We start from the raw sequence: 230,686 nt of genomic DNA on the forward strand, positions 1-230,686 counted from the left end.
GCGGGAGGCCGGCCTCGTGGTCGGCCGCACCTTGGAGGCGCTGCGTGCGGCTGTCGCCCCCGGGGTGACGACCGCCGACCTCGACGCGCTGGCGGAGGAGCGGATCCGGGCCAGCGGGGCGGTGCCGTCGTTCAAGGGCTACCTCGGCTATCCCGCCTCGATCTGCGCGTCGGTCAACGACGAGGTGGTGCACGGGATCCCGGGCAGCCGAACGCTGCGCGAGGGTGAACTGATCTCCATCGACTGCGGCGCCATCGTCGAAGGCTGGCACGGCGACGCGGCGATCACCGTCCACGTGGGCGAGGTCGATCCGGTCCTCGCGGAGCTCGCCCGGGTGTGCGAGGAGGCGATGTGGCGTGGTCTGGCCGCGGTGCGTCTCGGCGGCCGGCTCAGCGACGTGTCGGCGGCGGTCGAGTCCTACGTCCGCAGCCAGGGCGACTACGGCATCGTCGAGGACTACGTGGGCCACGGCATCGGCACGGAGATGCACCAGCCGCCCAACGTGCCCAACCTCGGTAAGCCCGGCAAGGGTCCGAAGCTCCAGCCCGGACTCGCGATCGCGGTGGAACCCATGATCACCCTGGGGTCCCAGCAGACCGACGTCCTGGACGACGAGTGGACGGTCGTCACCCGCGACGGCGGCGCGTCGGCGCACGTCGAACACACGGTCGCGCTCACGGCGAACGGCCCGTGGGTGCTCACCGCGTTGGACGGGGGAGCGGCGAAGTTCGCCGAGCTCGGTGTCGCGATGGGTGGGCCGGCGACGGTCTCCTGACGGTCAGGGACTTTCCCTGACCAGGTCCCCGCTGTGGATTAGGGGCCATCCCGGATGCGCGACCGGCGAAGGACAGGCAGACTTAGCGCGTGCCGTACGGACCGGATATGCGAGCATCGGACGGTGATCGGGAGAAGATCGCCTCCCGGCTCCGCGATGCGCACGCAGAGGGAAGACTCTCCATCCAGGAGTTCCAGGATCGTCTCGACGCGCTGTACTCAGCGCAGACCTACGGGGAGTTGGAGCCCCTAGTCCGAGACATCCCCGTGATGCGCAACAAGACACCGGCGATCGTGCGATCCGATCCCGCGCCGCGACCCGTTCCGGCCGCGAAACGGAGCGGCGGCGACAAGGCCATGCTCGTCCTGTGGACCATCTGGGCCTGCTTGGTCAGCGTCAACCTCGTGATCTGGGTGCTGGCCTCGATCACCAACCAGGAACTGCTCTACTTCTGGCCGATCTGGGTGGCCGGCCCGTCCGGGGCGGTACTCGGCGCGATCAGCGTGGCCCGGCGCCAGTTCAAGGAGCACGCCTGACCTCGGCCGCGTCCCCGGTCCGAATACTGGACATTTCCGACAAAGGGGCAAGCCTGCGCGGCCGCTGGTCCCGCAAGCGACGGCCAGGTAGCCTGATCCTGCGGTGCTCTCGACGCCCGGTTTCACATCCTGCCCGCAGGTGACGTAGACTCTGACGTCGGTCTTTCCCTGCCCAGCTGCTGGTCGCTTTGTGCACGGGCGGGTATCGATTGCGGGTGGTTCTGACACGGATACCCGTGACGTTTCACATAAGCCAGGCGAAGTGCGGAGGACATGCCGAAAAAGGAAGGTGTCATCGAGATCGAGGGCACGGTGGTCGAGGCGCTCCCCAACGCGATGTTTCGCGTGGAGCTCCAGAACGGCCACAAGGTCCTCGCGCACATCAGCGGCAAGATGCGGCAGCACTACATCCGGATCCTTCCCGAAGACCGTGTGGTTGTGGAGCTGTCCCCCTACGACCTGACTCGTGGGCGGATCGTCTACCGCTACCGCTAGCAGCAACGGGGCCTGCCCCGTCCAGTCCGACATTCCAGTAGGCGGGGCCAGCCCGCTGAGTGGGTAGGCGGGAGCGGCGCTCCCGTCCGGAGAAGGGTCATGAAGGTCCAACCCAGCGTCAAGAAGATCTGTGACAAGTGCAAGGTGATCCGGCGGCACGGCCGGGTCATGGTGATCTGCGAGAACCCGCGCCACAAGCAGCGCCAGGGCTGACCGCCCCGGTACGGCCAGCGCGGCCGATCACCGAACACAACAGAACGCACCGCTCACCAGCGCACGTCGGCTGGTGCCACCCCCGGACGGAGGCCGGGGCCCTGTCGGATCACCGGGTCGAGACCCGAAGCTCCAGGGCGGACAGGGACGCGGCGCGTGAGCAGACCTCCGCTTAGCGAAAGGAAAACTGCCCCAGATGGCACGACTCGTCGGCGTCGACCTCCCGCGCGACAAGCGCATCGAGGTGGCGCTCACCTATATCTTCGGAATCGGCCGGACTCGCGCGCTCGAGACACTGGAGGCGACCGGGGTCAACCCCGACCTCCGGGTGCACGAGCTCGGCGACGAAGAGATCATCAAGCTCCGCGACTGGATCGAGGCCACCTACCGGGTCGAGGGTGACCTCCGTCGTGAGGTCTCCGCCGACATCCGGCGCAAGATCGAGATCGGTTGCTACGAGGGTCTGCGGCACCGTCGCGGCCTTCCTGTGCATGGTCAGCGCACGAGGACCAACGCGCGCACCCGTAAGGGACCCAAGAAGACCGTCGCCGGGAAGAAGAAGCCGGGCCGCAAGTAGCCCCGGGCCCGCCACCGGCCAAGGCCAGCCAACCGAATCGGGACGTCGTTCCCACCTCGATTTCAGGAGTTTCTCGAGCTCATGCCTCCCAAGACCAGGACCGCGGGCGCCAAGAAGGTGCGCCGCAAGGAAAAGAAGAACGTCGCCTTCGGGCACGCGCACGTGAAGAGCACGTTCAACAACACGATCGTGACGGTCACCGACCCGACGGGTGCGGTGATCGCCTGGGCCAGCGCCGGCACGGTCGGCTTCAAGGGCTCGCGCAAGTCGACGCCTTTCGCCGCCCAGATGGCCGCGGAAGCGGCCGCCCGCCGGGCGATGGAGCACGGCATGAAGAAGGTCGACGTCTACGTCCGTGGTCCGGGCTCCGGCCGCGAGACCGCGATCCGCTCCCTCACGGCCACCGGCCTCGAGGTGGGCACCATCCAGGACGTCACCCCCGTGCCCCACAACGGATGCCGCCCGCCGAAGCGGCGTCGCGTCTGACGCGCTGTCCCCTAGAAGGAGATCGACTACATCATGGCCCGTTACACCGGTCCTATGACCAAGAAGTCGCGCCGACTCGGTACGGACATCGTCGGCGGCGACAAGGCGTTCGAGCGCCGTCCCTACCCGCCCGGCCAGCACGGCCGCGGGCGCCCGAAGGAGAGCGAGTATCTCCTGCAGCTGCGGGAGAAGCAGAAGGCTCGCTACTCCTACGGCATCCTCGAGAAGCAGTTCAGCCGCTACTACCAGACGGCGCACCGTCGTCCGGGCAAGACCGGTGACAACCTGCTGCAGCTGCTCGAGTGCCGGCTCGACAACGTGATCTACCGCTCGGGAATCGCGCGGACCCGCCGTCAGGCCCGGCAGCTCGTCGTGCACGGGCACTTCCAGGTCAACGGCCAGAAGGTCAACGTGCCGAGCTTCCAGGTGAGTGCACACGACGTGATCGACGTCCGCACGAAGTCGCGTGAGACGACGCCGTTCATCATCGCGCGGGAAACCCACGGCGAGCGTCCGATTCCGGGTTGGCTGGAAGTCATTCCGGGCACCCTGCGGGTTCTCGTCCACCAGCTCCCGGTCCGGTCCCAGATCGACATCCCGGTCCAGGAGCAGCTGATCGTCGAGTACTACTCGAAGGTCTGATCCACCTCCCGGGGTCACTCCCGGGGGTCCTCTCATTCGCGACGTCATATGGCGGTCGTCGCGGAAAGGAAAGAAACATGCTCATCGCACAGCGCCCCTCGCTCACCGAAGAGGTCGTCGACGAGTTCCGTTCGCGGTTCGTGCTCGAGCCGCTGGAGCCGGGCTTCGGCTACACGCTCGGCAACTCGCTCCGGCGCACGCTGCTGTCCTCGATCCCCGGCGCCGCTGTCACCAGCGTCAAGATCGACGGAGTTCTCCACGAGTTCTCCACGATCCCGGGCGTCAAGGAGGACGTGACAGAGGTCATCCTGAACCTCAAGGAGCTGGTCGTCTCCAGCGAGCACGACGAGCCGGTGACGATGTACCTCCGCAAGCAGGGACCGGGCGACGTCACCGCCGCCGACATCGCGCCTCCGGCCGGTGTCGAGGTGCACAACCCGCAACTGCCGATCGCGACGCTGAACAGCAAGGGCAAGCTCGAGATGGAGCTGGTCGTCGAGCGTGGCCGCGGCTACGTCTCGGCCGTCCAGAACAAGCGGGCGGACGCGGAGATCGGCCGGATCCCGGTCGACTCGATCTACTCGCCGGTGCTCAAGGTCACCTACAAGGTCGAGGCGACCCGCGTCGAGCAGCGGACCGACTTCGACCGCCTGATCGTCGACGTCGAGACCAAGCCGAGCATGCGGCCGCGTGACGCGGTGGCGAGCGCCGGCAAGACCCTGGTCGAGCTGTTCGGGCTCGCCCGGGAGCTCAACGTCGACGCCGAGGGCATCGACATCGGCCCCTCGCCGGTCGACGCGCAACTCGCTGCCGACCTGGCACTGCCGGTCGAGGACCTCAACCTCACGGTCCGGTCCTACAACTGCCTCAAGCGCGAGGGCATCCACACCGTGGGCGAGCTGATCTCGCGCAGCGAGCAGGACCTGCTCGACATCCGCAACTTCGGTGCGAAGTCCATCGACGAGGTGAAGCAGAAGCTCGTCGGGATGGGGCTGTCCCTCAAGGACAGTGCGCCCGGCTTCGACCCCACCGCCGCTGTCGACTCCTTCGACGAGGAAGACGAGAGCTACGCGGAGACCGAGCAGTACTGATGACCGGAAGGGCGCCGTGAGGCGCCCGCCCGGCAGCAGCAGAACCAGAAGTACACCGATCCCCCGAGAGCGGGGGGCTACACCACCCGCCCCCGCGGGTGGGGACGAGTGTTCCCACCCGCACTGACACCGGTACCTGATCCGGCCGGTGCAGGAAGGAGTCCTGTTCGATGCCTACCCCCACCAAGGGCCCGCGTCTCGGCGGCAGCCCGGCGCACGAGCGGCTGATGCTCGCCAACCTCGCGACGGCGCTGTTCCAACACGGCCGGATCACGACGACGGAGACCAAGGCCCGTCGCCTGCGGCCGTTCGCGGAGCGGCTGGTCACCAAGGCCAAGCGTGGCGACCTGCACGCACGTCGACAGGTGCACGCGGTGATCCGGGACAAGGACGTCGTGCACGTGCTGTTCGCGGAGATCGGTCCGCAGTACGCCACCCGTCCCGGCGGCTACACCCGCATCACCAAGATCGGTCCGCGCAAGGGCGACAACGCGCCCATGGCCGTGATCGAGCTGGTCGAGGGTGCGCCGAGCGTCACGACGAGCAGCGCCCCCGCGGCGCAGGAGCAGCCGGCCGCCGCTTCGGCAGCCGAGTCCACTCCGGCCGAGGAGACCGCCCCGGCCGCGTCGGAGGAGGCCGCTGAGGCCAAGGCCGACGACGACAAGGACGGTAAGTCCTGACGGCTGGTCGCCCATCCGCTCACGAGCCCGCTGACCCTTCCCTCGGGGAGGACAGCGGGCTCGCGTGCCTTCCCCCTGAGCGGCTGGATCCTCTATTGCGCCTTCGGTTGGGCGTGGCCTACGACGGGACCAGGTTCGCCGGGTGGGCCGCCCAACCCGGCCAGCGCACCGTCGAGGGCGAGCTGGAGGAGGCGCTGGTCCGGGTCCTGCGGCTCGACGGTCCCGTCGCGGTGACGTGTGCGGGACGTACGGACGCCGGTGTCCACGCCCGGGGGCAGGTCTGTCATGTCGACGTACCCACGACGGCGTTCGCGGCGACCTCGGGGCGCTCGTCCCGTTCGCCCGAGCTCGCACTGACCACCCGCCTGCTCGGTACGCTTCCGCCGGACATCCGGGTGCGTCGGGTCGTGGTGGCGCCCGACGGGTTCGACGCGCGCTTCTCGGCGCTGTGGCGGCGGTACGCCTACCGCATCTGCGACGACCCCGCGGCCGAGGACCCGCTCCGGCGTTTCGAGATCCTCGAGCATCACCGGCGTCCCCTCGACGTCTCCGCCATGAACGCCGCCGCCGGCCGGATGCTCGGCGAGCACGACTTCGCGGCCTTCTGCCGTCGCCGCGAGGGCGCGACCACGATCCGGCGGCTGCTGGAGCTGTCCTGGGAGCGCGAGTCGTCCGGGCTGCTCGTGTGCCGCGTGGTGGCGGACGCGTTCTGCCACTCGATGGTGCGCGCCCTGGTGGGCGCGCTGTTGCGGGTCGGCGAGGGTGCCCGTCCCGACGACTGGCCGGCGCGCGTCCTGTCGGGGAAGGTCCGAGACTCGGGCGTGAACGTCGTACCCGCTCGAGGTCTCACCCTGGAAGAGGTCGGATACCCGCCCGCCGACGCGCTCGCGGCACGGGCGGACGAAGCACGCCGGAAGAGGACCCTCGCGTCGTGAGCGACCACTACTTCTCCGTCGAGCCAGGTTCGAAGGCGACGCCGCGGACGGTCGAGTTCACCGTCCACGGCCGGGCCTACTCGCTCTCCTCGTCCACGGGGATCTTCTCCGGGGACCGGCTCGACCTGGGCACGTCGGTGCTGCTGCGCGAGGCGCCGTTGCCATCAGGGCCGGGCACCTTCCTCGACCTCGGCTGCGGGTACGGCCCGATCGCGAGCGTTCTCGCCACCCAGGTGCCCGGCTCGACCGTGTGGGCGGTCGACGTGAACACCCGGGCGCTCGACCTGACGAGGGAGAACGCCGCCCGCCTCCAGGTCGCCGACCGGGTGCGGGTCGCGCCGCCCGAGGGCGTACCCGACGATCTGCGCTTCGACGAGATCTGGTCCAACCCACCGATCCGGATCGGCAAGCCCGCCCTGCACGGACTGCTCGAGCAGTGGCTACGCAGGCTCAGCCCGAACGGCGTGGCCTGGCTGGTCGTCGGCAGGAACCTCGGCGCCGACTCCCTGCAGCGCTGGCTCGTGGAGCAGGGCTGGCGGTGCGACCGACAGGCGAGCGCGAAGGGCTTCCGGGTGCTCGCCGTGCGCCGGGGCCAGGACTGACGCGGCGGAGGGACGCGTCAGCGGACGCCCGGTGCGGCGGGGATCGCGGGTGTGGCGGTGGGCCCCGGGACGTCAGGGGTGGCCGTTGGCTGGGGCGGGATCGCGGGTGTGGCGGTGGGCTCCTGAACGTCAGGGGTGGCCGTTGGCTGGGGCGGGATCGCGGGTGTGGCGGTCGGCTCCGGGGCGGTGGGAGTGCCGCTCGGCACCGGGACAGCGGTGGGTACCGGGGGTGCGGGCACATACGGGCTCGGGGACACGGGCGTCGGGGTCTCGCCGACCCCGCTGCGGCCCGGCGTACCGTCCGCCGGTGCGAAGGTGCGCTGGAGGCCGTGCAGCCCCACCGGAGCGCACACCGCCCCGACCAGGGCGGCGGCCGCACCGCCGGCGACCGCGGCACGCCGGGCGTACTGCCGGCGGTGGGCGCGCCGCAGGGCGAGGTCGGCGAGCCCGGGCCTGGGCCGGACGGCGTGGGCGAGGTCACTCATGGCCTCGCGGATCAACTGCTCGTTCATGGGGAGACCTCCGATCGATGGTTGCGGAGCGAGCCCGCGTCGGCGAGTTCGGGCGCGAGGGCCCGGAGCCGGGCGAGTGCCCGGGCGGTCTGGCTGCGGACCGTGCCGACGGAGCAGCCGAGGATGTGTGCCACCTCGGCCTCGGGCAGGTCCTCGAAGTAGCGCAGGGCGAGGACGGCCCGCTGGCGGGGGCCGAGGCGGGCCAGTGCCTGCCGGACGTCGAGCCTGCGGTCGACCCGGCCCGCGTGGTCCGTGGCGAACCCGGCCTCGCTGTCGGGTGCGTGCTCGACGAGTTCCTCGCGGATCCGTCCTCGCCGTCGCCACCAGCTCACCTGGTCGTGGTAGACCACCCGCCGCACGTACGCCTCGGGGTCGTCCACCTTCCGCCATCGCGCCGCCAGTTTGGCGAGTGCGCCCTGGACGAGGTCCTCGGCGTGGTGCTGGTCGCCGCTCAGCACGTACGCCGTCCGCAGCAGTGCGAGCGACCGCGCTTCCACGAACTGCCGGAACTCCGCCTCGGTTCGTGCGTCCACCTGGGCTCCCTCCGCCGGCCCTCCACCCAGGTAGACGCGTGGACCGGGCCGCCACTATGCACGGGGTGACGAATCCGCTGGACTTTCTCGGGCACCGCCCGAGGGCGGTCCACGCGTTCACCGGTGGGATCGTGCCGTCGACGACGGCCCGCACGAAGTCGTCGGCGAGGAAGTGGTGGGATCCCTCGTGGCCGTCCCGGTCAGTGGTCGACGCGCAGGACGATCTTGCCCTCGACCTCGCCGCGTTCCAGGCGCCCGTGCGCCTCGGCCGCCTGGTCCAGGGGGAGCGTTCCGCCCAACAGGACCTCGATCCGGCCCTCGTCGACGAGCGAGGCGAGCGTGGCGAGGGCGGGGCGCCGTCCGGCTCGACCAGGAAGTCGTGGACGCGCAGGCCGCGCTGCCGGCCGTTCTCGACCAGGTCGGGGGAGACGCCGGAGGGGACGGCGACCAGGAGGCCGCCGGGCCGGAGGACGTCGAGCGAGCGGGTGCTGGTCCGGTCGATCTCGTCGCCGACCAGATCGAGGACGACGTCCACGTCGTGCAGTACGTCCTCGAACCGGGTGGTGCGGTAGTCGACCATCTCGTCCGCGCCGAGCCGGCGGGCGGCGTCGAACTTGTCGCCTCGGCCCGTCCCCATGACGTAGGCACCGAGGTACTTCGCGATCTGGACGGCGAAATGCCCGACACCCCGCGGTGGCCGCCTGGATCAGCACCCGCTGGCCGCCCTGGACACCCGCGGTGTCGACCAGCGCCTGCCAGGCCGTGAGCGCGGCGAGGGGGACGGCGGCCGCCTGATCCTGGTCGAGCCGGGTGGGCCTGCGGACGAACTGGCGGGACGGCGCGGTGACGTACTCGGCGTACGCGCCCGCCTGGCGCGGGAACCACGGCATGCCGAAGACCTCGTCGCCGACCCGCAGGGTGTGGACGCCGAACCCGCGCTCCACGACGACGCCTGCCACGTCCCACCCGAGGATGAACGGCGGGTCGCCGAGGACGGCGGCCATACCGGCGCCCGACCGGGTCTTCAGGTCGACCGGGTTGACTCCGGCGGAGTGCACCTGGACGAGCACCTCCGTCGGTAGGGGGCTCGGCCGGGGTACCTCGACCGGACGCAGGACCTCCGGCGACCCGAACTCGTCCTGGCTGATGGCGCGCATCCTCGGCGTACCCATGTGTTCAATCCTGCGCGGGCCGGTCCAGCGCGCAGCCGACGTCTACCAGCTCTGCCCTTGCCGGCCCGAACGACAACGGGACCGGAACGGGACGAATCCTCGGCAAGGGTGCCAATCGGAGCACCGGGCAGGAAAAGGAGTTCGTGGATCCGCGCCCGACCCCCACACTTGGTTCTCGTGGGACATGTGGATGTGGCCGGGATCAGGTACGAGCTTCCCGACGGACGGGTGCTGCTCGACGACGTGTCGTTCCGGGTCGGCGAGGGCGCGAAGGTCGCCGTGGTCGGCGCGAACGGTTCCGGCAAGACGACGCTGCTGCGGATCGTGACCGGTGACGTCGACCCGCACGGCGGCGCGGTGACCCGCAGTGGCGGGCTGGGTGTCATGCGGCAGTTCGTCGGCAGCGTGCGTGACGACACGACGGTCGCGGAGCTGCTGCTGTCCGTGGCGCCGCCGCGGGTGCGGGGGGCCGCCGCCGCCGTCGAGCAGGCGGAGCTCGCGATGATGGAGCGCGACGACGAGCGCACCCAGCTGCGTTACGCGCAGGCGCTCGCCGACTGGGCGGACGCCGGTGGGTACGACGCGGAGGTCCTGTGGGACGTCTGCTGCACCACCGCGATCGGCCTCGCCTACGACCGGGCCCGCTACCGCGAGGTGCGCACCCTCTCCGGCGGTGAGCAGAAGCGGCTGGTGCTCGAGGCACTGCTGCGGGGACCTGACGAGGTACTCCTCCTGGACGAGCCCGACAACTACCTCGACGTCCCCGCCAAGCGCTGGCTCGAGGAGCGCCTGAACGAGTCCCAGAAGACGGTTCTGTACGTCTCCCACGACCGCGAGCTGCTGGCCAACACTGCGACCCGGGTGGTCTCGGTCGAGTTGGGTGCGGCGGGCAACACGGTCTGGACGCACCCGCAGGGCTACGCGACCTACCACCAGGCGCGTCGCGACCGGTTCGCCCGGTTGGAGGAGCTTCGCCGACGCTGGGACGAGGAGCACCAGAAGCTGAAGGACCTCGTCGCGCTGTACAAGCTGAAGGCGACGCTGAACGACGGCATGGCCGCGGCGTACAAGGCCGCGCAGACCCGGCTGCGGAAGTTCGAGGAGAAGGGCCCACCGCAGGCCGTTCCGCGCGAGCAGAGTGTCAAGGTGCGCCTGCGCGGCGGCCGTACCGGCAAGCGAGCCGTGGTGTGCACCGACACCGAGCTCACCGATCTGATGAAGCCGTTCGACCTCGAGGTCTGGTACGGCGAGCGGGTGGCCGTGCTCGGCTCCAACGGGTCGGGCAAGTCGCACTTCCTGCGGCTGCTCGCCTCCGGCGGTTCCCTCCCCGAACGCGAGCACCTTCCGGTCGGCGACGTCGTGATCGATCCGGTGCGGCACACGGGTCGGGCCAAGCTCGGCGCCCGGGTCCGGCCGGGCTGGTTCGCGCAGACGCACGAGCATCCCGAGCTCATCGGCCGGACCCTGCTGGAGATCCTGCACCGCGGCGACGAGCACCGGGCCGGGATGCCGCGCGAGGAGGCGGCCCGGGCGCTGGACCGCTACGAGCTGGCGGAGGCGAGCGAGCAGACCTTCGAGACCCTGTCCGGTGGACAGCAGGCCCGGCTGCAGATCCTCCTGCTGGAGCTGTCCGGCGCGACCCTGCTGCTGCTGGACGAGCCGACGGACAACCTCGACATCGCGTCCGCGGACGCGCTGGAGGAGGGGCTCGCGTCCTACGACGGAACGGTGCTCGCGGTGACCCACGACCGGTGGTTCGCGCGGGGCTTCGACCGCTTCCTCGTCTTCGGTGCCGACGGCGAGGTGTACGAGTCCGACACGCCCGTCTGGGACGAGGGGCGGGTCCGCCGCGCCCGCTGAGCGGTCGAGTGCTCAGCGGGGGACCTGCCCGCTCAGGCCGGCTGGACGCTCTCGACGAGCAGGTCGGAGACGCAGAACCCGGCGGGGGAGAAGTCGTTGGTCCAGCCGAAGCGCAGCAGCGTGTGCCGCAGCACCTCCGCCGTGGCCCGGTAGTCGACCGCGACGGTGGAGGCGAGCGGCACCAGGATGAGCTGGGGCAGCAACTCGCGAAGCGCCCAGACCAGGCCGGGCGTGACGAAGGAGAGTGGGAACAACGCGGAGGTGATCGCGGCCGCCTCGCCGTTGCGTACGACGATCCATTCCTCGTCCGGCGGCTCGTAGGCCGTGAGGCTGAGTCGGTGGGAGCACACCAGCGACTGGAGCGCCGAGCCGACACAACTTCGGTCCCAGCCGGGCAGTGGGGTGTCCCACGGTGTGGTGCCCAGCCAGCGGCTGAGCACGGGATCAAGGTCGATCATCGGGGCGATGATTCCCCGTAGCAGCGGGAGAAAACGGTCGAGTCCATCTTTGTCGCCCGTGCCCGACACGACCCGGCTCGTCAGGGCACCGCGTACGGTCCGCGGCGTCGGCCGGCGGCCCGCGGCGACCGGACGCCACGGCCCTCACCGGGGCGTGGGAGTGGAACTCGACGCCTTCGTGCCCCGCAACGTGAGCCGGATGAGGCGGTCGTCGGAGGCGACCGGCTGGTTGCGACCGTCCCGGTTGGACGTGGTGAGCCAGATGCTGCCGTCCGGGGCGACGGTGGCGTCGCGGATGCGCCCGAACTTCCCGACCAGGGCGTCCACCGGGCGACCCGTGACGCCCGCTCCGGGCCGCCACTGGATGCTCGCCTCACCGGTGCCCGAGCTCTGGATCCGTTCGCTGGCGATGTTGATCGGACCGCCGAGTCCCATGAGGTAGATCCGCTGGCCACGCAGGCAGGTGACCACCGCGGTGTGGCCGATGATGGCGATGCCGTTCGTCACGCCGATCTCGGGGCGCCAGACCGCGATCGGGTTGGTCAGGCCGGCGATGTGGCTCATGCCCTGGACCTTCGGCCAGCCGTAGTTCTTGCCCGGCTGGATGAGGTTGACCTCGTCCCACACGGCTTCGCCGATCTCCGCGACGTACATGCGCCCGCTCGCGTCCCAGGCCATGCCCTCCGGGTTGCGGTGCCCGTAGGACCAGACCAGGGAGCCCCGGAACGGGTTTCCGGGCGCGGGCTTGCCCGCGGTGGTCATCCGCAGGATCTTGCCGCCGAGGTCGTTGATGCTCTGCGCGCCGCCGGCACGGGAGGCGTCTCCGGTGCTGGCGTAGAGGTACCCGTCGGGACCGAACGCGAGCCGCCCGCCGTTGTGCACACCGGCCTGGGGGATTCCGGTGACGATGGCCTCCGGACGGGGCCTGCTGCCGACCAGGCGGACCTTGGCGATCCGGTTGTCGACCTTCGTCGTGTAGTAGACGAAGATCGTCTTGTCCCGCGAGTAGCGCGGCGACACCGCGATGCCGAGCAGCCCGCCCTCGTTGTTGGCGTACACACCCTCGATCGAGGTGAGCGTGGAGACGGTGAGCTTGCCGTTCGCGTCGCGGCGCGGGCCGACCTTCAGGATGCGGCGTTTGTGTCGCTCGGTCACGAGTGCGCTGCCGTCGGGGAGGAAGGCGATGCCCCAGGGGATGTCCAGATGGGTGAGCAGCGTCTCGGTCGTGACCTGGCCGTTGCCCCGCCCACTCGCCTCCGGCCCGCGCCGGAAGCTGGTGGGGGTCGGAATGTCCGTCGGGGACGGTGCCGGAGGTGGTGCCGAGGTGCAGGAGGCGACCAAACCGACCACTGTCAGCGCCGCCAGCACGCGAACGCGGCGCCGGGCTCGGGTGGAGGGCGACCGCAGGCGCCGCAGGGCGAGCACCCGACCATGTTAGTTGCTCTAAGCCATCGGTCAGTGACGATTCGTGGTTGCATTGCGTCCGTCCGAGGATGCGTCGAGCCGGGCGGTATGCTCCCTCTTGAGGCGCGTGACCACGTCGAAGCCCTGGATCTTAGGGCCCCTTTTGACCTCTCCGCCGCGCCGCGAGTATTCTGGGCGATCGTTGCGCCTGCTGGCTTGCATTCAAGCGTCGGGCGCACGCTCCGTCACGGAGCATCCTCGACACAAGACCAGCCGTGTCAGCATGGCACGGCTCACCACGACGAGCAGCGAAGGCCGACGACTGTGCGCACCTACAGCCCCAAGCCCGGCGACGTCCCACGCGAGTGGCATGTCATCGACGCCCGCGACGTCGTCCTCGGCCGGCTCGCGAGCCAGACGGCGACGCTGTTGCGCGGCAAGCACAAGCCGACCTACGCGCCGCACGTCGACACCGGTGACTTCGTCATCATCATCAACGCCGAGAAGGTCGCGCTGTCCGGCAACAAGCGCGAAACCAAGTTCGCCTACCGGCACTCCGGCTACCCGGGTGGGCTCAGCGCGGTTCCTTATGGCGAACTCCTGGACAAGGACCCCCGTAAGGCGATTGAGCGAGCGGTCTGGGGCATGCTCCCCAAGAACCGCCTCAGCCGGAAGCTGCTGAAGAAGCTGAAGGTCTACGCGGGCCCGAACCACCCGCACCAGGCACAGAAGCCGCAGACGTACGCCATCACCCAGATCTCGCAGTGACCGCTGCGCCAAAGTGAGGAATCTCGTGGCTGAGTCCACCACTACTCCTGTCGAGACCGAGGACGTCATCGACGACGCCCTGCCTGGCGCTGGCCAGTCGGGTGAGGGTGACGCGACCGTCGCCTACAGCTCTGAGAGCGCTCCCGCCCCCTCGACGACCGCGCCCCGGCCGGTCGCGATCGGTCCGGCCGCCGCGACCGGGCGCCGCAAGGAGGCCGTGGCGCGGGTGCGAGTCGTCCCCGGCAGCGGTCAGTGGCGGATCAACGGCAAGGGCCTTGACCAGTACTTCCCCAACAAGGTCCACCAGCAGCACGTCAACGAGCCGTTCGTGCTGCTCGACCTTGACGGGCAGTACGACGTCATCGCCCGGATCGACGGTGGCGGCGTCACCGGCCAGGCCGGCGCGCTGCGCCTCGGCATCTCCCGGGCGCTCAACGAGGTCGACGTCGAGACCAACCGGCCGCCGCTGAAGCGGGCCGGCATGCTGACGCGTGACCCGCGGGCGAAGGAGCGCCGCAAGGCCGGGCTCAAGAAGGCCCGCAAGGCTCCGCAGTACTCCAAGCGGTAAGCCCGCACGGTCGTGGGTCGCCTCTTCGGCACCGACGGTGTTCGTGGGCTCGCCAATGGCGAGCTCACAGCCGAACTCGCACTCGACCTGTCTGTCGCGGCCGCGCACGTCCTCGGTGAGGCGGGCGCGTTCGAGGGACACCGCCCGACCGCTGTGGTCGGGCGGGACCCCCGCGCCTCCGGTGAGTTCCTGGAGGCGGCCGTGGTGGCCGGCCTGGCCGGAGCCGGGGTCGACGTCCTACGCCTCGGCGTTCTGCCGACTCCCGCCGTGGCGCACCTGACCGACAGCATGGGCGCCGACGTCGGTGTGATGCTGTCGGCCTCACACAACCCGATGCCCGACAACGGCGTGAAGTTCTTCTCTCGTGGCGGGCACAAGCTCGACGACGCGATCGAGGACCTCATCGAGGCCCGGTTGCGGGAACCCTGGCAACGACCCACCGGCCCCGGCGTCGGTCGGGTCCGTGACGACGAGGCCGGGTTCGAGACCTACGTCGCACACCTCGTCGAGTCGGTGCCGCACCGGCTCGACGGCCTCCGAGTGGTGGTCGACTGCGCCAACGGCGCGGCCTACCGCACCGCACCGGAGACCCTGCGCCGGCTGGGCGCGACGGTCATCGCGATCCATGCCGAGCCCGACGGCCTCAACATCAACGATCACTGCGGCTCGACCCACCTGGAGTCGCTCACCGCGGCGGTCGTCGAGCACGGCGCCGACGTCGGTATCGCCCACGACGGCGACGCCGACCGCTGTCTCGCGGTCGACCGGCACGGCAACGTCGTCGACGGCGACCAGATCCTCGCGATCCTCGCCGTCGGGATGAAGGAGGCGGGCACGCTCGCCAACGACACCGTGGTGGTCACCGTCCTGAGCAACCTGGGCTTCTCCCTCGCGATGCAGCGGGAAGGCATCAAGGTCGAGCAGACCAAGGTGGGCGACCGTTACGTCCTGGAGGCGATGAAGGCCGGCAAGCTCACCCTCGGCGGCGAGCAGTCCGGTCACATCCTGTTGCTCGACCACGCGACCACGGGGGACGGGGTGCTCGCGGCGGCTCATCTGCTGTCCCGGATGGCGGTGACCGGTCGTTCGCTGGACGATCTGGCCGGGGTGATGACCCGGATGCCGCAGGTACAGATCAACGTCCGCAACGTCGACAAGGCCAGGGCCGACGCCGACCCGACCGTGCTCGCGGCCGTCCAGTCGGCCGCGGAGGAGCTGGGGGAGACCGGTCGGGTCATTCTCCGCCCGTCCGGGACCGAGCCGGTCGTACGGGTGATGGTCGAGGCGCCGACGTTCGAGCAGGCGCAGCTCGTGGCCGACGACCTTGCCTCGGTGGTCGAACACTCTCTTGCCCTCTGAACTCCTCTGCACAGAGTGACGTCGAGTCGGCCGGGCGGCAGCTGCCGCCCGGCCGACCGCGTCCTGGCGCCCGGATCTGACCCGACGAAGAGAGGTCTGAACTCATGCGGCTCACCAAGCTCCTCCACGCGTGCGTACGGCTGGAGAAGGACGGCTCGACGCTGGTCATCGATCCGGGCGTCTGGTCCGGCCCGGAGGCCCTGGCGGGCGCGAATGCCGTTCTGGTCACGCACGAGCACTACGACCACGTGGACGTCGACGGCCTGAAGGCCGCGCTGGCCCGCGATCCCGAACTTCAGGTGTGGACCCACGCCGGGGTCGCCGGAGCGCTGGCCGGCGAGGGGACCGACGGTCGGGTGCACGCGGTGAGCAGGGGCGAGCGGTTCGACGCCGCCGGCTTCGACGTCCTGGTCCAGGGCGAGAAGCACGCTCTGCTGCACCCGGAGATCCCGGTCGTCCCGAACGTCGGCTTCGTGGTCGACGGCGAGATCTTCCACCCGGGTGACGCGCTCACCGTGCCGGACCAGCGGGTGTCCACCCTCCTGCTGCCCGTCAACGCCCCCTGGCTGAAGGTCGGCGAGGTGCTCGACTACGCACGCGAGGTGGCTCCGGCCCGCGCGTTCGCCATCCACGACGCCTTGGTCCACGACCGCGGGGTCGCGGGCATCGACAACTGGCTCGGGCTCGCGGCATGCCCGCTCGGCGCGACCTTCACCCGGCTGGAGCCAGGAACCTCGGTCGACCTGTAACCGAACCAAAATCGTTGGCGCGGGTGTAGGGAGCGTGGCAGGCTCCCCGCGTGGAGAGTCAGGGACTGAAGGTCGTCGCGGTCGACCCGCACGACGCCACGGCGTTTCGTGCGTGGCACGACGCCGCCACGGCCGGCGCGGGCGCGGACCGGCCGGACCCGCCGGTGTGGAGCTACGCGGAGGCGGCCGTCAGCTACCAGCGGCCGAACTCGAGCTACCGGCGTGAGGTGTTCGTCGCCCTCGACGACGGGGTGGTCGTGGGAGCCGGTGAGCTCGGTCTGCCGTTGCGCGAGAACCCCCAGCTGGCGATGTTCGAGATCGACGTGCCGCCGGAGCGGCGCAACCGTGGCGTGGGTTCGGTGTTGTTCACCTATGTCACCGAGCGTGTACGCGCCGAGGGACGGTCGAGCCTGCTGACCGAGGTCAGCGTCCCGGACGGCATCGACCCCGCCGACTGGCCGGGCGTGCGTTTCGCGACGCGGCACGGCCTCACGCTGCGCAACACCGAGTTGCGGCGTCAACTGCGCCTTCCGGTCGACTCTCTGCACCTCGACACGCTGGCCTCGAAGGCCGCGCAGCACGCCTCCGACTACCGCCTGACGTCGTGGGCCGGCCCCTGTCCGGACGAGTACGCCGAGCAGTACGCCCAGCTCAAGGCTCGCCTCTCCACCGACGCGCCGTTGGGCGAGGTCGAGTACGAAGCGGAGGTCTGGGACGTCGCGCGGCTCCGCGAGAGCGAGGAGCAGACGATCGCCCAGGGCCGCACGCTGTACACGACGATCGCGCTGGCGCCGGACGGCGTGGTGGCCGGTCACACCCAGCTCGCGGTGCCGAACGACGACTCCGCCCGGGCGTTCCAGTGGGACACCCTGGTGCTTCCAGAGCACCGTGGGCACCGCCTGGGGCTCGCCCTGAAGGTCGCGAACACCCGCGAACTCTCCGCCGCGCACCCGGAGGTCGAGCGCATCGACACCTGGAACGCCGTCCAGAACGGACCCATGGTGGCGGTCAACGTCGAGTTGGGCTACCGCATCCTCGAGGCCAGCCAGGAGTGGCAGCGGGACCTCTGAGCCCTGTGCGAGCCAGTAGCGGTGTCCTCTTGGCGACGACGACAACGCCGCCAGCGTGGATGCGGGACCCGCTGCGGGGCTAGCGGTGTATCCGCGCCGCGATGGCAAGGCGGAGGAGGAGCCAATAGCGGTGTCCTCTTGGCGACGACGACAACGCCGCCAGCGTGGATGCGGGACCCGCTAGATCTTGCGGAGGCGGACGCGGGTGACTGAGTGGTCCGCGCCCTTGTGCAGAACGAGCCTGGCGCGGCCTCGGGTCGGCTGGACGTTCTGTTCGAGGTTCGGGCCGTTGATGGTGTCCCAGAGCCAGCCGGCCCGTGCGACCGCCTCGGCCTGGCTGAGGTCGGCGTACCGCCGGAAGAACGACGCCTCGTCCCGGAACGCCGTCTCGCGCAGCGCCAGGAACCTGCGGACGTACCACTCGCGTACGTCGGCCGGTGAGGCGTCGAGGTAGATCGAGAAGTCGAAGTAGTCGCTCACCGCGAGACCGCGTCGGCCGTCCTCGCGGACCCGGGCGGGCTGCAGCACGTTGAGGCCCTCGATGAGCAGTATGTCCGGAGCGTGTACCTCGAGCTGTTCGTCCGGAATGATGTCGTACTTCAGGTGGGAGTACACCGGCGCGGTCACCACGGGTGCGCCGGACTTCACCGAGACCACGAAGCGCAGCAACGCCCGCTGGTCGTAGGACTCGGGGAAGCCCTTCCGGTGCAGGATGCCGCGGCGTTCGAGTTCGGCGTTCGGGAAGAGGAACCCGTCGGTCGTGACCAGCGACACCCGCGGGTGGTCCGGCCAGCGAGCCAGGAGTTCGCGGAGTAGTCGGGCCACCGTGCTCTTACCGACGGCGACCGAGCCGGCGATGCCGATGACAAACGGTGTCCGAGTCGCCGCGGACAGGTCGTGCCCGGCGCTTGCCTGCCGCTCGGGCGCCGGGTCGCTCGTCAGGAAGGTCTGGGTGGCCTGGTGCAGTGCGCTGGTGGCCCGTACGTAGAGGTTGAGCAGGCGCGTCAGCGGCAGGTAGACCTCGCGGACCTCGGTGAGGTCGATCTCGTCAGAGAGGCCACGGAGCCGGTCCAGCTCGGTGGCGCTCAGGGGGAGCGGGGTGGAGGCGGCCAGTCGCGCCCACGCGGCCCGGTCGAGTTCGACGTACGGCGTTGTGCTGCCGTTCACATGTCGGGCGTCCCGGGTACGCTGCATGGCTCGATTCTTCCCTGAGGCTGTCGGCGCGGTCACCGCCCGGGGTCGAAGGGCCCCACTTGCCGGATGGTCGCTTGACGTTCACACCAGGTGGCTACCCTGATTCCCCATGTGCGGAATCGTCGGTTACGTAGGCGCGTCGAGCGCGGTCGACATCGTTGTCGACGGGCTGCGGCGCCTGGAGTATCGCGGGTACGACTCGGCCGGAGTCGCCGTCCCTGAGGGGGGAGGGGTCCGGGTCCGAAAGCGCGCGGGCAAGCTCGCCAACCTGCAGTCAGCGCTCGGGGAGGATCCGCTCCCGACCAGCGGCTCGGCCATGGGCCACACCCGCTGGGCCACCCACGGGGCACCAACGGACCCCAACGCCCATCCGCACATCGACTGTGACGGACGACTGGCGGTCGTCCACAACGGGATCATCGAGAACTTCGCGGCACTTCGTGCCGAACTGGAAGCCAACGGTCACCACCTCACCTCCGAGACCGACACCGAGGCAGTCGCCCACCTGCTGGAGGAGGCCTGGGAACCCAGTGGCCGCGACCTGGCCGAGGCCATGCGTCGTGTCTGCCGGCGGCTCGACGGAGCCTTCACCCTGGTGGCCGTCCACGCGGACGCCCCGGACGTCGTGGTGGGCGCCCGGCGCAACTCCCCGTTGGTCGTCGGCCGGGGCACGGGCGAGAACTTCCTCGCCTCCGACGTGGCCGCGTTCATCGAGCACACCAGGGACGCGATCGAGCTCGGCCAGGACCAGGTGGTGGCGATCACGGCGGCCGACGTGACGATCACCGACTTCGACGGCAAACCGGCACAGACCCGCGAGTACCACGTCGACTGGGACATCTCCGCCGCCGAGAAGGGCGGCCACGACTACTTCATGCTGAAGGAGATCGCCGAGCAGCCACAGGCGGTCGCCGACACGTTGCTCGGTCGGCTCACGCCGCGCGGCCAGCTCCGCCTGGACGAGATGCGGCTCTCCGACGACGAGCTGCGGGAGATCGACAAGATCATCATCATCGCGTGCGGGTCGGCGTTCTACGCCGGACTCACCGCGAAGTACGCCATCGAGCACTGGACCCGCATCCCCTGCGAGGTCGAGCTGTCCAGCGAGTTCCGCTACCGCGACCCGATCCTCAACCGTTCGACGCTGGTGATCGCGATCTCCCAGTCCGGGGAGACGATGGACACCCTGATGGCGTTGCGGCACGCCCGGGAGCAGCGGGCCCGGGTGCTGGCGATCTGCAACACCAACGGTTCCACGATCCCGCGCGAGTCCGACGCGGTGCTCTACACCCACGCCGGGCCCGAGGTCGGTGTCGCCGCGACCAAGACGTTCCTCACCCAGGTCGTCGCGTGCTACCTCATCGGCCTGTATCTCGCCCAGGTCCGGGAGTCGAAGTTCGGTGACGAGGTGGCCGCGGAGGTCGACCAGCTCGACCGGATGCCGCAGGCCGTCGAGCAGGCGCTCGGCACCATGGAGCAGATCCGGAGCCTCGCCCGCGAACTCGCCACCGCCAAGTCGGTGCTGTTCATCGGCCGGCACGTCGGGTACCCCGTCGCGCTCGAGGGTGCGCTCAAGCTCAAGGAGCTCGCCTACATGCACGCGGAGGCGTTCGCGGCCGGTGAGCTGAAGCACGGCCCGATCGCGCTGATCGAGGAGGACCTGCCGGTCGTCGTGGTCGTACCTCCGCGTGGACGTGACGTCCTCCACGACAAGATCGTCAGCAACGTCCAGGAGATCCGAGCGCGAGGCGCGCGCACGATCGTGCTGGCCGAGGAGGGCGACGAGTCGGTCACGCCGTACGCCGACGTCCTGATCAGCCTGCCGAAGGTGCCGACGCTGCTGCAGCCGCTGGTCGCGACGGTCCCGCTGCAGATCTTTGCCTGCGAGCTCGCGATGGCGCGCGGGAACGACGTCGACCAGCCGCGCAACCTCGCGAAGTCCGTGACCGTCGAGTAGCGCCGGGAGCGAAACCGCCAGGTCGGCGTCGCCCAGTGGCGGCGCCGACCTTGTCGTGTCACGCGACCCGGAAACCTAGAACGAGATGCCGCCGAGCAGGTGGCCGATGACGTACGTCACGAGCATCGCCAACGCGCCACCGACGACGGTCCGGATCGCCGCGGGGCGGGCCTTCGCGCCGCCCAGCCGGGCGCTCACCGCGCCGGTGAGGAGCAGGGCGACGATCACGGCGGCGAAGGTGACCGGCACGCGAGCCTGGGCCGGCGGGAACAGAATCGCCACCATCGGCAGCAGGGCGCCGACCGTGAACGCGACGAACGACGCGATCGCGGCGTTCCAGGGGCTGGTGAGTTCGTCGGGGTCGATGCCGAGCTCGGTCTCCGCGTGTGCGCGCAGCGCGTCGTGCTCGGTGAGCTCCTCGGCGACCTTGCGGGCGAGGTCGGGGGAGATGCCCTTCGCCTCGTACATCGCGGCGAGCTCCTCCAGCTCCTGGTCGGGCATCTGGTTGAGCTCCCAGCGCTCCTTGTCCAGAAGCGCCTTCTCGCTGTCACGCTGCGTGCTCACCGAGACGTACTCGCCGGCAGCCATGGAGAACGCGCCGGCGAGCAGGCCGGCGAGTCCCGCGATCAGGAGCGCGGAGCGTTCGACGTTGGCCGCGGCGACCCCGACGACGATGCCCGCGACCGAGACGATGCCGTCATTGGCGCCGAGCACACCGGCACGCAGCCAGTTCAGGCGACCCGTCACGCTTCCGATGTGCTGGTCCGGCTCGCTCGCGTGCGTTCCCTCGGATTCCTGCTCGGCCTCTACGTCGCTCATGAGGGGCACGTTAGCCGGGCACTGGCTACGTTCGGTAGCGAGGGGAGGCTAATCGAACCGCGGCTCGAGCCACGGTTCTGTCGCTCCCGCGACCGGGCTCCGGCGAGTGTCCCGGGCACTGGATCCGTGCTGGTCAACGGCCACGGCGCGCTAGCGTCGTCCGCAGCGCGAGCACCCGTCGGACCGGCCCCGCGGAGTGGGACTTTCCTCGTACGACGGGAGAAAGAGCACAACGCGGATCCTCACGCTGTGCGCCCGACGCGAGGAGATCTCGCACATGAGCGGCTCCGGCACGCCGACGATCGCGGCCACGAGGCCGCGGCCGCGCCGACTGGCCGCGAGCTTCATGGCCCTCATGCTCGCCATGCTGCTGGCAGCCCTGGACCAGACGATCGTCTCCACTGCGTTGCCCACCATCGTCAGTGACCTCGGCGGCCTGTCCCATCTGGCCTGGGTGGTGACCGCGTACCTGCTCGCCTCGACGGTCTCGACGCCGGTGTGGGGGAAGCTCGGCGACCAGTACGGTCGCAAGCGCCTCTACCAGACCGCGATCGTCGTCTTCCTGATCGGCTCCGTCCTGTGCGGGATCGCGCGTTCGATGGGTGAGCTCATCGCGTTCCGCGCACTGCAGGGCCTGGGTGGCGGCGGCCTGATCGTGCTCACCATGTCGGTCGTCGGGGACCTGGTCAGCCCCCGCGAGCGCGGCCGCTACCAGGGCATCTTCGGCGCGGTGTTCGGGGTCGCGAGCGTCGCGGGACCGCTGCTCGGCGGGTTCTTCGTCGAGCACCTGTCCTGGCGCTGGGCCTTCTACATCAACGTGCCGCTGGGGATGGTCGCGCTGACGGTGATCGCGATCGTCCTGCCCGCACGCGGCGTGCGCCGGTCGCACCGGATCGACTACCTGGGCGCGCTGGTCCTCGCGGCCGCGGCGACCTGCCTGGTCCTTGGCACCTCCTGGGGAGGCACGCGGTACCCGTGGGCGTCGCCGGTGATCATCGGGCTCTTCGCGGTCGCGGTCGCGCTCATCGTCGGGTGGGTGGCGATCGAACGCCGGGCCGCCGAACCGGTCCTGCCGCTCAGCCTGTTCGCGATACCGGTGTTCCGGATCAGCGCGGCCATCGGCTTCGTGGTGGGCTTCGTGATGTTCGGCGCCCTGGCGTACCTCCCGCTGTTCCTGCAGGTCGTGCACGGGGTGACGCCCGCGATGTCTGGCATCCACCTGCTGCCGATGGTGCTGGGGCTGCTGTGCACGTCGGTGGCGAGCGGGCAGGTGATCAGCCGAACCGGCCGCGACAAGGTGTTCCCGATCGTGGGTACGGCGACCATCACGGCGGGGCTGTTCCTGTGTTCCCGGCTCGACGAGCACTCGAGCACCCTGGCGACGAGCCTGTCGTTTCTTGTGCTCGGCGCCGGGCTCGGCATGGTGATGCAGGTGCTGATCACGATCGTGCAGAACGCCGTGGCGTACGCGGACCTCGGCGCGGCCACCTCGGGTGCGACGTTCTCCCGGTCGATGGGGGGAGCCTTCGGTACGTCGGTGTTCGGCGCTGTCTTCTCCAACCAACTCGTCGCCAACGTCACCGCCCTGCGGTCCGGTCCGCTGCCGTCGAGCTTCGATCCCGCCGCAGTCCAGCGCGACCCGGGTGCGCTCGGTGCCCTGCCGCCCGGAACGCGGGAGGCGGTCATCCACGCGTACGCCGCCTCGATCCAGAGCGTCTTCGTGTGGGCGACGCCGGTCGCGGTGCTGGCGTTCGTCCTCGCGTGGTTCGTCCGGGAGCTTCCGCTGCGCCAGACCGCGACCGCGGCTGATCCCAGCGAGGGTCTCCCGGGGCGGTGTGAGGTCCGCAGTTCGCGGGACGAGATCGAACGTGCACTGTGCCTGCTGATCCGGCGCGACGACCGGGCCAGGGACCTGTACCAGGAGTTGGGCCGGGCCGCGGGGGTCGCGCTGCCGGCCGGCTCGTTGTGGGCGTTGTGCAAGATCGCCAGGGAGGGACCGGTCGCCGAGGGGGAGTTCGCCGACCTCACCGGCGTGCGCGCGGAACGCGGCCGGCCCACTCTCGACCGGCTGGTGCAGGCGGGCTACGTCCACCGGGCCGACGGAGCGCTCACGATCAGCACGTCCGGCCGTGCCGCTGTTGACCAGTTGGTCGCGACGCGTCGGGCGGCGCTCGCCAGGCGACTAGAGGGCTGGTCGCCCGAGCAGCACCCCGAACTTGCGGACCTGCTGAGTCGGCTCGCCTCGACCTCCCTCGGTGACGACACCGACAGCGCGGTGTTCGGACGCCGCCACGAGGCGGTCTGATGCGAAAACGGGAGAGCCATGCGCGAGGATGGTCCGGTGATCGTCGGCCTGGGAATCGATGTCGTGGACGTCGCGCGCTTCGAGGAGACGCTCGAACGGACGCCCGGACTGCGGGCCCGGCTGTTCACCACCTCCGAGCAGGATCGCCCGATCGCGTCGCTCGCGGCGCGCTTCGCGGCCAAGGAAGCCCTGGCCAAGGCGCTGGGCGCCCCGGTCGGCCTGCACTGGCAGGACGCGGAGGTGGTCACCGACCAGGACGGCCGCCCCTGGCTCGAGGTGCGCGGCACGGTCGCCCGCCAGACCGACCGGCTCGGCGTCACCGGCATGCACCTGTCCATCTCGCACGACGCCGGCATCGCGTCGGCGGTCGTCGTCTTGGAGAAGGACTGATCATCGATGCGTACGGCACACACCGTCACCCAGATCCGGGCCGCCGAGGCCGCGCTGATGGCGACGCTGCCGGAGGGCACGCTGATGGAGCGCGCCGCGACCGGTCTCGCCGTCGCCTGCGCCGACTATCTCGGCGGCACCTACGGCGCCGGCATCCTGATCATCGCCGGCTCCGGTGACAACGGCGGCGACGCGTTGTACGCCGGTGCCCGGCTCGCCCGGCGTGGCGCCCGGGTGGACGCGATCCTGCTCGACCCCGCCAGGGCCCACGCCGGGGGCCTCGCCGCGCTGCGCGACGCGGGCGGTCAGGTCGTACCCGAGAAGTCTCGGGCGGACGCGGTTGCCCGAGCCGACCTGGTGCTCGACGGCATCGTCGGGATCGGCGGCAAGCCCGGCCTGCGACCGGCGGCCGCGGAGGTCGTCGCGTTGGTCGAACGCCACGGCGTGCCCGTGGTCGCGGTCGACGTGCCCAGCGGCATCGACGTCGACACCGGCGAGACCCCCGAACCCCACGTGCGGGCGACGGTGACCGTCACCTTCGGCACCCACAAGATCGGGCTGCTGGTGGACCCGGGCGCCACCGCGGCCGGTGCGGTCCACCTCGTCGACATCGGGCTCAGCCCCTACCTGCCCGAGCCGGCGCTCTCGGCCCTGCAGGCCGAGGACGTCGCGGAGCGGCTACCCGCGCCCGAACGTACGTCCCAGAAGTACTCCCGCGGCGTCCTCGGCGTGATGGCCGGGTCGACGCAGTACACCGGGGCCGCTGTGCTCGCGGTCGGCGGCGCGCTCGCCGGACCGGCCGGGATGGTCCGCTACGTCGGTCCCGAACAACCCGCGAACTTCGTCCGCGCCCGCTGGCCCGAGGTCGTCGTCGGCGAGGGGCGGGTGCAGGCCTGGGTCGTCGGCTCCGGCCTTGGCACCGAGCCCCACCGCGCCGAGGACGTCTCCCGCGTGCTCGGTAGCGGCCTGCCCGTCCTGGTCGACGCCGACGGGCTGCGCCATGTGCTCGGCCGGCTCGAGGGGCAGGTCCTGCTGACCCCGCACGAGGGCGAACTCGCGCGGATGCTCGACGTCGAGCGCGAGGAGGTGGCGACGCACCGGCTCCGCTCGGCCCGTGAGGCCGCGCGACGCTGGAACGCCACGGTCCTGCTCAAGGGTGCGACGACCCTCGTCGTCACCCCCGAGGGCGAGGCCCGCGTCAACACGACCGGAACGCCGTGGGTGGGCACGGCCGGCTCCGGCGACGTGCTGTCCGGCATCTGCGGTTCCCTGCTCGCGGCCGGGCTGTCGCCCCTGGACGCCGGGAGCGTCGGCAGTTACCTGCACGGGATGGCCGGCGTTCTCGCGTCACGCGGGGGACCGATCGCGGCCGAGGACATCGCTCGCACCGTTCCCGAGGCCTACCGCCGGATCCGGGCCGTCGCGACCTGAGCCGGGCCGCGACCCGGCCCTGGACGCGGGCAGGTCCTGCTCAGTGGCGCGGGCGTGGGTAGCCGATCGGCCGGGCGGAGGGATGGCGGTCGAGGTAGGAGCGCAGTTCGATGGCCGGCGTCCGGACGCTGGTCGCGGCGAGGATCGCGTCGACGACCGCGAGCGAGACGGCGTCTGCGGCGGCCGCCTGGACGGCCGCGATGCCGCCGATCTCGGCGGCGCCCGGCCAGGATCCGAGCGCACCGAGCGCGGGATCGATCTGGCCGGTGGCGAGGCCGAAGACCGCGTCCCCGTCGACGAGGGTGTGCGCCGGGCGGATCGCCCGGGCGATCCCGTCATGCCCGGCGGTGGCCATCCGGTGGGTCTGGGAGTGGCTCAGCCGGGCGTTGGTGGCGACGACGGCGAGGGTGGTGTTCAGCGGACCTCCGGCCGGCGCGGTGCCGGAGCCGGGCTCCCCGGCCGGGACCGCGCGGGCCAGGTCACGCGGGTCGGGCGTACGGGGACGGAGTGCCTCGTCCTCGACGAGGTTCGCGGCGAGCAACGAGCCCGACGCGGGTGCGCACGGGGAGCCGTACGCGTTGGCCACGACGAGCGCGGCGACCACGATCCCGCCCTCGAGCCGAATGCTCGCGGTGCCGACCCCGCCCTTGAGCGCGGGAAGGCTGAAACTCGCGCCGGTCCCCGCTCCGACGCAACCGGTCTGGACCGGACCGGCGCTCGCGGCGGCCGCGGCGGCGTAGCCGAGTTCGGCGTCGGGTCGCTTGCCGGGATCACCGCCCTTGCCGAGGTCGAAGACGACGGCGGCGGGTACGACGGGCACCACGGTGTCGGGTCCGACCCGCACACCCCTGCCCCGCTCCTCGCACCAGCGCTGCACCCCGGCCGACGCGACCAGGCCGAACGCGCTGCCACCGGTGAGCGTCACCGCGTCGACGGTGTCGACCAGCGTCCCGGGCGCGAGCGCGTCGGTCTCGTGCGTACCGGGGCCGCCCCCGCGCACGTCGACCGCTCCGAGCGTGCCGGGCGGAGGCACGACCACGGTGACGCCGGTGAGCCAGCCGTCACCGACGCGCTGGGCCTGTCCGACCAGAACCTCGGGTACGTCGGTCAGAGCGCCGTACGGGTTGGTGTCCTCCACGTTCTCCGAGCTTAGAGCGTGTCCGTCGACGGCGACCTCGCGCGGTCACGGGAGAGGGTTCGCCCCAAGAGTGCCTTTGGTCGTCCTCGTCCCGAGTCGTCCGGTCCCAGAGCCCGACAACCCCGCCCGCGCCCGGTCGGTCCCCCGCCGAGCGGGGAAGCATCGGTGAGCACCGTGCTCGGACGACTCCGGTCGGCGTTCTCACCTGGTTCGCGGCCTGCCTGGTCCGGCGGTGGGAGTGGGGCCTGGGAGACTGGAGCGGTCATGGATACAGCAGTTCGCGCCGAAGCGCTGATCGACCTCGCGGCCATCCGCGACAACGTCGCGGCGATCCGGCGCCGAGTCGGCACCGCCGCCGTCATGGCCGTCGTCAAGGCCGACGGCTACGGCCACGGGCTCGTCCCGGCGGCCCGCGCGGCACTCGCCGGCGGGGCCAGTTGGCTCGGCGTCGCCAACGTCGAGGAGGCGCTGACCCTCCGCGCGGTCGGCCTCGAAAGCCCCCGCATCCTGTCCTGGCTCGCCGCGCCGGGTGAGCGGTGGAAGGCCGCGCTCGACGCCAACATCGACGTCGCCGCGTACTCCCTCTGGCAGCTCGCGGAGATCGTCGAGGCGGCCGAACACTGTGACAAACGAGCCCGGGTCCATCTCAAGATCGACAGTGGCCTCAACCGCGGTGGAGCCGGGCCGAGTGACTGGCCCGCCCTCGTCGACGCGGCCCTGTCCGCGGAGGCGGACGGGGCCATCCGGGTCGTCGGGTTGTGGTCCCACCTGGCCTGCGCCGACGAACTCGGCCACCCCTCCATCGTCCGGCAGCTCAAGGCGTTCCAGGAGGCCGTGGAGTTCGCCGAGCGGGTAGGGATCCGGCCGGAGGTGCGCCATCTCGCCAACTCCGCCGCGACGCTCACCCTGCCCGAGACCCACTTCGACCTGGTACGCCCGGGCCTCGCGGTCTATGGCCTCTCACCCATCCCCGACGCCACGCCGGAACAGCTGGGGCTGACGCCGGCGATGACGGTCCGGGCGAGGTTCGCGCTGGTCAAGCGCGTCCCGGAGGGCGAGGGCGTGTCCTACGGTCACCGCTACGTCACCTCACGTGAGACCACGCTCGGTCTCGTCCCGCTCGGCTACGCCGACGGCGTGCCGAGGGCGGCGAGCAACGTCGGCCCCGTCTGGGCCGCCGGCCGGCGACGTACCATCGCAGGCACTGTGTGCATGGACCAGTTCGTCCTGGACCTGGACGACGACTCCATCGCCGCCGGCGACGAGGTCGTGCTGTTCGGCCCCGGTACGTCGGGTGAGCCAACGGCACAGGACTGGGCGGACGCGACCGGCACCATCTCCTGGGAGATCATCTCCCGGATCGGACCCCGCGTCCCCCGCCACTACGTCGGTGGAGGCACGTGATGGGCAAGGGCGGAAACCTGCTGGGCAGGCGGACCGGCCTGATCGGAGCGGCGACGGGCGTGCTCGCCGCCGGCGCGGCGGCCGGGGCGGCCGCCGGGATCGCGGTGGAGCGTTACGTCGTCGCCCGCCGCCGGGACCGAGACCTGCAGATCGAGGAGCCGCTCGGTACCCGCCGCGGTGAGCCGGTAATCGTCAAGACGTTGGACGGCATCGAGCTGTACGCCGAGGTCGACGGCCCGCGCCGGCAGCCGCCGCCGAGCCCGGTGACCGTCGTCTTCTGCCACGGGTACGCCCTCAACCTCGACTGCTGGCACTTCCAGCGCGCCGCTCTCGCCGACGAGGCGCGGCTGGTGCTCTACGACCACCGCTCCCACGGCCGCTCCGGCCGGTCGCCGCGGGAGCTGTGCAACGTCGACCAACTCGGCAAGGACCTCGCCCAGGTGCTCGAGACGGTCGCTCCCGAGGGGCCCCTGATGCTGGTCGGACACTCGATGGGTGGGATGACCATCCTGGCGCTCGCCGACCAGCATCCGGAGATCTTCGCGGAGCGGGTCGTCGGTGTGGCCCTGCTCGCCAGCAGCGCGGGCGGGCTGGACCAGGTGACGCTGGGCGTGCCCGGACCGGTCGGTCGGCTCGTCCACCGCGTCACGCCGGCCGTCGTCGCCGCGTTGTCGCGGGCGCCGGCCCTGGTCGAGCGTGGACGCAAGGCCGGCAGCGACGTCGGCTACCTCGTCACCAAGCACTACTCCTTCGGTTCGAAGGTGCCCTCGGCGCGGATCGAGTTCGTCGCGGAGATGCTCGCGGGGACGCCGATCGAGGTGGTCGCGGACTTCTATCCCGGCTTCGCCACGCACGACAAGTACCACGCGCTCCGGGCGTTGGACGGCGTGGAGACCCTGGTCATCGGTGGCCGAAACGACCTCATCACCCCGGTCGAGCACAGCCGGGAGATCGCCGAGCGGCACCCCGCGGCCGAGTACCTCGAGCTGTCCGACAGCGGGCACATGTTCCTGATCGAGCATCCTGAGGTGGTCAACGCCGCCCTCCAGGACCTCCTCGGCCGGGCCACGGAGTGCGCGCACGCGACGGCAGGTGAGCGCTCGCCGAGCGAGTCGAGCCAGGTACGTTCGACCGACTGACGATCATCCCAGTGGACCAACCGAAGCGGAGCGAGAGACCGTGATCGACCTGCACGTCGCCGAGGCGAAACCCACCGACGCGGCTGCCCTGGTAGGAGTCATCCACGCGGCGTTCGGCGCCCGGCCGCCGTTGAACCCACCCGGCACGGCGCTGCAGGAGACCACCGAGAGTGTCGAGGCCGCGCTGAGCGCGGTCGGCGGGCTGCTCGCCCAGGTGGACGGCGAGCCCGCGGGGGCCATCCTGCTCGCGGAGATCGACGGCGCTGACCACGGCGGCTCGACGCCCGAGCTCACGCGGTGGCTCGATCTGCGCCGCGTCTCGGTTCACCCGAAGTTCCAGAACCGCGGTGTGGCGACCGCCATGGTCGGCTGTGCCGAGGAGGTCGCGGCCGCCCGTGGGCTGGACGGCGTACGGCTGGTCGCTCGGGCCGAACTCCCCGCCACCCTGGCGTTCTGGGGGCACCGCGGCTACGTCGAGGTCGGGCGAGAAGGTACGACCGTCCACCTGGCGAAGCGGCTTCCCGTCGAGCTGGACGCCCCGGCTGCGCAGGACATGCGCGACGTCGGTCGACGCCTCGCCGCCGTGCTACGGGCGGGTGACCTCGTCCTGTTGGCGGGTGAGCTCGGTGCCGGCAAGACCACCTTGACGCAGGGCATCGGAGCGGGTCTGTCGGTGCGCGGCCAGGTGACCTCGCCGACGTTCGTCATCGCCCGGGTGCATCCCTCGACCGTGCAGGGACCCGCGCTGGTACACGTCGACGCCTACCGGCTCGGCGGTGTCGCCGAACTCGACGACCTCGACCTCGACGCCTCCCTCGACGAGACGGTCACCGTCGTCGAATGGGGCGAGGGCCTCGCGGAGGGGCTGGCCGGCGACCGGCTCGAGGTCGTGCTGAGTCGAAGCGTGGGTGCGGCGGGCGCGACCGCCGAGGACCAGGAGGACCTCCGGCAGGTCCGGATCGTCCCGGTCGGACCGCGCTGGCTCGACGTGCCCCTGCGCGTCGTCCTGGGCGCGGGCCCGGAGGAGGGCGTACGCGGGCCCGCCGTAGCGGCGGACTAGCCTGGCGACGTGCTGTTGCTCGCGTTCGACACCGCTACACCGGCGATCACGGTGGCGCTCCACGACGGGGCGTCGGTCCTGGCGACCTCGACCGTGGTCGACGCCATGCGCCATGGTGAGTTGCTCGCTCCCGGTATCGCCGCCGTGCTGGACGAGGCCGGCGCCCACCGCGGCGACCTGACCGAAATCGCCGTCGGTGTCGGCCCGGGGCCCTTCACCGGGCTGCGGGTCGGGCTCACCACGGCCCGGACGCTCGGGCACGTCCTGGACATTCCGGTCCGTGGGGTCTGCACGCTCGACGTGCTGGCCGCCGCGGCCGAGGTAGACGGGCCCTTCCTGGTGGCGACCGACGCGCGCCGCAAGGAGGTCTACTGGGCGAGGTACGCCGACCGGCACACCCGCGTCGACGGCCCGCACGTCGACCGGCCGGCTGACGTCGCCACGGCGGACGCCGTGGTCGGCCGTGGCGCGCTCCTCTACCCGGACGCCTTCCCGAAGTCGGTCGGCCCGGAGAACCCCTCCGCGGCCGACCTCGCCACCCTCGCGGTCTCCGGTGGCGTCTCGCTGCTCCCGCCCGAGCCGCTCTACCTCCGCCGTCCGGACGCGATCGAGCCCGGCGCCCGTAAGAGCGTCCTGACCGCACGGTGAGCGGGTGCCCTCATGATCAGGATCCGTCCGGCCAGCTCTGAGGACCTGGCCGTGCTGCGCGCCTTGGAGACGGCCTGCTTCGGCCGTGACGCCTGGGGCGAGGAGGCGATCGAGGGTGAGCTCGCCGGCGTACCCGCGACCCGCTGCGTCCTGACCGCCGAGGACCCCGAGGCGGCGGGTGATCCGTGCGACGTGATCGTCGGGTACGCCTCGCTGCTCGCCGTGGACGCGACCGCGGACGTCCAGCGGATCGCCGTACGCCCCGATCGTCGTCGCGAAGGAATCGGCCAACTGCTGCTGGACGCGCTCCTGGAGACGGCACGCGAGCGTGGCTGCGCGGAGGCGCTGCTCGAGGTGCGTGACGACAACACCGCGGCGATCGCGATGTATGAGGCGGTGGGCTTCGCCGAGATCGCTCGACGCCGTGGCTACTACCACGGCTGCGTCGACGCGCGGGTCCTCCGCCTCGCACCCGTCTGAGCCGCCGTTCGAGGATCCGCCGGCGTGTCGCCGTGGGCGTTCCGTGGGTGTCGGGCAACTCCTCGACGGAGCCGACATTGCCGAAGTCGGACGCGGTTCGAAGATCGCTTGACAGCGTGTCAGAGCCCACTTAGCTTCTACCGGAAATCGATTGCTCGCGAGTCTGGCGCGCAATGAACCACAGCTCTGGCAGTGCGGCGGAGCCGGCCACCCAGTGACGTCGATGCGCAGGTCCCGGGGCGGCTGTGGAGTAGGGCGCGGTGGACGCGCACCGCCTTCCGTCGCACCGTCGATCGGAAGGACGACATGGACAACCGAATCGGGATCAGCCGGCGTAGGGTTCTGCATCTTTCCGCTGTCGCCGCTGGCAGCGTGGTCCTGGCCGGTTGCTCCGGCGCCGGTGACGGGGCCACCCAGGGCGGCGGAGGCGGCAAAGCGACGAACTCCGCCTCGCCGGCAGCTAAGGGATCGAACACCAAGGCGCTTCCGGTTCCCGCACAGCTCAAGGAGGCCCCTGAGCTGACCAAGCTGGTGGACGCGGGCACGCTGCCACCGCTCAAGGAGCGGCTGCCGAAGAACCCCTACGTCGTACCCCACAACTGGCTGCGGCCAGGGAAGTACGGCGGCGCCATCAACACCGTCACTCCGGCGGGCGACTCGACGACGCACGCGGAGTTCATGTACGGCCACTCCCTCCTGCGGTACGTCAACGACGGCCAGGACATCGTCCCCGGCCTGGTGGAGTCGTGGGAGTCCAACGCCGACGCGACCGAGTGGACCCTGCACTTCCGCGAGGGGGTGAAGTGGTCCGACGGGCAACCCTGGTCGACCGAGGACATCATGTTCTGGTGGGAGGACATGGTCCTCAACGAGGACCACGCCGAGGTTCCGCCCGACGAGGCGCGGTCCGGCAAGGGCACGTTGATGAAGATGACCGCGCCCGACGCCCTGACCATCCTAATGAAGTTCGACGCGCCCGCGCCGCTGACGGCCGACCGGCTCGCCATGTGGGTCAAGCGTGGCAACGGACCCACCTGGATGGAGCCGAAGCACTACCTCAAGCAGTGGCACCCGAGGTACAACAAGTCGGTCCCGAAGGACTGGGCGACCGACAAGGGGGCCTTCGACCAGAAGCGCGCGTGGCTTCGTAATCCCGACTGCCCGGTCCTCACCGGCTGGAAGTGCAAGTCCTACAGCGAGGGACGTCGGGTCGTCTACGAACGCAACCCCTACTACTGGTGCATCTCCCCGGACGGCGCCCAGCTGCCCTATCTCGACACCCTGAACTTCAACGTCGTGCAGAACGCGGAAGTACAGAAGCTGCAGGCCGCCGAGGGCAAGATGAACTTCCTGTTCGGCGGCTTCACCTCGATCTTCCTCAACGACATCTCCGGGCTCAAGCAGGCCGAGGCGAAGACGAAGCTCAAGGTCCTGCTCTGGGACGCCGGCGACGGCAGCGGATCGCTGGTGTTCTTCAACCAGGACTACTACGAGCCAAAGATGCGGGCCCTCATCCGCAACGCGAAGTTCCGGCAGGCCCTGTCCTACGCCTACAACCGCGCCGACGTCCAGAAGGCGGTCTACTTCAACACCGGCGAGCTGACCACCGGGACGATGAGCCCGAAGGCGATCGAGTTCCACGTCAACGACGAGGGCAAGCAGCTCTACAAGCAGTGGCGCGACAGCTATGCGAAGTACGACCCCGAACTCGCCAAGAAGATGCTCGACGAGATCGGCGTGGTCGACAAGAACGGTGACGGCAAGCGGGAGATGCCGGACGGTACCCGGCTCCTCGTCCGTCTCGACTACCAGGCCGACACGGCGCCCGAACACCTCCAGAAGAACAACCTGCTGAAGCGGGATTGGGACGCCATCGGCATCGACACCCGGCTCAACCCCGTCCCGCCGGACGGTTACGGCGACCAGTGGCGGTTCGGGAAGCTGATGACCAACACCACCTGGGAGACCGGAGACGGGCCGAACTGCCTCGTCTACCCGCAGTGGCTGGTGCCGATCGAGTCCTCGCGGTGGGCGCCGTTGCAGGGTGAGTTCTACAACGTGCGGGGCACTCCGGCGGAGAAGACCGAGCAGGACGTCGACCCCTACAAGCGGACGCCGCCACGGGTGGCGCCCGAGCCCGACGGCCCGGTCGCGAAGCTGTGGAAGCTGTACGACCAGACCAAGATCGAGCCGGACGCGATGAAGCGGAACCAGCTGGTCTGGGAGATGGCCAAGATCCACATCTCCGACGGGCCGTACCTGCTCGGCGTCGTCGCCAACACGCCCTACGTCCTGCTGGTCCACGCGGACATGGGCAACGTCCCGACGAAGGAACAACTGGCCATGGGCGGCTTCGCCGCGCCGTGGATCCACCCGACGCCGGCGGTGTACGACCCCGAGACCTGGTTCTGGACCAACCCAGAGGAGCACCAGGTCTAGTCGTCCGACCCCGAGCTCCCGCCTCCCGGCCGGCGGCGTTGTCGTCGGCCAGGTGGCGGGGGCCGTTCACCCCTTGGTCCTGGTCGGCTGGACAGGCCATAGGCTCGGTCGGGTGAGGAGAGCGTTCTTGATGGTGGGGCCGGCGTTCGCGTCGGCCCGCCGATCCGAGGTGGCCCGGTGAGCGACGACCCCTTGGTGCTCGGCATCGAAACGTCCTGTGACGAGACAGGTGTCGGCATTGTCCGCGGCGGCACGTTGCTCGCCGACGCGATCGCTTCCAGCCTGGAGGAACACGCCCGGTTCGGCGGTGTGGTCCCCGAGGTCGCCAGCCGCGCCCACCTGGAGGCGATGGTCCCGTCGCTGGAGCGGGCCTGCGCCGAAGCGGGCGTCCGCCTCGCCGACGTCGACGCTGTCGCGGTCACCAGCGGACCAGGCCTCGCCGGAGCCCTGCTCGTCGGCGTCGCGGCCGCGAAGGCGCTGGCCATCGGGCTCGGCCGGCCCCTCTACGGCGTCAACCACCTGGCCGCTCACGTGGCGGTCGACACGCTCGAACACGGGCCGCTGCCCGAACCCTGCGTCTCCCTCCTGGTCTCCGGCGGGCACTCCTCCCTGCTGCTGGTCGAGGACGTGACCGGGACCGTCGATCCGCTCGGCTCGACCATCGACGACGCCGCGGGGGAGGCGTTCGACAAGGTCGCCCGACTGCTCGGACTCCCGTTCCCCGGCGGGCCCTACGTCGACCGGGAGGCGAAGGCCGGTGACCCGGCGTACGTCGTCTTCCCGCGCGGCCTCACCGGCCAGCGCGACCTCGCCCGGCACCGGTTCGACTTCTCCTTCTCCGGCCTGAAGACCGCTGTGGCCCGCTGGGTGGAGACCCGCGAGCAGCAAGGACAGCCGGTCCCGGTGGCCGACGTCGCCGCGTCCTTCCAGGAGGCGGTCTGCGACGTCCTGACCCGCAAGGCCGTGGACGCCTGCCGGACCCGCGGTGTCGACGACCTCCTGATCGGTGGCGGTGTCGCCGCCAACTCGAGGTTGCGGGCGATGGCGGAGGAACGCTGCTCCGCGGCCGGCATCCGGCTGCGGGTGCCCCGGCCGAAGCTGTGCACCGACAACGGCGCGATGGTCGCCGCCCTCGGCGCGCAGATGCTGGCGCGGGGGCGCACGCCCTCCAGCCTGGACCTGGTCGCGGACTCCTCGCTGCCGGTCACCACCATCGCGAGCTGACTCCGGTTCACCCCGCCCGGGTGGTGCCCCGGCGCCCCCGGTCCGACGAATATCGGGCTACGGCTTCCCCCGAGACGGTGGACCCGACGAGACGTCTCGGCGGCGGCCCCACCGTGCGACCGCGAAGTGGTCCCCACGATGCGGTCGCGACGGTTGACAGGCTGGGAACAGGAAAAGGAACCACACAGGCCCTGTTCCGGGCTCGGTCCCGACGTGTCCCCAGGAGCCGCCATGTCCTCGACCCACACCACGACGGAGCCGGTGGCCCTTCCCGGCTCCAGGCCTGGCAAGAAGATGGTGTGGGTACCCGGCGGCACCTTCGCGATGGGCTCGCAGGACTTCTATCCCGAGGAACGCCCCGTCCGGCAGGTGGACGTCGACGGCTTCTGGGTGGACGAGCACCCGGTCACCATCGCGGAGTACCGGCGTTTCGTCCGGGCGACGGGATACGTCACGGTCGCCGAACGCTCGCTCGACCCGTCGCGCCATCCGGATCTCGACCCGCGGTTGCTCGCGCAGGGATCGTTGGTCTTCCACAAGACCCCCGGACCCGTCGATCTGTCCGACCACCGCAGCTGGTGGTCGTACGTGCCCGGCGCGTGCTGGCGGCGGCCGGAAGGGCCCGGGAGCAGCGTGCACGGACGCGAGCGCCACCCGGTCACCCACGTCGCCTACGAGGATGCCGAGGCCTACGCGATCTGGTCCGGTAAGGAACTCCCGACCGAGGCGGAGTGGGAGTACGCCGCGCGGGGCGGTCTGGACGGTGCGATCTACGCGTGGGGTGACGACTTCAGTCCGCAGGGGCGGCTGATGGCCAACACCTGGCAGGGTGAGTTCCCCTGGCGCAACGCCAGACTCGACAGGTTCGAGCGGACGTCCCCGACCGGGATGTTCCCGGCCAACGGCTACGGGCTGCTGGACATGACCGGCAACGTGTGGGAGTGGACGTGCGATCTCTACCACGCCCGCCCGGGCGATCGGGGCGCGAAGGCCACCTGCGTTCCGCACACAAAGCGGCTGAGCCTGCCGCGGCAACGCGCCGCGGAGGACGCGCCGCGCGACTCCCCGGGCGGCGCACCCGGTGGCTCGGCTGGCGGCTCGACCGGTGACTCGGCTGGCGGCTCGGCTGGTGACGGGGGAGCGGACGAGGCGTTCGAGCATGCCGTCGTCCGAGTGATCAAGGGTGGCTCGTACTTGTGCTCCGCGACGTTCTGCTTGCGGTACCGGCCGGCGGCGCGGCAGGCGAAGGACAGCGACACCGCCACCTGCCACCTCGGTTTCCGCTGCGTGGTCCGTCCGCGCTGAGCCCCTGCGGTCCGCCCGCGCTGAGCCGCCGAGCGGTCCACCCGGCTCGGTTGGTTAGCGTGTGCCGGTGGACGAAACCACGACATACCTCGAGATGACGGCACCCAGTGACCTGCGTCCGTCCCGTCCCGTCCCCGCCGTCACGGTGGAGCCGACCGAGCCCGGTTCGCCGCTGATCGTGCCGGTGCAGGTACGGATCGGGGAGCCCTACGCCTGGCCGAGTGTGTTTCGTACGGCGCAGGAGTGGGCGGAGCGGTTGGCCGACCCGCTGCGTCAGTACTGGCTCATCCGGTACGACTCCGAACTCGCCGGGGCGCTCGACGTGCTGCGGCGCCCGGAGGGTGAGGTCGAGATCACGACCTTCGGGCTGGTTCCGGAGTACGTCGGACGAGGTGTCGGCGGCTACGCGTTGACCGTGGCCGTGCGGGAGGCGTGGAACGTCGAACCGCTGGGCGCGGACACGGTACGACGGGTGTGGCTGCACACCTCCTCCCTGGACCATCCCAACGCGCTGGGCAACTACCAGCGCCGGGGGTTCCGGGCGTACCGGCGAGTGACCGGTCCCTCGGCCCGGCCACCGGTGACGCCGCCGGCGCACTGACCCGGCGAGGGTCGACCGACGGGATCCGTGCTCATCGTCCCCAGCCGATGAACGACCTGCGCCAGCGCCGCCACCACGGCCTCGCCCGCCGCGGCCCGGGCTCGGCACCCGTGCGGATCGGGAGCCCGGCCGCAGCCCACGCCTTGGTGCCACCGCGCAGCGACAACGCCGGACGGCCGAGGTGGGCAAGGCGCTCGGCGCCCCGGCGGGAACGGTTGCCGAGCGAGCACACGGTCAGCACCTGACCCGGTGGCAGGGAGTCCAGCCGGAACGCCAGCGTGTCCAGCGGGACGTTGATCGCCCCCGAGATGTGGCCGGCGGCGTACTCCTCCGGGGTCCGGACGTCGAGCACCGGGTCTCCCGCGGCCCACAGCGCCCGGGCGACCTCGAGGTCGACGTCCTCCGGCTCCGGTGGCAACAGGTCGGCCATGGTCCAAGGCTCCCACCGCGGGAGCGGCGGTTCGCGCCGACGGCCGGACGAGGCCCGGCGCCCTCGGGAGGCGTCAGCACATGTTGACGCTCACCGCTCGTCAGCATATGCTGACGAGCATGGATGTCGCGCAGCTTGGTGAGGCGGCGACCGGGACCGACCCCGACTCCGGCCTGCGGGCCGTGGCCGCGCTCCGCACCCTGGTCGAGCGTCTCGAGGCCGCCCAGATCGACTCCGCTCGGGCGCAGGGGTGGTCCTGGCAGGACATCGCCGCCCGGCTCGGTGTGACGAAACAGACCGTGCACCGGAAGTACCGGTCGAGAAAGGGCTGAGCATGTTCGGAGGGGACCTGGCCGAGGTGGGGGAGGCACTCGGCGACGCGTACCGGACCGCGCGGTCGGTCGGCAGCCGGTGGGTCGGCAGCGAGCACCTGCTCCTGGCCCTGAGCCGTCGCGACGACGACCTCGGTGGCCTGCTGCGAGCCGCGGGAGTGACGCCCGAGCGGATCGAGGGCGTACTGGCCCGGCCCGGCATCCGGCCCGCGGCGATCGAGGCCGAGCGCGCCGCACTGGCCGTCCTCGGCGTTGAACTCGATGAGTTGCGGCGCCGCGCGGAGGCCGGACTGGGTGCCGGCGTCCTCGATCCCAGGCCCGGGCGGCCGCCGCTGCTTCCGTTCGGCGGTCGACGTGCCCGGGAGTGGGCGGCCCGCCGCCGGCCCCCGATCGGACCCGACGTCCAGGCGATCTACGAGGCGTCCCTGCGACTCGCCCTCGCCCGCCGCGAAACCCACCACCGGATCGAGCACCTCGCCCTCAGCATGCTCACCCTCGACCAAGGGACGGCCTGGCTCCTCGACCAGGTGGGCGCCGACCGGACGCGCCTCGAGGCCGCCGTTCATCGCCGCTACCCGCTTCCGGTACGCAACGTCGTCCTCCGGCTCGACCGCCGGCTCGGGTGGCGGTCGCGGCGGCGGGACATCATCCGCAGGTTCGCCACCACCTCGGGCGCACCCGCGCTGGGGCCGATGTCGCTGACACTGGGTGATGGCCTGACGGCCTGACGGTCATCGGACGGTGTGGCCGTGGTGCGCCGTCTGGTCCGGTTTGGCACCATGGGCGGATGCCGGTCCGCAGCAGACGACTCGTGACGGCGCGGGCCTGGTCGCTCGCGGTCCTCCTGTCACTGTCCACCGCGTGCGGGGTGAGTTCCGGCTCCTCCACCGACGAACCCGCTTCCGGCTCGACGAAACCGGGCCCCACCGCCTCCACTCCCGTGCCCACGGCGACACCCACGGCAAAGCCCACCGGCACCGCCTCCGCGGCGCTCCCGTGGGGTCCGACCCACGCCGAATGGCAGCGGGCCCAGGAGATCGTCGCCGGGATGAGCACGGAGGAGAAGGCTGGCCAGGTGATCGTCGCCGGCTACCAGGGCACCGAGGCTCCGCTCGCGTCGTTGCGGCGACACCACGTCGGCGGCGTCATCGTCATGGGCTACAACGTCACCTCCGCCGATCAGGTCCGCTCCGTCAACGCGGCCTTGCACAAGGAGGCCGCGAGCCAGGGCCGGACCTGGCCGCTGCTGATCGGTGTCGATCAGGAAGGCGGCACGGTCGCGCGCGTCAAGGGGCCTTTGACGGAGTTCCCGACATACATGACTCTCGGCGCGGCGCGCGATCCCGAGGTGGCGAGGAAGGTCGCGCGCGCGAGCGGGCAGGAGTTGCGCGCACTGGGATTCACGATGGTGTTCGCGCCCGACGCCGACGTGACGGCCGGACCGAGCGATCCGACCATCGGCAGCCGGTCGGCCGGTGGCGACCCCGCCCTGGTCACGAGCATCGTCAAGGGATCCTTGCGGGGATACACCGACGCCGGCATTCTCGCCGTACCCAAGCACTTTCCCGGCCACGGGAGCGTGCCTGCCGACAGTCATCTCAGCCTGCCGGTCCAGCACGCCTCGCTGTCGGAGTTGAAACAGCGTGACCTGGTGCCCTTCGCCGAGGCGGTCGAGTCGGGAGTGTCCGCGCTGATGGTCGCCCACATCGACGTCCGCGACGTCGATCCGGGCACTCCGTCCTCGGTGTCGGCGAGGATGATCCAGGATGTCCTGCGCGGGCAACTCGGTTTCCAGGGCGCGGTCGTCACCGACGCCCTGGAGATGGCCGGGGTCGCGGAGAAGTACGGCAGCGCCGAGGCCGGGGTTCGCGCGCTGCTGGCCGGGGCGGACATCCTGTTGATGCCGGCCATCGCCGCCGACACTCACGCGGCGATCCTGACGGCCCTGCGCACGGGTCGGCTGCCGGAGGCGCGCCTCGACGACGCGGCCGCGCGCTCGATCGCCCTGATGCTGCACGAGCAGGACGCGGGTGCCGCACCCTCGACCACGGTGCTCGGTGCGGCTGAGGCGACGTCGAACGCCGCGTCGCTGCGCGGGCTCACCGTGGTCTCCGGCGCCTGCGAGGGTGCCCTGGTGGGAAAGCGCATCACGATCGCGGGCGGGCGGACGCAGGACCGGGAGCGTCTCACCGAGGCGGCCCGCAAGGCCGGCCTCACCGTCGGAGCCGACGGCGACGTCGTGCGCCTGCTCAGCGCGGGTTCGAGCAGTGGTTCGGGTGACGTGGTGGTCGCGCTCGACACGCCGTACGGCCTGGCGCGAAGCTCGGCGAGCACGGCGCGGATCGCGTTGTTCGGCCGGACCCAGGGTGCCTTCGCCGCGCTGGTCGACGTCCTCACCGGCAAGGCGCGTGGTGCTGGACGCCTTCCGGTGCACGTCGAGGGCCTCCCGTCGACACCGCACTGCGACTAGGGATCGAGTTCGCCTCGATGACGTCCGACCTCGGGTCGTCGGAGCCGGATCAGGCAGCGACCATACGACTCGACCCGGCGGTACTCGACGACTGGTGGAGCCAGGTCAGACCGTTCAGCGTGGTGATCGCCTCGCTCGACCTCCGGCGGGCGACGCTCGTCTCCGTCGACGAGTTCGCCCTCGTCGCGGGTTCGAGTGCTTTCGTCGAGCGGGCGGGCGGCAAACCGCTGCCGGAGGCGCGTGCTTCGTTCGCCGCGTACGCCGAGGACATGAAACGGGCGTCGCGGCATCTTCCCGAGGTCGCCGCGAAGTACGGCTGCGGGTGACCTTCCCCCGACGTTCCCCCGGACCTCGCGGAGGTGGAGGGCGTCCGACGAACAACCTCGACCTCCTGGGCTGGTGTCCGCGGGGCGAGGCCTTGGCCCCTCCCCGCGGACACGCGTCGCCGCTCAGGAGCGGAGCGCCGCCACGACGTCGATCTCGACGAGGATGTTGTTGAGCGCCGAGCCGACCGTGGTGCGCACGGGGTAGGGCTGCTCGAGGAAGGACTCGTAGACCCGGTTGAACTCCGCGAAGTCGCCCAGGTCGGCGAGGTGCACGGTGGCCTTCACGACGTCGGCGAAGGTGAGGCCGCGCTCCGCGAGGACGGCCGCGACGTTGCGCATGACCTGTGCGGTCTGCTCCGCGACGCCACCCTCGACGAGCAGACCGGTGCTCGGGTCGGCCGGGCCGAAGCCCGCGGTGTAGAGGAAGCCGTTGGCGACGATGCCCTGGGAGTAGGCGCCTGCCGGCCGGGGTGCCTTGTCGGTCTGGATAACTTCCTTGGCCATCTGTGGGCCCCTTCCGCGACGTCCGGACACAAGTGCTGACACGAGTGCTATCGGTCTGTGACCCTAACCGGTCCGGTGGGCCCGGCCGCGAGTGAGTCTCCGCCCTGATCGGTCGGGCCGGCCGGCATCGGCTGGACGAGAAGGGCGAGGGTGGAGTCCGCCGTACGGGTGACGACCAGGGTCGCCGCGGCGCGCCCCCGCGGCGCGAGTCGCTTGCGGAGGACCTCGGGTTCGACCTCGACGCCGCGCTTCTTCACCGTCAGGATGCCGACGTCACGCGCCCGGAGGGCCCGCTTGAGCGCCTTGACGTCGTAGGGGAGTACCTCCTCCACGCGGTACGCCGTCGCGAACGGCGTCGCGACCCACCGGTCGGAGGTGAGGTAGGCGATCTTCGGATGCAGCAGCGCACCCTCGACCAGCGGTGCGACCGCGGTGACCAGGCCGGCCCGGATCACCGCGCCGTCGGGCTCGTACAGGTAGCCCAGCGGAGGGCCGACCGGTGCCTCGCCCGGGTCGTCGGCGTCGGTCAGGCTGGCCCCGGAGGGCAGGACCGTCGCCCGCCGGCGTACTCCGTGCCCACCCGCTCCGGTATTGGTCCGCAGGTCACCCGACCACAGGGCGGCCTCCTTCACCTCGCGCCCCTCGCTGATCCACTCGGCCTCGACCTGCGGGGGTAGGAACCGGTGGGGGATGATCGGCGCCGTCTTGACGCACGCGGTACCGGTGAGGAGTTCCTCGACGAAGGACCAGGGCGGGGAGTAGTCGGCGGGATCGAAGACGCGGCCGCGGCCGGAACGGCGCGCCGGGTCGGCGACCGCCACGGCGTACGGCGTCCGGTCGAAGGTGGTCACGTCGGCCACCTCGATCCGCGCAGGCCCGACCTGCCCGTCGTCGCCGGACCCGAGCAAGGCGAGGTTGGCCCGGGCGATCTCCGCCGTCAACGGGTCCTTGTCGACGCCGGTGACGGCGAGGCCGGCGCGGGCGAGGGCACGCAGGTCGCCGCCGATCCCACAGCACAGATCACAGCACAGGGCGGTCGCCGCCCGCCGGGACTCCTCGCCGGTGTCGAGGGTGTCCCGGACACGTTGGGCCCGGTACGCCGCGACCGCGGCGGTCGTGGCCTGCTCGAGCCCGTCCCGGGTGAAGAACATCTGGTCGGCCTCGGCGCCGAACTTGGCCCGTGCGCGCTGCCGCAGCGCCGCCTGGGTGAGAGCAGCGGTGACGAGGTCGCCCGGATGCCGCCGCCGCAGCCTGGTCGCGAGCGCGATCGCGTCCCGCTCGGCGTAGACCGCGCTGACCTCGGCGAGCAGTTCGAGACCGGCGGGGCTGCGCAGTGCCCGAAACTCCTCGACGTCCATCGCGCGGGCTCTCCTTCCGCCGCCGGAGCGGTCCAGGCGTTGATCCTTGGCGACAGCGTCAAGATCGTCTTTCGCCACTGGGCACATTCTGGCCGACCCGCCTGGCACTCGGGTTGACCGAGTGCTAAGCAACCGCCTAGATTCGTCACTGGCACTCTCGACCTTAGGGTGCCAGCGCAACAGCCCGCGACGAGGCGGCCGGCACCGCGACGACGGCGCGCCCGAGTCGCACCACAGGTGAGCACATCACCGCGACATCCCGTGAAGGGGGAGGTCAGGAAGTGTCGGTCTCCATCAAGCCGCTCGAGGACCGCATCGTCATCAAGCCGCTCGACGCCGAAGAGACAACGGCGTCGGGGCTGGTGATTCCCGACACCGCGAAGGAGAAGCCCCAGGAGGGCGAAGTCGTCGCGGTCGGGCCGGGTCGCATCGACGACAACGGCAACCGGGTCCCGCTCGACGTGAGCGTCGGCAACAAGGTGATCTTCAGCAAGTACGGCGGCACCGAGGTGAAGTACAGCGGCGAGGACTACCTCATCCTCTCCGCCCGCGACGTCCTCGCCGTCGTCGAGAAGTAAGAGCCATCCGGCAGGAGGGTGTTCGTTGCGCGCGGAACGTGCGCGCAGGAGCACTCTGCGTAGGTGCGCCCGGAAACCCTCCTGCCGTCCGCTCACGATGCTCCCGGTCCGATCCCGGAGCCTCACGCAGCCATTGATCTGACGACTGGCACCACCCCGGTGGCCACCACCTTGGCCTGGGCTCCGGGTGGCGTCGTGGAAGGACATTTACACCTATGCCGAAGATCCTGGAGTTCGACGAGAACGCCCGGCGCGCGCTGGAGCGCGGCGTCGACGCTCTCGCGAACACCGTGAAGGTCACGCTGGGCCCGAAGGGCCGCAACGTCGTCATCGACAAGAAGTGGGGCGCCCCCACCATCACCAACGATGGTGTGACGGTGGCCCGCGAGGTCGAGCTCGACGACCCGTTCGAGAACCTCGGCGCCCAGCTCGTGAAGGAAGTCGCCACCAAGACCAACGACATCGCCGGTGACGGCACCACCACGGCGACGGTGCTCGCCCAGGCGATGGTGCACGTCGGTCTGCGCGCGGTCGCCGCTGGCGCCAACCCGATGTCCCTGAAGAAGGGCATCGACGCGGCTGTCGAGGCCATCAACGCGACCCTGCTCGCGCAGGCGAAGGCCGTCGACACCCGGGACGAGATGGCCCACGTGGCCACGATCTCGGCCCAGGACGCCCAGATCGGCCAGCTGATCGCCGAGGCGTTCGACAAGGTCGGCAAGGACGGTGTCATCACCGTCGAGGAGTCCAACACTCTCGGCACCGAGCTCGAGCTCACCGAGGGCATGCAGTTCGACAAGGGCTTCATCTCGCCGAACTTCGTGACCGACGTCGAGCGGCAGGAAGCGGTCCTCGACGACCCCTACATCCTGATCCACCAGGGCAAGATCTCCTCGATGGCCGACCTGCTCCCGCTGCTGGAGAAGGTCGTCCAGGCGAGCAAGCCGCTGGTGATCATCGCCGAGGACGTCGAGGGTGAGGCGCTCGCCACCCTCGTCGTGAACAAGATCCGCGGCATCTTCAACTCGGTGGCCGTCAAGGCTCCCGGGTTCGGTGACCGCCGCAAGTCCATGCTCGAGGACCTCGCCGCCCTGACCGGTGGCCAGGTCGTCGCGCCCGAGGTCGGCCTCAAGCTCGACCAGGTGGGCCTGGAGGTCCTCGGTACCGCTCGCCGCGTCACCGTCACCAAGGACGACACCACCGTCATCGACGGTGGCGGCTCCGCGGACGACGTTGCGGCTCGCGTCTCGCAGATCAAGACCGAGATCGAGAACACCGACTCCGACTGGGACCGCGAGAAGCTGCAGGAGCGGCTCGCGAAGCTCGCCGGCGGCGTCTGCGTGATCAAGGTCGGCGCGGCCACCGAGGTCGAGCTCAAGGAGAAGAAGCACCGCATCGAGGACGCCGTTTCGGCGACTCGCGCGGCGATCGAGGAGGGCATCGTCACCGGTGGTGGCGCCGCTCTCGTGCACGCCGCCGCTGGCCTCGACTCCTCGTCGGTGACCGGTGACGAGAAGGTCGGCTACGAGCTGGTCGGTCTCGCCGTCCGCGAGCCGCTGCGCTGGATCGCCGAGAACGCCGGCGCCCAGGGCTACGTCGTCGTGGAGAAGGTCCGCGAGAACGGCCCGGGCAAGGGCTACAACGCCGCCACCGGCGAGTACGGCGACCTGGCCGCCCAGGGCGTCATCGACCCGGTGAAGGTGACCCGCTCCGCGCTGTCCAACGCGGCGTCGATCGCGGCGATGCTTCTCACCACCGAGACGCTCGTCGTCGACAAGCCGGAGGAGGCCGAGGAGCCCGCCGGTCAGGGCCACGGCCACGGCCACGGTCACTGAGCGACACCCTCGTGCGTCCGCGTGACGCGCAGGCATGACGAAGGGCTCGGATCCTCCTTCGAGGAGCCGAGCCCTTCGGCCTTTCGTGTGACCGGTCAGGTCGTTGCTGGTGTCATGGGTGCGTGTCCGCGCGGCCCTACCGCGGGTACACGCCGGGCAGGGTGAGGGGCGGACCCGGGTCGTCGTTCGGGTGGATGTCGCTGGCGCGTTCGCAGCGTCCGTTCAGCCCGCACCTGACCAGCGTCCTCGCCTGGTCCTCGCCGCCGCTCTCGACGAAGAGCAACGCCCCGTCCGGTTCGACCGCGTACAGCGTCATCCCGCTCGACCGGTCGCCCAGGATGACCACGGTCTGTCCGGTCCCCGCGTCCAGGATCTCCTCGCGGTTCTTGCTGGCGTTTCGTCCGCTCACGTAACGCCCCTCGTAGGAGAACGCCCAGGGATCCACGGCGCAGTTCTCCCAGGCGAGACGGCCTCTGTCGGTGTCGAACATGGCCATACATCCCTTTCCGGGGCCGTCGGGTCTGGTCCGCTGGAGGATCCGGCGGGTGCCGTCGGTGCCCTCCGGTCGCGACGTCCCCGACTCGCTGGTGAGCGTGTTGTTCCGGACGTTCCAGCGCAGCGTCCTACTTGGTTCGCTCCAGACCGTGCTCTCGGACAGGACCACCGCGTCGCCGATGAAGCCCACCGCTATCGGGTAGACGACATCGATCTGCCGGCGGTTCAGCTCCCGTCCGGTCGCGGCGTCCACGACCACGGCGGAGAGTGGATCGTCCTCGGTGGCGCCCTCCTCCGTCCAGGCGACCATGCGGCCGTCCGCCGAGACGACGGGGACGTCGACGATGTCCGCCTTCAGGGTCCGGATCACCATGCCGTCGGACCGGATGAGGTGGTTCGCATACGTTTGTGGCCCGATCGCACAGCACGCGACGTTGACGACGTATCCGCTCGACGTCTCGACGAAGTAGACGAACGACGCGTCGGTGAGCCCCGGGACCGGAACCTCGCGGTCACCGTCGTGGATCACGCCGTCCGCGAACCACGGAACCTTCGGGTCGGCGCCTCGCGGCAGTTTGGTGTAGTCGACGTCGATCACGACCGGGAGCTTCGGCGCCGGGGGTGCCGGTGGGCTCGCCGTGTGGCTCGGTGTGTTGGGCGGGGTCGTCCGGGCGGGCGGATGTGGGCTCTTCTGCGGGACCGTCGTCGTCGCCCGCGGAGTCGGGGTCGTCGTGGGGGTCGGTGTGGGGCTCTCGGTCCGGGCCGGAGCGGTGCCGGCGGGTTCTACCGGCGTGTGCCGGCCGTCCGCGCCGATCTGCTGGACGCCCAACGGAACCCCCACGGCCAGGGCGGCCGCGCAGGCGACGGCGGCGGTGACCCGGCGGATGGTCCGAACCTTGCGGCCCCGCCTGTACGCCTCCTCGGCGAGGCGGCGGCTGGTGTCGACCTGGCCAGCCTGGCGGTGCAGTGAGGTCGTGATGAGTTCTTCGAAGTCAGGCATCGTCAGGCGCCCCTCTCAGCGTTCCCGTGTCCGGATCCGGCGCGACGGCGGGTGGCCTCCGAGGCGTCGGGGGACTGCTCGTACCGCGCCCGCAGGGCGGCGAGCGCGCGGCTGGTCTGGCTGCCGACGGTCCCGACGGAGCAGCCCAGCGCGGCGGCGATCTCGGTGGGGCTCAGGTCCTCGTAGAAGCGGAGCACGACCACCGCGCGTTGCCGTGGCGGCAGGGTCTGGACGAGCTCCCACATCTCGTCGCGTTCCTCGAACCGTGAGTCGGCCGCGCCGGGCCGCTCGGGCAGGGTGTCGGTGCTGCGTTCGGCGCGGCGCCAGGCGCGGCGCCACCAGCTGTGGTGTTCGTTGATCAGGACTCGGCGCACGTAGGCGTCCACGGAGTTCCGGTCGCGGATGCGGTGCCACGCGAGGTAGGTGCGGGTCAGCGCGGACTGCACGAGGTCCTCCGCCTCGTGCAGATCGCCAGTCAGCAGGTACGCGGTCCGAACCAGTGCGCGCTGGCGGGACGCCACGTACGCCGCGAACTCCTCCGCGACGTCGGTCACCGGCCAACCCCCGTTCTGTTCATGCCGGATGGATGCGGCGGTCATGGCTGGTAGACGCACCGAGTCCCGCATCCCTTGCATGGAACGCGTTTCGGACCTCCCGGCGGACCGCGTCCGACCCTGGTAGGTGACAATAGGTCTGATGTCAGAACAGGTCACCCTCCGTTCCCTTGGCGTACGGGTGTACCTGCCGTCCCTTCTGTACGGGGTCGGCCAGGGTGCGATCGCCCCGATCGTCGCGTTGTCCGCTCGCGATCTCGGTGCCTCCGTGGGCGTCGCCAGCCTGGTGGTCGCCTCCGCCGGCGTCGGCCAGCTGATCGGCGACCTACCGGCGGGTGCGTTGGCCGGACGGATCGGCGAACGCCGCGCGATGCTGGCGGCGACCGCGCTCGTGATCGCCGCACTGGCCGCGTGCATGCTCGCCGGGCACGAGCTGGTCCTCGTCGCGGGCATCTTCTGCACCGGACTCGCCGGCGCCGTCTGGGGTCTCGCGAGGCAGGCCTATCTCGCCGAGGTCGTGCCGTACCAGCTGCGGGCCAGGGCCATGTCGACCCTCGGCGGCGTCCAGCGGATCGGCATGTTCATCGGGCCGTTCCTCGGTGCCGCGACGGTCCAGCTCTGGGGCACCGACGGTGCGTACGGCCTGCACGTGGTGGCCGCCCTGGTCGCCGGCATCGTGTTGGTGGCGTTCCCCGAACCACCGCACCAGGCCGCGGTCTCGAAGACCGGGCCGGTGCGCACCATCGACGTCGCCCGCAGCCATGCCGCCGTCCTGCGCACCCTCGGCATGGGCGCCCTCCTGGTCGGCGCGGTGCGCGCCTCGCGGCAGGTCGTCATCCCCCTGTGGGCCGACTCGATCGGCCTGGACGCCGCGACCACGAGCATCATCTTCGGCATCGCGGGGTCGGTCGACATGCTGCTCTTCTATCCGGCCGGCAAGGTGATGGACCGGATCGGCCGGGCGTTCGTGGCCGTCCCGTCGATGATCATCCTGGGCATCGCCCATCTGCTCCTACCGCTCACCCACACCGCGGTGACGCTCGCGATCGTCGCGGTGATCATGGGCTTCGGCAACGGCATCGGCAGCGGGATCATCATGACGCTCGGAGCCGACGTGTCGCCGGCGGTCGGCCGGACGGCGTTCCTCGGTGCCTGGCGGCTGTGCGCGGACGCGGGCAACAGCGCCGGTCCGCTCGTGATCGGCGCCGTCAGCGCGACCGTCGCCCTCGGCCCGGCCGTGATCCTGATGGGTGGCGTCGGGTTGGTGAGCGCCTTCCTGATGGGGCGCTGGATCCCGCGACATCCGCCCACGCCCCAACGGGCGTGAGCCGCGGCGGGCCGGTTCGCCGGACGTCCTGAGCTGTCCGCCAGACGGCCCGTTTGGGGTGATATGGGAACGTTACGGGTGATCTCACCCCCGCACGGGTTGGCCGACACCGGTCACCGCTAGCATGAGGAGACGCTCGCGACCGGAGGAAGCATGGACCTCAATCCCCGGCAGGAAGACGGCGACGTCACCGGCCCCCTCACCACCCTTGGCCTGACCTACGACGATGTCCTGCTGCTCCCTGGTGAGTCGGACGTCATCCCCAACCAGATCGACACGACCAGCCGCATCTCGCGCCGGATCAGTGTGCGGATCCCGCTGCTGTCCAGTCCGATGGACACCGTCACCGAGGCCAGGATGGCCATCTCGATGGCCCGGCAGGGTGGCATCGGCGTCCTTCACCGCAACCTCTCCATCGAGGAGCAGGCCCAGCAGGTCGACCTGGTCAAGCGGTCCGAGGCCGGCATGGTCGCCCAGCCGATCACGATCGGCCCCGACGCGACGATCGGCGAGGCCGACGCCCTCTGCGCCCAATACCGCATCTCCGGCGTTCCCGTGGTCGGCGCCGACCGGCAGTTGCTCGGCATCGTGACCAACCGGGACATGCGTTTCGAGACCGATCTCACCCGGCTCGTCCGCGACATCATGACCCCGGCGCCGCTCGTCACCGGCCGGGTCGGGATCTCCGCCGAGGACGCGATGGGTCTGCTGCGTGAGCACAAGATCGAGAAGCTCCCGCTGGTGGACGACTCCGGTCGGCTGGAGGGGTTGATCACCCTCAAGGACTTCGTGAAGCGCGACCAGTTCCCGTTCGCCACCAAGGACGACACCGGACGGCTGCGCGTCGCCGCCGCCGTCGGCTTCTTCGGAGACGGCTGGAAGCGTGCGATGACCCTGGTCGAGGCCGGTGTCGACCTGCTGATCGTCGACACCGCGCACGGTCACACCAGCGGCGTCCTCGACATGATCCGCCAGCTCAAGGCCGACCCCGCGGCGCGCGACGTCGACGTCGTGGGCGGCAACGTCGCGACCCGGGCGGGCGCGCAGGCGATCGTCGACGCGGGCGCCGACGGCGTACGCGTGGGCGTCGGACCCGGATCGATCTGTACGACGCGGGTCGTCGCGGGAGTGGGTGCGCCGCAGGTCACCGCGATCTACGAAGCCGCCCAGGCCGCGAAGAAGGCCGGCGTTCCCATCATCGGCGACGGCGGCCTGCAGTACTCCGGCGACATCGCGAAGGCGATCGTCGCGGGCGCCGACTCGGTCATGCTGGGCTCGCTGCTCGCCGGCTGCGAGGAGAGCCCGGGTGACCTGGTGTTCATCAACGGCAAGCAGTACAAGTCCTACCGCGGCATGGGGTCACTCGCCGCGATGAGCTCGCGGGGCAAGGATCGCTCCTACTCCAAGGACCGCTACTTCCAGGGCGACGTCCCCTCCGACGACAAGCTGGTCCCCGAAGGCATCGAGGGTCAGGTGCCCTTCCGCGGTCCGTTGAGCGCGGTGGCCCACCAGCTGATCGGCGGGCTGCGGCAGTCGATGTTCTACGTCGGGGCGCGAACCGTCCCCGAGCTCCAGCAGCGCGGGCAGTTCGTCCGGATCACCTCGGCCGGACTCAAGGAGAGCCACCCGCACGACATTCAGATGACCGTCGAGGCGCCCAACTACTGGGGGCGCTGACAGGGCGGGCCGGCGCGGGCGCGGGACCCAACCGGGGGAGGGCCCGCCCGCGGGCCGGCAGGCGTACGGAAGAATCGGCTCGTGACCGAAATCGAGATCGGCCGTGGCAAGCGCGGTCGCCGGGCGTACTCCTTCGACGACATCGCGATCGTGCCCAGCCGGCGCACCCGCGACCCCGAGGAGGTGTCGACGGCCTGGCAGATCGACGCCTACCGCTTCGACATGCCCGTCATCGCCGCCCCGATGGATTCGGTGACGTCCCCGCAGACGGTGATCGAACTCGGCCGACGCGGCGGGCTCGGTGTGCTGAACCTCGAGGGTCTGTGGACCCGCTACGACGATCCCGAGCCGTTGCTCGCCGAGATCGCCAGCCTGGACGCCGAGAGCGCCACCGGCCGGATGCAGGAGATCTACGCCGAGCCGATCAAGCCTGACCTGATCACCGCGCGCCTGGCGGAGATCCGTGCGGCCGGGATCACGGTCGCGGCGTCGCTCTCCCCGCCGCGCACCAAGCAGCACTGGAAGACCGTGGTCGACGCGGGCGTCGACCTGTTCGTGATCCGGGGCACCACGGTCTCCGCGGAGCACGTGTCGCACCAGACCGAGCCGCTCAACCTCAAGCAGTTCATCTACGAGCTGGACGTTCCGGTGATCGTCGGTGGCTGCGCGACGTACCAGGCGGCGCTGCACCTCATGCGCACCGGCGCCGCCGGGGTGCTGGTCGGCTTCGGTGGTGGCGCCGCGCACACGACGCGGAGCGTCCTCGGAGTCGCCGTACCGATGGCGTCGGCCGTCGCTGACGTCGCGGCCGCGCGGCGCGACTACCTCGACGAGTCCGGCGGCCGGTACGTCCACGTGATCGCCGACGGATCGGTCGGACGTTCCGGTGACATCGCGAAGGCGATCGCCTGCGGCGCCGACGCGGTGATGCTGGGCTCGCCGCTCGCCCGGGCCAAGGAGGCGCCGGGCCGCGGGTTCCACTGGGGCATGGAGGCGCACCACGGTGAGCTGCCGCGGGGCGCCCGGGTCGAGGTGGGCACGATCGGCAGCCTGGAGGAGATCCTCTTCGGGCCTTCCCGCGCCTCGGACGGCACCATGAACCTCGTCGGCGCTCTGCGCCGCGCCATGGCGACCACCGGCTACACCGAACTCAAGGAGTTCCAGCGCATCGAGGTCGTCGTCCAGTAGCCGCATCCACGTAGCCGCCCCGTCAGCGGTGCTCCAGCGGTGTCTGCCAGATTGCTCCGATGAGATCATTTTCTCGGCTAGCAGCGCGCTCCAAGGGGCCCGCTGCCGTGGTCGCCGGGTTGGCCCTGCTGGCCGTGGCGAACTGGTCGCCGGGCTGGAGCAGGGGGACCGTCATCCAGGCCGGCTCGACGTACCTCGTCACGTCGGGGCTGGAGGTGCGGGCCTTCGCCCAGGACGGCAAGGAACGCTGGCACCGTACGTTTCCCGACGTCGAAGCCGGTCTCGAAAAGGGCAACGGCAGCGTCACCGTGCGGGAGAGCGGTGGTGTGGTGGTCGCGACGTACAGCCATCCGACCGACGACCACTGGCCCCATCCCGAGGTCGTCGAAGCGGTGGACCCCGTGACGGGTCACCCGCTGTGGAAGCAGACCGCGTCGCCGTACATCGCCGTCACCGACCAGACGGTGTTCACGCCGGTGTGCCGAGGGAAGCAGACCGGCCGATCCGACGACTGCCGACTCAGTGCGCGGGATCCGCGTACCGGGCGCGCTCGGTGGACGGTGGACGCCGAGCACGTGGCGCAGGTCGTGGCCGCGTCGCCGCGCGTGGTGGTGCTGTCGACCAAGCCGACGGGTCTGGGCGGGAAGTCGTGGATCACCACGCTGGACGCGTCGACCGGACGGCGTCTGGGTGTGCGGGTGGAGACAGCGAAGTTCGGCGGCGGCCTGTACCCCGCGAGTGCCGAGCGGATCGTGAAGTTCAACGACCTGGCCGGGGACACCCTCGTTCTGGGGAGTACGGACCAGCAGGGTGACAAGGCGTGCACGGTCGACCTGGAGGGCCGCGACCCCCGGTCCGGGAGCCGCCGGTGGAAGACCACGCTGCGCCTGGCGGTGCCGGTGGAGGGTGCGAGCTGCCGATACGGCCTGCCCGATGGCAGCGGTACGACGCTGTTCGCGACGACGTCCGACGGGCGCCCGCAGGTGTTCGACCTTCGGCAGGGACGAACCCTCTGGCGCGGGCCGCGGGCCGGGACCATCGTGGCCGGTGACGAGCGCGTGGTGATGGTCCGCGACGACCAGACCGCTCGGCTCACGCTGTACGACCTCCGGACCGGCAGGGCACGTTGGAGCATCGAGGGCCCGGCGGGCGCCCGCAACGACGTCACCGCTGCGCTGACCGGTGAGCGGCTCCTCCTGTGGGAGAGCGGGTACGACGGTTGCGCCTCGGTGCCGGCCGGCCCGCACGGCTGTGTGGACGTCTTCGACCTGTCGGACGGCACCAAGACACTCACCACGGATGGCGCGGCCGCGGGTTACGGTGCGGGCTGGATCGCCGCCCGAGCGCGCTCCGACAACGGCGCCACCTTCTCCCTCTACGACACCGCCTGATCACCCGCCCCGCCGGTCGCGGCCCGTGGCTCAGCCCGCCGACTGGTCGAGTGCGTGACATGGTCTCGGCGACACACCTGCGCCCCCGCGGGCCAGCCGTGTCGCCGAGATCCTGGGCGGGTGGGAGGTCAGCCCTCGTTCGGACGCCTGGTCGGTGCGTCGGGGTCGCTCGGAGCGGTGCGTACGACGACCTCCACCTGAACCCGTACGGGCTCTCCCGAACCAGCCACCTCCGTCACGGTGACCGGTGCGTCGGACCGGGAGTGTGCGCCGTTGCCGTACTGGACCAGCGAGTGCGCACCGTTGGTGTGCTCGTCGGTGTGGACGACAACCCCGTCGACGACGCGGGCGTGCTCTGGCACGGCTCCGTCGCGACGCGGTGCGCCCTGGCCCGCGGCTGACGGCGCACCGACCGGAGTGGACCAGCCGTCCGCTGCGGCCGGAGCCGGTTCGGTGGCGTCGGCGAGATCCTCCTCGCGGACCTGCTCGCGGAACTCGCGGTCGGCGGCCCGCTCGTTGACCGGCCCTCCACGGCGGTGCCGCCGGCGCTCCTTGAACTCCTCGACGAGGGTGTAGAGCGTGGGTACCAGGACCAGCGTGAGCAGCGTCGAGGTGATCAGACCACCGATCACCACGATCGCCAACGGCTTGGAGATGAACACCCCGCCGCCGGTCAGGCCGAGCGACATCGGGATGAGCGCGAAGATCGTCGCGAGGGCCGTCATCAGGATCGGTCGCAGCCGCCGTCGGCCGCCCTCGATCACCGCCTCGCGCACACCCATGCCACGTTCGCGGTACTGGTTGATCAGGTCGATCAGGACGATCGCGTTGGTGACCACGATGCCGACCAGCATCAACAGGCCGATCAGCGCGGGAACGCCGAGCGCGGTGTCGGTCGCGAGCAGCAGCCCGAGCGCGCCGGTCGCCGCGAACGGCACGGAGACCAGCAGGATCAGTGGCTGCACGATGCTGCGGAACGTCGCCACCATGACCAGGAAGACGATCGCGATCGCGGCGAGCATCGCGAGGCCCAACTGGGCGAAGGCGTCGTTCTGCTGGGAGCTGACGCCGCCGAGCCGGTAGGCGGCTCCGTCGGTGAGGTTCAGCTTGTCCAATGCGGCCTGCAGGTCGGAGGTGACCTTGCCCACGTCGGAGGAGTCCGGGGTGGCCGAGATGGTGGCCGTGCGCTCGCCGTCGATGCGGGACAGCTGGGCGGGCCGCTGCACCTCGGACACGGTGGCCACCGAACTCAGCCGCACCGTCGTGCCGAGGGGGGTGGTGAGGGGGAGCGCGCGGACCTGGGCGAGGCTCGTCGGTTTGGTGCCGTTGTAGAGCATCACGTCGCGCTGGGCGGAGTCCAGCACCACGCTCGCCGCCCGCTGTCCCTCGAACGCCTGGCGTACGGCCTGTCCGATCTGGGCGTCGGACAGCCCGACCTGGGCGGCCTTGGCCCGGTCGACGGAGACCCGGACGGTCGGCATCTCGGTGCTGAGGTTGTTGCTGACGTCGGTGGTTCCGGGTACGTCGCGAACCGCGTCCTCGACCTGGTTGGCGGCCTTGCTCAGCGCGGCCGTGGTCGGTGCGGTGACGATCACCTCGAGGCCACCGGACCCGGGCGGGCCTGACTCGACGCCCTGCACGGCGATCGTCCCGGCGTCCTTGACCTTGTCGAGATCCGTACGCAACCGGTCGCGGAACGCCGCCTGGTCGATGCCTTCCTTGGTGGTCAGCGAGAACCTGGCCTCGTTCGAGCCGCCGCCCGCGGAGAAGCCGCCGAAGCTGCTCGAACCGACGGTCGTCTGGTAGGACTCCACGTCGTCGAGGTCGCCGATCACCGCCTCGACCTTCTTGGCCGCGGCGTCCGTGGCGGCCAGCGAGGTGGAGGTCGGCAGCTCCTGGCTGACGGTGACGGTGTTCTGCTCGCTGTCGTCGAGGAAGTTGGTCTTCAGCAGCGGCGCGGCGCCGATCGTTCCGGCGAAGACGAGCACACCGACCAGCAGCGTGATCAGCTTGTGCCGCGTCGTCCACCGGATCAGCGGGACGTAGGCGCGCTGCAGCGGGCTGCGCTGCTCCTTGGCGATCGCGGCCGCACGGATCCGCTCCTCCTCACCGGGAGCGATGACCGGCCGGCGCAGGAACCAGTACGCCAGCACCGGGATGATCGTGAGGGAGACCAGCAGGGACGCGGCGAGCGCGATACTCACGGTCACACCGAACGGCCGGAACAGCTCGCCGACCTGTCCGCCCACGAACGCGATCGGTAGGAAGACCCCGACCGTGGTGACGGTGGACGCGGTGACCGCACCGGCGACCTCGCGGACGCCGGCCAGGATCGCGCGCTGTTTGTCCTCGCCGTAGGCCAGATGTCGTTTGATGTTCTCGAGGACGACGATGGAGTCGTCGACCACCCGGCCGACCGCCACCGTGAGCGCGCCGAGGGTGAGGATGTTGAGCGAGTAACCGCCGGCGTACAGACCGATCATGGCGACCAGCAGCGAGAACGGGATCGACACGGCGGTGACCAGCGTCGAGCGCAGCGACAGCAGGAAGAGGAGGATCACGAGGACGGCGAACAGCAGGCCGATCGCGCCCTCGGTGGTGAGGCCCTCGATGGACTGCTCGATGAACGGCGCCTGGTCGAACACCACGGTCAGGGCCGCGTTGGAGCCGATCGAGGTCCGGAGGTCCTGCAGCCGGTCCTGGACCTCGTGCGACACCTTGACCGTGTTGCCGTCGGCGGTCTTGGTGACGGAGATACCGAGCGTCGGCTTGCCGTTGGTGCGGGTGATCGAACTCGACTTCGCCAGGGTCTCCTTGACGGTCGCGACGTCGCCAAGCTGGACCGGGCTCGGAACAACCGGGGGCGCGGCCCGTCGGGCCGTGTTCGCCCCGCTGGTCGCGTCGGAGTCGCCGGTCTGGGAGTCGCTCGAGCCACCGGTCTGGGAGTCGCCCGTCTGGGCGTCCCCGGCCTGGCCACCGCCGCCGACCTGGCCACCGCCGCCGGCCTGGCTACCGCCGCCGGCACCGCCACCCGCGGCCCCCGCGCTCGGCAGGATCGGTACGGCGCGGATCGCGGCCACGGAGTCGAACGGCGCGCCGACGTCGACCGTCAACGACCGGTTTCCGGCGTCGAACTGACCGCCTGGGACGCTCACACCGTTGGCCTGCAGGGCGGTCACCACGCTCTGCAGGGTCACTCCGCGACTCGCGAGCTTCTTGTCGTCGACGGTGACCGACACCTGGACGTCGCGCGTACCGGTGACCTGCACCTGGCGTACGTCGGCGAGCTTCTCCAGCTCGGGCACGACCCGCTCGTCGAGGCGCTTGGCCAGCTCCTGCTCGTTGACGTTGGCGCTCACGGCCAGCAGGACCACGGGAAAGTCGTTGAAGCTGCCCGCCTGGACGGTTGGGTCGACGTCGTCGGGGAACTGACTACTGAGCCTGTTGATCGACTGCTGGACGTTCTGGACGGCCCGGCCGATGTCGGTGCCGTAGGTGAACTCGGCCTGCACGACGGAGAACCCGTTGCTGGATGTCGCCGTCGTCTTGTCCAGGCCCTCGACCCCGGCGATCGCGGACTCGATCGGGCGGGTGACCTCGCGCTCGACGATCTCGGGAGAGGCGCCGGGGTAGGCCGTCGTGATGAAGGCGCCGGGCAGCTCGAGGCTGGGGATCAGCTCCTGCTTGAGCGATCCGGTCGAGATGAGCCCGAACCCCAGGATGGCGATCGAGACGAGAGCGACGAGGCTCCGGTTGGCGAGACTCAGTCGGGCCAGTCTGGACATACGGGGTTCTCCTCGGATTGCTGCCCCGGCTGGGCGCTGCCTCACGGCCGGCCCTGGACGTGGACGAGGATACTTCGCTTCGTACGGATTATCGTCGTCAGGCTACCTTTTCCGGGGGTATTCCGGGGGATGATCCTCCCTGAGGAGGAGTGAGGAGTAGGCGGCGTGGATGACAGAGCCGAGTTGATCGCCCGGATAGAGAGCGCTGAGAGTGACTTCCGTCGCTATGTCATACGGCAGGGTGCGACCGACTTCTTCTCAGTGGACCTCACGATGCAGCAGTTGCGGGCGCTTTTCGTGCTCGGCGCCTCGGGGGCCCTGTCGGCGCACGAGCTGGCCGAGACCCTCGGCATCGGACCGACCACGCTGACCGGGATCGTCGACCGGCTGCAGGCACGGGGTCTGGTGCACCGGCTGCCCGACGGACAGGACCGGCGAGTCCGGCGAATCGTCCTCACCGAGGCGGGTCGGGATCTTCTCCGCAATCTGCACGAGATCAAGCGCGAACACCAACGCCGGCTGCTCGGCCGCCTCGACCTGGACGTCCTCGCCGGACTGGCGCGGGCGGTCGAGGCGATGGCCCGCATCTGCGCGGAGGAGGCTGACTCGCTGCTGGAGGGCTCCGACAGCGCGAAGGACGCCGAGTCGAGTGTGCTGAAGGGGGGGTCGGGCGGGATTAGGCTGAAGCCATGACGGCGCGTACCAAGGAGCTGACCGAAGCCGGCCTCGCGCCGGGTCGGGTCGCGGCACTCACCAGCCGGGTCTTCGCGACCACGGGAGGGTCGGTGCCGGCCGTGTCGCCCCTGACCGGGGAGACGCTCGCCCAGGTGCCCGTCTCCAGCGTGGAGGACGTCCCGGCGGCTTTCGCCCGGGCCCGCAAGGCCCAGGTCGAGTGGGCGCGCGTACCCCTGCGCGAACGCGCCGACCTGCTCCTGCGCCTGCACGACCTCGTCCTCGAGCGCCAGCGCGACATCCTCGACGTCATCCAGTGGGAGTCGGGCAAGGCGCGTCGACACGCGTTCGAGGAACTGTGCGACGTGGCGGTCAACGCCCGCTACTACGCCCAGGTGGCCCAGCAGCACCTGCTGCCGACCCGCCGGGCGGGGCTGTTCCCGCTGCTCACCCGCACGACGGAAGTACGCCATCCCAAGGGTGTGGTCGGGGTCATCGCGCCGTGGAACTACCCCTTCACGATGGCGATCTCCGATGCCCTGCCCGCCCTGCTCGCCGGCAACGCCGTCGTCACCAAGCCCTCCACCCAGACCGCCCTGTCAGGACTCCTCGGCGCCGAACTCCTCGCCGACGCCGGTCTGCCCGCCGACGTGTGGCAGGTGGTGGTGGGGGAGGGGCGCAAGGTCGGTACGGCACTGATCGACGAAGCCGACTTCGTCTGCTTCACAGGTTCGACGGAGACCGGTCGCATGGTGGCCGCCCGTTGCGGCGAGCGCCTGATCGGCTGCACCCTCGAACTCGGCGGCAAGAACCCGATGGTCATCCTCGACGACGCCGACCTTGACGTCGCGGCCGAGGGGGCTGTCCGCGGCTGCTTCTCCAACGCGGGCCAGCTGTGCATCTCGATCGAGCGTCTCTACGTCGCCGCGCCGATCCACGACCAGTTCCTGGAACGCTTCCTCGCCCGGGTCCGCGCGATGCGGGTCGGCACGTCCTTCGACTACGGCGCCGACATGGGGTCGCTGGTGTCCCGCCAGCAGTTGGAGACGGTGGCCGCGCACGTCGACGACGCGGTACGCAAGGGTGCCCAGCTGCTGGCCGGTGGTTCCGCCCGTCCCGACCTCGGGCCCTGCTACTTCGAGCCCACGGTGCTGTCCGGCGTGACCCCCGACATGGACTGCCACTCCGCGGAGACGTTCGGCCCGTTGGTGTCGGTCTACCGGGTGGCCGACGAGGACGAGGCGGTCGCGCTCGCCAACGACTCGCGGTTCGGCCTGAACGCCTCGGTCTACGGCCGCGACGTACGCCGAGCGAGCCGGGTCGCCCAGCGCCTGCGGGCCGGCACGGTCAACATCAACGAGGCCTACGCAGCGGCGTGGGGCAGCATCGACTCCCCGATGGGCGGTGTGGGCGACTCGGGTCTTGGTCGCCGACACGGCGCCGACGGCCTGCTGAAATACACCGAGCCGCAGACCATCGCCGTGCAGCGGGTGCCGGTCGCGCCTCCGCGCGGGCTCTCCTACGGCACGTTCGCCCGCGGACTCACCACCGCGCTCAAGGCCATGCGGAAGGTCGGCCACAAGTGAGACGTCGTCGTCGCGCCCAGGCCGTTCCGCGCTACGACGTCGTGATCATCGGCTCCGGATTCGGCGGTAGCGTCGCGGCGCTTCGGCTGACCGAGAAGGGTTACCGCGTCGGGGTTCTCGAGGCCGGCGCGAGGTTCGTCGAGAAGGCCGACGGGTCGGGGCCGGAGTCGGGCGTGGTGCCCTTCCCGCGTACGTCGTGGGAGCTGCGCAGGTTCCTGTTCGCGCCCAGGTTGGGATGCCTCGGAATCCAGCGCATCACGTTGCTGCGCGACGTGCTGGTGCTCTCCGGTGCCGGCGTCGGCGGCGGGTCGCTGGTCTACGCCAACACGTTGTACGAGCCGCTCACGGAGTTCTACGACGACCCACAGTGGCGCCACCTCACCGACTGGCGGGCCGAACTCGCGCCGCACTACGACCAGGCCAAGCGGATGCTCGGGGTGACCCCCAACCCGACCATGACGCCCTCGGACCTCGCGATGCGGACCGTGGCCGAGGAGATGGGCGTCGGCGCGACGTTCCGCCCCACGCCGGTCGGTGTCTTCTTCGGCGCACCGGGAACACCGCCCGGCACCGACGTCGACGACCCCTACTTCGGCGGAGCCGGACCGCGCCGACGGACCTGCATCGAGTGCGGGGAGTGCATGACCGGCTGCCGGCACAACGCCAAGAACAGCTTGACGAAGAACTACCTCCACCTCGCGGAGCGGGCCGGTGCCACGGTGCACCCGCTCACGACGGTGACCGCCGTACGTCCCCTGGCCAAGGGCGGCTACGCCGTCGACACCGAGTCGACGCCCAACCTGGGGGAGCGTGGGCACGGCGCCCCCTCCCCGCGGGCCTTCGAGGCCGACCAGGTGGTCTTCGCCGCCGGCTCGCTGGGTACCCAGCGGCTGCTGCACCAGATGAAGGCTGACGGCTGGCTCCCGAACCTGTCCGCGAAGCTCGGCGTCCTGACCCGGACCAACTCCGAGTCGATCGTGGGCGCGGTGGCCCGCGGGCGGGCGACGGACTACTCCCGGGGCGTGGCGATCACCTCGTCGTTCCACCCCGATCCCCAGACCCACGTCGAGCCGGTCCGCTACGGCAAGGGCAGCAACGCGATGGGCATGCTGCAGACCCTGTTGACCGACGGCGGCGGGCCACGGCCCAGGTGGGCGAAGTGGCTCGGCGCCGCGGCCCGTCATCCGGTCGACCTCGCCCGGACGCTCGACCTCCGGCACTGGTCGGAGCGGACCGTCATCGCGCTCGTCATGCAGTCGCTGGACAACTCCCTGACCGTGAGCCTGCGGCGTCGTCGCTTCGGGCGGGACGGCCTCACCTCACGACAGGGACACGGCGAACCCAATCCCGTCTGGATTCCCGCGGCCAACCGCGTCGTCCGCCGACTCGCCGAGATCATCGGCGGCTCGCCGGGAGGGACGATCGGCGAGGTCGCCAACATTCCCTTGACGGCGCACATCATCGGCGGTTGCGCGATCGGGGCCGATCCCGAACACGGTGTGATCGATCCGTACCAGCGGGTGTTCGGACATCCCGGTCTGCACGTCCTGGACGGAGCGGCGGTGTCTGCCAACCTTGGCGTCAATCCGTCCTTGACAATCACCGCGCAGGCTGAGCGGGCGATGTCGTTCTGGCCCAACAACGGCGAGGGGGACACCCGCCCGGCCCTGGGTGCCGACTACCAGCGGATCGAGCCGGTGCTCCCGCGGCATCCGGTCGTCCCGACCGGGGCGCCTGGCGAGCTTCGCTACACCCGCGGAGCCCGCGCGGCCGCTCGTGCGGATGGGTGAGGGGCGCCCGAGACGCCTGGCCAACGGCGCTCCGCCACCTCGCCTCGGTGACGAGCGCTCCGCCGTGCTCGTCGAGGGTAAACCTTCGAAAGAAGGACGGCCGAACGCGACCGGGGACGAAGGACCGCCGAAGGCGACCGGTGAACGCACATCGGCGAAGACGGGCCGGCGAATGGAAACCTGTGCAGAGAAGCCGGTGAATAGAGAAGCGGGCGGTCCCACATCGGGAACCGCCCGCCGCAAACCCCCACCTGTTCCACGCCCAGGTCGCTTCCGGACGTCACTCCGTGCAGGCAGCGCCGCCGTCGGTGACGACGTTCTGGCCCTTGCGCAGGGCGGACGCCGAAGCGAGCACGTCGTTCATCAACTGGAAGACGTCGCGGTAGCTGTCGTCACGGTCCTCGAGGTCCTGGTAACGAATCCGCTCGTCGTCAATCGTCAAGTACAAGTGGATAGCGTCAGGCGTCGCGGTCGGAAACTTCTTCGTGTCCTGCGACTTGGGCCTGCGCGACTTGGACGCCGCGTCGGCCGCGACCGCGAGCTGCGACATCACTCGTGGTGTGACCGTGCAGGTGAAGGGTTTCTTGCCCCGGCTGGAAAGCGTGGCTTTCCCGTCGGAGTCGACGACCAAGGTGTCGTTGAAGCCGGCGATGCCACCGGTGCGTTGCAGGGTCACTCGATCTGGCGACATGGTGGGTCCAGGCGTTGGTTGCTGACTGGCGGTGGGGTTGGGCTGTGCCTCCGTGGTCGTCGCTCGCTCAGACCCGCAAGCTGCCATGGTGAGAACGAGGACCCCCGTGAGCGCAGCAAGTGGAGCACCGCGTCGAAGTACGGAAAGCATCATGCGATTCGGACGCTCCGGCAGTAATGGTGGTTCCGCATCTGGGTGGGCGACATCAGGTGCTCATCATCGCAGGGGCCCGGCTCCAGCAGGCGAGGAGCCGGGCCCCACACACGAGGTGGTCACCGCGAGGCCGCGAGCGGGACCGTCGTGCGGGCGGTGACGTACCGGTCTGGCCGGAACGACACCGTCTCTCCACCAACGACCGAACCCGGGCGTGGTTACGTCTCTCGCGGCAGATGAGCCGGTGAGCGGTCAGGATCAGGTCAGTGCGAACGTCTCGGCGTACTGCGCCAGGCCCAGGCGACGGGTCACCGCCTGCGAACTAACGTTGTCGTACGACGTGCTGTAGAGCGGGGTCCGGCCGGAGCGGGCGATGGCGAGGCGCCACGCGTTGACGGCCGCCGCGGCGAGTCCCTGGCCCCGGTGGGCGACGTCGGTCATCACACCGGCCTCGGCTGCCTTGGTGGTGATCCGGGCGCTGAAACAGCCGGAGACGACCGCTCCCGCACGGATGATCCCGAAGAACGGCGCCATGGCGGGAAGATCCTGGTGGAAGCACTCGAACTCGCCCGCGAGGGCGCTGTGCCCAGCCGTGATCTCCGCGACGTCGGGGTCCAGCGGACCTGGTTCGGCGGCGAAATGGTAGGCGGGGCCGTGCCAGACGTGTTCGACGGCGCCGGCCTCCTCCACCGCCTCACGAAGGTCGTCGTACGCCCTCACCTCCGCGCGACGCTCGGGCAGTGGTGGCAGGGCGGCCGCGATCTGCCGGAGCCTGGTCGCGAGGGGTGCCGGCACGTCGTGGCGGAGTCGGCAGATGACACCCTGTGACGTCCGTGCGACGAAGACCCGGGGAGCGGTCCCGGGACTGGGCTCGTTCGTCTCGAGGAGTGCACCGTCGGGCGTGGTGCGGAAGAGCGCGTCGACGTGCAGGCCAGCCAACCTGCCCGGTGCCGGCACGGTGGACTCCACCCGACCCGGCTCGGTCTCGCCGTCCACGGCGGTGGCTCCTTCAGGGTAGGGAACGTGGGGAAGGTCGAGAACGCCCGACCTCGGCGCCACCCGTCCGGCGGCCATTGAACACGTCGAACCACCGTGCCGGCACCTGCTTTTGCGCGACCGCGGACCTGGGCTCCGTCCCCCTGGCTGGCCGTCGACGTGCCTTGTCGGTTTGCTCCTGTCCAGCCCGGTCGGCTAGGAAGCTCGCATGCTAAGGGGCAGCAAGGTCGGGCTCAGAGCCCGGCACGAGGATGACATCCCGATCCTGCGAGCCGAGCTCTACGACGACGTGGTCAACTCCTCGCGGGCCGACAGCCGGCCGTGGCGGCCGATCACGCCCGGCTCGAAGGACCCGCGGCTCGTGGTGGACGACAGTGAGCAGGGGCGCGTCCCGTTCTCCGTGGTGGAGTTGGACGGCGGCGCGCTGGTCGGCACCGCGACGCTGTGGGGCATCGACAACCACAACCGGTCCGCGCACATCGGCCTCGGACTGCTCCCGTCCTCCCGCGGAAAGGGCTACGGCACCGACGTGGTCGCTGTGCTGTGCCACTACGGCTTCGTCGTGCGCGGCCTGCAGCGGCTGCAGATCGAGACGCTGTCGGACAACGCCGCGATGCTGCGCTCCGCCGAGCGGAACGGCTTCGTCCGCGAGGGCGTGCTGCGCTCCTCGGCCTGGGTGATGGGCGAGTTCCTGGACGAGGTGCTGCTCGGGCTCCTCGTCCAGGACTGGAAGCCGGACGTGAACCAAAGAGACACGACCCAGGTCGTGTCCTAGTCGGGGCGGGGCGAGGGGTTGGTGGTGACCGCGCGCAGCAGCGGCCGGCTGAGCTCGCTCGCTCCGACCACGGCAGCCAGCCCTCCGACCACCGTGGCGGCAAGCGTCACGAGCGCCGTGGGTTCGAGTGGGTTGGCCAGGGCGAACGGCGCGGCCATCACGACCCCGGTGAGGAGGGAGCCGCCGCCCATCACGACGAGCGGCACCAGCGTCTCGCGGCGGCGGGCGGCGTCCAGGACCCTCAAAGGAGTGCCCGCCAGCCGCAGCAGAGCGAAGGTCTGCCGACGGTCGAGGACCGAGGAGACGCCGCTGATGCCGGCGCTGACCGTCCCGATGAGGAACGACGCGATGAGGACCGTGAGCGCGCCCGTCCGGATGTCGAGGAGCACCTGCATGCCGCTCCGGTCGGCGTCGGCCGGGGACGTGAAGTGTCGCCCGGGTACGAGTCCGGCGAGCGCCGTACGGGCCTGGTCGACCCGCTCCGCTCCACCGTGCACGGTCACGGTGACCATGACGAGCCGGTCGTGGCCGGCGTCGCCGCTGTCGTTCGCGCCGTCGCCACCGCGCTCGTCCGGCGGTTGGAGCGCGGCTCCGGGAACGTCCCGCAGTCGCTGGCGCGCCTCCGCGCTGACGGCCTGCACCTGCTGAGCTGGCACGGCGGCACTCAACTGTTCGATGGGGGAGTCGGCGACGACGCTCGCCGCCGGACTGAGCAGGACGGTGAACCCGGCGACGAATCCGGTCAGTGCCACGCCGCTCACGGTCCGCCAGGCCGACCGGGGATCGTCGACGAGCCGGCGACCCGCGAGGAGACCGGCCGGTCGGCGGGCGGCCGCCGCGGTCAACCTGCCGATGAGGGCGACCACCCAGGGGCCGACCAGGTTGATCGTCCAGAAGCCGAGTCCCAGCAGGGCGATGATGACTGCCTTCCCGGTCGACCCCCAGCCCAGGACCACCTTGCTCGCGACGAGGAAGGCCACGATCGCGGCGGCGAACGCGAGCAGCCGCACCATGCGCAGGCCGGGCGGAGTTTCGCGGCGAGCGACACCCAACGGGCTCACCACCACCCGACGCAGCCCGACGATCGCACTGACGCCGACCAGCAGGGCGACGGCGACCACGGTCGCGAGGACGATGGGGAACCCGACCCAGAGGTCGGAGAACGCCCAGGTGCCGCCCTCGATCCGGATCTGGGCGAGGCCGGGAATCATGGCCAGATAGAGAAGGACACCCGCGACGGCCCCGCCGAGCGCGGTCAGAACCGATTCCGTCACCGTCATCGCGACCACCTGACCCGGTGTGGCGCCGACCAGTCGGAGGGCGGCCAACCGCTGGTCGCGCCGCGCCACGGTGAGTCGGGCGGCGGCACCACCGAAGACCAGCAGCGGTACTCCGAGGAGAATGGTCGCGATGACGGTGAAGACCTTGTAGGTCCCGGCAATCGCGGAGGGTTCGCCCTCCTGGAACGACGCGATGGGAGTCGGGTCGGACGAGCGCTCGACCGCGGTCTGTTTGGGGGCCCACATGGCCGGGTCGGTCGATGCCCACCCGACCACGGCGACGAGTTCACCGTCGTGCACGAGCGCGGCTTGGCCCAGGAGGCCGGTGGGGTGAGCCCGAGTGGTCCGTTGGGCGTCCGGTGACGCGGACGCGGAGCCGAAGCGGTTGGCGAGTTGGTTCGCGGGCAGGCTCGCGGCCAGCCGGGCGAGCGCCGGCGACATCCAGACCTCGCCCGGTTTGGGGAATCGCGGCATACCCGGCGGAGTGGGCAGTGCCTGGTGGTTTCTCGCGGCGCCGGCCGGACGGTCGAGTGCCGCCAGGTCGATCACGTTGATCTGCTTGCCCCGTACGTAGTCGACCGAGGCGGCCTCGATCGCCACGGCGTCCCCGGACGCGGCGGGGGTGCCCGGATGGCGCCAGGTTTCGCGGTCCGCCCGGTGGTCGAACGCGACGTTCGCCGCCGCGGCGGCGAGCAGCAACGCGGTCGACAGCGCGACAGCGGCCGCCATCAACCCGGCGCCGAGCAGACCACGCGCACCGCCCGCACGAAGGAGGCGCAAGGTGAGGTTGACACTGGTCATCGACGGCCCCCCGGCACGGCCATCGGCCCGTCGCCGGTCGCGAGCAGCCGGCCGTCGCGGACCTCGACCGTGCGGTCGCAGGCCCGGGCGACCTGCGGATCGTGGGTCACCACCACCAGTGCCGCGCCGTTGCGCCTGGTCGCCGACACCAACAACCCCATGGTCTCCTCACCGGTCGCCTGGTCGAGGGCACCGGTGGGCTCGTCCGCGAACACGACCGAGGGTTCGGTGACGAGCGCGCGGGCGAGAGCGACACGCTGGGCCTGGCCGCCGGAGAGTTCACCGGGACGGCGTTTCTGCAGGCCCGCGAGCCCGAGTGGTGCCAGCCAGCGCTGGGCCTGCTCCACCGCCGTACGCCGAGCCACCCCACCGAGCATCAGCGGCAGCGCGATGTTCTCCTCCGCCGGAAGCTCCGGCAGCAACTGCGCGAACTGGAAGACGAACCCGAACCGGCTCCGCCGCAGGTGACTGCGAGCGCGTTCGCTCATGGTGTCGACGCGCTGGTCCGTGCCGCCCTGGTCACCGGCGTGGAGGACGACTTCACCGGTGTCCGGGCGCATGATCCCGGCCAGGCAGTGCAGCAAGGTCGACTTGCCCGATCCGCTCGGTCCCATGATCGCGACCGACTCGCCGCGCGTCACGGTGAGGCTCACGCCGTCGAGTGCGACCGTCGTTCCGAACCGTTTGACCAGTGCGTGCCCGGACAGTGCCGGACCGGACAGTGCGTGCCCGGACAGCGCCGGACCTGAGTGCGCCCAACCGGACTGTTCCGCCCCCGGTCGCGTCGGGACGGGTCCGCCCTGGACGGGACGGGGGAGGGGAGGGAACTGGTGCGGTGACTGGTGCGGTGACGGGTACGGCGCCGGGCCGCTCGCCTGGAGGTTGGGGTCCATGCCGGCGAGTCTTCCGGCGGGAGCGGGCCCTCCGCGTCGCCGGCAAGGCGCGTCTGCGCGCGCCTCCGTCGGCGTCGGGTCGCCTGGGCGGTCATACCTGAGACGTACGGGACCCCGGGCCCTTCCTGCGGATCTTGGTCGGCCGCGGGCGCGGATCACCCGCTCACCCATCGACCCTGATCGGCAGGGCAGGCCCTAGACTCGCCAGGGTCAGGTGCAGCGCCCGTCGGAAGGCCATCGTGACCGATCACGATCTCGTTCTCATCGTCGACTACGGCGCCCAGTACGCCCAGCTCATCGCCCGCCGGGTTCGCGAGGCGCACGTCTACTCCGAGATCGTCCCGCACACCATGCCGGTGGCGGAGATGCTGGCCCGTGGGCCGAAGGCGATCATCCTGTCCGGTGGACCCCAGTCCGTCTACGCCGAAGGCGCACCGCAGGTCGACGCCGCGCTGTTCGAGGCCGGAGTTCCGGCGTTCGGCATCTGCTATGGCTTCATGGCGATGGCCCAGGCCCTCGGCGGTGAGGTGCTGCGCACGGGCCAGTCGGAGTTCGGCCGCACCGTGGTCACCGTCGACGGGGCGGGCTCGACGCTGCTGGGCGACCTGCCCGGGCAGTTCCGGGCCTGGATGTCCCACGGCGACGAGGTGACGAAGGGGCCGATCGGCTTCGCCGTCACCGCCAGTTCCGAAGGAGCCCGGGTGGCGGCCTTCGAGGACGTCGACCGCGGGCTGGCCGGAGTGCAGTGGCACCCGGAGGTGCTCCACTCCGAACACGGCAAAAAGGTGCTGGAACGCTTCCTCTACGACATCGCGGGCGCACGTCCCACCTGGACGATGGTCAACATCGTCGAGGAGACCGTGACGGCCGTCCGCGCCCAGATCGGCGACCGGCACGCCATCTGCGGCCTGTCCGGCGGGGTCGACTCCGCTGTGGCCGGCGCGCTCGTCCAGCGCGCCATCGGTGACCAGCTGACCTGTGTCTTCGTCGACCACGGCCTGTTGCGGGAGGGCGAGGCCGAGCAGGTCGAGCGCGACTTCGTCGAGGCCACCGGGGTGAGCCTGCGGGTCGTCGACGCCTCCGACCAGTTCCTCGGGGCGCTGGCCGGTGTCGAGGACCCGGAGACCAAGCGGAAGATCATCGGCCGGGAGTTCATCCGGGTCTTCGAGAAGGCCGCCCGCGAGATCGTCGAGGACGCCGGCACCCACGGTGAGTCCGTCGACTTCCTGGTGCAGGGCACGCTCTACCCCGACGTCGTGGAGTCCGGCGGTGGTGAGGGCGCGGCGACGATCAAGTCCCACCACAACGTGGGCGGACTTCCGGACGACCTGGAGTTCTCCCTCGTCGAGCCGCTGCGGGCGTTGTTCAAGGACGAGGTACGCCAGGTCGGCGAACAGCTCGGGCTCCCGGCCGACATCGTCTGGCGCCAGCCGTTCCCTGGTCCGGGTCTCGCGATCCGGATCGTCGGTGCGGTCGACTCCGACCGCCTGCGCATCCTGCGGGCGGCCGACGCGATCGCGCGGGAGGAACTCACCGCCGCGGGTCTCGACCTCGACATCTGGCAGTTCCCGGTCGTGCTGCTCGCCGACGTCCGTTCGGTCGGCGTCCAGGGCGACATGCGCACCTACGGGCACCCCGTCGTGCTCCGGCCGGTGACGAGCGAGGACGCCATGACCGCCGACTGGGCCCGACTGCCCTACGACCTGCTGGAGAAGATCTCCACGCGCATCACCAACGAGGTCCGCGAGGTCAACCGGGTGGTGCTCGACGTGACCAGCAAGCCGCCGGGCACCATCGAGTGGGAGTGACGCGGCCCGCGGAACGCCTTCCCCTACGATGATCCCGTGCGGGCCATCGTCTACGACAACTTCGGCGAACGTCCCCGGATCCGTGCGGTGCCCGAGCCGAAGATCGCTCCGCATGCCGCGCTGATCGAGGTGACTGCGACGGGTGTGTGCCGCAGTGACTGGCATGCCTGGCAGGGCCATGACCCCGATGTCAGCCTGCCCAACGTCGGCGGGCACGAGTTCGCCGGCGTGGTGGTGGAGGTCGGTGCGCAGGTTCGAGGATGGCGGCCCGGCCAGCGGGTGACCGCCTCGTTCATCGGCTCGTGCGGGCAGTGTCCGCAGTGTGCCGCCGGCGCGCGGCAGGTCTGTGAAAACCAACGGCAGCCCGGATTCACCTACTGGGGTTCGTTCGCCGACCTCGTCGTCGTCGACCAGGCCGACGTCAATCTCGTCCTGCTCCCGGACTCGCTGGACTTCGCGACCGCCGCGACCCTCGGATGTCGGTTCGCCACGGCCTTTCGTGCGGTGCTCCGTCAAGGACGGGTTGCGGCGGGCGACTGGGTGGCGGTCCACGGTTGCGGCGGAGCCGGCCTGTCCGCCGTGATGATCGCGGTCGCTGCCGGTGCACGGGTGATCGCGGTCGACGTCTCACCGGCCGCGCTCGAACTCGCCCGCGAGCTCGGCGCCGAGGAGGTCGTCGACGCCTCGATCGCCCAGACGACGGCGAAGGAGGACCCAGGAGCGATCGGGACCGTCGTCAGCGACCTCGCCGGAGGCGGCGTAAGGCTCTCGCTGGACTGTCTCGGCTCACCGCAGACCTGTGCGGCGTCCGTCCTCAGCCTCGCGCGCCGGGGGCGCCACGTCCAGGTCGGGCTCCTCCCCGCCGGGCCCACGCCGATCCCCATGGACCGGGTGGTCGCCTTCGAACTCCAGATCCTCGGCAGCCACGGCCTCGCCGCGCACGACTATCCCGCGATGCTCGGGCTGATCGAGGCCGGAAGGCTGCGTCCGCAGGAACTGATCCGGCGGCGGATCGGCTTGGACGGCATCCCCGACGCGTTGGCCGAGATGAGTTCGGCCACGCCCGCGACGCCCGGCGTGACCGTGGCCCTCCCGCGCTGACCGTCACTTCTGCTCTGACCGTGGCCCGTCCGCGCCGACCGGCGACGGTTGGCGCGGATCTGCGCGGCGCGGAACACTGGGCGCATGCCTGAGTCGACAGCCCAGTCCACGCAGACCACGAGCCCCTCGTCGTCCGGCACCGCCCAGTTCCGCCGGGAGACCAGTGCGAAGGGTGAGTTCGTCCGGCAGGCCAACAGGTTCACCGAGCGGATCACCGCCGACGGATCGTCGGGCCGGAAGGTCGAGCCGGGCCGATACCGACTGATCTGGTCGCGGGCCTGCCCGTGGGCACACCGGGCGGCCATCGTGCGGCGGCTGCTCGGCCTGGAGGACGTGATCTCGCTCGGGACGGTCGATCCGATCCGGGACGAACGCGGTTGGCGGTTCAGCCTCGACCCAGACGGCCGCGATCCGGTGCTCGGCGTGGAGTTTCTCTCCGAGAGCTACCTCGCGACCGACCCCGGCTACGAGGGACGGGTGACGGTTCCCAGCCTGGTCGACGAGCGGTCCGGCCTGGTGGTGACCAACGACTACCCGAGGATCACGCTCGACCTGTCCACCGAGTGGAAGGCGTTCCACAAGCCGGGCGCTCCCGACCTGTATCCCGAGGACCTGCGCGCGGAGATCGACGAGGTCGCCGACCTGATCTTCCACGACGTCAACAACGGCGTCTACAAGTGCGGATTCGCCACCACGCAGGACGCCTACGAATCGGCGTACGACGCGCTCTTCGCCCGGCTCGACTGGCTCGAGGACCGGCTGCGTGGTCAGCGGTACCTGCTCGGTGACCGGTTGACCGAGGCCGACGTCAGGTTGTTCACGACGTTGGTGCGCTTCGACGCGGTCTACCACGGCCACTTCAAGTGCAACCGCAACAAGATCACCGAGATGCCGGTGCTGTGGGCCTACGCGCGCGACCTCTTCCAGACACCTGGCATCGGAGAGACTGTCGACTTCGACCAGATCAAGCGGCATTACTACGGGACGCATCACATGATCAACCCGACGGGCGTCGTCCCCAAGGGGCCGGACACCTCGGGTTGGACCACGCCGCACGGGCGCGGCTAGGCTCAGGCGCCCTGGCGCGCGCGGACGAGGTCCTCGACGGCCTTCGGGATGGTGGTCTCGAAGTCCAGCAACTTCGCCCAGTCCGGCTCGACCGTGATGCGGACCATCTGGTCGTAGAGCGCGCGGACACCGGACTCCCAGTCGGCGAACTGGTCCGGCTCCAGGACCTTCCTGGACGCAGCGACGTACTCGTCCGGAACGCCGTCGACGAGTTCGAGGCTCGCGGCTCCGCGGACCAGCAGCACCCGCGGGGGGAAGCCCTGGGTGTCGATCGTGATCGCCACCCGCGGGTTCTGCCGCAGTGCGCGCACCTTCGCCGACTTCGGCACGGTGAACATGAGGAACCGCAGGCCGTCCCAGACGAAGCCGATCGGGATCACCCGTGGATCCCCGTCGACTCCGACGTAGGCGAACCTCGCCGGAATCGCGGACTCCAGAAGCTCCTGGGAGATCGGCGCGCTCATGACGTCGGCGACCGTCCGCGGATCCATGCTCGTCCTCCCCGTGCTGGCGTTCGTCACGTTGTCCCTTTTCATGTCAGGTCCTTCTCGTCTCGGCGGCTTTCTTCGGGCCGCCCTCGAGGGAGGGACGGAGCCGCCGCCGCGATTTCGACAGCCAGGGCCACCGAGAGCGCGAAGTATTTTCGAGAGCCTTTTTCTGCCCGGTGACGGAGTGGTTCGGCGGAACGCGAAAGCGCGGGTTCCACGTATGGAACCCGCGCTTTCGAAGGTCAGGTCGGACTGCCGCCGTCCGCCGACTCAAGACTAGGCCGTTCCCTCTTCGGGGATGATGATCCAGGCGGCGATGTAGACCAGGATTCCGGTGCCGCCGAGGACGGTGAGGGCGGCGAGAGCCAGTCGGACGATCACCGGGTCGACCCCGGCGTACTGCGCCACGCCGCCGCAGACACCGGCGATCATGCGCTCGTTCTTGGTGCGGACGATCTTCTTGTAGGACGCTGTTTCGCTCATGTCTTAATTCTCATTGGTTCGGGTCACCGCGACGATCCGGAAACGTCCCGATGCCTCCCTGACCTGACCCCTGCCGTGGTAGGGGCATCCCTGGTACGGCGGGCCGGGGGCAGGCGCCGTCAGGTGCGCCGGCGCTGGTTCCGGCTGCGCTGCACCGAGACGGCCACGCCGATCAGGCCGGCGCCGATCAGGATCGTCGGCAGCAGCCAGCCCAGGTCGGCGAGTCGAAGCTGGCGCGACTCCACGAGGAGCCAGCCGAGTGCGATCCCGCAGCACACGATCCCGGCCACGAGGGACGAGACGTTCGCGCTGCGCCGGTGAGCCTTCTGCCTAGCCACGATTCACTTCCACCTCTCCCACGCCGAGATCGATCGTGAGGTCGAGTCGACCGCCACCCTGGCCGTCGGAGCCGAGGTCGGTGACAACCAGCGAGTTGTCCATCCCACCGGAGGACTGGCCGAGGAGCCGAAGGTCGCCCACACCGACGTCGCCGCTCGCATGCACGTCGACGTCGGGGGGCACCAGCACGGTCACGTCACCCGTGCCCATGTCGATCGACGACGACCGCACGGGCTGACCGTCCCGGAACGGCACCTTCCGCAGGTCGAGCAGGATCCGGCCGGCGGAGAACTCGTAGGAGGGTTCGATCTGCCCGACCGAGGTCGGCCGGTGGACGATGTTGGCGCTCGTGCCCATCCACTTCTCCGCGGCGCTGAGCGGGACCAGCGCGAGGGCGAGTACCACCCCGATGGCGACGAGCGCGCGCGAGCGACCGAACCACGTACCCACGATGAGTCCGAGGCCGACCACGGCCAGCGCGGCGGCGACGTACCCGGCCGCGGGGATGTCGATCATGGGAGCACTTCGCCCCGGAACCGTGGTGCTCTCCTCGACCGCTGCCATGGCCCCACAGACGATGGCCGCCGCGCTGATCGTCGTGGCGAACAGCCAGAAACGCCGACGCTTCAGCTCCGGCAGCGCCGGCGGTGGGACCGGCGGAGGCTCGCCTTCGTCTCCGGTCGGGTTCGGCACGGCGTTCAGACCGAGCGGGTCGGTCTGGTCCCAGAACGCGGGAGGAGCGGGAGGCGCGTTTCGCCACGAACCCAACTGGACGACTGGCTGGGTCGGGTCGGTCGGCGCTCCGATCGGGCTGGAGACCGTCGTCGGCTCATGGCCGGACGGGGCGCCGGTCGGTGCGTCGGTCGCCCGGACGTCGATCGGCTTCGTGTCCTCCGGCCTGGTGTCGTCCGACGTGGCGTCGGAGGGCGTGGTCTCGGAGGGCGCGGTCGGCCCAGCCTTGATCGGCTGGGTGTCGTCGGCCGCGGCGTTCTCGGCCGAGGAGGTGTCCACGGGCCGGGTGGCGATCGGCCGGGTGTCCGACATCGCGTCGGCCACGGACCTGGACACGTAAGCCGGGCTGGTCGTGGCGAGAGGCCGGGTGGCGGCGGTCTGATCGCCGGCTGCGGAGGAAGCGTCCGACGGCGGAGCAGTTGACGGGGAAGCAGCTGACGGGGGAGTGGACGGCGCGTCGGCCGAATTTGGGGTGTCGGCGTGCTGCGTTCGGTCGGCGGGATCCGAGCCGGCGCGGCGCAGGAGAGCGAGCAGGCCGAGGACGCTCAGGACCAGGAGCGCGGGGACGTGCCAGGGCAGGCCCCACCACGGGATGCTCACGGCGACGAGGCCGAGAACGACCACGGCGCCCACAAAGATGGCGTTGTCCGGGCTGCCGTTGCGGCGCCGCCCGAGCTGTTGTTCGAGGATCGACTCCTCGCCGCGGTCCTGCGGCATCAGCAACCAGCCGGTGCCGTACAGAATGATGCCAACTCCGCCGAACGGCGCGAGAACGGCGAGAACGACCCGGAGGACGACCGGGTCGATTCCGAGCTGGCGGCCGAGACCGGCGCACACGCCGCCGAGGACATGTCCCTCGTCGATACGGCGCAGCCGGCGAACCTCACCGAGCAGGCCGTCGTGCCGCCCCGACCCTCCGCCGTCCGGAGCGGTGTGGTCGGCGGGCGGCGCGTCGTCGCTGGTGGCGCCCTCCGGGCCGGGGTCGTCCCGACCCGCGGACTCACTCCGATCGGCAGGCGGAGTCATGTCTGGCATTCCACGATCCTTCGTCCTCCCGCCCGGCGGCGCCATCGGGGATGTCCCTGGGGTTCACCCCGCCGTGTTCGGGATCGCCTCCGGGAGCGTCCCGGTGGCTCGCCGGCCGATCTCATGTGACCATCAGGAGACGACATCTGGCGAGGAGGCTCCCATCTTCACCGATCCGAGTGCCGGGACCCTCGGCACGCCGACGGCCGCGGACGTGCGGGGTGCGACTGCGCGTTGCGTTCGGCGTACCGATGGTAAGGCGCTGGGTGGAGTGGCGTCCGGGCTCGCGGATCACCTCGGGCTGGTCCCCCTCCACGTGCGTCTCGCCTTCATCGGACTGTCCTGCATGGGTGGGTTCGGTCTGATGCTGTACGCCGCGCTGTGGGTGGTGCTGCCCCAGGACACGGCGATTCACGCCACCTCCCAGCCCGCCGGTGTGGCCGCGGCGACCCGGCAGGGACTGCGCAGTGAGCGGCCGCGGCGCAAGGGGAAGAAGGACACCGGTCAGATCGTGTCGATCGCGGTCCTCGCGATCGGCGTTCTGACCATATTTCCGCATTTCGGCGGGGTGTCGGCCCGGGCGTTCTGGCCGCTCATCCTGGGTGGCGGTGGGCTGGCACTGCTCTGGCGCCAGGCCGACGAGTCCCAGCGGGTCCGCTGGACCTCCTCCGCACCGACCCGCTTCAAGTGGTTGTGGCCCCTGTTCACGACCGGCGGATGGGTGACGGTCCTCCGCACGGTGGTCGGGCTCGCGCTCGTCACGGTCGCCCTGTCGTGGGGGCTCGCCTCGGTGGGCGGCCTGGACGCGATCAAGGCGGGTCTGCCGGTCGTCCTCGGGGCGGCTGTCGGCGTGGCGCTCATCGCTGGTCCCTGGGTGTGGCGGCTGGTCGGTGACCTCTCCGAGGAACGGCGGGAGCGGATCCGCTCGCAGGAACGCGCCGACATGGCGGCCCATCTGCACGACTCCGTGCTCCAGACGCTGGCGCTGATCCAGAAGCAGGCGCACGACCAGCGTGCCGTGGTCCGCCTGGCCCGTGCCCAGGAACGCGACCTGCGCCAGTGGCTGTACGCCGACAAGGAGGACTCCGACGCCACCCTTCGCACCGAACTGCGCAGAGTGGCGGCCGACGTGGAGGACCACCACGGGATCCCCGTGGAGGTCGTGATGGTCGGTGACGCACAGATCGACACGGTGCTCACCGCAGTCGTGCGCGCGGCCGGGGAGGCGATGGTCAACGCGGCCAAGCACTCCGGCGCACCTAGGATCGACGTCTACGCCGAGGTCGAACAGGACCGGGTGGAGGTTTTCGTCCGCGACCGTGGGGTGGGCTTCGACACCGACCGGGTGGGCGAGGACCGTCTCGGTGTACGCCGCAGCATCTACGAACGCATGGAACGCCACGGTGGCAAGGCCGACGTCCGGAGCAGCCCGGGGGAGGGTACGGAGGTTCGCCTCATCGTCGACCGGAGCGGCTCGGGGACGAGCGAGGAACGAGCGAGGAGCCGAACGCGACCATGAACACCGGAGCGGCTCGGGGACGAGCGAGGAACGAGCGAGGAGCCGAACGCGACCGTGAGCAGCAGGACTGACAGCCGTGGCTGGTGAGAGGAAGAACCCGTGAGCACTAACCCCGACAACCGCCGCCGGATCGTGCTGGTCGACGACCACGCGATGTTCCGGACCGGCGTACGCACCGAGATCGGCGCCGCGGTGGACATCGTGGGGGAGGCGGGCGATGTCGACGAGGCGGTGAAGGTGATCCTCGAGACGAAGCCCGACGTCGTCCTGCTCGACGTTCACCTGCCTGGTGGCGGTGGGGCCGAGGTGGCCCGGCGCGTTCTCGCGACGGACTCCGAGGTCCGGTTCCTCGCGTTGAGCGTGTCCGACGCTCCCGAGGACGTGATCGGCGTGATCAGGGCGGGTGCCCGTGGTTACGTGACGAAGACCATCACCGGCGACGAGATCGTCGATGGCGTGCGCCGGATCGCCGATGGTGACGCGGTGTTCTCGCCGCGGCTGGCGGGCTTCGTGCTCGACGCGTTCGCCGGTGCGGTCGACCCGGGCAGCATCGACGAGGAGCTCGACCGGTTGACGCAGCGGGAGCGGGAGGTGCTTCGGCTGATCGCTCGCGGCTACGCCTACAAGGAGGTCGCGAAGGAGCTGTTCATCTCGGTGAAGACGGTGGAGACCCACGTGTCGTCGGTTCTGCGCAAGCTGCAGTTGTCGAACCGCTACGAGCTGACCCGGTGGGCGACCGACCGTCGCCTGGTCTGAGTCGCCTGGTCTTCTGCCGCCTGATCCGGCTCGACCGGCGCGCACGGACCAGGTTCGACGTGCGCGTCCGGTTGCCGAGTGTTCCCAGGTGGTCGCTATGATCGTCACGCCGTCTTACTACTGCTCGTAGTAAGACGGCGCGGCGGGAGCCTGCCGATGGTGCCTGCTGCCAGTCAGCTGCTGTCACCGAAGGAAGGCGGGCGCGGTCGCCGTGGAGTTTCTACGCCATCTGCTGCTGTTCATCCACTTTGTCGGACTCGCGAGCCTGCTCGGCGGGCTGCTGGTGCAGATGAAGGGTCCCGAACGCCGGATCCAGCCGGCGATCCTGCACGGATCGCTGACCCAGCTGGTGTCCGGCGTTCTGCTCGTCGGCGTCATCCAGGGCGGTCTCGACGAGTCCGTCGACAACGCCAAGATCGGCGTGAAGCTCGTGGTCGTTCTGGTCATCACGGTGCTCGCGTGGATCAACCGTAAGAAACCGACCATCCCGCCCATGCTGTACTTCGGCCTGGTCGCGCTGACGTTGCTCAACGTCCTGGTGGCGGTCTTCTGGCGCTGACCACTCAGCCGGTCGAGACGACGAAGTACCCCTCGGCGAGGTGGCCGGGCGGCAGGCCCGCGGAGGTCGCCACCCGTCCGAACGCCTCGCGCAGGCGAGGCTCTAGCTCGCCGGGAGCCGGGTGCTGGCTCTCGTGCGCGTACAACGCGTCCATCTTCTGGTCGAACGTCTCGGTGATGTCCACCACATGGTTGGTGGTCGGGTGACCGGAGAGCCAGACCTCGCGGACGGTCCACGGCTTCAGCCCGGCGTCGGCGAGTTCGGGGAACGCGTACGGGTTGCGGGCCGCCGGGTAGACCGCGCGGACCACGGCCTCGCCCGCCGCCAGGTGGTCGGGATGGCTGCGGGCGAGGAAGGTCCAGTCGCGTTCGGGACTCTGGGTCAGTAGCCGGTCCGGGCGCACCTCCCGGATCACCCGGGTGATCTCGCGTACCAGGACGAGATCGGGTTCGAGTTCACCGTCGACGAGTCCGAGGAAACGGACGTCGTGTACACCGACCCGGGCGGCGGCCGATCGTTGCTCGGCACGTCGGATAGGGCCGATCTCCGAGCGAGGAACACTATCCTCGAAGCCGCCGGCCTGACCGTCGGTGCAGATGCAGTAGACCACGTCGATTCCGGCGCGGGTGAACTGTGCGATCGTGCCGGCCGCGCCGAAGTCGACGTCGTCGGGATGGGCGGTGATGACGAGGACTCGGGCGATCTCCGAGTCAGAGAGTACGAGCGTCACCGCAGGAACCTACCAAGCTCATGCAGTCGCGCCTCTGGGCGTAGCCGTGTGGAGAGGCGTGGGCAGCAGTGCGAGCCGGTAGCCGACCCCCCGAACAGAGGCGACGGTGAGCTCGCCGGTGACGAGGTTGAGACGGCGACGGAGGCGTTTGACGGCCGAGGCAACCGCGTCGAGGTCGCCGACGTAGGGGCGTTGCCAGACCGTCTCGGTGAGTTCGGCGAAGCTCCACACTCGGTCACCGGCGCGGGCGAGGGTCGCGAGCAGGTCGAACTGCCTGGCGGACAGTTCGATCGGCCGCGCGTGCCAGGACGCCTCGCGCAGACTTTCGTCGAGTCGTAGTGGTCCGAACTCCACGAGGGACCGGGTGCTGACCGCCGCCGGTGGCGGAGGTGGGTCGTGGGCGAGGACTCGAAGCGCGCTCTCCGCGTTGGCGACGACCAGGACGGCTGTGTCGTCGCCCACGCTTCGGATGACCGCTGACCGCAGGTCGGCCCCGAGGCCGACGCACAGGACGAGCCCTGTCGTGGGTGCTGCCTTGAGGACCTTGTCGATGGCGAAGTCGTGCAATCGCTTTCCACCCCCCCAGGTGCCCGCCGCCCCACGGGGGGAAGCGAGCCGAAGAATCTCCGGGTACCGCGCCGCGCCCGGAGAATTCTGACACGTTCCGACGCAGGTTGTAAGAGAGGAGACGCACTCTGTCACATCGCTGAACATTCTTGTTACATCCGGGACGCTTCGCACTGATCGTCCCAAAGGCCACGTCCGCGACGGATCAAGAGCGTCTGAGCGCTTCGTCCGGCGCCGAGGAAAGGCGCTTCGCCACGCGACGCGACGTCAGCTTTCGGCCGGAGTACGGCCACGTCTTCCGGCCGTAGTGCGGCCGCGTCGGCCCTGAAGTGCCCGTCGAACGCCCCTACTCCGCCCTGTCCCGCCTCCGTGATCACGAGTTGGCTGCGCAGGAACCTTGTCGTCCGCGACCCGTGATCCGGGGCGCGGGCGCATCCAGGTCCCATGAGGAGGGGTACGTGTTCAGACGCAGGGATCGAGGTCGGGCGGCCTTCGGGGCGCCGTCCCGGCCCGCCAGAGGAAGGTCGTTGGCGCTCGTCGCCACCGCCTCCCTGGCCATGGTGGCAGGCCTGCTGTCACCAGCCGCGGCGCTCGCCGCGCCCGAGCCGGTGGCCAAGCCGGCACCAGTCGACAAGGCCGTGCAGAAGAAGCTCGACGCGAAGGGCGCGTCGGACCTGTGGCTGGTCTTTGACGGGAAGGCGGACCTCACGAAGGCCTCCTCCGTCAAGGACTGGACGGCGCGCGGTGAAGCGGTCGTCAAGGCACTGAAGGAGACCGCGAACAAGAGCCAGGCCGGTGCCAGAGAGGCGCTGAAGGTGGCCAAGGCCACCTACACGCCGTACTGGATCTCCAACCGGATCCTGGTCCGTAACTCGACCGAGTCGCTCACCCAGAAGCTCGCCGGGCTGCCCGGTGTCGCACGGGTGACCGAGACCCGGACGTTCCAGGTCCCCAAGCCGATCAAGAAGCCGGCGGGCAAGAGCGTCAACGCCGTCGAGTGGGGCATCGCCGAGATCAACGCGGACGACGTCTGGAGCCAGTACGGCGTCCGTGGTGAGGGCATCACCGTCGCCAGCATCGACACCGGCGTGCAGTACGACCACCCGGCACTCGTCGGGAAGTACCGCGGAAACCAGGGCAACGGCACGTTCGACCACAACTACAACTGGTTCGACCCGTCGAACACCTGCGGCAGCCCGTCCGTGGCTCCCTGCGACAACGCCGGGCACGGTACCCACACGATGGGGACCATGATCGGCGACGACGCCACCGGCAACCAGATCGGTGTCGCGCCGGGCGCACGCTGGATCGCGGCCAAGGGTTGTGAGGACCTCGGCTGCTCCGACATGTCCCTGCTGTCCTCGGGGCAGTGGATGCTGGCGCCGACCGACCTGAACGGTGACAACCCGCGGCCGGACCTGCGTCCGAACATCGTCAACAACTCCTGGGGCGCGGGCAACCTGTCCGACATCGACCCCTGGTACGACGACATCGTCTCGGGCTGGACCGCCTCCGGCATCTTCGGTGTCTTCTCCAACGGCAACGAGGGCGAGTTCGGTTGTGACACGACCGGTTCGCCGGCGGACTCCCCGTTCGCCTACGGTGTCGGCGCGTACAGCCAGAACGGGCAGATCGCGTACTTCTCCAGCCGTGGCCCTGGTGCCAACGGCGAGATCCGCCCGAACATCTCGGCACCTGGCGACAACATCCGTTCGTCGATCCCGGGTAACGGCTACGGCAACAACAGCGGTACGTCGATGGCCGCTCCCCACGTGTCCGGTTCGGTCGCCCTGATCTGGTCGGCCGCGCCCGCGCTGGTCGGCGACATCGAGGGCACCCGGACGCTGCTCAACGAGACGGCGCGGGACACCGAAGACCTGACCTGTGGTGGAACGCCGGAGAACAACAACGTCTGGGGCGAGGGCAAGCTCGACGTCCTGGCCGCGGTCGACGCCGCACCGCGCGGCGACACCGGCGTCCTCACCGGCACCGTCACCGCCGCGGACGGCGGCACGCCGGTCGCCGGTGCGCGGGTCGAGGTCGAGGGTCCGCTGGAGCGGAGCACCACGACCGGTCCGGACGGCACCTACCGCTTCACCCTCTCGACCGGTTCGTACACGATCGACGTCAGTGCCTTCGGGCTCGCGTCGGAGTCCGCGACCGCGACCGTCAGCAAGGACGCCACCACGACGAGAGACTTCGCTCTCGACGCGGCGCCGTCGTTCGGGGTGCAGGGCACCGTCGTGGACGCGCGCGGCCAGCCCGTTGTCGGGGTGACCGTGAGTGTGGACGGTACGCCGATCCCGCCGGCCACGACCGACGCCGAGGGCGCGTACGCCTTCGACTCGGTGCCGGCCGGTAACTACAGCATCACCGTGGCGGGCACGGGCTGTCTGACGTCGACGTCCAAGGACGTCGTGGTCGACTCGGCGGAGGTCGTCGACTTCGAGGTCGCCGACCGCACCGACGACTACGGCTACCGCTGTGTGGTGGAGGCTTCGGAGTACGTCCAGGCCGACGCCAAGCAGGCGATCAGCGGTGACGACGCGTCCGGTGTCGTCAACCTGCCGTTCCCCGTGTACTTCTACGGGAGCGGCTACAAGCAGCTCAACGCCTCCACGAACGGCCACCTGAGCTTCACCGCGCCGTCGACCAGCTTCGTCAACGGCTCGATCCCGAACGCGACCGCTCCGAACGCGGCGATCTACGCGTTCTGGGACGACCTCAACATCGACGCGGACGCCGGCATCTACACCAAGACCGTCGGCACGTCGCCGAACCGGTCGTTCATCGTCGAGTGGCGCAACGCCCAGATCCTCGCCAGCGACAACGCGCGGATCGACGCGGAGATCGTGCTCCACGAGAACGGCGACATCACCCTCGCCTACGGCAACCTCGACGCGGCCGTCCCCGATGAGCAGGGACTGTCCGCGACCGTGGGTATCGAGAACGCCACCGGCACCGACGGTCTGCAGTACAGCAACGAGGCCGCCGTTCTCTCCAACGAGAAGTCGGTGCGTTACACCCTGCCGCCGAACGGCTTCGTCACCGGCACGGTGACCAACAAGAACGACGGCGAGCCGGTCGCGGGCGCCACGGTCTCCGTCCTCGACGGTGACACGGTCGTCCGCGAGATGAAGACCGGTGCCGACGGTGTGTACGCCGGCCAGGTCTGGGTGGGCTCCTACACCCTGAAGGCGACCGCCTCCAACTACACCGCGGCGCAGGCGGCCGTGACGGTTGCCGAGGGCCAGACGGTGACGAAGAACTTCGTGCTGAAGACCGCCCGCGCGGAGATCGACGCCCCCGAGCTGACCTGGCTGCTGCCGCAGGGCAACAACCAGTCGGCGACGATCACCCTCACCAACACCGGCTCCGCGGCGCTGAAGTTCGAGGCGTCCGAGGCTGGTGGCGGCAAGGTCAACGCCCAGGCGGCCAAGGTCTCCAAGACCATGGCGGCCAAGGCCGACCCGAAGGCGCGGACCGCGGCGAGTCGTTACACCAAGGCCGAGGTGCAGCAGGCGCGTCCGTACGCCGTGGGTGACGTGCTCGACTCCTGGCCGACCCAGGGCGTGAGCGTTGCCTGGGGCGTCGGTTACACCGGCTCCAACCTGTGGATCTCCAACCCGGAGGCCATCCAGAACACCGAGTTCACCACGGCCGGTGCACCGACCGGTCGCGCGTGGGGTGCTCCGTGGTCTGGCACCTGGGCCGGTGACATGGCCTTCGACACCCAGCGTGGCCTGATGTGTCAGGTCGCTGTGGGCGCCGACAACGGCATCCACTGCTGGGACCAGGCCACCGGCGAGGTGACCTACAGCCTCACCGGCTCGCCGTGGAGTGGTATCTCCCAGCGTGGCCTCGCCTACCGGCCCGACGATGACAGCTTCTACATCGGCGGCTGGAACGAGGATGTCGTCTACCACGTGGCAGGTCAGTCGGCGGCGGAGCCTGGCGCGCTTCTCGGCCAGTGCTCGATGCCGGGTGCCAGCATCTCCGGTCTCGCGTACAACACGACCGCGAACGTCTTGTGGGTGACGACGAGCACCGCGACGAACGACATCCACCAGATCAACCCGGACAACTGCGAGATCATCTCCTCGATGGCGCTGCCGGAGACGGAGGAGTTCGCCGGCGCCGGCGCTGAGCTCGACTCGGCCGGAAACCTGTGGGCGACCTCGCAGCTCAGCAACACCGCCTACCTGCTGGAGACCGGCGTTCCGCAGTCCTCCGACATCCCGTGGCTCACCGTGAAGCCGGCCAAGGGTTCGGTTGCCGTCGGGGCGTCGAAGGAGATCAAGGTCAGCGTGGACACCACTGGCCTGGAGGCCGGTGTCTACCGCGGCACCCTGATCCTCGACACCAGCGACGGTCGGCAGCCGACGGTCCAGCTGCCGGTGCAGCTGGTCGTGGCGGGCTACTGGAAGGGCGTCAACTCCGGTGGTGCGGCCTACACCGACACGGCGAACCTTCCGTGGGTCGCTGACCAGGCCTACAAGGCTGGCCAGTTCGGTTGGGTCGGTACTTCCACGGTGAACACGGCGAACGGCACGGTCGACTTCGCCGGCACCGAGGACGACACGCTCTACCGCGACCAGCGACAGGGCATGGACGCCTACAAGTTCGACCGTCTGCCCGCTGGCAAGTACGAGGTGACGCTCGACTTCGCCGAGATGGCCCGGTCACCCCGGGTCGACTGGCGCAGGTTCGACGTCGACGTCAACGGCCAGTACGTCCTGGTCGGCTACGACATCGCCGACGAGGTGGGCGGCCGCCACGCCGACGAGCGTTCGTTCGTCGTCGACGTTCCGGCCAACGGCAACCTGCAGGTGTCGTTCCACGACCGACGGGGTTACCAGCCCTCCGTGGTCAACGCGATTCGGGTCGTTCACCGTCCCGACCTGTAGGTGACAGAAAAGCAGTTCCAGAAATAGCGCAGGACAATTAGTTGGGGGCGGCGCGGTGAACCCGTGCCGCCCCCGACGCGGTCATTTCTCTCAGACCCAGTTTCAGCGTTGCCGGTAGTCCCAATCCTTAGGGACTAGGGAATCTGGCCGACGCACGCTCTCGCCGTTCAGTCTTGATGAGGACGCGCGGGGGACTCGAAAGTGGTGCTGAGAGTGCGAGATTTTGTCGGGGTCAAGAAGCTGAGTTTTGTCGTCTGCATTGTTGTTGTCGGCTTCTCTTTCATCAGTTGCGCGCCGCGGACCGAGGGGAACACCCGGCCGGCGCAGACGTCTTCGATGTCGCCGAGTTCGTTGGCGAGGCCGACACCACCGGGTGAGCCTACGCCGCGAAATCCGGCGCGAGGTGGCGGTGGCTCCTCTCCGGGAGCGCCGGACGACGGGCTCGGCACTCCGGACGACGGTCCGACCTCGGGCACCTATCCCGGTGACAGCACCACATCGCCGAGCGCGTCGCCGTCGGCCAGCCCGGGCGGGACCGCGTCTCCTGATCCGACGGACGGCCCGAAGGTCCTCTATCTCACCTTCGACGACGGGCCGACGAAGTACACGCCGGAGATCCTCGGCGTCCTCGCCAAGCACAACGCGAAGGCGACGTTCTTCCAACTCGGCGAGGAGATCGACCTCTACCCGCAGTACGCCGCGGACGTTCGCCAGGCGGGCCACACGATCGGCAACCACACCGAGGACCACAAGTCCCTCCCGTCGCTCTCGTCGTCCGACATCCGTGCCGAGATCAGCGGTGGGCCCTCCTCGAAGTGCCTGCGGCCGCCGTACGGCTCCGTCAACTCCACCTTGCGATCCATCGCCGACGACCTCGGCCTGAAGCTCGTCCTCTGGGACGTCGACACGCTGGACTGGACCCGTCCCGGAGTCGACAAGATCGAGTCGGCGATCGTGGACAACGCGAAGTCGGGCCGCGTCATCCTGATGCACGACGGCGGCGGAAACCGTTCACAGACCGTCACGGCGCTCGACCGGGCCCTGACCACACTGTCCGCGCGCGGGTACGTATTCCATTCGCTCGACTGCTGAATCCACGCAGACGTCCAAGTCCTGAAGCCGCCGGCGGTGACCGCTCCTGGTCACGGCCGGCGGCTCGACTGTCCGCCATTGTGGCCGTTCACTGGGGATGATGGCCTTCCGAAACTGGCCGTCCAGTGACGTTTCCAACGCACTTTCGGTCGTGCCAGGCTGCGGAATCCCGATTTCGGGCTTGACCCGCGAGGAAGGTGCTGTATCGATGGTGAACAGTGACGGCGTCAGCAGGCGTGGCTTCCTGTACGGCTCGGCGGTCGCCGCAGGCTCGCTCATGCTGGCCGCGTGTTCAGGAAATGAAGGCACCGGCTCGCCCGGTGGGAACGCGGGCAAGGCCACCGGCACGGCCAGCACGGCGAAGGGTTCGGTGGCCAAACCGATCACACCCCCAGCGAGCTTCCAGGAGGCGCCGTCCCTGAGCGCCCTGGTGAAGTCCGGTGAGCTTCCGGCGGTGGACAAGCGCTTGCCGGCCTCTCCGTACGTCATTCCGCACCGCTGGGTGGAGTCCGGAAAGTACGGCGGCCGGCTCGGGATGGTGATGGCAGAGAGCTACTCCTCGGCCATCAAGGAGTACATGTACGGCAACTCCTTCCTGCGCTACCTCAACGACGGTCTCGACATCGGACCCGGCCTGGTCGAGAGCTGGGAGTCCAACGCCGATGCCACGGAATGGACGTTCCATTTCCGCAAGGGCCTGAAGTGGTCGGACGGGCAGCCGTGGTCGACGGCCGACATCATGTACTGGTGGGACGACATGGTGCAGAACGACGCCTACGTCGGTCTGAACCCACCGGACGACGTGCGCTCGGGCCGCGACACCGTGGCGAAGGTGACGGCGCCTGACGAGACCACGCTCACGCTGACGTTCGACGCGCCGGCGCCGATCACTCCGGAGCGGCTCGCGGCGTGGGTCAACAGCGCGGCCCAGGAAGGCAGCGTCGGGCCGCTGTGGATGATGCCCAAGCACTACATGACGCAGTTCCACCCGAAGTACAACAAGCAGATCACGAAGAAGGACTGGTACCTCGAGCACGACAACAAGGGCGACTTCGGCCGGAACACCGCCTGCCCCACGATGACCGGCTGGAAGCTGAAGTCCTACAGCGAGGGCCGCAGCGTCCTGCTGGAGCGCAACCCTTACTACTACGTCGTCGACAAGGAAGGCAAGCAGCTTCCCTACCTCGACGAGGTCCAGTTCAACATCGTGGTCGACGACCAGGTCCAGAAGCTGCAGATGCTCGAGGGCAAGGTCGACTACGTTCACGGTGGCCACCACAACCTCGTGCTCAGCGACATCTCCGGCTTCAAGCAGGCCGAGTCGCGCACCGGCGTGCGGGTGTTCCTGTGGGACAGCGGGTCCGGCACGGGATCCATCTGCTTCCTGAACTACGACTATCCCGAGCCGAAGATGCGGGCCATGATCCGGGAGCCGAAGTTCCGGCAGGCACTGTCCCACGCCATCAACCGGCCCGACGCCCGCAAGGCGATCTACTTCGAGACCGGTGAGGCGACCACCGGGACGCTCAGCCCCAAGGGCTCGATGTTCACCATCAACGACGAGGCCAAGAAGAAGTACGTCGAATGGCGTGACGCCTACGTGAAGTACGACGTGGCCAAGGCGAAGTCGATGCTCGACGAACTCGGTGTCGTCGACAAGAACGGCGACGGGATGCGGGAGCTTCCCGACGGCTCGAAGCTGGAGATCTTCCTCGACTATCCCGCCGACGCCAGCCAGGAGCACGTCCAGAAGAACAACCACCTCAAGCGCGACTGGGAGGCGGTCGGCATCACCGCCAAGATCAACCCGGTGCCGCCGGAGGGGTTCGGCGACCGGTGGGGTCGCGGCGAGCTGATGACGACCACCGCCTGGGAGGTGGGCGACAACAGCCCGCTCGTCTATCCCGGTTGGGTCATCCCGGTCGAGACGGCGCACTGGGCGCCGTTGCACGGCCAGGCCTACCAGCTGCAGACCGGCGACCCGAACAAGCTCAAGCAGCAGCTGAACGTCTCGCCGTGGAAGCGCACGCCCCCGTGGGTCCTTCCCGAGAAGGACGACCCGATCGACCAGCTGTGGAAGCTGTACGCCCAGGCGAGGGTCGAGCCGGACAACATGAAGCGGATCGAGCTGATGTGGCAGGTCCAGAAGATCCACATCGACCACGGTCCGTTCTTCTACGGCATCGTCGCCGACTACCCGCGCATCGTGCTGGTCCGCGACGGGCTGAAGAACGTCCCGCGCCGGGAGAACCTCGCCCTCGGTGGCTGGGTGAACCCCTGGATCCTGCCCTCGCCCGCGGTCTACGACCCGGAGACGTACTTCTGGGACAACCCCGACGAGCACACCGGCTGACCCGCCGGGTCGGACCGGCCCGCGGACCTGCTCGGTCCGCGGGCCGGACCTGGTCGCGACCTGCCCGCGACCTGGCCGTTCGTGGCGGGATCGGCGTCCGATCGGCCTCCGATCGGCGTCGATCCTGGTGCGATGACCCCCTTCGCCGGGGCTGTCCGGAGTGGGCATGGTTCGGCCACGGCCCGGTCGGGGGCGGGTTGTCGGCGGACGATCGTAGGCTGAGTGACGATGAGCGCACTGTCTTCGCATCGCCCGGTCGCGATGTCCACCGATGAAGAGTCCGGCGACGCGGCCCCGCGGCGGCGTCGCCGAAGCGACCCCGAAACCCTGCTGGAGGGGCTCAACCCGTCCCAGCGGGCCGCGGTCATGCACGAAGGGCACCCGCTGCTGGTCGTGGCGGGCGCGGGATCGGGCAAGACCAGGGTGCTCACCCGCCGGATCGCGTGGCTGCTCGGCGAGCGGGACGCCCGGCCGAGTTCGATCCTCGCGATCACGTTCACCAACAAGGCCGCCGGCGAGATGCGCGAGCGTGTCGCCGACCTGGTCGGTCCCAGGGCGGCGGAGGTCATGTGGGTCTCCACGTTCCACGCCGCCTGCGTGCGCATCCTGCGCCGGGAGATCAAGCGGTTCGGCATGTCCTCGTCGTTCTCGATCTACGACGACGCCGACTCCCGCCGGCTGATGACCCTCGTCTGCCGTGATCTCGACCTGGACTCCAAGCGCTACAACCCGCGCGCGATCCTCAACTGGGTCTCCAACCTCAAGAACGAGCTGATCGACCACGAGGAGGCCGCGCGGCGGGCCGAGAACCACCTCGAGCGCACGTTCGCGGAGTGCTACGCCCTCTACCAGCAGCGGCTACGGGAGTCGAGTGCACTCGACTTCGACGACATCATCATGACCACGGTGCACCTGCTGCAGGCGTTCCCCGAGGCGCGCGACCACTACCGCGAGCGGTTCGCCCACGTGCTCGTCGACGAGTACCAGGACACCAACCACGCGCAGTACGTCCTGGTGCGCGAGCTCACCAGCGCGGACGGCGGTGGGCCGCACGGTGAGCTGATGGTGGTGGGTGACGCCGACCAGTCGATCTACGGCTTCCGCGGCGCGACGATCCGCAACATCCTGCAGTTCGAGGAGGACTTCCCCGACGCGCGGGTCATCCTGCTCGAACAGAACTACCGCTCGACCCAGACGATCCTGTCCGCTGCCAACGCCGTCATCAGCCGCAACGCCGGGCGCAAGCCGAAGAACCTCTGGTCCGACGCGGGCGCCGGGGAGACCATCGTCGGTTACGTCGCGGAGGACGAGCACGACGAGGCGCAGTTCATCGCGGAGGAGATCGACCGGCTCGGCGACGCCAAGGCCGCCCAGCCCAAGGACGTCGCCGTCTTCTACCGCACCAACGCGCAGAGCCGGGTGTTCGAGGAGATCTTCATCCGGGTCGGACTGCCCTACAAGGTCGTGGGTGGGGTGCGCTTCTACGAACGCCGCGAGGTCCGGGACGCACTCGCCTACCTCCGGTTGCTCGCCAACCCCGAGGACACGGTCTCGCTGCGACGCATCCTCAACGTGCCGAAGCGGGGGATCGGTGACCGCGCGGAGGCCTGCGTCGAGGCGTTCGCCCAGCGCGAGCGGATCACCTTCTGGCAGGCCCTGCGGCGCCCCGACGAGGTGCTCGGGCTCGCCACCCGGTCCGCCAACAGCATCCGCGGGTTCGTCACGATGATCGACGAACTGCTCGCGGCGGTGGCCGACGGCCTGCCGCCCGCCGAACTCCTCGATCAGGTGCTCGCCCGGACCGGCTACCTCCACGAGCTCGAGACCTCCGCCGACCCGCAGGACGAGACCCGGATCGAGAACCTCTCCGAGCTGGTCGCGGTGGCCCGGGAGTTCACCGAGAACGCCGCGGCGGAGGGCACCCCGGCGACCCTCGCCGACTTCCTCGAGCGGGTCGCCCTGGTCGCCGACTCCGACCAGATCCCCGACGGGGAGGACAACGGCGGGGTGGTGACGCTGATGACCCTGCACACGGCCAAGGGGCTGGAGTTCCCGGTGGTCTTCCTGACCGGCCTGGAGGACGGTGTGTTCCCGCACCAGCGTTCACAGACCGACGCCAAGGAGCTGGAGGAGGAACGCCGCCTCGCCTACGTCGGCATCACCCGTGCGCAGCAGCGGCTCTACGTCTCCCGCGCGGTGGTGCGCAGTGCCTGGGGCGCCCCCCAGCACAACCCGGAGTCACGCTTCCTCGACGAGATCCCGGCCGAGCTGGTCGACTGGCGGCGTACGGAGGCTGACCACACGTCGTGGACCTCCCAGTCCGCCACTTCGCGGCGTGCCGAGCGGCAGGGCACCCGACCGGGGCAGCGGCCGATCGTGGCGCTGTCGCCCGGCGACCGGGTGGTGCACGACTCGTTCGGGATGGGATCGGTGGTGGCGACCGCCGGACAGGGGGACAACGCCGAGGCGACCGTCGACTTCGGGTCGGAGGGCGTCAAGCGCTTCCTGCTCCGCTACGCACCGCTGGAGAAGCTGTAGGGGCGGCTCGCCGCCCGCCGGTGATCATGATCTGACCCGGGAAGGATTCCGGGCTTCGTACGCCTGGAGTCCTTCAGGGTCACGACCCGGGCTGCGCCGCGATCAGAGCAGGCCGCGCTCGCGCAGCCAGGGGAGCGGGTCGATCGCGTCGCCATCCGACGGGTGCACCTCGAAGTGCAGGTGAGGCCCGGTCGAGTTGCCGGTGCTACCGACATAGCCGATCACTGTGCCCGCTTCGACGTAGCCGGTCCTGAGCTTGTAGGCCGACAGGTGGCAGTACCACGTCACCGTGCCGTCCTTCAGCTGAACCTTGATCCGGTTGCCGTAGGGGCCGTCGTAGGAAGCGTCGATGATCCTGCCCTCGCCGACCGAGCGGACAGGCGTGCCCATGGGCGAGGCGAAGTCCTGTCCGGTGTGCAGGTTGGACCACATGGAGCCCGACCGCCCGAAGCCGGCCGACAGGCGGAACTTCTCCACCGGGAGGACCCACTCGATGTGACGTTCGAACACCTGCGTGTCGGTCGCACCGGCCGCGGTGCGTTCGAGTGCCTGCGCCTGCTTGCTCTGTGCCTCGGCCCAGGCCGCGCGCTCCTTCTCGACCGCGATCCGTGCCTCCCGCGCCGCGGCCGCCTTCGCGTCGCTCACGGCCTTGGCGTCTCGCTTGGAGCGGTCTGCCCGGGCGGCCGCCTCGGCACGCGCCTGCTGGACCTGGTTGACGCTGAGGGCGATCTCGGCGGGCATCGGGCTGTGCGCGGTCGTCTCGCCCGCGGCGGCCGTGATCACGCCAGACTGCAGGGTGAGGGCGCCGGCTCCGGCGGCGACCAGGGTCGCGACGCCGGCCACGGCCGGGATGGTCGGGAAGCTCTTGTTGGACGCGGCCTTGCGGTGTCCGCCGGGCTTCTTGCGTTGCCCCGCCGTCGTCGCCTCGCGGCTGGAAGGTGCAGGGCTGGGGGAGGCGGCGGCCTCGGTGGCCTCAACGCTGTCGAGAACCTCGCGACGGACGCTCTGCGCGCGGGCGCCGTCGGGGATGCGAAGGGTGTCGGAGAATCCGGCCACCCGCCTGCCCGGTGACGAGCCTGCTAACCCCCGGAGAGGTCGAGCGCGGTCGGCGGACGCGGCGCGGCGGTGCTTCGCTGGGTCGGCCACTACCGCGAACCCCCCTTAACCGGGTCAGACGTTCAGGAGTCGTAGGTCGCCCGAGACGATAACGGATCGGCCTACTCGTGCCAAATGTTCCCGCACGGAACGTGCCGAAACTGGCCCCCGCAATGCGGCCCAACCCGGCATATCGGACATCGCCGGGGGCGCAGAGTCACGGAAAGCGGTCGAACCGTTACACCTTTGGGCGCATCGCTTCGATCCCGCTCCCGGGCGGGGTCCAGATGTCATAGGTTCGAGGCGTCGGGCGGGGTAGCTGCCGAGCCGGATCGGCTTCGGGCGCGGTCCGGACGCTCGTCGAAGACTCATCGAACGCCGGTCGAGAACGCAACGCCGGTTGAGAACGAGAGGTGCGAAGCGCCGTGGAGGCACAGGAAGCGCGGTCCACGATCCGGGTGATAGTCGCCAAGCCCGGCCTCGACGGCCACGACCGCGGGGCGAAGGTCGTCGCACGCGCGCTGCGCGATGCCGGCATGGAGGTCATCTATACCGGCCTGCACCAGACCCCTGAGCAGATCGTCGAGACGGCGATCCAGGAGGACGCGGACGGCATCGGACTCTCCGTGCTCTCCGGGGCCCACATGACGCTGTTCCAGCGCCTGATGACGTTGCTCCGGGAGCGGGACGCGGACGACATCCTCGTCTTCGGAGGCGGAATCGTCCCCGAGGCCGACATCGCGGCGCTGCGGGAGTTGGGTGTCGCGAAGATCTTCACGCCCGGTGCCTCCACCCACGAGATCGTGAGCTGGGTCCGGGCCAACCTGGGTGAGTGTGCCGAGCCCGGCGAGCCGGCCGAGACGGGTTCTGGGGCCGGGTCCGCCGGCTGAGTCGGGTTCTGGGCCTGGGCGGTCCGCCGGCTGAGCGGATTCGTATCGCATGGCGAGATGTCCCGGTTCGCGAAGGTGACTCCGCCGCTGCTCACCCGGTGCGTACAGGCGTGCGGGAACGCGGACTGAGTGTGACCCGCTCGCGGGGCGCGTACCCGGCGGGTTTAGGCTCGCCGCCGGGCTTCGGAGCACAGCTCGCGGCCGCCAGGCGTATGCGAACCGATCAGGAAGAGCGCGCTCGTGGACTTGATGGAATATCAGGCGAAGGAACTCTTCGCCAAGCACGGCGTACCGGTCACACTCGGCCGGGTCGTGGAATCACCCGATGACGCGCGAGCCGCCGCCGAGGAACTCGGTGGGCGAGTCGTCGTCAAGGCGCAGGTCAAGACCGGAGGCCGAGGCAAGGCGGGCGGCGTCAAACTCGCCGCCGATCCGGACGAGGCGGTCGTGCACGCGCGGGCCATCCTCGGGATGGACATCAAGGGCCACGTGGTGCGTCGCGTGTTGATCGCACCCGCCGCGGCGATCGCCGAGGAGTACTACTTCTCCTTCCTCCTGGACCGGTCGAACCGCTCGTACCTCTGCATCGCCAGCGCCCAGGGCGGCGTGGAGATCGAAGAGGTCGCGCACACCAACCCCGAAGCGGTCGCGCAGATCTCGATCGACCCGGTGACCGGCGTCGACGAGGCCAAGGCCCGGGAGATCGTGACGGCCGCCGGCTTCCCCGCCGACGTCGCGGACGCGGCCCTCCCGGCCGTCCTGCGCCTGTGGGACGCCTTCGTCGCCGAGGACGCGACGCTGGTCGAGGTCAATCCACTGGTCAAGCTCGCGGACGGCACCGTCGAGGCCCTCGACGGCAAGGTCACCCTCGACGACAACGCCGCGTTCCGGCACCCGGAGCACGCGGAGTTCGAGGACAAGGCCGCGGCCGACCCGCTGGAGCGCCGGGCCAAGGAGAAGCACCTCAACTACGTCAAGCTGCAGGGCCAGGTCGGAATCATCGGCAACGGTGCCGGCCTGGTGATGAGCACGCTGGACGTCGTGGCCTACGCCGGTGAGGAGTTCAACGGCGTCAAGCCGGCCAACTTCCTCGACATCGGCGGCGGCGCGTCCGCCGAGGTGATGGCGAACGGTCTGGAGATCGTGCTGTCGGACGCCGACGTCAAGGCCGTCTTCGTCAACGTCTTCGGCGGCATCACCGCCTGCGACGCGGTGGCGAACGGCATCGTCTCGGCGTTCAAGCTGCTCGAGGAGCGCGGTGAGGCAGTCGCCAAGCCGCTCGTCGTACGCCTCGACGGCAACAACGCCGAACTGGGCCGGCAGATCCTCGCCGACGCCGCCCTGCCCGGTGTCGAGCAGGTCGACACGATGGATGGCGCCGCGCGTCGCGCGGCCGAGTTGGCCGCGGCGCGGTAAGGAGCGACTGGACCATGGCGATCTTCCTCACCGAGAACAGCAAGGTCATCGTCCAGGGGATGACCGGTTCCGAGGGCAGCATCCACACCCGGAAGATGCTGCGTGCCGGCACCAACATCGTCGGTGGCACCAACCCGCGCAAGGCCGGCCAGAAGGTCGAGGTCGAGGGGCGTTCGCTCCCGATCTTCGCCACGGTCGGCGAGGCGATGGCGCAGACCGGTGCCGACGTCAGCGTGGTGTTCGTGCCTCCGGCGTTCACCAAGGACGCGGTCAACGAGGCCATCGACGCCGGCATGCCGCTGGTGGTGGTCATCACCGAGGGCGTGCCCGTGCACGACACCGCGGACTTCTTCACCCGGGCCCAGCAGTCGGGCCGCACCCGCATCGTCGGGCCCAACTGCCCGGGTGTCGCCTCACCGGGCAAGTCGTTCGCCGGCATCATCCCGGCCGACATCACCGGCCCGGGCAAGATCGGGCTCGTCTCCAAGTCGGGGACGCTGACCTACCAGATGATGTACGAGCTGCGCGACATCGGCTTCTCGACGGCCGTCGGTATCGGCGGTGACCCGATCATCGGTACGACGCACATCGACGCGCTCGAGGCGTTCGAGGCCGACCCCGAGACCGAGGTCATCGTGATGATCGGCGAGATCGGTGGGGACGCCGAGGAACGCGCGGCCGAGTTCATCAAGGCGCACGTGACCAAGCCGGTCGTCGGGTACGTCGCGGGCTTCACCGCGCCCGAGGGCAAGACGATGGGTCACGCGGGCGCGATCGTCTCCGGCTCCTCCGGTACGGCGCAGGCGAAGAAGGAAGCGCTCGAGGCGTGCGGGGTCAAGGTCGGCAAGACGCCGAGCGAGACCGCCCAGCTGGTGCGTGAGCTCGTGGAGGGGCGCCGCTAGGCCCTCACTTCGGTCGAGGGCTGCCTGTCGGTTCGGATCTGCCGGCCATCTACGGTCGGCGGATCCAGCCTGCCCGCCATCTGGCCTGCCCTCGTCATATCTGTCGGCGAGCCGCACCAGGCCGCCGGACATCGGGCGGCCATTCCACAGATCGGCCACCTATTGCCGCGAGGCCGGTCGTGACCCACCTGGTCACGACCGGCCTCGCGTCGTTCGGCTCGGCGGTTCGGGACCGCCTTCGAGGGCGGCGTCCGGCAGCAGCCGGGGCGCCGCCGTTCAGCTTTCCGGGGGCGCGGTCTTCCGCGGCGAGTCCGGGGTGGTTCCGGGTACGGGGGTGCCCTCGGTCGACGGCATCGGGTCGACCGGCGGGGGCTCGACCGGCGGTGTGTCGTCCGGCGGGGGCTCGACCGGCGGTGGGCTGTCCGCGGGCACGGCGCCACCGTCGCCGGGATCCTTGAGACGGGCAGCGGCGGCCGCGAGCGGATCGGCCATCGGGTCAGCCTCGTAGCTGAGGTCCTGGCCACCCTCGCGCCAGACGACGATCGAGAGCCCGGTGCCGCTACGAGCGAGCCCGACGACCTCGATCTCGCCGGAGCCGTCGGCGGTCTCACGCCCGAACCACCACCAGGCGGCCGCGTCGCCGACGCCGCCCACCTCCGTCGGTCCGTGTGGCGTACCCCAGCCGCAGCCGTCGAGCCAGCCACGGAAGGAGGCGTGGGCGGCGGCCGCGTCCTCGGCCGAGTCGAACTGGCCGACCAGGTTGGTCCCGGTGACCGTGCCTTCGGTCCCCCAGGTGTAGTCGCGGCGGACGGCCGCGATCGCGCCCAGCCCGACGAGGCTGTCGGCCTGACAGGCCGACGCGTTGCCGCCCTCGCTCTCACTCGTCCCGGCCGAGGACCAACTGGTGCCCGAATCGTTCACCCGCGGCATCTCGGCCGCGACCAACAGGGCGTCGGTCGTCAGGGTGGCCGGCGTGGACGGAGGCGTGCTGGGGGTGCCCGGGGGTGGGGTGGGCGCCTCGGGAGTGTCCGCTGGCGAGCCCGAGGAGGTGCCTGTCGGCGGTGGCACCGCTGTGCCGCCCCTGGTGTGCTGGGGGTTCGGCTTTCCGGTCTTGTGCGTCGACGGTGAGCCGGATCTGGGCTTGTCGCCGCCCGGAGTGTGCGGGGTCGCCGTGGAACTCGTCCCGGAAGGACTGCCGGGCGCGGTCGGCGTGGACTGCCGCGCCGCGCCGGACGTCGAGGCCACCGGTTGCTCGCCCGCGGGAGTGATCTGTTGGGTGCCCGGGATACCAGCCACGGCGCTGTAGCCGAGCAGGCCGACACCGGCGACGACCGCGAGGCCGGTGGTCGCGGCCCGGTGGACCTGGCGACGGGAGCCACGCCGGCGGACCGCGGCGCTCTCGGCCCACCTCACCTGGTCGACCTCGGAGCGCAACTGCGACAGGTGCTCGTTGACCTGGCGCTCGAAGTCAGCGGACATGCTCGGTCTCCTCTGTCGTGCTCTCGTCGTGTGGCCCGCCCTCGCGCAGAAGCACTGCGAGGGCCGCGCGGCCTCGGGAGAGCCGGGCCTTGATGGTGCCGCTCGGGACGCTCATCTCCCGGGCGACCTCCTCCACCGACAGACCGACGAGATGATGGAGCACGATGGCACGGCGCTGCGCCTCAGGGATCTCCTTGAGCGCGGCGACCAAAGCGACGTTGTCGGGGCTTGGCTCCGGCGAGTGTGCCGGGGGACCATGCCGCGCCATCGCGGCGATGCCGTTCTTGATCTTGCGCCATCGGCTGGCCGCGATGCGCCATGCGACAGTCCGAAGCCAGGCTTCGGGGTTCGCGTGTTCGGCGACGTGTGTCCAGTGCTGCCATGCTCGGGCGTACGCCTCTTGAACGCAGTCTTGTGCATCGGCCAGGTTTCCAGTCATCGCGTACATCTGGTGGAGGAGTCTTTGTCGGGTGGCTTGATAGAAGGCATCGAACTCGTCGGCATTCGACATGAGCCCTCCGCCACTCGGCCGACTCTCACCCAGATGACACCGCACCATGGCCCTTGGTTGCAGCGATCACAGACATTGACGCCAGGCGCGCGATGACATCGTCACAGCGCGCAGGCGTACGGGATAAACCTATCCATAACGGTGCAGCGATGGCGGGTCTGTCCCGACATCGAGAAACATCTGTGACATTTGTTCGAGGATCTTCCCATGAGCCGGCCGCCTCCGGCGGCGTGTCACGACGACCCGAACCGGGACGTGGCTGGGACCATGTCGACGATGACCGACCTGCTGGCGCGCTCTGCAGCGCGCGTTCCAGGACGCCTGCCCGGTGGTGGGCATCCCCGACCGGTGGCCGTGGGCGCCCTGCTGGCGGCCGGGTGGGCTCTTCTCGCCGGTGCGTTGCCGTGTGCGGCCCTCGCGGTCATCGGCTGGTTCGCGACGACCGGAGGTACGGCGTCGTGGGCACTCCGCGTCGGGGCCGACGCCTGGCTGCTCGCCCACTGGATTCCGGTCGACCTGACCTCGGGCAGGTTCAGCCTTCCTCCGCTGGGGCTTTCGCTGTTGCCGATCGTCCTGCTGTGGCGGGCGGGAGGCTGGGTCGCCCGGTCCTGCGCGGTGAAGAGTCGAGCTGACGTCTGCGTGGGTGTGGTGACGCTCGCCGTCGTCTACGCCGGCCTGGTCACGCTGGTCGCGGTGCTCGCCCGCGCCGACCAGGCGGCCCCTGACATCCTGCGGGCGGTTGTGCACGGCGGCGTGCTGGCCGTCGTCGCGGGTGGAGCGGGCGTCCTCTGGGTGAGCGGGCAGGGGATACGGCTCTGGCGGCGGCTGCCGGAGGAGGTGCGCGCCGTGCTCTACGGCGGGGCCATCGGCGCGTTCGCGCTGGTGATCGGCGGCATCCTGCTGGTCGCCGCCTCGTTGCTGGTCCACGCGGGCCGGATTGTCGAGCTCGCGCGCGGGCTCGGCCCGGGCGTTGTCGGACTGATCCTGCTTCTCCTGCTGTGCGTGTGTTATCTCCCCAGCGCCGCGGTGTTCGCGGGCGCGTTCGCCCTGGGGCCGGGTTTCGCCGTCGGGACGGGCACGCTCGTCGCTCCGACCGGGGTGAGTCTCGGACCGGTGCCGGCGTTCCCGCTGCTCGCCGCGCTTCCCGTCTCGCCGCATCCGCCCGGGTGGGTGATGGGCGTGCTGGCGATGCCGATGGCGGCCGGCGTCCTGGCCGGGGTGGTGGCGCTCCGCCGCTCCCCGGCCTTCAGCCCCGAGGCCACGGCCCTGCGTGGCGGGCTGGCCGGCGTGGTCGGTGGCCTGGGATTCACCGTGGCCACGGTCCTGGCCGGTGGATCGGCGGGCGCGGGTCGGCTCGCCGACGTCGGCGTGCCGCTGCTCCCGGCGGCACTGATCTCGGTCAGCACGTTCGGCATCGCCGGCGCCGTCGGGGTCCTGGCCCTGCGCGGAGGGCGGTGGGTGTGGTCGCGCGTACGGCACGACCCCGACCCAGCCGGTGACCCGTTCGCGCGACTCCGGTCGCTGGTCCCTCGCGACGGCGGTCCGGCGGGCTCCGGCGAGCCGGGGCTCCCCGTGCAGCGCCGCGGGCGGACGGAGCCCGGTCGCACCGACCCTGGTCACACCAACCCTGGTCACACCAACCCTGGTCACCCCGAACCCGGGGCGGCCCGCGACGAACCTCCGACGCCGTAGGGCACGGAGGGCGCCGGCGGCGCGAGCGTCAGCGCGGCGGCGGTGCCGGTGCCACCCGGTCCATGATCTGCTCCTCGAGGTGCCGCTGGCAGCCTTCCCGCGCCGTCTGGGTGTTGGCCCCGGAGTAGCAGTCCTGGTAGTCGATGATCTCGGTCCAGAACACCGCCGCCATCACGCCGAGTACACAGGCGAAGACGCTGGCGACGATGCCGAGCACCATGCCGGGCGTGGCGCCGGCGATCTGCTGCCGGCCACGCTTGCCGTCACGGCGGGCGAGGGCACCGAGCACGATGGCCGCGACGCCGAGGATGAGACCGAGCGGGAACGCGAAGATGCTCGTCGCGAGACCGGCGATTCCGAGCAGCAGGGCGAAGCGGCCCCGGTTGCGAGCCCGGCGCAGTTGGTCCTCCGTGACCTCCCTCGGGTCGGGGCCGCCACCCGGCGGCGGCGCCGGGGGGTGAGATCCACCGCGGGAGGGGTCGGGGGTCGTCGCCGCGACGATCCGGGCGTACGGCGAGGAGGCCTCCGGCCGGCCGAACACGCGCTCGCTGTCCGGTGGCGCGTCGGTGCCCTCCGGAGGAATGGGCGCGAGACGCGGGTCGCCCGATTCGTCCGGTCCGATGGGGCCGCCGGTACCGGACGGGCGGGTGGTCACTGGCTGATCGTCGTGGTGACGGTCGCCCGCGGGTTTCTCGGCGCTGCTCACAGGGGCTTCTCCTGTCGTTTTCTGACCTACCGCTATCGTGACGGAACGTCGTACTCGAAGCGAACGTGCCCCGGGCAGGCCGCTGGTGTCGTCCCGTTTCACCCCCCGCGGCCCCGCACCGACCAACGAGGAGCTCATCCTGTCCGCCCGCCTCGTCGTCCTGCTCTCCGGTTCGGGCACCCTCCTGCAGGCCCTGCTCGACGCGGCCAGCGAACCGTCCTTCGGTGCCACCATCGTCGGTGTCGGCTCGGATCGTGAAGGCGTCGAGGGCCTCGCCCGCGCACAGCGCGCCGGCGTTCCGACATTCACCCTCAAGGTCCGGGACTTCCCGTCCCGGGAGGATTGGGACGCCGCCCTCACCGAGCGGGTGGCCTCCTTCGAGCCCGACCTCGTGGTGTCGGCCGGCTTCCTCAAGCTGGTCGGAGCGTCGTTTCTGAAGGCCTTCGGCGGGCGCTACCTCAACAGCCACAACTCGTTGCTCCCGGCGTTCCCGGGCATGCACGGGCCGCGTGATGCGCTGGCCTACGGCGTCCGCGTCGCCGGCGCCACGTTGTTCGTCGTCGACGAGGGTGTCGACGCCGGGCCGATCATCGCGCAGACCACGGTCCCGGTGGAGGACGACGACACCGAAGAGACGCTGACCGAACGCATCAAGGTCGCCGAACGCCGCCAACTCGTCGACGTGGTCGGCGCGATGGTGCGACAGGGCTACACCGTGCAGGGCAGAAAGGTCACCATCCCGTGAACGACTCCACCAGCCAGGCCACGTCCGGCGACGGCCGCCGGTCCGTCCGCCGTGCCCTCCTCAGCGTCTATGACAAGCAGGGCCTGACAGACCTTGCCCGTGGGCTCGCCCAGGCCGGCGTCCAGATCGTGTCCACCGGTTCGACCGCGTCGACCATCGAGGCCGCCGGCGTACCCGTCACCCGGGTCGAGGAGCTGACCGGCTTCCCCGAGTGCCTGGACGGGCGGGTCAAGACCCTGCACCCCAAGGTGCACGCCGGACTGCTCGCAGACGTTCGCAACCCCGACCACCGTCGCCAGCTCGAGGAACTCGACATCGAGGCGTTCGACCTGCTGGTGTCGAACCTCTATCCGTTCGCCGCGACCGTCGCCTCCGGCGCCGGACCGGACGACGTGATCGAGCAGATCGACATCGGCGGCCCGGCGATGACGCGGGCGGCGGCGAAGAACCACGCGAACCTCGCGGTCGTCACCTCACCGGACCGCTACACCGACGTCCTGGCGGCGGTGGCGGCGGGCGGCTTCACGCTCGAGCAGCGGCAGCGGCTGGCCGCGGAGGCGTTCGTGCACACCGCGACCTACGACGTGCAGGTGGCGTCGTGGATGTCCAACGTGCTCGCGCCGAGCGACGAGGGCACCGGCTTCCCGGCCTGGGTCGGGGGAGCCTGGAAGCGTGAGGCCGTGCTGCGGTACGGCGAGAACCCGCACCAGAAGGCGGCGCTGTACGCCGGCGCCTCGGCGGCCGCCCCGGGCCTCGCCCAGGCGGAGCAGCTGCACGGCAAGGAGATGTCGTACAACAACTACGTCGACGCGGACGCCGCGCGGCGGGCGGCGTACGACTTCGAGGCTCCTGCTGTGGCCATCATCAAGCACGCCAACCCGTGCGGGATCGCGGTCGGCACCGACATCGCGGACGCACACGCGAAGGCACACGCCTGCGACCCGGTCTCGGCGTTCGGCGGAGTGATCGCGACCAACGGGCCGGTGACGGTCGCGATGGCCGAACAGGTCGCCGACGTCTTCACCGAGGTCGTCGTCGCCCCCGACTTCGAGCCCGGGGCGCTGGAGATCCTGACCGGGAAGAAGAACATCCGGCTGCTCCGTTGCCCGTCCCCGGTGCGCGGTGGCGTCGAGATGCGGCAGGTCTCCGGCGGGCTGCTGCTGCAGAGCGTCGACACGATCGACGCGCCCGGGGACGACCCGACCGCCTGGCAGCTGGCCACGGGGGAGCCGGTCGACGAGGCGACCCTCGCCGATCTGGCGTTCGCGTGGCGCGCGGTGCGTTCGGTGAAGTCCAACGCGATCCTGCTCGCGAGCGGCGGTGCGACCGTCGGAGTCGGCATGGGGCAGGTCAACCGGGTCGACTCGGCGCGGCTCGCCGTGACGCGCGCGGGCGACCGGGCGGCCGGGTCCGTCGCGGCCTCCGACGCCTTCTTCCCGTTCGCCGACGGCCTGCAGGTCCTGCTGGACGCGGGCGTCCGCGCCGTGGTCGAGCCCGGCGGCTCGGTCCGCGACAAGGAGGTCGTCGCGGCGGCCGAGGCGGCCGGCATACCCCTCTACTTCACCGGTACGCGGCACTTCTTCCACTGATTTCCACCCGGGACCGGGCGGGGTGGCCCCGGCATCGGCGCGTGGGCCCGGGCGCGGCACCATGACCCGCGTGAGGACGCTGCTGTTGCTCCACGGTGGGCTCTGGGCCGAAGGCATGAACGCCGACCGTTTCTGGCGCGTACCCGGGATCGTCGCGGAGCTGGAGGACGCGGGCTTCGAGGTGCTGGCACCGGACCGGCCCGTCCGGGCGCCGAGTTGGCAGGCGGAGGTCGACGACGCCGAACCTGCCCGCCGGCCCGGTCACCGTGGTGGCCGGCTCGAACGGCTGCTCGACGGCCGCGCTCCTCGCCTCGACCGCACCCGACCGGGTGGAGCGGCTCCTGCTCGCCTGGCCCGCCACCGCGGGCGACCCAACCATGGACGCGTTGGCCCGCCGCGGGTTGACCGACCGCGGGGCGCCGCCGAGGAGCGTCGACGCACTGCTGTCGGGCGCGACGCTGCGGGGACTGTCGGACGCCGAGATCGCCCGGTTGTCGATGCCGGTCGGCGTCCTGCCCGCGTTGCCGGCGAACCCCGTCCACCAGCGGCGTACGGTCGAGGCCCTGCGCGACCTGCTTCCCCACGCCATCGAACTGCCCGGCTGCCCGGAGCCCCCGCGCCGGGACTTCGCGCCGCACCTCGAGATCTTCGTCGAGGCGGTCGCCGCCTTCGCCGCCTGAACGGACGGTTCGGCGCCAACCAGCCTCATTCGGTCGGATCGGACGACCCGAGCCGTCGAGCCCAGGGTTCGGGTCGAGCGGCACGCGAGTTCGGGTCCGCCTGGTACGTCCGCTCCCGTGCCCGGGCGGGTAGCCTGCCGTTCTGCGAGGTAGCACCGACATCGCCGGACGACACCCGACAGGCGACACCCCGAAGTGATCCGAGAGCGGAAGGGCCACCCCATGGTCGACCAGCCGGGCGACGACGCGGTACGTGAGCGCGCCGATGTTTCCCCGGCCCCGGTCGAGGCCGGTGGGGGAACGCCGGGTGACAGGCGGGCGTTCTGGAAACGTTGGAGTCGAAACCGAGGGCGCCCGCTCCCACCGATCCGTCCGTGGCCGAGACGGCAGTGGCCGCTCCTGGTCGTCCTCGCCTGCGTGGTCGGTTCGCTCGTCGTCGTGGTGGTCGTCGACTTCCGGCCGGGTACGGCGCTGTTCGCCGCCTCGGTGCTGTTGGCGGCGGCGTTCCGGCTTGTGCTCACGACGAGGCGGGCAGGGTTGCTCGTACTACGCAGTCGGATGGTCGACGTCACCACCCTCGCGATCATGGGTGGAGCGACGCTCCTGCTGGCTCTGGCCGTGCCGGACATCCGATGACCCCGAACGGCGGCGCAGGCGGCCGCTCGGCTAGGCTCACCAACAGGTATCTCGACGCCAAGACATCTCCGAGACCGCTGAGTCCGAAGGCCGCGCGACAGCGGCACACCCAGGAGGCGAGCACACATGGCGCGTAACGGCAAGGTCGCTGTCATCGGGGCCGGTTTCTACGGGTCCACGACCGCCCAGCGACTCGCCGAGTACGACATCTTCGACGAAGTCGTCCTCACCGACATCATCGAAGGTCGGCCCGAGGGGCTGGCTCTCGACATGAACCAGTCGCGGCCGATCGAGGGCTTCGAGACCAAGGTCACCGGCGCGACCACCGGCAGGTCCGGCGAGGGTTACGAAGCGATCGCCGGGTCCGACATCGTGATCATCACCGCTGGTCTGCCGCGCAAGCCCGGCATGAGCCGGATGGACCTGATCGAGACGAACGCCAAGATTGTCCGGCAGGTCGCGGAGAACGTCGCCAAGCACGCCCCGAACGCCGTCGTCATCGTGGTCTCCAACCCGCTCGACGAGATGACCGCGCTGGCCCAGCTCGCCACGGCGTTCCCGAAGAACCGTGTTCTCGGCCAGGCCGGCATGCTCGACACCGCCCGGTTCACCAACAGCGTCGCCGAGAAGCTCGGCGTGCCCGTCGCGGCGGTGACCACCCTCACCCTCGGGTCGCACGGCGACACGATGGTGCCCGTCCCGAGCAAGTGCACCGTCGAGGTCGACGGCAAGCGCCAGCCGCTCACCGATCTCCTCTCCGCGGAGGACATCGAGGCGCTGGTCGAGCGCACCCGTAACGGCGGTGCCGAGGTCGTCGCGCTGCTGAAGACCGGCTCCGCCTTCTACGCGCCGGCCGCTGCCGCCGCCCGGATGGCCAAGGCCGTCATCGAGGACTCCGGCGCTGTCATGCCGGTGTGCGCCTGGGTCGAGGGCGAGTACGGCATCGACGGCGTCTACCTCGGCGTGGTCGCCGAGCTCGGCCGCGAAGGCGTCCGCAAGGTCGTCGAGACCGACCTGACCGACTCCGAGCTGGCCGCCCTGAAGGAAGCCGCGGAAGCCGTTCGCGCCAAGCAGGCCGACGTCCAGAACCTCTGAACCCCACACCTCGACGTGTGACGAGGCCGTCCGGGAAGCCACCCGCACACCCGTCCACGATCCGGCCGGAGGAGCCCCCCTTGTCCAAGATCACCGTGAAGAACCCGGTCGTCGAGCTTGACGGCGACGAGATGACCAGGGTCATCTGGAAGGAGATCAAGGAGCAGCTGGTGCTGCCCTATCTCGACCTCCAGCTCGACTACTACGACCTCGGCATCGAGCACCGGGACGCGACCGACGACCAGGTCACCGTCGATGCCGCCAACGCCATCAAGCGGCACGGCGTCGGCGTCAAGTGCGCCACGATCACGCCGGACGAGGCGCGCGTCGAGGAGTTCGGCCTGAAGAAGATGTGGCGGTCGCCGAACGGCACGATCCGCAACATCCTCGGCGGTGTGGTCTTCCGCGAGCCGATCATCATCAGCAACGTGCCTCGCCTGGTGCCTGGCTGGACGAAGCCGATCATCATCGGCCGTCACGCGCACGGCGACCAGTACAAGGCGACCGACTTCGTGGTTCCCGGCCCGGGCAAGCTCACCGTCACCTACACCCCCACCGACGGCAGCGCCCCGATGGAGTTCGAGGTCGCGGAGTACCCCGCCGGCGGCGTCGCGATGGCGATGTACAACTTCGACGACTCGATCCGGGACTTCGCCCGCGCCTCGCTCAACTACGGTCTGCAGCGCGGCTACCCGGTCTACCTCTCGACGAAGAACACCATCCTCAAGGCCTACGACGGTCGCTTCAAGGACCTGTTCGCCGAGGTGTTCGAGTCGGAGTTCAAGGGCAAGTTCGAAGAGGCCGGCATCACCTACGAGCACCGGCTGATCGACGACATGGTGGCCCAGGCCCTGAAGTGGGAGGGCGGCTTCGTCTGGGCGGCCAAGAACTACGACGGTGACGTCCAGTCCGACACCGTGGCCCAGGGCTTCGGCTCGCTCGGCCTGATGACGAGCGTGCTGCTGACGCCGGACGGCCAGACCGTCGAGGCCGAGGCGGCGCACGGCACCGTGACGCGGCACTACCGGCAGTGGCAGAAGGGCCAGAAGACCTCCACCAACCCGATCGCGTCGATCTTCGCCTGGACGCGGGGGCTGGCACACCGGGGTCACCTGGACGGCACGCCGGAGGTGACGGCGTTCGCGCAGACGCTGGAGCAGGCCTGCATCGACACCGTCGAGAGCGGCAAGATGACCAAGGACCTCGCGCTCCTGGTCGGCGGCGACACCGAGTGGCTCACGACCGACGAGTTCTTGGGCGCCCTCGCGGAGACCCTCGCCGCGAAGGTGAAGGCGGCCAACTGAGGCACCGCCCAGGGGCGCCGACGTAGCCGCGCCTCCGTTCCACTCTCACGTCACCCACCTGGTTCTCCGGACCAGGTGGGTGACGCCGTTTCGGGCGCCAGCCTCAGCGGGGGAGGAGGGTGAGTGGCGGCTGGGCGGGTACCAGCAGGCCGTTCTTGACGTACCCCTCGGGTCGCCCGCGCAGTTCCTCGACGAGGGTCCGCCGCCAGCGGTGGAGATCGTCGGCGTACGACGGGTCGTCGGATCGGTCGCGCAACTCCTGCGGGTCCACGGCCAGGTCGAACAACTGCTCCCGGCCCGGACCGGACTGCCAGACGTACTTCTGCCGGCCGTCGGTGAGCCACTGCAGGGACTGGCCGAGCAGCGCGTGCTCGCCGTGCAGGTACGGACGCCAGTCGGTCGGCCGCTCGTCCCGCGCCAGGCCGAGCAGGCTGCGGCCCTCCACCGTGTCCGGGATGTCCAGGCCGGCGCAGTCGAGCAGCGTCGGCATCACGTCGCGGAGTTCGACGACCTCCTCCCGGCGGACGCCCCGTCCGGTCCCTGGCCCGGCGAGCAGGAAGGGGATGCGCGCCGACCCCTCGTACGGGAAGCCCTTCCGGAAGAGGTGGTGGTCGCCGAGCATCTCGCCGTGGTCGGAGACGAAGCAGACGTAGGTGTCCTTGTCGAGTTCGAACTCCGCGAGCGCCTCGAGGAAGCGGTTGATCTGCAGGTCGATGTGCGCCATGTGCCCGTAGTAGCCGGCCCTGGCCCGTTGCAGGACGTGCGGCGGGAACTGGGCGACGAAGGCGTCGTGGCGGTGGTCCTCGCGGTGGTCGGCGTACTGCTCCCACCAGTCGCCCACCGGCGGCTCGTACGGCGGCGCGTGGAGGTACTGCTCGAACGCCCAAGCCGGCGGGTCGAACGGCGGGTGCGGCCGGTGGAACGACAGGTAGAGGAAGAACGGCGCGGTCGGGTCGCGCCGGTACAGCCAGGAGATCGCCTGGGTGCCGATCCACGTGGTCGGGTGCAGGGCCTCGTCCTTGTCCCAGGGCCGGGCGACGTAGGAGTTGCAGTTGACGCCGTGGTCGAAGTAGTCCGAGACCGCGCTCTGGCCGGCCTGCTCCCGTAGCCAGGGAACGTAGTCGTCGTAGCTCTCGACCGGGCGGGACCGGCGCCGGCCGTAGTGCATGTAGCCGTCGTGCAGGATCACGTCGTCGAACCCGAGCCGGGCCCGGGTCGGCGTGTAGTGCATCTTGCCGATCGCCTGCGTCTGGTACCCGTTGCGGCGGAACTCGCCGGGCAGGGTCGTGTCGACGTCGAACTCCACCCCGTCCTGGTAGCCGACCCGGCGATGGGTCCGCTGGGACAGGCCGGTCATCAGCGCCATCCGGGCGGGCACACAGGTCGGGGTCGCGGAGTACGCGCGGGGAAAACGCGCGCCACGCAGCGCGAGTGCGTCGAGGTGTGGGGTGTGCAGAACGGGATGCCCCTCGATCGACAGGCAGTCACCGCGCCACTGGTCGACGCAGATCAGAACGACGTTGGGTCGATCGCTCATGCGGGTCTCCTCGCGAAGGTACGGCGGGTACAGCGAACGCGGCGAACGCGGCGAACGCGGCGAACGCGGCCGACCTCGACGGACTCCACACCGCGGCACGCGGGCCGCGGGGGCGTCCCGCGCTCCCCACGGGGAGTCCGTCGAGGTCTCTGCTGCTCAGCCGACGGTCGAGACCTCGCGGTGGGCGTCGCGGAGGAACTCCGGCGTGATCTCGACTCCCCAGCCAGGCGCCTGGGAGACGCGGACGCCGCCGTCCACGACCCGGAGTTCGGGCTCGAAGACACCGTGGGTCCACGGCGTGTCCTCGATGCTCCACTCGTGGTACTGGTGGCAGGCCGGCATCGACGCGGCGAGGTGCAGGGTGAACAGCTGCAGCATCGAGACGTTCGCGCAGTGCGGCGTACACGGGATGCCGGCGTCCTCGGCCATCCGCGCGACCCGGCGGGCACGGGCGACGCCACCCAGGTAGCCGATGTCGGGCTGGACGATGTCGACGGCGTGCATCTCGATCATCCGGCGGAACTGCGGCAGCGAGTTGTCCTGCTCACCGCCCGCGACCGGGATGTCGAGCGCGGCCGCGACCTGCGCGGTGTTCTCGATCAGCGGGTAGGGGCAGGGCTCCTCGAAGTGGGAGTAGCGGTTGTCCTCGAGGATCCGGCCCACCCGGATCGCCCGCGAGACCGTGAACCCGCTGTTGGCGTCGGCGTGGATGTCGAACTCGTCACCCATGGCGGAGCGGAGGTACGGGATGATCTTCTCGGTCCGTCCCGGCCAGGCGTCCCGGTCACGTGCCATCACGTCACCGATCCGGATCTTCGCGCAGCGGAACCCGTGCTCCTCCCGAAGCCGCTGCAGGCGCTCCGCCTCGTCCTCGGGGGTGATCTTGCGGCTCATGCTCGACGCGTACATCGGAACGAAGTCGCGCACCTGGCCGCCGAGCAGCTTGTAGACCGGCTGCCCGGTCGCCTTGCCGAGCAGGTCCCACAGCGCGGTGTCGATCCCACAGAGCGCGCGGTAGAGGAACGAGCTCGGGAACTTGTACTCCCCGCGCTCGCAGCGCTCGACCAGGGCCTCGAGGTCCCAGGGGTCCTGGCCGAGGAAGTAGGGCGCCGCCATCTCGTGCAGGGCGCGAACGGCGAGTCCAGCTCGGTAGGGCGCGGTCTGGCCGATCCCCTCCACACCGTCGTCGGTCCGGATCCGTACGATCGCGAACTGGTCGGCGAGGAACGTTTCGATGCTTTCGATCTTCATCGGTGGTTCGGCCTCTCCTTTGGCACTCGTTGTGGGCAGGCCGTGGCACGTCCGTGGCCTGCCGGACCCGTCCATTCGAGCGGTACGCCGGGGCCACCGGGAAGGGTGACGTCCCCTTCAGGACGGCCAACCCCGGCGTCGGGTGGCGCACGGCGGCTCGGCCCTCAGTGCTGCCCGGGCTCCGCGTCGAACGGGCAGCCGGCGAGCTCCCAGCCTGGGTCGAGGGCGATGCCGAGCGTGGCCAGGACGTGCGGGTGGATGTCGGGCCTGTGCTGGCCAGGCGGGCGGGTCGGTCGGCACGGTACTCCGGCCGGCGCCGGGTTCGTGGGCGACGATGTCGGGTCCGCCGAAGTAGACGAACGCGGCGGCCACGTCCTCCCGCGCCAGCACCTTCACGGCGTCGGCGGTGATCAGCTCCTCGGCGTTCTCCCACGCGCCCAGGTCGTGGTCCGGGTCCCGGAGCGGGACGTACCCACCGCCGAGGAAGACGGGCGCGCCCGTCCGGCATGGGTGCTCCCTGGTGGCCTCGGTCAGGGGAGGTCGGCGGCGCAGCGGAAGCCGAGGTTGCCGCTGGCGCTGTCCGGTGTGTTGCTGGTGCGGGCGGCGACGCGGTAGCGGTTGCAGTAGGACTCGTGGCACAGGTAGCTCCCGCCCCGCATGACCCGGGTGTCGCCGTCGGGAGGTCCGAGCGGGTCGACCCGCGTCTCCGGCCGGTCGGCCGCGTGCCAGGTGGTGCTCCACCGGTCGGCGCACCACTCCCACACGTTGCCCGCCACCTCGTACAGTCCGAACCCGTTGGGCGCGAAGGACTTCACCGGTGCCGTTCCGATGTGGCCGTCCTCGGTGGTGTTGACGCGCGGGAACTGTCCCTGCCAGATGTTGCAGCGCCAACGTCCGCGCGGGGTGAGGTCGTCGCCCCAGGCGTACTTCGCCCGAGCCAGGCCACCACGCGCGGCTCGTTCCCACTCGGCCTCGGTCGGCAGGCGCTTGCCGGCCCAGCGGGCGTAGGCGTAGGCGTCCCGCCAGGACACGTGGACGACCGGGTGCTGCGGTCGGGTGCTGATGTCGCTGCCCGGGCCTTCCGGCGTACGCCAGGTCGCGCCGGTGACGGCGAGCCACCACGGCGCACCCGGCACGCTCGCGTCCATGACGTGGCGGCGTTGCCGCGGCCCGACGAACAGGTGGAAGACGAACGACCAGTCGAAGCGCTCGGCGTCGGTGACGTACCCGGTGGCCTTGACGAACGCCCCGAACTGCCGGTTGGTGACGGCTGTCTCGTCGAGGAGGTAACCCGAGACCCGGACCGGGCGGACCGGGCCCTCACCGTCGTCGGGGAAGGCGTCGGGGTCGGCGCCCCCCATGAGGAACTCACCCGCGGGGATGGCGACCATGCCGCGGGCGACCTGACGAGGGTCACCCGCGGGCACCTGGAACGCCAGCGCCGCGTCGAGGTCGGCGGTCGGGTCGGGGTTCGGCTCCGTCCCGGACGTCGAGGACGTGGACGTGTCCTGGCCGGCGGAGGGGCTGCAGCAGCTCGACATGGGCGAATCGCGGCCTCAGGTGATCCGACGGGCGCCGGCGGAGGGCTGGGCGACGAAGGCGGCGGGTGCGCCGAACCCGGCGCCCGCGAACGCCTCGGCCACGCGGCGGGCGACCACTTCGCCCGCGTCGGCCTGGACGAGGGCGATCACGCAACCCCCGAAGCCGCCACCGGTCATCCGAGCTCCGAGCGCGCCGGCGTCCAACGCCGCTTCGACAGCCTTGTCGAGTTCGGGCACCGTCACCTCGAAGTCGTCGCGCAACGACTCGTGGGACGCCGTGAGCAGCGGCCCGATGGTGTCGGGGCTGCCGCCGCGCAGCCGGGCCACCGTCTCCAGGACGCGGGCGTCCTCGGTCACGACGTGCCGGACACGCTTGCGGCTCACCTCGTCGTCGAGGCGCGCCAACGCCTCCTCGAGACCGTCGGGCTCGATGTCGCGCAGCGCGGTGATGCCGAGGGCCGCGGCCGCCTCCTCGCAGGCACGCCGGCGCGCGGCGTACTCACCGTCGACGAGCTGGTGCGGTGCGCGGGTGTCGACGACGAGCAGGGCGAGGCCGTGGGTACCGAGGTCGAACGGCACCTGCTCGGTCACCAGCGTCCGGGTGTCGAGGAAGAGGACGTGCTCCCGCTCACACAGCAGCGAGGCGGACTGGTCCATGATCCCGCAGGGCATCCCGACGAAGTCGTTCTCGGCCCGCTGGGCCAGCCGGGCCATCGCGGCCGGCTCCACGTCGAGGTCGTAGAGGTCCTTGATCGCGAGCGCCGTGGCGCACTCCAGCGCGGCGGAGGAGGACAGCCCGGCCCCCGGCGGCACGTCGCCGTCCACGAGGATGTCCAGCCCACCGACCTCGTGGCCCGCCTCCCGCAGGGACCACACCACGCCGGCGACGTAGGCGGCCCAGCCGGTCACGGACCCGGGCGCGAGTGTGTCTACCCGCGTCTCGACCCGGCCGTCGGCCTGGCGCGAGGCCATCCGGAGCAGGCCGTCCGATCGCTTCGCCACCGCCGCCACCACGCCCTGGGGCAGGGCGAGGGGGAGCACGAAGCCGTCGTTGTAGTCGGTGTGCTCGCCGATCAGATTGACCCGGCCGGGCGCGGCCCAGGTGCCGTCGGCCCGCCCGCCGAGTGTCGACTCGAACGCCGAAAGGAGACTCACCGTGCCGTCCCTCCATGCTGCTGTCGATAGGCCCAGGCATCCGCGACCATCGTGGTGAGGTCGCGGCCGGGCACCCAGCCGAGTTCGGCCGCGGCCCGGTCGTACGACGCGACGAGCGAGGGTGGATCGCCCGCCCGCCGGGGCGACTCCACCACGGGGACCGGGTGGCCGGTCACCTTGCGGACGGCCTCCAGCACCTCCTGGACCGTCGACCCCGTACCGGTGCCCAGGTTGCAGACGAGGTGCCGCCCCGGCGTCGCCTTCGCCAGGGCCCGCAGGTGGGCGTCGGCGAGGTCGACCACGTGGAGGTAGTCGCGGACGGCGGTGCCGTCGCGGGTCGGGTAGTCGGTGCCGAACACCTGCGCGTGCGGGCGCTCACCGGCCGCGACCGCGAGGAGGTTCGGGATCAGATGCGTCTCGGGGTCGTGGCGCTCGCCGTGACCCCGGTAGGCGCCTGCCACGTTGAAGTAGCGCAGGCTGACCGCGGCGAGGCCGTAGGCGCGTGCCTCACCCTCCAGCATCCGGTCGACGGACAGCTTGGAGGCGCCGTAGGGGTTCGTCGGCACCGGCGGGGTGTCCTCGGTGATCGGCATCCGGGCGGGTGCGCCGTAGGTCGCCGCAGTCGAGGAGAAGACGATCCGGCGGACCTCCGCCGCGCGCATCGCGTCGAGCAGGGCGAGCGTGCCGCCGACGTTCGTCCGCCAGTACAGGTCCGGCTTTTCCACCGACTCGCCGACGACCGACTTCGCGGCGAAGTGGAGGACGCCGTCGTAGGAGGGGTCGAGGACGTCGCCCGCCTCGTCGATCCGGCCCTCATGGAACGTCGCACCCTCCGGAACGCCGTCCCGGTGCCCCGTGGACAGGTCGTCGAGGACCGTGACCTCGTGGCCGGCCTCGAGCAGCAGAGTCGCGACGATGCCGCCGATGTAGCCGGCGCCACCGGTGACCAGGAGCTTCATCGTGCACCTTCCTCGACCGGGCCGACCTCGTCCATCAGTCCCCGCAGCCGGGCGGCGATGTCCTCGGGTCGTACGTCGTTGATCCAGACCCCCATCGCGGACTCCGAGCTCGCGAGGTACTTGAGCTTGTTCGCGGCACGTCGGATCGAGAACACCTGCAGGTGCAGCGCGGCGAGGTCGCGGTCGAGGTGCACAGGCGCCTGGTGCCAGGAGGAGATGTAGGGGAGCGGTACGCCGGCCGGGGCGGGCGTACCGGTCGACGCCGGCGCCGGTCCGCCGGGCGGCGGAGTCGGGGCGGCTCCCTCGGGGACGAAGTAGCGGTCGAGTGCCCGCAGCACGCGGAGGTAGAGCGGGCCGAAGTCGTCCCGTTCGGCGTCGTTGAGCGCGGGCAGGTCAGGCACCCGGCGGTGCGGGTAGAAGTGCACCTCGACCGGCCAGCGGGCCGCGGCGGGGACGAACGCCGTCCAGTGGGCGGTCTGGGCGACCACCCGGACCTGGGCGGAGCGCTCGGCGGCGAGGACGTCCTCGAAGAGGTTGCGGGACGTGCGGTAGGCGTAGGCCCGAGCGGAGTCCAGCATCCGCCGCGTCCGTGGGGTCACGAACGGGTAGGCGTAGATCTGCCCGTGCGGATGGTGCAGGGTGACACCGATCTCCTCGCCGCGGTTCTCGAAGCAGAAGACCTGCTCCACACCCGGCACGGCGCTGAGCTCGGAGGTCCGGTCGACCCAGGCCTCCATGACGGTCCGGACCCGGGACGGGGTGAGCGACCCGAACGCCAGGCCGTGGTCGGAGGTGAAGCAGACCACCTCGCACCGTCCCACACCGGGCCGGCGGGCGAACAGGTCACCGTCGGGGCCCCCGGCGGCCGAGCCGTTCGCGCTCGCGACCCCGGTGACGGCGGCCTCCATGGCGAAGGAGGGGAAGCGGTTCTCGAAGACCACCACGTCGTAGGCGCTGTCGGGGATCTCCGAAGGGTGACCCGGCCTGGACGGGCACAGCGGGCACTGGTCGGCCGGGGGCAGGAAGGTGCGGGACTGGCGGTGCGCGGCCACCGCGACCCACTCGTCGAGGAGGGCGTCGTAGCGCAGCTCCGAGCCGGGCGAGCGGGGCCCGAGGTCTCGCTGGTCGACGGCGTCGCGGGCGAGGCCGTCGGACTCGTCGAAGTAGATCAGTTCCCGCCCGTCGGCCAACCGGGTCGTCGTCTTCTTCATCCCTGCCCGTCTCCACCTACGCCGTCGGCCTGGTCGACGTAGGCACGAAACCGGAGCGGTCGCGCGTACGTCGGAGAAACCCTAGCGTCGTGCCCAGGAGGCCGGCGCCGTGCGGGTGCGGTGTGCGGATGCTCCTGAAGGGAGTCGTTAGTGTTGTTCGCATGGCGAAAACCTGCGGTCCGGCCTGCCATACCCGGCGACCGCGTAACCTCTGAGTCCGCGGTGACGTGCCCATGAACGGCGTTCTGGCCAACATCGCGCTCGCGCTCGTGTTTGTCCTGATCGGTGGCGTTTTCGCCGCCGCGGAGATGGCCCTCGTCTCGTTGCGTGAGGGTCAGGTCAAGTCACTCGCCCAACGCGGCCGGCGCGGCGAGGTGATCGCCCGCCTCACCAGCGACCCCAACCAGTTCCTGTCCGCCGTCCAGATCGGCGTCACGCTCTCGGGCTTCCTGGCGTCGGCGTTCGCGGGTGCCAACCTCTCCTCCGACCTCGCCCCGGTCCTGCAGCGGATCGGGGTGCCGAAGGGCGCCTCGGAGCCGGTGGCCCTGGTCCTGATCACGATCGCGGTGTCCTACGTCTCGATCGTGCTCGGCGAGCTCGCGGCCAAGCGGCTCGCGCTGCAGCGGGCAGAGTCGGTGGCCTCGGCCCTGGCGCCGATGATCGCCCGGATCGCCGTCCTGGCCCGGCCGGTCATCTGGTTCCTGTCCAAGTCGACCAACGTCGTCGTCCGCCTGCTCGGCGGAGACCCCAACGTCGGCCGCGAGCAGATGAGTGACGAGGAGCTTCGCGAACTCGTCTCGGCGCACGAGACGCTCGGTGAGGAGGAGCGGGCGATCGTCGACGAGGTGTTCGCCGCGGGCACCCGCCAGCTCCGCGAGGTGATGCTGCCGCGTACCGAGACCGACTTCCTGGACGCGTCGACGCCCGTCTACAAGACGGTCAAGCTGGTGATCGAACGGCCGCACTCCCGCTACCCGGTGGTGCGTGGCTCGGCCGACGACGTCGTGGGTTTCGTCCACGTCCGTGACCTGCTCAACCCGGAGGTCGCCACCCGGTCGGTCCGGGTCGGTGACCTCGCCCGTGACGTGCTGTTCCTGCCCGGTACCAAGCGGGTGCTCCCGGCGATGTCGGAGATGCGCGCGACGAGCAACCACCTCGCGATCGTGCTCGACGAGTACGGCGGTACGGCCGGCATCGTGACGCTCGAGGACCTCGTGGAGGAGCTCGTCGGGGACATTCGGGACGAGTACGACACGGTGGAGGAGGCGCATTCCCGCCGCCTGCTGTCCGGTGACGTCGAGGTCGACGGCCGACTGAGCCTGGACGACTTCGCCGACGAGACCGGGGTCACCATCCCGGACGGGCCCTACGAGACGGTCGCGGGCTTCGCGGTCTCCCTCCTCGGCCACGTGCCGCAGGCCGGCGAGGAGGTCGAGTTCGACGGACACCGGTTCCGGGTCGTCGAGATGGACGGTCGGCGGGTGGCACGACTGCGCTTGACGCTGCAGGCGGGTCCGTCGGACCACCACGACGGCGACCAGCCCGGCGACCAACCCGGCGAACCCGGCGAACCTCGCGAGTCGGACGACGGCGAGGCGTCGGCGGAGCGGGCGGGGGAGCGGAGGGGGCCCGACCCGGGATCCTCCGGCTCTCAGAACGGCGGTGAGCCGGCGAGGACCGCGGACGCGAAGGGCGGCACCTGAGGGTCCGCGACACTGCGTGGCGGTGCGGTCCCGGAATCTCAGGGTGGGGAGTAAGTAACCGCAGGTCACGGGGTGGAGTGAGGGCGCGTCGACGCGGGCGTTCACGCGGTCGAGCAGGCCCGGATCGGCGTCGGAACCGCGCCGGACAGTGATCATCCAGTATGCAGTACGCCCCGGCCGGGCCGGGTGTGGACTGGTCGCCCGCTCCGCCGAGGAGGGCTGGCACAATTCAGTGCATGTCGCGACCGCGCGTGTTCTCGGGCATCCAGCCCACCGCCGACTCCTTCCACCTGGGCAACTACCTGGGGGCCGTTCGGCAGTGGGTCGGTATGCAGGACGATCACGACGCGTTCTACTGCGTGGTCGACCTGCACGCGATCACCGTGGGGCATGACCCGGCCCTGCTGCGGGAGCGGAGCCTGCGCTCCGTCGCCCAGCTGCTCGCGGCCGGTCTCGACCCTGACCGGTGCACGCTGTTCGTCCAGAGCCACGTCGCCGAGCACACCCAGCTGGCCTGGATCCTCGGCTGCCTGACCGGCTTCGGCGAAGCCAGCCGGATGACGCAGTTCAAGGACAAGACCCAGCGTCAGGGCACCGAGGGCGCCACCGTCGGGCTGTTCACCTACCCGGTGCTGATGGCCGCCGACATCCTGCTCTACCAGACCGACCAGGTCCCGGTCGGTGAGGACCAGCGCCAGCACCTCGAGCTGAGCCGTGATCTCGCCCAGCGCTTCAACAGCAGGTACGGCGACACCTTCCGAATCCCCGAGGCCTACATCCTCAAGGAGACGGCCAAGATCTACGACCTGCAGGACCCGACAGCCAAGATGAGCAAGTCCGCCTCGACACCGGGCGGCATCATCGAGCTGCTGGACGACCCGAAGGTCTCCGCCAAGCGCATCCGCAGCGCCGTCACCGACTCCGGCCGCGAGATCCGGTTCGACCACGACCAGAAGCCTGGCGTCTCCAACCTCCTCACCATCCTGTCCGCGCTCACCGAGCAGTCGGTGCCCGCGCTCGAGGAGCACTACGTCGGCGGTCGCGGCTACGGCGACCTCAAGCGCGACGTCGCTGACGCGGTGGTGGAGTTCGTGACGCCGTTCCGGGAGCGCACGCTCGCGCTGCTGGAGGACCCGGAGAGTCTCGACAACATCCTCGCGCGGGGAGCCGAGCGCGCACGCGCGGTGGCCGCGGAGACCCTTCGCGAGGCCGAGGACCGGCTCGGCTTCATCGTGGCGAAGCGTTAGGCGTCGCCCGTGCGCACGATTGGCGTAGCCGTCGCGATTCCCGAGCCATACGGCGGCGAGCTGCAGCGCTGGCGCGCGGCACTGGGCGACCCGCTGGCCGAGGGCATTCCCACCCACGTGACCCTGCTGCCGCCGACCGAGGTCGACGACGACCTGATGGACGGGATCGAACGCCATCTGCTGGCGGTGGCCGAGACCTCCCGTCCGTTCGCGATGCGCCTGCACGGCACCGCGACGTTCCGGCCGGTGTCCCCGGTTGTCTTCGTCGCGGTCGCGGAGGGCATCTCCTCCTGCGAACGCCTCGCCAACGGCGTCCGCAGCGGGCCCCTCGAGCGCGAGCTCGCCTTCCCTTACCACCCGCACGTCACCATCGCCCATGACCTGCCCGAGCACGTGCTCGACAAGGCCTACGAGGCGTTGGACGGCTACGCGTGCGCCTTCAACGTGCAGGCGTTCAGCCTCTTCGAGCACGGCAACGACTCGGTGTGGCGGCCCCAGCGCGACTTCGCCCTCGGCGGACCGTTGCCGGGTCCGATGCCGTCCGAGGCCGCCGGCTGACCTCGCGAAGCCGACGTTCCGGCCGCGGTACTCAGTGCGGCGTGACGAATCCCGACTCGTACGCCGCGATCACGGCCTGGGTGCGGTCCCGCGCCCCGAGCTTGCTCAGGATGTTGCCCATGTGCGTCTTCACCGTCTCGGTGCTGACGTACAACTTCGCGGCGATCTCGGCGTTCGACAGGCCGGTCGCGACCAGGCGCAGCGTCTCCGCCTCGCGCTCGGTGAGGGGGAGCGGAGCCCGCGAGGAACCGTGCCGCGCCGCCAGGCCGCGGATCGCGGCGGGAAAGAGCAGCGAGTCACCCTCGGCGACCAGCCGGATCGCCCGCAGCATCTCCACCGGCCGGGTGCGCTTGAGCAGGAACCCGGAGGTGCCCGCTCGCAGCGCCTCGTAGACGTACTCGTCGTTCTCGAACGTCGTCACGACCAGGATCTTCGGTGGTTCGGCGACGGTGGTGAGCAGATGCCGGGTGGCCTGTAGGCCGTCGACGCCTGGCATGCGTACGTCCATCAGCACGATGTCGGGGCGCAGCCGGCGGACGAGCGGCACGACCTCCGCGCCGTCCGCCGCCTCGCCGACCACGGTCAGGTCGTCCTCGGCGTCGAGGATCGCGCGCAGGCCACCCCGCACGAGGTCCTCGTCGTCGGCGATCAGGATGGCGATGGTCACAGGGGAACCTCCACGGCGACTCGCCAGCGTGCCCCGTCGACGCCGGCGCTGACCTGCCCACCGAGGCTCTCGACCCGTTCGGCGATTCCGGCCAGTCCGCGCCCGCCGCCGGGGGCGGGCGAGCGATCGGTGACGAGGGAGTTGGTGAGTTCGAGGGACAGGATGGACGGTCGTACGTCGATGCGTAGGCGGACCGGCACGGCGCCCGCGTGGCGGAGGGCGTTGGTGAGGCCCTCCTGCACGACCCGGTAGGCCTCCCGCGACACCACGGCCGGGAGGAGCGCCGGGTCGCCCGCGACCTCGGTGTCGACCACCAGGCCGCCGAGGCGGGCCTGGTCGAGCAGCCGGTCCAGGCCGGCCAGGTCAGGGGTCGGGGCGGTGCCCGAGGACTCCTCGCGGAGCAGCCCGAGTACGTGGTCGAGGTCGGCGAGGGCGGACCGCGCGGTCTCCTCGATGGCGCCGAGGGCCCGGGCGGCGAACGCGGGGTCGGTCTCGATCACTCGCCCGGCCGCCCCGGCCTGGATGGTCACCACGCTCAGCGCATGGCCGACCGAGTCGTGGAGCTCCCGCGCCAGCCGGTTGCGCTCCGCCAAGCGGGCGGTGCGGCGTTCCAGCTCGGCGAGCCGGTCCCTCGGCGACGGACCGAGGAGAGCCGGAGCCAGCCGGGCCAGACCACCGCCCGTGGCACGCGCCACCCCGACCAGGACGGCGAGCAGGACCAGCCCGAGCAGAGGGGGGAGCCAGGCAGGCAGGGACAGCGGCCAGGCGTCGCGAAACGCGCCCGGCCGCAGGTCGACGAACGGGCTCGCGACCAGTACGACGGTGGCGGGCGGCAGCGCGAGGGTCAGGGCGCTCACGACGGCGCCGGCGGCGAGGTGGACGACGTACCAGACCGCGGCCCGGGCCCGTCCACCGCGCGAGATCGGCGGACCTGGTGTGAGGGACGCCGCCCGCTCGCCGAGCAACAGCCGGGCGGCGCTGACCTCGAAGGTGCGCACTATCGAGAAGAACGCCGTCACCGCGACGAGCAGCAGGGACAGGCCGAAGGCGCGGAACTGGACGAGCAACCCGGCAGCGCTCGGCCCGCCGTTCGCGGCCTCGACGACGGTGAGCGCGACGAGGAAGTACGGCATGAGGACGGCGCCGCCGAGGACGAGGTGGAGCCAGCGCAGCCGGGCAGCGCGTCCGAGGTAGGGCCTGGCGACCCGGCTCAGCGCCTCCCACATGAGGAGATGGTGGCAGAGTTCGCGGCGAGGTGTTCGAAGCCACCGCGTCCGCGGCCGGCGTGAGGTCTCTCGACTCGCGTGAAGGCGAGCTTCCGGCGAAGCTGATCTTTGCCGTCGGCGCGAGGGGGGTAGCGGGAGACCATGAACGCTTCGCAGCTCAAGGAGCGCGGGAAGGACGTCTCGCGACTCAAGGAGCGCGGTCAGGCAGTCGTCGCGGGTGCCCGGGCCCGGTGGCCCTTCGTGGACCACTTCGCGCGGGCGCTGCTCCACTACAACTCCGTGATGGGGAGCCAGCTCGCCGCCGCCGCGACGTACTTCGCCTTCCTGTCGTTCTTTCCCCTGGTGGCGCTGCTGTTCGCCGCCGTCGGCTACGTCGTCGACTACGTGCCGAACGCGGAGGCGGCCGTCACGAGGGCGCTCGCCTCGGTCCTGCCCGGCATGATCGGCAGTGGCCCGGACCAGATCAACGTCAAGGGAATCGCGAGCCACAAGGCCGGCGTCGGTGTGATCGGCCTGTTGGTGCTGCTCTACTCCGGGCTGGGCTGGATCTCGGCGTTGCGGACGTCACTGCAGGCGGTGTTCGCCGTCGTGGCGGAGGAGAAGCGCAACTTCTTCCTGAACAAGCTCTTCGATCTGCTCGTCCTGGTCGTCGTGGGAATCGTGCTGATCGTCTCGGTCGGCCTGGGTACGTCGGTCACCGGTTTCACCGACACCGTGCTCCGCCTGCTCGGGCTCTCGCACATGCCCGGCATCGGGGTGGTGCTGCTGATCGCCGCCCTCCTGGTCGGTGTGGGGGCCAACACCGTGCTCTTCTTCACGCTCTACCGGCTGCTGCCCAAGCACGAGGTGCCGACCGGCTCCCTCTGGAAGGGGGCGCTGCTCGCCGGCATCGGCTTCGAGGTCCTCAAGCAGCTGGCGAGCCTGGTCATCAGCAGCGTCACGCAGAACCCGTTGTACGGCGCGTTCGCCATCATGATCGCCCTGTTGGTCTGGATCAACTACTTCGACCGGCTGGCCGTCCTCGGCGCAGCCTGGGCGGTGAGTGCGGTCGCGACCAAGGACCGCTCGGAGGTTTCGAGCCAGGACGGGCCGGGGGCGACGGCCGGGAGGCGTCCCACCGCGCGGCCCGGCGCCGGCCGTCGTGGTGCGCGGTCGGGGCAGGTCGTGTCGGCGGTGGTCGGTGCGCTCGCGGGCGCGGCGGCGATGGGATGGTGGAGCCGCCGAAGCCGCGACAGCGACTAGGACACGACCTAGTGTTGCGTGATTCTGGTCGCGTTATTTCGCGTTGTTGTCGACGAGTTTCTTGACGTTGGTCTGGACGAGGCGGACCTTCGCGAGGATCTCTTCGCTGGTAGCGGTCCAGGCGAACGGCTTCGCGTCGACGTTCCAGGTGTCGATGTAGTCCTTGATCTGCCTGATCAGCACGTTCACCGAGGTGAAGGTGCCGCGGCGGATCGCCTGGCGGGTCAGGATCCCGAACCACGTCTCGACCTGGTTGATCCAGCTCGATCCGACCGGGGTGAAGTGGAACTTGACGTGCGGATTCTCCTCCAGCCAGGCCTCCACCTCCGGCGTGGTGTGAGTGGACAGGTTGTCCAACACCACATGGACCTCTTTGCCCGCATGGGGTTTGACGGCCTTCTTCAAGAAGGCCAGGAAGTTCACCCCGTCCCGGGTCGGCCTGCACTCCCCGACGACCTGGCCGGTGCCCACATCCAGGGCTGCGAACAGGTTCGTGACACCGTGCCGCACGTAGTCGTGGGTGCGTTTCTCGGTGACCCCGAAGTCCAACGGCAGTAGCGGCTGGGTGCGGTCCAACGCCTGGATCTGTGTCTTCTCATCGATGGAGAGCACCACCGCACCACCGGGCGGGTCCAGATACAACCCGACCACGTCGGCGACCTTCTCCGCGAACGCGGGATCCTTGGACAACTTGAACGTGCCATGCCGGTGCGGCGCAAGCCCCTCCTCCCGCCACACCCGAGCCACATAGCCCCACGACACACAGATCCCCTCGACCCGCTTCAGATACCCAGCCAACCCACGGGTCGACCAGTGCGACAGCCCCGTCCCAGCCGGCGGAGAAGTCCTGGTCAACGCCACCACCCGAGCCCGCACCCGCGCAGGAACCTGCACCCGCGGCGCAGCCCGATCACGATCATCCAACCCGGCCACACCATGCTCGGCGTAGCGGCGGACCCACCGATCCACCGTCGGCAACGACACCCCCGCCAACTCCGCGATGTCCTTACGACGCCGCCCTTCCCCATGCCACAACACGATCCGCGCCCGAGTCGCCAGCACAGCCGACACATCCCGACTGTTCACCAACGCCCGCAACTCAGCGTCCTGCTCCACCGAAAGCTCCACACCGAGTCAACGAGCCACAACACGAAAAGTAACGCAACCAGAATCACGCAACACTAGTACTACAGCCGTAATTCGTGATCTCGGCTGGTCGGCGGAGTTTTGATGCTCGGCGTGTTGCTGTGACAGCGCGCGGCCGCCGCGACATTGTCTGCGTTTGTGAAGACGATAGACATTGAGGCGGCGGCCGCTGCTCTCAGCGTAGAGGTCGCTGGGTGGGAGCGGGAGTTGGACGCGCTGATGCGTCGGGTTGGGTCGTGCTTTGTCCGGCCGGAGACCGCTCGGACGGCGCGGGACGTGGTCGACGGTCTGCTTGCGGGCCTGCCCAGGGCTAACTGCTGGACGCTGGCTGAGCATGCCGGGCACCGCAGCCCGGATCGGATCCAGTATCTGCTCGGCCGGGCGGTCTGGGACGACGCGGCGGTGCGAAGTGAGTTGGCCGAGTACGTGGCGGCGAACCTGACCGACGGCGTGGATCCGGATCGGGTGGTGCTGGTGTTCGATGAGACAGGGGATCAGAAGAAGGGCAGCCACACGGTGGGGGTGCAGCGGCAGTACTCAGGCACGTGTGGTCGGATCGAGAACTGCCAGGTCGCGGTGTTCGCCACCCTGGCCAGCCCGCGCGGGCACGCGTTCATCGACGTCGGCCTGTACCTGCCCCAGTCCTGGACAACCGATCCGGGCCGGCTGGCGGAGGCCGGCGTGCCTGAAGATGTGGAGTTTCAGACCAAACCGCAGCTGGCGCTGGCCATGACCGACCGGGCGTTGGCCGCCGGCATCCTGCCCGGGTGGGTCAGCGCCGATGAGGCCTACGGCGACAATCCCCGACTGCGACAAGCCTTCGAGGAACGACACCTGAACTACGTCATGGCAGTCTCATGCGACACCCAGATCCCCACTCCAGCAGACACGAGCACCGGCACAGGCACCGGCAGAATGCGAGCCGATGAGTTCGCCGCGCAGTTACCGGCAACCGACTGGCACCTGGCCTCGGCCGGCAAAGGCAGCAAAGGCGAACGGCTCTACCACTGGGCCCTCACCCGTCTGGCAAACCTCAGCCGAGCTGGCTACCGGTGGCTGCTGGTCCGCCGCCATCCGGCCACCGGCGAACAGGCCTACTTCCTGTGCCATGCCACCACCGACGTCAGCCTGGCAAGACTGGCCACGGTCGCTGGAACTCGCTGGCGAATCGAGGAGAACATCCAAGTCGGCAAAGGGTGCGCCGCACTGGACGAGCACCAAGTCCGTACCTGGACCTCCTGGCACCGCTGGACCACCCTGGCCATGCTCGCCCACGCCTTCCTCGCCGTCCAAGCAGGCCCAGACAGCCATCCCGACCCCAGCAGAGCAATGGTTCCCCTAACCTGCAACGAGATCCGGCACCTCAGAGCCACCATCACCCACCCAAGCCACCCCCTAACCCACACCATCCGATGGAGCCGATTCCGCCGCCACCACCAACACCACGCCCGACTCTGCCACTACCGACGACGAAACCAAGATTACGAATTACGGCTGTACTAGGACACGACCTTGGGCACGACCTTGGACACGACCCGGGTGTGCCGGTGCTACGCGGGGCCACCCCGCCGCGAACGCACGTGGCTGTAGACGCGCATGCTCGCGAGGGCGACGAAGACGAAGCCGACCAGCCACAGCCAGATCGGCATCCGCTGGAGTTGTTCGGGGATCACCGCGGCGGAGGGCCGCATGTCCGAGGGCGCGGTCGCGGTGGCCGGCGACAGGGCCGGGTCTGGTGCGGTGGTGGCCTTCGGGCTGTCGGCGAGGCCGGGCTGGTGCGCAGGCGCTGTGGGCGTCGCACGTGCGGCGGCCTCGCGGGCGACGTCGTCGGCGCTGACGAGAGTGCCGACCGGCTTCACCTTGGCGCCGGCCGTGAAGCCCCAGTCGAGCAGGGTCGCGGCGCGTTGCCACGAGGGTGCTCCGGTGCTCATCAGTGTCACCACGAGGCGGCGGCCGTTCTGTTCGGCCGCGCCGACGAGGGTGTTCCGCGCCTTGGTCGTGTAGCCGTTCTTCACGCCGATCGCGCCGGGGTAGTGGCCGAGCAGTTTGTTGAGGTTCTGGATCTGGTACGTCTTGCCGTTTCGGCCCGGGAAGTTGTAGCGCAGCGTCGTGGCGTAGCGCCGGAAGTCCGACCGGGCCATGCCGGTACGGGCGATCAGGGCGAGGTCGTAGGCGGAGGACACCTGCCCGGGCTCGTCGAGGCCGCTGGTGTTGACGACGTGGGTGTCGAAGGCGCCGAGCCGGCGTGCCTCGTCGTTCATCATGCGTACGGCGGTCGGCACGCCACCGGCGGCGTTGCCGAGTGCGTTCGCGGCGTCGTTGCCGGAGGGCAGGAACAGGCCGTAGAAGAGTTGGTCGATCGTGTAGGCGCTGCCGGCTTCGATGCCCACCCGGCTCCCGATCATGTTGGCATCGGCCTGGGTCGCGGTGTAGCGAGCCCGCTTGTCGAGGCGGGGCAGGAGCGTGACCGCGGTGAGAGTCTTGAGGGTGCTCGCCGGCGGCCGGGCCAGGTGGGCGTTCTTGGCCGCGAGCACCTCGCCGGTGTCGAGGTCGGCCAGGACGTAGGAGGAGGCGTCCACGGCCGGAGGAACCTGCGCCGCCTTCGGGTCGACCACGACGCCCTTCGTGCCCAGTGCCAGGCCGCCGACGGGTCCGGTGAACGGGTTGTCGGGAGCGCGCCTGGTGGTGCTGGGTGAGGGGGCACCGGTGGGCGTCGGGGTGGGGGTCGGCGCCGTCTCGGCGTTGGCCGTGGTGACAGCGGGACCGAGAACCATGACCACGCCGAGGGCCATCGCGCCGAGGGCCCGTGCGGCTCTGATAGGACTGGAACGAAGATCCAGAGGCATGGTGCCGGACAGACTAGTACGTCCGGCCAAGAATCAGCTGAGTGATCACCAGTTGTGAATATCCCTTGGAGCGTTGTGAAATCGCCCGATTCCGTTGAGTTACCAGATGCCTCGCAGCTCCACCAGGCCGCCACGAGACTTCGCGGGCAGATCCGCCGCACGCCGGTCCTGGAACTCGACCCCTCGGAGGTCGGAGTCGGCGCGCGGGTCATCGTCAAGGCGGAGTTGCTTCAGCACACGGGCTCCTTCAAGGTTCGCGGCGCGCTCAACACCCTCCTCATGCATCCCGCGCCCCCCGAGGGCGTCGTAGCCGCGTCGGGCGGCAACCACGGCGCCGCGGTGGCGTGGGCGGCCGCTCGGGTGGGAGTCCCGGCGCGCGTCTTCGTCCCGGCCAGCTCGCCGCGGGTGAAGGCCGAACGCATCGCCTCCTACGGCGCGCAGGTGATCGTCGTGGAGGGTTACTACCCGGAGGCATTCGAGGCGAGCGAGAGGTGGGCCGCCGGACGGGACGTCGCCCGGGTGCACGCCTACGACGCGCCGGACGTGGTGGCCGGACAGGGCACCCTCGGACTCGAGACCATCGAGCAGGTGCCGGACGCGACGACGCTCCTGGTTTCCTGCGGCGGCGGAGGTTTGTACGCGGGCACCAGCCTGGCGCTCACCGGCCGGTGCACCGTGGTGCCGGTGGAGCCGGAGCGGTGCCCTTCCCTGTTCGCCGCGGTGGAGGCTGGTGCGCCCGTCCCGGCGCCCGTCGGCGGCGTGGCGGCGGACAGCATGGGCGCCTCGACCACCGGCCGGATCGCCCACTCAGTGGCGACGCGGGCCGGCATCCGGCCGCTCCTGGTGTCCGACGAGGCCATCCTGACCGCGCGGTCGTTCCTGTGGGAGCGATGCCGGATCCTGGCCGAGCCGGGCGGAGCGACGGCGTTCGCGGCCCTGCTGTCGGGCGTCTACCGACCGGCCGACGACGAGACGGTCGTGGTCGTGGTCTCCGGTGGCAACACGACCGAACTCCCGGAGTCCCCGTCGGCCCGGGCGTAGACCCGAGCCGCGTCAGCTTCGTCGACTCGGCTCGTGGCCGAACTCGGCTGTCCGTCGACCTCAGTTCGTCGTCGACGAGGTGCCGACACCGACCTGGTCGCGGTGCTCGTGGTTCTTCCGCTCGGCACGCAGGGCCTTCCACCCGATTGTTGCGAGTACGCCCGCGATGACGAGGTTGACGACGATCAGCACCGTATGGGCGACGTAGAAACCGGTCGGACGGCCCTCCGTCTTGGCGAGGTTGCGGATGAACACCGCGTAGGTGACGACGTTCCAGGCGGCCACGCCGAGCAGGAGGGCGGAGATCTTCTTGGTGATGCGCACGATTTCCAGTATGAACGTGCGCCGCGCGGGTGCGCTCACGCCGCTCCGACCGCTCGGCGGGCCCGAATATGACGGGCCTGGTTATGACGGGCCGGGATAAACGGCCGGGTTACTGACGTGCCGGGATATGGCGCGGCCGGGATGGTCCGAGTGGCCTGGGGTGGGGCCAGTGTCGCCAGTGTCCCGGGGGAGTGGTGGTGGGGCGCGGTTTCGTGGTTGCCGAGGTCAGGTACGCGGACCGAACGGCGGTTCGACGAGGTCCTTGACCCATCCGATCAGGGTCTCGAGGTCGTCCGCGTCGGCGACGGGACGGCACCCGGTCTGCCGGAAGACCCACCGCCCGTCCCAGCGATCGCAGCGCAGAATCACCGAGAGTTCGGGTAACGACGGGTACGGGATTTCGATCGCGTACTGCTTTCCGCCCATACCAACACGTGGAAATGCTCGATAACCCGCTGATTTCAAGGCGATCCGAGCGCTTTCGATCAGCTGCTCCCGGTCCTGTTCGTCCGCGTGCAGCCCCTCTGCTGCCATCGGTGGATGCCTCCTCTTCACGATCGGTGGCCCAGGCGCCGGCAGGGAAACTCACGACTTCCTCACCGCGTCTGGTACCAATGTCGGCCTGCCCGACACCGGCGACCGTGCGATCTTCCGCAGTCGCCGTGTTACCGATTCAGTTACCGACTTCGGGCAGGGCTTAAGCATTCGGCGAACCGTTGTGACCACGCGAGGGCCCGCGGCTGACGTCGTCCTGACCTCGCCCGGACCTCGTCCGGACCTGAGGTGGACCTGAGTGGACCTGACCTGGACCCGACCTGGACCTGACGCGGACCTGAGCCGGATCACCGCTGCGGGCGTCGGTCCGAACCAGTACAAACGTTCCAGCCACGAAGGAGGGCGGCGATGACAGGTCGAAGGTCCAACGCGCCTCGTACCGTGCTGGAGCACCTGATCTGGCAACGAGACCAGACCTACGACGAGGTCGCCGCGGAGTTCGAGGTGATCGCGCGTCAGGCGGGTGAGCGTGGTGCGAGCATGTCCGCGCGCCACCTGCGCCGACTCGCCTCGGGCCAGCGCACCGGGATGACCCCGGTCACCCGACGCGTCCTGCTGCGAATGTTCGGGCGCGCCGCCACCGAACTCGTCGCGCCGTTCGAGCAGGCGCTCGCGGGGGCGGGCGCCGCCTGCCGCGTCGAGCCGCCGGACCGACCCGACGGCGAGACTCCCACCGACGGAGGGACCCGCGGTGAGTCACCGGGCCCGGCGCAGGAGCGGGAGCGGTTCGAGGTCCGCCCGGCGGGCACGTTCGAGCCCCTGTGCGACACCGAGCTTCTCGACCGCTCGGCCCGGACGGCTCGCCGGTTCGGCATGGCGCTCGCGCGCGCGACCCTTGCCGAGGACAACCTCGAGCGGGTCTACGCCGCCGTACGGCAGCTGACCCACGCCTACCAGCAACGCCCGCTGCCGGAGGATGCTCGGCGCGCTCGTGGACACCCAGGAGCTGGTGTTCGACCTGCTCGATCGCCGGCAGCGCCCCGCACACGCCCGGCGGCTGCACTTCGCGGCGGCCATGGTGTCCGGGATGTTGGCGAAGGTCGCGCACGACCGGTTCGACGCCCCGACGGCGACAGCGCACGCACACGCCGCCTTTCTCTGCGCCGACCAGGCCGACCACAACGGCCTGCGCGCGTGGGCGCGTGGTCTGCAGTCCGTCGTGGCGTACTGGACGGGCCGACCCTACGAAGCCATCCGCTACGCCAGGCCGGCGCCGACTTCGCCACGACCGACAGCACGGAGGTCTGGCTGCACGCGAGTGAGGCCCGGGCGCTGGCCGCCCTCGCGAAGGACCGGCAGGCGATCGCGGCGATTCGCCAGGCGGGCCCGGCCGCCGGTGCCAACGGGGTCGACCGGCTCGACGGCCTCGGCCGGCTGGAGGACCTGGGCGACCTGGATCGGATGAGTGCGCGGCTCGCGGCCGGGCGGCCGCGGTACCACTTCGCCGCCGACGCGATCTCGTGGCTCCCGTGCGACCTGCGGGCGGAGGTCGAGGTGCTGACCCGGCTGGATCCGTGGCCGGCGGACGGGTCACCGGTTGCCGATCTTTGGGGCTGACCGGCTCAGCTAGGTTCGCCCGGCGTTTGCGTCCGCGCCGGAATGGGGCAAGAGGGACTCTACGGCGATGGCGCCCCACCCCCGGCCGCTATTCTCGTCGCGGAGGCGAACGCAATGAATGACCGCGCAGAGTCCGCACGTACCCCCTCGCCTCGGCGGGTGGGGGAGTCTGGCCTCCCGATCGAGCCGGTCTACGGCCCGGAGCAGCTGGCGGGGTGGACCCCGGCCAGCCAGCTCGGTGCACCTGGCTCCTACCCCTTCACCCGCGGCGTCTACCCGACGATGTACACCGGGCGCCCGTGGACGATGCGTCAGTACGCCGGCTTCGGGACCGCCGCCGAGTCCAACCGGCGCTACCACCAGCTGATCGAGGCCGGGACCACCGGCCTGTCGGTGGCGTTCGACCTGCCGACTCAGATGGGGTACGACTCCGACGCCGTGGTGTCGCACGGCGAGGTGGGCAAGGTCGGTGTGGCGATCGACTCCATCGACGACATGCGCCTGCTCTTCGACGGGATCCCGCTCGAGCGCGTCTCCACCTCGATGACGATCAACGCTCCCGCGGCCCTGCTGTTGTTGCTCTACCAACTCGTCGGTGAGGAGCACGGCGTCGCGCCCGGGCAGCTGAGCGGAACGATCCAGAACGACGTACTCAAGGAATACATCGCGCGGGGTACCTACATCTATCCGCCCAAAGCGTCCCTGCGCCTGGTCTCCGACATCTTCGCCTACTGTCAAGCCGAGCTTGCGAGGTTCAACACGATCTCGATCTCCGGCTACCACATGGCCGAGGCCGGAGCTACGCCCGCGCAGGAGATCGCGTTCACGCTGGCGGACGGGATCGAGTACGTCCGGGCGGCGCTCGCCGCGGGTCTGGACGTGGACGAGTTCGCGCCGCGGCTGTCGTTCTTCTTCGTCGCGCGCACCACGCTGCTGGAGGAGGTCGCGAAGTTCCGGGCGGCCCGGCGGGTCTGGGCGCAGGTGATGCGGGACCAGTTCGGCGCGCGCAACCCGAAGTCGCAGATGCTGCGGTTCCACACCCAGACCGCCGGCGTGCAGTTGACCGCCCAGCAGCCCGAGGTCAACCTCGTGCGCGTCGCGGTCCAGGGACTCGCCGCCGTGCTCGGCGGGACCCAGTCGCTGCACACCAACGCCTACGACGAGGCGATCGCCCTGCCGAGTGAGAAGGCCGCCCGGCTGGCTCTGCGGACGCAGCAGGTGCTGGCGTACGAGACCGACGTGACGGCGACCGTCGACCCGTTCGCCGGCTCCTACGCCGTGGAGTCGATGACCGACGCGGTCGAGGAGGCCGCCCGCGCGTTGATGGACACGGTCGAGGACCTCGGCGGTGCGGTCGCGGCGATCGAGAAGGGCTACCAGAAGTCGGAGATCGAGCAGTCGGCCTATCGGATCGCCCGGCAGATCGACGACTCCGAACGGGTCGTCGTCGGTGTGAACAGGTTCGCCGTTCCTGACGACGAGATCTACGAACCGCTGCGCGTCGACCCGGCCATCGAGGAGGCGCAGCGTGAGCGGCTGGCCAGGTTGCGGGCCGAACGATCCAACGACGACGTCCAGCGGCACCTGGAGGCGTTGCGCAAGGCGGCCTCCGGCTCGGACAACGTGTTGTACCCGATGAAGGACGCGCTCGCCGCCCGGGCGACGGTCGGCGAGGTGTGCGACGCCCTCCGCGAGGTCTGGGGCGTTTACACCCCCGCCGACGCCTTCTGACCCGTCCGGGTGTTCGGCCCGGCCCGCAGAACCCGCTCGGCCGTACCAACCGTGATCATCGCGACGGATCGGCGGGTATGCACCGAGAACCCTTCATGATCGCGCTCCTGGTCGCGGGGAGGGTGAGGTTGGCCGGATCGTACGCCGAGGGGTTCGACAGCGCGCCACACTGATCGGTGACGATGCGAGCGCGGAAAGTAAGGCAGGGTAGCGTGCGTCACAAAACGGGCGGGGTAGACAATCGAACGGTGCCCCTCGATTCAGATGTCGCTGCCGAGGTGGACCGGCTCGCCAAGTCCTACGCCGACGAGCTGATCGCATTCCGGCGCGATCTCCACACGCATCCCGAGCCAGGCCGCGAGGAGTTCCGGACGACCAGGGCGGTCACCGACCGGCTCCAGGCGGCCGGCCTCTCACCGGTGGGTCTCCCCATCGGCACCGGCCTGCTGTGCGACATCGACCAGCCTGGCCTGCGTCCGGGCAGGGTGGCCCTACGCGCCGACCTCGACGCGCTGCGCGTCGTCGACGAGAAGGACGTTCCCTACCGCTCGACCCGGCCAGGTGTCTGCCACGCGTGCGGACATGACGCGCACACCGCCATCGTGCTCGGGGCCGGACTGGTGCTCGCGGAACTCGCCGCGGCCCGAATGCTGCGCCAGGGCGTGCGCCTCGTCTTCCAGCCCGCCGAGGAGATCATCCCCGGTGGCGCGCTGGACGTCATCGCCGCCGACGGGCTGGACGGCGTGGAGCAGATCTTCGGCCTGCACTGCGACCCCCGGCTCGAGGTCGGCACGGTCGGCCTGCGAGCTGGCCCCATCACCTCCGCCGCCGACAGCGTGCACGTACGCCTGACCGGCCCCGGAGGTCACACCGCCCGTCCCCATCTGTCCGCCGACCTCGTGCACGCCCTGTCGACGTTGGTGAGCCAACTGCCGCTCGCGTTGTCCCGCCGCGTCGACCCGCGCGCGGGCCTGACGCTGGTGTGGGGGCGCATCCACGCCGGTGCGGCCGCCAACGCGATCCCCATGGAGGGTGAGGCGGAAGGTACGCTGCGCTGCCTCGACGCGTCGGTGTGGGAGTCCGCCGCCGAACTCGTTCCCGGCCTGGCGCACCAGATCGTCGCCCCGTACGGCGTGACGGTCCAGGCCGAGGTGCACCGGGGCGTACCCCCTGTCGTCAACGACCCGTCAGCTGTCGCGGTGCTCCGCGATGCCGTGGAGTCGACGATGGGCCGCGGTGCCGTCGGCACCACCGAGCAGAGCCTCGGCGGCGAGGACTTCGCGTGGTACCTCACCAAGGCTCGAGGCGCGCTCGCGCGGTTGGGCGTCCGCCCAGCCGGCAATACCCAGCCCTACGACATTCACCAGGGGACCTTCGACATCGACGAGCACGCGATTCCGGTCGGTGTGCGAACCCTCGTGGCGGCCGCGTTGCTGGCGGGCGAAAGGGACGAGTCGATACAGGTCCTTTCTTAAGGTCGCGTTACACGGAAGATCCACGGACGCCCGGGCAAGGTCACGGGACGGTCTCACGTGGGATCATGCGACCTCCAGGTGTCTTCACTTCGACGTGGTGCGCCTTATAGTCACCCATGCGCATTGCTCGGCGCCGGCTCCGGCGCCTATCAGCGTGCGCGGGTATCCACCCGAAGGTCACGCTGAGGAGGGCGTCTTGCCGAAGTACCTGAAGGGCCTCGCAGTGCTTGGCGTTGTGGCGCTTGCCGTCACCGCCTGTGGGAGCAGGCCAACCGAAAGCAATCAAACGGGGTCGAGCAACGGTGCCTCGAGTCCGAAGCCGGGAGCCTCCGACTTCCGCGCGTGTATGGTCTCCGACTCCGGCGGATTCGACGACAAGTCCTTCAACCAGACGTCCTACAAGGGATTCGTCGACGCCAAGAAGGAAATCGGCATCGAGGAATCCACTGCCGAGTCGAAGTCCGACGGCGACTATGCCAAGAATGTCGGCGGCATGGTTGACGCGAAGTGCAACGTGATCGTCACGGTCGGCTTCAAGCTCGGTGACCAGACGGCCAAATCCGCGAGCGAGAATCCCGACATCAAGTTCGGCATCGTCGACTACGACATCGCGGCCACCGATCTGAAGAAGACCGGCCTCACCGAGGTTCCGTCGAACGTCAAGTCACTGCTCTTCGACACCGCGCAGTCGAGTTTCCTCGCCGGATACCTCGCCGCCGGTATGACCAAGAGCGGGAAGGTCGGCACCTTCGGCGGCCTGCCCATCCCGACCGTCACGATCTTCATGGACGGCTTCTGGGAGGGCGTGCAGTACTACAACACCGCCAAGAAGAAGAACGTCTCGGTGCTCGGGTGGAACGAGCAGACCCAGAAGGGCCTGTTCACCAACGACTTCGAGAACAAGGCGCAGGGCAAGAACTCCGCCAGCAACCTGATCAGCCAGGGCGCCGACATCATCTTCCCCGTCGCCGGCCCCTCCGGGCTCGGGGGCCTGGAGGCCGCGAAGGCGACCGGCGGCAGGGTCAACGCCATCTGGGTCGACACCGACGGATGCGTCAGCGCGGCGGAGTACTGCAGCGTGCTGCTGAGCAGCGTCTACAAGGGCATGGACGTCGCGGTGAAGGACCTGGTGGTCTCGACCGCGGACGGCAAGTTCGACAAAACGCCCTACGTCGGAACGCTGGAGAACGACGGCACCGGGCTCTCGCCCTACCACGACTGGGACAGCAAGATCCCGGCCGACCTGAAGAGCGAGATCACCCAGCTCAAGCAGGACATCATCGACGGCAAGATCACGATCAAGTCGAAGGCCCAGCCGCAGGTCCAGTAACCGGGCCGTCCCAGCCATTTCCACCATCACGGTCGATCCTCGGGGGAGGACGGGCACCCGCCCGTCCTCCCCTGTCCGCGCCGGAACGCAGACGGGAGCAGGAGTAGCGCCATGAAGCTCGAACTGCGCGGGCTCACCAAACGGTTTGGGTCGCTCGTCGCCAACGACCACATCGACCTCACCTTCGAACCGGGCGAGATCCACTGCCTGCTCGGGGAGAACGGCGCGGGCAAGAGCACCCTGATGAACATGCTGTACGGCCTGCTCCGGCCCGACGAGGGGGAGATCCTCCTCGACGGGCGGCCGATGACCTACGGCTCGCCCGGGCAGGCGATCGCGGCGGGCATCGGCATGGTCCACCAGCACTTCATGCTGGTCCCCGTCTTCACCGTCGCCGAGAACGTCGTTCTCGGCCGTGAACGCACCCGGGGACTCGGCCTGCTCGACCAACGCGCCGCCCGGCGCCTGGTGCGGGAGCTCTCCGATCGCTACGGCCTCGCGGTCGACCCGGACGCGAAGGTCGAGGACATCCCGGTGGGTGTCCAGCAGCGGGTGGAGATTCTCAAGGCCCTCGCCAACGAGGCGAAGATCCTCATCCTCGACGAGCCGACGGCGGTCCTCACGCCCCAGGAGATCGACGAGCTGATCGAGGTGATGCGGGCCCTGAAGGCGGCCGGCACCACCGTGGTGTTCATCACCCACAAGCTCAAGGAAGTCAGGGCGATCGCCGACCGGATCACCGTCATCCGGCGCGGCGCGGTCGTCGGCACGGTGAGCCCGCAGGCGTCGGAGTCCGAGCTCGCCGAGCTGATGGTCGGTCGTCCGGTGCAACTTCGGGTTGACAAGGATCCGGCGACACCGACCGATCCGAAGCTCGTCGTCGACGGCCTCAACGTCGTCGACAGCCAGGGCTTCCTCGCGGTGGACGACGTGTCGTTCCAGGTCCGGGGTGGCGAGGTGCTCGGGATCGCCGGCGTGCAGGGCAACGGGCAGACCGAGCTCGTGCAGGCACTGCTCGGCCTGGTGGACGTGGCCTCCGGCTCGGTCCGGCTCGCCGGGCGCGAGCTCGCGGGCGCGACGCCACGGGAGCACCTGGACGCCGGCATCGGCTACATCCCTGAGGACCGCTCACACGACGGCTTCGTCGGCTCGTTCTCCGTCGCGGAGAACCTCATCCTCGACCTGTTCCAACGCGAGCCCTTCGCCCGGCACGGATCGCTCTCGCCGGCCGCCATCCGCGCGAACGCCGACCATCGGGTCGAGGAGTTCGACGTTCGCACCCAGTCGGTGGACACTCCGGTGAGCTCCCTGTCCGGAGGAAACCAGCAGAAGGTCGTCCTCGCGCGAGAGCTCTCCCGACCGCTGGAGCTGCTCATCGCCGCCCAGCCCACCCGCGGTCTCGACGTCGGGTCGATCGAGTTCGTCCACCGTCGGATCGTGGCCGAACGCGACCAGGGCACCGCTGTGGTCATCGTCTCGACCGAACTCGAGGAGGTCGTCGCGCTCTCCGACCGGATCGCGGTGATGTATCGCGGTCGACTGGTCGGCATCGTGGACCCGGACACCTCCTGGGACCAGCTCGGACTGATGATGGCCGGTGTTCCCCTGGAGCAGGCGGCACACGAGGCCGAGGAGAACCCCACCACCCTCGGCGCCCTGGAGGACGCGTCATGACGGCCGGACCGGCGCAACCAACACCCGCGGCGCCACCGCCCGCGGAGCCACCGCCCGCGGAGCCACCGCGGCCGGCGGGGAACGACTCCGGCCAGGCAGCAGGAGGCCGTCGGCACACCTGGGCGCGCGAGCTCCTCGTCAGCGCCGCCGCGCTCGTCCTGGCCCTGCTGGTCGGGGCCGTGCTGATCATCGTGAGTGACCCGGACGTCGCGTCCACCTGGGGCTACTTCTTCGCCTATCCGCCGGACGCCCTCTCCGCCTCGTGGACCGCGGTCTCGGACGCGTACGGTGCGTTGTTCCTCGGCGCGTTGGGCGGCTGGAAGCCGATCACCGAGACCCTCGTCCAGGCGAGTCCGCTGATCTGCGCCGGCCTCGGCGTCTCGCTGGCGTTCCGCGCCGGGCTGTTCAACATCGGCGCACAGGGCCAGCTCATCGTCGGCGCGCTGTGCGCGGGCTGGGTCGGCTTCACGCTCCACCTCCCGGTCGGCCTGCACCTGCTGGTCGCGGTCGTCGCGGGTGTGATCGGCGGTGCCCTGTGGGGTGGCCTGGTCGGCCTGTTGAAGGCTCGTACGGGCGCGCACGAGGTGATCCTCACGATCATGCTCAACTACGTCGCGCTCTACCTCCTGCAGTGGCTGCTCACGACGAACGCGTTCCAGCGGCCCGGCCGCAACGACCCGATCAGCCCCACGGTGGACGCGTCGGCGCGGCTCCCGCAGTGGGGCGACACCCGACTGCACCTCGGCTTCGCGGTGGCGATCGTGGCGGCCGCCGTGGTCTGGTGGCTGCTCACCCGGTCGACCTCCGGCTTCCAGCTGCGGGCGGTCGGCGCCAACCCGGACGCCGCCCGCACCGCGGGGATGAGCGTCGGTCGCGCCTACATCGTGGCCATGCTCGCCGCCGGTGCGCTGGCCGGGCTGGCCGGCGTCCAGCAGGTGCTCGGCACCGGTGACCCGCTCACCGACGGCATCGCCGGGTCCCTCGGCTTCGACTCGATCACGGTCGCACTGCTCGGGCGGGCCTCGCCGATCGGTACGGTCGTCGCGGGTCTGGTGTTCGGCGCGTTGAACGCCGGCGGGCTGCAGATGCAGCTGACCACGCAGACGCCGCTGACCCTCACGACGGTGCTGCAGGCGACCATCGTCTTGTTCATCGCCGCGCCCGCTCTGGTCCGCGCGGTCTTCCGGATCCGGGCCGAGGGCGCCCGGACCGTCCTGGCCAAGGGCTGGAACTCGTGAGCGACGAGGGAGCCGACACGATGACGACGACGATCACGCAGCCCCGGTCCGAGGCGCCGGCGACGGTCGAGGCGCCGGACGAACGCAGACGCCGCCTGCGGACCGGCATCCTCGTCCTGGTCCTCGCCGTCGTCGCGGTGCTGTTGGCGGCCTTCACCGCGCCGGAGACGGTGCGGTTCGCCCTGTCCAGCCAGTTCGCCGAGAACCAGCTTCCGGCGATCGCGCTGCCGGCGCTCCCGGTCGCCCTCGCCCTCGCCGCCTACACACTCGTGGTGGCGCTGGCCCAGGTCTGGCGCGGCGTCCGCGGGCGCTGGTCGGGTCTGTTGTGGGCCGGCTTCGGGCTGGCGTTCGTGGTCACCTTCCTGTGCTGGGCGGCGGCGGGCGAGACGTTCCCGCTCACCAACCAGCTCCAGGGCACGCTCAACACCGCGACGCCGCTCATCCTCGGCGCGCTCGCCGGCGTCCTGTGCGAGCGGGCCGGCGTGGTCAACGTCGCGATCGAGGGGCAGTTCCTCGCCGGGGCGTTCGCGGCGGCGATCCTCACCACGCTCACCAAGAGCTTCCTGGCCGGTCTCGTCGCCGCGGTCCTCGCCGGCGTCCTGATCGCCGCGATGCTCGCGGTGTTCGCGATCCGCTACCGCGTCAACCAGGTCGTGTTGGGCGTGGTCCTGGTGGTGTTCGCGTCCGGGATCACCGGCTTCCTCTTCGACCAGATTCCCGAGGGTGGGGCGGGCCGCTTCAACAACCCGGGCGTGATGCCGAACCTGCCCGTTCCGGTGCTGTCGGACATTCCCGTGCTGGGGCAGACGCTGTTCGAACAGACGGCGCTGGTGTACGCGATGTACGCCGCCGTCGTGATCGTGACGTTCGTCCTGTTCAAGACGCGCTGGGGGCTGCGGGTCCGGTCGGTCGGCGAGCATCCTCGCGCCGCCGACACCGTGGGGATCAACGTGCTCCGCGTCCGGTGCCAGGCGGTGCTCGCCGGTGGCGTCCTCGCCGGCCTCGGCGGGGCGTTCTTCACCATCGGGTTCACCGGCAGCTTCGACAAGGACCTCACGGCCGGCCAGGGATTCATCGCGCTCGCCGCCCTCATCATGGGGCGCTGGCATCCGCTCGGCGCGACGGTCGCAGCCCTGTTCTTCGGGTTCACCCAACAGCTGCAGGGGCAGTTGCAGATCATCCAGACACCGATCCCCGGTGAGCTGCTCGTGATGGCCCCCTACATCGCGACCGTGGTCGCGGTGGCGGGACTGGTCGGGCGGGTACGCGCGCCGAAGGCGGACGGCGAACCGTACGTGAAGGACTAGCGTGGGAGCACAGCAGGTGGGAACGCGGGACGTGGACTGGGAGGCGCTGCGGTCGGCCGCGCGCGACATCATGGCGCGGGCCTACGCGCCGTACTCCCGTTACCCGGTCGGCGCGGCCGCGCTCACCGACGACGGCCGGACGGTGGTGGGCTGCAACGTCGAGAACGCGTCGTACGGCGTGACCCTGTGCGCGGAGTGCGGCCTGGTGTCCGCGTTGCACGCGAGTGGCGGGGGCAGACTGGTGGCGTTCACCTGTTGCGACGGGAAGGGCGAGCTGTTGATGCCGTGCGGGCGCTGTCGGCAGCTGCTGTGGGAGCACGGCGGAGCGGACCTGCTGGTCGACACGGCGCGAGGAGTCCTCCCCATGAGCGAGGTTCTCCCGGACGCGTTCGGGCCCGACCACCTCACCACCGGAGGGCCGGACCGTGGCTGAAGCCTTCGACGCGGTCGACGTCATCCGGGCCAAGCGGGACGGCGCGGTCCTCACCGACGCCCAGATCGACTGGGTGGTCGACGCCTACACCCGCGGCACGGTGGCCGACGAGCAGATGTCGGCGCTGCTGATGGCCATCCTGATCCGGGGAATGGACACCCCCGAGATCGCGCGCTGGACCGAGGCGATGATCAGGTCCGGCGAGCGGCTCGACTTCGCCGGCGTGGGCAGGCCGACCGCCGACAAGCACTCGACCGGGGGAGTGGGCGACAAGATCACCCTGCCGCTCGCGCCCGTGGTCGCGGCCTGTGGGGTGGCGGTCCCGCAGCTGTCGGGTCGCGGGCTGGGGCACACCGGCGGCACCCTGGACAAGCTGGAGTCGATCCCGGGCTGGCGGGCGTCGCTGGCCTACGACGAGATCGTCACGCAACTGCGCGACGTCGGCGCGGTCGTCTGCGCGCCGACCGACACCCTCGCGCCGGCCGACCGGAAGCTGTACGCCCTGCGCGACGTCACGGGCACCGTCGAGTCGATCCCGCTGATCGCGAGCTCCATCATGAGCAAGAAGATCGCGGAGGGGACGCAGGCGCTGGTCCTCGACGTGAAGGTCGGCTCGGGGGCGTTCATGAAGAACGCCGGGGACGCCCGCCGGCTGGCCACGACGATGGTCGAACTGGGGGCGGCGGCCGGAGTCCGCACTGTCGCCCTGCTCACCAACATGGACACCCCCCTTGGTCGTACGGCCGGCAACGCGCTGGAGGTCCGCGAGTCCCTGGACGTCCTGGCCGGCGGTGGCCCCGCGGACGTCGTCGAGCTGACGGTGGCGCTGGCCCAGGAGATGCTCCTGGCCGCGGGTGCCACCGGTGCGCCGGACCCGTCCGACGTGCTGAAGGACGGTACGGCGATGGACGTGTGGCGTCGGATGATCCGCGCGCAGGGCGGAGATCCGGACGCCCCGCTGCCCCGGGCGGCCGAGACCCAGGACGTGCTCGCCCCCGCGGAGGGCGTCCTGGTGCGACTCGACGCCTACCAGGTCGGGCTCGCCGCCTGGCGCCTCGGCGCCGGTCGCTCTCGCAAGGAGGACCCGGTCTCCGCCAGGGCCGGTGTGGAGCTGCACGCGAAGCCGGGCATGCACGTCCGGGCCGGTCAGCCGCTGCTCACCCTGCACACCGACGACCCGGCGAGGTTCGCCCGGGCGCTCTCGGCGCTCGAGGATGCCGTCGAGATCGCCCCGGCCGGGTCGCGCCCCGACCAGGCCCTGATCCTCGACCGGATCGGCTGACCCGACAAAGCGGCTCCCGCCCGGGGTGGTCCGGCGTACGGTCGTTCCCAACCCGCGGGTCGGGGGCCCGTCGCTGGTCGGGCCGACGGAGCGGGGGAGAACGAGAGGAAGGTCCAGGCACATGGCGCTCACCGACCACGAGATCGCCCGGGCACCCAAGGTCCTGCTGCACGATCACCTGGATGGCGGGCTGCGTCCAGGGACCGTGGTCGAGTTGGCGGCGGAGGTCGGCCACGAGCTGCCCACGGAACCAGAGCGGCTCGGCCAGTGGTTTCGGGACTCCGCCGACTCCGGCTCGCTGGAGCGCTACCTCGAGACCTTCGTCCACACCGTCGGGGTGATGCAGACGCCGGCGGCGCTCACCCGGGTGGCATCGGAGTGCGCGGAGGACCTCGCCCGCGACGGCGTCGTCTACGCCGAGGTGCGCTACGCGCCCGAGCAGCACCTCGACGCGGGGATGACGCTGAACGAGGTTGTCATGGCGGTCCAGGCCGGCTTCGCCGAAGGGGAGAAGCGCGCCGCCGAGGCCGGCCGGCCGATCGTCGTACGCCAGATCCTCACCGCGATGCGGCATGCCGCCCGGTCGATGGAGATCGCCGAGCTCGCGGTCCGCTACCGCGACGCGGGCGTGGTCGGGTTCGACATCGCGGGCGCCGAGGCCGGCTACCCGCCGACCCGACACCTGGACGCGTTCGAGTACCTCCAGCGGGAGAACGCGCACTTCACCATCCACGCGGGTGAGGGGTTCGGCCTGCCGTCGATCTGGCAGGCGATCCAGTGGTGCGGCGCGGACCGGCTCGGACACGGCGTTCGCATCGTCGACGACATCTCCGTCGCGCCCGGCGGAGAGGTGCGGCTCGGGCGGCTCGCGAACTATGTCCGGGACAAGCGGATTCCGCTGGAGCTGTGCCCCTCCTCCAACGTCCAGACCGGCGCGGCACCCTCGCTCGCCGAGCACCCCTTCGGCCTGCTGACCCGGCTGCGTTTCCGTGTCACGGTCAACACCGACAACCGCCTGATGAGCGGTACGTCGATGTCGCAGGAGTTCGCCGGCCTCGCAGAGGCGTTCGGCTACGACCTCACTGACTTTCAGTGGTTCACCGTCAACGCGATGAAGAGCGCGTTCCTGCCCTTCGACCAGCGCCTCGCCCTGATCAACAACGTGATCAAGCCCGGATACGCGGCGCTCGGCGCCGAACGGGCCTTCGCGCAGATGCAGCACGGGACCTTCTGACCTCCCGCGACCGCTATCCAACCCGGAAAGGTTGAAGGATCCTGTATTCACAGGCGGATGCTGCGGGGGAGGTCGTGGCGTGGCTACCGCGCGAGGTTCGGGCTGGTTTACGCAGGTCACGGAGTTCCTGCGCAGATGCGTGGGTCCGCGCCGGGATGTGGCCTCGCGTGAGCCTGCCGACCCTGGCCGGACCCTCGTCCCCGACCCGAGCGGACCGCCGGGTCCCGGTGGGCGGGCCGACCTGACGGTGAGCCCGCCGGAGGAGCGCGGCGAACGCCCCGGGCGGGTGGAGCGTTGGCGGCAGGTTCTTCAGCGCTGGTGGGAGGGCAGTGACAGCTGGCGTGATCCGCTCGACCGTTGGTGGGACGGTGTGGACACCGGCCGGGCGCCGAGCGGACCGCCGATCGAACGCCTCGCCGCCGACCTGCACCGGTTGTCCGCCGAAAGTGTCCGGCTCCACGCCGACAGCCGGATGTCGGCTCGCGCCTTCCATCTGCACGCCGCCGAGTTGGCCTACGACGAGACGCTGCTCCTCGCCTGTGAGGCGCTCGGGGTCGACACCGGTGGCGCGACCGCGCCCCTGCCCAGCATCCGGCGGCTCGAGATCGAGGTCGAACTCACCCGCTGCGGCCTGGTCTGGTGACCCCGGGCGGGACTCTCCCTCAGCGGCGTGCGCCTCTGGCCGAGGCCCACTCGTCGCGCTCGGCCTTCGGCATCAGGATCCACAGCACGATGTAGACGATCACCTGCGTGCCGGGCAGGATCAACGACAGGACGAACAGTAGCCGGACGAACCCGGTCGGTACGCCGAACCGTTGGGCGAGGCCGGCACAGACTCCGGCGATCATCGCGCCTTCCCGCGGGCGAACCAGGCGAGCCATCAAACGTCTCCTCTCGAAGTACCTTGCTCCTTCACCGGTCGGACGTACGGGCCCCCGCGAAACGCTCCCGCCCACGGCCATGACCGGGGATCTCTCCGGGACGACCCGGGCCTGTCCCGGAGACCTCCCACAGGGAGCGGACCCGGCACTTTCGGGCGACGATGCGGCTGAAAGACAGCGGGTCCTCCTCCGTGGTGAGGAGGAGGACCCGAAGTGCCGAGGTGAGCCGTCCTGAGCGAGCCGCCCAGGACGCGAGCCGTCAGGTTCGCTGGTCGAGGTGCGCGGTGAGCGCGGGTACGACTGCCCGCCAGCCGGCGGCCGCCGCGGCCACGTCGGCGCTGGCGAGCGCCTCCGCCGCGCCGGGCCGGTCCTGGGCCAGGTCGAGTGCGCAGGAGACCATGAACGCGCCGGCCGGGGAGTTGGGCTGGAGCAGGTCGGAGACGTCGGTCCAGCCGCCCCACGCGGCGAGCCGGACGATCTCCGTCCAGGCGCTGACCAGACGGTCCGCCGCGTCCTGGTCCATGGTGGCGGTGAGTGAGTCGGCGAGTTCGACCAGGTCGAAGATGTTGTCGTCGTGCGGGGTGAAGCTGACATCCTCTCGCGCCGCGACCGCGGCGAGGTCGACGCCTGGGAGCTGACCACCCTTACCGTCGGCGACGTCGGCCTGAAGCCGGTCGACGTCGTCCCAGACGTAGAGGCGGGCGGCACCGAGTTCGCCGGGCTCACCGAGATAGGCGGGCTGACCGGCGGTGAGCGCGGTGCTGCGGACGGCGTAGACACCCTCCTCGGCGAGGCCGAACCAGACGGTGACCGCGGAGGCCACCTCCTCCAGCGGCGTCGTGTCGTCGGACCCCTCACCGTCGGCTCCACCGAGGCCACCGGCGAGTGCGGCACCGGGACCGGCCGAACCGTTTCGGGGGCGTGCCGCCGAGTCGTCGGGGAGCTTCGGGGTCGTCACTCGCCCCGAGACCTCGTTCAGGCACGCGTCCCAGTGGTTGTTCAGCAGGTCGACCACGTGCTGGCGGTGGTGGGCCGCTCGGAAGACCGACAGCAGTTCGTCGCCGGAGGCGAGCTTGCTGATGTCCTCGTCGTCGTGCAGCGCCTGGGAGTGCTCGTTCTCGATCTCGAGGTAGTCGAGCAGGTCGAGCATCAGGGCGAGCGTCGAACCGAGTCCGGCCTGCTCCTCGGAGTCCAGCTCCCCGTCGGCGAGTTCGGGCAGGTGGGTGAGGTCATAGGTGCACAGGCGCCGGGCGTACTGGTCCGTCGGCCAGATCCGCAGCGGCTTCATGTGCGGGCTCGGCGTGAGGTCGCTCGGCGTACCGGAGTCGACGAAGCTGACCAGGTCCTCGAGGGTGGTGAAGCCGTAGACCTTGCCCTTCGAACCCAGGAAGGCTCCCGAGCCGTCGTCGGCGGTGTACCAGCCGGGCTGGTAGAGCGTGAAGCGTCGTCCGATCGTGAGCGTGAGCTCAAGGGGGACGAGCGGGTCGGCGATGAATTCAGTGGTCATGGTCTCTACATCCCGATCGGGTGCCAGACGGTTTTGGTGTCGAGGAACGCGGCGATCCGCTCGATGCCCGGGTCTGCGGTCCAGTCCGGCTCCACCTCGGGCCGCCGGATCAGCCGTTTGAGGTTGTCGGCGGCGGAGCGCTCGAGTTCGGTCGCGAGCGGGGGGTCGTCGACGCCGGTCAGGTCGAGGGCGTTGACGTCCATGTGGCTCGCCAGCCAGGGGGCCACCTCGGCCACCTGTCCGGTGAGCAGGTTGACGACCCCGCCGGGCAGATCGCTCGTGGCGAGCACCTCGGCAAGAGTGATCGCCGGCAACGGTCGGTCGGTGCTCGCGAGCACGACGCAGGTGTTGCCGGTGGTGATGGCCGGCGCGATGACGCTGACCAGGCCGAGCAGGCTCGAGTCCGGCGGCGCGAGGACGGCGACCACGCCGGTGGGCTCGGGGACGGAGAAGTCGAAGTAGGGCCCGGCCACCGGGTTGGCGGAGCCGAGCACCTGGGTCACCTTGTCGGCCCAGCCGGCGTACCAGACCCAGCGGTCAATGCTCTCCTCGACGGCCGTCTCCGCGTCGGTGCGGGAGAGCCCTTCACTGGCCGCGACCTCGTCGACGAACTGCGAACGACGACCTTCCAGCATCTCCGCGACCCGGTAGAGGACCTGGCCGCGGTTGTAGGCGGTGCGGCCCGACCAGCCGGGGAACGCCTTGCGGGCGGCGACGACGGCGTCGCGGGCGTCCTTGCGGGACGCGAGCGCGGCGTTGGCGAGGAAGCTGCCTTCGGCGTCGTTCACGACGTAGCTCCGACCGGACTCGCTGCGCGGGAAGGCCCCGCCGATGAAGAGCTTGTAGGTCTTGCGGACGGCAAGTCGCTGCGCCGGACTCATCGTCGTGCCCACCTCTCGATGGTGCCGGAAGGCCGCTGCCACCTCATGCCGACGCCCCCTCGAGATAGGCGGCCAGGCCGTGCAGGCCGCCCTCGCGACCATAGCCGGACTCCTTGAAGCCGCCGAACGGCGACGCGGGGTCGAAGCGGTTGAAGGTGTTGGCCCACACCACCCCGGCACGGAGCTGGTCGGCCATCCACAGGATCCGTGAGCCCTTGTCGGTCCAGACCCCGGCGGACAGGCCGTAGGGCGTGTTGTTGGCCTTCTCGACGGCCTCCGCGGGCGTGCGGAAGGTGAGGATCGACAGCACCGGCCCGAAGATCTCCTCGCGGGCGATGCGGTGCGCCTGCGTGACGCCGGTGAACAGGGTCGGGGCGAACCAGAAACCGCGGTCGGGCAGCTCACAGGGGGCGGACCAGCGCTCGGCACCCTCGGACTCGCCCACCGCGCTCAGCTGCCGGATCCGGTCCAGCTGCTGGGCGGAGTTGATCGCGCCGACGTCGGTGTTCTTGTCCAGCGGGTCGCCGACCCGGAGCGTGCCCATCCGGCGCTTGAGGCGCGCGAGCACCTCGTCGTGGATGCCCTCCTGGACGAGCAGGCGCGAACCCGCGCAGCAGACGTGACCCTGGTTGAAGAAGATGCCGTCGACGATGCCCTCGACCGCCTGGTCGAGGGGCGCGTCGTCGAAGACGATGTTGGCGGCCTTGCCGCCCAGCTCCAGCGTCACGCGCTTGCGGGTGCCCGCGACCGACCGGGCGATCGCCTTGCCCACCTCGGTCGATCCGGTGAAGGCGACCTTGTCGATGCCGTCGTGGGCGACCAGTGCCTGTCCCGTGTCGCCGGCACCGGTGACGACGTTGACGACCCCGGGCGGCAGCTCGGCCTGCTGACAGATCTCCGCGAAGGCCAGCGCCGTGAGGGGCGTGGTCTCGGCCGGCTTGAGCACGACGGTGTTGCCGCACGCGAGGGCGGGCGCGATCTTCCAGGCCAGCATGAGGAGGGGGAAGTTCCACGGGATGACCTGGCCCGCCACACCGAGTGGCCGCGGCTCCCGCATGGTCCCGCCCGGGCCGACCGAGGCCGAGACGGCGTAGGAGAGCTTGTCGGCCCAGCCGGCGTAGTAGAAGAAGTGCGCGGCGACCAGCGGGAGGTCGACGTCGCGGGACTCCCGGATCGGCTTGCCGTTGTCGAGGGACTCCAGAACGGCGAGCTCGCGGGCCCGCTCCTGGATGATCCGGGCGATCCGGTAGAGGTACTTGCCGCGGTCGCGTCCGGACATGGAGCCCCACACGCCGTCGTAGGCGGCGCGGGCGGCCCGGACGGCGCGGTCGACGTCCTGCGCGCCGGCCTCGGTGACCTCGGCCAGCACCTCCTCACTCGCCGGGTTGACCGTCTTGAACATCCGGCCGTCGAGGGTCTCGACGAACTCACCGTCGATGAAGAGGCCGTAGGACGACCTGAGGTCGACGACGGCGCGCGACTCCGGTGCGGGCGCGTACTCGAACTTCGCTGCGGACAACGCCCCTCCTAGTCGAGTGTGAAGTAGTCGGGGCCTGCGTAGGTGCCGGTGCGCATCTTCGTGCGCTGCATCAGCAGGTCGTTGAGCAGGCTGGACGCGCCGAGCCGGAACCAGTCGGGGTAGAGCCAGTCCTCACCGGCCGTCTCGTTGACGAGGACGAGGTAGCGGATGGCGTCCTTGCTGGTCCGGATGCCACCGGCCGGTTTCACCCCGACCTGGCGACCGGTGGCCGCACGGAAGTCGCGCACCGCCTCGAGCATCACCAGGGTCACCGGGAGGGTCGCGGCCGGCGAGACCTTGCCGGTGCTGGTCTTGATGAAGTCGCCGCCGGCGAGCATGGCCAGCCAGGAGGCGCGGCGTACGTTGTCGTAGGTCGCGAGCTCGCCGGTCTCGAGGATCACCTTCAGGTGGGCGGACCCGCAGGCCCGCTTCACCGCGACGATCTCCTCGAAGACCTCGGCGTAGCGACCGGAGAGGAACGCGCCCCGGTCGATCACCATGTCGATCTCGTCGGCGCCCGCCGCCACCGCGTCGGTGGTCTCGCGGATCTTGACCTCGAGGCTCGACCGGCCCGAGGGGAACGCCGTCGCGACGCTCGCCACCTTGACCGCGCTGCCCGCGAGGGCCTCCTTGGCGACGGGCACCAGGTCGGAGTAGACGCAGATGGCGGCCACCGGCGGACACTCGGGATCGGCCGGGTCCGGACGCCGCGCCTTCGCGCAGAGGGCGCGCACCTTGCCCGGCGTGTCCTGACCCTCCAGGGTGGTGAGATCGATCATGGTGACGGCGAGGTCGAGGGCCCACGCCTTGGCCGTCGTCTTGATCGATCGGGTCGAGAGCGCGGCAGCCCGCGCCTGCGCGCCCACCTGGTCGACCCCTGGAAGGCCGGCCAGGAAGCCGCGCAGGCTGGCGTCGGAGGCCGTGATCTCGCCGATCTGGTCCGGCGTGATCGCGGGCTCGTCGGGAGGCGTCTTCAGAGCCTCCGTGGGCGCGGCCGTCGTGGTCACGGGGCCAGTGTAAGGGCGGGTACCCCAGGTACTTACCGTCCGCGCTCCCCGCAGGGCAGAATCGGGGGCCACGACGTCGGGAGGCTGCCAGTGACACGGCTGACGCTGCGAACGGACGGTAGTTCGAAGAAGGTGATCGAGCGCTTCGCGCCCGCCGGGGGCCGGATCCTCGGGGTGATCACCATCCTCATCGGCGTCCTGATCGTCGGCGACATCATCGTCGAGTGGCGCACCTGGGCGGGGCTCAGCGCGGCTGCGGTCGTGGTCGCGGTGTGCGCGCTCGTGTGGGTCGGGCTGGTCCGGCCCGCCGTGGTCGCCTACGAGGAGGCGCTCGTCCTGCGCAACATCCTCAGTGACGTACGGATCCCATGGCATCTGGTCGAGTCGGCCACGGTCTCGCCGGTGCTCACCCTCCCGGTCGGGGGCAAGGTCTACCGGTCCTCGGCGGTGGGCGTGACCGGTGCCGACCGCCGGGCGATGCGGCGGTCCAGGCGCGAATCCGTCGAAGCGGTCATGCACGGGCGTTCCCCGGGATCGGAGGACGAGGGCCCCGCGCCCAAGGGCGCGGCCAGCCTCGCCGGGATGCCACCGTCCGTCTACACCACGCACCGTATCGAGACGCTCGCGGAGAAGTACGCCGACGCGTCCAGGGTCAGCGCCGAGGTCGAACGCCACTGGCGGTGGCCGGAGTTCGCGGTCGTGGTCGTGGCGATCCTGGTCGCCGTCCTGGCCAACTCGCTCGCCTGAGCCCCCCGCCGGACCTAGCTCCGCCGGCCCCAGCCGGACCGGCGTCGGCCGGGCCGGGTGTCAGCCGATCAGCGTCTGGGTGCCGCGGCCGATCGCCCGCAGCGCCTCGCCGGCCGTGGCCCGCGCACCCGCCAGGTCGCCCGAGACGGGGACGATCACCTCGACGTAGCACTTCAGCTTCGGCTCGGTGCCGCTCGGGCGGATCACCACTCGGGCGCCGCCGGCCAGCACGTAGCGCAGCCCCTCGGTGGTCGGCAGACTGTCGGCGGGCTGGGCGAGGTCGTCCGTGCGCTCGACCTTCCGGCCACCGATCTCCTCGGGGGCGTGGGCCCGCAGCCGCGCCAGCGTGGTGTCGATCTCGGCGAGGTCGCTGACCCGGACCGAATGCTGGGCGGTGGCGTGGACGCCGTACTCCAGGTCGATGTCGTCGAGGACGTCGAGCAGTGTGCGGCCGGCGTGCTTCTCCAGCGCGGCGAGTTCGGCGATCCGGAGCAGTGCGGAGATGCCGTCCTTGTCGGCGACGGCCTGTGGGTCGACGCAGTAGCCGAGCGCCTCCTCGTAGCCGAAGGCGAGGCCGGGAACCCGGCCGAGCCACTTGAAGCCGGTGAGGGTCTCGGCGTACGGCTCGCCGTTTCGGGCCGCGACGACACCGAGCAGTGACGACGACACGATCGTCGTCGCGAGGGTTCCGTGCGCGCCGGAGCGGAGCAGGTGGACCGCGAGCAGGGCGCCGACCTCGTCCCCCGTGAGCCGCCGGATCCCGTCCGGGGTGGGTACGGCGACCGCGCACCGGTCGGCGTCGGGGTCGTTGGCGAGCACCACGTCGGCACCGGTGCCGACGCCGAGTTCGAACGCGAGGTCCATCGCGCCCGGCTCCTCGGGGTTCGGGAAGGCCGTGGTGGGGAAGTCCGGGTCGGGCACCTCCTGGGCCGCCACGACGGCGGGCGCGGAGAAGCCCGCGCGTGCGAGCGCCTCGCGGACGACTGCGCCGCCCACGCCGTGCAGCGGCGTGTAGGCGATCCGCAGGTCGCGGGGACCTGGTGCCGGTAGCGCGGCGAGCCGCGTGAGGTAGGCCTCCAGTACCTCGGGGCCGAGCGTCTCCCAGTGCTCCCCGCGGGGTACGTCGGCGAGGGGGCCGACCGCCGCGATGGCGGCGGCGATGCCGGTGTCGGCGGGCGGGACGATCTGGGAGCCGTCGCCGAGGTAGACCTTGTAGCCGTTGTCCCGCGGCGGGTTGTGGGAGGCCGTCACCATGACGCCGGCCACGCAGCCCAGGTGCCGGATCGCGAACGCGAGCACGGGCGTGGGCAGCGGACCCGGCAGCACCAGTGGACGCAGGCCCGCTCCGGCGAGGACGGCGGCGGTGTCGGTGGCGAAGACGTCGGAGTTGTGGCGGGCGTCGTACCCGATGACGACCGCGCCTCCGTGCCGACCCTCCTGCCGGAGGTAGCTCGCGAGGCCCGCGGCGGCCCGGATCACGACGGCACGGTTCATCCGGTTGGGTCCGGCGCCGAGGGCGCCGCGCAGGCCGGCCGTACCGAACGTCAACGGCCCGGAGAACCGGTCGGCGAGGTCGGCCAGGGCGTCCTCCGCCCCGGTCTCCGCGGCGGCGACGACCGCGGCCAGCTCCTTCCTGGTCCGCGGGTCGGGATCCTCCGCGAGCCATCCGCGAGCCTGCTCGAACAGGTCAGGCCCCTGGGAACGCTCGGTGTGCACGGGTACTCCTCGCGGCCGCGCGGGCGTGGGCAGCCCGTCGGAGCTGCCAAGCTATCCGATCGGCACGCCGTCGGCCGGTCGCCCGGAGGTGGCGGTGTCGCTCACCCAGCCTCCGCCCGGGGCCGCAGGCTCTCGTCGGCCAGCAGCGCCTGGGCGGCCGCGCTCGGTCGACGCCCGGCGGCCACCGCGACGGCCGTCTGCCACTCCGGGACAGGCGCGCGGAGCGGGACGAACACCGCCCGGGTCCGCTTGCGGGTGAAGCTGTGCGGCACGAGCGCGACGCCGAGGCCGGCGCTCACGAAGTCGAGCAGGGAGTGGACGTCGTTGACCTCGAGCGCGACCCGGCGTTCGATCCGCGCGTCGGCCAGCGCACGGTCGGTCACGTCACGGGTGATCCAGCCGGGGTGGAAGTCGACGAAGGTCTCGTCCTTGAGCTCGGACAGGTCGAGCTGCTCGTGCGCGGCCAGCCGGTGCCCCGGCCCGCAGGCGAGCACCATGGGTTCGCTGGACAGGGGAGTGAGGACGACGCCGGCGGGTTCGCCGGTCGGTGGCGCCGAGACGATGGCGATGTCCATGTCGCCCGCGCGTACCTGACTGAGCAGTTCGTGGCTGCCGCCCTGTCGGAGCCGGATCTCCACGCCGGGATGCGCGTGGTGGAAACGCGCCAGCAGGTCGGGCACGTTGAGCGCCGGGAGGCACTGCAGGGTGCCGACCACCAGCCGGCCGCTGAGCAGGCCCTGGACGGCGGCCACGGCCTCGCGTGCCGCGGCCAGGTCACTGAGAGTGTGCCGGGCCTCGACGAGGAGTGCGCGGCCGGCGTCGGTGAGGTCGACGTTGCGGGTGCTACGAATGAAGAGTTCGGCGCCGAGCTCACGTTCGAGCGTCCGGATGGACGCCGAGAGACCCGACTGCGCGACGTGCAGTCGCTGAGCGGCCCGGGTGAAGTGCCGCTCCTCCGCGACTGTCACGAAGTACTCCAGCTGGCGGATCTCCATGCGGTGTCACCTGCCCCGGGGTCGTGAGAACTCATCGTCTGAGGTGATCGGTCGAATCGGTTTGCACTGTTGGACAGCTTAATCCCGCCAGGTGCAGGGTGAGGACGAGCAACGATCTGATGGAGGTTCCATGGAGTACCGCACACTCGGCAACACCGGCACCGTCGTCTCCACTCTGTGTCTTGGGACGATGACGTTCGGCAGCGAGAGCGACGAGGCTGTCTCGCACGCGCAACTCGACCGGTTCGTCGAGCGGGGCGGCACGTTCATCGACACCGCCAACGTCTACTCGGGCGGAGTGTCCGAGGAGATCATCGGGCGCTGGCTGGCTGCCCGGCCGGGTGCTCGCGAGCAGGTCGTCCTCGCCACCAAGGGTCGCTTCCACCGCGACGGCAAGGGCAACGAGCTCGGGCTCTCCCGGCTCAGCCTCACCCGCGCGCTCGACGCGAGCCTGCGCCGTCTCGGCGTGGAGACGATCGACCTCTACCAGGCGCACGCGTGGGACCCGCTGACGCCGATCGAGGAGGCGCTGCGCTTCTTCGACGACGCCGTACGCGCCGGCAAGATCCACTACGTCGGGGTCAGCAACTTCATCGGCTGGCAGCTGCAGAAGGCCGCCCTGCTCACCCAGCACCTCGGCCTCGCCCCGATCGTCACCCTGCAGCCGCAGTACAACCTGCTGCAGCGCAGCATCGAACTCGAGCTCACCGAGGTCTGCCAGAACGAGGGCATCGGCATCCTGCCGTGGTCCCCGCTCGCCGGCGGTTGGCTCACCGGCAAGTACCAGCGTGACTCGGTGCCGACCGGCGCCACCCGGCTCGGTGAGAACCCCGAGCGCGGCATGGAGGGCTACGCCCGCCGCAACGCCGAGGAGCGCACCTGGCGGGTGATCGACGCCGTACGCAAGGTCGCCGACGGCCGCGGTGTCTCGATGGCGCAGGTCGCGCTCGCGTGGCTGGCCGACCGTCCCGCAGTGACCTCGGTCATCCTCGGCGCGCGCACCATCGCCCAGCTCGACGACAACCTCGGCGCGGCCGGCCTCCACCTGTCGGCGGAGGAGACGGCCCTGCTGACCGAGGCGAGCGAGCTGATCGTCGACGACTACCCGTACGGCAAGCCGGGCGTCAACCAGCGCGGCCGGAAGCTGTAGGCCGGCGAGCCCTCCGGCTCACAGACCGGCGAGGACCGAGCCGAGCAGGCCGCCCATGCGGGTGGCGGCGGCCTGCCCGGCGGCCAGCACCTCGGCGTGGTCGAGTGGCTCGCCGGTCATTCCGGCCGCGAGGTTGGTGACGAGCGACAGCCCGAGCACCTCCGCGCCACCCTCGCGGGCGGCGATCGCCTCCAGGGTCGTCGACATCCCCACCAGGTCGGCGCCGATCGTCCGCAGGTAGCGGATCTCCGCGGGCGTCTCGTAGTGCGGACCGGGCAGTTGGGCGTAGACGCCCTCCTCGAGGCTGGGGTCGACCTCGCGGCACAGCGCGCGCAGGCGTGCGGAGTACAGGTCGGTGAGGTCGACGAACCGTGCACCCGCCAGCGGTGAGGTGGCGGTGAGGTTCAGGTGGTCGCTGATCAGGACGGGAGTGCCGGGGGCCCACTGCTCGCGCAGGCCGCCGCACCCGTTGGTGAGGACGACGTAGCGGCATCCGGCGGCGATCGCGGTGCGGATGCCGTGGACGACGGCGGCAACGCCGTGCCCCTCGTAGAGATGGGTCCGCCCGAGGAAGATCAGTGCCTGCAGGTCACCGGTGCGGACGCTGCGGAGCAGCCCGCCGTGTCCGGCGGCACTGGGGGGCGCGAAGCCAGGCAGCTTGGTGAACGCCACCTCACTCACGGTTTCGCCGACCATGTCGGCGGCAGGGCTCCAGCCGGAGCCGAGCACGACAGCCACGTCGTGCCGGGGTACGCCGGTGAGTTCGACCAGCCGGTCCGCGGCGCTGCGGGCGGCGGCGTAAGGGTCGTATCGCACGTCGGTCACGACACGGGACCCTAGGGCAGCCAAGGGTCCCCCGCACCAGGGCCCTCTGGCCCCAATGGCGTGTCGCCCGTGTTCGGCGGGCTCAGAGCCAGCCGAGTTCCTTCGCCCGCCAGCCCAGCTGGAGGCGCGAGCGGGCGCCCGCCGCGATCATCAGGTGCTGGACGCGGCGGACGACGGTGCGTCGACTGACCCGCAGGCGTACGGCCGCAGCCTCGTCGGTCAGCCCGGCGACCAGCAGCGAGAGCAACGACCGGTCGAGCTCGGTCAGCTCACCCGGCGCGCCCACCTCACCCGCCGCGGTGACCACGAGCGGGCTGGCCGCCGTCCACACGCTGTCGAACAACGCGATCAGCGCCTCGAGCAGCCCGCACGGGTGGACGAGCACGGCGGTGTCCTGGGCGGTGTCCTGGACGGGGTCCCGCGCGGCGTTCTGGGCGGGGTCGCCCAGGGTGTCCCCGGCCCAGTCGTGAGCACCGTCCCGGCTCCTTGGTGACAGGGAGAGAGGCAGCAGGGCGAGTGCGTGGTCGGCGACGGCGAGCTTCGTCGGCACGGTCGCCGCGAGCCGCGCCTGCTCGCCGGCCGCCAGGTGCTGCGCGATGGACCTGATCAGGTCCGGTGTGGCCAGCGCCTCCTCGGCGTACACACCCCGGTAGGCGACGCCTGCGGCCAGTTGGCTGAGTTCGACCTCGTTGATCCCGCCCTCGGCGGCGTAGGGCGGGGCGTCGAGGACCCGCACCTCGCTGCGCGCCGCGCGCTGCACCTGGGCGAACGCGTGCTGGACCGCGGCTCGTCCCTGCACGATCTCGATGAGTTCCTCGGTACGCCGCTGCGTGGGTTCGGGCCGGGCCAGCGCCGCGAGCAGGGGCACGTCGTCGCGTACCTTCGCCAGCTCGGACTGCCGGCGTTCGATCAGCTGCTCGACCGCCACGTGCGGAGGAACCGGGACGTAGGCCTCGTGCGGGGCCGGCGTGCGGTGGGCGAGCCCCTTGCGTTGGAGTTCGGCGACGACCTGGGCGGCACGCGGGCGGCCCAGGCCGAGCCGCGCCACCAGGGTGCGAAGGGTGGCGGGTCCCTCGCGCAGGAGCGAGACGTAGGCCTGCTCCTCCTCAGCCGTCACCCCCGTGGCGCTGAGGACGCCGCCGTCCATCCGCTCGTCGGTCAGAGGCCGACGCTGCGGCACGGACGACGGCGAAGCTCGGCGGAGTAGTCGTCGGGAGCCCCCGCGGAGTCGGCGGCCTCGGCCAGGATCCCGAGGTAGCGCGCCGACGGCAGGCCTCCCTCGAAGGCGTCGAGGACATAGGTAGTCGCAGCTACGTCACCGTCGAGGGTCTGTACGCGGATCCGTACCTTGCGATAGAGCCTGAGGTTGACGCCCTCCCACTCGTCGAGCTTCGTCTCGTCGGCGTCGGCGACGTCGTACAGCGCCACGAAGACCTGGGACTTCGGGTCCTCGACGACTGTGGGCAGCGCGCCCTCCCAGCCGTGATCCTCACCGCCGAACGTCAGCCGCCAGCCAACCAGCCAGCCGGTGCCGCGCAGGGGCGAGTGGGGGCAGCGATCAGCCATCTCGCGGGGGCTGAGATTGGATGCGTAGGCGGCGTACAAGGTCACGGATTCCGAGGGTACCGGGCACGCGGAACGGCGTGGGGGAGAATAGGACCCCGTGACTCGTGTCGTGATCGTCGGAGGAGGCCCCGGCGGCTATGAAGCCGCCCTGGTGGCCGCCCAACTTGGTGCCGAAGTATGCGTCGTCGACCGGGACGGACTGGGCGGATCCGCCGTCCTCACCGACTGCGTACCCAGCAAGACCCTGGTGGCGACCGCGGAGGTCATCGCCGGAGTTCGTGACTCGGGCGAACTCGGCGTCCGGATTGGGCGGTCATCGCCTGATCTGGGCGACGTGAGCGTCGAGATCGCGAAGGTCAACGCCCGGGTCAAAGCCCTCGCCAGAGTGCATTCGGAAGACATCGGACGCAGCCTGGAGCGGGAGGGCGTCCAGGTTCTGCGCGGAGCCGGCCGGCTGGCCGGCGCCGACCGGGTGGTGGCGACCCTGGACAGCGGCGAGACGCGGGAACTCCCGGCCGACGTCGTACTCCTCGCGACGGGCGCCCATCCACGCACGCTTCCCGACGCCGAGCCCGACGGCGAGCGCATCCTCACCTGGGAGCAGGTCTACGACCTCGACGAGCTGCCCGAACGCCTGATCGTCGTGGGTTCTGGGGTGACCGGCGCGGAGTTCGCCGGCGCCTACAACGCACTGGGCTCCGACGTGGTGTTGGTGTCGAGCCGCGACCTGGTTCTGCCGACCGAGGACGCCGACGCCGCGACGGTGATCGAGGAGGTGTTCACCCGCCGGGGGATGACGGTGTTGTCCCGCTCGCGCGCGCAGACGATCAAGCGCCGCGGTGAGGGTGTGGTGGTGACGCTGACCGATGGTCGGGTGGTCGAAGGGTCGCACTGCCTGCTCGCCGTCGGGTCCATCCCCAACACCACCGGGCTCGGACTCGAGACCGCCGGGGTTCACACCGACGACCGTGGCTTCATCGAGGTGGACAAGGTCTCGCGGACGACCGCGCGTGGTGTCTACGCCGCAGGTGACTGCACCGGAGTCCTGATGCTCGCCTCCGTCGCGGCCATGCAGGGACGCATCGCGATGGCGCACGCGCTGGGCGACGCGGTCCAGCCGCTGGATCTCGAGGAGGTGGCGGCCACCGTCTTCACCGCGCCGGAGATCGCGACCGTCGGCTGGTCCCAGAAGGACGTGGACAGTGGCCGGGTCCAGGCGGTGGGCATCAAGTTGCCGCTCGCCCGCAACGCGCGGGCCAAGATGCAGGGGATCCACGACGGGTTCGTCAAGCTCATGTGCCGTCCGGGCACCGGCATCATCGTGGGCGGTGTCGTGGTGGCGCCGCACGCGAGCGAGTTGATCCAGCCGGTCGCGCTCGCCGTCTCGGGGCGGCTCACGGTCGACCAGATGGCGCACGCGTTCACCGTCTATCCCTCGCTCAGCGGGTCCATCGCCGAGGCCGCGCGGCGCCTCCACCTGCGGGGCCAGACCGGAGCCACCTGACCGGTGGCCGCGGCGCTGGGGCACCGGCGCGCTGGAATTGTTCCGGAATTACTCCAGGAAACGTCGGTGGTCCGGAGTGGGGAAAGGATCAATCGGAGCCTCGACGAAAAGGTTTTCGAGACTCACCTAGTTGAAATACATACGACCAGGCCGAGTCGTCGAACGACCCGGCCTGGTATTTCAGGGGATTATCGGTTCATTCGATCTTCAGCTTCACGGGCGTTCCGGCGCATCAATCCAAAGCCGACCACCGCAAGGCTGAGCAGGAGCATCACAGCGCCACCGAGAACGTTGCACAAGATGACTCGCAGGCTGGTGTGCGGCGCGGTGTCGACCACCCATGGAGCGATGATCGTCCACACCCCAAGCAGCGGAACGACCCAGCTGAGGCCATGCGTCGAGCGGAACGACGACGCGAAGCCCAGCGCCAGGACAACTGCCGTCAAACCGACCACCAGGTTGACGATCGGCAGGTTCGCCGACCCGGGGTAACCCGCGATCCACGGCGAGAGCGCAACGAAGAGCCCGGCCAGGACGGTCAGGCCGGTCCCGAGCTGCAGGGCTGGTTTGTGCTGAATTCTTTCGTAGCGTCCCCGCATTTCGGCTATGTCAGGGTGCTCCTCGATCGGGAGCCGCTGAGACGACATTCGAATTCCTCCCATCAGGGCCATTCAGCCGTTCAGAGGGCCCAGTTAAACCCCTCTTCACTCGCCGATAACTCCGACGGGGCTATTCCTATGCCCGTCCCGAGTATTAACGGGGGATCCTTTTTGAATGACAATTAAAGGCCCTTCGCCGTCTTGACAGAACAGCGAAGGGCCTTTGGTGCTCTAACGGACGGCATGTCCGGGATGGACGCTCGGGGTTTGGTCAGGCGTTGGGGTGAGGAGGTGGGCCTGGAACCAGGCGGGAATCAGAAGCCGAAGTCGCCGCCGCCGAAGTCTCCGCCGCCGTCGCCGAAGTCTCCGCCGTCGCCACCGTCACCACCATCGCCGCCGCCGTCGCCACCGTCACCGCCGTCGCCCCCATCGCCCCCATCGCCGCCGTCACCGTCGCCGTAGCCGCCGTCGCCGTAGCCGCCCCACATGCCGCCCATCATGGAGCCCATGAGGAACGCGGGAAGCAGGCCCGAGGTGGCGAAGCCGGCGAAGTAGCCCTGCATCCAGGGCGCGTAGGCCGGGCCGCCCTGCCAGTAGGGAACCCGCTCGCCGTCGACCATGACCTTGCGGATGTCGGGCTCGGCGCCGGCCTTGACGCGCTCGGCGTCCGCGGCGCAGACGGGGACCGTGCGGTAGGCGCCGCCGCCGGGTGCCCACTCGACGTCCTCGGTGGAGGGTCCGTGCTGGGGGTTGAAGAAGCACGGTGGGCGTCGCTGCGGGAGCGGCTCGCCCTTGATCCGGGCGCGCACGCACGCCACGGCGTACTTGCCGTCCTCGAGGATGGACGTGATGTGCTTGATGTCTTCGGGCCGCTGGGCGCTGTCGAGGGCCTTCTTGGCCGTGTCGTACTCGTCCAGGGCGCGTTCGTAGTCCTGACGCGTCGCCTCGTCCAGGTCGTGGCCGGCCACGTCGGTGTCGAGTCGCTGAAGCTCTTCGCCGAACTTCGTGACGTCCTCGGCAGCGAAGGACTTGACCTTGGCCAGGTCGGCCTCTTCAAGCTCGCGGCGTCGCGTATTGGCACGCCGGTTGGCGACGAACGCCACGATCCCGACGATGACGACAACAATGAGTAGGAATTCCACGGTCGGCCTCCCTTAGCCTGCCCCTAGCGTAGGGGACGCTTGAGCACCAACGGCTTGTTCCCCGTCTCGGAAAAGAGCAGGACTTTCGGACATAACGGGTCCGGGCGAGTTCGCTCCGTCGCCGACCGGCTCCCGGGGTTGCGTGATCATGATCGTGGTCCTGAAGACGGGTGGTGCTCGTGTGACCGTCCGTCCTCATGGTAGGCACGCAGCGCGCATCCCGCGCCGGGGCGACCCGGTCCCTCGGGCGTGGCGTGGAGTCAGTCAGAGCCGGGCGCCGTGACCGCCGGCACAGTGCAGGCCCAGGCGGTCCTCAGTCCTTGATCTCGCAGAGCACCGCGCCTGCGGTCACGGTGGTGCCGACCTGCGCGGTCAGGGCCGCGATCGTGCCGGCCTTGTGCGCGTTGACCGGCTGCTCCATCTTCATCGCCTCGAGGACCACCACCAGGTCGCCCGCCTCGACGGCCTGTCCCTCCTCGACGGCCACCTTGACCAGGGTGCCCTGCATCGGTGAGGTGAGGCTGTCACCCGAGGCGGTCGTACCCGCCTTGCTGGCGCCACCGCGTCGCGGCGGCTTGCGGGTGCCGGAGTTCGACCCCGACGAGGAGGTGCCGAGGCCGGCGGGCAGGACGACCTCCAGCCGCTTGCCGTCGACCTCCACCGTGATGCGTTCGCGTTCGGGCGCCTCGGCGGTCGCGAGGTTGCCGTCGTACGGCGGGATCGTGTTGTCGAACTCCGTCTCGATCCAGCGGGTGTGCACGCCGAAGGACCCACCCGAGGCGGTGAACGCCGGCGAGTCCACCACCGCGCGGTGGAACGGGAGAACCGTCGGCATCCCCTCGACGACGAACTCCGCGAGCGCCCGACGCGCACGGTCGAGCGCCTGCTCCCGGTCGCGGCCGGTGACGACCAGCTTGGCGATCAGGGAGTCGAAGGCGCCGGGCACGGTCTCGCCCTGGTCGTATCCGCCGTCGACGCGTACGCCGGGACCCGACGGGGCGTGCCAGCGGGTCAGCGTGCCGGGGGCCGGGAGGAAGTTGCGGCCCGCGTCCTCGGCGTTGATCCGGAACTCGATCGAGTGGCCACGAAGCTCGGGGTCGTCGTAGCCGAGCGCCTCACCGGCGGCGATCCGGAACTGCTCGCGGACGAGGTCCAGGCCGGTGACCTCCTCCGACACCGGGTGCTCGACCTGCAGCCGGGTGTTGACCTCGAGGAAGCTGATCGTTTCGTCCTGGCCGACGAGGAACTCGCAGGTGCCGGCTCCGACGTAGCCCGCCTCGCGGAGGATCGCCTTGCTGGCGGTGTAGAGCGTCTGGAGTTGTGCGGTGGAGAGGTACGGCGCGGGGGCCTCCTCCACGAGCTTTTGGTGGCGCCGCTGCAGCGAGCAGTCGCGGGTCGACACCACGACGACCTGGCCGTGCTCGTCGGCGAGGCACTGGGTCTCGACGTGGCGGGGACGGTCGAGGTAGCGCTCGACGAAGCACTCGCCGCGGCCGAACGCCGCGACCGCCTCGCGGACCGCCGAGTCGAAGAGTTCGGGGATCTCCTCCAGGGTGCGGGCGACCTTCAGGCCGCGGCCACCGCCGCCGTACGCCGCCTTGATCGCGACGGGCAGGCCGTGCTCCTGGGCGAACGCGACCACCTCGTCGGCGTTGGCGACGGGGTCGGGAGTGCCCGGGACGAGCGGAGCGCCGACCTTCTGCGCGATGTGGCGGGCCTTGACCTTGTCGCCGAGGGCGTCGATCGCCGGAGGCGGTGGGCCGATCCAGGTGAGACCGGCCTGGGACACCGCCTCGGCGAAGGCGGAGTTCTCGGCCAGGAAGCCGTAGCCCGGGTGCACCGCGTCCGCCCCGCTACGGCGGGCGACGTCGAGGAGCTTGTCGATAGCGAGGTAGCTCTCACCCGGCGTGCTGCCGCCCAGCGCGTACGCCTCGTCGGCGATCCGGACGTGCAACGCGTCCCGGTCGGGGTCGGCGTACACCGCGACACTCCCGAGGCCGGCGTCACGACACGCCCTCGCGATGCGCACGGCGATCTCCCCGCGGTTGGCGATGAGCACCTTGCTGATGGTCGACACCCTGTGGTCCTCCCTCCGAAGGGCGCGGTCTGGCGGAAACGGTCGCCGCCGTCGCCCTGTCCCGCGACCTCCTAGCTTCACGGAGTCTAGAACCCCCACTCGCGGGTGCGTCCGGTCGCGGCCCGTTGCGACGGCGGAGCGGACGTGATCAGTCCGGACGTACCGGCGCTCCCGCCTGCCGACGGCGGCGGCGCAGCGCGCGGACGCCGGACGCGACCGAGAGCAGGATCACGATGGCGCTCAGCGCGAGGACGGCGGTCGCGCGTTCGGTCGACATCGCGGGGAGCAGCGGGCCCGGTGGCACGGCCGACCGCTCGTCCGGCGCGTCCGCGGTGGCGGGTTCGTCGGTCGGCACGGGTGCGCCGGGACGGGCGAGTGGACGAAACTGCCGGGAGGTTCCGTCGGGCCCGGGTACGAGCAGCGCCTGGTCGTCGACGTACGCCGGAGCCCCCGCGCCGGCGGTGCCCTCCACACCGACCCTGATGTCGACCGGTACGGCGTAGGACTGGCCGTCGCGGTCGGCGCCCAGGGAGACCGCGACGTAGTAGTCGCCGGGGATCGAGATGTTCTTCTGCGAGTTCGAGCTCGCGTCGCGGTTGGCGTACCTCACCTCGACGGTCGAGACGCGTGCCCGCGCGGGCGAGTCCTCCGACAGGAGCGTCTGCTGCTGTCCCGCGACGTCGCTCAGCATCGCCTGCGCCTTGGCCCTGGTCGGCCCGATCGCCCGAATGTCGAGCAGCTGGGGGTGGTCGATCAGGCCGGCGAGTCGGCGATCCGGGGGAGGAGCTTCGACCTCGGCCTCGAGGCGCTGTCCCCACTCGAGGCGGACCCTGAGGAACTGCACCTCGCCCGGGAACAGTGAGGACTGGTAGCTGCCCGGGCCGACCAGCGGGGCATCGGAGAACGACGCGCCCGCCGTCACCGGGGTCTCGGGGCCGGAGGCGAGGTCCTTCCAGACCGGCCGGTCGTCCGCCTCGGGCGCCAGGTCCTTGGTGTCCCGCGCCGGTGGTTCCTCCATGACGACGATTTCGACGGGTACGCCGGCGAGGACGTCCGGTCGCTCGGCGCCCCCGGAGGATGCCGCCTGCGCCACGGTGAGGACGAGCTCGTCCGCGTCCCGGCACTCCTGCTCGTGGGTGGTGAAGCGGTCCCAGCTCGACACGGAGGCGGTGACGATGGGGTTGGTGCGGGCGTAGCTGACCTCGGTGCCGAGGCCGTAGCCGCAGCTCGACCCGTCGGCGGTGCTGGTCTCCAGCTGGATCGCGGACAACGCCGTGCCTGGCGCGGGACGCATGCTCACGCCGACGTGCAGGGTCGACTCCGTGATCGAACGCCGGACGCGGTAGTAGGTGGTGTGCCCCCGTGCCGGCGCGATGTCGACGTACTGTCCGGCACTAAGCATCGGCGCCCTCGACGCGGCGGTCGTCCCGGTCACCGGATGGCCCGCTACCCGGAACGGCCGGAAGGCGCGGACGGAGAGGCGGCGCAGGCTTGCCGCGAGGGTCTCGGCGTCGTCGGTCTCGTAGAACGTGCCGCTGCCCGCGTCGGCGATGCAGCGGAGCTGGGAGCGTGCCTTGCCCTCGACCCGGAAGCCCACGACGTCGACCTTCAGGTTGATCCCGAGGCCGCTGATCCGGCGGGCGGTCGCGCACGGGTCGGGGTCGCAGGTCTCCTCACCGTCGGAGACCAGCAGGATCGTGCGTTTGCCGGTGGTCCCGAGATCCTTCGCGGCCTGCTCGAGGCTGTGGGAGATCGGCGTCTCGCCGTACGGTCGGAAGCCGGCGACCGCCCTGGACAGGGCCGGCCGGTCGACCGGGCCGATGGGCACCGTGAGCTGGCTGTCGGTGCAGGCGCCGGGGTCGCTGCGTCGGAAGACCGTCGCGCCGTAGACCCGGAGGCCGACGAGTCCACCCTCGGGGAGCTGGGGGATGAGTTCGTCGAACGCGTGCTTCGCGGCGTCGATCTTGGTCGTGCCGGTCTCGTCGAGATCCTTCATCGACCCGGAGGAGTCGAACAGCAGAAGCAACTTGTGCTGGGCGTCGGCACCGTCGCCCGGGTCGGCACCGTCGCCCGGGTCGGCGCTGGCGGGCGGAGCGGCGCCCGACAGTGCGGACGACGTGACGGCGGTCAGGCCCAGCAGGATGGCGAGCGCGCCGACAAGCGCGCCAAGTCTGGCCCGCAGGGTCGACGCCGTCGCCATCGTGCTCCACCACCAGGTGAGTGCGGATGATCACGTTGTGGTGGGGAGCCTGCCAGATCGGTGGCCGGAATCGCTACGGTCTGTCCGTTTGGTCTGGTTCTCTTCACGGGTCCGCCGCGGAGTGTTTTCCCGGACTCGTCCTCCCGGTGGGTGCGGGCGGCAGCGCTCTACGTGTGCCGGGCTGTGGAAGGCGCCCAACCGACCAGGACCGCGAACCGTAGGTGCGCGAACGGGCAGACGACGTCGGTGAACCCCGCGTCCTCGAGCCAGCCGAGCTGGGCGTCCACGGTGGCCGGGCGGTCGAAGGCCATCCGCGCCCGGGCCGCGGCCAGTTCGGCGTCGTCGGAGCCGAGCGCGCGTGCGTCCGCCTCCCACCAGGTGTCGTACAGGCGGTCCAGTCGCGGCGTCGGCCCGGCGACCTGCTCGGCGTTCACGAACACTCCGCCGGGGACGAGGACGTCGCGGACGCGGCGGTAGAGGTCCCGCTTGCCGTCGTCGTCGAGATGGTGGATGGCGAGCGCCGAGATCACCGCGTCGAACGGGCCGGACGGAAGCGGGGCGGCGAGGTCCTGCTGGCGCAGGTCGTGGGCGACGCCCCGGTCGGTCAGGGTCGTGGCGGCCCGGGCCAGCATGGGGCCGGCCGTGTCGACCAGCGTGAACCGGGCGGCGGGTCGCAGGCCGGCGACCATGGTCGAGAACAACCCCGTTCCCGCTCCCAGGTCGAGGACGCGGGGCTCGGCGGGCAGGTCCAGGCTCGCGAACCGCAGGGCCGTTCCGTAGAACTCCTCGAAGCACGGCACCAGCCGGCGCCGGCTCTCGTCGTACGTCCCCGCCGCCGCTCCGAACGCCGCTGCGGTCGTCTCGTATTTCGAGATTGCTGTCTCACTCATTGGATGAGCGTAGCGCCCGTGACCGGGGCGCGACCAGGGTGCGGAGCCGACGCGCCCCTACGGCGACAGTCGGACGCCGCGGATCATCTGGGCGTTCAGCGCCACCACGATGGTCGAGAGTGACATGAGGACCGCGGCCAGCGCGGGACTGAGGGAGAGACCGGCCCAGGCGAGGACGCCGGCGGCGAGGGGGATCGCCACGACGTTGTAACCGGCCGCCCACCCGAGGTTCTCGACCATCTTGCGGTACGACACCCGCGAGAGCCGGATGATGCCGGCGACCGCACGCGGGTCCGACCTGCCGAGGACCACGTCGGCCGACTCGATCGCGACGTCCGTACCGGCACCGATCGCGATGCCGACGTCGGCGCGGGCGAGTGCGGGCGCGTCGTTCACGCCGTCCCCCACCATGGCCACCGCGTGGCCGCGCGCCTGCAGGCTCGCCACCACCCGCTCCTTGTCCGCGGGCAGAACCTCGGCGAACACCTCGTCCACCCCGGGACGGAACCCGAGGTCGGCGGCGACCGCCTCCGCGACCGCTCGGGCGTCGCCGGTGATCATCGCGACGGTGCGGACGCCGAGCGCGCGGAGTTCGTCGATCGCCGCGCGCGCCTCGGGCCGGATCTCGTCCTCCAGGGCGAGCGCCCCCAGGACGCGGGCCGGTTCGGACTCACCGGCACGCAGGACGAACAGGACGGCGGCGCCGCGAGCTTCCCACGGCCCGGTCGCCGCGCGGAGGTCCTCGGGCAGCGTGGCGTCCAGTTCGCGCAGCAGGGCCGGCCCTCCGACGGCGTACGTGTCACCGTCAACCCGAGCTTGCACGCCGCGTCCGGGCAGGGAGCGAAAGTCACGCGCCCGGGTTGGCTCGCCCTGCTCCGCGGCCCGGGCGAGGATCGCCTGGGCGAGCGGGTGTTCGCTGTCGGCCTCGACCGCGGCGGCCACCTGGAGGACGTCGGTGCCCTCGGTGCTGCCGGCGCTGCCGGTGCCGTTGGTGCCTGCCACGGGAATCACCGCGACCAGCCGGTGCCGTCCCATCGTCAGGGTCCCCGTCTTGTCGAATAGCACGGTGTCCACCCGACGCATCCGCTCCAGCGCCAACCTGCTCTTGACGAGGATCCCGGCCCGCGAGGCGACCGCCGTCGACAGCGAGATCACCAGGGGGATCGCGAGCCCGAGCGCGTGCGGACAGGCGATCACCAGGACGGTCACCGTCCGCACGACGGAATCGTCGAGGCGGCCCAGCAGCCACCACACGACGAAGGTGATCGCGCCCGCGGTGAGTGCGACATAGAACAGCAGGGCGGCGAACCTGTCGGCCAGAGCCTGGGCGCGCCCACCGGATGCCTGCGCCTCCGCCACCATCCGGGCGATGCCGGCGAGGGCGGTGTCCTCGCCGACCGCCTCGATCCTGACCCGGATCGCGGAGTCGGTGGCGACGGTGCCGCCGACCACCCTGTCGCCGGAGCCCTTGACCACCGGGCGGGACTCCCCGGTGATCATCGACTCGTCGACCTCGGCGGCGCCCTCGATCACCCGACCGTCCGCGGGAACCCGCGCACCGGGGCGGACGAGAACGACGTCGCCGACCCGCAGCACGCCCACGGGGACGCGTGCGACATCTCCGTCGGTCACGCGCTCGGCGTCGTCGGGCAGCAACGAGGCGAGTGCCGCGAGGGCGTCCTGCGCCTGGCCGATCGCCTTCATCTCCTGCCAGTGTCCGAGCAGCATGATGGTGATGAGGGCCGCCAGCTCCCACCAGAACTCCAGGTGCAGCAGGCCGAAGCTGCTCAACAGCGAGGCGGCGTACGCGACGACGATCGCCATCGTGATCAGCAACATCATGCCCGGTCTACGGTCGCGGACCTCCGCGAGCGCGCCGCGCAGGAACGGCCAGCCGCCGTAGCAGAACACGACCGTGCCGAGGACGGGAGCCACCCAGCCGATACCCGGGAAGTCGAGGGAGTAGGCGAACCAGCGCATCACCGTCCCGCTGGTCACCACGATCGGAACCGTCAGGGCGAGGCTGACCCAGAACTTCCGGCGGAACGCCTCCGGATCATGACCCGCGTGCCGGTCGTGCCCACGACCGGCGGTGTGCTCAGCCATCGCGCCGGCCGAGCCGCTGGGTTCTTCTGGTCGCGTTCGGCTTCTCCTTCGCTGTGCGGGCGGCTCGTTCCTCGCCGACCGCTCCGCTCACTCGCTCGCCGAGCCGCTTCAGGTCCTCGCGGCAGCGTGCCTCCACCTCGTCCAGCTCGCGCAGGGTCGTGTCGATGTCGTCCCGGCGCTGCTCCAAGTCCGTGCGGCGCACCACGATCTGGTCCAACAGGTAGCGCAGCTGGCCGACCTCACCCGGCTCCGCGTCGTACATGTCGATGATCGTGGCGATCTCACCGAGGGAGAAGCCCAGCCTCCTCCCGCGCAGCACGAGGCCGAGCCGGACGTGGTCGCGCGCCCCGAAGACCCGCTGGTTGCCGCGGCGCTCCGGGCGCAGAAGTCCTTTGTCCTCGTAAAAGCGAATCGTCCGCAACGTCACGGCGTACTCCTCGGCGAGCTGTGTGATGGTCCAGGTCCGGGGTACGGCTTCAGGCATTCGTGGTCCCTTGCGGAGGTCCGGGAGGGAGGCTTACGTTTACGTAAGCGTAAGCCGGCTCGTGAGTTGGCGGGGGTGGAGATGACGTTCGAACTTTCTCCTGAGCATCAGAGTTTCCGCGCGGTCGTCGCCGAGTTCGCCGCCGCCGAGATCGCGCCACACGCCGCGAAGTGGGACGAGGCGCACGCGCTTCCGGTGGAGGCCGTCACGGCCATGGGCAAGCTCGGGCTGTTCGGGTTGGTGGTGCCCGAGGAGTACGGCGGCACGGGCGGCGACTTCACCAGCCTGTGCGTGGCGATCGAGGAGATCGGCCGCGTCGACCAGTCGCTCGGGCTCACCCTCGAGGCGGCCGTCGGGCTCGGGATCGGCCCGATCCTGGCGTGGGGTACGCCGGAGCAGAAGCGCCGCTGGCTGCCCGACCTGGCGTCCGGCGCGGCCCTCGCGGGTTTCGGGCTCACCGAGGCGGAGGCGGGCTCGGACGCCGGCGCGACCAGGACCCGCGCCGTCCTCGAGGGGGACGAGTGGGTGATCAACGGCGCCAAGCAGTTCATCACGAACTCCGGTACGCCGCTGACCTCCCTCGTCACCGTCACCGCCCGCACCGGCCAGGCCGAGGACGGGACCGCCGAGATCTCCGCGATCGTCGTACCCGCCGGGACACCCGGCTTCACCGTCGAGCCCTCCTACCGCAAGCTCGGCTGGCACGCGTCCGACACGCATCCCCTGACCTTCCAGGACTGCCGGGTGCCGGCCGGGCATCTGCTCGGTGAGCGCGGTGCGGGCTTCCGGCAGTTCCTCGCCATCCTCGACGAGGGGCGGATCGCCATCGCGGCGCTGGCGACCGGGCTCGCGCAAGGCTGCCTTGACGAGGCCACGGCCTACGCCACGTCGCGTACGGCGTTCGGCAAGCCCATCGGCGCGAAGCAGGGTGTGGCGTTCCAGCTCGCCGACCTGCGCGTCGCGGTCGAGGCGAGCAGACTGCTCACCTACAAGGCCGCGGCCATGAAGGACGCCGGGCGGCCCAGGGCGGAGCTGAAGGAAGCGGCAGCGATGGCAAAGCTCTTCGCGAGCGAGGCGGCGGTCAGCGCCACCCGCACCGCGACGCAGGTCTTCGGCGGTTACGGATTCATGGAGGAGTATCCCGTCGCGCGCTTCTACCGGGACGCGAAGATACTGGAGATCGGCGAAGGGACCAGTGAGATCCAGCGCCTGGTGATCGCCCGCGCGCTGGGCCTCCCGGTGGAGTGAGCGCTTACCCGCGCCGCGGGTGAGGACGCGAGGCCGAGCGTGAGAGGCGAGCGCATGCAGCAGGACCAGGAGCGGGTGGTCGGGACGGTGCCGTCCCCGGTGCCCCACGCGGTGGCCGCCGCTGCCGCCCGAGAAGCCACCCTGCGCCCGTCGGAGAAGGGCGCGGCCAAGCTCGCCAGCCAGTCGAAGCTGTACGTCCGCGACCGCATCTCGCTGCTGGTCGACGACGGCACCTTCGTCGAGGACGGCCAACTCGCCAACAATCTCGCCGACGACCTGCCCGCCGACGGTGTGGTCACCGGCCGGGCTCTGGTCGAGGGGCGGCCGGTGCTCGTGGTCGCCAACGACCCCACCGTCAAGGCCGGTTCGTGGGGCGCGCGGACGGTCGAGAAGATCGTCCGGATCACCGAGGTGGCGCTGCGCGACGAGCTGCCGATCTTCTGGCTCATCGACTCGGCCGGCGCCCGGATCACCGACCAGATCGAGCTGTTCCCCGGACGTCGGGGCGCGGGGCGGATCTTCGCCAACCAGGTGGCCCTGTCGGGAAAGGTCGCCCAGATCTGTTGCCTGTTCGGGCCCTCGGCAGCCGGCGGCGCCTACATCCCCTCGTTCTGCGACATCGTGATCATGGTCGAGTCGAACGCCTCGATGTATCTCGGCTCGCCGCGGATGGCGGAGATGGTCGTGGGGGAGAAGGTCTCGCTCGCGGAGATGGGTGGCGCCCGCATGCACGCCTCCGTCTCGGGCTGCGGTGACCTGCTCGCCGCCGACGACGAGGAGGCCGTCGAACTCGCCCGGGCGTACTTCTCCTACCTGCCCTCGACCTGGCGCGAGCAGCCGCCGTCCTACGACGCCCGCCCGCCGGCGCGTAAGTTCACCGCCGACCTGGTGCCGGAGCAGGACAGCGCCGGCTACGACATGCACGTCGTTCTCGACGCGCTGCTCGACGCCGAGACGTTCTTCGAGGTGAAGCCGCTCTTCGCCGCGGAGCTGATCGTGGGCTTCGGCTGCATGGAGGGCCAGGTCGTCGGGATCCTCGCCAACAACCCGGCCGTGAAGGGCGGGGTGCTGTTCGTCGACAGCGCGGACAAGGCGGCCCGGTTCATCTGGTTGTGCGACGCGTTCAACGTGCCGCTCGTCTACCTCGCCGACGTCCCCGGCTTCATGATCGGCAGCGAGGTGGAGCGCCAGGGCATCATCCGGGCCGGCGCGAAGATGATCACGGCGGTGGCCGACGCGACCGTGCCCACCGTCTCGGTGATCGTTCGGAAGGCCTACGGCGCCGGGCTCTACGCGATGTGCGGGCCGGGCTTCTCACCCGACGCCTGCATCGCCCTCCCGACCGCGAAGATCGCCGTCATGGGCCCGGAGGCGGCGATCAACGCCGTCTACTACAACCGGATCGCCCAGATCGCCGACCCGGCCGAGCGGGAGTCCTACGTCGCGCGGCTACGGGAGGACTACGAGCGCGACATCGACATCCTCCGGCTGGCTTCCGACCTGGTGATCGACGCGATCGTGGAGCCGGCCGCGTTGCGGGCCGAGATCGTCGCCCGGCTGGCCGCGGCGCAGACCAAGGACCGCCGTGGCCCGGACAAACGCCGCGGAGTCCCGCCGATGTGAGCGGCCGCCGGGCAGGCGCCGGATATTCGATTGCCCCGGCGTGCGGGCCCCGCGAGGGTGTGGGCGTGCTACGTCACGAGTACGCCGGGCCCGTGGAGTTGAGGTCCATGCAGTCCCTGTCCGAGCGGGTCTCGGCCCGCACCGGATACCGCCTGGTCGGCGACCTGGCGTGGAACTGGTGCCTGTCCCATGACCAGCCGCGGGAGCACCCGACCGCCGTGTGGACCGACGGCGCAGGGGGCGAGGTGCTGGCCTGGGGATGGCTGGAGCTTCCCGACGGGCTGATGCTGCAGGTCGACCCCGGCCATCCCGCCCTCGCCGGGGAGGTGCTCGCCTGGGCGGAGGGCATCGCTCCCGGTGTGCTGAACGTCGAGGTCTGCCAGACCGAGACGGTGCTGGTGGACGCGCTCGTGCGCCGGGGCTATGCACCCAAGGACGGGCCGTTCATGGTCTGCCTCGGCCGTTCGCTGGCGACGCCGCCGGAGAAGGTGGAGCTACCGCCCGGATACCTCCTGCGGGGTCTGGACGGTCCGGAGGACGTCGAACGCCGAGCTGCCGTCCACCGCGCGGCGTTCGGATCCACCCGGGTGACCGGTGCCCGGCACGCGCGGATGATGCGGACCTGGCCCTACGATCCCGGCTTCGACCTGGTCGTGGAGGCGCCCGACGGCGAGTTCGCCGCCTACTGCCAGGGCTGGTACGACCAGGTCAACCGGACCGGCGAGTTCGAACCCGTCGGTACGCATCCCGACCATCGGCGACGTGGTCTGAGCAGGGCGGTGTGCGTCGCGGTTCTGCACGCGTTCGCCGCCGCCGGTGGCGAACGGGCGGTCGTCTACGCCAGGGGCGACGACGCCTACCCGGTGCCCAAGCGGCTCTACGAATCGATGGGCTTCACGGTTCGGGCGCGGACGCTGACCTACACCCGTCCGGTGTGATCGTCGTACCGACCTGACCCCGCCCGCTCGGCGGCCGCCGGGTCGAGCGCGGCCGCCGGTCAGCTCGCGAGCATCTCGAGCGACACGTCCCAGAGTCGCTCGGCGGCCGCCGGGTCGAGCGCGTGTGCGGCGACCCCGCTGGGCTCGATCGATTCGTCGGCGGGGTCGTACGGCAGGGCCTCCTGGCAGTTCTCGAAGTAACGGCCACCGATGCCCTCCAGGAGCGGCGACGCGGCGAGCAGAACCGAGGTCGCCGCGCCCTGCTCAGGACTCCGCCACGGATAGATGTCGAAGATCCTCCTGGTCTCGGCGGACATCGCCGGGCCTTCCTGGTGCTGCTGCAGCTTGGTACGGATACCACCCGGATAGAGGGCGTTGGCGGTGATCCCGTCGCCGGCCCACCTTCTGCTCGCCTCGACGGCGAAGAGCACGTTGGCGGTCTTGGACTGGCCGTATGCCAGCCATGGGTCGTACGCACGGCGTTCGAAGTGGATGTCGTCGAAGACGACCGGGGAGCGCCGGTGCGCATTGGAGCTCACCGACACGATGCGGGCGTTGCCGGCGGCGGTCAGGGCACCGTGCAGGCCCAGGGCGAGTCCGAAGTGTCCGAGGTGGTTGGTGGCGAACTGGAGTTCCCAACCCTCGGGCGTACGGTGCGGCTCCGGCAGGGCCATGACGCCGGCGTTGTTGACCAGAATGTGCAGCGGGCCCTGCCAGGCCGCCGTGAACGCCGCGACGGAAGCCCGGTCGGCCAGGTCCAACGCGGCGACGAGGACGCTGCCGTTGCCGGTGCTGGCGGAGATCTCCGCCGCGACGCGCTCGCCGGCGGCGGTGTCGCGGACGGCGAGGGTCACCTCGGCACCGGCCCTGGCGAGGGCCCGGGCGGTCTCGACGCCGATGCCGGACGCACCTCCGGTCACGACGGCCCGCCTGCCGGTCAGGTCGATGCCCGCGACGACCTCCTCGGCGGTGGACTCTCGGCGAAACGGTGTGGTGACGCGAGCACTGCTGGTCATGATGATCCTGTTCTCGGGCGCCGGTGGACGGCACGGGCTATTCTCTAACCGGAGGACCCTCCGGTCGCCTCCTGCCGTAACCGGAGGAGGCTCCGATTGGCAACCTGGGCGAGAGACGGACGAGGATCGGGCCACCCGGCCGACGGAGGAGATCACGTGGGACAGGCCACCAGCCGGCCACTGCGGGCCGACGCGCAACGGAATCGGGACGCGCTGCTCGCCGCGGCCGTGCGGCTGTTCTCCGAGCAGGGCCTCGGCGCGACCCTCGACGCGATCGCCAAGGAGGCCGGCGTCGGGATCGGCACGCTGTACCGGCACTTCCCGACCCGTGAGGCGCTGATCGAGGCGGCGTACCGCAACGAACTCCAGGCCGTGTGCGACGCGGCGGCCGACCTGCTCACCTCGGCACCGCCGGGGGAGGCACTCCGGACCTGGATGGACCGCTTCATCGACTACATGACCACCAAGCTCGGCATGGCCGAGGCGCTGCGCGCGGTGATCGCCTCGGGCGGAAACCCTTATGCGCAGAGCCGGGCGCTGTTGGTCACCTCGATCGAGTCCCTGCTCGAAGCGGCCGCCGCGGGCGGCGCGATCCGCTCCGACGTCGACGCCGACGACGTCCTCATCGGCCTGAGTGGCGTGGCGCTCGCCGCCGGCGAACCCACCCAGCGAGCCCAGGCCGGGCGGCTCCTCGACCTGCTCATGGACGGCCTGCGCCACCGCTCGCCCGCGGGCTGACCGGGGGGCCCGGGCAGGGCCGCGGTCTGGAACCGTCCAGGTCCGAGCAGGTGGTGTCAACCCCACCTGGCGTCCTGTCGCGGACGCCACGTCTCAGGCACTGGGACGGTGCATGTGCTCCGAGGGTGCTGCGGCAGGATGGGCGGGACTGTCGAAACTCATCCTGCTTCACCACAACGGAGCGTGAACCTATGGCGACACCCCTCGCCCTGCAGTTGTACACCGTGCGCAACGCGCTTGCCGCCGACCGGGGCGCTGCCCTCGCTCGGGCCGCGGAGCAGGGCTTCCGGGCCGTCGAGGCGTTCGGTATCGGTAGCCCGCAGCGTGACGCCGCCGAGCGTCTGGCCGACGCGCGCGAGTTCCGGGCACAGCTCGACGCCAACGGCCTGAAGGTCATCGCGGTGCACGGATCGGTCTCGGCCGCGGACGACGCAGAGGCGGTGTACGACGAGCTGGAGGTTCTCGGCACCGACCGGCTGATCGCCGCCGTGCCGGGCGCCGTCGCCGGAGTGGGTGGCGGCATGGGCAACGAGGCGCTCGCCACCGCTGACGGGGTGAAGCTGCTGGCCGAAGGCCTCAACGCCGCCGCGGAGAAGGCGTCCGCTCGTGGCGTCCACATCGGCTACCACAACCACGACTTCGAGTGGAAGCCCGTCGAGAACGGCACGCCCGCCTACGACGTGCTGGTCGGCCACCTCGACCCGCGCGTCTTCCTGGAGGTCGACGTCTACTGGGCGAAGACCGCCGGTCAGGACCCCGCGCAGGTCGTCAGCTCCTACGTCGACCGCGTCTTCACCCTCCACGTGAAGGACGGCCCGGCCGTCCGCGGCGAGCTGCAGACGTCGGTCGGCCAGGGTGTCGTCGACAACCCGGCCGCGATCGCCGCCGGTGCGAACGTGGGCTACCACATCATCGAACTCGACGAGGCGCCCGGCGACCCGTTCGACGTGTCGCGCGCCGGTGCCGAGTGGCTCGTCGAGCACGGTTACTCCACCTGGGCCTGAGGCTCGTCGCCCGAGGTGGGCGGGGCGGTCCACGCCCCGCCCACCTCAGGCACGTACTCAGCCAGGTACTTCAGGCACGTCTACAAGGAGGCATGTAGGTGCAGCTACTGCGTTTGGGTGCCGCGGGCGAGGAGCGTCCCGCCGTACGAACCGACGACGGTCGGATCCTCGACCTGTCGTCACTGACGAAGGACATCGACGGGAGCTTCCTCGCGGGCGGCGGGATCGCCACCGTGCGGGAAGCGGTTGCTTCCAACCGGCTCCCGCAGATCGAGGACGCCGGTGACGGCTCCGGGCTCCGCGTCGGGTCTCCGATCGCCCGGCCGGGTGCGGTGTTGTGCATCGGCCAGAACTACGCCGCCCACGCGGCCGAGTCGGGCTCCCCGCCGCCGAAGACCCCGATCCTCTTCTTCAAGCACCCCAACACCGTCGTCGGTCCCTACGACGAGGTGCCGATCCCGCGCGGTTCGACCAAGACCGACTGGGAGGTCGAGCTCGGTGTGGTGATCGGGAAGACCGCGAAGTACCTCGAGTCCGTCGAGGTCGCCCTCGACTACGTCGCCGGCTACGTCGTCTCCAACGACGTGTCCGAGCGGGCCTTCCAGCTGGAGGAGTCCGGTGGCCAGTGGTCGAAGGGCAAGAGCGCCGAGGCGTTCAACCCGCTCGGTCCGTGGCTGGTGCCCGCCGAGGAGGTCCAGCCGCAGGAGCTGCGGCTCGCCACGACCATCAACGGCGAGACCCGGCAGGACTCCGTCACCGCGGACATGATCTTCGGGGTCGCCTTCCTCGTCTGGCACCTGTCGCAGTACCTCGTGCTCGAGCCGGGTGATCTCATCAACACCGGTACGCCGCAGGGTGTGGCGATGTCCGGGCGTTTCCCCTACCTCAAGTCGGGAGACGTCATGGAACTCGAGATCGCCGGCCTCGGCCAGCAGCGCCAGCGGTTGGTGCAGGCATGAGCCACCCGCGCAGCCACCTCACGACGAAGGGGGCCGGGCGCCGTGGCTGAGTTCGAGGGCCTCGTCGCCGCGGTCACCGGCGGGGCCTCCGGGATCGGCCTCGCCACGGCGCAGTTGCTGGCCGAGCGGGGCGCCAAGGTCGCCTGCCTGGACCTGAAGGCCGACGCCGTACCCGCCCCACTCACCGGCGTGGCCTGCGACGTCACCGACGACGCCTCGGTCCGCGCGGCCATCGACACGGTGGTCGAGCGCCTCGGCCGGCTGGACATCCTCGTCAACAACGCGGGGATCGGCGCCCAGGGCACCGTGGCCGATCACGACGACGACGAATGGCACCGGGTGTTCGACGTCAACGTCGTCGGGATCGCGCGGGTCAGCCGGGCCGCGCTGCCGCAGCTTCGGAAGTCCCCGTCACCCGCGATCGTCAACACCTGTTCGGTCGCGGCCACCGCCGGCATCCCGCAACGCGCCCTTTACAGCGCGTCGAAAGGTGCGGTCCGGGCGCTGACCTTCGCGATGGCCGCCGACCACATCGTCGACGGCATCCGGGTCAACTGCGTCAACCCTGGTACGGCCGACACGCCGTGGGTCGGCCGGTTGCTCGACAAGGCCGACGACCCGGTCGCCGAACGCAAGGCGCTCGAGGCACGCCAGCCGATGGGCCGGCTGGTCTCCGCGCAGGAGGTGGCGCAGGCGATCGCCTACCTCGCCTCACCGGCGGCAGGGGCGAGCAGCGGTGTGGAGCTCTTCGTCGACGGCGGGATGCAGAACCTCCGCCTCCGCCCGCGTACCTGACCCACGTTCGAGGACACCACCCGGCGCCGCCGCTCGCGCGGAGGTGTGAGCCGAACGGAGTACCGATGACCCGGATCGAGTACGACCCAGCCCACAAGGTCTGGTTGTTCACGACGCCGAACACCTCGTACGCCGTTCATCTCACCGCCGAGGAGGAGGTGGCGCATCTGCACTGGGGTGCGCCGATCCACCTGTCCGACGCGATCCACCTTGCCGACACGGCGATTCCGACCCGACGTCGTACGGCGGAGACGCCGCTCGACGGCACCGAGGAGTACCCCGTGGAGGGCGGGCTGCGCTACGGCCGGCCCGCCCTCTCGGTCCGCTTCGGCGATGAGGTCCGCGGCATCGAGTGGCACCTCGACGGGTCGGAGATCCTCACCGAGGGCAACGCGAGCGAGCTCTGGTTGCGCTTCCACGACCGGGTTTACCCGCTCGAGATCACCCTGCACTACCGGGTCTATGAGGACAGCGACGTCCTCGAGCGCTGGGTCGAGATCACGCACCGAGGCGCGGGCACGGTGGGTGACACCTCCGCGAGCGCCGACGACCTGCAAGGCTCAGTTGACATCCTCACCGCCCACTCGGCGGCCTGGGTGATCCCGTTCCGGGACGACTACCGGCTCAGCCACCTGCACGGCCACTGGGGCGGTGAGACCCGGCTCGAACGCGTACCGCTCTCGCCGGCGTCGTCGTTCACGATCGGCAGCCGTACCGGCGTCACCGGACACTTCACCAATCCGTGGTTCGCCGTCGACGACGCGACCGCCGCCGAGGAGCAGGGCGAGGTCTGGAGCGGCGCGCTCGCCTGGAGCGGTACGTGGCAGCTGGTGGCCCAGCGCTTCGCCAACGGCCGGGCCCAGGTCGTCGGTGGCTTCGGGCACGACGGCTTCGCGACCTGGCTGCTACGGCCGGGGGAGACCCTCACCACTCCGGTGTTCGCGGGCCTCTACTCCGCACACGGGTTCGGCGCCGCGAGCCGTGAGTGGCACACCTACCAGCTCCGGCACGTACTCCCGAACGCCGGCGAGCTGCGCCCGGTGCTCTACAACTCCTGGGAAGCGACGCACTTCGACATCGACGAGCACAACCAGAAGGCCATCGCGCGCGTCGCCGCCGACCTCGGCGTCGAGCTGTTCGTGATGGACGACGGTTGGTTCGGTCAGCGGGTCGACGACCGCGCCGGCCTCGGCGACTGGCAGCCCAACCCGAAACGGTTCCCGAACGGTCTCACGCCGCTGGTGGACGAGGTGCACCGCCTCGGCATGCGCTTCGGGATCTGGGTCGAGCCGGAGATGGTCAACCCCGACAGTGACCTCTACCGCGAGCACCCGGACTGGGTTTACCACTACCCGACCCGGGCCCGGTCGGAGTCCCGCAACCAGCTGGTCCTCAACGTCGCCCGCCCCGACGTCGCGGCCTGGATGTACGACTGGCTCGACGAGCTGCTCGGCAAGCACGGGATCGACTACGTGAAGTGGGACATGAACCGGCCGATCAGCCAACCCGGCTGGCCGGGCGAACCCGACAACCCGGGGCGAGTCTGGATCGAGCACGTGCGCAACGTGTATGACATCCTCGACCGGCTGCGCCGGGCCCACCCAGGCGTCGCGTTCGAGTCCTGTGCGGGCGGCGGCGGACGAGTCGACCTCGGCATCCTCGCCCGCACCGACATGGTGTGGACGAGCGACAACACCGACGCCTACGACCGGCTCGCCATCCAGGACGGCTTCACCCAGGTCTACGCCCCGCGGGTGATGTCGGCGTGGGTCACCGACAGTCCCAACTCCATGAACCGCCGGACCTACTCCGTGCGGTACCGGTTCCACTCCGCCATGGCCGGTCTGCTCGGCCTCGGCGGCAACCTGCTGGAGTGGTCACCGGAGGAGCTCGCGGAGGCGCGGGAGCTGGTCGCGGCGTACAAGCGGATCCGGCCGGTGGTCCAGCACGGCCTGCTCCACCGGCTGCTGCCGCCGGAGCACGAAGAGCTCACCGCGGTCGAGTACGTCGCCCGGGACGGTTCGGAGGCGGTCGTGCTCGCGTTCGCGCACGCTCGTCGGTTCGGCGCCGACAGCCCGCCCCTGCGGCTGCGCGGGCTGGACCTGTCGGGGCACTACCGCGACGCCGAGAGCGGACGGGTCGGGAGCGGCGCAGTGCTCACCCACCACGGCCTGTCGCTGCCGCTGCGCGGCGATCTCGACAGTTGCCTCATCCACCTCCTCCGCGAGGACTGAGCGACCCGCTAGCGGGGGCGGTTCCAGAGATCGGGCCAGAAAACGCCGAGCTCGCCCAGCAGCCTGCGCAGCAGCGGCAGGGACACGCCGACGACATTGTGGTGATCACCATCGACCCGCTCCACGAAGGCACCACCGAGGCCGTCGATCGTGAACGCGCCGGCCACCTCCAGCGGCTCCCCGGTCGCGACGTACGCCTCGACCTCGGCATCGCTGAGCTCGGCGAACCGCACGCCCGTCGACGCGGCCGCCTCGACCATCCGTCCGGTATCGGTCTGAACGACGCAGTGGCCGGTGTGGAGCACCCCGGCGCCTCCCCGCATCCGCCGCCAGCGTTTGAGCGCTTCGTCGACAGTGCCCGGTTTGCCCAGGACCTCACCGCCGAACTCCAACACCGAGTCGCAGCCTAGGACGAGCGCGGATTCGCCTTCCAGCTGGGCGCTGACGGCCTGCGCCTTGCGGCGCGCGAGGACCAGGGCGTGCTCGGCGGCACCGCTGACGTCTCCGACGTCGTTCTCGTCGACACCGGAGACGATGACCTCGGGTTCGATCCCGGCAGCACGGAGGGTGACCAGCCGCGCCGGGGACCTGGAGGCCAGGACGAACCTCCTGCTCGCTTGCACCACTTCCTTCACGCGCGCATCCTACGAAAGTCCCACGGGCGTCCTCCTGATGCCGGCCGCCCCTGTCCTTCCCGCCGGATAGTGTCTCGGCGGCCGGCCCCGTGATCATCCGGAGCAATCGCCGCGCCGCCTGACCAGTCCGAGCCCATCGGCATCTGTGAGGAGATCTGTGGCAATGGAGTACTCCAGCCTCCCGACCGTCCTCGAACACGAGCTCGCGCAGCGACGCGAATCGGGGTACGACGTGACCGGAGTGGAGGCGCGACTCGACGGACCGGTGGCCCAGACGCCTCCCGCGACGGCCCGCGCCCTGCTCGACGAGCTCGACGGGTTGGAGCGCGCGCCCGACTGGCCCTACATCGAGCCGTCCACGCTGCCGGAGATCGTCGCGGAGCTGCCCAACGTCCCGCCCGCCGACCGACCGATCGGCTCGGCCGAACTCCGCGACCGGATCGAGGCCGCCTGGCTCGGTCGCTGCGCGGGCAACTGCCTCGGCAAACCCGTCGAACGCGGCGACTACTGGACCCACGAGCGGCTGCGCAGCTACCTCGAACTCTCCGGCAACTACCCGATCAGGGACTACGTGAGCCGGCTCGACCCGATGCCGGAGGGGTTCGTCCTGCGCTCCTGTTGGACCGAGACGACGAAGGGGCGGGTGCGTTACGCCCCGCGGGACGACGACCTCGACTACACCCTGCTCGGGCTCCACCTGCTGGAGAGCCGCGGCTTCGACTTCACCCCGGCAGACGTGGGCGCCGAGTGGCAGTTGCGCCTGCCCTACCACCTCACCTACACCGCGGAGCGGGTCACCTACCGCAACCTCGTCCGCGGCGTCGAGCCGGAGCGGGCCGCCGTCGTCGACAACCCCTACCGCGAATGGATCGGCGCCCAGATCCGGGGTGACGTCTTCGGCTACGTGTGCGCGGGCCGGCCGCGGGAGGCCGCGCTCCTGGCGTTCCAGGACGCTTCACTGTCCCACGTCGCCAACGGCATCTACGGCGAGATGTGGGCGGCCGCGCTGGTGGCCGCGGCATTCAGCGCCGGCTCGCTGCGGGAGGCCGTGGAGGAGTCACTGCTGCACGTTCCGCAGCGCTCCCGGCTGGCGGAGGCGCTGCGCTGGGCGGTCGAGATCCGCGACGTCAAGGACGACTGGCACGACGCGCTCGCCCAGCTCGACGAGCGGTACGGGCACTATCACTGGGTCCACACGATCAACAACGCGGCGGCTTGCGTGCTCGCCCTGTTGTACGCCGACGACGACTACAGCAGCGCCATCGGGCTCACCGTGCAGGCTGGCCTTGACACTGACTCCAACGGCGCGACGGTCGGCTCGGTGGCGGGCGCGTTCGCCGGCCGGGGTGGCATCCCGCGGCACTGGACCTCGCCGTTCGGCGACACCCTGCGCAGCGGTCTCTACGGCTTCGACCGCAGCAGCATCCGGGATGTCGCGGCGCGGACCTTCGCGCTGGCCCGCACCTACGCCTCGCGCCGTCCGCGAACCTCCTGACCGCGCCAGGTGCCCGGCGGGCGCCCGCGGCGACGTGCTCGGCCCGGTGGAGGTCGGATGCGCTCGACCGGGTGGAGGTCAGGCGTTCTCGACGATCAGACGGTGGGCGAGAGCAAGCAGTCCGGCGCGGGCCACCGGGGCCAACGGGTCGTCCGCGGTCCGGGTACGGCGGTAGGTGCGTGGGGGTACGCCGTAGGTCGCCCGGAACCTGCGGGAGAAGTGGAACGGGTTGGCGAACCCGCAGGCCGTCGCGACCGCCCCGACGGTGAGGTTGCTGCGCTGGAGGAGGGTGGCCGCGCGCGCGAGCCGGACGAGTTCGACCGCGGCGACCGGGCCGACGGCGTACTCCGACCGAAACACCCGGCTCAGGTGGCCCGGTGACACGCCGGCCGCGTCGGCCAACTCGGCGAGTGGCAGCGGGCGCGCGGGTCCGCTGCGCCAGGTGGCGGCGACGTGGTCGGCGAGCCGGAGGAGATGCAGCGAGAGCGGGGTATGGCCCTCGACGTCGCCCGGCACGGGCCCGCGTACGAACAGGTCCAGCAGCCAGGTCAGCACGTGGGCGGTCCGCGACGGTCCGGGCCGAGGCGTCCCGCTGCCCAGCCAGAGGGCGTATCCGCACAGGGCGGCCATCGGGTCGGCGGGGGACAGGGATCGGGTCAGCGGCCAGTCGTCCGGTGCGCCCAACTCACCGGTGTCGGGCACCCGGAAGTGGACGTAGGCGTGGGTCGACGTCCGGTCGGGATCCCAGCGGAAGTGGTCCCGCATGCCTGGCCGGGCCAGCAGCAGCGTGCCCGGGCGCAGGTCGAGATGGTGCTCGTCGCAGTCCCACCGCGCGCTCCCGCGCAGTAGCCAGACGAACTCGAAGTCGACCAGCGTGCGCGGGCCGAACGTCGTGCGCGGCGGGTACTGAGCGATCTCGGGCCCGGTCCGCAGGACCAGTTGCGTCACGATCAGCCAGGTTAGGGCCTGTCCTTCCGCGCTTCGACCCGGTGACCGCCGCCCCGGCCGGCCGAGGACGGAGTTCGCCCCGGGACACATCCCGGGGAGCCTCGTCCTCGACCGCCGGGGTGGCCCGTCAGCGTGGGTGCGGGGCGGGGTCAGGCGTCGCGGTGTCCCGGACGCGCCGGGCCGCCTCCACCATGTTGCGCAACGCGGGCTCGGCCTCGGCGTAACCACGCGTCTTGAGTCCGCAGTCCGGGTTGACCCACAGCCGGTCCGGGGGGACCGCCTCCAACGCCAGCCGAAGCGACTCCTCGATCTCCTCGACACTTGGCACTCGTGGTGAGTGGATGTCGTAGACGCCGGGCCCGATGCCGCGACGATAGCCGGCTCGGGCCAGGTCGCCGACGAGTTCCATCCGGGACCTCGCCGCCTCGACGCTCGTCACGTCCGCGTCGAGCGCCCCGATGGTGTCGACGATCTCGCCGAACTCCGAGTAGCACATGTGCGAGTGGATCTGCGTATGGTCGGCGACGCCGGACGTGGCCAACCGGAACGCCGCGACCGCCCACTCGACGTAGGCCGGTTGGTCGGCCACGTGCAGGGGCAGCAGCTCCCGCAGCGCCGGCTCGTCGACCTGGATGAAGCGGATGCCGGCCGACTCCAGGTCGTGGATCTCGTCGCGCAACGCGAGGGCGACCTGTGCGGCGGTCTCGGCGAGCGGCTGGTCATCGCGAACGAAGGACCACGCGAGCATGGTGACCGGCCCTGTCAACATCCCCTTGACGGGGTGGCTGGTCCTGGACTGCGCGTACGTCGTCCACTCCACGGTCATGGCTTCTGGTCGGGCGACGTCGCCGTACAGGATCGGCGGCCGGACGTAGCGGGTGCCGTAGGACTGAACCCAGCCGTTGGTGGTGCTGGCGAACCCGGCGAGGCGCTCGGCGAAGTACTGGACCATGTCGTTGCGTTCGGGTTCCCCGTGGACCAGGACGTCCAGTCCGATGTCCTCCTGCAGCGCGATCACCGCGTCGATCTCGGCCCGCATCCGCGCTCGGTAGGTCGGTTCGTCGATCCGGCCCGCGCGGAAGTCGGCACGTGTCCGGCGGATCTCCGCCGTCTGCGGGAAGGAGCCGAGCGTCGTCGTCGGCAGCGCCGGCAGCCGTCCGGCCGTGGCCTGCGTACGAGCGCGCTCGGCGTAGTCGGGTCGAGGTGTGCCCTGGCCCAGGCTGGCGAGCCGCGCCCGGACCCCGCTGTCGACGACGCCCGAGCTCGCCGCGGTCCGCTGTGCCTCCGCCTCGGAGAGTTCGCGCTCGACGGCCTGCCGCCCCTCGCGCAGGGCGCGGCCGAGCAGGACGACCTCGTCCACCTTCTGTCGCGCGAACGCGAGCTGTCCGCGCACACCGGGCGGCAGGTCGTCCTCGAGGTCGAGATCCAGCGGGACGTGAAGGAGCGAGCAGGACGTGCCGACCATCAGCTCACCGACCGACCCGAGCAACGAGCCGGCCGTGGCCAGGGCGCGTGGAAGGTCCGTACGCCACACGTTGCGGCCGTCGACGAGACCGGCCACCACCGTCTTGTCGGAGAGTCCCGCACCGATGACCCGGTCGGCGTCGGCGGCACCCGCGACCAGGTCGAGGGCGACGCCCTCCACGGGCGTGCGGGCGAGGACGGGGAGGGCCTCACCGATGGGGCCGAAGTACGTCGCGACCATGAGTTTCGGCCGATTGGGCACCGCGCCCAGCCGGTCGTAGGCCGCGCCCACCGCGGCGAGTTCCTCCGGTGTACGGTCCGCGGCGAGTGCCGGCTCGTCCAGTTGGACCCACGTCGCGCCCGCCGCCCCGAGCTGCTCCAGCAGGTCCGCGTAGGCCTCGGTGAGCGGGCCGAGCAGATCCAGCGGACGGAAGTCCTTCGGTGCGTCAACCGCCGGTTTCGCGAGCAGCAGGAAGGTCAGTGGGCCGAGCAGCACGGGACGGGTGTCGATGCCGGCCGCGGCCGCCTCGCGGAACTCCCGCACGGGGGCGGCCTGTGCGCGGTCGACGGTGAACGTCGTGTCAGGGCCCAGTTCAGGCACCAGATAGTGGTAGTTCGTGTCGAACCACTTGGTCATCTCCAGCGGTCGCACGTCTTCGGTGCCCCGCGCCATCGCGAAGTAACGGTCGAGTCCGGCGAGTCCGGCGAACCGGTCCGGGATCGCGCCGAACAGCACCGCGTGGTCGAGCACGTGGTCGTAGAGCGAGAAGGTGTGGGAGGGGATGACGTCGATCCCCGCGGCGCGGAGCGTCTCCCAGGTGTCGCGCCGGAGTCGCGCGGCGGTGTCCCGCAGCGCCGTGGCGTCGATCCGGCCGGACCAGTACCCCTCGGTGGCGCGTTTCAGCTCTCGCCGCGCACCGATCCGGGGATAACCGAGAACGGTTGTCTTCACTGTTGCCATGGAGTCAGCCATGGAGTCCTTCCCTCGGGAACTCGTGCTGGTCCCTGAACCTGGAGAAGGCGTGCTGAGGCAGGCGGCACCCGCCGCCGGTCCAGCGCCCTTCCCACGAGGCCACGGACTCTCCGTCCGCCGGGTGGCGAAACGGGCGGTGGGCAGGTCTTCGGACTCGTGGGCGGGCGCTGGTCGACGGATATGCCAACCAGCGGTTTCCTAGTGGCCGTCGCTTCCCAGTCGGCTGATGATGCCGCCCAGTGCGATGTCACGGCGGTCGTTCCCACATACCGCTGCGGGGCAGTCCCGGATTCGCACCGGGTTCCCTCTTGCCTCACCTGGCCGGTTGTGGCCGGGTGAACCAACCGCACTGCCGACCATAGCGCCGCACCTCGGCTGCTGTCCGCAGGTACCCCGTCCCTCCTGCCCATGTCGGCCGCGCTCTGGGACCCTGTCGGCTCCCGCGCTCCGGTAGCGTCACGAGCGCATGCGCGTCCGACATGCCCGTGGAGAGGAGCCGTAGGTGAAGATCACCCGTCTGACGACCTATCTGGTGGCGCCGCGCTGGTGCTTCCTGCGGATCGACACGGACGAGGGCATCACGGGCTGGGGCGAACCCATCGTCGAAGGTCGGGCACACACCGTGGCCACCGCGGTCGACGAGATGGCCGACTACCTCGTCGGACAGGATCCGCTGCGGATCGAGGAGCACTGGCAGGTCCTCAGCAAGGGCGGCTTCTACCGTGGCGGGCCGGTGCTGTCGAGCGCCGTCGCCGGCATCGACCAGGCGTTGTGGGACATCGCCGGCAAGGCGTTCGACGTTCCCGTCTACCAGTTGCTCGGCGGTCACGTCCGCGACCGGATGCGGATCTACGGCTGGATCGGCGGTGACCGGCCCGACGCCGTGGCCGAGGCGGCCAAGAAGATGCAGGACCAGGGCCTCACCGCGATCAAGATGAACGGCGGCGGAGAGATGCGTCGCGTCGACACCGCCGGCCAGAGCATCGCGCTCGCCGAGCGGGTGGCGGCGATCCGCGAGGCCTGCGGACCCGACTTCGACATCGCGATCGACTTCCACGGGCGCTTCACGGTGGCGATGGCGCGTCGCACCCTTCCGCTGCTGGAGCCGTACCTGCCGTTCTTCGTCGAGGAACCGCTCGTCCCGGAGATGAGCGACCACATCGGCGAGATCTGCGCGTCGACGAGCATTCCGATCGCCACCGGTGAGCGGTTGTTCTCCCGCTGGGACTTCAAGAACGTCGTCGGAGCAGGTATCGCCATCGCGCAACCTGACCTTTCGCACGCCGGTGGGATCTCGGAGGTACGTCGGATCGCGTCGATGGCGGAGACCTACGACGTCGCCCTCGCCCCGCACTGCCCCCTCGGGCCGATCGCGCTGGCGGCTTCCCTGCAGGTCGACTTCGCGAGCCCCAACGCGTTGATCCAGGAACAGAGCCTCGGCATTCACTACAACCAGGGCTCGGACCTGCTCGACTACCTCGTGGACACGTCGGTGTTCGGCTTCGCCGACGGCTACGTCGCCCGGCCTACCGGCCCGGGGCTTGGCATCGAGGTGGACGAGAAGGAGGTCGCCCGGGCCGCCGAGGTCGGGCACCGTTGGCGTACGCCGACCTTCCGTCGCGACGACGGCTCCCTGGCGGAGTGGTAGGAGTCGCCCTCCCGCACGACCGTGCCTGACGTCACCTGCCTCAACCGGGTCGGTCACGTCGCGCCGTCCTCGCCACGGAGCGTCTCGAGGTAGCCCTGGGCCAGGGTGACCTGCTCGGCCCGCTCCGCCGCGGAGAGCGCACGGTAGGCACCCACGAAGTGGCCTACGTCGGCGCCGAGTGCCTCGGCGTAGGCGGACGACAGCGCCGCCGCGCACTTCCATCCGGCCCTGCAGGACATCGCGTGCGAAGTCCCGCAGGGCCGGTCGCGTCTCGTCGACGGCGAGCACCTCGAGTGCCGTGTGCAGGAGGCGGGCGCGGGCGGGGTCACCGGCGAAGCGGTGCAGGCGTTCGAAGCTCGTCTCCGTCGCCTCAGAGGCCGCGTCCACGCTCGCTCCAGTCGCTGGTCCGCTGCTCCTGACCGACGGACCAGGCGGGAGGCGGTGTGGGTATGCGCTCGAGGTGCACGAAGGCCTGTGCGACCGCCCCACCGAACCCGAGCACGGCGGCCTCGAGTCCGCTCAACAGGTTGGCGATGGCGGCCCAGAGCCGCAGCATGGTGGCGATCTCCAGCCCGGCGACCGCGGTGCCGGCGGCCGGGCCGACGACGGTGCCCGCCGTGGCACCACCGGCGGCGATCGCGGCCGCGGCGATGATGGCACTGTCGATCAGCGACTGAAGGAGCACCGCGACCCCTCTGGTCGTGTTCCAGGTGAGAAACGACAGCTGTTCGTACTGCTCCGGGCACTGCCGCAGGGCGTGGTCCATCGAGTCGAGGTAGCTCGTGAGGTCCTGGAAGTAGGCGACGGCGCCTTCGGCGGCCACGCCGTCCCAGCTCGCGTCGAGGAGATCGGTCCCGCGCCGCAGGTTCGTCGACATGGCCCGGTGCGCCTCCGCGAGATTGCGCCACAGGTCGACACAACGGGCGAAGGCGTTCCAGTCTCCGGTGAGGTAGGAGGTGATCTCCTGGAACGGGTCGACCCGGAGCGTGCCGTAGACGAGTTCGAGGACCCAGGCCGACGGACTCAGCAGCGACATCACGTCGTCGACCGAGTCCAGCAGGGTGTCGGGATAGCCGTTGATGCCACGGGGAGGGACGAGCAGAGCCTGCGGCTCCACGACGTCCCGGAAGTCGGTGGCGATGTCGTCGGTCTCGGTGTTCATGGCGACCTCAGCCGTGGGCGGACGGCAGGGCCGCCGCGACCCGTTGCTCGGCGTCGCGTTCGGTGCGCCGGTAGTTGGCGGCAGCGGTGTGGAGTTGACCCCGCGCGGCATCGAGGACGCCGGACAGCTCGGTGAGACTCTTGCCGAGCGGACCGCACACCATCCGGTGATGCTGCCGCGCGATCGAGAAGAGCCCGCCGCTGGTCGGCGGGATGTCGGCGTATCTGTGCAGGTGGCGCAACGCCGCCGCGGCGTCGTCGTCGGCGCGGCCGAGCAGGTCCGCGAAGGCGTCGAGGGAGTCGGGTACGACCGCACAGCTCATGGCGTCCTCCAGGTTCGTGTGTGGAGGAGCCTAGGAAGGATCGGACCCGCGAACGCGCTCTCGCTTCGGGCCTGTGGACATCTCCGCCGCTGGCCGTACCTGTGGACAGCGGCGCCGAGGCACGGCCGAGCCCAGCACGTGAGCCCAGCACGTGAGCCCAGCACGTGCCGGGGGAGGCCTCAGAGCTGGGCGAGCGCCTCGCGGAGCGGGTCGAGGCCGAGGGAACCAAGATCGAGCGCGGCCCGGTGGAACTCCTTCAGGTCGAACGACGGGCCCTTGCGGGCTCGGGCGTCCTCGCGGGCGGCGAGCCAGATCCGCTCACCGACCTTGTACGACGGGGCCTGACCGGGCCAGCCGAGGTAGCGGTTGACCTCGAACCTGAGGAAGTCCTCCTCGATCCGAGAGTGGCTCAGGAGAAACTCCAGCGCCACGTCAGGGGTCCAGTGCTCGCCGGATCGCCAGCCGAACGCGTTCGCCGGGATCGGGAAACCAAGGTGCAGGCCCAGGTCGACCACCACGCGGGCCGCCCGGAACGCCTGCGCGTCCAGCATGCCGAGCCTGGCTCCGGGATCGTCGAGGTAGCCGCGCTCCTCCATCAGGCGTTCGGCGTACAGCGCCCATCCCTCGCCGTGGCCGGAGACCCAACACAGCAGGCGCTGCCAGCGGTTGAGGACCTCGGCGCGGACGACGGTCTGCCCCACCTGCAGGTGGTGACCGGGGACGCCCTCGTGGAAGACGGTGGTGACCTCCTTCCAGGTCGAGAAGTTCGTCACGCCCTTCGGCACCGACCACCACATCCGGCCGGGGCGGCTGAAGTCCTCGCTCGGTCCGGTGTAGTAGATCGCGCCCTCGTTGGTGGGGGCGATGCGGCACTCGATGCGGCGGATCTGTTCGGGGATGTCGAAGTGGACGCCGGCCAACTCCTCGATCGTCCGGTCGGCCAGCTCCTGCATCCAGGCGCGGAAGGCCTCCTTGTCGGGAATCCGGCGGGCGGCGTCGGCGTCGAGGGCCGCCACGGCGTCGTCGACGGTGCCGGCGGGAACGATCCGGCCGGCCACCTTCCGCATCTCGGTCTCGATCCGGGTCAGCTCCTCCCAGCCCCACGCGTAGGTCTCCTCCAGGTCGACCGCGGCGCCCAGGAAGTAACGGGAGGCCAGCGCGTAGTGGTCGCGTCCGACCCCGTCGACCTCGCGGCCCTTCGGGGCGAGATCGGTCCGGAGGAAGTGCTCGAAGCCGGCGACCGCCTCGCGGGCCCGGTCGGCGCCGCGGGAAAGGTCGGCGCGCAGCGCCGGTGCGATCCCGGCGTCGACGTCGGCCTGTGCGACGAGGGAGCCGAAGAAGTCGTCCTCGGGCGGGAGCCAGGAACGGCACTGGTCGGCGCATGCCTGCACCTGCCGGCGGGCGGAGACGCGTCCGACCGCGGCGGCCTCGGCGAGGGTGTGCCGGAAGCCGTCCAGTGCCTCGGGGATCCGGGCCAGGCGGGCGGCGATCACCGCCCAGGCCTCCGGCCCCTCGGTCAGCATCAGGTCGAACGCGCCCCGCACGTCCTGGAGCGGGCTGGCGACGACGTTCAGGTCACTGGTGGTGATGCCGGCGTCGTACATCTCGAGTTCGAGCCCGAGCCGCTCACGCATGGCGGCGTTGGCGACGCGCTCGCGGTAGGTCGCGGGTTCGCTCGCCTCGAGTGCCCGGACCGTCGCCCGCGCGAGTTCGGCCCGCGCGGCGAAGCCTTCGGGGGAGTAGTCGGTGAGCTCGTCGTCGTGGCCGGCGATCCCGGCGAACGTCGCGCCGACCGGATCGGCGGCGGCGTGGTCGTCGACGTAGCGGTCAGCGATCTCGTCTGTGCGCCCCATGGGGCGCAAGCCTAATGTCGAAACCTCGAAGTCCCGCCGCGGTGGGGAAAGTAGGTCGTACGACTACTCCGGGCATCCCTGACGTGCCGCGGAGACGATCTTTTCGAGGGGAGCCGCGCCGGGCGGGAGCGGCCTCGAGGCGACCGCTCAGCGGGGGAGCGCGCTGGCGCGCCAGGCGCCGGGGCCGGGGCCGGGGCTCAGCGGTTGACGGGAACGGCGCCAGTAGGCCGCCCATCCTGGTTCGCCGCCACGCCGGTCACGCTGACCACGCTGGTCGCGGGCGGCCGCGGCGGCCCGCTGCTTGGCGGAGATCACCGCGACGAGGGCGGCGAACTCGGCGGGCGTGGGGTTGCCCCTGACGACCCGCAGCAACGGCTCCGACGTGGTCACGTCGGGTCGCTCGCCGGCAGCGACGTTCGGCTCACCCGCCATCTCGTGCCTCTCCGTCCTCGTCGTCGCGTCCCGGTCGTTCCATCATGACCCTGCCCGGCAGGGCCCGACCTGACCCCTGCCCGCTCCACCGCGCACGACGCCGCGTCAGAGCGGGATGTTGCCGTGCTTGCGGGGCGGCATCGTCTCCCGCTTGGTCCGCAGGAGCCGCAGCGCGCGCAGGATCTCGGCCCGCGTCTCGTGCGGATGGATCACCGCGTCGACGTAACCCCGCTCGGCCGCGACGTAGGGGTTGGCGAGGGTGTCTTCGTACTCCTGCACGAACTTCGCCCGCATCCCGGCCGGATCCTCCGCCTTCGCGAGTTCCTTGCGGTAGAGGATCTCCACGGCGCCCTGTGCGCCCATGACCGCGATCTGCGCCGTCGGCCAGGCGAGGTTGACGTCGGCGCCGAGGTGCTTGGACCCCATCACGTCGTAGGCACCGCCGTAGGCCTTCCGGGTGATGACGGTGACCAGGGGGACCGTCGCCTCGGCGTAGGCGTAGATGAGCTTGGCGCCGCGCCGGATGATGCCGTTCCACTCCTGGTCGGTTCCCGGCAGGAAGCCGGGCACGTCGACGAAGGTGAGGATCGGGATGTTGAACGCGTCGCAGGTGCGGACGAAGCGGGCGGCCTTCTCCGACGCGTCGATGTCGAGACATCCCGCGAACTGCAACGGCTGGTTGCCCACCACGCCGACGCTGCGACCGTCGACCCGGCCGAACCCGCAGACGATGTTGGGCGCGAACAGCGGGTGGAGTTCGAGGAACTCACCGTCGTCGAGGACGTGCTCGATCACCGTGTGCATGTCGTAGGGCTGGTTGGCCGAGTCGGGGATGAGCGTGTCCAGCTCGCGGTCCTGCTCGGTGACCTCGATCACCGGCTCCTCGTCGTAGGCCGGCGGCTCCTCGAGGTTGTTCTGGGGGAGGTAGGACAACAGTGCCTTCACCCAGTCGACGGCGTCCTGTTCGTCGCTTGCGAGGTAGTGGGCGTTGCCGCTCTTGGTGTTGTGGGCGAGCGCACCGCCGAGATCCTCGAACGACACGTCCTCACCGGTGACCGTCTTGATGACGCCTGGACCGGTGATGAACATGTGTGAGGTCTGGTCGACCATCACCGTGACGTCGGTGAGCGCGGGGGAGTAGACGTGCCCCCCGGCGCAGGTTCCCATGATCATCGAGATCTGCGGGATCACACCGGAGGCGAGGGTGTTGCGGCGGAAGATCTCGCCGTAGAGGCCGAGGGAGGCCACACCCTCCTGGATGCGCGCGCCGCTGCCCTCGTTGATCCCGATGATCGGGCAGCCGGTCTTCAGGGCGAGGTCCATGACCTTGACGATCTTCTCGCCATAGACCTCGCCGAGGCTGCCGCCGAAGACAGTGAAGTCCTGGCTGAACACGCATACCTGGCGGCCCGCGATGGTGCCGAACCCGCTCACGACGCCGTCGCCGTAGGGGCGGTTGCCCTCCAGCCCGAAGTTGGTGGACCGGTGCCGGGCGAACTCGTCCAACTCGACGAAGGAGCCCTCGTCGAGCAGCAGTTCGATGCGCTCGCGGGCGGTGAGCTTGCCGCGGGCGTGCTGCCGCTCGATCGCACGGGCGGAACCCGCGTGGACGGCCTGGCCGAGCCGCTGCTCGAGGTCGGCGAGCTTGCCGGCGGTCGAGTGGATGTCGACCGCGCCGTTCGGACTCTCCTCCGGCGGATCGCTGCGCTCGGCGCCCTGCTCGCGGGCACTCTCCGGTTGCCCGGCTCCCATCGTGGGTTCCTCCCCAGTCGTTCGGTGCGGCCAGGAGCCTACTCCGCCCGCCCGATCTGTCCGCCCTGCGCCGAGCGGCGGGTGTGCCGGGCGCTCGGGGGACCCATGCCCGAATTCCTCGCCCCGCAGGCGCTCCGGGGTCGTCCGACCACGTGCGGTCAACGGCTCGTACGCCCCGGGTCGCCGGTGCCCGCCGCGGCGGGTTCCGGCAGGACGGGCAACCTGGTCAGATCGGGCGAGTCGGGTGCGCGGACCGCCCGGGAAACGGCGCGGACTCCGCCAAGAACCCGGCCCAGATCCCTGCCCTGCCTGGTCGTCGGGCGATGGCCATCGCCCCGTCACCGGAGGGGCACCGGCACGTCGGTTGGCCCGGAGGGCGGCGGACTACTCTTGCCAACATGCCCACCCCCCAACCTTCGCGCGTGGATGCTCGCTTCGAGGTACCGGCTCCGTTGCGAGCCGACGTACGCCTGCTCGGTGAGCTGCTCGGTACGGTGCTCAAGGAGTACGGCGGGCAGGCTCTCCTTGACGACGTGGAGCGGCTCCGCGAGTTGACCATCGCCGCCCACGACGACGATCCCGAGCGCGCCGATCATGCCGCCGCGGCGAGCGAGGCGCTCGTCTCCTCCTGGGACATCGAGCGTGCCGACAACGTCGCGCGAGCGTTCACCTGCTACTTCCACCTCACCAACCTGGCCGAGGAATATCACCGGGTCCGGGCCCTGCGCGCCTACGACACGGGCGAGGCCCCGGTCCGCGACTCGATCGCGGCCGCGCTCGGTGAGGTGACGGCGCAGTACGGCGAGGAGGAGGCCCTCAGCCTGCTGTCCGGCCTGGAGTTCCGCCCGGTCCTCACCGCCCACCCGACGGAGGCGCGCCGTCGTGCCGTCGCCTCGGCGATCCGGCGGATCTCCAACCTGCTCACCGAGCGGGACGACTCGCGGCTGGGCGTGACCGAGCACGCGGAGAACGAACGCCGGTTGCTCGAGCAGATCGACGTCCTCTGGCGTACCTCGCAGATCCGCGTCACCAAGCCGGGCCCCCTCGACGAGGTGCGGACGGCGATGACGGTCTTCGACGACACGCTCTTCCAGGTGCTCCCGAGCGTCTACCGTGCGCTCGACGACAAGATCGCGGGCGAGGCGGCGGGAACGCTCCCACCGCGCGTTCCGGCGTTCGTCCGGCTCGGCTCCTGGATCGGCGGCGACCGGGACGGCAACCCCTTCGTCACCGCCGCGTTCACCCAGAAGGCGATGAGCATCCAGGCCGACCATGTGCTCCGCGCGCTGGAGCGGGTGTGCGAGCGGCTGGGGCGTGCGCTCACGGTCGACGCCGAGACGACCCCGCCTGGCCCCGGCGTGCGCCGGATCCTGGCCGACGCCCGGGCGGCCTTCCCCGACCTCGCGGAGGACGTGGCGACCCGCTCGCCGGGTGAGCCGCACCGCCAGGTGCTCCTCCTCGCCGCCCGCAAGCTGTCCGCGACGCGCCAGCGCGACGCCGACTTCGCCTACGCCAGCTCCTCCGAACTCCTGGCCGAGCTCCGGGTCGTGCAGGGCTCCCTCGCCGGCGCGGGTGCGCGCCGACAGGCCTACGGCGAGCTCCAGCACCTGATCTGGCAGGTCGAGACCTTCGGGTTCCACCTGGCCGAACTCGAGGTGCGCCAGCACTCGAAGGTGCACGCGCGGGCCCTCGCGGAGGTGCGCGCCGGTGGCGACCTGTCCCCGGAGACCGAGGAGGTCCTCGCGGTCTTCCGGGTGATGGCGCAGATCCAGCAGCGGTTCGGCCCGGACGCCGCGCGCCGTTACATCGTGTCGTTCACGCAGTCCTGCGACGACCTGGCCGCCGTCTTCGAGCTGGCCGAGCGGGCGCTCGACGGTCGACCGCTCGCCCTCGACGTCGTTCCGCTCTTCGAGACCGAGGACGACCTGCGGGCCTCGATCGGCATCCTGGACGAGGCACTCGCGCTTGAGCCGGTGCAGCGTCGGCTCGCCGAGAACGACCGCCGGTTCGAGGTGATGCTCGGGTACTCCGACTCCGCCAAGGACGCCGGACCGCTGTCGGCGACGCTCGCGTTGTACGAGGCGCAGGCCGCGATCGCCAACTGGGCCGACCGAAACTCCCTGCGGCTCACCCTGTTCCACGGCCGTGGCGGCGCCCTGGGCCGTGGCGGCGGCCCCGCCAACCGGGCCGTGCTGGCCCAGGCGCCGGGTTCGGTGAGCGGCCGGTTCAAGCTCACCGAACAGGGCGAGGTCATCTTCGCCCGCTACGGCGACCCCACCATCGCGCGGCGCCACATCGAACAGGTCGCCGCGGCCACCCTGCTCGCCTCCACCCCGACGGTCGAGAAGCGGACGGCGAACGCGGCGGAGAAGTTCGCCGGGATCGCCGCCACCATGGACGCGGCCGCCCGCTCCGCCTACCACGGGCTGGTCCGAAGCGACGGGTTCGCCGAGTGGTTCGCCCGGGTGACGCCGGTGGAGGAGCTCGGACAGCTGCCGATCGGCTCGCGGCCGGCGCGGCGCGGGCTCGCCCTGTCCTCCCTGGAGGACCTGCGGGCGATCCCGTGGGTGTTCGCGTGGACGCAGGCCCGGGTCAACCTCACCGGCTGGTACGGCGTGGGCGCGGGCCTGGAGGCGGTCGGCGACCTCGACGCGTTGCGTGAGGCGTACGCGCAGTGGCCGTTGTTCACCGTGACGATCGACAACGTCGAGATGTCCCTCGCCAAGACCGACGCCCGGATCGCGCGCGGTTACCTCGAACTCGGTGGCCGCCCCGAACTCTCCGCGCAGGTGCTCGAGGAGCACCGACGGACGACGGAGTGGGTGCTCAAGGTCGCGGGCCACGAACGGCTGCTGGAGGGCCGCCGGGTGTTGGGCCGCGCGGTGGAGCTCCGCAACCCCTACGTGGACGCGCTGTCCTACCTCCAGCTCCGCGCGTTCCGCGCGCTGCGGACGGAGAACCTCTCCGACGGCGAGGCGGAGCGCCTGCGCCGGTTGGTCCTGCTCACGGTCAACGGCGTCGCGGCGGGGCTGCAGAACACCGGCTGAGCGCGAGCGTCACGGCACCGGGTGGATCGCACGGCGGTCCACCCGGTGCCTGGTTTTGGTCAGGCCGACCGCTTGTCCGGCCCGCACGGCGTTGGTAGACATCTGACGTCATGTCCCTCCGGCGGAAGGCGGCCCATGTCGGCACCGCAAGCGTCTCTTGACAAGCTCCGCGAACGCCGCTTCGGGCTGTTCGTGCACTGGGGGCTCTACGCGCTCCCGGCCCGGCACGAGTGGGTGAAGAAGCGCGAGCAACTCACCGACGAGCGGTACCAGCGCTACTTCGACCACTTCGACCCCGACCTCTACGACCCGAGCGTGTGGGCGAAGGCGGCGAGCGGAGCCGGCATGAAGTACACCGTCCTCACCACGAAGCACCACGAGGGCTTCTGCCTGTGGGACTCCGACCTCACCGACTACAAGGCGACCAACACCCCCGCGGGCCGCGACCTGCTGCGGCCGTTCGTCGACGCCTTCCGGGCCGAAGATTTGGGGGTCGGCTTCTACCACTCCCTGATCGACTGGCACCACCCGCAGTACCCCGTCGACACGCTGCACCCGCGCATCGACGACGCGGAGTTCCGCGAGCGTGAGGCGGGCAAGCGCGACATCGAGGTCTACCGCCGCTACCTGCACGGCCAGGTCGAGGAACTCCTCACCCGCTACGGCGACGTCGACGTGATGTGGTTCGACTTCTCCTACCCCGGCCGCGAGGCGTACGGCCTGCCGGGGAAGGGGCGCGAGGACTGGAACTCCGAGGAACTCGTCAAGCTCGTCCGCGGGCTGCAGCCGGACATCCTGATCAACAACCGGCTCGACTACCCCGGCGACTTCACCACGCCCGAGCAGTTCCAGCCGCACGCGGCGCCCACCATCGAGGGCCGGGAGGTGCCGTGGGAGGCCTGCCAGACCCTCAACGGGAGCTGGGGCTACGACCGTGACAACCTCGACTGGAAGTCGCCCGACCTGCTCGTCCGGATGCTGGTCGACTCGGTCTCCAAGGACGGCAACCTGCTGCTGAACGTCGGACCCACGGGTCGCGGCGAGTTCGACGAACGCGCGCTCGCGACCCTGGAGGAGATCGGTCGCTGGACCCGCCGCAACGGCCGGTCGATCTACGGCGCCGGGCGTTCGGAGTTCACCCCGCCGGTCGACGGGCGCTACACCCAGCGTGGTGACCGGCTCTACCTGCACCTGTTCGCGTGGCCGTTCCGGCACGTGCACCTGCCCGGGCTCGCGGGCCGGGTGAAGTACGCCCAGCTGCTGCACGACGCGTCGGAGGTGCGGTTCCAGGAGTACCACGGCGTCGACACCGACAGCAACGTCGGCGTGAAGGGCATCCCCGCGGGGACTCTGACGCTGGATCTGCCGGTGCAGCGGCCGAACGAGCTGGTGCCGGTGGTGGAGATCTTCCTGTCCTGACCAGGCCCAGACGACGTGCGAGGGCGTCCGCGGCACCGAGGTGTCGTGGGCGCCCCGTCGTTTTCAGGGACGTCAGGGACGTCAGGACGTCACGGGACGTCGTGCGGCCGGTCCGGAACGGCGTGCCGGTGCCCGAATAGGCTGGCGCAATGTCGCCCTCCTCGCCGTACTCCGACCTCAACCGGCCGCCGCTGTCGGAGGGGAGCCTGCGGTCGGTCCTCGTGCGACCCGGCCGGCTCGTCACCGACCTACGCGTGGTCGCCGAGACCGGCTCGACGAACGCCGACCTGCGCGAGCTCGCCCTCGCCGGTGCCCCGGAGGGCACCGTGATCGTGGCCGAGCACCAGACCGCGGGTCGGGGCCGGCTGGATCGCGCCTGGAGCTCTCCGCCCCGGTCCAGCCTGATGCTCTCGGTGCTGCTGCGCCCGACGGAGGTGCCGGCGCGGCGCTGGCCGTGGCTACCGCTGCTCACCGGCTGTGCCGTGGTCGAGGCGCTCGCCGCGACCGCCGGTGTCGAGCCGAGCCTGAAGTGGCCGAACGACGTACTCCTCGACGGCCGCAAGCTGTGCGGGATCCTGCTCGAGCGGGTGGAGACGTCGACCGGTCCGGCCGCCGTGGTCGGCGTCGGCCTCAACGTCAGCACGGTCGGGGACGAGCTGCCCGTCACCACCGCCACCTCCCTGCGGATGGCCGGCGCCAGCACGACGGACCGGGCGACCCTGCTCGTCGCCATCGTCCGGACGGTGGAGGCCCTCTACTGGGGTTGGCGTGCCGCCGGCGGCGACCCGGAGACCGACGGAGGTGGTCTGCGTGCCGCCTACCGCAGAAGGTGTGCGACCGTGGGGCGGGACGTTCGGGTCCAGGTGGGACTAGACCGCTTCGTGGAGGGCACCGCGGAGGACGTCGACGTCGAGGGCCGGCTCGTCGTCCGGACCGCCGACGGTGACCAGGTGCTCGGGGCCGGTGACGTGGTGCACGTGCGTTGACCGATCCTGGTCCGGCATGATCGGAGCATCCGTTCGTTCGCCGGGACGACGGTGACCCACCGCGACGGCGCGACGGCGAGAGGAGCATCGATGGGGATCTCGGCGAAACTGCTGGGCGAGGGCGAGCAGGTCTATCTGAGCATGCGGACCCACTGGAAGATCATGATCGGTCCGGTGGTCCTCTTCTTCCTCACCCTCGGCGCGGCGCTCGTGTTGTACGCGTTGGTGCCCTCAGGGGAGTACCAACAGTGGCTCCAGCTCCTGATCCTGGTGGCCGCGGTGCTCGGTGTCCTCGTCTACTCCGTCTGGCCCACACTCAACTGGATCGCCTCCACCTACGCGGTGACCGACCGCCGGCTGATCACCCGGCACGGCGTCATCACCCGCACCGGCCGCGACATCCCCCTCACCCGGATCAACGACGTGTCGAGCGAGCGCGGCCTGTTGGACCGGGTTCTTGGCTGCGGCACGCTCGTCGTCTGGTCGGCGGGCGAGCAGGGGAAGGTCATCCTGCCCGACGTCCCGCACGTGGAGACGGTCCAGCGCACGCTCTCGGAGCTGGTGTTCTACCGCGAGGACGACGATGACGAGACGCCCGAACGCCGGCAGCGCGCCCGGTAGCGACCTCGACCGGCTCGATCGGCAGAGCACGGCCCCGGCGCGCCGCACGTAGGCTTTCGCCCATGCCTTCGACGTCCTCCGGTGGTGTGCTGGTCCAGCGGGTCGACCAGGAGGGTCTGGTCGCCGAACTCGTCCTCGATCGCCCCGAAGCCCTCAACGCCGTCTCGACGGCCCAGGCGAAGGCGATCATCGAGGCGGCGGAGGCGCTGGCCGCCGACCCTCGGCTGCGGGCGGTCGTGCTGGCGAGTGCCTGCGAGAAGGCGTTCTGCGTGGGCGCCGACCTGAAGGAGCGCAACAGCTTCGACGACGAGGACCTCTGGCGCCAGCGGCCGGTGATCCGCTGGCTGTTCGCGAGCATCCTCGACCTGCCCGTGCCGGTGATCGCCGCCGTCCACCGCCACGCCCTCGGCGGAGGCTTCGAGCTCGCGCTGTCCTGCGACCTCATCGTCGCCGACGAGACGGCGATCTTCGGCCTGCCGGAGGTGTCGGTCGGACTCGTGCCGGGCGGTGGCGGCACCCAGCTCCTGGCCCGGCGGATCGGTTCCTCCCGCGCGGCCGACCTGATCTTCACCGCGCGCCGCGTCGAGGCGGCCGAGGCGGCCCGGCTCGGCATCGTCGATCGGCTGGTCCCACCGGGTCGGGCACGACGCACGGCGGCGGAGATTGCCGGCCAGATAGCGGCCAACTCACCGATCGGCGTACGACAGGCGAAGCGGGCGCTTCGGCTCGGTGCCGACGTCGAGCTCGGCGCGGGCCTGGAGATCGAGGACGCCGCCTGGCGCGCGACGGCATTCTCGCCCGACCGGCGCGAGGGAATCAGGGCCTTCAACGAGAAACGCCCACCGGTGTGGCCCGGAGAATGAGAAGAGTCCAGTGGTTCGGGCGGGGGAATGACGACACCATGAAGGTCTTTGCTGGCTGGGGATCGTGGGCGGAGGCTTCCCGCGTACTCGCACGTCATCTGCCGACCGGAACGACGCCGCATCTGCGCCGAGCCGTCCGATTCGCCGACCACTGGGGCGGCCGGCCGACGAGGTTCGAAGCGGCGGAGATCCTCGTCCGGGAGTTGGGTGTCACCGAACTCGGGCTCCTGACGGCAGGCCTGCTGCGTCACCTCGTCGACGACGCTCCCTGCACGCTGGAGCCGATCCGGGACCGCTTCGGTGCCCGGGTCGCCGGACTCGTGGATTCGCCGACGGTGCAGCTGGCCGGGCGGTACGCGCTGGTGCAGCGGCTGCACGCCTACCCGACGGTGGACTCCCAGCGGGACTTCTACGTCGAGACGTGTGAGTACTTCGTCCCGATGGCGAGTGCGGCGGAGGCGCGGTTTCGTGACCTCTACACCGCATGGGAACACGCCTACTCCTATCTCCTCCGCCCGGTCGAGGACCTCGAGGTCGCTGACCTCCTCGCCGCCGCGGCACACTGCGGTCAGGTCGACAAGAGTGGCCGGCCCTACGTCGACCACGTGCGCGCGGTCTCCAAGCTGACCCGCGAGGCGGGCGGCACACCGTGGCAGCAGTTGGCCGGCCTTCTGCACGACACGGTGGAGGACACCGTGGTGAGCCTCGCCCAGCTCGCCGACCTCGGCGTGCCACCGGACGTCGTGGAGATGGTGGACGCACTGACCCGGCGTCCCAGGGAGTCCCACGAGGACTATCTGGACCGGCTGGTCGAAACGCCGTCCGCCGTCCTCGTGAAGCGAGCCGACATCCGGAACAACCTGAGCCCGGTGCGCCTCGCCAGGCTCGACCAGCAGACCCAGGATCGGCTGCGCCGCAAGTACGCCTACGCCCTCGCCCTCCTGGACCGCGCCGCGGGGCCCGAACGGCCCGGCGCGCCGGAGGGTTCCGGCGAGCCGAGCCAGCCGGAGCGCTTCGGCGGCACTGGCGGTGCCGGCGGGCACGACCAGGCCGACGAGCGGGCGCAGGAGAGTGAGGCCGAAGGATCCGCGGCGTCCCCGGCGCCGCTGCCGAGGATTCCCGCGCCCTCACCGGAACCCCCGCCCGGGTCTTCGATGTCGGCCGGCGAACCACCGCCCACGGTCGAACACCACTGAAACCCTCCTGACCTCCACACCACCGCGGGCTCGAAACCGCGGGGGCACCCTCGGGTGCGCGACACTGGAGGGGGAGGTGGCCAGGATGCAGGTACCAAGCCGGGTCTGGTTGCGCGAGGTGGGGCCGCGGGACGGCCTGCAGAACGAACCACCCGTGCCGACCGCGGGGAAGATCGAGCTCCTGGACGCCCTGTCGAAGACCGGCCTGCGCCGGATCGAGGCGGTGAGCTTCGTCCACCCGAGAGCCATCCCGCAGATGGGCGACGCCGCGGAGGTCTGGGCGGCGATCACCAGAAGCCCCGACGTCACATACTCCGCGCTCGTACCCAATCTGGTCGGCGCGCGGCGCGCCGTCGACGCCGGGGTACGCGAGATCGAGGTGGTCGTCTCCGCCTCCGACTCCCACAACCGCGCCAACCTCAACCGGACGACGCGTGAGTCACTGGAGGAGCTGGGTCCGATCATCGCGCTCGCCCACGACAACGGTGCCCGCTGCCAGGTCATCGTCGCGACGTCCTGGGGTTGTCCGTACGAAGGGGACGTTCCGGTCGAACGCACCCTCGGCGTCGCGCAGGTCGCGCTGGAGGCGGGCGCCGACGCGCTGGCGTACGGCGACACCACCGGCATGGCCACGCCCACCCGGGTGGAGGATCTCGTCGGCCCGACCCAGCAACGCTTCGCCGGCACTCCCTTGTTGTTGCACTTCCACAACACCCGCGGCACCGGTCTCGCCAACCTGCTGACGGCGCTGCGGATGGGTGTCACGGAGTTCGACGCGAGTGTCGGCGGACTCGGTGGGTGCCCCTACGCGCCGGGCGCGAGCGGCAACATCGCGACCGAGGAAGTCGTCCACATGCTCGAGGACATGGGCGTCGAGACCGGTGTCAACCTCGGCCTGCTGCTGGACGTCGCGGCCCGCGCCGAACAGCTCGTGGGGCACGAGGTGCCCTCCCAGGTCCTGCGGGCCGGACCGCGCAGCCGGACGGTCCCCTACCCCGAGGCCGCCGAGGAACCCGCTGGTTAGGGGTGGGCTGGCGGGTGGTCAGTACCCGTCCGGGGTCACGCTGACCGTCGGCGTCGGCTGCGGAGACGCGCCGCCGCCGAGCGCCGCGACCGCGTGCCAGGTGTAGGACACTCCGCGGTAGCTGTCGACGATGCCGTTGCCGCGCAGGGTTCCACGGCTCGCGTCCTTGGTCGAGGTGTACAACGGCCGGCCGTTGAGCGCGAGTTGGACGGTGTTGTCCGGCCGGCGCACGGCGCTGAAGGTGCCGTTGATCCCCTCGATCTTGCTCGGCACCTCCTCGGCGGTGACGATCACCGGCCGCCAGATACTCGTGCAGTCCGACCCGCAGCGGATCTGCCTCGAGGTGTCGACGTTGTTCGTGTAGAGCGTGCGCCCCCGGGCGTCGACCACCAGTCGGCTGATCCCGGTGACGTCGAGGGTGCCGACCTTGGGGTCGGACCCGGTGCCCGTACCGGGTGACTCCGAGGACGACGGGGAGGATCCCTGGCAGGCGACGAGCATGGTCGCGGCGAGGGTTCCACCAAGGCTCGCCAACAGGAACCGTGTCGCCCGCATCGTCGTGGGTGTCGTACGTCGTGTCGGCCCCATCGAGATGTCCCTTCTACGGCCGGACGCAACCCGCCGGGCCACCCGCTTCGACGGACCAACGCCAGGTCATCGGAGGCTGGAGAGGCGCGCGCGAACCGGGCATCGGTGGCGTCTGGGTGCCCCGTTGCCGCGTCGTACCGCTCTCGACCTACCCAGCCGTTTCCGGGCTCTAACCGGGGCGGCGGCCGACTCGCCCGACACGCGGACGGGGGAGGTCCGCCCCGCACCGGGAGTGGGTCAGGCGAACCAGAGGCGGGCCACGGCGTCCCGGGCGAGGAGGAATCCGGCGATCGCGAGCACCCAGCCGGTCGCGGTGGTGGCGTGCCGGCTCAACCAGCCGTTCAACCGCTCCAGGATGGGGCGTACGCGTGCCGCCGCCGCGACGCGCCCCAGCAGCAGAACCAGCGCCGGGAGCACCATGACCACGCAGTACCCGGCGAGCAGGACGGCGAGGTCGGGCCAGTTCACCCCCGAGGTGGTCAGTAGGCCGATGGCGGCGAGGTAGGGCAGCATCGTGGCCACCTCCAGGACGGCGGCCGTGAGCGCCAGCGCCACCAGCCAGCCGACCGAGGAGTCGCCCGCCGTCACCCGCCCCCGCCAGCGGTTCAACCGTCCGGCCGAGTCGCCTCGCCGCCGTTTCGGATCGAACCGGAAGCTCCACGCGAACACCCCGACCCCGAGCGCGAGCTGGGCGTAGAGCACGGCGCTGGTGTCGAACGCGCGGCCGAGTGGCCCGGCCAGCACGTCCGCGCCGGTGACCAGGAGGACGCCGACGCCGAAGTAGAACGCCGCGATCGTGGCGAGGTAGAGGAGGGGGCGGCCGACCCGGAGTCGTCGGGGTGAGAGCAGGAGCCAGACCGGGATGACCAGCGTGCCGATGCTGGTGCTGTCCACCAACGCCAGCCCGGCCAGTGACAGCAGAAGTTCCGTACTCACCGGGCCCCCCCGCGGGATGATCTCCGTCATGGCGCGCCGGCCCCCGTGTCGGCGAAGAGCCGGTCGACGTAGGACTCCAACGCCCGGACTCCGGTCGCCGGCGGTAGGGCGTCCGGATCGCCCACCATGTCGACCACCAGTCCGTCGAGGAAGGCTGCCAGCATCAGCGCCTCCCGGTCCGGATCGAGACGGGCCGGCGCCTCGCCGGTCGACTGGGCGAACCGGAGCGCCTCGGCGCATCGCTCCCGGATCTCCTTCATCCCCTCGGCATGGCCACGCGCGAGCGCGGGATCGACCGCGGCGCGGGCGATGTAGGCGAGCCACATCCGGCTCTCGAAGACCCGCTCCTCGTCCACGGGCAGGAAGGTCGCCAGCATCCGCACCAGGGTCGTGCGCACCGAGTCGCTCGGCTCGACCGACCGCACCCGCTCGACGGTCCGCTCCCACAGGTGGCGGAAGGCGAAGTGGAGGAGCTGGTCCTTGGTCTGGAAGTAGCGCTGGATCAGGCCGACGGATGTGCCGGCGGCCGCGGCCACCCGGCTGAGGCTGGCGCCTTCGACGCCTTCCTTCGCCACCACGGCCAGGAGGGCGGTCGCTACCTGGCGACGACGGTGGTCGGGCTCCGCCGGCTTCGTCATGCAATAGAAAATACGGTCATATTTTCTCCCGGTCAACGCACGTCGCGGGACCGGGGACGCGGACCCGGATGGCGCGCCGTGACGGACCGGGGTCGGGTGAGCGCGACGCCGTCGGGCCGTCGCCGTACCATCGCCCCATGACGAGGAGCGGGTCGGTGGTGAGCGAGCAGACTGGTCGGCGTGGGACGAACCGGCCGCGGGGCGAGCGTGATACCGAACGCGACCAGGACGGCCTGAGCGGGTCGATGGGAGGCGAGCAGACCGCACGGCGTGGCGCCAGCCGCCCGCGCGGCGAAGCCGAGCAGTCCCACTCGATCCTGCTCGCCGAAGACGATCCCGCGATCTCCGATCCGCTGGCCCGGGCCCTGCGCCGCGAGGGCTACGAGGTCGAGGTGACGTCGGAGGGGGAGTCCGCCCTGGTCTCGCTGTCGGGCGGCGGGTTCGATCTCGTCGTCCTCGACCTCGGCCTTCCCGACGTGGACGGCCTGGAGGTCTGTCGACGGCTGCGGGTGGACGGCAACCGGGTGTCGGTGCTCGTCCTCACCGCCCGGGCCGACGAGGTGGACACGGTCGTCGGGCTGGACGCCGGTGCCGACGACTACGTGACGAAGCCCTTCCGGCTGGCCGAGCTGCTGGCCAGGGTGCGGGCGCTGCTGCGGCGGGGCAAGCCCGAGCAGTGGTCGGAGTCGCAGGTGGAGAGCGACGGTGCGGGCGTCCGCATCGACGCGGAGTCGCGCCGAGCCTGGCTGGACGGCGACGAACTGCACCTCACCGCGAAGGAGTTCGACCTGCTTCGCGTCCTCGTGCGTGAAATGGGTCGCGTGGTGACCCGTGACCAGCTGATGCGTGAGGTGTGGGAGACCACCTGGTGGTCCTCGACCAAGACTCTCGACATGCACATCTCCTGGCTGCGTCGAAAACTGGGCGATGACGCCTCCGACCCGCGGTTCATCACGACGGTGCGCGGAGTCGGGTTCCGGTTCGAACGCGGCTGATTCGATGCGTCGCCGGCTCGTCGTCACCACGGTCGTGATCGCGGTCGTCACCGCGACCCTGTTCGCGCTGCCGATCATCGCGTTCAACAGCCACTACTTCGGCAGTGGCTGGACCGAGCGTGTCACGCTGCTCGGCTTCGGTGTGGTCGCCGTCCTGGTCGCCATCGCGATCGGGGTGTGGCAGGCGCGACGCCTGTCGCAGTCCCTGGTCGAACTCGCCGAGGCCGCCGAACGCCTGGGCTCCGGCGACCCCCGGCCCCACCGCCACCGGTACGGCCTGGCCGAGCTGGATCGGGTGGCGGGCGCCCTCGAGCAGAGCGCGACCCGGATCGGGGACATGCTCGCCGCCGAACGCCAGCTCTCCCAGGACGCCTCGCACCAGCTGCGCTCCCCGCTGACCGCGCTGTCGATGCGGCTGGAGGAGATCCTCGCGATCAAGGACCCCGCCGTGATGCGTGAGGAGGCCGGTATCGCGCTCGGCCAGGTCGAGCGCCTGTCCCACGTCGTAGATCGGCTGCTGTCGCAGAGCCGGGACTCCCACGTCGCCCAGCAGACGCTGGTCGACGTCGACCACGTCGTACGCCAGCAGGTGGCCGAGTGGCGCCCCGCCTACGACCGGGTCGACCGGCGGATCGAGGTGACCGGCGAGGACGGCCTGTCGGTGGCCGCGACGCCGGGGACGCTCGGCCACGTGCTGGCCACGTTGTTGGAGAACGCGCTCCACCACGGCGGCGGGACGGTCGTCGTACGCCGGCGGATGACCGGGACGGCGCCAAGCGGCTCGGTCGTGGTGGAGGTGGCCGACGAGGGGCCCGGCGTTCCCGCCCAGTTGGGCCAGCGGGTCTTCGAACGCGCGGTCAGCGGCCGCAGCGGCACCGGCCTCGGCCTCGCGCTGGCCCGGGACCTCGCCGAGGCGGGCGGCGGCCGGCTGGAACTCATCTCCAGGAAGCCCGCGATCTTCGCGGTCTTCCTGCCTCGTGGCGACGCGGGGGATCAGGCCGCGGAGGACACCCGCGGGTCGGAACCGTCCGCTTCCCTGACGGCGACCGGGGTCCGAAAGACGAAGCGCCGGTAGGACCAGAAGCGGATCAACGTGCCGAGCCCGATCCCGACCAGGTTGGCGATCACGTTGGAGACCGGATCGTGCAGGTCGAGGGTGTAGTTGACGAAGGCCAGGATCGCGAGGTTGAGGACGAGCGCGGCGGTGTTCAGCACGAAGAACAACGCGTACTCGTGGTGGAGCGCCCGGCGTTCCCGATCGCGCCAGGTCCAGTGCCGGTTGCCGACGTAGGCGACCACGGTCGCGACGACGACGGAGATCGTCCGGGCGGTGAGCGGCTTGTGCTCGAGCGGCCCGTGATGGTCGAAGCCGTAACGCAGCAGGCTGAACCCACCGAGGTCGACGACGAAGGCGATCGCGCCGACCGCACCGAACTTCGCGACTTCTCCCGCGAGGAGCCGCATCCTGCGGGCGAGCGCGGCAGTGAGCTTCACGGGACCTCGGTCAGGCGGTGTGGGCGGACGGTGGAACCGTCGGAGCTTACCTGGACTCTCCGGACAACCGCGCCCAGACCCGCCCGCCCAGGCTGAACCCGATGCCGGCAGGTAGCCTCCGGGACGTGTCCAACCTCGTAGGAGTCCCGACCGTAGGGATGATCGGCGGCGGCCAACTCGCCCGGATGACGCACCAGGCCGGGATCGGCCTGGGCGTGCGGTTCGAGGTCCTCGCCGAGGGACCCGACGTGTCGGCAGCGCAGGTCGCCCGTTATGTGACCGTTGGTGACTACCGCGACCTCCGTACGCTCCAGGACTTCGCCGCCGGCTGCGACGTCGTGACCTTCGACCACGAGCACGTGCCGACCGAGCACCTGCACCGCATGGTCGACGCCGGGGTCACCGTCCGACCAGGCCCCGACGCCCTGGTCTACGCCCAGGACAAGGGCGCGATGCGGGAGCGGCTCGGCGCGCTCGGCGTTCCCTGCCCCCGCAACAGACCGGTCGCCGACGTCGGCGACCTCGACGTGGCCGCCAAGGAGCTGGGCGGCTGGCCGCTGGTGCTGAAGACGACCCGGGGTGGGTACGACGGCAAGGGCGTCTGGGTGGTCGACGACGCCGCCGCCGCGGAGGCCACGGGGGTGTTCTCGGCAGGGATCCCGGTGATCGCCGAGGAGCGGGTCGACTTCGCCCGCGAGCTCTCCGCGATCGTCGCCCGGTCGCCGTCCGGCCAGGCGATCGCCTACCCGGTGGTCGAGTCCGTCCAACGGGACGGCGTATGCCACGAGGTGATCGCGCCCGCGCCCGGGCTGCCCGAGCACCTCGCGCTGCAGGCCCAGGGCATCGCCCTGCAGGTCGCCGGGGAGTTGGGCGTCATCGGCATCCTCGCTGTGGAGCTGTTCGAGACGCGGGACGGCCGCATACTCGTCAACGAGTTGGCGATGCGGCCGCACAACACCGGCCACTGGAGCATCGACGGCGCGGTGACGAGCCAGTTCGAAAACCACCTCCGCGCGGTCCTCGACCTGCCGCTCGGGTCGCCCCGGCCGCGGGCCCCGTGGACGGTCATGGTCAACATCCTCGGCGGCGAGTACCCCGACATGCACAAGGGCCTGCTGCACTGCCTCGCGCGTGACCCCGGTCTGCGTGTCCACCTGTACGGCAAGGAGGTCCGGCCGGGTCGCAAGGTCGGCCACGTGACCGCCTTCGGTGACGACCTCGACGTCGTACGCGAGCGAGCCCGCCACGCGGCCGCCTACCTCACGGGAGAGATCGATGAGTGACGCGACGGAAGCATCGCCAGCGGCGGTCGGTGTCGTCATGGGCTCGGACTCCGACTGGCCCACGATGGAGGCCGCGACGAAGGCACTCGAGGAGTTCGCGGTGCCCTTCGAGGTCGGCGTCGTCTCGGCACACCGGATGCCTCGGGAGATGCTGGAGTACGCCGAGACCGCCGCGGGCCGCGGTCTGAAGGTGATCATCGCGGGTGCCGGCGGCGCCGCGCACCTGCCGGGCATGCTCGCGAGCATGACGCCACTTCCGGTCATCGGCGTTCCGGTCGCGTTGAAGCACCTCGACGGGTTGGACTCCCTCCTGTCCATCGTGCAGATGCCCGCCGGAGTTCCGGTCGCGACGGTCGCGGTGGGCAACGCCCGCAACGCCGGCCTGCTCGCGGTCCGCATCCTCGCCGCCACCGACGAGGGGCTGCGCGACCGCATGGTCGCCTTCCAGGCCGACCTGGAGGCGCAGGCCCGGGCGAAGGGCGAGGCGCTGAAGTCGCGGCGACGGACCCGCACCGTCGGTTTCGGCTGACATCGGACTGACGTTCCGCCGACGGTCGTCTGAGGTCGACCGCTCCCGATCCGCCGTGGCAGGGTGAGACACCCGTACCTGGCGGAGGGCGTGATGAGCGTGTCGCTGGTGCCCGTGCCGGCTCCCGTTTCGGTGGGAGCAGGTGTCGAGATCGATGGATCGGCCGCGGACGTCGAGGTGCGTCCGCACACCCTGCGACACGAGGGCACCCACGTGGTCGAGACGTGGGTGGAGGTCATCAACCGTTCCGACCACGAGGTGGTCGTACGCCGGCTCGACTCGGTCGCGCTCGACCTGCCGCCCGGCGACTACGTGGTCGACTCCTTCAGCAGCGGCTGGGGTGAGGAGTTCGGCCCCGTCACCACGCCGTTGCGGACGCCGCTGTCGCTCGCGTCGCTGGCCGGCCGCTCGTCGGCGAAGACGCACCCGTGGAGCGCCGTCCGCGAGCAGGGCGGAGGCGTGCTGGTGCTGGCTGTGGCCTGGTCGGGCAACTGGGTGCTCCGCTTCCAGGACAGCACCGAGGAGAGTTCGCAGGGCGGGATCCGGATCAGTGGAGGGCTGCACGACACGGCCTTCGCCAAGACGCTGCGGCCCGGTGAGAGCGTCACAGGCCCACGGGTGGTGCTCGCCTCCGGCGCCGACCTGAACGCCGCGTCGGTCGAACTCGCCCGGGTCGGCCGCGAGCACTGGATCCACGCAACGACTTCGCCGAACGGCCGCCGGTGGAGTGGAACCACTGGTGGAGCTATGAGGACCACAGCATCGACGAGGACGTCTTCCGCGCGAACGTCGACGTGGCCGCCGGCCTCGGCGTCGACCTGTGCACGCTCGACGCGGGCTGGTTCGGCCCGTCGGACCCGGCCACGCACTGGGTCGACCACCGCGGCGACTGGCATCTCGTCAACACCTCGCGGTTCCCGTCCGGCCTTCGGGCGCTGTCTGACCACGTGCACGCCCGGGGCATGCGGTTCGGCCTGTGGTGCGAGATCGAGGCGCTCGGCCCGAAGGCGGCGTTGAACGCCGAACGCCCCGATCTGGTCGCGCGGCGCGAGGGCGCGAGCCTCGGATACGTCTGCTTCGGGAGCCCCGCCGCCCGGACCTGGGCGCATGAGACGCTCAGCCGGTTGGTGGAGGAGCATGGCGCGGACTGGATCAAGCTGGACTTCAACCTCGACCCGGGACTCGGCTGCGATCGCACCGACCACGGTCACGGTGCCGGCGACGGACTCTTCGAGCACTACCTCGGCTACTACGCCGTCCTGGACCGGATCCGTTCCGAGCATCCGCACGTGGTGCTGGAGAACTGCTCCTCCGGCGGCCTGCGAATCGACCTCGGTCTGGCCCGGCACACCCACGTGACGTTCCTGAGCGACCCGGACTGGCCCGAGCACGGCCTGCAGATCCTCTGGGGCGCCTCGACGGCGCTGCACCCGAGCAGGCTCCTGCACTGGGGCTGGTCGCAGTGGTGGAAGTCCGACCACCCGCACCAGACCTTCGAGCCGGACTCGTCGTCCCTCACCGACGCCCAGCACGACTACTACCGGCGGATCGCCATGGTGGGCGCCTACGGGCTCTCCTGGAAGCTGCCCGACCTCTCCGAACGGCTCCGCGAGCGACTCCGGCACCACCACGCGCTCTACCGCGAGACGGTCGCGCCGTTCGTGGCCGCGGGTGACTTCCGTCGGCTGACCGGGCAGCCGCGTCGCTTCGGAGCGGGAGAGCGCTGGGCGGCGTTCCAGTACACCCGCACCGATCCGGACGACCATCTGCTGCTCGTCTTCCGGCTCCCGGGCGGTCAGGAGACGCGGACCATCCGACCGCTCGCGCTCGAACCGACGGGGGAGTACGCCGTCCACGGCGACCCGTCGGACGCCGGTGTGCCGTCGGCTGCCGGCGCCCCGGACGCCGCCGACCCGGAACGCCGTACCGGCGCCGACCTGCTCGCGAACGGCCTCACGCTCCGGCCGCCGGAGGAGGGGTCGGCGATCATCGTCCTGCGTCGCGTCGGCGCGAGTCGTGACAGTCCGACCGTGCATGCACCAGTCGTGCGGTCGCAGTCGTGAGGCCGCAGTCGTGAGGCCGCAGTCGTGAGGGGGCGGTCGTGAAGATCGAGTCGGTCGACTTCTTCTACCTGTCCATGCCGGAGGTCCGCGACATCGGCGACGGCAGCCAGGACATGCTGTTGGTCCGGGTCCGGGCCGGCGACCACACCGGGTGGGGCGAGTGCGAGGCGGCGCCCCTGCCGACAATCGCGAGCCTGGTCTGCCCCATGTCGCACAGCGCCTGCAAGCCCGTCGCGGCATCGGTGGTCGGCCAGCGGCTCGACGCGGTTGAGGACATCGCCCGGATCAGCCGCGCCGTCCGCGAGAACAGCCTCGACCTGCTGCAGGCCGCGCACGCGCTCTCCGGTGTCGAGATCGCGCTCTGGGACCTGCTCGGACGCCGTTACGAGACGCCTGTCCACGCGTTGCTCGGCTTCTCGCGTACCTACCCCAAGACGGCCTACGCCTCGGCGTTGTTCGGTGACACGCCGGAGGAGACCGAGGCCAAGGCCGCCCGGGTCCGCGCCGACGGCTTCCGTGCCGCGAAGTTCGGCTGGGGGCCCTACGGCCGGGGTGACGTCGAAGCCGACGCGGCCCAGGTCCACGCCGCGCGGGCGGGGCTGGGACAGGACGCCCTGCTGCTGGTCGACGCCGGCACCGTCTGGGGCAGCGACGTCGAGGCGGCGGCGGCCCGGTTGCCGGCCCTGGAGGAGTGCCGGGTGGCGTGGCTGGAGGAACCGTTCGTGGGTGGCGCGCTCGAGTCGTACCGCCGGTTGGCGGGCCGGGCTGCCACCGTGCGGCTCGCGGCCGGGGAAGGTGCGCACGACCCGCACCTCGCGCTCCACCTGATCGACCACGCCGGCATCGGATACGTCCAGATCGACACCGGCCGGGTCGGCGGAATCGGGCCCGCCCGGCAGGTCGCGGACTACGCGGTCAGGCGAGCCGTCACCTTCGTCAACCACACGTTCACGTCGTCCCTCGCCCTGTCGGCGTCGCTGCAGCCCTACGCCGGGCTGGCCGACCACGCGCTCTGCGAGTTTCCGGTCGAGGCGTCGGCACTGGCCCGCGACCTGACGCCCACGCCGATCACGCCGGACGCGGACGGTCAGGTCGCCGTGCCCGAGGGGCCGGGGCTGGGCCTGGACGTGTGCCCCGAAGCCGTGCGCGGGTACCTGCTCGACGTCGAGATCACGGTCGGAGGTACGACGCTCTACCGCACGCCCGCGCTCACAACGTGAGGTCGAGGTCGGCGGTCTGCCGGTCGTCGGGTTCGGTGACGAGGTAGGCCGCCGCGGCGGGCTCGACCTCCCGCGCCTCCAACGGACCGCGATAGACCCAGACGCGTACCTGGGTCTGCGCGTCGGGAGGGTAGTCGTGGGTGTCCCGGCCGAACACCTCGAGGCGTTCGCCGCCCTCCACGTCGTTCGGATGGTCGAGCAGCCAGTCCTCGAGGACCCCCCGCGCGGTCTCCTTCGCGTCCCGATCGATGACCGGATGGACCTCGTCGGCCTGGGTGACGCGCCACACGTCGCCGTCGGCGACGGCGATCTCGTAGGTGTAAGCCTCAGGCATCGATCCTCACGCCCACCCTCGCAGCTTCTCCAGCCTGATCCGGATCGGCACGGAGTACTCCGCGGCCAACTGCTCGTAGGTCATGCCGAGGCCCTTGATCCCCTCGGTGTACTTCTGGGCGTAGATCCGCCGCTCCTCCTCGGAGGGAAGCTCGGCCGGCGCCCGAGCCACGCCGTGCATGACCACCACGTCGCCGCCGTGGGGGTTGCTCTGGAAGTTGAGCGCCACCTGTTGGTTGCGGGCGAGGTGCCGCAACTTCGGCTTGTCAGGCTGGCTGAAGATGAGCAGTTCGGAGTTGGTCCACAAGAACCAGACCAGAGTCGGGTACGGCGTACCGGTGGAGCCGACGGTCGTGAGCCAGATCAGGGTGTCGGTCTCGAGGCGCTTCTCGACATGCGCCCCGAACTCGGTCGAGAGGTCGACGGTGGACATCAGGTGGTCTCCCCATGAGCGGTGTGTCGGCGTGGAAGTTCGATGGCCGGACAGCGGTCCATGACCATCGAGAGACCCGCGGCGGTGGTGCGGCGGTAGGCGTCCACGTCGAGGACGTCGAGCTGGAACCAAACTGCCTTGGCGCCGATCTGAACAGCTTCGTCGGCGACCGGGCCAGCCAGCTCGGAGCGGACGAACACGTCGACGCAGTCGATCGGGAACGGAACGTCGGCAAGCCGGGCGTATCCCTGCTCGCCGTGCACCGTCTCGGCCTTGGGATGAATCGGGACGATCCGCTTGCCGTAGCGCTGCAGGGTCTGCGCCACCCGGAACGCGGCTCGGGTGGGGTTGGTCGACAGGCCGACGACCGCCCAGGTGTCGCACTCGGCAAGGATGCGGTCGATGACCTGCGGATCGGTCCAGGGGTCACTCACACACCGATCATGCCGCGCCCCGCCACCAGGTGACACCCGACTTGTCCAAACCTTGGGTGCGAACTCGGTGCGAAAGGGGCATCGGACCGGTAACCGGACGACCCAGGTCGCTCAGGAGACCGGGTCGCTCAGGAGACCGGGTCGCTCAGGAGCGGCCGAGGCCGCGATAGGTCCAGCCGGCGGCCCGCCAGGTCGGGCGGTCGAGACAGTTCTGGCCGTCGACGACGTTGCGCTCGGCGACCACCTCGCCCAGCACGGCCGGGTCCAGCTCCCGGAACTCCTGCCATGCCGTCAGGTGGAGCACCACGTGAGCACCGCGGCAGGCGTCCATCACCGACTCGGCGTAGCGCAGCGTGGGGAAGGAGCGCCGGGCGTTGTCGTTGGCCTTGGGGTCGTAGACGCTGACCATCGCGCCGTGCAGGTGGATCCGGCCGGCGACGTTGAGGGCGGGGGAATCGCGGATGTCGTCGGTGTTGGGCTTGAACGCGGCACCCAGGACGGCGACCCGCTTGCCCACCCACTGGTTGCCGAGGACGTCGGCGGTCACGTCGACGACCTTCTGCCGGCGGCGGAGGTTGATCGCGTCGACCTCGCGCAGCAGGGTCAGGGTCTCCTCGGCGCCGAGTTCGCCGGCCCGGGCCATGAAGGCGCGCAGGTCCTTCGGCAGGCAGCCGCCGCCGTAACCGAGGCCGGCGTTGAGGAACTGCCGGCCGATCCGCTCGTCGTAGCCGAGGGCGTCGGCGAGCAGGGTCACGTCGGCGCCGGAGACGTCACAGAGCTCAGCCATCGCGTTGATGTAGGAGATCTTGGTGGCCAGGAAGGAGTTGGCCCCGACCTTGACCAGCTCCGCGGTGGCGTAGTCGGCGATCACGACGGGGGAGCCCGCGTCGATCACCGGCGCGAACACCTCGCGGAGGACCTTCTCGGCATGGGTGCTGGTGACGCCGAACACCACGCGGTTGGGGCGCAGGGTGTCCTCGACGGCCAGGCCCTCGCGGGTGAACTCCGGGCTCCAGGCCAGCTCGATGGAGGCACCCGGGGCCAGCTCGGCGATCCGAGCGGCCAGGCGGCTGGCGGTGCCGACCGGGACGGTCGACTTGCCGACGATCAGCGCCGGGCGGGTGAGCTTGGGGACGAGGGACTCGATCGTCGCGTCGATGTAGGACATGTCCGCGGCGTACTCACCGTCACGCTGCGGCGTACCGACGCAGATGAAGTGGACGTCCCCGAACTCCGCCGCCTCCTCGTAGGAGGTCGTGAAGCGGAGGCGGCCCGACTCGACGTGCTTGCGCAGCAGCGGCTCGAGCTCGGGCTCGAAGAACGGCACGTGACCCTCGGAGAGCGCGGTCACCTTGGCGTGGTCGACGTCGACGCCCAGCACCTCGTAGCCCAGCTCCGCCATGCAGGCGGCGTGGGTCGCACCGAGGTAACCAGTGCCGAGGACGGTGATGCGGTAAGTCACGTGCTCGAGCCTCCAGCGAGCCGGCAGGTCTACCTGTGGATTGTGCCGTGTATCTGTCCGTACGGGCGGCTGAGCCCCGCGAGCGGCAGGCTACCGCACCGAGACGGCCGAGTCCCGCTGCTGGTCGTGACGGCGTGGTCGCGTTGCGTGCGGCATCCGCGCCGGGTCCACCCCGGTCCGCCGGCCGGTCCGCAGGCCGGAACTGGTTGGCGTGACCGGGCTGGCGGAAGTTGCCTGGACGTACTATCACCGAAGTGGAACGCCGACAGCCATGCTGCCGGCGAGGAGCACGGAAGCCGCCGAGGAGGCACCGTGAACGACGTCCCGCTCTTCGCCCCCACCGAGGAACACGAGGCGATCCGTGACGCCTGTCGGGCCGTCTGCCGCGACAAGGTGGCGCCGCACGCGGCCGAGGTCGACCAGCACGCGACCTTCCCGGACGCGTCCTACGACGCGCTCCGCGCCGCCGACTTCCACGCGCCGCACATTCCCGAGGCCTTCGACGGCGTGGGTGCCGACGCGCTCGCCACCGCGATCGTCATCGAGGAGGTGGCACGCGCGTGCGCGTCGAGTTCGCTGATCCCGGCGGTCAACAAGCTCGGGACGATGCCGCTGCTGCTCGCCGGCTCCGAGGAGATCCAGCGGCGTTACCTGCCGCCCGTTGCCCGCGGTGACGCGATGTTCTCCTACTGCCTGTCCGAGCCTGATGCAGGCAGCGACGCGGCGGCGATGAAGACGCGGGCGGTGCGCGACGGTGACGGTTGGCGGCTCAACGGCGCCAAGCGATGGATCACCAACGCCGGCGTCTCCGACTACTACACCGTGTTCGCCGTCACCGACCCCGACCGTGGTTCGCGTGGGATCACGGCTTTCGTGGTGGAGAAGGCCGACGCGGGGGTGAGCTTCGGGGCCCCCGAGAAGAAGCTCGGTATCAAGGGGTCGCCGACCTGCGAGGTCTACTTCGACGACGTACACCTGCCACCTGGCCGGATGGTCGGCGCCGACGGTGAAGGCTTCAAGCTGGCCCTGCGCACCCTCGACCACACCCGGGTCACGATCGCGGCGCAGGCGGTCGGCATCGCGCAGGGCGCGCTCGACTACGCGAAGGGTTACGTCAAGGAGCGCCGGCAGTTCGGGCAGCCGGTCGCCGACTTCCAGGGCGTGCAGTTCATGCTCGCCGACATGGCCATGAAGCTCGAGGCGGCGCGTCAGCTGACCTACGTCGCGGCGGCCCGCAGCGAGCGTTCCGACGCCGACCTGACCTTCTTCGGCGCGGCCGCGAAGTGCTTCGCCTCCGACATGGCGATGGAGGTCACCACCGACGCCGTGCAACTGCTCGGCGGCTACGGCTACGTCCAGGACTACCCCGTCGAGCGAATGATGCGGGACGCCAAGATCACCCAGATCTATGAGGGAACGAACCAGATCCAGCGCGTCGTGCTCGCGCGCCACCTGCTGAAGTAGCGCATTCCCGGAGGGCCCGGCTCGCCGCCGGGGCGCGGGTTTCGCGGGCGGCCCCGGCCGCACCTCCACGGTCGGGGCCGCACCGCTTTGGGTGGGGCCACCACGCCTGGCGCGGTGGCCCGTCCGGTGGGCGCGATCCGGTGGGCGCGGTCCGGTGGGCGCGATCCGGTGGTCACCGGCCCAGCGCGTGCCGTCCGGTCGAGACGAGACCCTCGGCCCACGCGGCGTCCGGGCAGATCCAGCGCTCCCGGCACGCCGTACACCGGGCGTGCCGCAGTCGTGGCACCGGCAGCACCCGCCACCGCCAGCGCACCGTGAGGCGGGCCCGGTCAGGCCGATGGCTGCGCTCGATCTCGTGGGCGAGCGCCTCGACCCACTCGACGCCGTACTCCCGGGCGAGCGCGACCGAGCGGATCAGCGACCGAGCCGACAGTTGCGGTGCCTCAGCGGCCATGATAGTCCTCCCGACAAGTCTCGAGAGACCGGAGCGTTCCGGTCGGAGGACCTCGAGCATGCCGGTGACCAGGAGGACCACACGAGGGTCACCAGCGGACCAGCCGCGGACTTCGCGGGGGTCCTGGGCTACCAGGTCGTGCCCTAGTCGGCGGGGATCAGGCTGGGCGGGATGGGGTCGCCGTCGCGGAGCGCGTGGAAGAGCTGGAGCGCCTTGGGGCTGTCCCAGCGCACGGCGCTGCCGACCGGGGTGCTCACGCCGGGGTCGGAGATGGGAACCGTCAGCGTGCTGCCGCTCCCCGAGGAGACCGAGCGCATCGCCAGGCCGAAGCGCGCCATGTCGACGATCGTGGTCCCTTCGCCGACCGTGATGGCGTCGCCGGTCGCGAGACCCACGCGCGTGTAACGCACCGGGTTGATGATCGTCGCCGGGCTGATGGACTTCTTCATCACCGCGGACAGGAACTGCCGCTGGCGTTCGACCCGGCCGAGGTCACCCTTGGGGTCGAAGTAGCGGGCGCGCACGTAGCCGAGCGCGTTCGGACCGTTGAGGTCCTGGCAGCCCGCGGCGAGGTCGATGTGGGCCTTCTCGTCCTCGATCGCCTTGGGCAGGCACATGTTGACACCGCCCAGGCCGTCGACCACGTTGACGAAGCCGCCGAACCCGATCTCGACGTAACCGTCCATGAGCAGACCGGTGGTGTTCTCGACGGTCGCCGCGAGGAGTTGCGGACCACCGATGGAGAACGCCGCGTTGATCTTGTTGCGGCCATGACCGGGGATCGGCACATAGGAGTCGCGCGGGATCGACACGAGCGTCGGCGAGCCGCCGAGGCTCGGGACGTGCAGGATCATGATCGTGTCCGTGCGCTGTCCGGACGCGCTACCGGTGCCGAAGTCGTTGCGCTGCTCCGGGGTGAGGCCCTCCCGGCTGTCGGAACCGACGAGCAGGAAGTTGCTGCCGGCGCCGTTCTGCGGCCGGGTACCGGTCGGCTCGTAGGCCACCTTGTCCACCCGGCTCCACGCCAGCACAGGAACGCCGACGAGGACGACCAGCCAGGCGAGGACGAGCAGCAGGACGATGCGACCCCAGCGGATCCGGGAGCGCCGGCGGGGGGAGCGCGGTGGCGGCAGCAGCCGGCCGCCCGGAGGGACCCGTGGCGGAGGCTCGGAGGGCCGTCCGGTCCGCGGCGGGGGATAGTCGTCGTCGTAGCGGTCGTGTCCCGACCGCGGGTCCCGGGATCCCGGGTATACCGACTGAGGGCGGGTCGGATAGTCGGCCGCCCCCTCGTCCGGCCATGACCCGGAGCCCTGGTTGTTGCCGTACTCGTCGGACTGCGGGTAGCCGGCACCGCCTGGCGGGGGACCAGCGGGTCCCTGGCCGGGGCGCGTGGGCATCACGCGGGTCGACTCCGGCGGCTCGGCCTCGGCCCGGCGGGCTCTGGAGCGGTCCCGCGAAGGACGTGACCGTCGGGAGCCTTCGTACAGCCAGCCGTACGACGCGTCGTTGCCCGCGTCGTCAGGCTGGTCTGGTCGGTAAGGAGGGCTGCCGTTCGGCATGCAGGCACCGTACCCGTTCAACTTCAATCCAGCACGTTCGGTCAGCGTCGATCCCGCGCGTGCGGTCATCACGACTCTCGGTCGGCGTGGCGGTCCGGAGGGAGTTGTCCGGTGTGTTGGTATGGCGGCCATGACGGGGCGGCAACGGCGGCAGGGACCGATCGGACACGAGCGACGACGGCCAACACGGCCGAGCCCCGCCGCTGTGGGTGACGCGCCCGTCACCGGACTGCTGCGGACGCTCGGGCCGAACGGCGTACGGTTCCGGCGGGCGGTGTGCCTCCTGCTGATGACGCTGGTGCTGCCGGGCTCGGCCCAGCTGGTCGCGGGCAGCCGTGGGGTCGGGAAGTTCGCACTGCGGGTGGCGGCCGGCCTACTCGGTGTCGTCGCCCTCCTCGCCTTCCTGGGCCTGGTCTCCTCCCGCACCCTCATCTCCCTGCTCGCCAACCAGGCGTTCCTGCGCTGCGCGCAGATCGTCCTCGTCGTACTCGCCCTCGGTTGGCTCGCCCTCTTCATCGACGCGTGGCGGCTCGGCGACCCGCTCACTTTGCGCCAGAAGCAGCGGCTCACCTCGACCGTGACGATGGTGGTGCTCTCCGTGGTGGCGGTCAGCCTGGTGCTGACCTCGTCGCACTACGTCGGCGTGGCACGGGAGTCGATCTCCCGGATCTTCGCGGGCAGGACGGTCGTCGATCCGTACGCCGGCCGCTACAACGTGCTCCTGCTCGGAGCCGACGCGGGAGCGGACCGGGTGGGCCTGCGCCCGGACAGCATCACCCTCGTCTCGATGGACGAGAAGACCGGCCAGGCCGCGATGTTCAGCTTCCCCCGTAACCTCCAGCGGGTGCCGTTCCCGGCGGGCACGGTGATGCACAAGCAGTTCCCGAACGGCTTCGACTGCGGGGACGAGTGCCTGCTCAACGCCGTCTACACCTGGGCGACGGACCACAAGCGACTCTTCCCCGGCGTCGCCGACCCCGGCATCGTGGCGACCAAGGACGCGATCCGTGGCGTCACCGGCCTGCAGGTCAACTACTACGCCCTGGTCGACATGGGCGGCTTCCAGGAACTCGTCGACGCGGTGGGTGGCGTGACGGTCGACGTACGCGAGGACGTCCCCTTCACCGGTCCGACCGGAGCGCTCAAGGGCACCATCAAGGCCGGCGTCCAGCGACTCGACGGCTACAACGCGCTCTGGTACTCCCGCTCGCGTTCGGGCTCCAGCGACTACGACCGGATGGCGCGCCAGCGCTGCGTCATGTCGGCGATGCTGCACCAGCTCGACCCGACGACCGTGCTGCTGAAGTTCCAGGGCATCGCGAAGGCCGGGCAGCAGATCGTCTCGACCGACATCCCGGCGAGCGAACTCGACACCTTCGTCGACCTGGCGCTGCGGGCCAAGCGACAGAAGATCACCTCGGTGCAGTTCGTCCCGCCGCTGATCAAGACGGCGCGGCCGGACTACCCCGAGATCCGCGAGACCGTCCGGGCCGCCATCGACGCCTCGAAGGTGACGCCGACGCCCGCGCCGACCGGCGGGGCGGACGCGTCCGGGTCGGGTTCGTCGGACTCGGGCAGCGGCGGATCCGGAGGCAGCGCATCGGGCGGCAGCGGGTCCGGAGGCACGGACACCGCTGGAGCAGGGCAGGGATCGGCCGGATCGAGCTCCTCCTCCGGCAACTCCGCCGGGTCGACCGCGAGCCCCGGAAGCTCCGGTGACGAGGAGGATGCCGTGAGTGACCTGCGCCAGGTCTGCTCCGCGGCCTAGGGCCTCTCGCCCCGATCGAGTCCTCCCGGTGATCATGCCCCCGGGCGTCGCGGGGGTGGCGGCTCGGTAGGTTGTTCCCCTGCCTGGGAGTGCCTGACAGCCGCTCGGGCGAGGCCGCCGCGCCCAGCCCCTGAGGCTTGAGGTCCGGGGCTCCCGCGCCTGGAAGGACAGCCCGCCCTCTTCGTCGAAAGGGTCGCCGTGACGGGAAGACCGCCCTCAGCGCCGTACGACGCAGCCGGTTGGCCAGCGGTCTCGGTGGTGATGCCGGTCCTGAACGAGGAACGCCACCTGCGCACCGCGGTCTCACAGGTCCTCGCCCAGGAGTACCCCGGCCCGCTGGAGTTGGTGATGGCGGTCGGTCCGTCCAAGGACCGGACCCAGGAGATCGCCGAGGAGATCGTCGCCGGCGATTCGCGGGTGCGCCTGATCCCCAACCCGTCCGGGATCACGCCGAGCGCCCTGAACGCCGCGATCAGGGCGGCGAGGTACGACGTCATCGTCCGGGTCGACGGGCACGGCATCCTCTCGCCCGGCTACATCCGGCGTGCCGTCGAGGTGTTGGCGGAGACCGGCGCGGACAACGTGGGCGGCGTCATGGCGGCCGAGGGCGACCCGGGATTCGAGGAGGCCGCGGCCCGCGCCTACAGCACACCCCTTGGCCTTGGTGGCGGCCGGTTCCACGTCGGGGGACAGGCGGGTCCGGTCGACTCCGTCTATCTCGGGGTCTTCCGTCGCCAGACCCTCGATCGACTCGGCGGCTTCGACGACGAGTTCGAGCGGGCCCAGGACTGGGAGCTCAACCATCGGATCAGGCAGGCCGGCGGGACGGTGTGGTTCACCCCTGACCTGCGCGTGACCTACCGGCCCCGGTCCAACCTGCGCGCCCTGATCCGGCAGTTCTACCTGACCGGAAAGTGGCGGCGCGGAATCGGACGCTCGCACCCGGGTACGTTCAACGTCCGCTACCTCGCCCCGCCGCTCGCGGTCCTCGGCTGCGCCGTCGGGCTCGTGGTCGGCCTCGTCGGCGCCTTCGCGGGTCTGCCCTGGCTGCTGCTCGGGTTCGTGATCCCCGTGGTGTACGCGCTCGGAGTGATCGCCGGATCGATCCTCTTCGGCCGCGGGATGTCCCTCGCGGGGCGGCTCTGGCTGCCCGTGGTGGCCGCCACCATGCACATGACCTGGGGAGCGGGCTTCCTGGTCAGCCCGCGCTCGCTCGGCCGGCGTACGCCGAACCCGCCCTCGACCCACTCGACGCCGTCCGGTCCGTCGCCCCGATAGCTCCGTCCTGCCCTCGAGCGCCCGACCCGACCCACCGCAAAAAGTACGAAGCCGCGGCCGGATGGCCGCGGCTTCGTCGTTCTCGCGTCGCTTCTCGGGTCCTCGACGGTCAGCTCGTCGCGGCCGAGTAGGCCTTGACCACCGAGTCGGCGTCGCCGTCCATCTTGATCTCGCCCTTGTCGAGCCAGATCGCCCGGGTGCAGGTCTGGGTCACCACGTCGAGGCTGTGGCTGACCAGGAACACCGTTCCGGCCTCGTCCCGCAGCTCGCGGATGCGATCTTCGCTGCGGCGCCGGAACTCCGCGTCACCGGTGGCGAGCGCCTCGTCGATCATGAGGACGTCGTGGCTCTTCACCGCCGCGATGGCGAACCGCAGCCGTTGCTGCATGCCGGAGGAGTACGTGCGCATCGGCAGGTCGATGAACTCGCCGAGACCGCTGAACTCCACGATGTCGGCGTAGCGCTCCTTGGCCTGTGCGGGCGTGAGGCCCATGGCCAGGCAGCCGAGGATGATGTTTCGCTCGCCGGTGAGGTCGCCCATCAGTGCGGCGTTGACGCCGAGCAGCGTCGGCTGTCCGTCGGTGAACACCGCACCCCTGGTGGCCGGCAGCAGGCCGGCCACCGCGCGGAGCAGGGTGCTCTTGCCCGAGCCGTTGCGACCGATCAGGCCGATGGACTCGCCACGGTGAGCGGTGAAGGTGACACCGCGCACCGCGTGCACCTCACGCATCGCCGGTGACGCCTGGCGCCTGAGGATCCGCTTGAACGCGGCGGGTGCGTTGCCCTTGCCGGCGGTCGCGCCGTAGACGCGATAGACGATGTGCAGATCGTCCACGATGACCGTGGGCGCCTGCTCGTCGCTCTCCTTGACGCTCTGAGCCACGCGCTCGTCGATGCTCTCAGCCACGACCGTACTTCTCCTCAGCTCCCCAGAAGTACCAGAACCCTACGACGAACGCGACGACCGCCCAGCCGACAGCGAGCGGCCACGCGTAGTGGGGGGCGCCGTGCTGTTCGATGAGCGCGTCTCGGACGAGTTCGATGTAGACGGTCGTGGGGTTCGCCAACATGATGTGTTGGAGAAGCCTGTCGTGGACCCGCTCCGGGATGACGAAGAAGACACCGGAGAGGTAGAGCCAGGTCCGCAGCATGAACGGCAGCAGCTGGCTGATGTCGGGGACGGTCGAGCCGATGCGGGCGAGGATCAGGGCGAGTCCGGTGTTGAACAACGTCTGCAGCGCCAGCGCGGGGATCGCCAGCAGCCAGGTCAGGGTGATCGGCTCACCGGTGGCCAGCACGATGAGACACAGCACGAACATCGAGACCAGCATCTGCTGGAACTCGACGATGGTGGAGGAGAGCGGCAACGCCGCGCGCGGGAAGTGCAGCGCCCGGATGATGCCGAGGTTGCCTGAGATCGCGCGGGCCCCGGTGGTCACCGAGCGCGTCGTGAACGACATCACGAAGACACCGGTCACGAGGAACGCGATGAAGTTGTCGATGGTGTGCCGGGTGGCGAACAGCACGCCGAAGATGAAGTAGTAGACCGCCGCGTTCATGAGCGGCGTGAGCACCTGCCACAGCTGCCCCAGCCGGGCGCTGGAGTACATCGTCGCTGTGCGTGACGTCGCGAACGACGTGATGAAGTGGCGTCGCTGCCACACCTGTCCGACGTAGGTGAACAGCTTCGGCCGCGCCGCGCTGGGCACGAGGCCGTAGCGCGTGGCCAGCTCGGCGGGCGTCGCGGAGGTGGTCGTGGTGCTCACAGTTGCCTCCCGTGACGCACCGAGCTCATGCCGACGAGGGTACGACATGGCCAGTCGGTGACTGGTTGCTGCCAATCGGTCATACCAGAGGAGGCCTTCCCAAACGGGTCATTCGCCACACTGTGCGCCATGCGATCGGTTTACGCCGACCACAAGGGGTGCGGACACCTTCCAACAAACCGCTCGACCAGGCACTCAGCCCGGAGAGCGTACGCGTACGGGCAATGGTCAACACCACCCAGGTCGCCAGATAGGCAACGGCGACCGGGAGCGGAAGGTTTCGTTTGGCCAGCCAGACGCGGTTTCGGGCGTTCAGCCGGAAGTATGTCGAATGCCGCGTGGGCGACGTCGCCGGGTGGCACAGGACGCAGCTCGCGTCGTAGACGATGCGCCAGCCGGCGTCCAGCGCCCGCCAGGCGAGGTCGGTCTCCTCGTGGGCGTAGAAGAACGCCGCCGGGAACTCCCCGACCTCGTCGAAGACCGATCGCCGGATCGCGGCCGCGCCGCCCAGGAAGGTCGTGACCTCCGAGGACTCGTGTGGGTCGCCGACCCGCACGCGAGGGACGTGCCGGCGCTGGGTGGCACCGGACTCGGGATCCGCGATCCGGAACGACACGATGCCGAGGCGGGGATCGTCGTCGAAGAGGTGCCGCAGGCGTTGGGCCGTGGTCGGGTAGGGCAGGAAGCCGTCGTCGTCAAGGAACAGGATCGCGTCGGCGTTCGCGACCTCCAGGCCGGCGTTGCGGCCGCCCGGGATGCCCACGTTGGTGGGCAGCGCGACGACCTTCACGTCGTTCGGAACCTCCGGCGAGGGCACGCCGTTGGCGACCACGATGACCTCGATCGGGTCGCCAACCTGGTCCCGCACGCTGTGGATGGCCCGCTCCAGCCCTTCCGGGCGGTCACCCATGGTGAGGAAGACACAGGCGAGCCGGAACGGCGTGTCGTCGACATCGGTCACGCAAGCCGCCTCGACACCAGGACGCTGATCAGGTGCAGCACCACCTGGACGGCGGCGACGACGGCCACCGCGACGGTGAGGACGTGGGTCGCGAGGAGGTCGCCCCGCACCGCGTCGACGATCGCCGCCACCACGATGATCAGAGACAGCTCGATCGCGAGGATGAGTCGGTAGAAGCGGAGTACCAGCGCGGCCCGGCGAGCCTTGGCCAGCGCCGAGGTACGCGGCTCCACGTCGTCCTCGGTCACCGCGGACCGCCCGCTGCGGGCGCGGGCGATGTCGACGAGGTCGGTCTCGGCCTTGATCAGGATGGCGCCGAGCGCCGCCGCCAGGCCGAGGACGGCGTAACCGGTGGGCTCGACCCCGGCGGCCCGGAAACCCAGGCCGACCAGCAGGGCGGCCTCGCAGAGGTAGTGGCCCACCCGGTCGAGGTAGACGCCGGTGACACTGGTCCGGCCGGTGTAGCGCGCGACCTCGCCGTCGCTGCAGTCCAGCAGGAGGTAGAGCTGGACCAGGACCGCGGCCAGGATCGCCCCGGTCAAACCCGGGATGAGCAGGGCGAATCCGGCTGCGACGCCGGCGAGGATCATCAGCCCGGTGAGCTGGTTGGGGGACAGGCGTAGGACCAGGAAGAACCTGGTGGCGTACAGGGAGATCCGCCGCATGTACAGGCGTCCGGCCCAGTGCTCGCCGCTACGGCGTTCGAGGAGACCGGGCGGGTGCGCCTTGGCGCGCAGCTCAGCGATCGACGGCAGGGAAGTCATGGGGTACGTCCGATCTCCTCACCTGTGCGTGGCTGGCTGGTCTGGCGCGCTCGCGCGCTGGTCCGGAACGCATGATTATCCGGTCTGGACCTGCTGGGCGTACCCCCGCACCGCCGCTGCCACCGCGTCCTTGTCCAGGTCGCGGTGTTCCAGGATCGTGAACCTACCTGGCCGCGTGTCCGGAGCCCGGACCACGGCCGCTGTGAACTCCTCCCAGGTGAAGCCCAACTCGGTGGGAGTGACCGGCAGCCCGTGCCGGCTCAGGCAGCGGGTGATGAGGTCACCGCGCGCTCGGCCCTGCGGATCGTCCCACAGGGTGGACGCGAACGCCGCACCGACACCGACCTGCTCGCCGTGGGCGCCGGCGCGCCCGGGATAGAGCAGGTCGAGCGCGTGGGAGATCTCGTGGCAGGCGCCGCTGCAGGGCCGGGTGGACCCGGCCACGACCATCGCGACCCCCGACAGGACCAGCCCTTCGGCGAGGCAGCGGAGGAAGTCGTCGTCGGCGAGCGTCCCCGGATGGTGCAGCACGGCCTCGGCCGCGGTGCGGGCGAACGCCATGGCGAGTCCGTCGACCGCCTCGCCATGGAGGCTGTGGGCGAGTTCCCAGTCGGCGATCGCGGACAGGTTGGACGCGACCTCGCCGATGCCGGCCCGCACCGACCGCCGCGGCGCCTGGCGTACGACGTCGAGGTCGACCACGACGGCGAGGGGCGCGGCTACGCCGTAGGAGCCGCGCCCCGCGTCGTTGTCGAGGATGCTGACCGGCGAGCCGATCCCGTCGTGGGCGAGGTTGGTGGCGACCGCGACCATCGGGAGTCCGACCCGGGCGGCGGCGAACTTCGTGGCGTCGAGGACCTTGCCGCCGCCGATACCGACGATCGCGTCGTAGGAGCCACCTCGGACCTGCCCGGCGAGCTCGAGGGCGGCGTCGACGGTCCCGGCGGTCACGGTGTAGAAGTCGGCCTCGCGCAGGAAGGGCCGCACCCGCGCGGCCAGCTCGGCCCCTGACCGGGGTCCGAGCGCGACGGCCACCCGGCCGGCGGTCGAGATGCGCTGGTCGGCCAGCAGGTCGGCGAGGTCGGTGATGGCGCCGCGGCGTACGTCGACCACCACCGGCGTCGGAATCATCCGGGCGAGCAGGGGCACTAGGGCTCCAGGCCCGCCGCCAGCCCGCCCGTTGCGCTGGTGGGGTCGGTCACGGTGGGACGGGTCCGGCGGACGTCGTCGCCGACGCCGGCCGCGAGGGCCTGCAACACCCGCGCGGAGCGGGCCAGGTCGGCGTGGTCGTCGATCTCCACCCAGGGCAGGTCGCCGATCGGCGTGCCGTCGACCCGGAAGCCGTCGTCGATGGCCGCCTGGTAGCCGTCCTCGTAGTAGAGGTGCGGATCCTTGCGCCAGGTGGCCTCGAGCGCGGAGCTGAGGGCCTGCGCCGCGGCCGGGTCGATGAGGCTCACGCCGATGTACTCGCCGGTCGCCAGCGCCGGGTCCATCTGCTTGGTGATCCGGGTGATGCCGCGCTCGGCGGAGCAGACGACCTTCATCTCCTCCTCGGCGAGCGGTTTCACCGTGTCGAGGGCGAGCAGCAGGGCCGGTGAGGTGGCCCGCGCGGCCTCCAGCAGGGCCTGCTCGACGGCGACCGGGTGCACCGTGTCGCCGTTGGCGAGCAGGCACCCCTGGGAGAACAGGTGGCGTGCGCACCACAGGGAGTAGCAGTTGTTCCAGGTCTCCGCGCGGTCGTTGTGGATGAGTTCGAGGGTGACGCCGTGGCGGCGTTCGAGGTCGTCCCTGCGCGCGTGCACCGCGTCGGCGGCATAGCCGACCACCACGGCCACGTCGGTCACGCCGACCTGGGCGAAGTTGGCGAGGATCACGTCGAGCGGTGTCAGCGGGGCCTCGGAGGGCCCGGCCGGGGCGAGGGGGACCAGCGCCTTCGGCAGCGAGTCGGTGTAGGGGCGCAGGCGGCGACCCGTACCCGCGGCGAGCACCATGCCGATCATCACGCGCCTCCGTTCATGGCCGGGACCGATGCCGAGGCCCGGTCGCGGACCCGGGCGGCGGTGGCGACGACGCTCTCGCCCACGAAGACCAGCGCGAGCGCGGCGGCCAGCACGATGAGTCCCGTCTGCAGCACCGTGGCGCCGCCGAGCCCCATGAGCCCGACGAGGAGCATCCGGCCGTCGTGACCGAGGGTGACGATGGTGAGCCACCTGGGCGGGGTCGATCCGTCTTCGCGGAGACGGTACACGGTGTCGTAGTGGTGGAAGGCGCACGCGGCGACGTAGCCGAACGCCGCCGGCAGGGCGGCCGGGGCGACCAGGGCCGCGAGCGTGACGGCGAGGGCGTACTCGGCGGCCCGGAAGGACGGTGGGAGCACCCAGTCGGCCCAGCCGTTGAGCGGCTGCCGGCTCGCGAAGCCGACCAGCAGGGCGTACCACAGGACTCCGAGCAGCACCCAGGCCGGACCGACCGAGGGCACCACGGCCAGCGAGAACCCGAGCGCGAGCAGGGCGATCAGGGTGGTCAGGGGGGCGGGCAACGAGCGACCCGGAAGCGCGTTGTGGACGATCCACCCGACCGGTCCGACGTCGACCATCGTGCCGAGGGACAGTCCCGCCGGCTTGGACCAGGGCCGGCGCACCCTGCGCAGGCTGCGGAGGAGGCGGCCGAGGAAGGCGTACCCCGCGGCCAGCACGCCGACCGCGAGCAGGACGACGAGGACGACGCGCGGTGTGGTGAACGCCACGAGCAGACAGATCAGGGCCGACCGCTCGCCCTGGGGCAGGACCGCGGCGCGGCGCAGCCAGACCTTCCAGCGGCCGCCGTGGAGTCGGGCCTGCACCTGGTCGGCGAGGGCGGGTGCCTCCTCCGTGGGGTCGGCCGTGACCTCCTCGTAGGCGGCGTGCATCTGGTGCCGCACCGTCTGGAACGCCATGGCCGCCGCCGCGAGCCACCAGATCGACGGGTCGGAGTGGGCCACGCCGAACGCCAGGCCGGCGAACAGCGCGTACTCCTTCACCCGGTCGAAGGTGAGGTCCAGGCGGGCACCGAGCTTGCTGTAGGAGACGGTGTAGCGGGCGAGGTCGCCGTCGATGCAGTCGAGGGCGAAGGAGATGTGGAAGACGATGGCGCCGAGCACCCAGCCCGAGCGCGTGCCGGTGGCGACCAGCGCCGCCGCGCCGAGTGCAACGACGAGCGACAGGACGGTGATCTGGTTGGGCGTCAGGCCGAGCCGGGCGAACCACCTGGCCACGTAGCCGGAGTAGCTGCGGACGAAGAACGTCGTGAAGGCGGTGTCCTCGGCCTTGACCGCGCTCCTCAGCCGGACGCGCTCCTCGTCGACGGCACGGGCCCGAGCCTCGAACGCGGCGCGCTCCGCGGCTGTCTCGGCGAGCCCGGCGACCAGCGGGGCGGGGTCCATCCGGGTGACGGTGGTGGTGTGGCCGAGCGCGTCGGTGATGTCGGCGACGTCGACGGGCCGGAGGGCCGAGGTGTCGGGTTCGGCGGAGACCTGGGTCCGCACGTCGGTCGCCCTCTCCACCGAGGGGCGGGACGGGGCGGACTGGGTCGCTTGGGCGTTGTCGGCGTCCGGGCGCGCCGCGGCCGCGGCGAGAGCGTAGGAGAGGGCGGCGAGCAGGCCCTGCCGCGCGGCGGGTGACACCGCGAGGGTGCCGGGGCCGGCGATGGCGTCGCGGCGCGCGTCGCACAGGGCCCGGCGCAGGGCGTGGAGGTGGCCGACGTAGCGGGAGTCGACCAGGGCGATTCGGCCGGGCGGTGCTGCGGAGAGCGCGGCCGGGAGATCCTCCACCACGTCGATGTCCATCACGTCGTAGCCGAGCGCCCGCAGTTGGCGGGCGACCGGACGGGGCCCCGGCTCGGTGGGGACGACGGGTCCGACGAGGAACGCGGTCGGCAGCGGGATCACCCCTGTCTGATGGAAACGCCCATCCTAGAGCGTTTACGACGACCAACGGTTCGGACGTGTGCTGCCCAGCATCGAACGTTCAGCTCGCGGGACCTACCAGCAGTGACCGTCGAGCTGCGGACTGTGTTCTCCGGCGTGGCTACCCGACCGTAGCGGCCTGGGCCCGCGCGGCGCATCCTGGCCCGGTGTTCCGAAAATTTGCACACGATTACGGCACGCTTACTTTCCGACACCGATGACGATCCGTACGATCGCCTTCACAGATCGCAGATCGTTTGAGGGGTAAGGCCCGAGCCGGGCGGGCCGCTGCCAGCAGAACGACAAGACCGCGAGAAGGAGGTCGATGTCGATGGCGACGTCGTTACTGACGTCGACTGCGGAGCCTTCGCCCGGAGGGGCTCCAGTCTTCGTGCCCGGATACGGGTGGGTGGACTGGTCGAAGGAACTGCTCGATGCACAGGCCCGGTACCTACTACTACTCCACCAGCCCGACCAGAGCTGGACGAAGTTGCGTCTGGTCGGATCACGTCGGGTCGACCCACCCCGATGCCTGTACTGCGGTCAGGAGTGGACCTGCGCGGAGTTCGCGTGGGCCAGCGCCTGGCTGTCACCGCTGGGACGGCTCTGGGGACGGCACATGCGCGACCGAGGCGGTCGCCACCGGGCGCCCGGGCCCGCCCGAGTGGGCGGAGCGGCACGAGTGGGCGGCGGGGCCGGCCGCCGGAGTGCATGACCCCGATCAGCTAGGTCAGTCGATCAGCTGAGCCAGGGGAGAGGTCCGGCCGCGGCCACCACGCAGGGGGTGGCCACGCGGTCCGATTCGACCCACCTCGAAGATCTTCGACCCAACCGCCGGTCCAGACCGCGCCCTGTTGGAGCCGGTTCGACACCACTGCGACGGCCCACCCGAGAAGCGACGACTCACCGCGCCGCACCTCCGCGCGGACGGTGGCCGCGCGGCTGCGGTCCGGCGGAGCCCCGACTAGGGTGAACTGCCATGACCTGGCTCGTTACCGGAGGCGCCGGTTTCATCGGCGCGCACGTCGTCCATGCCCTCCATGCCGCAGGGGAGCAGATCGTCGTGCTCGACGATCTGTCCACAGGCGTTCCGGAGCGCATCGCGGGTGTGGAGGACGTCCCACTCGTCACGGGGTCGGTGCAGGCGACCAGTCTGGTCGCCCAGTTGCTGCGCGACTACGAGATCAGCGGCGTCGTCCACATCGCCGCCAAGAAGCAGCCGGGTGAGTCCGTCGAGAACCCGCTCCTCTACTACCGCGAGAACATCGGCGGGCTGGAGTCGCTCCTGCGGGCCATGTCCGAGGTCGGTGTCGACTCACTGGTCTTCTCCTCCAGTGCCTCCACCTACGGCAACCAGGACACCGACGTCCTCACCGAGGACGCGATCTGCCGGCCCGAGTCGCCCTACGGCGAGACCAAGCTGGTGGCTGAGTGGTTGATCGCCGACGTGGCCCGGGTGTCGGGTCTGCGCTACGTCAACCTGCGCTACTTCAACGCCGCCGGCGCGGCGCGCCCCGAACTCGCCGACACCGGCGCGTTCAACCTGATCCCGATGGTCTTCGAGAGCCTGACCGCCGGAAAGGCGCCGCGGATCTTCGGCGACGACTACCCGACGCCCGACGGCACGACGATCCGCGACTACATCCACGTGGCCGACATCGCCTCGGCCCACGTGGCGGCGGCACGACACCTCGCGAGCGGAGCCGACGCCAGGCACGTCCTCAACGTCGGCACCGGTCGCGGCTCCTCGACGAGGGAGATCGTCGAGGCCATCCTGGAGGTGTCGGGTCACACCGAACTCACCCCCGAGGTCCACCCCCGGCGAGCGGGCGATCCCGCCGTCTCGATCGCCTCCGCCGAGCGGATCGCGCGGGTGCTCGGCTGGTCCGCCCAGCACGACATGCGGGCGATCGTCGCCGACGCCTGGGAAGGGTGGCTGTTCCATCATCCCGAGGCACGCCGGGAGACGTGACCCTCGGACTCCTGGAAGGGGAGGGCGCATGACGGAGCCGAACGCCGTGGACGCGGTGGGCGCGGTGGATCCCGGGGCGGAGGAGCCGGCCGCGGCCCTGACCGTCACCGATGGTTGTGTGCCCGGCCAGATCCTGTGGGAGCCGCCCACCGACATCCGCGACCACAGCCGGATCGGCGACTACCTCCGCTTCCTCGAGCGGGAACGCTCCCTGCGGTTCGACGACTACGCCGCCTTGTGGCGATGGTCCGTCGACGACCTGGCGGGTTTCTGGGGGAGCGTCTGGGACTACTTCCGGGTCCAGAACCTGCGCGTGGCGGGGGCTGGGGCCATCGACGCGGGCCGCGGCTTCGCCGAGGCCCCGGACGACGCCGTGCTCGCGCGCGCCACCATGCCCGCGGCGGAGTGGTTCCCGGGCACCCGCGTCAACTACGCCGCGCACATGCTGGCCAACCTGCCCGCGCAGGGCCCGGTGGTGGTGGCCCGCTCCCAGACCAGGGGCCCTGTCGAGCTCTCCGCCGACGAACTCCGCGCGGCGGTCGCCCGGGCGCGGGCCGGGCTGGTCCGGCTCGGGGTCGGCCGCGGCGACCGGGTCGCCGCGTACCTCCCGAACATCCCCGAGACCCTGGTGCTGCTCCTCGCGAGCGCGAGCCTCGGTGCGGTGTTCTCCTCCTGTGCCCCGGAGTTCGGCACCCGCAGCGTCGTCGACCGGTGGAGCCAGATCGAGCCGCGCGTGCTCGTGGTGGTGGACGGATACCGGTACGGCGCGAAGGAGGTGGACCGGGTCGAGGAGGTGGCGGCGATCCGGGCGGAGCTGCCCACGCTGGAGCACGTCGTGGTCGTTCCGTACTTCCGCGCCGAGCCCGGTCGCGTCCCCGACTCCCTGGGCTGGGACGACCTGCTCGCGGGGGAGGAGCCGGGGGAGCTGGAGTTCGAGCCGGTGCCGTTCGACCACCCGCTCTACGTGTTGTACTCCTCAGGCACCACCGGCCTGCCGAAGCCCATCGTGCACGGGCACGGCGGCATTCTCCTCGAGCACCTGAAGGCCTTGGCGCTGCACTTCGACCTCGGCCCGGGCGACCGCTTCTTCTGGTTCTCGACGACGGGCTGGATGATGTGGAACGTCGTCGTCTCCGGCCTGCTCGTCGGTTCGACGGTCGTGCTGGTCGACGCCAACCCCGGCCATCCCGATCTCGGCTACCTGTGGCGGATGGCGCAGGAGTGCGAGGTGACGGTCTTCGGGACGAGCGCGCCGTTCCTGATGAGCTGCCGCAAGGCCGGGTTGCGTCCGAACCGCATCGCCGACCTGTCCCGGATCCGTGGGCTGGGCTCGACCGGTGCCCCGCTTCCGGTCGAGGGTTTCGGCTGGGTCTACGAGAACGTCAACCCCACCCTGCTCCTGCAGTCCTTCTCCGGTGGGACCGACCTGTGCACGGGGTTCGTCGCCGGCTCGCCGCTGCTCCCGGTCTACGCCGGCGAGCTTGCCTGCCCCTGCCTCGGCGCGGCCGTCGCGGCCTACGACCCGGCCGGACGCCCCGTGGTCGGTCAGCTCGGCGAACTGGTCCTCGAACGTCCGATGCCGTCCATGCCGGTCGGATTCTGGGGTGATCCCGACGGGTCCCGCTACCGCGCCGCGTACTTCGAGGAGTTCCCCGGAGTCTGGCGGCACGGCGACTGGGTCCAGGTCACCTCGCGGGGCACCTGCGTCATCACCGGCCGGTCGGACGCGACACTCAAGCGCGGGGGCGTCCGGATGGGAACGGCGGAGTTCTACTCCGTCATCGAGGGCTTCGACGAGATCGCCGACAGTCTGGTCGTCCACCTGGAGCGGACCGGCGCGTCGGCGCCCCGTGGGGACGAGGGCGAGGAACTCCTGCTTTTCGTCGTCCTCGCCGAGGGCACGCGACTCGACGACGACCTGCGGCGGCGGATCGCGGTCGAGTTGCGCCGTAGCCTGTCGCCACGGCACGTACCCGACGAGATCGTCCCCGTGAGTACGATCCCGCGCACGCTGTCCGGCAAGAAGCTCGAGGTCCCGGTGAAGCGGATCCTGGAGGGCCGGCCGGTCGACGAGGCCGCGAGTACGGGGGCGCTGGCCGATCCCGGGTCGCTGGCGGCGTTCGAGGCCTACGCCCGCCGCCGCGGCACCGGCTGAGCCGCAGAGCCCGCGCGCCGAGGCTCAGGACGCGGGCTCAGGAGTCAGCGGCTCCGGGGCGGGGGCTCAGGAGTCGGAGGAGTCGGCCGCGCCCAGGCGGGCGAGGGTCACCTTCTCCGCCGCCGTCCGGCGTTCGACCAGGCCGAGGTCGGGGTTGCGGACGACGACGACCGAGCCCCGCCGCGCGAGTGGCGCGAGCAGCGCGTCGAGGTATCCGTCCGGGCCGGCGGGGTTGGTGTCGGTCATCAGCCGGCCGCCCGGCGCCAGGTCGAGTTCCTGTGCCCGGCCGAGGGCGGTCTCGACCAACCGCGGGCCCGTCACTGTGGCCCCATCGAGTTCGAGCGCCGGTCCCTCCGGGTCGAGCGGGACGTACGGCGTGAAGCGGTCGGCGAAGCCCGGAACCTCGGCGCCGTAGTCGAGGACGCCGGCCGGCAGCGGCTCGGTGAAGGATCCGCCCAGTGGTCGCAGCGCCAGGGCGATCGTGTCCCGCCCACCCGCCGCCACGGCCGCGGGGAGGGCGTCCGGACCGGTGACCACGACATCCGCGCCGGCGGGCCCGTCGAGCGTCACGGTGAGGCCGGCCGACCACGCGGCCAGCATCCACACCGCGCCCTGCCAGTGCGGCGGCAGCATGATCGCGACCCGGTCGCCCGGGTCGGTGCCGAGGCCGTCCTGGAGGAGGTTCGCGGTCTTGGCCACCCAGTTGTCGAGGGTCGCGAGTGAGAGTTCGACGCGTTCGCCGGTGGCGTCGTCGTAGAACGTGAGGAACGGGTTGGCCGGGTCGGCGGCCAGTGCGTCGGCCAGGAGCCGGGCGGGACTGTTCGGGATCGCCACGTCTCCGGAGCCTAACGGCCACCGCCCCACGGCCGGCTCGGCCCACCGCGGCGCGGCCCAGGGCATGGTCGGCGAGCCGGTCGCACTCCGTGCGGTGATGAACACGCGACGCGACGCGCCCCGAACTTGTGGGAGCACCGGTTTGGGTGAGGCGCTCCCGTAGGCTCCGTGCCATGCGGTACGCGGTCATCAACGCGGGGGGAACGGGCACCAGGTTGTGGCCGCTCTCACGTGCGAATCTGCCCAAGCAGCTGCTGAGTCTCGGTGGTGGTGGCAAGAGCCTGCTCCGGCTGGCCTACGAGCGGCTCCTCGGCTTCGTGCCGGCCGAGCGCATCTTCGTCTGCGCCGGTACGTCCCACCATGAGTCGATCCTGGAGCACCTGCCGGACCTGCCCGACGGCAACTTCCTCGGTGAGCCCCTGGGTCGCGACACCGCCAACGCGATCGGCCTGGCGTCGGCGGTGATCGCGAGCCGTGATCCCGACGCCGTCCTCGCGTTCGTCACCTCCGACCATGTCATCGAGCCGCTCGACGCGTTCCGTGACGCGCTGCGAACGGCGTTCGAGACCGTGGAACGCGATCGGGACGTGCTCGCGACGTTCGGGATCCCGCCGACCTCCGCCCACACCGGGCTCGGCTACATCGAGCGGGCCGAACCGTTCGGTGACGCCACCACGGCCGGTGGACAGCCCGCGGTCTTCGGGGTGTCCGCGTTCACCGAGAAGCCCGACCTGCAGACGGCCGAGTCCTACCTCGCGAGCGGGCGACACCTGTGGAACTCCGGGATGTTCGTCTGGCGCGCCGACACACTGCTGGCCGAGCTGAAGCGACACCTGCCGGTCTCCTACGACGGCGTGATGGGCATCGCGCAGGCCTGGGACGGACCCGACCGCGACGCGGTGGCCGAGAAGATCTACGCCGGGCTCCCGAAGATCAGCATCGACTACGCCGTGATGGAGCCCGCGGCGCGCGGCGGCGACGCGGTGCGGGTCGTGGTCGTCCCGATGGCGGTCGACTGGCTGGACGTCGGGTCGTGGCCGACCCTCGCGCGAACCCTCGAGAACGACCCGGCCCACAACGCCAGCAACACCGTGACGGTACTGGTGGACTCCGAGGGCAACATCGTGGTGAGCGACGACCCGGAGCACCTGGTGGCCACGGTCGGACTGCGCGACACGATCATCGTGCACACCCCGGACGTCACCATGGTCTGCCCCAGGAGTTACGCCGAGCGAGTCAAGGACCTGGCCGCGCGGGTCCACCAGACCCACGGCGGCCGCTACTCCTGACCGGGGATGCCCCGGCGGGCGGCCGTGGGCTCGGCGTCAGGCGCCCTGCGGCTCGGGTGCGTCAGAGGCCGGGTACTTCTTCATGAACTGCTCGATCGCCTCGCCGCTGACCTTCTCGGAGTACTGCCGGCGTCCGTTCGCGAGCGACCAGTGGGTGAAGGCGATGTGCTTGCCCTCCGGGAACGCGCCGTCCGACGCCTTCCACGGCGCGATGATCAGCTTCTTGGAGTTGTCGAACTGGCTGGACTCGTAGCGTCGCGAGATCGTGCGCAGCGCCTCGAGTTGGGCGTCGTCCTTGGCGATGGTCTCGTCGTACCAGACGATCGTGTAGCCGTGCTCGAGGTTGTGCACGAGCGTCTCGAGTGCGGGACGGTCCTTCGCGTCGTAGAACTTCCGCCCGAAGGCCGCCGGCTGGGCCCAGTGCGGTCCGGAGGAGGGGGGCACGGTCTTGTAGGAGATCTTCTGCCCGGTCGGCATGTGCTCGGAGACACCCGCGGCGCTGTCGTTGGTGAGCGCGCCTAGGCCGGCCTCCGCGGCGGTCACGCCGAACTCCGACATCGGCTTGCTCGCGGGGTTGTCGATCATGCGGCTGACCGGGACCCATGCCGCCGCGCCGATGATGACCACGCCGACGAGCGCGGACACGACGATGAGGGTGATCGTGCGACGTCGCTCGGCCTGCTGCTGCTCGCGACGCATCTGCTGGACGCGCTCACGCCTGTCGTCCGGCTTACGTTTCGCCACGGTCTCGGTCCTTCGCTTCGGAGGCCCCGCGGGTGCGTGGCCGGACTGGGGCAGGGTCGTCGCGGATCCCGGGCGGTCCGCGCACCAGCAGCCTGCTGGTGGGCGCCACGTCCCGGTCGACCCGCTGGTGCGTGATCCGCGGGCAGACCCTAGGAGTGTACGGAAGAAAGCGGGGCCAATGGTGCGGAGCCGGCCGGAAGTGAACGCGGCCGATTCTGCGTGCCCCGGGAGCCGGAAGGGGCGAGGAGTCCCGCACACTGGTGCCGTGTCCGCGACGACCGCCGAAGTCACCCGCACCGTGGTGACCGAGTCGCCCCTCGATCCGGGGCTGACGCTTGGAGGGTTGCAGCGCGGAGCGGGCGACCCGGTGCATCGGCGGACGCCGGACGGCGCCGTCTGGCGCGGGATCCGGACGCCTGCTGGTCCCGCCACCGTACGGATCTCCGCCGCCAGCGCCGACGGCGCGGTCACCGGCCGGGCGTGGGGTCCCGGTGCCGACTGGGTGCTGGACCGGCTGCCGGCGTTGATCGGGGCGGAGGACGATCCGGCGGGATTCGAGCCCGGCTTGCCACTGCTGCAGCGACTCGCGCGGCGGTTCGCGGGTTGGCGGGTCTGTCGTACCGGCCTGGTGATGGAGTCCCTGGCCCCGGCGATCCTCGAGCAGAAGGTGACCTCGATCGAAGCCTGGCGGTCGTGGCGTGAGCTGGTCTGGAGGTTCGGCGAGAAGGCACCTGGTCCCACGCCGTTTCCGCTGTGGGTCCAGCCGGACGCCAGGACCTTCGCCACGTTGCCGTCCTGGGAGTGGCACCGCGCCGGAGTGGGTCCGCAGCGCGCGGAGGCGCTGGTCAGGTGCGCGCGGGTGGCCAGTGCGCTGGAACGGACCGTCGGACTCGACTTCGCGGAGGTCGAACGCCGGCTCCGCACCATTCCCGGTATCGGTGTCTGGACCGCGGCCGAGGTGATGCAGCGCGCGCACGGGAACGCCGACGCGGTCTCGGTCGGGGACTTCCACATCGCGAAGTCGGTGGGCTGGGCGCTGGCGGCGGAGCCGTACGACGACGAGAAGATGCTCCAAGTGCTCGAACGCTGGCGCGGCCACAGGTTCCGCGTCACCCGGCTGATCGAGCTCGCCGGGATCGGGGCGCCTCGGCGTGGGCCACGCCTCGCGCCGCGCGACTACCGCGCCTTCTGACCCCGGCTCCCGGGCCGAGGGGCCGGAGAAGCCGGGGCTTGGACGGGCGGAGGCGAGGGCGCGAGGCCGCCGTTCGCTACGAGGCGCTCGCTCCGATGGCCAGCAGTCCGACGACCTCCGCGTCCTCCGGAACGGCCGAGCCCACGGCGGTCACGTCGACCCGAGAAGCGGGCAGCCAGCGACTCGCGAGTCCCTCCACGGCGCAGGACAGGACCAGCCGGTCGCGCGCTCCGCCGAGCTCCAGCAGCGCGGCCGCCTGCTCGGCGAACGCCCCGGCGCCCAGGTACGCGACGGCGACGTAGGGGACCGAGGACGGCAGGCCGACCGCGTCGAGGATCGGCTTGCGCAGCTGTGCCTCCTCGACCTCCACGAGTCCCCACCGGGATCCCGCGCGGTCGGGTACGGAGTCCAGCGCCCGCCGGACCAGGTCGACGTCGGTGGGCGCGTCGGCCAGCTCCCGCGCGTCTCGTGACAGGCGCAGCGCCTCACGCCGTGCCTCCCGGGCGCCGAGCCGGAACATGTCGTCCTCCGCCGAACGCACCAGGGCGCGCACGCCCGGACCGTCCTCCGCAGTGACCAGGGTGCGCAGGCCACGGACTACCGCGACGGGTACCTGCGCGACCTTGCCCTTGACCAGCTCGGCCGCGCCGGCGACCTCGTCGGCGTGGGCGGGAGCGGTGACCACGAGCTCGTTGCCGTGGGCGTCGGTGCGGCCACGGTGCTCCTCGAGGACACGGACACCGGCCGCGCCGATCGCGAGGTCGGTCTGGCCGAGCCGCCACGGGCGACCGAAGGTGTCGGTGACGATCACGCCGACGTGGACGCCGAGACGTTCGGTCAGGCCACGGCGGATCTCGCGCGCCGAGTGGTCGGAGTCGATCGGCAGCAACAGCAGCCGGCCGGGCGCGACGTTGGACGCGTCGACACCGCCGGCGGCCATCACGAACCCGTGCCTGGTCTGGACGATCTGGGTGGTGCCGCGCTCGGCGACGACCCGGACGGTCTCCGAGCGGACCGCGGCGGCGCGGTCGGTGCCCTCCACGACCCGGCCCTCGGACTTGCTCACGATCTTGCTGGACACGACCACGATGTCGCCGTCGGCGAGGTGGGGAGCGTGCGTGGCGATCAGCTCGGCGAGGTCGTCGCCGGGCTGGACCTCGGGGATTCCGTAGACGGGCGTGACGACGACCGCGCCCGCCAGGGCGTCGCCGCTCACCGGCGTACCGCGTCGGCGAGGTCGAGCGCGACCCTGGCCATCTCGGCCACGGCCGGGACGTCGGTCATCATCAGGGGTACGGCTCGCGCGGCGATGCCGGCCTCCTCGATCCGGGGCACGGCGTCGGCGTCGCGTTCGTCGACGAGCCAGGCGTCGAGGAGCCCACCGGAGGAACGCGCACCGAAGTGCAACGCCACCCCGGCGGCGGAGGTGTCGACCCCGATCGCGGGCAGCAGCTTGTCGGCCATGCCGCGGACAGGGGCGCCGCCGACGATCGGCGAGAGCCCGACGACCGGAGCGGGCGAAGCGAGCACCGCGTCGCGCACGCCAGGCACGGCGAGGATGGGGCCGATGCTGACGACGGGGTTGGACGGCGGAAGCAGGATCAGGTCGGCCTCGCTGATCGCCTCGAGGACGCCGGGTGCGGGCGTCGACTCGGCGATGCCCTCGACCTCGATGTCGATCACCGGCAGTGAGGCGTGGTGACGGACCCAGTACTCCTGGAAGTGCAGCCGTCGGCGGCCCTCGGGGGCGTCCGGGTCCTCGACCGTGACGTGGGTCTCGACCCGATGGTCGGTCATCGGGACCAGCCGCACGGGGAGGTTCCACCGGGCGGTCAGGGTGGCGGTCACCTCGGAGAGCGTGTGCCCGTCGTCGAGCATCGCGGTCCGCACGAGGTGCGTGCCGATGTCGCGGTCGCCGAGGCCGAACCAGGAGGCCGTGGCGTCGTAGGCCTGGATCTCGGCGAGGGCGTTCCAGGTCTCCTCGGCCCGTCCCCAGCCCTTGGCTTCGTCGTTGCCACCTCCGAGGGTGTACATGACGGTGTCGAGGTCGGGGGAGACCTGCAGACCATAGAGAGTGAGGTCGTCACCGGTGTTGCCGATGACCGTGACCTCGGCGTCGGGGGAGTCGGCGAGCAGGCCGCGAAGGAAGCGCGCGGCGCCGATGCCGCCTGCGAGAAGGGTGATCCGCACGACCACCAGTGTGCCGCGTCCGTACGACCACCCGGTATCGGGGCGTCGTCGTCCACAGGCGAGACGGCACAAGACCGGCGAAGTGCGCCATAGTGGTCCCACACCGGCGGGGGGTCGAGTCAACCAGCCCGCGATATGGGAGGCTTCAGCCGGACATCTCCACCATGACTTGGGGGTAGAGCACGTGGTTACCGAGACAACCAAGCCCCACCGCGAGCTGTTCGCGTGGGTGCTGCTTGGCGCGAGCATTCTGCTCGGTGCCGTAGCGGTCTCGCGACTGGCCATCGACGCCGGTGGCATCGACTTCACCGCGAAGGCGTTCCTGTTCCAGGACCGGTTCGCCGCGCCCACGGTCGTCGGCCTTCTGGTCCTTGCCGTCGTCCTCGTGACACACCTCGGCGAGCCCACCCCGAAGGCGCGGCTCGTCACCCTCGTCGCGCTCGTCGTCCTCGCCGTGCTGGCGCTGTTCACTCTCGTGACGTGGCTGGCCGGGTTGGGTGCCACCATTCCGAGCGGCGCCGGGGTCAATGGCAACGGCAAGTTGGCCACCTCGGTGATTCAGATCGCCTACCTCGCGGTGGCGGGTGCCGGCCTCTTCTTCATCTACACCACGTTCAAGGCGCTGCCCCGCCCGGCGCCGAGCCTCGCTCCCGGAAAGAACGCCCAGCCGGGGCAGTTCGGTTTCGGCGGGCAGGGCGGCCAGCAGCAGTTCGGCGGCTACGGCCAGCAGGAGTACGCCCAGCAGGGTTACAACCAGCAGCAGGGACAGGGTTACGCCGCCGCCGGCTTCGCCGCGGCCGAGGCTGGCCAGTACGCGCCCGCTCCCGGGCAGGACTACGCGCAGGGCCAGCAATACCAGCAGGGCTACGGCAACCAGGACTACGGCCAGCAGGGTCAGTACGCGCAGCAGGGCTACGGCCAGCAGGGTCAGTACGCGCAGCAGGACTACGCCCAGCAGGGTCAGTACGCGCAGCAGGACTACGCCCAGCAGCAGTACAGCCCCTACACGCCCTACGGTCAGGACCAGGCCCAGCAGGACTACGCGCAGGAGCAGGGCCAGCACGGCTACGGCCAGGAGCAGGGCCAGCAGGGTTACCAGGACCAGGCCCAGCAGGGCTACGGCCAGCACGAGCAGGGCCAGGCTTACGCCGCCGAGCAGGGCCAGCAGGGCTACGGCGCTGAGCAGGGCCAGCAGGGCTACGGCGCTGAGCAGGGCCAGCAGGGCTACGGCGCTGAGCAGGGGCAGCAGGGCTACGACCCGCAGTACGGCTACGGCAACCAGCAGTACGCCCAGGGCCAGCAGCCTTACTCCCAGGACAGCCAGCAGTACGCCGGCTACGGTCAGCAGGACTACGCGGGCTACGGCCAGCAGCAGTACCAGCAGGGCGGCCAGACTCGCGGAAACGACCCTGACAGCACCCAGTTCTTCGGTCAGGACCTCGGGCAGCAGAGCGGTGCGGAGACCTCCGACCGTGGGGACAACGCCGCGGTGACACGAGCGCTGTCCCCTGAGCAGGGCGACTCCGGCGCCGACGACCACACCCGCGTGGTCCGGACCGAGGACTCCGCGGA

General features: G+C 70.7%; 202 protein-coding genes, 4 pseudogenes and 1 riboswitch (2 of these 207 only partly in view). Of the genes and pseudogenes, 116 read left to right on the forward strand and 90 right to left on the reverse strand.

Going from position 1 to position 230,686, the window contains the following annotated elements; translation table 11 throughout:
* From map to HEB94_RS21345, 11 genes are all read left to right on the forward strand, one after another.
* Positions 1–775: the 3' portion of a type I methionyl aminopeptidase gene (map, locus tag HEB94_RS21295; RefSeq protein WP_192751527.1), read on the forward strand. The gene continues 53 nt to the left of window position 1, outside the view; only the last 775 of its 828 coding nucleotides appear in the window; its start codon lies beyond the left edge, outside the window; its stop codon occupies positions 773–775.
* A 107-nt stretch (positions 776–882) separates the two neighbouring features.
* Positions 883–1,311: a DUF1707 SHOCT-like domain-containing protein gene (locus HEB94_RS21300; protein ID WP_192751528.1), complete on the forward strand. Its 429-nt coding sequence runs from the start codon at positions 883–885 to the stop codon at positions 1,309–1,311.
* 273 nt (positions 1,312–1,584) lie between these two features.
* Positions 1,585–1,806 carry a translation initiation factor IF-1 gene (gene infA / locus HEB94_RS21305; RefSeq protein ID WP_092653844.1) on the forward strand — a complete coding sequence of 74 codons (222 nt, stop codon included), beginning with the start codon at positions 1,585–1,587 and terminating at the stop codon, positions 1,804–1,806.
* 99 nt (positions 1,807–1,905) lie between these two features.
* On the forward strand, positions 1,906–2,019 hold the full coding sequence (rpmJ, locus tag HEB94_RS21310; protein WP_020575560.1) for a 50S ribosomal protein L36: 114 nt from the start codon (positions 1,906–1,908) through the stop codon (positions 2,017–2,019).
* Positions 2,020–2,215: 196 nt separating this feature from the next.
* Positions 2,216–2,596 carry a 30S ribosomal protein S13 gene (rpsM, locus tag HEB94_RS21315; protein ID WP_192751529.1) on the forward strand — a complete coding sequence of 127 codons (381 nt, stop codon included), beginning with the start codon at positions 2,216–2,218 and terminating at the stop codon, positions 2,594–2,596.
* Positions 2,597–2,677: 81 nt separating this feature from the next.
* Positions 2,678–3,082, forward strand: a complete 405-nt coding sequence (gene rpsK, locus HEB94_RS21320; RefSeq protein ID WP_192751530.1) for a 30S ribosomal protein S11 — start codon at positions 2,678–2,680, stop codon at positions 3,080–3,082.
* Positions 3,083–3,115: 33 nt separating this feature from the next.
* A complete protein-coding gene (rpsD, locus tag HEB94_RS21325; protein ID WP_192751531.1) occupies positions 3,116–3,724 on the forward strand; it encodes a 30S ribosomal protein S4 in 609 nt (202 codons plus the stop codon).
* A 77-nt stretch (positions 3,725–3,801) separates the two neighbouring features.
* Positions 3,802–4,815, forward strand: coding sequence for a DNA-directed RNA polymerase subunit alpha (locus tag HEB94_RS21330; RefSeq protein ID WP_192751532.1), 1,014 nt, complete (start codon positions 3,802–3,804; stop codon positions 4,813–4,815).
* 170 nt (positions 4,816–4,985) lie between these two features.
* Positions 4,986–5,495, forward strand: coding sequence for a 50S ribosomal protein L17 (gene rplQ / locus HEB94_RS21335; protein WP_192751533.1), 510 nt, complete (start codon positions 4,986–4,988; stop codon positions 5,493–5,495).
* Positions 5,496–5,590: 95 nt separating this feature from the next.
* Complete coding sequence (gene truA, locus HEB94_RS21340; protein ID WP_202896467.1) at positions 5,591–6,430, forward strand: tRNA pseudouridine(38-40) synthase TruA; 840 nt, start codon at positions 5,591–5,593, stop codon at positions 6,428–6,430.
* The gene (locus tag HEB94_RS21345; protein WP_192751534.1) at positions 6,427–7,032 is read left to right on the forward strand and encodes a methyltransferase; all 606 of its coding nucleotides are present in this window, start codon (positions 6,427–6,429) and stop codon (positions 7,030–7,032) included. The genes truA and HEB94_RS21345 overlap by 4 nt, the downstream gene beginning before the upstream one ends.
* A gap of 17 nt (positions 7,033–7,049) precedes the next feature.
* On the opposite strand, the gene HEB94_RS21350 is transcribed toward HEB94_RS21345, so the two are convergent.
* From HEB94_RS21350 to HEB94_RS50860, 5 genes and pseudogenes are all read right to left on the reverse strand, one after another.
* Entirely contained in the window at positions 7,050–7,544 is a 495-nt protein-coding gene (locus HEB94_RS21350) for a hypothetical protein (RefSeq protein WP_192751535.1), read from the reverse strand.
* Positions 7,541–8,077 carry a SigE family RNA polymerase sigma factor gene (locus HEB94_RS21355; RefSeq protein ID WP_192751536.1) on the reverse strand — a complete coding sequence of 179 codons (537 nt, stop codon included), beginning with the start codon at positions 8,075–8,077 and terminating at the stop codon, positions 7,541–7,543. Before HEB94_RS21355 ends, HEB94_RS21350 begins: the two co-directional genes overlap by 4 nt.
* 200 nt (positions 8,078–8,277) lie before the next feature.
* A pseudogene (locus HEB94_RS52615) lies at positions 8,278–8,433 on the reverse strand (zinc-binding dehydrogenase); the annotation flags it as partial.
* 89 nt (positions 8,434–8,522) lie between these two features.
* Positions 8,523–8,714, reverse strand: a pseudogene (locus HEB94_RS50855) (zinc-binding dehydrogenase); the annotation flags it as partial.
* Between the two features lie 187 nt (positions 8,715–8,901).
* A pseudogene (locus tag HEB94_RS50860) lies at positions 8,902–9,249 on the reverse strand (alcohol dehydrogenase catalytic domain-containing protein); the annotation flags it as partial.
* A gap of 177 nt (positions 9,250–9,426) precedes the next feature.
* Between HEB94_RS50860 and HEB94_RS21365 the strand changes: the two are divergent.
* The gene (locus HEB94_RS21365; protein WP_192751537.1) at positions 9,427–11,109 is read left to right on the forward strand and encodes an ATP-binding cassette domain-containing protein; all 1,683 of its coding nucleotides are present in this window, start codon (positions 9,427–9,429) and stop codon (positions 11,107–11,109) included.
* Positions 11,110–11,141: 32 nt separating this feature from the next.
* On the opposite strand, the gene HEB94_RS21370 is transcribed toward HEB94_RS21365, so the two are convergent.
* Positions 11,142–11,567, reverse strand: coding sequence for a hypothetical protein (locus tag HEB94_RS21370; protein WP_192751538.1), 426 nt, complete (start codon positions 11,565–11,567; stop codon positions 11,142–11,144).
* Positions 11,568–11,711: 144 nt separating this feature from the next.
* Positions 11,712–12,992: a PQQ-dependent sugar dehydrogenase gene (locus HEB94_RS21375; protein WP_192751539.1), complete on the reverse strand. Its 1,281-nt coding sequence runs from the start codon at positions 12,990–12,992 to the stop codon at positions 11,712–11,714.
* A 303-nt stretch (positions 12,993–13,295) separates the two neighbouring features.
* Here HEB94_RS21375 and rplM point away from each other — a divergent pair, with 303 nt between their 5' ends.
* The 5 genes from rplM to HEB94_RS21400 all read left to right on the forward strand — a co-directional run bounded on the left by rplM (position 13,296) and on the right by HEB94_RS21400 (position 17,485).
* Positions 13,296–13,739 carry a 50S ribosomal protein L13 gene (gene rplM / locus HEB94_RS21380; RefSeq protein WP_192751540.1) on the forward strand — a complete coding sequence of 148 codons (444 nt, stop codon included), beginning with the start codon at positions 13,296–13,298 and terminating at the stop codon, positions 13,737–13,739.
* Positions 13,740–13,806: 67 nt separating this feature from the next.
* Positions 13,807–14,307 carry a 30S ribosomal protein S9 gene (gene rpsI / locus HEB94_RS21385; protein ID WP_192756589.1) on the forward strand — a complete coding sequence of 167 codons (501 nt, stop codon included), beginning with the start codon at positions 13,807–13,809 and terminating at the stop codon, positions 14,305–14,307.
* Positions 14,308–14,319: 12 nt separating this feature from the next.
* Positions 14,320–15,666 carry a phosphoglucosamine mutase gene (glmM, locus tag HEB94_RS21390; RefSeq protein WP_192751541.1) on the forward strand — a complete coding sequence of 449 codons (1,347 nt, stop codon included), beginning with the start codon at positions 14,320–14,322 and terminating at the stop codon, positions 15,664–15,666.
* Positions 15,667–15,770: 104 nt separating this feature from the next.
* Complete coding sequence (locus tag HEB94_RS21395) at positions 15,771–16,415, forward strand: MBL fold metallo-hydrolase (RefSeq protein ID WP_192751542.1); 645 nt, start codon at positions 15,771–15,773, stop codon at positions 16,413–16,415.
* A 50-nt stretch (positions 16,416–16,465) separates the two neighbouring features.
* A complete protein-coding gene (locus HEB94_RS21400; RefSeq protein ID WP_337917880.1) occupies positions 16,466–17,485 on the forward strand; it encodes a GNAT family N-acetyltransferase in 1,020 nt (339 codons plus the stop codon).
* A 180-nt stretch (positions 17,486–17,665) separates the two neighbouring features.
* Here HEB94_RS21400 and coaA read toward each other — a convergent pair whose 3' ends face one another.
* Positions 17,666–18,679 carry a type I pantothenate kinase gene (coaA, locus tag HEB94_RS21405; RefSeq protein ID WP_192751543.1) on the reverse strand — a complete coding sequence of 338 codons (1,014 nt, stop codon included), beginning with the start codon at positions 18,677–18,679 and terminating at the stop codon, positions 17,666–17,668.
* Between the two features lie 109 nt (positions 18,680–18,788).
* Here coaA and glmS point away from each other — a divergent pair, with 109 nt between their 5' ends.
* Positions 18,789–20,636: a glutamine--fructose-6-phosphate transaminase (isomerizing) gene (gene glmS, locus HEB94_RS21410; protein WP_192751544.1), complete on the forward strand. Its 1,848-nt coding sequence runs from the start codon at positions 18,789–18,791 to the stop codon at positions 20,634–20,636.
* Positions 20,637–20,711: 75 nt separating this feature from the next.
* Here the strand turns inward: glmS and HEB94_RS21415 are convergent, their stop codons facing one another.
* Positions 20,712–21,455, reverse strand: coding sequence for a VIT1/CCC1 transporter family protein (locus HEB94_RS21415; RefSeq protein ID WP_192751545.1), 744 nt, complete (start codon positions 21,453–21,455; stop codon positions 20,712–20,714).
* Between the two features lie 277 nt (positions 21,456–21,732).
* Between HEB94_RS21415 and HEB94_RS21420 the strand changes: the two genes are divergently transcribed.
* From HEB94_RS21420 to HEB94_RS21430, 3 genes are read left to right on the forward strand one after another with little or no spacing between them, the layout of a single operon-like run.
* Positions 21,733–23,760 (forward strand): MFS transporter, encoded by a 2,028-nt coding sequence (locus tag HEB94_RS21420; protein WP_192751546.1) that lies wholly within the window; start codon positions 21,733–21,735, stop codon positions 23,758–23,760.
* 36 nt (positions 23,761–23,796) lie between these two features.
* Complete coding sequence (locus tag HEB94_RS21425) at positions 23,797–24,150, forward strand: holo-ACP synthase (RefSeq protein WP_192756591.1); 354 nt, start codon at positions 23,797–23,799, stop codon at positions 24,148–24,150.
* Positions 24,151–24,156: 6 nt separating this feature from the next.
* Positions 24,157–25,581: an NAD(P)H-hydrate dehydratase gene (locus HEB94_RS21430; protein WP_192751547.1), complete on the forward strand. Its 1,425-nt coding sequence runs from the start codon at positions 24,157–24,159 to the stop codon at positions 25,579–25,581.
* Positions 25,582–25,621: 40 nt separating this feature from the next.
* Here HEB94_RS21430 and HEB94_RS21435 read toward each other — a convergent pair whose 3' ends face one another.
* Positions 25,622–26,719 (reverse strand): P1 family peptidase, encoded by a 1,098-nt coding sequence (locus HEB94_RS21435; protein ID WP_192751548.1) that lies wholly within the window; start codon positions 26,717–26,719, stop codon positions 25,622–25,624.
* Between the two features lie 264 nt (positions 26,720–26,983).
* Between HEB94_RS21435 and alr the strand changes: the two genes are divergently transcribed.
* The 9 genes from alr (at position 26,984) to HEB94_RS21480 (ending at position 37,019) form a co-directional block, all read left to right on the forward strand.
* Positions 26,984–28,123, forward strand: a complete 1,140-nt coding sequence (gene alr, locus HEB94_RS21440; protein ID WP_192751549.1) for an alanine racemase — start codon at positions 26,984–26,986, stop codon at positions 28,121–28,123.
* Positions 28,123–29,262, forward strand: a complete 1,140-nt coding sequence (locus tag HEB94_RS21445; protein WP_202896470.1) for an alpha/beta fold hydrolase — start codon at positions 28,123–28,125, stop codon at positions 29,260–29,262. Before alr ends, HEB94_RS21445 begins: the two co-directional genes overlap by 1 nt.
* A gap of 40 nt (positions 29,263–29,302) precedes the next feature.
* Complete coding sequence (tsaE, locus tag HEB94_RS21450) at positions 29,303–30,322, forward strand: tRNA (adenosine(37)-N6)-threonylcarbamoyltransferase complex ATPase subunit type 1 TsaE (RefSeq protein ID WP_192751551.1); 1,020 nt, start codon at positions 29,303–29,305, stop codon at positions 30,320–30,322.
* 9 nt (positions 30,323–30,331) lie between these two features.
* On the forward strand, positions 30,332–30,970 hold the full coding sequence (gene tsaB / locus HEB94_RS21455; protein WP_192751552.1) for a tRNA (adenosine(37)-N6)-threonylcarbamoyltransferase complex dimerization subunit type 1 TsaB: 639 nt from the start codon (positions 30,332–30,334) through the stop codon (positions 30,968–30,970).
* Positions 30,971–30,982: 12 nt separating this feature from the next.
* Complete coding sequence (gene rimI, locus HEB94_RS21460) at positions 30,983–31,450, forward strand: ribosomal protein S18-alanine N-acetyltransferase (RefSeq protein WP_192751553.1); 468 nt, start codon at positions 30,983–30,985, stop codon at positions 31,448–31,450.
* Between the two features lie 306 nt (positions 31,451–31,756).
* The gene (locus tag HEB94_RS21465; protein ID WP_192751554.1) at positions 31,757–33,889 is read left to right on the forward strand and encodes an ABC transporter substrate-binding protein; all 2,133 of its coding nucleotides are present in this window, start codon (positions 31,757–31,759) and stop codon (positions 33,887–33,889) included.
* A gap of 177 nt (positions 33,890–34,066) precedes the next feature.
* Positions 34,067–35,113: a tRNA (adenosine(37)-N6)-threonylcarbamoyltransferase complex transferase subunit TsaD gene (gene tsaD / locus HEB94_RS21470; protein WP_192751555.1), complete on the forward strand. Its 1,047-nt coding sequence runs from the start codon at positions 34,067–34,069 to the stop codon at positions 35,111–35,113.
* A 231-nt stretch (positions 35,114–35,344) separates the two neighbouring features.
* Positions 35,345–36,418 carry a formylglycine-generating enzyme family protein gene (locus tag HEB94_RS21475; protein ID WP_238361588.1) on the forward strand — a complete coding sequence of 358 codons (1,074 nt, stop codon included), beginning with the start codon at positions 35,345–35,347 and terminating at the stop codon, positions 36,416–36,418.
* A gap of 67 nt (positions 36,419–36,485) precedes the next feature.
* Complete coding sequence (locus HEB94_RS21480; protein WP_192751556.1) at positions 36,486–37,019, forward strand: GNAT family N-acetyltransferase; 534 nt, start codon at positions 36,486–36,488, stop codon at positions 37,017–37,019.
* Between the two features lie 31 nt (positions 37,020–37,050).
* Here HEB94_RS21480 and HEB94_RS21485 read toward each other — a convergent pair whose 3' ends face one another.
* Positions 37,051–37,449 carry a rhodanese-like domain-containing protein gene (locus HEB94_RS21485; protein WP_192751557.1) on the reverse strand — a complete coding sequence of 133 codons (399 nt, stop codon included), beginning with the start codon at positions 37,447–37,449 and terminating at the stop codon, positions 37,051–37,053.
* A gap of 119 nt (positions 37,450–37,568) precedes the next feature.
* Between HEB94_RS21485 and HEB94_RS21490 the strand changes: the two genes are divergently transcribed.
* From HEB94_RS21490 to HEB94_RS21505, 4 genes are read left to right on the forward strand one after another with little or no spacing between them, the layout of a single operon-like run.
* Positions 37,569–37,781, forward strand: a complete 213-nt coding sequence (locus HEB94_RS21490; RefSeq protein WP_238361589.1) for a helix-turn-helix domain-containing protein — start codon at positions 37,569–37,571, stop codon at positions 37,779–37,781.
* Between the two features lie 2 nt (positions 37,782–37,783).
* Positions 37,784–38,509 carry a Clp protease N-terminal domain-containing protein gene (locus tag HEB94_RS21495; protein ID WP_192751559.1) on the forward strand — a complete coding sequence of 242 codons (726 nt, stop codon included), beginning with the start codon at positions 37,784–37,786 and terminating at the stop codon, positions 38,507–38,509.
* Between the two features lie 59 nt (positions 38,510–38,568).
* Entirely contained in the window at positions 38,569–40,251 is a 1,683-nt protein-coding gene (locus tag HEB94_RS21500) for a glycoside hydrolase family 3 protein (RefSeq protein WP_192751560.1), read from the forward strand.
* A gap of 17 nt (positions 40,252–40,268) precedes the next feature.
* Positions 40,269–40,577: a hypothetical protein gene (locus tag HEB94_RS21505; protein ID WP_192751561.1), complete on the forward strand. Its 309-nt coding sequence runs from the start codon at positions 40,269–40,271 to the stop codon at positions 40,575–40,577.
* 123 nt (positions 40,578–40,700) lie between these two features.
* On the opposite strand, the gene HEB94_RS21510 is transcribed toward HEB94_RS21505, so the two are convergent.
* Complete coding sequence (locus tag HEB94_RS21510; protein WP_192751562.1) at positions 40,701–41,081, reverse strand: Rid family detoxifying hydrolase; 381 nt, start codon at positions 41,079–41,081, stop codon at positions 40,701–40,703.
* 47 nt (positions 41,082–41,128) lie between these two features.
* Complete coding sequence (locus HEB94_RS21515; RefSeq protein ID WP_337917883.1) at positions 41,129–42,517, reverse strand: class I SAM-dependent methyltransferase; 1,389 nt, start codon at positions 42,515–42,517, stop codon at positions 41,129–41,131.
* A gap of 203 nt (positions 42,518–42,720) precedes the next feature.
* Between HEB94_RS21515 and groES the strand changes: the two genes are divergently transcribed.
* Entirely contained in the window at positions 42,721–43,017 is a 297-nt protein-coding gene (groES, locus tag HEB94_RS21520) for a co-chaperone GroES (protein ID WP_192751563.1), read from the forward strand.
* A 215-nt stretch (positions 43,018–43,232) separates the two neighbouring features.
* Positions 43,233–44,852 carry a chaperonin GroEL gene (gene groL / locus HEB94_RS21525; RefSeq protein ID WP_192751564.1) on the forward strand — a complete coding sequence of 540 codons (1,620 nt, stop codon included), beginning with the start codon at positions 43,233–43,235 and terminating at the stop codon, positions 44,850–44,852.
* Positions 44,853–44,988: 136 nt separating this feature from the next.
* Here the strand turns inward: groL and HEB94_RS21530 are convergent, their stop codons facing one another.
* Both HEB94_RS21530 and HEB94_RS21535 read right to left on the reverse strand, forming a co-directional pair.
* Positions 44,989–46,347, reverse strand: coding sequence for a hypothetical protein (locus HEB94_RS21530; RefSeq protein WP_192751565.1), 1,359 nt, complete (start codon positions 46,345–46,347; stop codon positions 44,989–44,991).
* A gap of 2 nt (positions 46,348–46,349) precedes the next feature.
* Positions 46,350–46,901 carry a SigE family RNA polymerase sigma factor gene (locus tag HEB94_RS21535; protein WP_192751566.1) on the reverse strand — a complete coding sequence of 184 codons (552 nt, stop codon included), beginning with the start codon at positions 46,899–46,901 and terminating at the stop codon, positions 46,350–46,352.
* 142 nt (positions 46,902–47,043) lie between these two features.
* On the opposite strand from HEB94_RS21535, the gene HEB94_RS21540 reads away from it, so the two are divergent.
* From HEB94_RS21540 to HEB94_RS21555, 4 genes are all read left to right on the forward strand, one after another.
* Positions 47,044–48,228 (forward strand): MFS transporter, encoded by a 1,185-nt coding sequence (locus tag HEB94_RS21540; RefSeq protein WP_192751567.1) that lies wholly within the window; start codon positions 47,044–47,046, stop codon positions 48,226–48,228.
* Positions 48,229–48,381: 153 nt separating this feature from the next.
* Complete coding sequence (gene guaB / locus HEB94_RS21545; protein ID WP_192751568.1) at positions 48,382–49,905, forward strand: IMP dehydrogenase; 1,524 nt, start codon at positions 48,382–48,384, stop codon at positions 49,903–49,905.
* Positions 49,906–49,986: 81 nt separating this feature from the next.
* Complete coding sequence (locus tag HEB94_RS21550) at positions 49,987–51,093, forward strand: GuaB3 family IMP dehydrogenase-related protein (protein ID WP_192751569.1); 1,107 nt, start codon at positions 49,987–49,989, stop codon at positions 51,091–51,093.
* 107 nt (positions 51,094–51,200) lie between these two features.
* Positions 51,201–52,484: an outer membrane protein assembly factor BamB family protein gene (locus HEB94_RS21555; protein WP_192751570.1), complete on the forward strand. Its 1,284-nt coding sequence runs from the start codon at positions 51,201–51,203 to the stop codon at positions 52,482–52,484.
* Positions 52,485–52,612: 128 nt separating this feature from the next.
* Here HEB94_RS21555 and HEB94_RS21560 read toward each other — a convergent pair whose 3' ends face one another.
* Complete coding sequence (locus tag HEB94_RS21560; RefSeq protein WP_192751571.1) at positions 52,613–56,269, reverse strand: efflux RND transporter permease subunit; 3,657 nt, start codon at positions 56,267–56,269, stop codon at positions 52,613–52,615.
* 165 nt (positions 56,270–56,434) lie between these two features.
* Between HEB94_RS21560 and HEB94_RS21565 the strand changes: the two genes are divergently transcribed.
* Genes HEB94_RS21565 through HEB94_RS21575 form a run of 3 tightly spaced genes read left to right on the forward strand, consistent with a single transcriptional unit; the run spans position 56,435 to position 60,317 of the window.
* Positions 56,435–56,962 carry a MarR family transcriptional regulator gene (locus tag HEB94_RS21565; protein ID WP_192751572.1) on the forward strand — a complete coding sequence of 176 codons (528 nt, stop codon included), beginning with the start codon at positions 56,435–56,437 and terminating at the stop codon, positions 56,960–56,962.
* On the forward strand, positions 56,959–58,527 hold the full coding sequence (locus tag HEB94_RS21570; protein WP_192751573.1) for a succinic semialdehyde dehydrogenase: 1,569 nt from the start codon (positions 56,959–56,961) through the stop codon (positions 58,525–58,527). The genes HEB94_RS21565 and HEB94_RS21570 overlap by 4 nt, the downstream gene beginning before the upstream one ends.
* Complete coding sequence (locus HEB94_RS21575) at positions 58,524–60,317, forward strand: GMC oxidoreductase (RefSeq protein ID WP_192751574.1); 1,794 nt, start codon at positions 58,524–58,526, stop codon at positions 60,315–60,317. Before HEB94_RS21570 ends, HEB94_RS21575 begins: the two co-directional genes overlap by 4 nt.
* A gap of 280 nt (positions 60,318–60,597) precedes the next feature.
* Here HEB94_RS21575 and HEB94_RS21580 read toward each other — a convergent pair whose 3' ends face one another.
* Positions 60,598–61,008 (reverse strand): hypothetical protein, encoded by a 411-nt coding sequence (locus HEB94_RS21580; protein ID WP_192751575.1) that lies wholly within the window; start codon positions 61,006–61,008, stop codon positions 60,598–60,600.
* Between the two features lie 411 nt (positions 61,009–61,419).
* Positions 61,420–62,157 (reverse strand): GNAT family N-acetyltransferase, encoded by a 738-nt coding sequence (locus HEB94_RS53655; RefSeq protein ID WP_192751576.1) that lies wholly within the window; start codon positions 62,155–62,157, stop codon positions 61,420–61,422.
* Positions 62,158–62,365: 208 nt separating this feature from the next.
* On the opposite strand from HEB94_RS53655, the gene HEB94_RS21590 reads away from it, so the two are divergent.
* On the forward strand, positions 62,366–62,932 hold the full coding sequence (locus HEB94_RS21590; protein WP_192751577.1) for a GNAT family N-acetyltransferase: 567 nt from the start codon (positions 62,366–62,368) through the stop codon (positions 62,930–62,932).
* Here HEB94_RS21590 and HEB94_RS21595 read toward each other — a convergent pair.
* Both HEB94_RS21595 and HEB94_RS21600 read right to left on the reverse strand, forming a co-directional pair.
* Complete coding sequence (locus HEB94_RS21595) at positions 62,929–65,013, reverse strand: ABC transporter permease (protein ID WP_192751578.1); 2,085 nt, start codon at positions 65,011–65,013, stop codon at positions 62,929–62,931. The two genes, HEB94_RS21590 and HEB94_RS21595, sit on opposite strands and share 4 nt — an antisense overlap.
* The gene (locus tag HEB94_RS21600; RefSeq protein ID WP_202896472.1) at positions 65,010–65,906 is read right to left on the reverse strand and encodes an ABC transporter ATP-binding protein; all 897 of its coding nucleotides are present in this window, start codon (positions 65,904–65,906) and stop codon (positions 65,010–65,012) included. The genes HEB94_RS21595 and HEB94_RS21600 overlap by 4 nt, the downstream gene beginning before the upstream one ends.
* A gap of 236 nt (positions 65,907–66,142) precedes the next feature.
* On the opposite strand from HEB94_RS21600, the gene guaA reads away from it, so the two are divergent.
* From guaA to HEB94_RS21615, 3 genes are all read left to right on the forward strand, one after another.
* Entirely contained in the window at positions 66,143–67,714 is a 1,572-nt protein-coding gene (gene guaA / locus HEB94_RS21605) for a glutamine-hydrolyzing GMP synthase (RefSeq protein ID WP_192756595.1), read from the forward strand.
* 36 nt (positions 67,715–67,750) lie between these two features.
* Positions 67,751–68,815, forward strand: a complete 1,065-nt coding sequence (locus HEB94_RS21610; RefSeq protein ID WP_192751579.1) for a zinc-binding dehydrogenase — start codon at positions 67,751–67,753, stop codon at positions 68,813–68,815.
* 84 nt (positions 68,816–68,899) lie between these two features.
* On the forward strand, positions 68,900–69,883 hold the full coding sequence (locus tag HEB94_RS21615) for a glutathione S-transferase family protein (RefSeq protein ID WP_192751580.1): 984 nt from the start codon (positions 68,900–68,902) through the stop codon (positions 69,881–69,883).
* Positions 69,884–69,885: 2 nt separating this feature from the next.
* Here the strand turns inward: HEB94_RS21615 and HEB94_RS21620 are convergent, their stop codons facing one another.
* The 4 genes from HEB94_RS21620 to HEB94_RS21635 all read right to left on the reverse strand — a co-directional run bounded on the left by HEB94_RS21620 (position 69,886) and on the right by HEB94_RS21635 (position 72,960).
* The gene (locus HEB94_RS21620) at positions 69,886–70,419 is read right to left on the reverse strand and encodes a pyridoxamine 5'-phosphate oxidase family protein (protein ID WP_238361591.1); all 534 of its coding nucleotides are present in this window, start codon (positions 70,417–70,419) and stop codon (positions 69,886–69,888) included.
* Between the two features lie 228 nt (positions 70,420–70,647).
* Positions 70,648–70,854, reverse strand: a complete 207-nt coding sequence (locus HEB94_RS21625; protein WP_192751581.1) for a PspC domain-containing protein — start codon at positions 70,852–70,854, stop codon at positions 70,648–70,650.
* 119 nt (positions 70,855–70,973) lie between these two features.
* Positions 70,974–71,192: a hypothetical protein gene (locus HEB94_RS21630; RefSeq protein WP_192751582.1), complete on the reverse strand. Its 219-nt coding sequence runs from the start codon at positions 71,190–71,192 to the stop codon at positions 70,974–70,976.
* A complete protein-coding gene (locus tag HEB94_RS21635) occupies positions 71,185–72,960 on the reverse strand; it encodes a PspC domain-containing protein (RefSeq protein ID WP_192751583.1) in 1,776 nt (591 codons plus the stop codon). Before HEB94_RS21635 ends, HEB94_RS21630 begins: the two co-directional genes overlap by 8 nt.
* Positions 72,961–73,165: 205 nt before the next feature.
* Between HEB94_RS21635 and HEB94_RS21640 the strand changes: the two genes are divergently transcribed.
* The 3 genes from HEB94_RS21640 (at position 73,166) to HEB94_RS21650 (ending at position 75,785) form a co-directional block, all read left to right on the forward strand.
* Positions 73,166–74,470 (forward strand): ATP-binding protein, encoded by a 1,305-nt coding sequence (locus HEB94_RS21640; protein WP_420481598.1) that lies wholly within the window; start codon positions 73,166–73,168, stop codon positions 74,468–74,470.
* A 153-nt stretch (positions 74,471–74,623) separates the two neighbouring features.
* Positions 74,624–75,226: a LuxR C-terminal-related transcriptional regulator gene (locus HEB94_RS21645; RefSeq protein ID WP_202897325.1), complete on the forward strand. Its 603-nt coding sequence runs from the start codon at positions 74,624–74,626 to the stop codon at positions 75,224–75,226.
* A 211-nt stretch (positions 75,227–75,437) separates the two neighbouring features.
* Positions 75,438–75,785: a hypothetical protein gene (locus HEB94_RS21650; RefSeq protein WP_192751585.1), complete on the forward strand. Its 348-nt coding sequence runs from the start codon at positions 75,438–75,440 to the stop codon at positions 75,783–75,785.
* Positions 75,786–75,789: 4 nt separating this feature from the next.
* Here the strand turns inward: HEB94_RS21650 and HEB94_RS21655 are convergent, their stop codons facing one another.
* Complete coding sequence (locus tag HEB94_RS21655; RefSeq protein WP_192751586.1) at positions 75,790–76,515, reverse strand: PIG-L family deacetylase; 726 nt, start codon at positions 76,513–76,515, stop codon at positions 75,790–75,792.
* Between the two features lie 18 nt (positions 76,516–76,533).
* The gene (locus HEB94_RS21660; RefSeq protein ID WP_192751587.1) at positions 76,534–77,082 is read right to left on the reverse strand and encodes a winged helix-turn-helix domain-containing protein; all 549 of its coding nucleotides are present in this window, start codon (positions 77,080–77,082) and stop codon (positions 76,534–76,536) included.
* A 527-nt stretch (positions 77,083–77,609) separates the two neighbouring features.
* Between HEB94_RS21660 and HEB94_RS21665 the strand changes: the two genes are divergently transcribed.
* From HEB94_RS21665 to pcrA, 4 genes are all read left to right on the forward strand, one after another.
* Complete coding sequence (locus HEB94_RS21665) at positions 77,610–81,989, forward strand: S8 family serine peptidase (RefSeq protein ID WP_192751588.1); 4,380 nt, start codon at positions 77,610–77,612, stop codon at positions 81,987–81,989.
* A gap of 336 nt (positions 81,990–82,325) precedes the next feature.
* Complete coding sequence (locus HEB94_RS21670) at positions 82,326–83,081, forward strand: polysaccharide deacetylase family protein (RefSeq protein WP_192751589.1); 756 nt, start codon at positions 82,326–82,328, stop codon at positions 83,079–83,081.
* Positions 83,082–83,289: 208 nt separating this feature from the next.
* A complete protein-coding gene (locus HEB94_RS21675; RefSeq protein ID WP_192751590.1) occupies positions 83,290–85,434 on the forward strand; it encodes an ABC transporter substrate-binding protein in 2,145 nt (714 codons plus the stop codon).
* Between the two features lie 228 nt (positions 85,435–85,662).
* Positions 85,663–87,972 (forward strand): DNA helicase PcrA, encoded by a 2,310-nt coding sequence (gene pcrA / locus HEB94_RS21680; RefSeq protein ID WP_192751591.1) that lies wholly within the window; start codon positions 85,663–85,665, stop codon positions 87,970–87,972.
* A gap of 102 nt (positions 87,973–88,074) precedes the next feature.
* On the opposite strand, the gene HEB94_RS53660 is transcribed toward pcrA, so the two are convergent.
* On the reverse strand, positions 88,075–89,028 hold the full coding sequence (locus HEB94_RS53660; protein WP_192751592.1) for a peptidoglycan DD-metalloendopeptidase family protein: 954 nt from the start codon (positions 89,026–89,028) through the stop codon (positions 88,075–88,077).
* A gap of 464 nt (positions 89,029–89,492) precedes the next feature.
* Here HEB94_RS53660 and HEB94_RS21690 point away from each other — a divergent pair, with 464 nt between their 5' ends.
* The 3 genes from HEB94_RS21690 (at position 89,493) to sucD (ending at position 92,275) form a co-directional block, all read left to right on the forward strand.
* Positions 89,493–89,957: a cobalamin B12-binding domain-containing protein gene (locus tag HEB94_RS21690; protein ID WP_337917886.1), complete on the forward strand. Its 465-nt coding sequence runs from the start codon at positions 89,493–89,495 to the stop codon at positions 89,955–89,957.
* A gap of 240 nt (positions 89,958–90,197) precedes the next feature.
* Positions 90,198–91,373 carry an ADP-forming succinate--CoA ligase subunit beta gene (gene sucC, locus HEB94_RS21695; RefSeq protein WP_192751593.1) on the forward strand — a complete coding sequence of 392 codons (1,176 nt, stop codon included), beginning with the start codon at positions 90,198–90,200 and terminating at the stop codon, positions 91,371–91,373.
* Between the two features lie 14 nt (positions 91,374–91,387).
* Positions 91,388–92,275, forward strand: coding sequence for a succinate--CoA ligase subunit alpha (gene sucD / locus HEB94_RS21700; RefSeq protein WP_192751594.1), 888 nt, complete (start codon positions 91,388–91,390; stop codon positions 92,273–92,275).
* A gap of 276 nt (positions 92,276–92,551) precedes the next feature.
* Here the strand turns inward: sucD and HEB94_RS21705 are convergent, their stop codons facing one another.
* Together HEB94_RS21705 and HEB94_RS21710 are read right to left on the reverse strand one after the other, a co-directional pair.
* Positions 92,552–93,754, reverse strand: a complete 1,203-nt coding sequence (locus HEB94_RS21705) for a hypothetical protein (RefSeq protein WP_192751595.1) — start codon at positions 93,752–93,754, stop codon at positions 92,552–92,554.
* The gene (locus HEB94_RS21710) at positions 93,744–94,265 is read right to left on the reverse strand and encodes a SigE family RNA polymerase sigma factor (RefSeq protein ID WP_192751596.1); all 522 of its coding nucleotides are present in this window, start codon (positions 94,263–94,265) and stop codon (positions 93,744–93,746) included. Before HEB94_RS21710 ends, HEB94_RS21705 begins: the two co-directional genes overlap by 11 nt.
* 207 nt (positions 94,266–94,472) lie before the next feature.
* Here HEB94_RS21710 and HEB94_RS21715 point away from each other — a divergent pair, with 207 nt between their 5' ends.
* On the forward strand, positions 94,473–95,957 hold the full coding sequence (locus HEB94_RS21715; protein ID WP_192751597.1) for a cell division protein PerM: 1,485 nt from the start codon (positions 94,473–94,475) through the stop codon (positions 95,955–95,957).
* A 28-nt stretch (positions 95,958–95,985) separates the two neighbouring features.
* Here HEB94_RS21715 and HEB94_RS21720 read toward each other — a convergent pair whose 3' ends face one another.
* Positions 95,986–96,663, reverse strand: coding sequence for a DUF4190 domain-containing protein (locus HEB94_RS21720; protein WP_192751598.1), 678 nt, complete (start codon positions 96,661–96,663; stop codon positions 95,986–95,988).
* A gap of 139 nt (positions 96,664–96,802) precedes the next feature.
* Between HEB94_RS21720 and purN the strand changes: the two genes are divergently transcribed.
* The 6 genes from purN (at position 96,803) to HEB94_RS21750 (ending at position 102,712) form a co-directional block, all read left to right on the forward strand.
* Entirely contained in the window at positions 96,803–97,408 is a 606-nt protein-coding gene (gene purN / locus HEB94_RS21725; RefSeq protein WP_202897329.1) for a phosphoribosylglycinamide formyltransferase, read from the forward strand.
* Positions 97,405–98,997, forward strand: a complete 1,593-nt coding sequence (gene purH / locus HEB94_RS21730) for a bifunctional phosphoribosylaminoimidazolecarboxamide formyltransferase/IMP cyclohydrolase (protein ID WP_192751599.1) — start codon at positions 97,405–97,407, stop codon at positions 98,995–98,997. The genes purN and purH overlap by 4 nt, the downstream gene beginning before the upstream one ends.
* A gap of 269 nt (positions 98,998–99,266) precedes the next feature.
* Positions 99,267–99,677, forward strand: coding sequence for an alpha/beta fold hydrolase (locus HEB94_RS21735; protein ID WP_202896473.1), 411 nt, complete (start codon positions 99,267–99,269; stop codon positions 99,675–99,677).
* A 222-nt stretch (positions 99,678–99,899) separates the two neighbouring features.
* Complete coding sequence (locus HEB94_RS21740) at positions 99,900–100,313, forward strand: DUF3017 domain-containing protein (protein ID WP_192751600.1); 414 nt, start codon at positions 99,900–99,902, stop codon at positions 100,311–100,313.
* A gap of 126 nt (positions 100,314–100,439) precedes the next feature.
* The gene (mdh, locus tag HEB94_RS21745) at positions 100,440–101,408 is read left to right on the forward strand and encodes a malate dehydrogenase (RefSeq protein WP_192751601.1); all 969 of its coding nucleotides are present in this window, start codon (positions 100,440–100,442) and stop codon (positions 101,406–101,408) included.
* A gap of 80 nt (positions 101,409–101,488) precedes the next feature.
* Positions 101,489–102,712, forward strand: a complete 1,224-nt coding sequence (locus HEB94_RS21750; RefSeq protein WP_192751602.1) for an NADP-dependent isocitrate dehydrogenase — start codon at positions 101,489–101,491, stop codon at positions 102,710–102,712.
* Between the two features lie 103 nt (positions 102,713–102,815).
* Here the strand turns inward: HEB94_RS21750 and HEB94_RS21755 are convergent, their stop codons facing one another.
* The 6 genes from HEB94_RS21755 to galT form a co-directional block, all read right to left on the reverse strand.
* The gene (locus tag HEB94_RS21755) at positions 102,816–104,249 is read right to left on the reverse strand and encodes an arylsulfatase (RefSeq protein WP_192751603.1); all 1,434 of its coding nucleotides are present in this window, start codon (positions 104,247–104,249) and stop codon (positions 102,816–102,818) included.
* Positions 104,250–104,405: 156 nt separating this feature from the next.
* On the reverse strand, positions 104,406–105,500 hold the full coding sequence (locus tag HEB94_RS21760) for a mandelate racemase/muconate lactonizing enzyme family protein (RefSeq protein WP_192751604.1): 1,095 nt from the start codon (positions 105,498–105,500) through the stop codon (positions 104,406–104,408).
* Between the two features lie 530 nt (positions 105,501–106,030).
* On the reverse strand, positions 106,031–107,041 hold the full coding sequence (locus HEB94_RS21765) for a formylglycine-generating enzyme family protein (RefSeq protein ID WP_192751605.1): 1,011 nt from the start codon (positions 107,039–107,041) through the stop codon (positions 106,031–106,033).
* 15 nt (positions 107,042–107,056) lie between these two features.
* Positions 107,057–108,196, reverse strand: coding sequence for a galactokinase (gene galK, locus HEB94_RS21770; protein ID WP_192751606.1), 1,140 nt, complete (start codon positions 108,194–108,196; stop codon positions 107,057–107,059).
* Positions 108,193–109,155 carry a UDP-glucose 4-epimerase GalE gene (gene galE / locus HEB94_RS21775; RefSeq protein WP_192751607.1) on the reverse strand — a complete coding sequence of 321 codons (963 nt, stop codon included), beginning with the start codon at positions 109,153–109,155 and terminating at the stop codon, positions 108,193–108,195. Before galE (HEB94_RS21775) ends, galK begins: the two co-directional genes overlap by 4 nt.
* Positions 109,152–110,366 (reverse strand): galactose-1-phosphate uridylyltransferase, encoded by a 1,215-nt coding sequence (gene galT, locus HEB94_RS21780; protein WP_192751608.1) that lies wholly within the window; start codon positions 110,364–110,366, stop codon positions 109,152–109,154. The genes galE (HEB94_RS21775) and galT overlap by 4 nt, the downstream gene beginning before the upstream one ends.
* A 233-nt stretch (positions 110,367–110,599) precedes the next feature.
* Between galT and HEB94_RS21785 the strand changes: the two genes are divergently transcribed.
* From HEB94_RS21785 to HEB94_RS21795, 3 genes are all read left to right on the forward strand, one after another.
* The gene (locus HEB94_RS21785) at positions 110,600–112,069 is read left to right on the forward strand and encodes a hemolysin family protein (RefSeq protein WP_238361592.1); all 1,470 of its coding nucleotides are present in this window, start codon (positions 110,600–110,602) and stop codon (positions 112,067–112,069) included.
* A 236-nt stretch (positions 112,070–112,305) separates the two neighbouring features.
* On the forward strand, positions 112,306–113,316 hold the full coding sequence (trpS, locus tag HEB94_RS21790; protein ID WP_192751609.1) for a tryptophan--tRNA ligase: 1,011 nt from the start codon (positions 112,306–112,308) through the stop codon (positions 113,314–113,316).
* A 9-nt stretch (positions 113,317–113,325) separates the two neighbouring features.
* Positions 113,326–113,874, forward strand: a complete 549-nt coding sequence (locus HEB94_RS21795; protein WP_192751610.1) for a 2'-5' RNA ligase family protein — start codon at positions 113,326–113,328, stop codon at positions 113,872–113,874.
* Positions 113,875–113,905: 31 nt separating this feature from the next.
* Here the strand turns inward: HEB94_RS21795 and HEB94_RS21800 are convergent, their stop codons facing one another.
* On the reverse strand, positions 113,906–114,541 hold the full coding sequence (locus HEB94_RS21800) for a response regulator (protein WP_192751611.1): 636 nt from the start codon (positions 114,539–114,541) through the stop codon (positions 113,906–113,908).
* On the reverse strand, positions 114,538–115,767 hold the full coding sequence (locus HEB94_RS21805) for a sensor histidine kinase (protein WP_192751612.1): 1,230 nt from the start codon (positions 115,765–115,767) through the stop codon (positions 114,538–114,540). The genes HEB94_RS21800 and HEB94_RS21805 overlap by 4 nt, the downstream gene beginning before the upstream one ends.
* Before the next feature lie 141 nt (positions 115,768–115,908).
* On the opposite strand from HEB94_RS21805, the gene HEB94_RS21810 reads away from it, so the two are divergent.
* Complete coding sequence (locus tag HEB94_RS21810; RefSeq protein WP_192751613.1) at positions 115,909–117,009, forward strand: YihY/virulence factor BrkB family protein; 1,101 nt, start codon at positions 115,909–115,911, stop codon at positions 117,007–117,009.
* Positions 117,010–117,042: 33 nt separating this feature from the next.
* Here HEB94_RS21810 and HEB94_RS21815 read toward each other — a convergent pair whose 3' ends face one another.
* The gene (locus tag HEB94_RS21815) at positions 117,043–118,125 is read right to left on the reverse strand and encodes an IS630 family transposase (protein WP_202896425.1); all 1,083 of its coding nucleotides are present in this window, start codon (positions 118,123–118,125) and stop codon (positions 117,043–117,045) included.
* A gap of 249 nt (positions 118,126–118,374) precedes the next feature.
* Between HEB94_RS21815 and HEB94_RS21820 the strand changes: the two genes are divergently transcribed.
* Positions 118,375–119,658, forward strand: coding sequence for an IS701 family transposase (locus HEB94_RS21820; RefSeq protein WP_192756600.1), 1,284 nt, complete (start codon positions 118,375–118,377; stop codon positions 119,656–119,658).
* Between the two features lie 47 nt (positions 119,659–119,705).
* Here HEB94_RS21820 and HEB94_RS21825 read toward each other — a convergent pair whose 3' ends face one another.
* Positions 119,706–120,947, reverse strand: a complete 1,242-nt coding sequence (locus HEB94_RS21825; protein WP_192751614.1) for a D-alanyl-D-alanine carboxypeptidase family protein — start codon at positions 120,945–120,947, stop codon at positions 119,706–119,708.
* A gap of 129 nt (positions 120,948–121,076) precedes the next feature.
* On the opposite strand from HEB94_RS21825, the gene HEB94_RS21830 reads away from it, so the two are divergent.
* Complete coding sequence (locus tag HEB94_RS21830; RefSeq protein WP_192751615.1) at positions 121,077–122,042, forward strand: serine/threonine dehydratase; 966 nt, start codon at positions 121,077–121,079, stop codon at positions 122,040–122,042.
* Positions 122,043–122,102: 60 nt separating this feature from the next.
* Here the strand turns inward: HEB94_RS21830 and HEB94_RS21835 are convergent, their stop codons facing one another.
* The gene (locus HEB94_RS21835) at positions 122,103–122,366 is read right to left on the reverse strand and encodes an SCO4848 family membrane protein (protein ID WP_192751616.1); all 264 of its coding nucleotides are present in this window, start codon (positions 122,364–122,366) and stop codon (positions 122,103–122,105) included.
* A gap of 225 nt (positions 122,367–122,591) precedes the next feature.
* Positions 122,592–122,900, reverse strand: a complete 309-nt coding sequence (locus tag HEB94_RS21840; protein ID WP_192751617.1) for a hypothetical protein — start codon at positions 122,898–122,900, stop codon at positions 122,592–122,594.
* A gap of 369 nt (positions 122,901–123,269) precedes the next feature.
* Here HEB94_RS21840 and HEB94_RS21845 point away from each other — a divergent pair, with 369 nt between their 5' ends.
* The 11 genes from HEB94_RS21845 to HEB94_RS21895 all read left to right on the forward strand — a co-directional run bounded on the left by HEB94_RS21845 (position 123,270) and on the right by HEB94_RS21895 (position 136,825).
* On the forward strand, positions 123,270–124,478 hold the full coding sequence (locus HEB94_RS21845) for a hypothetical protein (protein ID WP_192751618.1): 1,209 nt from the start codon (positions 123,270–123,272) through the stop codon (positions 124,476–124,478).
* A gap of 159 nt (positions 124,479–124,637) precedes the next feature.
* Positions 124,638–126,209 carry an acyl-CoA mutase large subunit family protein gene (locus tag HEB94_RS21850; protein WP_337917888.1) on the forward strand — a complete coding sequence of 524 codons (1,572 nt, stop codon included), beginning with the start codon at positions 124,638–124,640 and terminating at the stop codon, positions 126,207–126,209.
* A gap of 248 nt (positions 126,210–126,457) precedes the next feature.
* Entirely contained in the window at positions 126,458–127,684 is a 1,227-nt protein-coding gene (locus HEB94_RS21855; protein ID WP_337917889.1) for an amidohydrolase, read from the forward strand.
* A 196-nt stretch (positions 127,685–127,880) separates the two neighbouring features.
* The gene (locus HEB94_RS21860) at positions 127,881–129,014 is read left to right on the forward strand and encodes a BMP family lipoprotein (RefSeq protein WP_192751621.1); all 1,134 of its coding nucleotides are present in this window, start codon (positions 127,881–127,883) and stop codon (positions 129,012–129,014) included.
* Between the two features lie 111 nt (positions 129,015–129,125).
* Complete coding sequence (locus tag HEB94_RS21865; protein WP_192751622.1) at positions 129,126–130,688, forward strand: ABC transporter ATP-binding protein; 1,563 nt, start codon at positions 129,126–129,128, stop codon at positions 130,686–130,688.
* Positions 130,685–131,926 (forward strand): ABC transporter permease, encoded by a 1,242-nt coding sequence (locus tag HEB94_RS21870; protein WP_192751623.1) that lies wholly within the window; start codon positions 130,685–130,687, stop codon positions 131,924–131,926. The genes HEB94_RS21865 and HEB94_RS21870 overlap by 4 nt, the downstream gene beginning before the upstream one ends.
* A 20-nt stretch (positions 131,927–131,946) precedes the next feature.
* Positions 131,947–133,233, forward strand: a complete 1,287-nt coding sequence (locus tag HEB94_RS21875) for an ABC transporter permease (RefSeq protein ID WP_192751624.1) — start codon at positions 131,947–131,949, stop codon at positions 133,231–133,233.
* 1 nt (position 133,234) lies between these two features.
* Complete coding sequence (locus tag HEB94_RS21880; RefSeq protein WP_192751625.1) at positions 133,235–133,666, forward strand: cytidine deaminase; 432 nt, start codon at positions 133,235–133,237, stop codon at positions 133,664–133,666.
* Entirely contained in the window at positions 133,659–134,948 is a 1,290-nt protein-coding gene (locus HEB94_RS21885; RefSeq protein WP_192751626.1) for a thymidine phosphorylase, read from the forward strand. The genes HEB94_RS21880 and HEB94_RS21885 overlap by 8 nt, the downstream gene beginning before the upstream one ends.
* 121 nt (positions 134,949–135,069) lie before the next feature.
* Positions 135,070–136,182, forward strand: a complete 1,113-nt coding sequence (locus tag HEB94_RS21890; RefSeq protein ID WP_192751627.1) for an adenosine deaminase — start codon at positions 135,070–135,072, stop codon at positions 136,180–136,182.
* 79 nt (positions 136,183–136,261) lie between these two features.
* Positions 136,262–136,825 carry a hypothetical protein gene (locus HEB94_RS21895; protein WP_192751628.1) on the forward strand — a complete coding sequence of 188 codons (564 nt, stop codon included), beginning with the start codon at positions 136,262–136,264 and terminating at the stop codon, positions 136,823–136,825.
* Between the two features lie 19 nt (positions 136,826–136,844).
* Here the strand turns inward: HEB94_RS21895 and HEB94_RS21900 are convergent, their stop codons facing one another.
* The 5 genes from HEB94_RS21900 to deoC all read right to left on the reverse strand — a co-directional run bounded on the left by HEB94_RS21900 (position 136,845) and on the right by deoC (position 141,977).
* Positions 136,845–137,063, reverse strand: coding sequence for a PspC domain-containing protein (locus HEB94_RS21900; protein ID WP_192751629.1), 219 nt, complete (start codon positions 137,061–137,063; stop codon positions 136,845–136,847).
* A gap of 259 nt (positions 137,064–137,322) precedes the next feature.
* Positions 137,323–138,570 carry a hypothetical protein gene (locus tag HEB94_RS21905; RefSeq protein ID WP_192751630.1) on the reverse strand — a complete coding sequence of 416 codons (1,248 nt, stop codon included), beginning with the start codon at positions 138,568–138,570 and terminating at the stop codon, positions 137,323–137,325.
* A 5-nt stretch (positions 138,571–138,575) separates the two neighbouring features.
* Positions 138,576–139,463: an aldehyde dehydrogenase family protein gene (locus tag HEB94_RS21910; RefSeq protein WP_337917890.1), complete on the reverse strand. Its 888-nt coding sequence runs from the start codon at positions 139,461–139,463 to the stop codon at positions 138,576–138,578.
* Between the two features lie 31 nt (positions 139,464–139,494).
* On the reverse strand, positions 139,495–140,970 hold the full coding sequence (locus tag HEB94_RS21915; RefSeq protein WP_192751631.1) for an aldehyde dehydrogenase family protein: 1,476 nt from the start codon (positions 140,968–140,970) through the stop codon (positions 139,495–139,497).
* 8 nt (positions 140,971–140,978) lie between these two features.
* On the reverse strand, positions 140,979–141,977 hold the full coding sequence (gene deoC / locus HEB94_RS21920) for a deoxyribose-phosphate aldolase (RefSeq protein WP_425550390.1): 999 nt from the start codon (positions 141,975–141,977) through the stop codon (positions 140,979–140,981).
* Between the two features lie 90 nt (positions 141,978–142,067).
* On the opposite strand from deoC, the gene HEB94_RS21925 reads away from it, so the two are divergent.
* Entirely contained in the window at positions 142,068–142,724 is a 657-nt protein-coding gene (locus HEB94_RS21925; RefSeq protein WP_192751632.1) for a hypothetical protein, read from the forward strand.
* Positions 142,725–142,784: 60 nt separating this feature from the next.
* Here the strand turns inward: HEB94_RS21925 and HEB94_RS21930 are convergent, their stop codons facing one another.
* Together HEB94_RS21930 and HEB94_RS21935 are read right to left on the reverse strand one after the other, a co-directional pair.
* Positions 142,785–144,440 (reverse strand): phospho-sugar mutase, encoded by a 1,656-nt coding sequence (locus HEB94_RS21930; RefSeq protein WP_192751633.1) that lies wholly within the window; start codon positions 144,438–144,440, stop codon positions 142,785–142,787.
* Positions 144,441–144,541: 101 nt separating this feature from the next.
* Positions 144,542–145,435 carry a LysR family transcriptional regulator gene (locus tag HEB94_RS21935; RefSeq protein WP_192751634.1) on the reverse strand — a complete coding sequence of 298 codons (894 nt, stop codon included), beginning with the start codon at positions 145,433–145,435 and terminating at the stop codon, positions 144,542–144,544.
* Between the two features lie 130 nt (positions 145,436–145,565).
* Here HEB94_RS21935 and HEB94_RS21940 point away from each other — a divergent pair, with 130 nt between their 5' ends.
* Complete coding sequence (locus tag HEB94_RS21940; RefSeq protein WP_192751635.1) at positions 145,566–146,585, forward strand: aldo/keto reductase; 1,020 nt, start codon at positions 145,566–145,568, stop codon at positions 146,583–146,585.
* Positions 146,586–146,603: 18 nt separating this feature from the next.
* On the opposite strand, the gene HEB94_RS21945 is transcribed toward HEB94_RS21940, so the two are convergent.
* The 3 genes from HEB94_RS21945 to HEB94_RS21955 all read right to left on the reverse strand — a co-directional run bounded on the left by HEB94_RS21945 (position 146,604) and on the right by HEB94_RS21955 (position 149,021).
* Entirely contained in the window at positions 146,604–147,410 is an 807-nt protein-coding gene (locus tag HEB94_RS21945; protein ID WP_192751636.1) for a purine-nucleoside phosphorylase, read from the reverse strand.
* 82 nt (positions 147,411–147,492) lie between these two features.
* Complete coding sequence (locus HEB94_RS21950; protein WP_337917891.1) at positions 147,493–148,590, reverse strand: TrmB family transcriptional regulator; 1,098 nt, start codon at positions 148,588–148,590, stop codon at positions 147,493–147,495.
* Positions 148,569–149,021, reverse strand: coding sequence for a gamma-glutamylcyclotransferase (locus HEB94_RS21955; protein WP_192751637.1), 453 nt, complete (start codon positions 149,019–149,021; stop codon positions 148,569–148,571). The genes HEB94_RS21950 and HEB94_RS21955 overlap by 22 nt, the downstream gene beginning before the upstream one ends.
* Before the next feature lie 52 nt (positions 149,022–149,073).
* Here HEB94_RS21955 and HEB94_RS21960 point away from each other — a divergent pair, with 52 nt between their 5' ends.
* On the forward strand, positions 149,074–150,480 hold the full coding sequence (locus HEB94_RS21960) for an NAD(P)H-quinone dehydrogenase (protein WP_192751638.1): 1,407 nt from the start codon (positions 149,074–149,076) through the stop codon (positions 150,478–150,480).
* A gap of 188 nt (positions 150,481–150,668) precedes the next feature.
* Here the strand turns inward: HEB94_RS21960 and HEB94_RS21965 are convergent, their stop codons facing one another.
* The 7 genes from HEB94_RS21965 to HEB94_RS21995 form a co-directional block, all read right to left on the reverse strand.
* Positions 150,669–151,127, reverse strand: coding sequence for an SPW repeat protein (locus tag HEB94_RS21965; RefSeq protein ID WP_192751639.1), 459 nt, complete (start codon positions 151,125–151,127; stop codon positions 150,669–150,671).
* 266 nt (positions 151,128–151,393) lie between these two features.
* Complete coding sequence (locus HEB94_RS21970) at positions 151,394–152,221, reverse strand: hypothetical protein (protein ID WP_192751640.1); 828 nt, start codon at positions 152,219–152,221, stop codon at positions 151,394–151,396.
* 313 nt (positions 152,222–152,534) lie between these two features.
* The gene (locus HEB94_RS21975; protein ID WP_337917892.1) at positions 152,535–154,298 is read right to left on the reverse strand and encodes an acetyl/propionyl/methylcrotonyl-CoA carboxylase subunit alpha; all 1,764 of its coding nucleotides are present in this window, start codon (positions 154,296–154,298) and stop codon (positions 152,535–152,537) included.
* A 148-nt stretch (positions 154,299–154,446) separates the two neighbouring features.
* Positions 154,447–156,498 (reverse strand): vWA domain-containing protein, encoded by a 2,052-nt coding sequence (locus tag HEB94_RS21980; protein WP_192751641.1) that lies wholly within the window; start codon positions 156,496–156,498, stop codon positions 154,447–154,449.
* A 167-nt stretch (positions 156,499–156,665) separates the two neighbouring features.
* A complete protein-coding gene (locus HEB94_RS21985; RefSeq protein WP_192751642.1) occupies positions 156,666–157,388 on the reverse strand; it encodes a class I SAM-dependent methyltransferase in 723 nt (240 codons plus the stop codon).
* Between the two features lie 57 nt (positions 157,389–157,445).
* Positions 157,446–159,494, reverse strand: a complete 2,049-nt coding sequence (locus tag HEB94_RS21990; protein ID WP_192751643.1) for a heavy metal translocating P-type ATPase — start codon at positions 159,492–159,494, stop codon at positions 157,446–157,448.
* Positions 159,487–159,978, reverse strand: coding sequence for a MerR family transcriptional regulator (locus HEB94_RS21995; protein ID WP_192751644.1), 492 nt, complete (start codon positions 159,976–159,978; stop codon positions 159,487–159,489). Before HEB94_RS21995 ends, HEB94_RS21990 begins: the two co-directional genes overlap by 8 nt.
* A gap of 81 nt (positions 159,979–160,059) precedes the next feature.
* On the opposite strand from HEB94_RS21995, the gene HEB94_RS22000 reads away from it, so the two are divergent.
* The 3 genes from HEB94_RS22000 to HEB94_RS22010 all read left to right on the forward strand — a co-directional run bounded on the left by HEB94_RS22000 (position 160,060) and on the right by HEB94_RS22010 (position 163,787).
* On the forward strand, positions 160,060–161,226 hold the full coding sequence (locus HEB94_RS22000) for an acyl-CoA dehydrogenase family protein (protein WP_192751645.1): 1,167 nt from the start codon (positions 160,060–160,062) through the stop codon (positions 161,224–161,226).
* Between the two features lie 54 nt (positions 161,227–161,280).
* Positions 161,281–162,849: an acyl-CoA carboxylase subunit beta gene (locus HEB94_RS22005; protein WP_192751646.1), complete on the forward strand. Its 1,569-nt coding sequence runs from the start codon at positions 161,281–161,283 to the stop codon at positions 162,847–162,849.
* Positions 162,850–162,956: 107 nt separating this feature from the next.
* A complete protein-coding gene (locus HEB94_RS22010; RefSeq protein WP_202896475.1) occupies positions 162,957–163,787 on the forward strand; it encodes a GNAT family N-acetyltransferase in 831 nt (276 codons plus the stop codon).
* A 59-nt stretch (positions 163,788–163,846) separates the two neighbouring features.
* On the opposite strand, the gene HEB94_RS22015 is transcribed toward HEB94_RS22010, so the two are convergent.
* Entirely contained in the window at positions 163,847–164,803 is a 957-nt protein-coding gene (locus HEB94_RS22015) for an SDR family NAD(P)-dependent oxidoreductase (RefSeq protein WP_192751648.1), read from the reverse strand.
* Positions 164,804–164,959: 156 nt separating this feature from the next.
* On the opposite strand from HEB94_RS22015, the gene HEB94_RS22020 reads away from it, so the two are divergent.
* The 5 genes from HEB94_RS22020 to HEB94_RS22040 all read left to right on the forward strand — a co-directional run bounded on the left by HEB94_RS22020 (position 164,960) and on the right by HEB94_RS22040 (position 170,533).
* A complete protein-coding gene (locus HEB94_RS22020) occupies positions 164,960–165,541 on the forward strand; it encodes an SbtR family transcriptional regulator (RefSeq protein WP_192751649.1) in 582 nt (193 codons plus the stop codon).
* 191 nt (positions 165,542–165,732) lie between these two features.
* Positions 165,733–166,545 carry a sugar phosphate isomerase/epimerase family protein gene (locus HEB94_RS22025; protein WP_192751650.1) on the forward strand — a complete coding sequence of 271 codons (813 nt, stop codon included), beginning with the start codon at positions 165,733–165,735 and terminating at the stop codon, positions 166,543–166,545.
* A 98-nt stretch (positions 166,546–166,643) separates the two neighbouring features.
* Entirely contained in the window at positions 166,644–167,504 is an 861-nt protein-coding gene (locus tag HEB94_RS22030; RefSeq protein WP_192751651.1) for a fumarylacetoacetate hydrolase family protein, read from the forward strand.
* A 42-nt stretch (positions 167,505–167,546) separates the two neighbouring features.
* Positions 167,547–168,299: an SDR family oxidoreductase gene (locus HEB94_RS22035; RefSeq protein WP_192751652.1), complete on the forward strand. Its 753-nt coding sequence runs from the start codon at positions 167,547–167,549 to the stop codon at positions 168,297–168,299.
* A gap of 65 nt (positions 168,300–168,364) precedes the next feature.
* Complete coding sequence (locus tag HEB94_RS22040; RefSeq protein WP_192751653.1) at positions 168,365–170,533, forward strand: alpha-galactosidase; 2,169 nt, start codon at positions 168,365–168,367, stop codon at positions 170,531–170,533.
* A gap of 8 nt (positions 170,534–170,541) precedes the next feature.
* Here the strand turns inward: HEB94_RS22040 and HEB94_RS22045 are convergent, their stop codons facing one another.
* Positions 170,542–171,168 (reverse strand): Maf family protein, encoded by a 627-nt coding sequence (locus tag HEB94_RS22045; RefSeq protein ID WP_337917893.1) that lies wholly within the window; start codon positions 171,166–171,168, stop codon positions 170,542–170,544.
* Between the two features lie 163 nt (positions 171,169–171,331).
* Between HEB94_RS22045 and HEB94_RS22050 the strand changes: the two genes are divergently transcribed.
* Positions 171,332–172,663 carry an ADP-ribosylglycohydrolase family protein gene (locus tag HEB94_RS22050; RefSeq protein WP_202896477.1) on the forward strand — a complete coding sequence of 444 codons (1,332 nt, stop codon included), beginning with the start codon at positions 171,332–171,334 and terminating at the stop codon, positions 172,661–172,663.
* A gap of 78 nt (positions 172,664–172,741) precedes the next feature.
* Here HEB94_RS22050 and HEB94_RS22055 read toward each other — a convergent pair whose 3' ends face one another.
* A complete protein-coding gene (locus HEB94_RS22055) occupies positions 172,742–173,611 on the reverse strand; it encodes a helix-turn-helix transcriptional regulator (protein ID WP_192751654.1) in 870 nt (289 codons plus the stop codon).
* A 127-nt stretch (positions 173,612–173,738) separates the two neighbouring features.
* Positions 173,739–176,048: a 5-methyltetrahydropteroyltriglutamate--homocysteine S-methyltransferase gene (gene metE, locus HEB94_RS22060; RefSeq protein WP_238361593.1), complete on the reverse strand. Its 2,310-nt coding sequence runs from the start codon at positions 176,046–176,048 to the stop codon at positions 173,739–173,741.
* Positions 176,049–176,170: 122 nt separating this feature from the next.
* Positions 176,171–176,408, reverse strand: a riboswitch (cobalamin riboswitch).
* A 142-nt stretch (positions 176,409–176,550) separates the two neighbouring features.
* Here metE and dgoD point away from each other — a divergent pair.
* The gene (dgoD, locus tag HEB94_RS22065) at positions 176,551–177,696 is read left to right on the forward strand and encodes a galactonate dehydratase (protein ID WP_192751655.1); all 1,146 of its coding nucleotides are present in this window, start codon (positions 176,551–176,553) and stop codon (positions 177,694–177,696) included.
* 53 nt (positions 177,697–177,749) lie between these two features.
* Here dgoD and HEB94_RS22070 read toward each other — a convergent pair whose 3' ends face one another.
* The 6 genes from HEB94_RS22070 to HEB94_RS22095 all read right to left on the reverse strand — a co-directional run bounded on the left by HEB94_RS22070 (position 177,750) and on the right by HEB94_RS22095 (position 183,217).
* Entirely contained in the window at positions 177,750–177,935 is a 186-nt protein-coding gene (locus HEB94_RS22070; RefSeq protein WP_192751656.1) for a hypothetical protein, read from the reverse strand.
* Positions 177,936–178,066: 131 nt separating this feature from the next.
* A complete protein-coding gene (locus HEB94_RS22075; protein ID WP_192751657.1) occupies positions 178,067–178,858 on the reverse strand; it encodes a hypothetical protein in 792 nt (263 codons plus the stop codon).
* 7 nt (positions 178,859–178,865) lie between these two features.
* Positions 178,866–179,180 carry a hypothetical protein gene (locus HEB94_RS22080; protein ID WP_192751658.1) on the reverse strand — a complete coding sequence of 105 codons (315 nt, stop codon included), beginning with the start codon at positions 179,178–179,180 and terminating at the stop codon, positions 178,866–178,868.
* A gap of 179 nt (positions 179,181–179,359) precedes the next feature.
* Complete coding sequence (locus tag HEB94_RS22085; protein ID WP_192751659.1) at positions 179,360–181,033, reverse strand: DUF885 domain-containing protein; 1,674 nt, start codon at positions 181,031–181,033, stop codon at positions 179,360–179,362.
* 147 nt (positions 181,034–181,180) lie between these two features.
* Positions 181,181–181,465, reverse strand: a complete 285-nt coding sequence (locus HEB94_RS22090) for an acyl-CoA carboxylase subunit epsilon (protein WP_192751660.1) — start codon at positions 181,463–181,465, stop codon at positions 181,181–181,183.
* Positions 181,466–181,570: 105 nt separating this feature from the next.
* Complete coding sequence (locus tag HEB94_RS22095; protein WP_202896478.1) at positions 181,571–183,217, reverse strand: acyl-CoA carboxylase subunit beta; 1,647 nt, start codon at positions 183,215–183,217, stop codon at positions 181,571–181,573.
* A gap of 422 nt (positions 183,218–183,639) precedes the next feature.
* Between HEB94_RS22095 and HEB94_RS22100 the strand changes: the two genes are divergently transcribed.
* The 7 genes from HEB94_RS22100 (at position 183,640) to HEB94_RS22130 (ending at position 192,373) form a co-directional block, all read left to right on the forward strand.
* Positions 183,640–186,264: a phosphoenolpyruvate carboxylase gene (locus HEB94_RS22100; protein WP_337917894.1), complete on the forward strand. Its 2,625-nt coding sequence runs from the start codon at positions 183,640–183,642 to the stop codon at positions 186,262–186,264.
* A 135-nt stretch (positions 186,265–186,399) separates the two neighbouring features.
* Entirely contained in the window at positions 186,400–187,683 is a 1,284-nt protein-coding gene (locus HEB94_RS22105) for an alpha-L-fucosidase (protein WP_192751662.1), read from the forward strand.
* 149 nt (positions 187,684–187,832) lie between these two features.
* On the forward strand, positions 187,833–188,669 hold the full coding sequence (locus tag HEB94_RS22110; RefSeq protein ID WP_192751663.1) for a biotin--[acetyl-CoA-carboxylase] ligase: 837 nt from the start codon (positions 187,833–187,835) through the stop codon (positions 188,667–188,669).
* 90 nt (positions 188,670–188,759) lie between these two features.
* Positions 188,760–189,290 carry a PH domain-containing protein gene (locus HEB94_RS22115; protein ID WP_192751664.1) on the forward strand — a complete coding sequence of 177 codons (531 nt, stop codon included), beginning with the start codon at positions 188,760–188,762 and terminating at the stop codon, positions 189,288–189,290.
* A 62-nt stretch (positions 189,291–189,352) separates the two neighbouring features.
* On the forward strand, positions 189,353–190,153 hold the full coding sequence (locus HEB94_RS22120; RefSeq protein WP_192751665.1) for an enoyl-CoA hydratase/isomerase family protein: 801 nt from the start codon (positions 189,353–189,355) through the stop codon (positions 190,151–190,153).
* Positions 190,154–190,191: 38 nt separating this feature from the next.
* The gene (locus HEB94_RS22125) at positions 190,192–191,349 is read left to right on the forward strand and encodes an HD domain-containing protein (protein ID WP_202896479.1); all 1,158 of its coding nucleotides are present in this window, start codon (positions 190,192–190,194) and stop codon (positions 191,347–191,349) included.
* 85 nt (positions 191,350–191,434) lie between these two features.
* Positions 191,435–192,373 (forward strand): hydroxymethylglutaryl-CoA lyase, encoded by a 939-nt coding sequence (locus HEB94_RS22130; RefSeq protein WP_192751666.1) that lies wholly within the window; start codon positions 191,435–191,437, stop codon positions 192,371–192,373.
* An 18-nt stretch (positions 192,374–192,391) separates the two neighbouring features.
* Here the strand turns inward: HEB94_RS22130 and HEB94_RS22135 are convergent, their stop codons facing one another.
* The 3 genes from HEB94_RS22135 to HEB94_RS22145 all read right to left on the reverse strand — a co-directional run bounded on the left by HEB94_RS22135 (position 192,392) and on the right by HEB94_RS22145 (position 194,535).
* Complete coding sequence (locus tag HEB94_RS22135) at positions 192,392–192,961, reverse strand: COG4315 family predicted lipoprotein (RefSeq protein ID WP_192751667.1); 570 nt, start codon at positions 192,959–192,961, stop codon at positions 192,392–192,394.
* Between the two features lie 237 nt (positions 192,962–193,198).
* Positions 193,199–193,897, reverse strand: a complete 699-nt coding sequence (locus HEB94_RS22140; protein WP_192751668.1) for a GAP family protein — start codon at positions 193,895–193,897, stop codon at positions 193,199–193,201.
* A gap of 26 nt (positions 193,898–193,923) precedes the next feature.
* A complete protein-coding gene (locus tag HEB94_RS22145) occupies positions 193,924–194,535 on the reverse strand; it encodes a TetR/AcrR family transcriptional regulator (protein WP_192751669.1) in 612 nt (203 codons plus the stop codon).
* Between the two features lie 137 nt (positions 194,536–194,672).
* On the opposite strand from HEB94_RS22145, the gene HEB94_RS22150 reads away from it, so the two are divergent.
* Positions 194,673–195,530: a response regulator transcription factor gene (locus HEB94_RS22150; protein ID WP_238361594.1), complete on the forward strand. Its 858-nt coding sequence runs from the start codon at positions 194,673–194,675 to the stop codon at positions 195,528–195,530.
* Positions 195,531–195,534: 4 nt separating this feature from the next.
* Positions 195,535–196,605 carry a HAMP domain-containing sensor histidine kinase gene (locus HEB94_RS22155; RefSeq protein ID WP_202896481.1) on the forward strand — a complete coding sequence of 357 codons (1,071 nt, stop codon included), beginning with the start codon at positions 195,535–195,537 and terminating at the stop codon, positions 196,603–196,605.
* On the opposite strand, the gene HEB94_RS22160 is transcribed toward HEB94_RS22155, so the two are convergent.
* The gene (locus HEB94_RS22160) at positions 196,524–197,024 is read right to left on the reverse strand and encodes a GtrA family protein (protein WP_337917898.1); all 501 of its coding nucleotides are present in this window, start codon (positions 197,022–197,024) and stop codon (positions 196,524–196,526) included. The two genes, HEB94_RS22155 and HEB94_RS22160, sit on opposite strands and share 82 nt — an antisense overlap.
* A gap of 101 nt (positions 197,025–197,125) precedes the next feature.
* On the opposite strand from HEB94_RS22160, the gene HEB94_RS22165 reads away from it, so the two are divergent.
* From HEB94_RS22165 to HEB94_RS22185, 5 genes and pseudogenes are all read left to right on the forward strand, one after another.
* Positions 197,126–198,307, forward strand: coding sequence for a 5-(carboxyamino)imidazole ribonucleotide synthase (locus HEB94_RS22165; RefSeq protein ID WP_192751671.1), 1,182 nt, complete (start codon positions 197,126–197,128; stop codon positions 198,305–198,307).
* The gene (gene purE, locus HEB94_RS22170; RefSeq protein ID WP_192751672.1) at positions 198,300–198,836 is read left to right on the forward strand and encodes a 5-(carboxyamino)imidazole ribonucleotide mutase; all 537 of its coding nucleotides are present in this window, start codon (positions 198,300–198,302) and stop codon (positions 198,834–198,836) included. Before HEB94_RS22165 ends, purE begins: the two co-directional genes overlap by 8 nt.
* 93 nt (positions 198,837–198,929) lie before the next feature.
* Positions 198,930–199,364 (forward strand): annotated as a pseudogene (locus HEB94_RS50875) (glycoside hydrolase family 36 N-terminal domain-containing protein); the annotation flags it as partial.
* A gap of 194 nt (positions 199,365–199,558) precedes the next feature.
* Positions 199,559–200,899: a glycoside hydrolase family 36 protein gene (locus tag HEB94_RS22180; protein ID WP_337917899.1), complete on the forward strand. Its 1,341-nt coding sequence runs from the start codon at positions 199,559–199,561 to the stop codon at positions 200,897–200,899.
* Between the two features lie 38 nt (positions 200,900–200,937).
* Complete coding sequence (locus HEB94_RS22185; protein ID WP_192751675.1) at positions 200,938–202,119, forward strand: enolase C-terminal domain-like protein; 1,182 nt, start codon at positions 200,938–200,940, stop codon at positions 202,117–202,119.
* Here HEB94_RS22185 and HEB94_RS22190 read toward each other — a convergent pair.
* From HEB94_RS22190 to HEB94_RS22205, 4 genes are all read right to left on the reverse strand, one after another.
* Positions 202,109–202,453 carry a hypothetical protein gene (locus tag HEB94_RS22190; RefSeq protein ID WP_192751676.1) on the reverse strand — a complete coding sequence of 115 codons (345 nt, stop codon included), beginning with the start codon at positions 202,451–202,453 and terminating at the stop codon, positions 202,109–202,111. The genes HEB94_RS22185 and HEB94_RS22190 overlap by 11 nt on opposite strands.
* Before the next feature lie 6 nt (positions 202,454–202,459).
* Positions 202,460–202,885, reverse strand: a complete 426-nt coding sequence (locus HEB94_RS22195; protein WP_192751677.1) for a TIGR03667 family PPOX class F420-dependent oxidoreductase — start codon at positions 202,883–202,885, stop codon at positions 202,460–202,462.
* Complete coding sequence (locus tag HEB94_RS22200) at positions 202,885–203,319, reverse strand: CoA-binding protein (RefSeq protein WP_192751678.1); 435 nt, start codon at positions 203,317–203,319, stop codon at positions 202,885–202,887. Before HEB94_RS22200 ends, HEB94_RS22195 begins: the two co-directional genes overlap by 1 nt.
* 145 nt (positions 203,320–203,464) lie before the next feature.
* On the reverse strand, positions 203,465–204,781 hold the full coding sequence (locus HEB94_RS22205; RefSeq protein ID WP_192751679.1) for a nucleotide sugar dehydrogenase: 1,317 nt from the start codon (positions 204,779–204,781) through the stop codon (positions 203,465–203,467).
* A 312-nt stretch (positions 204,782–205,093) separates the two neighbouring features.
* On the opposite strand from HEB94_RS22205, the gene HEB94_RS22210 reads away from it, so the two are divergent.
* Positions 205,094–206,245, forward strand: coding sequence for an acyl-CoA dehydrogenase family protein (locus HEB94_RS22210; protein WP_192751680.1), 1,152 nt, complete (start codon positions 205,094–205,096; stop codon positions 206,243–206,245).
* 172 nt (positions 206,246–206,417) lie between these two features.
* Here HEB94_RS22210 and HEB94_RS22215 read toward each other — a convergent pair whose 3' ends face one another.
* Both HEB94_RS22215 and HEB94_RS22220 read right to left on the reverse strand, forming a co-directional pair.
* Positions 206,418–206,699, reverse strand: a complete 282-nt coding sequence (locus tag HEB94_RS22215; RefSeq protein WP_192751681.1) for a hypothetical protein — start codon at positions 206,697–206,699, stop codon at positions 206,418–206,420.
* Positions 206,700–206,842: 143 nt separating this feature from the next.
* Positions 206,843–208,258 (reverse strand): LCP family protein, encoded by a 1,416-nt coding sequence (locus tag HEB94_RS22220; protein ID WP_238361595.1) that lies wholly within the window; start codon positions 208,256–208,258, stop codon positions 206,843–206,845.
* Positions 208,259–208,463: 205 nt separating this feature from the next.
* On the opposite strand from HEB94_RS22220, the gene HEB94_RS22225 reads away from it, so the two are divergent.
* Together HEB94_RS22225 and HEB94_RS22230 are read left to right on the forward strand one after the other, a co-directional pair.
* Positions 208,464–210,026, forward strand: coding sequence for an LCP family protein (locus HEB94_RS22225; RefSeq protein WP_337917902.1), 1,563 nt, complete (start codon positions 208,464–208,466; stop codon positions 210,024–210,026).
* A 198-nt stretch (positions 210,027–210,224) separates the two neighbouring features.
* Positions 210,225–211,304: a glycosyltransferase family 2 protein gene (locus HEB94_RS22230; RefSeq protein WP_337917903.1), complete on the forward strand. Its 1,080-nt coding sequence runs from the start codon at positions 210,225–210,227 to the stop codon at positions 211,302–211,304.
* 109 nt (positions 211,305–211,413) lie between these two features.
* On the opposite strand, the gene HEB94_RS22235 is transcribed toward HEB94_RS22230, so the two are convergent.
* The 7 genes from HEB94_RS22235 to HEB94_RS22265 all read right to left on the reverse strand — a co-directional run bounded on the left by HEB94_RS22235 (position 211,414) and on the right by HEB94_RS22265 (position 218,720).
* Positions 211,414–212,211, reverse strand: a complete 798-nt coding sequence (locus HEB94_RS22235; RefSeq protein WP_192751683.1) for an ATP-binding cassette domain-containing protein — start codon at positions 212,209–212,211, stop codon at positions 211,414–211,416.
* Positions 212,204–213,070 carry an ABC transporter permease gene (locus tag HEB94_RS22240; protein ID WP_337917904.1) on the reverse strand — a complete coding sequence of 289 codons (867 nt, stop codon included), beginning with the start codon at positions 213,068–213,070 and terminating at the stop codon, positions 212,204–212,206. Before HEB94_RS22240 ends, HEB94_RS22235 begins: the two co-directional genes overlap by 8 nt.
* A 79-nt stretch (positions 213,071–213,149) precedes the next feature.
* Positions 213,150–214,031, reverse strand: coding sequence for a glycosyltransferase (locus HEB94_RS22245; protein ID WP_192751685.1), 882 nt, complete (start codon positions 214,029–214,031; stop codon positions 213,150–213,152).
* Positions 214,028–214,795, reverse strand: coding sequence for a CDP-alcohol phosphatidyltransferase family protein (locus HEB94_RS22250; RefSeq protein ID WP_192751686.1), 768 nt, complete (start codon positions 214,793–214,795; stop codon positions 214,028–214,030). The genes HEB94_RS22245 and HEB94_RS22250 overlap by 4 nt, the downstream gene beginning before the upstream one ends.
* Positions 214,796–214,870: 75 nt before the next feature.
* On the reverse strand, positions 214,871–215,926 hold the full coding sequence (locus HEB94_RS22255) for an iron-containing alcohol dehydrogenase family protein (RefSeq protein ID WP_202896482.1): 1,056 nt from the start codon (positions 215,924–215,926) through the stop codon (positions 214,871–214,873).
* A gap of 17 nt (positions 215,927–215,943) precedes the next feature.
* Positions 215,944–216,795 carry a phosphocholine cytidylyltransferase family protein gene (locus HEB94_RS22260; protein WP_238361596.1) on the reverse strand — a complete coding sequence of 284 codons (852 nt, stop codon included), beginning with the start codon at positions 216,793–216,795 and terminating at the stop codon, positions 215,944–215,946.
* Positions 216,795–218,720: a DUF5941 domain-containing protein gene (locus HEB94_RS22265; protein WP_192751688.1), complete on the reverse strand. Its 1,926-nt coding sequence runs from the start codon at positions 218,718–218,720 to the stop codon at positions 216,795–216,797. The genes HEB94_RS22260 and HEB94_RS22265 overlap by 1 nt, the downstream gene beginning before the upstream one ends.
* Positions 218,721–219,717: 997 nt before the next feature.
* Between HEB94_RS22265 and galE (HEB94_RS22270) the strand changes: the two genes are divergently transcribed.
* Positions 219,718–220,710, forward strand: a complete 993-nt coding sequence (gene galE / locus HEB94_RS22270) for a UDP-glucose 4-epimerase GalE (protein ID WP_192751689.1) — start codon at positions 219,718–219,720, stop codon at positions 220,708–220,710.
* Positions 220,711–220,738: 28 nt separating this feature from the next.
* Positions 220,739–222,865: an acetoacetate--CoA ligase gene (locus HEB94_RS22275; protein WP_192751690.1), complete on the forward strand. Its 2,127-nt coding sequence runs from the start codon at positions 220,739–220,741 to the stop codon at positions 222,863–222,865.
* 66 nt (positions 222,866–222,931) lie between these two features.
* On the opposite strand, the gene HEB94_RS22280 is transcribed toward HEB94_RS22275, so the two are convergent.
* A complete protein-coding gene (locus HEB94_RS22280) occupies positions 222,932–223,699 on the reverse strand; it encodes a TIGR03089 family protein (RefSeq protein WP_337917906.1) in 768 nt (255 codons plus the stop codon).
* 173 nt (positions 223,700–223,872) lie between these two features.
* Here HEB94_RS22280 and HEB94_RS22285 point away from each other — a divergent pair, with 173 nt between their 5' ends.
* The gene (locus tag HEB94_RS22285) at positions 223,873–224,988 is read left to right on the forward strand and encodes a mannose-1-phosphate guanylyltransferase (protein ID WP_192751691.1); all 1,116 of its coding nucleotides are present in this window, start codon (positions 223,873–223,875) and stop codon (positions 224,986–224,988) included.
* 36 nt (positions 224,989–225,024) lie between these two features.
* Here the strand turns inward: HEB94_RS22285 and HEB94_RS53665 are convergent, their stop codons facing one another.
* A complete protein-coding gene (locus tag HEB94_RS53665) occupies positions 225,025–225,732 on the reverse strand; it encodes a DUF3105 domain-containing protein (RefSeq protein ID WP_192751692.1) in 708 nt (235 codons plus the stop codon).
* A gap of 265 nt (positions 225,733–225,997) precedes the next feature.
* Between HEB94_RS53665 and HEB94_RS22295 the strand changes: the two genes are divergently transcribed.
* Positions 225,998–226,924, forward strand: a complete 927-nt coding sequence (locus tag HEB94_RS22295; protein WP_337917907.1) for a DNA-3-methyladenine glycosylase family protein — start codon at positions 225,998–226,000, stop codon at positions 226,922–226,924.
* 76 nt (positions 226,925–227,000) lie between these two features.
* Here the strand turns inward: HEB94_RS22295 and HEB94_RS22300 are convergent, their stop codons facing one another.
* A complete protein-coding gene (locus tag HEB94_RS22300; protein WP_192751693.1) occupies positions 227,001–228,140 on the reverse strand; it encodes a coenzyme F420-0:L-glutamate ligase in 1,140 nt (379 codons plus the stop codon).
* Positions 228,137–229,114, reverse strand: a complete 978-nt coding sequence (gene cofD / locus HEB94_RS22305) for a 2-phospho-L-lactate transferase (RefSeq protein ID WP_192751694.1) — start codon at positions 229,112–229,114, stop codon at positions 228,137–228,139. The genes HEB94_RS22300 and cofD overlap by 4 nt, the downstream gene beginning before the upstream one ends.
* 184 nt (positions 229,115–229,298) lie before the next feature.
* On the opposite strand from cofD, the gene HEB94_RS22310 reads away from it, so the two are divergent.
* Positions 229,299–230,686, forward strand: the 5' portion of a protein-coding gene (locus tag HEB94_RS22310) for a hypothetical protein (protein ID WP_192751695.1). The gene runs 70 nt beyond the window's last position; the window shows 1,388 of its 1,458 coding nt (coding positions 1–1,388); it begins with the start codon at positions 229,299–229,301; its stop codon lies beyond the right edge, outside the window.

Origin of the sequence: Actinopolymorpha pittospori (genome assembly GCF_014873875.1) — a bacterium.
GTDB classification, from domain to species: Bacteria; Actinomycetota; Actinomycetes; order Propionibacteriales; family Actinopolymorphaceae; genus Actinopolymorpha; species Actinopolymorpha pittospori.

What these genes read in the sequence shown, in the direction of transcription:
- mdh (WP_192751601.1), top strand. Translation starts at nt 100,440, where the DNA reads ATGGCGCGTAACGGCAAGGTCGCTGTCATCGGGGCCGGTTTCTACGGG.
- HEB94_RS22000 (WP_192751645.1), top strand. Translation starts at nt 160,060, where the DNA reads ATGACGTTCGAACTTTCTCCTGAGCATCAGAGTTTCCGCGCGGTCGTC.
- HEB94_RS21395 (WP_192751542.1), top strand. Translation starts at nt 15,771, where the DNA reads ATGCGGCTCACCAAGCTCCTCCACGCGTGCGTACGGCTGGAGAAGGAC.
- HEB94_RS22095 (WP_202896478.1), bottom strand. Translation starts at nt 183,217, where the DNA reads ATGGGAGCCGGGCAACCGGAGAGTGCCCGCGAGCAGGGCGCCGAGCGC.
- HEB94_RS21845 (WP_192751618.1), top strand. Translation starts at nt 123,270, where the DNA reads ATGACAGGTCGAAGGTCCAACGCGCCTCGTACCGTGCTGGAGCACCTG.
- HEB94_RS21905 (WP_192751630.1), bottom strand. Translation starts at nt 138,570, where the DNA reads ATGACCACTGAATTCATCGCCGACCCGCTCGTCCCCCTTGAGCTCACG.
- HEB94_RS21990 (WP_192751643.1), bottom strand. Translation starts at nt 159,494, where the DNA reads ATGGCTGAGCACACCGCCGGTCGTGGGCACGACCGGCACGCGGGTCAT.
- HEB94_RS21595 (WP_192751578.1), bottom strand. Translation starts at nt 65,013, where the DNA reads ATGACCAGTGTCAACCTCACCTTGCGCCTCCTTCGTGCGGGCGGTGCG.
- groL (WP_192751564.1), top strand. Translation starts at nt 43,233, where the DNA reads ATGCCGAAGATCCTGGAGTTCGACGAGAACGCCCGGCGCGCGCTGGAG.
- HEB94_RS21760 (WP_192751604.1), bottom strand. Translation starts at nt 105,500, where the DNA reads ATGAAGATCGAAAGCATCGAAACGTTCCTCGCCGACCAGTTCGCGATC.
- HEB94_RS21465 (WP_192751554.1), top strand. Translation starts at nt 31,757, where the DNA reads ATGGACAACCGAATCGGGATCAGCCGGCGTAGGGTTCTGCATCTTTCC.
- HEB94_RS21635 (WP_192751583.1), bottom strand. Translation starts at nt 72,960, where the DNA reads ATGCCAGACATGACTCCGCCTGCCGATCGGAGTGAGTCCGCGGGTCGG.
- HEB94_RS22125 (WP_202896479.1), top strand. Translation starts at nt 190,192, where the DNA reads ATGAAGGTCTTTGCTGGCTGGGGATCGTGGGCGGAGGCTTCCCGCGTA.
- HEB94_RS22050 (WP_202896477.1), top strand. Translation starts at nt 171,332, where the DNA reads ATGGAGTACTCCAGCCTCCCGACCGTCCTCGAACACGAGCTCGCGCAG.
- HEB94_RS22025 (WP_192751650.1), top strand. Translation starts at nt 165,733, where the DNA reads ATGGCGACACCCCTCGCCCTGCAGTTGTACACCGTGCGCAACGCGCTT.
- HEB94_RS22040 (WP_192751653.1), top strand. Translation starts at nt 168,365, where the DNA reads ATGACCCGGATCGAGTACGACCCAGCCCACAAGGTCTGGTTGTTCACG.
- HEB94_RS21485 (WP_192751557.1), bottom strand. Translation starts at nt 37,449, where the DNA reads ATGGCCGACCTGTTGCCACCGGAGCCGGAGGACGTCGACCTCGAGGTC.
- glmS (WP_192751544.1), top strand. Translation starts at nt 18,789, where the DNA reads ATGTGCGGAATCGTCGGTTACGTAGGCGCGTCGAGCGCGGTCGACATC.
- HEB94_RS21875 (WP_192751624.1), top strand. Translation starts at nt 131,947, where the DNA reads ATGACGACGACGATCACGCAGCCCCGGTCCGAGGCGCCGGCGACGGTC.
- HEB94_RS21590 (WP_192751577.1), top strand. Translation starts at nt 62,366, where the DNA reads ATGCTAAGGGGCAGCAAGGTCGGGCTCAGAGCCCGGCACGAGGATGAC.
- HEB94_RS22135 (WP_192751667.1), bottom strand. Translation starts at nt 192,961, where the DNA reads ATGGGGCCGACACGACGTACGACACCCACGACGATGCGGGCGACACGG.
- HEB94_RS21505 (WP_192751561.1), top strand. Translation starts at nt 40,269, where the DNA reads ATGACGTCCGACCTCGGGTCGTCGGAGCCGGATCAGGCAGCGACCATA.
- HEB94_RS22215 (WP_192751681.1), bottom strand. Translation starts at nt 206,699, where the DNA reads ATGGCCGCTGAGGCACCGCAACTGTCGGCTCGGTCGCTGATCCGCTCG.
- HEB94_RS21965 (WP_192751639.1), bottom strand. Translation starts at nt 151,127, where the DNA reads ATGTCGTCTCAGCGGCTCCCGATCGAGGAGCACCCTGACATAGCCGAA.
- HEB94_RS22250 (WP_192751686.1), bottom strand. Translation starts at nt 214,795, where the DNA reads ATGACTTCCCTGCCGTCGATCGCTGAGCTGCGCGCCAAGGCGCACCCG.
- HEB94_RS21740 (WP_192751600.1), top strand. Translation starts at nt 99,900, where the DNA reads ATGGTCGACCAGCCGGGCGACGACGCGGTACGTGAGCGCGCCGATGTT.
- HEB94_RS21810 (WP_192751613.1), top strand. Translation starts at nt 115,909, where the DNA reads ATGAACGCTTCGCAGCTCAAGGAGCGCGGGAAGGACGTCTCGCGACTC.
- HEB94_RS21870 (WP_192751623.1), top strand. Translation starts at nt 130,685, where the DNA reads ATGACGGCCGGACCGGCGCAACCAACACCCGCGGCGCCACCGCCCGCG.
- HEB94_RS22010 (WP_202896475.1), top strand. Translation starts at nt 162,957, where the DNA reads ATGCAGTCCCTGTCCGAGCGGGTCTCGGCCCGCACCGGATACCGCCTG.
- galE (WP_192751607.1), bottom strand. Translation starts at nt 109,155, where the DNA reads ATGAAGCTCCTGGTCACCGGTGGCGCCGGCTACATCGGCGGCATCGTC.
- HEB94_RS21490 (WP_238361589.1), top strand. Translation starts at nt 37,569, where the DNA reads ATGGATGTCGCGCAGCTTGGTGAGGCGGCGACCGGGACCGACCCCGAC.
- HEB94_RS21765 (WP_192751605.1), bottom strand. Translation starts at nt 107,041, where the DNA reads ATGTCGAGCTGCTGCAGCCCCTCCGCCGGCCAGGACACGTCCACGTCC.
- HEB94_RS21445 (WP_202896470.1), top strand. Translation starts at nt 28,123, where the DNA reads ATGGGCAAGGGCGGAAACCTGCTGGGCAGGCGGACCGGCCTGATCGGA.
- HEB94_RS21540 (WP_192751567.1), top strand. Translation starts at nt 47,044, where the DNA reads ATGTCAGAACAGGTCACCCTCCGTTCCCTTGGCGTACGGGTGTACCTG.
- HEB94_RS22080 (WP_192751658.1), bottom strand. Translation starts at nt 179,180, where the DNA reads ATGAGCTGTGCGGTCGTACCCGACTCCCTCGACGCCTTCGCGGACCTG.
- HEB94_RS22260 (WP_238361596.1), bottom strand. Translation starts at nt 216,795, where the DNA reads ATGATCGGCATGGTGCTCGCCGCGGGTACGGGTCGCCGCCTGCGCCCC.
- HEB94_RS21475 (WP_238361588.1), top strand. Translation starts at nt 35,345, where the DNA reads ATGTCCTCGACCCACACCACGACGGAGCCGGTGGCCCTTCCCGGCTCC.
- HEB94_RS21415 (WP_192751545.1), bottom strand. Translation starts at nt 21,455, where the DNA reads ATGAGCGACGTAGAGGCCGAGCAGGAATCCGAGGGAACGCACGCGAGC.
- HEB94_RS22165 (WP_192751671.1), top strand. Translation starts at nt 197,126, where the DNA reads ATGCCGGCAGGTAGCCTCCGGGACGTGTCCAACCTCGTAGGAGTCCCG.
- HEB94_RS21570 (WP_192751573.1), top strand. Translation starts at nt 56,959, where the DNA reads ATGACGGCGCGTACCAAGGAGCTGACCGAAGCCGGCCTCGCGCCGGGT.
- galT (WP_192751608.1), bottom strand. Translation starts at nt 110,366, where the DNA reads ATGAAGAAGACGACGACCCGGTTGGCCGACGGGCGGGAACTGATCTAC.
- trpS (WP_192751609.1), top strand. Translation starts at nt 112,306, where the DNA reads ATGTCGCGACCGCGCGTGTTCTCGGGCATCCAGCCCACCGCCGACTCC.
- HEB94_RS21560 (WP_192751571.1), bottom strand. Translation starts at nt 56,269, where the DNA reads ATGTCCAGACTGGCCCGACTGAGTCTCGCCAACCGGAGCCTCGTCGCT.
- HEB94_RS21755 (WP_192751603.1), bottom strand. Translation starts at nt 104,249, where the DNA reads ATGAGCGATCGACCCAACGTCGTTCTGATCTGCGTCGACCAGTGGCGC.
- HEB94_RS21330 (WP_192751532.1), top strand. Translation starts at nt 3,802, where the DNA reads ATGCTCATCGCACAGCGCCCCTCGCTCACCGAAGAGGTCGTCGACGAG.
- sucD (WP_192751594.1), top strand. Translation starts at nt 91,388, where the DNA reads ATGGCGATCTTCCTCACCGAGAACAGCAAGGTCATCGTCCAGGGGATG.
- HEB94_RS22195 (WP_192751677.1), bottom strand. Translation starts at nt 202,885, where the DNA reads ATGTCCACCGTCGACCTCTCGACCGAGTTCGGGGCGCATGTCGAGAAG.
- pcrA (WP_192751591.1), top strand. Translation starts at nt 85,663, where the DNA reads ATGAGCGCACTGTCTTCGCATCGCCCGGTCGCGATGTCCACCGATGAA.
- alr (WP_192751549.1), top strand. Translation starts at nt 26,984, where the DNA reads ATGGATACAGCAGTTCGCGCCGAAGCGCTGATCGACCTCGCGGCCATC.
- HEB94_RS21645 (WP_202897325.1), top strand. Translation starts at nt 74,624, where the DNA reads ATGTTCCGGACCGGCGTACGCACCGAGATCGGCGCCGCGGTGGACATC.
- HEB94_RS22090 (WP_192751660.1), bottom strand. Translation starts at nt 181,465, where the DNA reads ATGGCGGGTGAGCCGAACGTCGCTGCCGGCGAGCGACCCGACGTGACC.
- infA (WP_092653844.1), top strand. Translation starts at nt 1,585, where the DNA reads ATGCCGAAAAAGGAAGGTGTCATCGAGATCGAGGGCACGGTGGTCGAG.
- HEB94_RS21900 (WP_192751629.1), bottom strand. Translation starts at nt 137,063, where the DNA reads ATGGCTCGCCTGGTTCGCCCGCGGGAAGGCGCGATGATCGCCGGAGTC.
- HEB94_RS21615 (WP_192751580.1), top strand. Translation starts at nt 68,900, where the DNA reads ATGCCTGAGTCGACAGCCCAGTCCACGCAGACCACGAGCCCCTCGTCG.
- HEB94_RS21625 (WP_192751581.1), bottom strand. Translation starts at nt 70,854, where the DNA reads ATGAGCGAAACAGCGTCCTACAAGAAGATCGTCCGCACCAAGAACGAG.
- HEB94_RS21350 (WP_192751535.1), bottom strand. Translation starts at nt 7,544, where the DNA reads ATGAACGAGCAGTTGATCCGCGAGGCCATGAGTGACCTCGCCCACGCC.
- rpsK (WP_192751530.1), top strand. Translation starts at nt 2,678, where the DNA reads ATGCCTCCCAAGACCAGGACCGCGGGCGCCAAGAAGGTGCGCCGCAAG.
- HEB94_RS22190 (WP_192751676.1), bottom strand. Translation starts at nt 202,453, where the DNA reads ATGCCTGAGGCTTACACCTACGAGATCGCCGTCGCCGACGGCGACGTG.
- HEB94_RS22130 (WP_192751666.1), top strand. Translation starts at nt 191,435, where the DNA reads ATGCAGGTACCAAGCCGGGTCTGGTTGCGCGAGGTGGGGCCGCGGGAC.
- HEB94_RS22275 (WP_192751690.1), top strand. Translation starts at nt 220,739, where the DNA reads ATGACGGAGCCGAACGCCGTGGACGCGGTGGGCGCGGTGGATCCCGGG.
- HEB94_RS22075 (WP_192751657.1), bottom strand. Translation starts at nt 178,858, where the DNA reads ATGAACACCGAGACCGACGACATCGCCACCGACTTCCGGGACGTCGTG.
- HEB94_RS21705 (WP_192751595.1), bottom strand. Translation starts at nt 93,754, where the DNA reads ATGTCCGCTGACTTCGAGCGCCAGGTCAACGAGCACCTGTCGCAGTTG.
- HEB94_RS22120 (WP_192751665.1), top strand. Translation starts at nt 189,353, where the DNA reads ATGCCTTCGACGTCCTCCGGTGGTGTGCTGGTCCAGCGGGTCGACCAG.
- HEB94_RS21600 (WP_202896472.1), bottom strand. Translation starts at nt 65,906, where the DNA reads ATGGACCCCAACCTCCAGGCGAGCGGCCCGGCGCCGTACCCGTCACCG.
- HEB94_RS21495 (WP_192751559.1), top strand. Translation starts at nt 37,784, where the DNA reads ATGTTCGGAGGGGACCTGGCCGAGGTGGGGGAGGCACTCGGCGACGCG.
- HEB94_RS22105 (WP_192751662.1), top strand. Translation starts at nt 186,400, where the DNA reads ATGTCGGCACCGCAAGCGTCTCTTGACAAGCTCCGCGAACGCCGCTTC.
- HEB94_RS22085 (WP_192751659.1), bottom strand. Translation starts at nt 181,033, where the DNA reads ATGGGGCGCACAGACGAGATCGCTGACCGCTACGTCGACGACCACGCC.
- HEB94_RS21935 (WP_192751634.1), bottom strand. Translation starts at nt 145,435, where the DNA reads ATGGAGATCCGCCAGCTGGAGTACTTCGTGACAGTCGCGGAGGAGCGG.
- HEB94_RS21820 (WP_192756600.1), top strand. Translation starts at nt 118,375, where the DNA reads ATGCGTCGGGTTGGGTCGTGCTTTGTCCGGCCGGAGACCGCTCGGACG.
- HEB94_RS22155 (WP_202896481.1), top strand. Translation starts at nt 195,535, where the DNA reads ATGCGTCGCCGGCTCGTCGTCACCACGGTCGTGATCGCGGTCGTCACC.
- HEB94_RS22070 (WP_192751656.1), bottom strand. Translation starts at nt 177,935, where the DNA reads ATGTCCTGCAGGGCCGGATGGAAGTGCGCGGCGGCGCTGTCGTCCGCC.
- HEB94_RS22015 (WP_192751648.1), bottom strand. Translation starts at nt 164,803, where the DNA reads ATGACCAGCAGTGCTCGCGTCACCACACCGTTTCGCCGAGAGTCCACC.
- HEB94_RS21710 (WP_192751596.1), bottom strand. Translation starts at nt 94,265, where the DNA reads ATGTCGAATGCCGACGAGTTCGATGCCTTCTATCAAGCCACCCGACAA.
- HEB94_RS22255 (WP_202896482.1), bottom strand. Translation starts at nt 215,926, where the DNA reads ATGATTCCGACGCCGGTGGTGGTCGACGTACGCCGCGGCGCCATCACC.
- HEB94_RS21985 (WP_192751642.1), bottom strand. Translation starts at nt 157,388, where the DNA reads ATGAGTGAGACAGCAATCTCGAAATACGAGACGACCGCAGCGGCGTTC.
- HEB94_RS21510 (WP_192751562.1), bottom strand. Translation starts at nt 41,081, where the DNA reads ATGGCCAAGGAAGTTATCCAGACCGACAAGGCACCCCGGCCGGCAGGC.
- HEB94_RS21865 (WP_192751622.1), top strand. Translation starts at nt 129,126, where the DNA reads ATGAAGCTCGAACTGCGCGGGCTCACCAAACGGTTTGGGTCGCTCGTC.
- HEB94_RS21300 (WP_192751528.1), top strand. Translation starts at nt 883, where the DNA reads ATGCGAGCATCGGACGGTGATCGGGAGAAGATCGCCTCCCGGCTCCGC.
- HEB94_RS22285 (WP_192751691.1), top strand. Translation starts at nt 223,873, where the DNA reads ATGCGGTACGCGGTCATCAACGCGGGGGGAACGGGCACCAGGTTGTGG.
- metE (WP_238361593.1), bottom strand. Translation starts at nt 176,048, where the DNA reads ATGGCTGACTCCATGGCAACAGTGAAGACAACCGTTCTCGGTTATCCC.
- HEB94_RS21420 (WP_192751546.1), top strand. Translation starts at nt 21,733, where the DNA reads ATGAGCGGCTCCGGCACGCCGACGATCGCGGCCACGAGGCCGCGGCCG.
- rplQ (WP_192751533.1), top strand. Translation starts at nt 4,986, where the DNA reads ATGCCTACCCCCACCAAGGGCCCGCGTCTCGGCGGCAGCCCGGCGCAC.
- HEB94_RS22005 (WP_192751646.1), top strand. Translation starts at nt 161,281, where the DNA reads ATGCAGCAGGACCAGGAGCGGGTGGTCGGGACGGTGCCGTCCCCGGTG.
- HEB94_RS21715 (WP_192751597.1), top strand. Translation starts at nt 94,473, where the DNA reads ATGAGCCGGCCGCCTCCGGCGGCGTGTCACGACGACCCGAACCGGGAC.
- HEB94_RS21805 (WP_192751612.1), bottom strand. Translation starts at nt 115,767, where the DNA reads ATGTGGGAGGCGCTGAGCCGGGTCGCCAGGCCCTACCTCGGACGCGCT.
- guaB (WP_192751568.1), top strand. Translation starts at nt 48,382, where the DNA reads ATGGACCTCAATCCCCGGCAGGAAGACGGCGACGTCACCGGCCCCCTC.
- HEB94_RS22115 (WP_192751664.1), top strand. Translation starts at nt 188,760, where the DNA reads ATGGGGATCTCGGCGAAACTGCTGGGCGAGGGCGAGCAGGTCTATCTG.
- rpsM (WP_192751529.1), top strand. Translation starts at nt 2,216, where the DNA reads ATGGCACGACTCGTCGGCGTCGACCTCCCGCGCGACAAGCGCATCGAG.
- HEB94_RS22150 (WP_238361594.1), top strand. Translation starts at nt 194,673, where the DNA reads ATGACGAGGAGCGGGTCGGTGGTGAGCGAGCAGACTGGTCGGCGTGGG.
- HEB94_RS22145 (WP_192751669.1), bottom strand. Translation starts at nt 194,535, where the DNA reads ATGACGAAGCCGGCGGAGCCCGACCACCGTCGTCGCCAGGTAGCGACC.
- coaA (WP_192751543.1), bottom strand. Translation starts at nt 18,679, where the DNA reads ATGCAGCGTACCCGGGACGCCCGACATGTGAACGGCAGCACAACGCCG.
- galE (WP_192751689.1), top strand. Translation starts at nt 219,718, where the DNA reads ATGACCTGGCTCGTTACCGGAGGCGCCGGTTTCATCGGCGCGCACGTC.
- HEB94_RS21670 (WP_192751589.1), top strand. Translation starts at nt 82,326, where the DNA reads ATGTCGCCGAGTTCGTTGGCGAGGCCGACACCACCGGGTGAGCCTACG.
- HEB94_RS21500 (WP_192751560.1), top strand. Translation starts at nt 38,569, where the DNA reads ATGCCGGTCCGCAGCAGACGACTCGTGACGGCGCGGGCCTGGTCGCTC.
- rpmJ (WP_020575560.1), top strand. Translation starts at nt 1,906, where the DNA reads ATGAAGGTCCAACCCAGCGTCAAGAAGATCTGTGACAAGTGCAAGGTG.
- HEB94_RS22220 (WP_238361595.1), bottom strand. Translation starts at nt 208,258, where the DNA reads ATGCCGAACGGCAGCCCTCCTTACCGACCAGACCAGCCTGACGACGCG.
- HEB94_RS21370 (WP_192751538.1), bottom strand. Translation starts at nt 11,567, where the DNA reads ATGATCGACCTTGATCCCGTGCTCAGCCGCTGGCTGGGCACCACACCG.
- HEB94_RS21890 (WP_192751627.1), top strand. Translation starts at nt 135,070, where the DNA reads ATGGCGCTCACCGACCACGAGATCGCCCGGGCACCCAAGGTCCTGCTG.
- HEB94_RS21620 (WP_238361591.1), bottom strand. Translation starts at nt 70,419, where the DNA reads ATGAAAAGGGACAACGTGACGAACGCCAGCACGGGGAGGACGAGCATG.
- HEB94_RS21580 (WP_192751575.1), bottom strand. Translation starts at nt 61,008, where the DNA reads ATGTCGCCAGATCGAGTGACCCTGCAACGCACCGGTGGCATCGCCGGC.
- purE (WP_192751672.1), top strand. Translation starts at nt 198,300, where the DNA reads ATGAGTGACGCGACGGAAGCATCGCCAGCGGCGGTCGGTGTCGTCATG.
- HEB94_RS21530 (WP_192751565.1), bottom strand. Translation starts at nt 46,347, where the DNA reads ATGCCTGACTTCGAAGAACTCATCACGACCTCACTGCACCGCCAGGCT.
- rimI (WP_192751553.1), top strand. Translation starts at nt 30,983, where the DNA reads ATGATCAGGATCCGTCCGGCCAGCTCTGAGGACCTGGCCGTGCTGCGC.
- HEB94_RS21825 (WP_192751614.1), bottom strand. Translation starts at nt 120,947, where the DNA reads ATGGCCCTCGGCGTGGTCATGGTTCTCGGTCCCGCTGTCACCACGGCC.
- HEB94_RS21675 (WP_192751590.1), top strand. Translation starts at nt 83,290, where the DNA reads ATGGTGAACAGTGACGGCGTCAGCAGGCGTGGCTTCCTGTACGGCTCG.
- HEB94_RS21785 (WP_238361592.1), top strand. Translation starts at nt 110,600, where the DNA reads ATGAACGGCGTTCTGGCCAACATCGCGCTCGCGCTCGTGTTTGTCCTG.
- HEB94_RS22110 (WP_192751663.1), top strand. Translation starts at nt 187,833, where the DNA reads ATGTCGCCCTCCTCGCCGTACTCCGACCTCAACCGGCCGCCGCTGTCG.
- HEB94_RS21430 (WP_192751547.1), top strand. Translation starts at nt 24,157, where the DNA reads ATGCGTACGGCACACACCGTCACCCAGATCCGGGCCGCCGAGGCCGCG.
- rpsD (WP_192751531.1), top strand. Translation starts at nt 3,116, where the DNA reads ATGGCCCGTTACACCGGTCCTATGACCAAGAAGTCGCGCCGACTCGGT.
- HEB94_RS21980 (WP_192751641.1), bottom strand. Translation starts at nt 156,498, where the DNA reads ATGGCGACGGCGTCGACCCTGCGGGCCAGACTTGGCGCGCTTGTCGGC.
- HEB94_RS21840 (WP_192751617.1), bottom strand. Translation starts at nt 122,900, where the DNA reads ATGGCAGCAGAGGGGCTGCACGCGGACGAACAGGACCGGGAGCAGCTG.
- HEB94_RS21995 (WP_192751644.1), bottom strand. Translation starts at nt 159,978, where the DNA reads ATGCCTGAAGCCGTACCCCGGACCTGGACCATCACACAGCTCGCCGAG.
- HEB94_RS21940 (WP_192751635.1), top strand. Translation starts at nt 145,566, where the DNA reads ATGGAGTACCGCACACTCGGCAACACCGGCACCGTCGTCTCCACTCTG.